The organism is Streptomyces lacaronensis (genome assembly GCF_047337785.1).
In the GTDB taxonomy this organism is placed as follows: Bacteria; Actinomycetota; Actinomycetes; order Streptomycetales; family Streptomycetaceae; genus Streptomyces; species Streptomyces lycopersici.
Genome location: NZ_JBLHDK010000003.1, coordinates 5,067,543 through 5,293,370 on the forward strand (window position 1 = coordinate 5,067,543; position 225,828 = coordinate 5,293,370).

A 225,828-nucleotide genomic window follows, 5' to 3' on the forward strand; every position below is an offset into this window, starting at 1 on the left:
GTGTGGATCACGTCGTCGGCGGTCTTGACCCCCTGCCACACCGTGACGGTCGCGAGCGCCAGCACCAGGACGGTCCAGCGGCGGCCCGCGCGCGTCGTACGCAGTTCGGCGCGCGGTGGCTTGCGCACCGCGGGCAGCGCGGCGATCAGCACCACACCGCCGAAGACCATGCCGAGCCGGGAGATATTGGTACCGATCTGGGAGGGAATCGCCCAGGTGAGCACCACTCCCAGGCAGTAGAGCCCGGCCCCGACCCGGACCGTCGACCAGGTGCGCGGCACACACATCAGCGTGGCGGCACCGGTGATGAACGGCAGGATCACCGATCCGATGCCCATCGGCTGCTCACCGGAGAACGGGAACAGCCACGCGGACAGGCCGACCACCACGGCCGGGGTGATCCCGAGCGCGTAAGCGGCGGGGCGCCGCTTGGTCAGCCAGAGCCCGGCGGCCACGACGCCCACGAACAGACCGGCCACCGGACTGGACATGGTCGCCAGCGCCGACAGCACGGCGGCCAGGACGAACCGCCCGGTCTTGTGGTGCCAGTGCCGGGAGCGCCACCGCCGGGGCCAGGCGAAGATCACGGCGACGGCCGCGAGCCCGAACATCGCGCCGAGCCCGAAGGTCACCCGGCCCGAGATGGCGTTACAGGTCAGCGCGAACGCGCCGTACATGGCCGGCCACATCGGCCGCCGCACGGCACGGCTGCGCACCAGCAGCAGCGCGAGCAGCCCCGCGGACAGCGTCCCCGCGACCATCATCGTCGAGCGGACCCCGAGGACCGCCATCAGATAGGGCGAGATGACGCTGTACGAGACGGGGTGCATCCCGCCGTACCAGGCCAGGTTGTACGCCAGGTCCGGGTGCTGGAGGGCGAACTCCGCCCAGGCGTCCTGCGCGGCGAGGTCACCGCCGCTGTTCGCGAGCAGCGCCACCCACACCAGATGCAGCAGCGCGGCGGCGGCCAGGGCGGCCAGAACCGGATGGCGCAGGGCCGCCTTCCGGGCCCGCTGCAGCAGCCCGCCCGAAGCGGCCTGGCGGCTCTCGCCCTCCGCCTCCGCCGGGCCGGTCGGCTCTTCCGGCCAGCGCTGCGTGGGTACGCGTATTCGTGCGGCGGTGCTCTCCTCCGAGCCCCCGCCTTCATCGGCCCGTGTCGGATCCACGGTGGTCACTGCGGCTCTCCCCGTCTTCCCCCGAGGTCTGCCCCATCGTCCTCAACCCCGCACCGGGTCACTCCGGTTCCGCGGTGGGTCCAGGCCGGGGACCCATCGACGCTAGCACGCTCGGGCGGCCCCGATCCGGCTCGGGCCCCGGCGGCGTTTCGCGCCGGGGCCGCTTCCTCTCGTCCCCTCTATCCCACTTCCCTCGAGGGTCAGCCGATACGGGTCAGTTTCGCGCCGAACGACGGCTCGGACAGATCCTTCTGAAGGGCCACCGGCGCCTTGAGCTGTCCGGGGCCCGTGCCCACGGTCACCTCGCCGACGACCGTGCCCGCCTTGGCCGAGTGCGGCACCTTCTCACCGCCGTCGCCGATCTTGATGTCGACCGTCAGACCGGACCAGCCGACCGCCTTCAGATCCTTGGTGGCGACGACCGGCGTGGTGCCGCCGAGGCCGTCGTCGACCTGGCCGACGACATCGCCCTTCTTGATGACGGTGGCCGAGGTGAGGGCGTCCTGCGCGGCGGTGATCAGCTTGTAGCTGTTGGTCTGCGCGAGCTGGAGGCTGGCGTCCAGCGTGGTGGTCGCGCGCTGCTCGAGGACCACACCGAGGATCCGCTGCTTCTTGCCGTCGATCGTCCGCACCGCGCCCCACATCAGCGCACCGCCGGCCGGGGTGGACGAACCGGTCTTGATACCGATCACACCCGGCTTCACCAGCAGATTGTTGTTGTTGTAGATGCGGTCGTCGAGCCCCGGGATATCGGTGTTGGGCGTGGCCACGACCGCCCGGAACGCATCGGACTGCATCGCCGCCTTCGCCAGCTTCAGCTGGTCGGCAGCGGTGGACTTGGTGGACTCCTTCAGACCGCTGGGGTCGGTGTAGGTGGTGTGCTTCATCCCCAGGCTCTCGGCCGCGTCGTTCATCTTCTTCACGAACGCGTCGAGCGATCCGGCGTCCCAGCGGGCGAGCAGCCGGGCGATGTTGTTGCTGGAGTTGATTAGCAGCAGTTGGAGCAGCTGGTGCTGGGTGAAGGCCTGCCCCTCCTTGACCTCCGCCCGCGACTCGTCGGCGGACTTCGCCTCCTCGGCCGCCTGCGCGTCGATCTTGATCTTCGGACCCTCCGCGTCGCCCTTCAGCGGATGGTCCTTGAGCACCACATACGCCGTCATGACCTTGGTGACGCTGGCGATCGGCACGGGCTTCTGCTCACCGGAGGTGCCCAGGCTGCCCACGCCCTCGACCTCGGCGGCCGACTGGCCCTGGTCGGGCCACGGCATGGAGAGCGCGCTGCCGCCGAAGCGGTAGGAGGCGTCCGAGGTGAGCTTCAGCGAGGGATCCGGCAGCGGCCGCAGCGCCTGGACGACGCCCAGGATGATCACGAGCAGCACGGCCAGCGGCGTCCAGATCTTGACCCGGCGGACCGCCGTCCGCAGCGGCGTCTCGGGCTTGGGCGGCGTGTTCGTCAGCTGCGCCAGCAGGTCGAGCGGCGCGGGCTGCTTGCCGTCCGGGGCCAGCGGCGGCAGCGGCTGCTGCTTGGTCCGCTCGGCCTCGGGCACCGCCGCGGGCGGGGCGGCGGGGGCCTTCGGCGCGACGGGCGGGGCGGCGGGCTTCGGCGGTGCCGGGTCGTCGGGGGACCGCAGCGGGACGAACTTGCTGGTCCGCTCGTTGTCCGACTCGCCGACGGGCTTCTTGCCGGACGTCTTCGCGTCGGACGCCTTGTCGGCCGTCTTGCTGTCGGCGGTCTTGCTGTCAGCGGTCTTGCTGTCGGCGGTCTTGCCGTCGGCGGTCTTGCCGTCGGCGGTCTTGCTGCCGGCTGCCTTGCTGTCAGCCGGGGGGCCGACCGCCTTGAAGGCGGTGGTCGGCTGGTCGACGCCCTTCTTGCTGCCCTTGTCGCCCTTTCCGCCGTCGCCGCCCTTTCCGGGCTTCTCCGGGAGCACGCCGAAGGCGGCCGTCGGGCGGTCGACCGGCTTGTCGGAGGCGTCGTCGTCCGCGGCGGACGCGGCGGCCTTACCGGACTCGCCCTTGGGCTCGTCCGCCGTGATCTCTTCCTTCTTCTTGGCCTCGTCCCTCTTGGGCCCGCTCTTCTTGGCCTCGTCCCTCTTGGGCCCGCTCTTCTCGGACTCGTCCTTCTTGTCCTTGCCCTCGGCGTCCGCCTTGGGCTTCACCGTCCGGAAGACAGCCGTCCGCTGATCCACCGACGACTTGGACGGCTCATCGCCGTCCCTGTCCGCCCCGGCCTCGGACGCGCCATCAGCCTTCGCGTCGGCGTCCGCCTTGGGCTTCACCGTCCGGAAGACAGCCGTCCGCTGATCCACCGGCGGCTTCGACGGCTCGTCACCGTCCTCCTCCGCCTCGGGTTCGGACGCACGCTCAACCTTCGCGTCGGCGTCCGCGTCATCAGAGTCGTCAGCGTCATCGGAGTCATCGGCGCCGTCCGCACCGTCCTCGTCCGCTTCTGCCTCCGCCTCTGCCTCCGCGCCGGGCTCGGCCGCATCCCCCTTGGGCGATTCGTCCGATGCACCGGCATCCGCGTCCGGCTCCGCCTTCGTCTCCGACGCCCCGGAATCTTCGCCCTGTTCACTATCGCGAACACCAGAAACATCCGCGTCGCCCCGGTCGGCCGCCGGTGCCTCTGGTTCCGCTTCCGCCTCCGCTTCGGCCTTCGCCTGGGAGGTCACCCCGGGCTCGTCAGGAGCCGACTCCGGCTCCTCGGAACCCGGCCGGAGGTCGTCGGACACGACGGCGACCGCCGTCGAGCCCTGGCCCGCCTCCGCTTCGCGCGAGATCGCGAGCCTCGGATCGCTCTCTCCCCTAGCCGTCTCCCCCGACGACTTCTGCTGATCCGACCTGCCGGGGGACTCGCCCGCCACCGATGCCTCCTCGATATGTGTCGCGGGACGCCCTACGCCCCATGGCGTCACGTCCCGCAGCCCAACCTCTACCAGTGTCCTGTGTGTCCGGCACGCGATCGCGCATCGCCACAGCCGGAGAGCGTCTTCAGGTGCCCGCCCACCTGCTAGACGAGAACGACATACCTACTGGTTCCCACCCAAACCCCCCAGGCACTCTCGACAGACCAATGTGAGAGGGGTCACCCTGTCATTCATCCACGCGGGGAGGCATGGATGGGCAGGAGCCGCAGAACAATTCCGGAGGAGCTTCTGCTGCTCGCTTTGGACCCGACCACGGGTACCACGGCGCAGCCGCAGTCGCTTGACCTCGGTCTTGCCGGGGCACAGCTAGTAGAGCTGGCTCTGGCCGGACGGATAGCCCCTGACGGGGATCGTATCGCCGTGGTGCTGCCACGGCCGACCGGAGATCCGACTCTGGACTCCGCGCTGGAACTGCTGCGCCGACGCGGCAGCCCGGTGCGCGCGGTCCACTGGATCGGCGGGCCCCGACTGGGGCTGCGCCAGACGTACCTCACGCACCTGGAGCGCTGCGGCATGGTGCATGCCGTCGCGGGCCAGATGTGTGGCGTACTGCCGACGACTCGCTACCAGGCGACGGACACGGCGATCAGCCGGGAGATCAGGGCCCGGCTGGACAGCGCGATCCGCACCGGCGTACCGCCGGACCCGCGGACCGCGGCGCTCGCCGCCCTGGCCCACGCGGTCGGGCTCGGCAAGCACCTGTATCCCGGGAACGAGGGGCGTTCCTCGCGCTCCAGGCTCCGGGATCTGATCCGGCACGACCCGATGGGCGGTCTCGTGGCGCACGCCGTGATGGACGTGCAGAACGGTGTCGCGGCGCAGCCACGGCGCGCACCGGCCGCGGGCCCAGGCCGACAGCCGGGCACGCGCGCCGCGGCGGAGCCCGCGGCCGGCGTTCCGGCGCAGCCGTCCCGTCGCGGGAGCATGGCCCGCGTCGGAGCGCGCTGAGGCCCCTTCGGGGCGCCATCGCACCAGTACGCACCACCCAGCCCGTCGAACGCACCAGCAGCCCGTTAGCGGGGCGGCGGACACCGCTCCCGGCACCGTCCGGGGCGGAGCGCCACCGTCCGGCTCCGAGCAGCGCCGAGCACCACTGACGCTCCACCGACCGCACCGCAGTCCCCACCGACCCGGTTCGGGAGCCGCTGAAGCGCGCGGGGTGGTGGGACGGCCGATTTGGACGACCGGCCGTCCCACCGCCCCGCGCGCGCGTTCGCCCACCGTTGTGCGGCCGCCCTTGTGCGGCCATTTCCCAGCGCGGCCCCGTCCGGTAGTGGCAGGCTGCTGAGCAGCATAAATCAGCAGTACGAAGCCGGAGGTGCACGTCCCGTGACATCGAACGTCGGCCCCACTGTCCGGCGACGCCGGTTGGGCCAGGAACTGCGCAGGCTCCGCCAGGAGAAGGGCATGACGGCGGAGGAGGTGGCGGAGGAGCTGATGGTCTCCCAGTCGAAGATCAGCCGACTGGAGAACGGACGCCGCAGCATCAGCCAGCGCGATGTGCGCGACCTGTGCCGCACCTACAAGGTGGAGGACAAGGCGCTGGTCGATTCCCTGATGCAAATGGCGAAGGAGTCGCGCCAGCAGGGCTGGTGGAACGCCTTCGGCGATGTGCCGTACAGCGTCTACATCGGCTTCGAGACGGACGCGGCGTCGCTGCGGGTCTACGAACCCCAGGTGATGCCCGGCCTCTTGCAGACTCCGGAGTACGCGGAGGCGGTGATCAGCGGCGCCCTGCCGGAAGCCCCACAGGACCAGATCGCCCAGCGGGTGCAGGTCCGGCTCAGGCGCCAGGAGCGGATCACCGATCCGCTGGCCCCGCTGCGGCTGTGGGCGGTCGTGGACGAGGCGGCGATGCGGCGGGTGGTCGGCAATTCCAAGATCATGGCCGATCAGCTGGACTATCTGGTCCGGATGAGCCATGAGCCCCATGTGACGGTGCAGGCGCTGCCCTTCGACATGGGGTCGCATCCGGGGATGAGCGGGCAGTTCACCATCCTGGAGTTCTCGGACGAGTCGGACACCAGCGTCGTCTATCTCGAGGGCGTCACCAGCGACCTGTATCTGGAGAAGCTCAGCGATGTGCAGAGCTACAGCATGATGTACGAGCATCTGCGGGCCCAGGCGCTGAACGCGGATCAGAGCCGCCAGTTCATCACCGAGATGGCCCAGGAGCACGCCCGCAGACACCAGGAGGAGAGCGAGGCGGCCCCGGCGGACTGAAGGGGGACGGAAACGCTCCGGCGCGAACGGCGAAGGGCGGAGGCTACACCTCCGCGCCTCGTCGCGGAAGGGGCCACGGGAATATGCCATCCGGTCGAGTGAATGGCCCGCTTTCCAGACGATGTTGCCGAGTAACGTCGGTGACGCCTCCAATCGGGGGTGCGTCTCATCTACACAACGCATCGGAGCAATCGTGTCCATTCAGCAGGGAAAGACGAGCATGTGGGTGAAATCCTCGTACTCGGCCGGAAACGGCGCTTGCGTGGAAATCTCCTCCCCGGTCATCAGCGAGATCGCCGTGCGCGACTCCAAGGACCCGCAGGGACCGACGCTCAACTTCGCCCCCGCATCGTGGTCGGCCTTTGTGTCCGACGTCAGCCGAGGCGCCTTCGACCTCGACTGATCTCCGCAACACCCGGCCGCGGTAACGCGGTCGGCGGCGCGGAGCGCCAAGCCCGCATCCGAGCCCTCTCGACCGGTCGCCGTCCCTGCCGAGAGGGCTCTTGCCGTTTCCGGCGCTTTCCCGCATCGCCGCTTCAGCGGAGTTCCGCCACGTATTGGTCCGTACCGGGAATCGTCGGAATGAACGGCGCCATGAATTCCACCCGGCCGAGACCGGCATCGGCCACTTCACCGTCCAGACCGGTGAAACAGGGGTCCCAGCATTCCCGGGGGTCGGCCTCCAGGAACCAGAGCAGGGTCAGCCGGGTGTCGACCCCCTCGACCTGCTTCACATACGACATCCGGTCCGAGGGCAGCGGGGTCGGCCGGAAGACCGTCACCATCGCGGCGGGCGAGCCCGCGAGCCGGCGCGGCAGATGTCTGGATCGGAGCCATGCGAGCAGTTCCTCCCGCTGCTCCGGGCCCTCGCTCTCGATCACCTCCAGTGCCAGCCCGGCGTAGGGGTGGTCCAGCGCGTGGTGGTCACGCGGCCCGGCCGCCCCGTCCCGGTAGACGGTGGCCTCGTGGTCCTGGAAGGCCGTGAAGATGTGCGTACGGTCCTGGTAGACCCGCCCGTCTCGCAGGAGCCGCTTGTTGATGCCGACCGTCCACCGCATGTGGTCCGCGTAGCGCCCCTCGGTGAGCCAGTAGACGGAGAGATAGCAGCCGGCGGTCACCGGCTGGGCGATCGCCGACTTCTCGGGGTAGCGCAGCAGTTGCAGCTCACGGGTGGCGACCCAGCGGCGGCCCGCGTACATCCAGGGCATGGCCATCGCGCCCGCGATGAAGTGGTCGTCCTCGTACCAGCGGTTGTAGGCGTACTCATGGCCCGGGTGCGGCTCGACCAGGGTGATCAAGGCATGGCCCGGACGCACCCCGTACGGGCCGACGGAGGCCAGTTCCGCGTACGCGTCGCTCGTCATGTCCCTCAGGTGTAGCTGACGTGACGTCAGTTGGGGAGGGGTGCGTACGAATCAAGTGCGCGGAATCGGACGGCGAAACGGGGCCGGCAGCGCTCTGGCCATCTCACGGCCGCGCCCCTAACCTGACGCGACGCCAGATACGGGAGGGATCGCCATGCCGCTGCAGGGCAAGACCGTCGTCGTCTCCGGGGTCGGCCCCGGGCTGGGAGCCCGGGTGGTGGCCGCGTGCGTCCGGGACGGGGCCCGGGTGGTGTTAGGGGCGCGGACCGAGGAGCGGCTGCCGAAGGTGGCGGAGGAGGTCGATCCGGGCGGTGAGCACACCGCCTGGCGGCCCACCGACATCGCGGACGAGGCGCAGTGCGAGGCGCTCGCCGCGCTCGCCCTCGACCGCTTCGGCGGGATCGACGCCGTGGTCCATGTGGCCGCGCTGGACAGCCACTTCGGCGGGCTTGAGGACGCCGACTTCGCCTCCTGGGCGCGGGTGGTGGACATCAATCTGTTCGGGACGCTCCGGATGACCCGCGCCTGTCTGCCCGCGCTGAAGCGGAACGGCGGGTCGGTCGTGCTGATCGGCACCCAGTCGTCGTCCGCCGCCCCCACCGAGCTGCGCCAGACCGCCTACGCCGCCTCCAAGGGCGCGCTGACCTCCGCCATGTACGCGCTCGCGCGTGAGCTGGGTCCGCACCGGATACGGGTCAACACCGTGCAGCCCGGCTGGATGTGGGGGCCGCCGGTGCAGGCGTATGTGACCTTCACCGCGCAGACCGAGGGCGTGGGCGAGGCCGAGGTGCTGAGCCGGCTCACCGACCGGATGGCCCTGCCGGAGCTGGCGACGGACGGCGACGTGGCGGAGGCCGCGGCGTTCCTGGCCTCCGACCGGGCCCGGGCGATCACCGGGCAGTCGCTGCTGGTGAACGCCGGTGAACTGATGCGTTAGCGCGACTCCTGTCCGGCCTTTCGGGATCCCGCTCCCGTACGACCCAGCGATCGGTGGGCGTGCGTCTGACGAAGTGCCCGCTCATCGTGGGCGTACAGGCATGCGAACGACAACGCCCCGTCAGGTCAAGAAACGGTAAATTCGTTCTTCTTTCTGATCTGCGTTCACATTCGTGACCTATAGAACCCTTGACCGGTCACCCGAACGAGCGGTTCAATCCCGGAAGTACCCCGCTCCCGCTCGGGGGAACCGCCCATGACGAACGTCGCGGCGGAGTGCGCTCCCGTTCATATGGCGGACCCTTGGGAGGGGACATGAACAGTCTCGACTGGGTTGTACTGATCGGCTACTTCGGTGTCATGGTCGGCATCGGCCTCTGGTCCCACAAGCGTGTGGACAACGTCAGCGACTTCTTCACCGCGGGCGGCAAGATGCCCTGGTGGCTGTCCGGGATCTCGCACCACATGTCCGGCTACAGCGCGGTGATGTTCACGGGATACGCGGCCATCGCCTACCAATACGGCATCACCTCCTATGTCACCTGGTCCTTCCCCATCGCCATCGGCATCGCGATCGGCGCCAACCTCTTCGCGCCGCGCCTGAACCGGGTGCGCAGCAAACTCAGGGTGGCCTCGCCGCTCGAATATCTGAAGAACCGCTACAACCTGCCCACGCAGCAGGCGCTGGCCTGGTCCGGGGTGCTGCTGAAGATCGTGGACGTGGGTGCCAAGTGGGCGGCCATCGCCACCCTGCTCTCCATCTTCACCGGTGTCTCGCTCAACCAGGGCATCCTGATCACGGGCGCGGTCACCGCCGTCTACTGCACCGTCGGCGGGCTGTGGGCCGACGCGCTCACCGAACTCGGCCAGTTCATCATCCAGTTCGTGGCGGGCATCTCGATGCTGATCGCCGTACTCAACGAGCTGGACGGCTTCAGCACCCTCTGGACCGTCTGGGACGACCTCCCCGACAGCCACCACCAGCCGACCGTCGGCCCGTACACCCTGGTCTTCCTGCTCGCGTACCTCTTCATCAAGACCTTCGAGTACAACGGCGGCATGTGGAACCAGGCACAGCGCTATATGGCGACCGACAGCGCCCACTCCGCCAAGCGCTCGGCCCGGCTGTCGGCCATTCTGTGGTTCGTCTGGCCGCTCGTGCTGTTCTTCCCCATGTGGGTCGCGCCGCTGATCATCAAGACGGACAAGCCCGCCGACTCGTACGCGGAGATGGCCGAACACCTGCTGCCGCACGGTCTGCTGGGCCTGGTGATCGTCGGCTTCTTCTCGCACACCATGGCGATGTGCTCCTCGGACGCCAACGCGATCGCGGCCGTGGTGACCCGGGACATCATGCCCGCCGTCTTCAAGTCGGTACGGGAATGGTCCTCCCGCACCGGGCTGCTCGCGGCCCGCTACACCACGCTGCTCTTCCTCGCCCTGTCGATGGCCATCGCCACCCAGGTCAACTCGGACTTCTTCGGGGACATCATCACCGTCGTGATCAAGTGGGTCGCCGGGCTCATGGGACCGATCGCGATCCCGCTGATGCTCGGCATGCTGGCCACCTTCCGCAAGTCGGGTCCGACGGCGGCGCTGGTCAGCTGGGCCATGGGCCTGATCGCCTTCTACCTGGTCAACTACCCGATCAACGACGCGATCGACGGAGGCGTGAACCTGGAGTACCAGATCTCCATCCCGCTCGCGGTCTCGCTCGTGCTCTTCATCGTCGTCGGCTACCTCAAGCCGGAGGACACCCCGGAGCGCGATGCCATCCTCGCCTCGCTCAACTCGGATGACGACGGGCCGGGTTCTGCGAGTGCCGCGCTGTCGGTGCCGGAGCAGGGCGACACGGACGACCGCAAGTCGGTCGCGGGCGCCACGGACTGACGACTTCCGCGCGGCGGCCATGACCCGGGCCGCCGGTCACCACCCTGTGCGGGGTGACCGGCGGCCCGGTTCTGTCTGTTCGTCGGTACGCGCCGTCTATTGACGCGCCGCGCGGGCCGTCAGGTCGCACTGCATGAGGTGGGTATCGATCCAGCGTCCGTGCTTGTGGCCCACCCCGGCCAGCAGGCCCGCCGGGCGGAAGCCGAAGCGCCGGTGCAGGGCGGCCGAGGCATCGCTGCCGGAGTCGGCGATGACCGCGACGACCTGCCGTACGCCCGCCTCGGCACAGCGGGTGAGCAGGGCGTCGAGCAGCCCGGCCCCGAGCCCCGCGCCGGTCCGGCCGGGGGCGAGGTAGATGGCGTCCTCGGCGGTGTGGCGGTACGCGGGCTTGGGACGCCAGGGCCCGGCGTAGGCGTATCCGACGACCGTAAGGCCGTCATCTTCGGGGACGGTACGGCCGTCGGCTTCGGGGGCCGCACGGCTGTCGTCTTCGGGGGCCGCACGGCCGTCGTCGACCTCGGCGACCAGGAACGGCAAGCCCCGGCCGGTCAGCTCCGCGAGCCGCCGCGCCCAGTCCTCGACGGTGGGCGGGGTCTCCTCGAAGGTGACGACGGTCTCGGTGACGTAGTGGCCGAAGATCGCGGCGATGGCGTCCAGGTCGGCGTGGGTGGCATCACGTATGACGGCGGCGGAGGCAGGCATCGGCCCACCGTACGGCCGACCGTTCCCGACGGGGCGGAAACGGAACGCGGGACCGGGGTGGCGATGGGGAGATCCCGCCTGTCCAGGCAACCTTTTGCTCACCAGCGGTTCGCATCCGGAACGTACTATGGTCGGCCGTCCGAGCCCACTTGTCACCGAACGCACCAACCGCACCGACCGCACCACCCGGACCCGACTCGCCCCGCCCCCGCCGAGCCGCCGTCCTCAAGGACCTCTGGAGCCCCCGTGACCGCCACCCAGACGATCACCGACTCCCGGATCCACCGGGCCCGCGCCCTCGTACTGCGCCGACCGCTCCTGTGCGCGGCGGTCTTCTGCCTGCTCTCCTTCACCGGGTTCTGGATCGCGCAGCGGGCCGCCCAGGTGTCGATGGTCGATCTGCTGGTCTATCGCGCCGAGGGATGGACCGTACGCGATGCGATGGATCTGTATGACATGCGGGCGACCGAGCACAATCTCCCCAATACCTATCCGCCGTTCGCGGCGCTGCTCTTCACCCCGCTGACCGTGATGAGCACGGGCGTCCTGCGGACCTTCGGGACGGCCGTCAACCTCGTCCTGATGGTCGCCGTGGCCCATCTGTCGCTGCGGCTGATAGGACTGCCCGCGCGGGTGCCGCGACCGGCCGCCGTCCTGGCCCTGGCCGCCGTCGGGGTGTGGTGCGAGCCGGTGTGGACGACCCTGCGCTACGGGCAGATCAATCTGCTGGTCACGGCGTTGGTGCTAGGGGATCTGACCCGCCGGGCGGGCCACCGCTGGGCGGGGGTCGGGACGGGCATCGCCACCGGGATCAAGCTCACCCCGGGGCTCTTCGTGGTCTTCCTGGGGCTGGCCGGGCTCTTCCTCGGCCTCCGGCGGCTGCGGGCGGCGCGGGCGGCCCGCAGCCGCGCCGGGCACGGAAGCGGCCCGCCACCACCGCGCTTCCTCAACGACCATCTGCGGCGCGCGGCCGTAGCGACCGCCGCCTTCGTCCTTACGGTCGCGTTCTCGGCCCTGGCGCTGCCGCACGACTCCCGGCGCTTCTGGACCGAGGTCGTCTTCGCGACCGACCGCCCCGGCGATGTCGAGGGCGCGGGCAACCAGAACCTCAAGGGCGCCCTCGCCCGTGTGCTGCACACCCCCGACCCGGGCATGTGGTGGCTCGCGGCGGCCGCGCTGGTCGGCTTGGTGGGCCTGGCCACGGCGGTGGCCGCCCAGCTGACCGACGACAGCCGCCTGCCGAACGCCCGCGCCTGGGCCGCCTTGACCTGCGCGGTGACCGCCCTCATGGTCAGCCCGGTCTCCTGGTCGCACCACTGGGTGTGGGCCGTCCCGATGGTCCTGCTGCTCGCGGTGGAGGCGGTGCGGCGGCGCACCGCGGCCTGGACGGCGTGCACGGTGGTGACCGGGCTGCTGTTCTGCTCCTTCATGGTCTGGTACGCGCCCCACAGCCGGCCGGCCCGGGTGGAGCTCCACCAGAACCCCGCCCAGATGCTGCTCACCGCCGTCTATCCGCTGATCGGCGTCGCCTTCCTGGGCGTGGCCGCGTATCTGACCGTGCGCGCCCTAAGGCGTCCATGGCGTCCCTGGGAGGGCATCGGGACCCTGGGGCGGCAGCGGACGGACGCGGCGCGGCGGCGGCCGGAGCGGACCTACGCGCGCGGGTAGCGGGTGAGCCAGGCCGGGGAGGAGCTGCCGGGGCCGTGCAGGGCCGGGCCCTGGGTCATCTCCATGGCGAAGTCGTCGGCCAGCTCCAGGATCGTGCCGCGCCCCTCGACCTCCGCCAGCCAGGCGGGCGGCAGCGCCGTCTCGCCGTGCAGCGCGCCCAGCAGATTGCCGCAGATGGCCGCCGTGGAGTCGCTGTCCCCGCCGTGGTTGACCGCGAGCAGCAGCCCATGGCGGACGTCCTCGGCGACCAGCGCGCAGTACAGGCCCATCGCCAGCGCCTCCTCACCGGTCCAGCCCTCGCCGAGCGACGCGACGCGGTCGGGGGTCGGCAGGCCCTGCCGTACGGCGCCGAGGGCGTGCCACAGCGCGTTCGTGGTCTCCTCGTGGCCGGGGCGGGTGGCCAGATGGGCGAGGGCGCGCTGGACGGCTCCGTCCAGCGCCTCGCCGCGCGCCAGGCCGTGCACGACGAGGGCGAAGGCACCGGCCGAGAGATAGCCGGTGGGGTGGCCGTGGGTCTGGGCCGCGCACTCGATGGCCAGCTGGAAGACCAGCTGCGGCTCCCAGCCCACCAGCAGTCCGAAGGGCGCGGAGCGCATCACGGCGCCGCATCCCTTGGAGTCGGGGTTCTTGGGCCGCTCCAGGGTGCCCATGGTCTCGTCGGCGAGCCCGGTGATACAGGCCCGGCCCGGGGACCGCTGGGCGTACAGCCACTCCTCGCGGGCCAGCCAGCCGGCGTCCTTACGGCGCTCATCGGGGCCCCAGTCGCGCTGGGTGGAGTACCAGCGGCGGTGGGCGGAGTGGATGTCGGTGGGCGGGTGCCAGGCCCCGGTGTCGCGGCGCACCTGTGCCCGTATCAGTCCATCCACGGTGAACAGCGTCATCTGGGTGTCGTCGGTGACCCGTCCGCGGCCGCCATAGGCGGGCAGGAAGTCCGTCACACCCTCGGGTCCGTGTGCCGCCCTGATCTCGTCCAGGGAGGCGAACTCCACGGCCGCCCCCAGCGCGTCCCCGATGGCGCCGCCGAGCAGACAGCCACGCACCCGGCTGCGGAAGTCCTGCTGTTCGGCGCGGCCCCATACGCCGGTCGCTGCGCTGGCGGTTGCGGTCACGACCCATGCCTCTTTTCTTCGCGTGCGTGAATGGCCCTGAACTGCCTTCGAACTGTAATGGACACCTAATGATCGCCTCTTGGCCGCCGCGGATTGTGAAGGCGTCATCACGGAGAAGACGACGGACGGTCGCATTCCGAGAATGCGAATTCCCTCACCGAATGTCGGCCGCGCGCCGAAAGCCCTTATCCGAGCGCCGTCCGGCCGTGCTCCGGACTCGCCCGGAGCTCGGCGAGCGGCGCGCGGAGGGCTGCGAACAGGGTGGGGTCGGCCCCGGGTATCCGGGCGAGTCCCGCACCACATGCGGAGCCGTCTCCCCCAGGGACGACAACTCCGCCCGCGTGATGCTTCACCGGGCAGGTCTGAACCCGGCCATGGGTGCCCCTTCCCCCCCGCTTCCCCTGGCGGCGTATCCGCGCGGGGCGCCCGCGAACCGTGCGCCGGGGTCAGTCCCCCAGCACCGGGAGCAGCTCCGGCAGATGGCCGTCCGAGGCGAGGGCGGCGGCCTGGCGGTCCTCGGGGACGGGGCCGTAGGTGGTGGTGCGGGCGCGGGCCGGGCGGCCGGCCAGCTCGGCGATGCCCACCAGGTCCTGGATGGAGCGGTACGAGCCGTAGGAGGAGCCCGCCATACGGGAGATGGTCTCCTCCATAAGGGTGCCGCCCAGGTCGTTGGCGCCGGAGCGGAGCATCTCGGCGGCGCCCTCCGTGCCCAGCTTCACCCAGCTGGTCTGGATGTTGGGGATGTGGGGGTGGAGCAGGATCCGCGCCATGGCCGTGACGGCGCGGTTGTCGCGGGTGGTTGGGCCGGGGCGGGCGATACCGGCGAGGTAGACGGGGGCGTTGGTGTGGATGAAGGGGAGGGTGACGAATTCGGTGAAGCCGCCCGTCTCCTGCTGGATCTCCGCGAGCAGCCGCAGATGGGCCAGCCAGTGGCGGGGCTGGTCCACATGGCCGTACATCATCGTGGACGAGGACCGGATGCCCAGCTCATGCGCCGTCTTGACGACCTCGACCCAGGTGGCCGTCGGCAGTTTGCCCTTGGTGAGGACCCAGCGCACCTCGTCGTCCAGGATCTCGGCGGCCGTGCCGGGGATGGTGTCCAGGCCCGCCTCGCGCGCCGCCGTCAGCCATTCGCGGATGGACATGCCCGTACGGGTCGCGCCGTTGACGACCTCCATCGGGGAGAAGGCATGGACATGCATGCCGGGCACGCGCTCCTTGACGGCGCGTGCGATGTCGAAGTACGCGGTGCCGGGCAGATCCGGGTGGATTCCGCCCTGCATGCAGACCTCCACCGCGCCCACGTCCCACGCCTGCTGGGCGCGGTCGGCGACCTGGTTCAGGGAGAGGGTGTAGGCGTCCGCGTCGGTGCGGCGCTGGGCGAAGGCGCAGAAGCGGCAGCCGGTGTAGCAGACATTGGTGAAGTTGATGTTCCTGGTGACGATGTAGGTGATGTCGTCGCCGACGGTCGCCCGGCGCAGATCGTCGGCGATGCGGCACAGGGCGTCCAGCGCCGGACCCTCGGCGTGGAGCAGGGCCAGCGCCTCGGGGTCGGTCAGCCGGGTCGGGTCGTCGGCCGCCTGGGCCAGCGCGGCCTTGACGTCGGTGTCGACGCGGGACGGTGCCATACCGGGGGCTGCGGCCTCGCGCAGCGCCTCCCAGTCGCCGTAGACCTCGTCGAAGTCCTCACGGCGGTCACCGGTGCGGCCCTCGGTGTCGATGGAGCGGTGCAGATCGGTGCGGCCGGAGGCGCTGAACGCCTCGTCAGGCTCCTGCCAGGGCAGCCCGGTGGGGATCGCGTCCTCGCGGGCCAGGCCGGTCCCGGGGTCGGCGAGGGCGGTCACATGCGGCAGCAGCCGGGGGTCCAGCCAGGGCTCGCCTCGCTGGACGTACTCGGGGTAGACCGCGAGCCGTTCGCGCAGCCGGAAACCGGCGGCCGCGGAGCGCTCGGCCAGCTCGTCCACCTGGGGCCAGGGGCGCTCGGGGTTGACGTGGTCAGGGGTGAGCGGGGAAACGCCGCCCCAGTCGTCGATACCGGCCCCGATGAGCTGCTCGTACTCCGCGTCCACCAGGTTGGGCGGCGCCTGGATGCAGGCGGACGGGCCCAGGATGTGGCGGGCGACGGCGACGGTGGCCACCAGGTCGTCCAGCTCCGCGTCCGGCATCCCGCGCATGGCGGTGTCCGGCTTGGCGCGGAAGTTCTGGACGATGACTTCCTGGATGCCGTGGTACGAACGGGAGACGCGGCGCAGCGCGAACAGCGACTCGGCCCGCTCCTCATGGTTCTCGCCGATCCCGATCAGCAGCCCGCTGGTGAACGGGACGGAGCTGCGCCCGGCGTCCTCCAGCACCCGCAGCCGCACCGCGGGCTCCTTGTCGGGCGAGCCGTAGTGGGGGCCGCCGGGCTCGCTCCACAGCCGCTCGGCGGTGGTCTCCAGCATCATGCCCATGGAGGGGGCGACCGGCTTGAGCCGCTGGAAGTCGGTCCAGGTCAGCGCGCCGGGGTTGAGGTGGGGCAGCAGGCCCGTCTCCTCCAGGATGCGGATGGCCATGGCCCGTACGTACGCGATGGTGTCGTCGTACCCCTCGGCCTCCAGCCATTCGCGCGCCTCGGGCCAGCGGTCCTCGGGACGGTCGCCGAGGGTGATCAGCGCTTCCTTGCAGCCCATTTCGGCGCCCCGGCGGGCGATGTCCAGAACCTCGTCGGGCGACATGAACATCCCATGGCCCGCGCGGCGCAGCTTGCCGGGGACGGTCGCGAAGGTGCAGTAGTGACACTTGTCCCGGCACAGCCGGGTGAGCGGGACGAAGACGCTGCGCGAGTAGGTGATGACCTCGGGGCGGCCGGCCGCCTCCAGGCCCGCGTCGCGGACCCGGGCGGCGGAGGCCATCAGCTCCCGCAGGTCGTCACCGCGCGCCTGGAGCAGCACCGCCGCCTCGGCGGTGTCCAGCGCCACGCCGTCGCGGGCGCGCTTGAGCGCACGGCGCATCGCGTTGGCTGTGGGGGCGGCGGAGCCAGTCGGGGCATCCGGTTCGTTTCCCTGCGCGCTCGTGGTCATCCTCCGAGCATACGAGCGGTGTGGGACACCGCCAGACGGCCCGGGCCTGCGGTTTTGTGGGTCTGATCACGGCGGCCGCGGGCGGTGGACGGGAATACGGCGCGGTGGAACGTGCGGGCTACACGCAGTGGGCGCCGACGGCCGTCGCCCGGACCGGACTTGGCGGCGGCGCGGATCGCCGGGCGGGAGTGGCGGGGCCGGGGCGGGGTCGTCCGTTCCCTCTCCGCCATGGAGTTATCCACAGGGCTTTCCGCGCGTGTCACCCACGCGTACAACGGTGTCACGCGGGTGTCGGACGGCACTCTCGACTCTGGGGGGCACCTCATGCAGCGACGCGATGTACTCAGGCTCTCCGCGCTTGCGGGCGCGGCGGGTGTGCTGACACTCGATCCCATGACCTTCACCCAGGCCGACGCGGCGGACACGGCCGACGGTCCTGAGCAGACCAGGACCCTCAGCGGCCATCTGTCCACCGGCGCGGCCGACTTCGTCTACGTACCGGTCGAGGTGGAGCGCGGAGTGCGCGAGATCGCCGTGTCGTACGCGTACGACAAGCCGACCGTCCCGGCCGGCACGCAGGGCAACGCCTGCGACATCGGCATCTTCGACGAGCGCGGTACGGAGCTGGGCGGCCGAGGCTTCCGCGGCTGGTCCGGCGGGGCCCGTACGGAGTTCGCCATCAGCGCCGAGGAGGCCACCCCCGGCTATCTGGCGGGTCCGGTCAAGGCGGGCACCTGGCATATCGTGCTGGGGCCGTACACGGTCGCCCCGCAGGGCCTGGACTACAAGGTCACCGTCACACTGCGGTACGGCGCGCCCGGCACCACGCCGAAACCGGTCTACCCGCCGCAGCGCGCGAAGGGCCGGGGCCGCGCCTGGTACCGGGGCGACTCGCATCTGCACACCGTGCACTCCGACGGCAAGCGCACCCCGGCCGAGCTGGTCGCCGCCGCCCGTGCCGCGGGGCTGGACTTCATCACCACCACCGAGCACAACACCACCTCGGCGCATGCCGCGTTCGAGGGTCTGTGGGGCGATGACCTGCTGATCCTCACCGGCGAGGAGATCACCACGCGCAATGGCCACGTGGTCGCCCTCGGCACCGACCCCGGCGTCTTCATCGACTGGCGCTACCGCGCCCGGGACAACCGCTTCGGCCAGTTCGCCCGCAAGGTCCGGCAGGCCGGCGGCCTGGTGATCCCGGCCCATCCGCACGGCACCTGTGTCGGCTGCAACTGGAAGTTCGGCTTCAACGAGGCCGACGCGGTCGAGGTGTGGAACGCGGACTTCACCCCCGACGACGAGATCACGATCTCCGAGTGGGACAACACGCTGGTGGCCGCCTCCCGTGGCGACGGCCGCTGGCTGCCCGCCGTCGGCCACAGCGACGCCCACCGCGAGCCCCAGGTCGTCGGCCTGCCCCAGACAGTGGTGCTCGCCGACGACCTCTCCCGCACCGCCATCCAGGAGAGCATCCGGGCCGGCCGCAGCTGGATCGCGGAGTCTTCCAAGATCGACCTCACCTTCGAGGCGGTCGGCGGACGCGGCAAGCACGCCGGAATCGGCGAGCGTCTGAAGGTCGGCGGCGCGGAGGAGGTCACGGTCCGCCTGAAGGTCTCCGGCGCGGGCCCGGACTGCTCGGTGCGGTTCATCACCGACCAGGGCCAGCTCTACGGAACGCCGGTCCCCGCCTCCGGCGAGCTCACCGCCGAATGGCGTACGACGGCGTCCTACGCGGCGTATGTCCGCGCCGAGATCCGCCATGCCCCGGCGGACGGCGGGGCATCGGGCATACCGGGCCCGATGGCGGCGATGACGAACCCGATCTGGCTGGGCGAGCGCTGACGGCTTCCTGACCGCGCGGCGCGGCGGGCGGTGTCAGAGGCGGCAGCTGATCTCCATGCCGTCCTCGATGGGGAAGCTGACGTTCTGGTAGCCGTTCGCCGGGTCGCGTACGTAGTCGAGGTACGGCCGCATGGGGCCCTCGAACTGGTCGATGTCGTCGGCCACGACGAGGGCGCCGGGCCGCAGGCTCGGTTCGAGCATCCGCAGCACGGGCAGGCACAGGTCCTTCCAGCCGTCGAGCAGGACCAGTTCCAGGGGACCCTCGAGGTCGGCGAGGGTCTCCCGGGCGTCCCCCTCCAGCACGGTGATCAGGTCGTCAAGACCGGTCTCGGTGAAGGTGCGGCGGGCCGCGGCGATCTTCTCCTTGCTCATTTCCGTGGTGACGACCCGTCCGGTGCCGTTGTCCCGCACGGCGGCGGCCAGATGGAGCGTGGAGATCCCGTAGGACATGCCGAACTCGACCACCGTGGCCGGGCGGATGGCGCGCACCAGGTTGTAGAGCAGCTTCCCGCCATCGGCGGAGATCGGCATATAGATCCCGGCCGCAGCGTCGGCGAGTTCCTGCGGAGCCATCGTTTCCAGCGCGCCGGGCGGCAGCTGCGCCTGGGCGGTCTCATCCTGCTCGGCCAGCGTGAACATGCGGCTGATGGCGTTCTCGACCCGGGGGTCGGCAAGGGTGTGAGTGAGTGTCATGGCGGCTAGCGTAGACGCTACGTTGCGTCTCGTCTAGCGAATACAGGGCTGCCCCTGGTCGGGGGACGTCGAGGAACAGGGGGCCATGTGTCCGGTCAGTCGATGCGGCGTGCCGCGCGGACGCGGCGGCCGCCGTCGACCACCAGGTCCGTGCCGGTGATCCAGGACGCCTCGTCCGAGACCAGCCAGCGGACCGCGCGCGCCACGTCCTCCGGTTCGCCGATACGGGCCAGCGGGAGCGTCGCGGCGATCTCCTGTTCGCCGGGCTCCCAGACGAAGCGGGCCATCTCGGTGCGGACCAGGCCCGGGGAGACGGCGTTGACGCGGACGGCGGGGGCCAGTTCTCCGGCGAGCTGGCGGGTGAGGCGGAGGAGGGCCGTCTTGGTGGTGCCGTAGGCGCCGACGTCCGGGCCGACGCCGTGGGTGCCCTCGGTGCAGATGTTGACGACCGCCCCGCCGTGGTCGCGCATCCAGGCCCGCCAGGCCGCCTGGGCCAGCCGCAGCGGGGCCTCCACGTTGACCGTGAAGGCCGTGCGCCAGGCGAGCGGGTCCACGGCCATCAGCGGGCCGAACGGGGCGTTGGTCGCGGCGTTGTTGACCAGGATGTCGAGGCGGCCGAACTCGGCCAGGGTGCGGGCCACCGCCGCCGACAGATGGGCCGGGTCGGCCACGTCCCCCGGGCAGCCGATGGCGCGCGGGCCGAGGCGGCGTACGGCGTCGGCCAGCCCCCTCGGGTCCCGCGCCGTGACGCACACCGCCGCGCCGTCCGCCGTCAGCGCCTCCGCGACGGCCAGCCCGATGCCCCGTGAACCCCCCGTGACCAGGGCGGCCCGGCCCGTGAGGGAGCCGCCTCCACCAGGCCCGGCCGCCGTGCGGGTCACCGCCTCAACCCCTCGTGCTCACCGTCTCCGTGTCGCGGCCCGACCGGAGCACCTTCCCCGGCACCGCGCCGGTGATCTCGTCGTCCCGGATGGTCTCCGCGCCGCCCACCCGGACGCTCACGATCCCCGTCGCGCGCGAGTCCAGCCGGGGGCTCTCGCCCGGCAGGTCGTGGACCAGCCGCGCCTGGCCCGCGTCGATCCGGTCGGGGTCGAAGAGGACCAGGTCGGCGTGGTAGCCCTCGGCGATCCGGCCGCGTTCGCGCAGCCCGAGCAGCCGCGCCGGATCGTCCGTCAGCATCCGTACCGCCCGCTCCAGGCCGACCAGCTTCCGTCCGCGCAGACAGTCGCCGATGAACCGGGTGGTATACGGGGCGCCGCACATCCGGTCCAGATGGGCCCCGGCGTCGGAGCCGCCGAGCATGACGTCCTCGTGCTCCCAGGTCTCCCGTCGCAGGCGCCAGCTGGCCGGGTCGTTGTCGGTCGGCATCGGCCACAGCACCGTACGCATCTCGTCCGCCGCGCAGATCTCCACCAGGCAGTGGAACGCCTCCTGTCCGCGCTCGGCGGCGATGTCGCGGACGACGCGCCCGGTCAGCCCGGCGTTGGCCTCGCTGTAGGTGTCGCCGATGACGTAACGGCCGAAGTGGGTGAGCCGCCGGAAGACCCCGGCCTCGGGGCTGCTCGCGCGGCGCAGCATCTCCTCCCGTACGGCCGGGTCGCGGAGGGCCGCGATCCGTTCCGGGACGGGCAGCCCCAGGATGTCGCCCCAGCCCGGGATGAGGTTGAGCGCGCAGAAGGTGCCGAGCGACATGTTCATGGGGGTGAGGATCGGCATCGTGAGGGCGACGATCCTGCCGCCCGCCTTACGGGCGCGTTCGCTGGCCTGGAGCTGGCGCGGCACCCGCTCCGGGACGGCCGCGTCGATGGTCAGCACGTTCCAGTTGAGCGGGCGGCCGGCGGCCGCGCTCATGTCCACCAGCAGCTCGATCTCCTCGTCGGCGAACTGGTCGAGACAACCCGCCACGATCGCCTCGATCTGCGTCCCCTCGTGGTCGCCGACGGCACGGGAGAGCGCCAGGAGCTCCCCGGGCCGGGCATGGCGGGAGGCGACCGGCCGGCCGTCCCCGTCCGAGTGGGTGGAGGACTGGGTGGTGGACAGCCCCCACGCCCCCGCGTCCATCGCCTCGTGGAAGAGCCGCAGCATCTCCTCCAGCTGCGCGGGGCTGGGCTGTCCGCCGATCGCGTCCTCGCCCATCACATGGCGGCGCAGTGCGCAGTGCCCCACCATGAAGCCCGCGTTGACGGCGATCCGGCCCTCCAGCGCGTCCAGGTACTCGCCGAAGCTGTGCCAGTTCCAGGGCGCCCCCCGCTCCAGCGCCACCAGCGACATGCCCTCGACCCGGCTCATCATCCGCCGGGTGTAGTCGGCGTCGCCGGGCCGGTCGGGGTTGAGCGGGGCGAGGGTGAAACCGCAGTTGCCGCCGGCCACGGTGGTCACGCCGTGGTTCATGGACGGGGTGGCGTACGGATCCCAGAACAGCTGGGCGTCGTAGTGGGTGTGCGGGTCGACGAATCCGGGCGCGAGGACGAGCCCGGTGGCGTCCTCGGTGGACCGGGCCGGTTCGGTGACGGCCCCGGGCTCGGCGATGGCCACGATCCGGCCGTCCCGGATGCCGACGTCGGCGACGTATGAGGGCGCGCCGGTGCCGTCCGCCACGGTGGCGCCCTTGATCAGGTGGTCGAGCACGGGTTCAGGTCCCTTCTCGCGGCTGCGGCTGGTGTCTGTGGCCTGTGACCGGTGGCCTGTGACCGGTGGCCTGTGGCCTGTGGCCTGTGGCCACTGCGTGACGGCCTGTGCGGCTACTGGGTGACGGCTTGGCGGAAGCGGGTCGTGCGGTGCACCGGATCGGTGTCGATCTTCGGGATGACGTGCTCGCCGATGAGCTTGATCGTGTTCATCGTGTCCTCGTAGCCGATCCCGATCGGCAGCCCGAACGACAGCTGGTCGGCCCCGGCCTGCTCCCACCGCTTGCACTGGCGGAAGACCTCGTCCGGGTCGCCGCAGATCATCAGCTCCTCGGCGATGAGGAGTTCGATGATCTCCTCGGTGTACTCCGGCAGCAGTTCGGGCCACTGCGGGATGCCTTCCGGGCGGGGGAAGGTGTCGTGGTAGCGGAAGAGCAGCGACTGCAGGTAGTTGAGCCCGCCGCCGAGCGCGACCTCGACGGCCTTGGCGTGGGTCTCGGCGCAGATCGCGGTCGAGGTGACCATCACGTTGTCGTTGACGAAGCCGCCGACCGGCTCGGCCTCCTTGATCGCGTTCTTGTAGGAGTCGAGGACCCACTCCATGTCGGAGACCTTCTGGATGGAGAAGCCGAGCACGCCGAGGCCCTTCTTGCCCGCCATCGCGTACGAGGGCGGCGATCCAGCCGCGTACCACATCGCCGGGTGGGCGGCCCCGTACGGCTTGGGCAGCACCTTGCGCGGCGGCAGCGACCAGTGCTTGCCGGTGAAGCCCTGGTACTCGTCCTGCAGCCACATCTTGGGGAACTCGGCGATCGTCTCTTCCCAGATCTCCTTGGTGGCGTTCATATCGGTCACGCCCGGCAGGAAGCCGAGGATCTCGTGGCTGCCCGCGCCCCGGCCCGAGCCGAACTCGAACCGGCCGCCGGAGAGATGGTCGAGCATCGCGACCTTCTCGGCCACCTTCACCGGGTGGTTGACCTGCGGCAAGGGATTGAAGATGCCGGAGCCGAGGTGGATGCGCTCGGTGGCGTGGGCGAGATAGCCGAGGAAGACGTCGTTCGCGGAGAGGTGGGAGTACTCGTCCAGGAAGTGATGCTCGGAGGCCCATACGTACTTGAAGCCCGACCGGTCGGCCTGGATGACGTACTCGGTCTCCTCGACGAGCGCGTGATGCTCGGCCTCGGGGTCGGTTCGGCGTCGGCTCTCGGGGACGTAGCCCTGCACGAAGAGTCCGAATTCCATGGAGGTTCACCGCCTCAGACGAACGTCGATCTGACGGATCGTCAGATTTTGATTGACTCTGGCACCGCGGGCACGGACCGTCAAGGGCCGGAGCCGGGCCGGCCCAGCGGCCGGGACTAGAAGACCGAGACGCCGGTCAGCCAGCCGCCGTCCACGACGAACGGCTGGCCGGTGACGTACGAGGAGTCCTCCGAGGACAGGAAGAGCGCGAGCCGCGCCACCTCTTCCGGGCGACCGATCCGGCCCAGCGGGACCAGCTTTCGGTAGAGCTCGTCGACCGCCGCCGTCGCCTCCGCGGTGTCGGCTTCCGGGTCGAGCTGGGCCGGGTTGGTCATGGGGGTGTCGACCGCGCCCGGGCACATCGCGTTGACGCGGATGCCCTTGTCCGCGAGCTCCATGGCGGCCACCCGCGTCATCCCCACCACCGCCGCCTTGGTCGCGGCGTACGCGGTGAGCAGGGGCATACCGGACAGGGCGACGTACGAGGCGGTGTTCACGATCGTTCCGCCGCCCGCCGCCGCCAGCTCCGGCGCGACCGTCCGCATCCCCAGGAACGTGCCGACCTGATTGACCTGGACCACCTCCAGGTACTCGGCCAGCGGGGTGCCCACCAGCTCGTTGAAGCGGAGGATCCCGGCGTTGTTGACCAGGCCGTCCACCGAGCCGAAGGCGTCCTTCGCGGCGGCGATGGCGGCGGTCCAGTCGTCCTCGCGGCCCACGTCCAGATGGACGAAGCGGGCGCACTCCCCCAGCTCCTTGGCCAGCGCCTCGCCCGGCTCGTCCAGTACGTCGCCCAGGACCACGCGCGCGCCCTCGGCCGCGAACAGCCGCGCCTCCTGCTCACCCTGTCCGCGCGCCGCCCCGGTGATGATGACGACCCGCCCGTCCAGCTTGCCCATTCCGATCTCCCTAGTCATCCCTGGTCATCGAGGTGCGGAGCGACATCGGCGGCGAAGGCCGCCATCTGGTCGGTCAGTTCGGTGTGGTCCCGGCAGCGGAACCGCACCTGGATCTGGTCCACCCCCATCGCGGCGTACGCGCGCAGGCTCTCGGCCAGCCGTTCCGGCGCGCCGGTCAGGGTCCGGCGCCCCACGTCCCAGCCGGGCGCGCCCACGTACAGCGGCTCGGTGATCGCGCCGATCTCGGCGGGCTCCTCACAGCCGCGATCGTGTTGGGACGCTTCCTTCCGCAGCTCGCGCAGCCGGGCGATCTGGCCGGGCAGCCGGTCCCGTGGGTCGCCCTGCGGCAGCCAGCCGTCGCCCCGGACCGCCGCCCGGCGCACCGCGGCGGGCGAGGAGCCGCCGACCCACAGCGGGGGCCGCGGCGTCTGGACGGGGCGCGGGGCCTGTCCGAGGCCGCTGAAGGCGAACCGCTCGCCGCGGAAGTCGGGGAACTCCTCCGGCCCCAGCGCCGCCTTCAGCGCGTCGACCGTCTCGTCCAGCAGCGCCCCGCGCCGGGCGAAGTCCACCCCCAGCGCCTCGAACTCCTCCCGGACGTGCCCGGCCCCGACCCCGAGGATCAGCCGGCCGCCGGAGAGGTGGTCGAGCGTGGCGTACTGCTTGGCGGTCAGCAGCGGATGGCGCAGCGCGGCGACCGCCACATGGCTGAGCAGCAACACCCGCTCGGTGGCCGCGGCGAGCCAGCCGAGGGTGGCCACCGGGTCGTACCAGACGGTGCCCATGGCCGCGGCCAGCCGCCGCGGGATCGCGACGTGGTCGCAGACGGCGAGGTACGCGAAGCCGAGCCGGTCGGCGGCGCGGGCGACCTCGAGCAGTTCGGCCGGGCCCGCCCCGGCCTCCCACGGCTCGGCATAGAGGGTGGACTGCGACTGGATCGGCAGCTGCATGCCGTAGCTCAACCGGCCCCGGGGCAGGACGCGCATGCCGGGCCTCCTTGTCGGTGGACCGTCATCGTCGTATCTGACGTCGGACATGGTCGTATCTGACGGTCCATCAGACAAGGGGTACGGCAGTCTCGTCCCGCCGCGCGACGCTTTGCTAGCGTACGGACGTTCGGACCTCGGGGCCCACGCCCGCCTCCCCGCCCAGGGGCCATCACGGGGCACAGGCGAGGAGGCACAACAAGAGGCATAACAAGGGGGCACGGCAAGGGGCACCCAGAGGGGCGCGTGATGATCGAGACGGTCTTCCGCTGCGAGGATCTGCCCAGAGCGGATCGGTTCGACTTCTGGCGCGAGCAGATGGCACAGCTCATGGCGCCGATGGAGATGACCAGCGACCACACCCGGGACTTCCGGGGAGAGGTGCGCATCCTCCAGTTCGGCGCCGCCTCCGTGTGGCCCACGAAATTCCGCGAGATGGACTTCCGGCGGACGCCCAAGCTCATCCGGCAGTCCGACCCCGAGCTGTACCACTTCTCGTTCATCCAGGAGGGAAACCTCCAGGTCTCCCAGTCCCGCCAGGAGGCCGCGCACAGCGCGGAGGGCCTCTATGTCGTCGACACCTCCCGGCCCTTCGACTGCCTGGCCTTCGGCGGACCTCCCGGAGGCGTGGGTCTGGAGATCCCCAAGGCCCTGATCCCGGTCGCCCACGACCGGATCGACCGGCTGCTCGCCCGGCCCATCCCGGCGCGCGAAGGGGTGGGCGCCCTGCTGACGGGGTTCCTCACCCGGCTCGCGGCGGACCGCTCCTTACGCCCCTCCGACGGACCGCGCCTGGGCACCGTGCTGATCGACCTGGCGGCGGCGCTGCTGGCCCAGGCGGTCGAGGCCGACGACGCGCTGCCGCCCGAGACCCACCGGCACACCCTCGCCCTGCGGGTACAGAGCTTCATCCTGCGGAACCTGTCCGACCCGGAGCTGTCACCGGCCACCATCGCCGCCGCGCACCACATCTCCGTCGGCTATCTGCACCGCCTCTTCCGGGCCCGCGACACCACGGTCTCCGCGTGGATCCGGCAACAGCGGCTGGACCGCGTCCGGCGCGACCTCACCGACCCCGGCCTGCTCACGGTCCGCATCCATGAACTCGCCGCCCGCTGGGGCTTCGCCCACCCCGCCGTCTTCAGCCGCGTCTTCCGCGCCGCGTACGGGATGCCGCCCAGCGACTACCGCCATCTGGCGCTTGTGTCCCGCGCGCCGGGCGCTACCCCGCGACGCCCGGTGCACAGGGACACCCGGCCCTCCGCGCCGCCCACGGCCCCTGTCACGTCGTAGGGGGTGGGTGACGGCGTGGGGAGGCGGGAGGGCCGATATGCCCCACAGCCTGCCGGAGGGTCCGGGGGTTGTCATTGACCGGCAGTGACCGCTTTCTTGCTCCTCCGTGACCAGCGCGGCCGCGGGACCGACGCTCCTCCGTGACCAGGACGACGGCGGGACCGACGCTCCCCCGTGACCAGGACGACGGCGGGACCGACGCTCCCCCGTGACCAGGACGACGGCGACGAAACCGACCCGCTACGCCCCCGGCGCCCCCGCCCAGAGCCCGTCCGCCGTGAGCCCCAGCAGCTCGATCGCGTTGCCGCGCACGATCCGCTCCACGACATCCGGCGCCAGATGCCCCATCTGCGCCTCGCCGACCTCCCGCGACTTGGGCCAGGTGGAGTCCGAGTGCGGATAGTCCGTCTCGTACAGCACATTGCCGACCCCGATGGCGTCGAGGTTGCGCAGCCCGAAGGCGTCGTCGAAGAAGCAGCCGTAGACATGCTCGGCGAACAGTTCGGACGGCGGGCGCAGCACCTTGTCGGCCACTCCGCCCCAGCCCCGGTTCTCCTCCCACACCACATCGGCGCGCTCGAGGATGTAGGGGATCCAGCCGATCTGGCCCTCCGCGTACATCACCTTCAGGTTCGGGAAGCGCTCGAACTTCCCGCTCATCAGCCAGTCGACCATCGAGAAGCAGCAGTTGGCGAAGGTGATCGTGGAGCCGACCGCGGGGGGCGCGTCCGCGGAGGTCGAGGGCATCCTCGAGGAGGAGCCGATGTGCATCGCGATGACCGTGCCGGTCTCGTCGCACGCGGCCAGGAGCGGGTCCCAGTCGTCGGTGTGGATCGAGGGCAGCCCCAGGTTCGGCGGGATCTCCGAGAAGCAGACGGCCCGCACCCCGCGCGCCGCGTTCCGCCGCACTTCGGCCGCGGCCAGCTCGGCGTCCCACAGCGGGATGATGATCAGCGGGATCAGCCTGCCCCGGGCCTCGGGCCCGCACCACTCCTCCACCATCCAGTCGTTGTACGCCCGGACCCCGAGCAGCCCCAGCTCGCGGTCGGCGGCCTCGGTGAAGGTCTGCCCGCAGAAGCGGGGGAAGGTCGGGAAGCAGAGCGCGGACTGGACGTGGTTGACGTCCATGTCCGCGAGCCGGTCCGGCACCGAGAAGGAGCCGGGCCGCATCTGCTCGTAGGTGATGGCCTCCAGCTTGACCTCGTCCCGGTCGTAGCCGACGGCGGTGTCCAGCCGGGTCAGCGGCCGGTGCAGCTCCTCGTACACCCACCAGTCCGCGAGCGGCCCGTCGTCCCCGGGCGCGCCCATCTTCGGGGCGAACTTGCCGCCGATGAAGGTCATCTCCTTCAGCGGCGCCCGGACGATGCGCGGCCCGCTGTCGCGGTACTTCGACGGGAGCCGGTCCCGCCAGACGTGAGGGGGCTCAACCGTGTGGTCGTCCACCGAGATTATCTTCGGGAAGCTCTCCATGACTGCACGGTAGCGCCGATCTGACGGATCGTCAGCTACGCGGGCGTCTCCCGCGATGTTCGATGGATGCCCCGGACACGTCGCACTCTTTACTGACGTACGAGCCGCGGGCACGGCAGACTGGCCGTACAGCGAGGAAGCACGTGCGGGGGGCACCATGGCCGGCGACGAGCGCCTGGGGCGGCAGGAAGGTTCCACCGGTTCCGTACCGGACCGGTCCTGGCACGGTGAAGAGGCGAGCCTGGCCCTCGGCGAGGACCCGGACTCCGCCCTCGGCCGGACACGGCTCGAACTGGAGCTGGAGGGCGGCTACCGCGCCGATGTCGTCCGCGAGCTCCGGCCACACGTCCCCGCACGGTCCGCCACCGCGCTCTCCCGGCCCACCGCCGCCGGCCGCCCGCGACGCCCCATGGCCGACACCACCGTCGTACGCCCCGCGCAGCTGCCCGCGGCGGTGGCGGACTTCACCGGCCGCGATGACCTCGTACGGGAGCTGAACGACCGGCTCGCGACCTCCGCCGACCGGCCGGCCGCCATCGCGATCGCCGGTATCGGAGGCATCGGCAAGACCGCCCTGGCCGTTCATCTCGCGCACACCGCCCGCCACCGCTTCCCCGACGGCCAGCTCTACGTCGACCTCGGCGGCGCGGGCCCCTCCCCCGCCGACCCCGAGACCGTGCTCGGCGCCTTCCTGCGCTCACTCGGCACCTCCGACGCCGCGATTCCGGACGGCACCGAGGAGCGCGCCGCGCTCTACCGCGCGTGCCTCGAGGGCCGCCGTGTCCTCGTCCTCCTGGACAACGCCCGCGACGCCGCCCAGGTCCGGCCGCTGCTCCCCGACGACGGCGCGCCGGACAGCGTCGCGCTGATCACCAGTCGCACCCATATGTCCGACCTGGACCGCGCCCACCCGGTCGACCTGGACGCGATGAGCCCGCCGGAGGCGTTCGCCCTCTTCGCACTGATCGTGGGCCAGGAGCGGGCGACCGTGGAACGTGCCGAGGTCATGGACGTGGTGGCGTCCTGCTCCTACCTGCCGCTCGCGATCCGCATAGCGGCCTCCCGGCTCGCCTCCCGCCGCACCTGGAGCGTCTCCGTTCTCGCTCGCAAACTCGCCGACGAGCGCCGGCGGCTGGACGAACTACGGGCCGGGGACCTGGCGGTCAAGGCCACCTTCGAACTCGGCTACGGACAGCTCGACCCGGCTCAAGCCCGCGCCTTCCGGCTGCTGGGCCTGGCCGGCGGCCCGGACATCTCCCTGTCGGCCGCGGGCGCGGTGCTCGGCCTCGACGCCACGGAGACCGGCCGGCTCCTCACCTCCCTCGTGGACATCTCGCTGCTGGAGTCCGCCGTACCGGGGCGCTACCGCTTCCATGACCTCCTACGCCTCTACGCACGGGCATGCGCGGAGCGGGAGCGGCGGGCGGCGGTGGAGCGCGAGGAGGCGCTGTCCCGGCTGCTGGACTTCTACCTGGCGACGGCGGCGCGGGTGTACGCCCTGGAGCGGCCCGGGGACCGCATGGTCGAGCACCTGGAGCCCACCGGCCATCCCGGACTGCTCTTCGAGACCTCGAAAGCCGCGCTGGACTGGCTCTTCGCGGAGGCCGACTGCCTGCTCGCCTGTGTGCCCAAGTGCACCGGGGAGAGCACCCGCCGCCGCACCGGGGACCTGCTGCTGGGCGCGCTGGACCTCGCCGAGTCCGGTGCCCGGCCGCGGCAGTACGAGGCGGTGGCACAGGTGGTCTGCGACGCCGCCCACGCCGCCGGGGACTCCCGTACCGAGGCCCGCGCCCGCTCGGCACTGGGCCATCTGTACAGCTTCACGGGCCGATACGGCCACGCCGAGCGGGAGCTGCGCCGCGCGCTGGAGCTGGACGGCGACGATCCGGTGGTCGCCAGCCGCGCCTCCAATCAGCTCGGCATCGTGGCCAACGGGCTGGGGCGGCACGAAGACGCCGAGAGGTACCTCGGACAGGCCCTCGAGGCGTTCCGCGCCGATGCCAACGAGGCGGGTGAGGCGAGCGCCCTGGCCAATCTCTCCCGGCTCCACGTCAGCCGGGGCCGCACCCGGACCGGTGTGGAACTGGCCGAGCAGGGGCTCGCCATCTACCGCAGGCTCGGCGCCCCCCTGCGGCTCGCCAACGGGATGTACACCGTCGGCATCGCGCTGACGCGCGCCCACCGGCTGGAGGAGGCGTCCGTCCACCTCACCGAAGCGCTCGATCTCTTTCGCGAAGCCCGTCAGCCGCTGTGGGAGGGCATGGCACATTTCCGGCTGGCCGAAATGCATCTGGCCGCGCAGCGCCCCTCAGAGGCGGTGGCACACGCCGAACAGTCCCTCGCCCTGGGCGGTCTCGGCGGCGAGTGGCGGCGCTTCTCCTTTCTCACCGTTCTGGCGAAGGCCCTGATGGCAGCCGGGCAGCGAACCCGGGCCCAGGACTGCTGGAGGCAGGCGCGGGCCCTCCGGGAACGGCTGGGCTCACCCGAGCCCGAGGAGGTACGGCAACTGCTGTCCACATCGGCGCCGGATCTCCCGGCGGCCACGGATCCGTATACCGGCCATCGCGACGCGTACGGAGTCGGCCCTCCGGTGACCGAAAGCGACCCCTGGACCTGACGGTGCGTCGGCATTCCGAGGGCTGTGAAGTGTGGCAGGCCTTGTGGAGAGGTCCGGTCCCTACTGACGTGAGGGGTGTCGGCAAGGCAAACTGGCCCGTGCAACTGGGAGCAGAGGCAGGGGGAGACCATGGCCGGCGAGAAGGAGCGGGCACAGGAGCAGCCCTTGCGCTTCACCGTGCTCGGACCGGTACGGGCCTGGCGGGGCGACGAACAGGTGAACACCGGATCACCACAGCAAAGAGCCCTGCTCACCGCTCTCTTGCTGCGGGGCGGGCGCACCGCCACCGCCCCCGAGCTCATCGACGCCCTGTGGGGTGACGACCCGCCGGACGCCGCCATCGCGGCGCTGCGCACCTACGCCTCCCGGCTGCGCAAGGCATTCACCCCGCAATCGGACGTCCTGGTCAGCGAGTCGGGCGGGTACGCGGTCCAGGTGGGCCTCGGGGCCCTGGACACCGACGTGGCCGAGCGCCTGGTGGCGGAGGCGGAGAAGGCACGGCACTCGGGCGACCGGCCGCGGGCCCATGAGCTCATCGGCCAGGCGCTGGGCCTCTGGGACGGTGAAGCCCTGGCCGGAGTGCCGGGACCGTACGCCGTGACCCAGCGCGCCCGGCTGTCGGAGTGGCATCTCGTCCTCACCGAGACCAGGCTCGATCTCGATCTGGAGCTGGGCCACCACACCGACGTGGTCTCCGAACTCACCGCCCTCACCGCCGCCCATCCGCTCCGGGAGCGGCTGCGCGAACTGCTGATGCTGGCGCTCTACCGCAGCGGCCGGCAGGCCGAGGCGCTGGCCGTGTACAACGACACCCGGCGGCTGCTCGCCGAGGATCTCGGCGTGGACCCCTGCCCGGAACTCTCCGAGCTGCACCAGCGCATTCTGCGGGCGGATGCCGAGCTGGCCGCCCCGGTGGACGACCGCGCTCACGCGGGGCCCAGCTTCGTACGGCCGGCCCAGCTTCCCGCGACGGTGGCCGACTTCACCGGCCGGGTCGCCTTTGTCGACGAGCTGAGCGATCAGCTCGCCACCGCCCAGGGGCATGTCATGGCCGTGTCAGCGGTGGCCGGAATCGGGGGTGTCGGCAAGACGACGCTCGCCGTACACGTCGCCCACGCGGCCCGCCATCAATTCCCCGACGGCCAGCTCTACGTCGACCTCCAGGGGGCGGGCCCGGTACCGGCGGAGCCCAACGCGATCCTGGGCGCCTTCCTGCGCGCCCTCGGCACCCCGGACAACGCGATCCCCGAGGGTGTCCAGGAACGTGCCGCGCTCTACCGCTCGATGCTGGACGGCCGCCGGGTGCTCACCCTGCTCGACAACGCACGCGACGCCGCACAGGTGCGGCCGCTGCTGCCCGGTACGGAGGGCTGCGCCGCGCTGATCACCAGCCGGACCCGGATGGTCGACCTGGAGGGCGCCCACCTGGTCGACCTGGACGTGATGAGCCCGGAGGAGGCTCTCGCCCTCTTCACGCGGATAGTGGGCGAGGAGCGTGTCACCAGCGAGCGGGACGCGGCCATGGACGTGGTGGCGGCGTGCGGCTTCCTCCCGCTGGCCATCCGGATCGCCGCCTCCCGACTGGCCTCGCGCCGCACCTGGACCGTCTCCACGCTGGCCCACAAGCTCGCCAACCAGCGCCGCAGGCTGGACGAGCTGCGGGCGGGCGACCTGGCCGTGCGGGCCACCTTCGAGCTGGGCTACGGCCAGTTGGAACCGTCACAGGCGCGGGCTTTCCGACTGCTGGGGCTCGCGGACGGGCCCGACATCTCGCTCGCCGCGGCGGCCGTCGTCCTGGACATGGACACCCTCGACGCCGAGGAGCTCCTGGAGTCCCTGGTCGACGCCTCCCTGCTGGAGTCCGCGGCGCCCGGCCGCTACCGCTACCACGACCTCGTACGTCTCTACGCGCGTGACTGCGCGGAGCGGCACCAGTCGGCAGCGGACCGTGAGGCGGCACTCTCCCGGCTGCTGGACTTCTACCTCGCCACGGCCGCCCGGGTGTACGCCATGGAGCGGCCCGGCGACCGCCTGGGCGACCACTTGGCCCCCGCCAGCCACCCCGGCCTGGTCTTCCCGCATCAGGACGCCGCGCTGGACTGGCTGTTCACCGAGGCGGACTGCCTGCTGGCCTGCGCCCAGCAAGCCGTCTCGGGCAGCACCCTGGGCGGGGCGGCGGATCTGCTGCTCGCCGCGATGGACCTCGCCGAGTCCGGCGCCAACGCCCCCCGCTACGAGGCCGTCGCCCGCGTCGTCAGCGAAACGGCACACACGGTCGGCGACACCCGGGCCGAAGGCCGGGCGCGTACCTGCCTCGCCAAGGTGCGCAACCTCACCGGCCGGCTCGAGGAGGCCGACGCGGAGGCGGAACGCGCCCTGGTCCTGGGCTCCGCGGTCAAGGACCATGTCGCGATGGGGCGCGCCCTCACCGAGCGCGGCATCATCGCGCATCTCAGCCGTACCCGCTGGGACGACGCGGAGCGGCATTTCCTCCGGGCCATCGACGCCTACCGGGCCGTGGACGACCAGCCCGGAGAGGCCAGCGCGCTGTGCAACCTCTCCCGTGCGTACGTGGAGATGGGCCGCATCGACAGCGCCGTGGACCTGGCCCGGCAGGGCGTGCGGATCTACGGGAGCCTGGGGCGCACCCTGCGCCTGGCCAACGGTAAGTACGCGCTGGGTATCGCCCTGACCGGGGCGGGCAGCCTCACTCAGGCGCTCGAGCAGCTCACCGAGGCCCTCGGCCTGTTCCGTGAGCACCGCCAGCCGCTCTGGGAGGGCATGACCCACCAGCGGTTGGCCGAGGCGCATCTGTCGATCGGACGCCCCGCGGAGGCCGCCACCCACGCCGAACAGGCTCTCGCCCTGCGGGGCATCGGGGGCGAATGGCGCCGGGCCATCGTATTGACCCTGCTCGGCAAGGCGCTGCTGGAGCTCGGCCAGAACGAGCGCGCGGACGCCTGCTGGCGTGAGGCGCTGTCAATTCACCAGCGGCTGGGGACGCCTGAGGCGGAGGACGTCCGCAGGCTTCTGACCCCTGCGGCCGCCGCATAACGGCGCGGCTCGCCGACCGTTCATCAATCGTTTATCGCCGTCCGGGAGTCTTAGTAGCGGTCGACCCGTCCCCGCGGGGGGCAGACGGGTCGGTTGCGAGGTCACACCGTAAGGTGGACGGCCCTTTTGAGACATCCGTCCGGCGACCCACGGGGGAGTCGCCGGGCGGGTGTTAACGGCCTATACCGACCAAAGCATCCGATGGAGTTGATCGTGACAAGCACGGACAAGAAGCCCGAGTCCGACACCTACCGGCCACTGGAGCCCGACCCGGCGCCCTTCAATCCTCAGGACGAGGGCCACACACCGGCACCTCCACAGGTGACCACCCAGGGCGAAGGCCATACGCCCGCTCCGCCCCAGCTGATCACCCAGGGGGAGGGGCACACGCCCGCCCCGCCGCAACTGAGCACCAAGGGCGAGGGCCACACGCCCGCGCCACCGCAGCTGAGCCCCGCGGGCGAGGGCCACACGCCCGCGCCGTCGGAGCTGAGCACCAAGGGCGAGGGCCACACACCGGCACCGCCGCAGCTGAGCGCCGAAGGGGAGGGCCACACACCTTCAGCGCCCCAGTAGGAACACACGAAGCGTCGCTCATTTCCATGAGGTAACACCGCGGGGCCGATGTCGATGACGCGGAGGGGACGTCATCGACATCGGCCCCTTTGCGCGGGCCACCTCCCGGACGAGCGCCCCGGCACCACCGGGCGCACCCCTTTCCGCCAAGCTTCGGCCAGTTCCGGCCAGATGGCCGAACACATGTACCCCTCATTGTTAATTTGCAGTACAAAACAGATAATCACCCCCCGTAACGGAGGAACCGGAATGACTCGCACTACAAAGGGCATTGCGACCTTGATTATCGCCATAGGTGCCGCGGTCGGAGCCACAAGCCAGACAGCCGCATTCGCGTCTGCAAGCGATAGTCACACCCCCATCGCCGGTATGGACAGTGGTGAATCCACCACAGCTGCCGCCTCGGGCCCTCAGGGCGAGGGCCATGCCCCCACCAGCCCGCAGTAGGCGCCACGAGACACTCGTGAGCACCAAGGGGGGCCGGGCGAAACCGCCCGGCCCCTTTGCGCTGCCCCGCCCCAGGGACACGTATCGGAGTGCACCCCCTCAGCGACCGTGCCCCGGACACAGGCTGACCACATCGCACTGCAGGATCACCTCGTAGGGGCCGCCTTGGGTCTCCGCGCCCTTGGCATGCCCGATATCCGGCATGAATCGCCATTGCGAGGGCTTGACATGCCGGGTCCCGTTGGCCTTCTCCACGCGGATCTGCAGCGTGCGGGCCTCGGGGTCGTTCGTCTCGACCAGCACTTCGTCCGCGTCCAGCGGAAAATGGTCGTGCAGCAGACACAGGCCAAAACGGTCGAGGTTGCCGTGTTTCTCCAGCACTGCGACGAGGTCGCGGACGAACGCCGCGTCCCGTGGGCCCAGCCCTTCGGCTTCCTCGAACCGGGGAAGTGCAGGCCGTTGATGGGTCGCATTTTTACCGGCCATAAGCCCTCTCCTATGGTCAACGGATCAGCTTATGCATTCTTAAGGATGGTAAGTCGCCATGCGAGGTGCCGCAATCCAGAGCTGACCGCCCACCATGCGGCCAACCGATTGGACCTTTGCCTCTCGTTGCGCGTCTACACCGGTCCTGTGGCTCCCGGATGAGTAGGTATGCGCACGGCAGGTCAATCATGCGTGTGTAGCGGAGCGAGCGTATGGCGGCAAACCGGTGGCGGCGCTGGATCGGACTGTTGGTCATGACGGTGGGGTGGTGGGGGCTGTGGCCGACGGAGGCGGGCGCGACCACCTCGGACCGCTGCAAAGTTGCGGAAGCCGGAACGCCGGAGGTCGAGGCGGCGATTCGGTTCTTCCACCACGGTCAGACATTCGTCCAGGCACAGACGATCACGACCATCACCCTGCAGAGTTCATGGCCTCTGAGCGAGAAACTGCCACTCGGCGAGAAATCCGATCTGCATCAACAGGCAATGCGCTGCCTGCTGCGCGGGGAGAAGGCTTCAAAGCCCAAGGCCAAGCCCTTTTGGAAGGACGAGTGGCGCCTCCATAGTCCGGAGGTGACGAACGCGCGGAAGCAGGGGGTTACGGTCCGCTACAAAGCATTTGCCTTGATCACTCATATCGGAAAGACCTGGATCGGACCGTGGCAGATCAATGTAAGGAAACCCCGCGACCAATGGAGTGTCACTTTTCACCCGGACATACTGGGCAAGGTGCTGGCAACCGCCTACTGGAAGCAGGTGAAAGTCCGGCTTGACGGGCTTGAGGCGGGCGACGTGGGCCCCAAACCCGCCTACACGGGAAAGGGCTCCTGGATGTGGACCAAACCCTCCGACGTACGGGTCGATGTGTTCCCACCCTGGCACGCTTCCTTCGCGTTGGAGAATCGTGGGTCCACCCTCAGCACACTAGGCATCGTCTTGTGGTGGGTATGCGGCTCGGTGGCATTGGCGCTCGCGGCGCTCCGCGCCGCTCCGGGCTCGCCTTCCGCGCCGGAGCCGTCGGGGCGGTTTCGCCTGTGGTCGCCATGGCGAGCCCCTGACATCAGCGAGAGCCCCAAACGGGGCCTCACCAGGACAGCCTTGTGGTGGGCCGGGCTCAGCGCGGCTCTGGGCCTGGCCCTCGCCCTGCTGGCCCCGGGGGCGAGGACCTTCAGTCTGTGGCCCACCCTTGCCAGCATTGCCGCAGGCCTGATCCTCAGCCTCGCGGCGCGCCCTTGGCTCCCCGACCGATCAACGGATACGCCAACGTCACCGGTCGGCGAGCTGAGCCATCGGGGCCGGGCATTGACCCGCAATGTGTTTCTGACTTCCCTTGGTCTGACCGCCCTGGGCCTGGTGGCCGTTCTGACTCCTGGCGCCATGGGTCTGCCGAAAGAACTGGCACCACCCGACGGAAACGCCGCCAGGCTGATGCTGCTACAGCTAGTGATGGTGTGGGTGTGGCTGACGGCGATGGCGGCATGGTCCTGGCGCTTCATGAGAGACGGAGGGCTGGTCCGCGCGTCCTGGACAACGGCATGGGACACCGCCACCATCCGTTTCATGGCGACTGCCGTGGCCGCGTTAACTGTGGTCTCCGTGGTGATGCTGTATTCGTACCAGTGGTCCGTCGACCTGAATTGGCGACGCACCAACTGGCTCATGGAACATGACGGCAGTCATAACCGAGCACACGACCAGAATCTGGATTACAATTTGGCTGGCTTCGGGTCGATCAGTCTTTCCTGGGCCTACACCCAGACATGGATCCTGACTGGTATCGCGCTGGTAGCCCTGCTGAACAGCCGTGCCAATGTCGTGCAGTCCGGGCCGAATAAGGAGCAGGTCTCGCTGGGGCCCTCGCGCAACGATATGCGTTTGACCTCCGTGGTCTTCGCCCTCGTCGTGGCGACGCGGGTCTATCTGTTCGCAGGCTCCTCCTTGCTGTTGGCCGTCTGGCTGCTGCTGAATATCGTGGCCCTCTACACCGTGCGGGCGGTGGGCCGACGATGGTCAGTGCTCTGCCAGGCGGGCGGAGACTTCCTCACCGAGGAGTTGGGCACCGCGCAAGGCCGGCGAGACATGCTGGAGAAAGCACACCAGTACCGTAACGTCCATCAACAGTTGCGCTTCGTGGATCAGGGCCACACAGAACAGGACACCACCCGAGAGGCACTGGAGCACCGACTTCGACGGCTGCGACATTGGCGCCCTCCCGGGTATGAGCGGAACTTCCTCCCCGATCAGGTCTCTGTCGTCGATGTGGCCCTGAGCTGGGGACCGCACGACAAATGGTGGGACAACGCCTTGCACGGTGCACGCATCGCATTCCTCTTCGGAATTCCCTGCAGCGTCGCCATTGTCTGGGCGAATTACCTCAAAGACCCCAAGCAGTTCATGCTCACGAGCGCGAGCCCCAGCGGGCTGCTGGAGATCGCCACGTGGTTCCTCACCTGGCAGATCGCATGGGCCGGGGTCGGCCTGGTCCTGGGCGCGCTGTGGCGCGTGATGCCCGGCCATCGTGGGCCCATGCGTGCGTTGAGCCTGACCATCGCCTATGCCATCCCCATCGGCGTCGGCGCCCTGGTCAACCGCATCACCGATACAGAGCTCGGCAATGCGGTCCTCAGCATCTCCCTCATGCTCATCGTTCTGACCCTCACCAGCCTCTGGATGGACATGGCGACCTTCAGCGGAGAGAGACAACTGTGGCCGACGCGGCTGAGTCTGCTGCTGTCGATCTACCAGGTGCGCACCCTGTCCGTGCAGGGCGCCTTCCTCATCGGCCAACTGGCCCTCGCGGCTGAGATCTGGAACAACCTCGCGGGCCCACCACTCAAGCCTTAGCGGCCCCGTTCCAGCCCGCCCGCAGCTTCGCCTTGAGGACCTTGCCGCTCGCGTTGCGCGGCAGTTCGGGGAGGAACTCCACCTGCCGGGGCACCTTGTAGTTGGCCATCTCGCGGCGGGACCAGGCGATCAGGTCGTCCGCCGTCAGCGTCGAGTCCGGGCGGCGGACCGCGTAGGCCTTGGCCACCTCGCCCAGGCGCGGGTCCGGGATGCCGATCACGGCGACGTCGGCCACGTCCGGGTGGCGGGCGATGAGTTGCTCGATCTCGGCGGGGTAGGCGTTGAAGCCGCCGACGATGAAGAGGTCCTTGATGCGGTCGGTGATGCGCAGATTGCCCTGCTCGTCGAGCACCCCGACATCGCCCGTCCGCAGCCAGCCGTCGGAGGTGATGGTGCGGGACGTGGCGATCGGATCCTCGAAGTAGCCGGGTGTGACGTGGTAGCCGCGGACCCAGACCTCGCCCGCTCGCCCCGGGGGGAGTTCGCGCCCGGCGTCCGTGGCGATCTTGATTTCGGTGTCCGGGATCGCGCGGCCCGCCGTGCCTGCGACCACCTCGGGCGGGTCGCCGCGGCGGCACATCGTGACGGTGCCGGACGCCTCCGTCAGACCGTACGCCGTCAGCACGGTGGCGACCCCCAGATCCGAGCGCAGGCGCTCCACCAGCTCCAGCGGGACGACGGCGGCGCCGGTGACGACCAGGCGCAGGGTGGACAGGTCGTGGGCGGCGCGGGAGGGGTGGTCGAGCAGGGACTGGTGGAGGGTGGGCGGGCCGGGGAGGACGGTGATGCGCTCGGCCGCGATATTGGCCAGGGCCGTCTCCACGCTGAAGACCGGCTGCGGCACCATCGTGGCACCGCGGCTCAGACAGGCGATGATGCCCGCCTTGTAGCCGAAGGTGTGGAAGAACGGGTTCACGATGAGATAGCGGTCGCCCGCCGTCAGCCCCGTGATCTCGCTCCAGGTGTCGAAGACCCGCACGGTCTGGGAGTGCGTGGTCACCACGCCCTTGGGGTGGCCGGTGGTGCCGGAGGTGAAGGTGATGTCGGAGGGGTCCGCGGGGCGCACCGCCTGCGCCCGGGAGCGGACCTCCCCCGGCGGCACGGCGTCGCCCAGCGCCAGGAAGTCCTTCCAGGTGCGGAAGTCCTCCGGGCCGTTGTCGGCGAGGACGACCACCTCCCGCAGATAGGGCAGGCCCGGCAGCGGGCCGTGGCCCGGCCCCTCCCCCGCCGCCCGGCGCAGCGACGCCACATACGAGGTGCCCAGGAAGGTGCCGGTGATGAACAGATGCGTGGCCCGGGTGCGGCGCAGCACATACGCCGCCTCGCCGCCCTTGAAGCGGGTGTTGACCGGGACCAGCACCCCGCCCGCGGTGACCGCGCCGAGCGCCGCCACGATCCAGTCGGTGGTGTTGGGCGCCCAGATCGCGGCGCGGTCGCCCGGTTCGAGGCCCGAGGCGACGCACGCGGCCGCGGCGCGCTCGATCCGGGCGCCGAGCTCCGCGTACGAGATCCGGGCGCGGCCCTCGACGACGGCCTCGTCCGGGCCGTACCGCTCGACCGCCGCCCGGATCAGGGCCGGGATGGTGTGCCCCTGCCGCATCTGTTCCATCGGACCGCTCCCCTCCCCGGAACCCGGGACGGACGACCCCCCACTAGCTGACTACCCGTCAGATTAGCGGTAGCCTTCCCCGCTGTCAGCACCGGTGAACGCGACCACGGAGGTGGCCATGGGGGCGGCAAGGGCGACGGCGACCTTGAAGGACGCGACGGCGATAGCCGGTATCGGGCAGACACCCTTCGCCAAACACCTCCCGGAGTCGGAGAAGACCCTCGCCTGCCGGGCGATCCTCGCCGCGCTCGACGACGCGGGCATCGCCCCGTCCGAGGTGGACGCCTTCGCCTCGTACACCATGGAGGAGACCGACGAGGTCGAGATCGCCAAGGCCATCGGCGCCGGGGATGTGACCTTCTTCGGCAAGGTCGGCTACGGGGGCGGCGGTTCGTGCGCGACCGTCGCGCATCTGGCCGCCGCGATCGCCACCGGGCAGGCGAGCGTCGGGGTGGCCTGGCGGTCCCGCAAACGCGGCAGCGGGCCGCGTCCCTGGACCAACACCCAGGTGCAGCTGCCCACCCCGGCCCAGTGGACCCGGCCGTACGGGCTGCTGCGCCCGGCCGATGAGATCGGGCTGCTGGCCCGGCGCTATATGCATGAGTACGGCGCGACCCGCGATCACTTCTTCAATGTGGCGCTGGCCTGCCGCAACCGGGCCAATCAGAACCCCGCCGCGATGATGTACGACCGCCCGCTGACCCGCGAGATGTATATGACCGCGCGCTGGATCAGCGAACCGCTCTGCCTCTTCGACAACTGCCTCGAGACCGATGGCGCGCTGGCCTGTGTGCTGGTGTCGGCCGAGCGGGCGCGCGACTGCCGGCAGCGGCCGGTATACGTCCACTCCGCCGCCCAGGGGCTGCCCGCCCAGCACCACGGAATGGTCAACTACTGGAACGACGATCCGCTGACCGGCCCCTCCTGGACCGCCGCCCGCCGACTGTGGAAAACCGCCGACTTCGGACCGCAGGACGTGGATGTCGCACAGATCTACGACGCGTTCACCCCGCTGATCCCGCTCTCCCTGGAGGGCTACGGCTTCTGCGCCCGCGGCGAGGGCGCCGCCTTCACCGAAGGGGGCGCACTGGAGATCGGCGGACGGCTGCCGCTCAACACCGGCGGGGGCGGCCTCAGCGAGGCGTACGTCCATGGCTTCAACCTCATCACCGAGGGGGTCAGACAGCTGCGCGGCGCCGGCACCGCCCAAGTCCCCGGCGCCACGACCTGCCTGGTCACGGCGGGTGAGGGAGTTCCCACATCGGCCCTGCTGCTGAGGAGTTGAGGGACGGCATGACACAAACGGAAACGACTACGGCCGCGGGTGGCGGGGGCGACCGGACCGAGGCCGACGGGCTGCTGGCGCCCGTGCCCGACGACGACGGGGCGCCCTTCTTCGCCTACGCGGCGCGCGGCGAACTGCGCGTCCAGTGCTGCGCCGACTGCGGCGAACCGCGCTTTCCGCCCCGGCCCTGCTGCCCTCACTGCCAGTCCTTCGAGAGCCTGTGGAAAAAGATGAGCGGCCGTGGCCGGATCTGGTCGTATGTGCTGCCCCATCCCCCGCTGTTGCCCGCCTACGCGGCACAGGCGCCGTACAACGTCCTCCTCGTGGAGCTCGCGGACGCCCCTCGCATCCGGCTGGTGGGCAATCTGGTCGCCTCCGCGGACGCCGCGCTGAACTCGGTCCCGCCCGAGCGGATCCGTGTCGGCGCGCCCGTGAAGGCGGCCTTCCATGAGACGGACGGCGGGCTCACGGTGGTGCGCTGGCTGCTGGAGCGGCCATGACGGTCCGCATACGGGTGGAGCAGGACGGCGTCGCGGTCGTCACCCTCGACCGGCCCGAGCGGCACAACGCCATGGACCTGGACACGGCCTCGGAACTGACCGCCGTATGGCGGCGCTTCCGCCGGGACGACGCGGTCCGGGCCGTGGTCCTCACCGGCGCGGGCGGCCGGGCCTTCAGCACCGGCATCGACCGCTCGGTGGAGGTCGCGCAGCCGTCGTCGCCCTACGCGATGGACGATCCGCTGCGCACCGTCGGGCCCAAGGCGAACGACCTGTGGAAGCCGGTGGTCGCTGCGGTGGCCGGGATGGCCTGCGGCGGGGCGTTCTACCTGCTGGGCGAGGCCGAGTTCATCGTCGCCGACGAAACGGCGACCTTCTTCGATCCGCACACCAGCTATGGGATGGTCAGCGCCTATGAGGCCGTCTATATGGCGCAGCGGATGCCCATGGGCGAGGTCGCGCGGATGGCGCTGATGGGGACGGCGGAGCGGCTCTCGGCCCGACGGGCGTATGAGACGGGCCTGGTCAGTGAGGTGACCCCGGCCGGTGAGGCCCTTACGGCGGCCATCCGTGCCGCGTCGGTCATCGCGTCGTACCCGACGGAGGCGGTGCAGGGGACCGTAAGGGCGCTATGGGCGGCGAAGGAGGCGGCGCTGGCCCAGGCGCTCGCACAGGCCCCGCAGTTGATCGCGCTGGGCAATCTGCCGCCGGGGCGCCAGGCCGCGCTCTTCGCGGCCCGTACGCCCGGCTTCCGCACCCGGTGAGGCCGTACGCCTCGGATCGATCGGCTCGGGCCTCAGGTGGAGCTCGGGTACTTGAGCGCCGAGGTGACCTTGCAGGTGAAGGACGTCTGCTCGGTGAGGGTGCGGTAGGAGGTGGCGCTGAGGGTCTGACTGCTGCCGGACGCCACGGTGACGGACTTGTAGTCGGAGCCCAGCAGGCTGCCGCCGTTCTGGTCCTCCCACTCGATGGTGATCGAGTAGTGCATGGACTGCGTCTCGGGGTTCCTGAGGTTGAGGGTGTACTGGAACGAACGGGTCGACTCGTCGTAGTCGCAGCCGGTGGCGGTGATGTCGTTCGTGCCGTCCGAGTTGTAGGTGGGCGGCGCGGAGTAGGTGTAGGAGGGCGTGGGGGCGTCGTAGGACGGCACATCGGAGGGTGCGCCGCTGGGCAGATCGGTGGGCACTCCGCTGGGGAGGTCGGTGGGGCCGGACGCCGGGTTGTCGTTGCCCCCGCTCCCGCCCGAGACGAACCCCCCGAGGCCGCCGTCGTGGCTGCCGCCCTTCTTCTTTCCGCAGCCGGTCAGCGCGATGAGCCCGACCAGGGCGACGGCACATATGCGCATGGAGCGGCGTTGCATGGTATTACCCCCGTTGAAAAGGCACATTCAAGCCAACCGTGGCCGGTTGACAAGTGCACGCCACCCTAGCAACGGGTTTTGCTACCCCAAAGTCACCTGCGGACGTGCCTGTCCCGGCTCTCAGAGCACGGAGACGACCTCACACCGCACTACGGTTCCCACGACCGAGGGATCGTCGAGCGGCACCCTTACGGTCCGCGTCTTCCCCGCGGGGACCCGCGCATCGGCGCGGCCGGAGGTGAGGGTCGTGCCGTCCTGGTCCTTGAAGTTCATGTCCACGAGGTAGGTGTCGGCCGCGCCCGAGCGGTTGCGCACCTTCACGGTCGCCGCCGGACGGCCATCCTTGTCCTCGCCCTTTTCGGCGTCCTTACCCTTTCCGGCGCAGCTGACGACCGTCGCCTGAGGCTCGTGGGGCGACGCCGAACCGCCCGAGGAACCGCTGGAGGCGCTGTCGCCGTAGTCGTCATCGTCGTAGTCGCGGTAGCGCGAACCGCCGGAGCCCGCACCGGTTGTGGAGCTCTCGTCGTCGGAGTCCGAGTAACCACCCGAGCCGGAACCGGAATCGGAGCCCGACCCGGACGAGTGGTGCGAGGACGAACTGGAGCAGCCGCCTCCGCCACCCCCGTGGCCATGGCCACGCCCCTTGAACCCGGTGAGCGCCACCAGCACCACGGTGAGCACGGCCGCCAGCCGTAGACCACGCCGCATGACAGACCCCGTTCCCCCGAAGACCGCGCAGAGTTACCCATCGACCTCCCGGCTCCCAGGAGGTCGATGAACGCCCGCAACCGTAGCAGCAATTGTCAGGGACACGGCCTGCGACCTGCTGTCTCCGGCGCGTGGCAGCGTCACCGCCACGTCGCGCCGCACCTGCGACCTGCCGCCTCGCCGCGTCACCGCCACGTCGCGCCACCCCGGGATCGGTCTGCCACGCCGCGCCGCCCCGGGATCGGTCAGGCCCGGCCGCCCGACGGGCGGGACTGGCCCGTGCCTTTCACCGCGTCCAGCGCGTAGACGCAGCGGTCCTTGCTGCACGCGTACACCACGCCCCCGGCGGCCACCGGGGATCCGGTGATCTCGCCGCCAGTCGCCAGCTTCCAGCGCAGTTGTCCACCCGCCGCGTCCACCGTGTAGAGGCAGTGGTCGGCCGAGCCGAAGTGGACGCGGCCGTCGGCGACCACCGGCGAGCCGATGACCTCGCCGCCGGCCGCGAACCGCCACTTGGGCGTGCCGGTGACCGCGTCGAGCGTGTAGAGCGCGCTGCCGCTGCCCAGATGGACCGAGCCGTCGGCCACCAGCACCGGCTCGATCGACTGCCGGGCCTCGGTGGCGATGCGCCAGCGGTCGCGGCCGTTCGCCGCGTCCAGCGCGTACACCGTGCCCAGATAGTCGGCGATGTAGACGCCGCCGCCGGTCACCGCGGGCCCCGGCGCGTACGCGGGGGCGCACAGGAAGACGGCGGGCGCCTCGAAACGCCACCGCACATCCCCGCGGGCGATGTCGAGCGCGAGCACCCGCGTGCCCGCCGAGACGTAGACCACCCCGTCGGGCGCCGCCAGCAGACGCAGCGGCACCCCGCCGCACGACGCCGCGTCGCCCACCGGATACGACCAGCGCTCCGCGCCGGTGCGCGCCTCCAGGGCGCGCAGCCGCGCGTCCGCCCACACATACACCGTGCCGTCGTGGACGGCAGGGCCCGACTCGGGCGTCTCGAAGTCGGTCTGGAGGCCCTGCATCTCCCACAGCAGCTCGCCGTTGGCCGCCTCCCACGCCTGGACGCCACCGCCGCGCGTGCCGGTGACGACCGTGCCGCGGTCGACCTTCAGGGAGTAGACCCAGCCCTCGGTCGACAACCGCCAGCGCTCGGCGCCGTCCTCCGCGTCCAGCGCGTACAGCGTCGGACCGTCGGAGGCGTGGATCCGGCCGTTCGCCACGGCCATCGCCCATGCCACGTCGCGGGTCTTGAACTGGCGCCGGCCGGTGCCCACGTCCAGCGCGTGCACCTCGAACGAGGTCACGTACAGCAGCTCACCGGCGACCGCGGGGGTGCCCCAGACGTCGTTGGACATGCGGAACCGCCACGGGCGCCAGCGGCCGTGCCCGGCTCCGCCGGGCGGCTCGGGCGGCTCGGCCGACGGGGAGTGGGTCGGCGGCGGGACGGCGGCCGTGCCATCGCCCCCGTTCAGCCCTCCGCTCGTCACCCCGGCCGGCGGGCGCACCCAGCCGGTGGCGGGTCCGGTGCCGTGCTGCGCCTGCGGGTCGCGCGCGTCGGCGGCCCGGAGCCCCGGGCCGATCGGCACCTGCGAACCGGGCAGCCGCACCGACCCGTCGGCTCCTGCGGGCGCCGGGGCGGGCGCCGCGGCGGCGGACGGGGCCGCGTGCCGCCCGGGCCCGATGGAGCCCAGCGCGCCGGGCGGGCTCGCGGCCTCCGGCGCGCGCAGGCCGCCACGCGGATCGCCCACGCCCACGGGCTCCCAGCCACTCGGACCGCCGGGTCCGCCCGGGGCCGCGCCGTGCCGCCCGCCATGGCCGTCCGCGGCGGCTCCCGCGGCCGGGGCGTACGAGGGCGGCGGCGTGGGCGGGCGCTCCGGCGGAAGCGGCGCGGAGGGGCGGCTGCCCGCGCTCGCGGCGCTTCCGGCGTTCCCCGCGTCTCCGGCGTGTCCGCCGGGGCGGCCGCCTCCGGCCGCGGGCCGGGAGGAGCCGCGCACCTGGTTGCGGCCGCTGCGCTTGCGCTCGATGAGCGCGACGGCACCGGGCGGCAGCCAGGCCGAGGCCGTACCGCTGTCGTCGGCGTTGGAGGCGAACAAATGCGGGGCCAGCTGGGACTGGAGATCGGCCGGGGACGGCCGCCGCTCGGGCTCCATCTGCATGCACGACTCGATCAGCGGCCGCAGCTCGTCCGGCAGCCCGGCCAGATCGGGGCCCTCGCGCAGCAGCATGAACACGGTCTCCACCGGGTTGGCGCCGTGGAAGGGCGCGTGTCCGGTGGCCGCGAAGGTCAGGGTCGAGCCGAGCGAGAAGATATCGCTCGCGCCCGTCACACTGCGTGAGTCGCGCGCCTGTTCGGGGGACATATAAGCGGGGGTGCCGACCGCGACGTTGGTCATCGTCAGCCGGGTGTTCGAGACACCGGAGGCGATACCGAAGTCGATCACGCGCGGGCCGTCCTCGACGACCAGCACATTGGACGGCTTCAGATCCCGGTGGACCAGGCCCGCGCCATGGATGGACTGCAGCGCCTCGGCGACCCCGGCCGCCAGCCAGCGCACCGCCTGGGCCGGCATCGGCCCGCACTCGTTGACGATTTCCTCGAGGGAAGGCGCCGGCACATAGGCCGTGGCCAGCCACGGCACCGCGGCGCGCGGATCGGCGTCCACGACGGCGGCCGTGTAGAACCCGCTGACCGCGCGGGCCGCCTCCACCTCACGGGTGAATCGGACACGGAACAGCTGGTCCTCGGCGAGCTCGGTCCGGACCGTCTTGATCGCGACCCGTCGGCCCGAAGCCGAGCGGGCCAGATAGACCAGCCCCATGCCGCCCGCGCCGAGACGTCCCAGCACCTCGAAAGGGCCGATCCGCCTCGGATCGTGCTGCGTCAGCTGCTCCACCACTTGCCTGCCACCTCCCCGTGGGGGCTTGAAAAAATACAGCCCCGTGCAGCGTCTCACCGACAAACCAACCGGCGGCACGCATCCTGCATTCTCTCTGGCGAAGGCGGCGGTTGCGAACCCGGGGGCGAATCGTCGTGTCATCGGGCGATACGGAGCCGGGGTCCGTCCGGTTCGACCGGGGACCATCCAAGTGCCCGCAGGCCCGTATCGCCCAGTTATTCGCCCCGGGTTCAGCCCGCCGTCGAGGTGTCGATGACGGCGAAGGCCGCGCCCTGATTGTCCACAAGGACCGCGAAACGCCCGTACGGCGTATCTTCGGCGGCCTTGAGAACCCGCCCGCCCAGCCTGTGGGCCGTACGCAGCGCCTGATCGCAATCCGCCACCACAAAGTACGTCAGGAAGTGGGCGGGCAGAACGGCCGGGTACTCCTCACCCATCACGACGCGTCCGCCGATCGCGTGACGGGGATCGGGGGGCTCTCCGCGCGGCGTCCACAGGACCACGTCGGCCGGTGAGCCCTCGGCGGAGGGCGGTGCGGGGGACGCGCCCGGGGGCGGCGTGGAGGGCCCTGCGGACGGCGGTGCGGCGGGCGTCATCTCGTAGCCGAAGACCGCCCGGTAGAAGGCGTCCACGGCGCGCGGCTGACGCGTGTGGACCTCGGTCCAGCCGTACGAACCGGGCGTGCCGCGCCGCGCGAAGCCGGCGTGGCTGCCCGCCTGCCAGATCCCGAAGACGGCGCCGCCCGGGTCGGCGGCCGTCGCCATGACGCAGAACTCGTCGATCCACACCGGCGGGGTGATCACCCGGCCACCGGCCTCGCGGATCCGTACGGCGGTCGCGGCGGCGTCCTGGGCGGCGAAGTAGATGTTCCAGACCGTGGGCATCCGGCCGTCCGGCTTGGGCACCAGCCCCGCGACGTCCTTACCGCCGAGGAGGGCCCGGGTGAACGTGCCGTATTCGGTGGCGATCTCCTGGAAGGTCCAGCCGAAGAGCTCACCGTAGAAGCGCCGGCCCGCCGCGAGGTCGGACAGCAGCACATCCGCCCAGCAGGGCACGCCTTCCGCGAATGCCGCCATGGCCCGGATCCTCCCGCGTCCCTCGGTCCTCGGTCCTCGGACTTGCTCGCCTCGGACTTGCTCGCCTCGGAGCCCGCTCACCTCAGAGCCCGCTCACCTCGGAACTTGCTCACAGTCCGTTTGGAGGTAGTTGGCGCGTGTTTGGAGCCGCTTGGTTCGTTCACCTCACTTGCCACGCTAACGGGGGATCGCCCGGTCTGCTCGCCCCGGAACTCGAAATATTTGGCCAATCCTTTTGGCTCGGAGACGGATCCGACCTCGTCATCCACCGTTGTTATCCACAGGCTGTTGATAACACGATTCACACGCGTGGGTGAGCGGTGATTGAGGGCTTGACGACTGTGGACAGGGGCCGGAATCAGCCATTCCAGCCTGCTCAGCGAGGTTCACAAACCTCCTCATCCCGCCCTAACCCCATTTGCACGCAGCCGAATCGCGCTCCGATCACCCCTCGGTAAGCTGACGGCATGACAGGACAAGTACGCACAGTCGACGGGCGGGTGGCCGGTCGTCGCGGGCAGGCGACGCGGCAGAAGCTGCTCGACTGCCTCGGCGAGATGCTCAGCACCTCCCCGTATCGAGACGTCAAGGTCATCGATGTCGCACGTAAGGCAGGGACCTCGCCTGCGACGTTCTACCAGTACTTCCCCGATGTGGAAGGCGCGGTCCTCGAGCTCGCCGAGGAGATGGCGAAGGAGGGCGCGAGCCTCACCGATCTGGTCGCCGACCGCTCATGGGCCGGCAAGTCGGGGGCGACCACGGCGGAGGACCTGGTCGAGGGGTTCCTCTCCTTCTGGCGCAAACACGACGCCATCCTGAGGGTGGTCGATCTGGGTGCCGCCGAGGGTGACAAGCGGTTCTACAAAATCCGCATGAAGATCCTCAATTCCGTCACCAACTCCCTGACGGACGCCGTCAAGGAGCAGCAGGCCAAGGGCCGGATCGACGGGGACCTCAACCCTGGGGCCATCGCGGGCTCGCTGGTCGCCATGCTGGCGGCGGTCGCGGCGCACCAGAAGGGCTTCCAGAGCTGGGGCGTCAAGCAGGCCGACCTCAGGCCGAGCCTGACCTGGCTGGTCCACCTCGGCATCACGGGCCGCAAGCCGCCGAAGTAACGAATCCGCACCCTCTTCCCCAGCCTCCCTCCTCCCTCCCCCGGCCTCCCTTCCCCGGCCCCTTCCGGCCGCCTGCCCGGCCGGGCCCGCACGTCCTGTCACGCCGCGGCGGATCACTCTCCAGTGATCCGCCGCGGCCCTTTGCGGTCACTGGTTGGTCGGCCCGGACGGACCGGCTCCGCCCGCCTCGACGCGGTGGAGGCGGAAGAGGCGGATCTCGCGGTCCACCCGGGACTGGTAGGTCGCATAGGGAGGCCAGAAGGCGAGGACCGCGGCCCAGGCCGCCTCGCGTTCGGCGCCCTCCAGGAGGCGTGCCCGGACGTCGATGTCCCGGCCCCGCCAGCTGATCTCCGCTTCGGGGTGTTTCAGGAGGTTCGTGGTCCAGACCGGATGGCCCGGACGGCCGAAGTTGCTGCCGATCAGGATCCAGGTACCACCCTCCTCCGGCATGCAGGCCAGCGGCGTACGGCGGGGAAGCCCCGACCTCGCGCCGCGCGCCGTAAGGATCACGCCCGGCAGCATCCGCGCGCTCGGCAGCACCTTGCCGCGGGTCAGCCGGTGGACGGTGCGGTCGAACGCGGGGATGACATGGGGCGCGACCTTGGCGAAGGCGCGGGTCGAGGACACCTTGCGGACCAGCTTCACGCCGTAACCGGCCATCAGACCGTCACCGCCTTACGCAGCCCATCTCGCCCGTCCGGCCCATCTCGACCGTCACTCCCGTCGCGCCCGTCCGGCTCATTGTGCCTGCCATCCCCGTTGGGACCGCCGCGCCCGCCGCTCCTCCCGCTTCCGTCGCTCCCTTCATCGCCGCCGTAAGGAGCGCGATCAGCCGCGCCGAAGAGTCCCTCCCGTTCCGCGGCCCGGGCCCGCAACCGGTGGACGGGGCCGAAGAGCAGCTCGTCCGAGGCGGCCCGCTTGAAGTAGAGATGCGCGTCATGCTCCCAGGTGAAGCCGATACCGCCGTGCAGCTGCACCGCCTCGGACGCCGCCGTGCGCTGCGCCTCCAGCGCCTGCGCGAGCGCCAGCCCGCCCGCCACCGCGGCTTCCGTACCGCCAGTACCGCCAGTACCGCCGGTACCGCCCGTACCGCCCTCGGTCGCGGCCCATGCCGCGTAGTACGCCGCCGAACGGGCCGCCTGCACCGCGACGTACACGCCCGCCAGCCGGTGCTTGACCGCCTGGAACGAGCCGATGGGACGGCCGAACTGCTCACGCGCCCGCACATACTCGACCGTCCGCGTGAGGGCCGCGTCCGCCGCCCCCACGGCCTCGGCGGCTAGCACGGCCCCGGCCGCCGTACCCACGGCCGCCAGCGCCTCGGCCACCGCTTCCCCGCTCCCGCTCCCGCCGTCGTCCACCCCCAGCAGCTCGGCCGAGACGTTCCGCAGCTCGATCCGGCCCTGCGGCCGGGTCGCGTCGAGTGCGGTCAGCCGGGTGCGGGCCAGGCCGTCCGCCCCGGCCCGGACGAGGAACAGCAGCGTCCGCCCGCGCGTATAGCCCCCGGCGCGGGCGGCGACCAGCAGCAGTTCGGCGCTGTGCCCGCCCGGCACCTGCTCCACCTGCCCGTACAACCGCCACCCCGTGCCGCCGTCCCGGTCCGGGCGCGCCTGGACACCTCCCGCGCGCCCCCCACCGGCCCACGCGCTGTCCCGCGCTCCTACGAGCCCCAGCGCTTCGGGCAGCGCGCGCCCCGGCACCGCGAGCGCCGCCGTAAGGGCTCCGTCCGCGATGCGCGGCAGCAGCTCGGCGCGCTGCGCCTCCGTCCCGAGCGCTGCGACCAGGGGCGCGGCGAACACGGCGGTGGCCAGGAGCGGTGAGGGGAGCAGCACCCGTCCGGTCTCCTCACAGGCCAGCGCCAGTTCGGTGACGCCGCAGCCGACGCCCCCGTACGCCGTCGAAAGGGCGAGACCCGGCAGCCCGAGCGTCCGGGCGAGCCGCCGCCACAGGGCCTCGTCATAGCCGGGCGCGGTCTGGACCGCCGCCCTGACCTCGTCCGGCCCGCACCGCTCCCGCAGCAGAGTGCGCAGCGTGCGGCGGATCTCGTCCTGTTCCTCGGTGAACGCGGCGTCCATCGGCGAGCACCTCCGTTTTCTGACGGGCCGTCATACTAGGGACGAGCTCCGGACTTTCCCACCCCTCCCGCCCCATCCACGGCTAAGCTGCTGCCGCCCCACCACGTTCCTCCCCGCATCCTCCGCCGGAGCGCGACCGGACCGGCGGTGGCCCTGTCCTCCGGGGCCTGTCGGAGGAGCGAGGAGGGGTAATGGACGATCGGAGCACGCAGGAGACAAGCGACGCCCGGTGGACCGGCCCGGACAAGTGGCAGGTCGTGATCGGAGTGCTGAGCCTTCTGGTGGCGATCGCCGCTTGCGTGGGGCAGTTCCTGCGGTAACCGGGCGCCTCACGCGTGGTCCGGACGGGGCTTGCGCTCGGGGCACGAGCACGGCCATACGGGAGATCGTCCGGACCACCCCCTTCCCCCTGGGCCTCGGCGCGCTCGCACATGCGCCCCCTTCCGCTCCAGCAAATCTGATGTACCGTCAGATTCATGCCGCCCGCAGCGCAGCGCAACCGTAAGGTCGCCGTCGTCGGCGTCTCCCTCTCCGACTGCGGCCGCGTCGACACGGCCACCCCCTATGCCCTCCACGCCCAGGCCGCCCGCCGGGCCCTCGCCGACTCCGGTCTCGACCGGACGGTCGTCGACGGCCTCGCCTCGGCGGGGCTCGGCACCCTCGCGCCGGTCGAGGTTGCCGAGTATCTGGGGCTGCGGCCGACCTGGACCGACTCGACGGCCGTCGGCGGCTCCACCTGGGAGGTCATGGCGGCGCACGCGGCGGACGCGATCGCCGCCGGGCACGCCCGCGCCGTTCTGCTCGTCTACGGGTCCACCGCCCGCGCCGACATCCGCGCGGGCCGCCGCACCGCGAACCTCTCCTTCGGGGCGCGCGGACCGCTCCAGTTCGAGGTCCCGTACGGGCATACGCTGGTCGCCAAGTACGCGATGGCCGCGCGCCGCCATATGTATGAGTACGGCACCACACTCGAACAACTGGCGGACATCGCCGTTCAGGCGCGTATCAACGCCGGACACAATCCGGACGCGATGTTTCGCGAACCGATCACGGTCGATGACGTCCTGAGCGGCCCGATGATCGCCGACCCCTTCACCAAACTGCACTGCTGCATCCGCTCGGACGGCGGCTGCGCGGTGCTGCTCGCGGCCGAGGAGTACGTGCCGGACACGGCGAAGGCCCCGGTATGGGTGCTGGGTTCGGGCACGGCCGTCTCGCACACCACCATGTCCGAATGGGAGGACTTCACGGTCTCCCCGGCCGCGGCCTCCGGCCGGGCGGCCTTCGCGCGGGCGGGCGTCCAGCCGTCGGAGATCGACGTGGCCGAGCTCTATGACGCCTTCACCTATATGACCCTGGTGACGCTGGAGGACCTCGGCTTCTGTGCCAAGGGCGAGGGCGGGGCGTTCGCGGAGAAGGGGCGGCTGACGCGGGACGGCGAGCTGCCGACCAACACCGACGGCGGCGGCCTCTCCGCCTGCCACCCGGGGATGCGCGGGCTGTTCCTGCTGGTCGAGGCGGTACGTCAGCTGCGCGGCGAGGCCGGGGAGCGCCAGGTGCGCAAGGCGGGCGGACGGCTGCCGGAGCTGGCCGTGGCGTCGGGCACGGGGGGCTGGTTCTGCTCGGCGGGCACGGTGGTCCTGGGCCGCGGCTGACGGGCCCGCCCCGGCCGTACGTACGCCCCCCGCTTGCCCCGGCCCCTCACGGGTGATCGGATGGGGAGCCGATGAGCGAGAACGAGGATGAGGCATTCCGCGCACTGCTACGCGGCCTGCGCGTACCCCATGCGGGCGAACTGCCCGTCTTCGACCCGGCCACGGCCCCGGACGCACCGCTTCCGCTCTTTCGGCGGTGGCTGCGGGAGGCCGCCGAGGCGGACGAACCCGGACCGCACACCATGACCCTGGCCACCGCGGGCGCCGACTGCCGCCCGTCCCAGCGCACGGTGATGCTGCACGACGCCGACGAGCGCGGCTGGCACTTCGGCACCCATCGCACCAGCCGTAAGGGCCGAGAGTTGACCGAGCGGCCGTATGCCTCGCTCGCGTTCCACTGGATGCGCTCGGGCCGTCAGGTGCGCGTCAGCGGGCGGGTCCGCGAGGCCGGACCGGAGGAGAGCGCGGCCGATCTGCGCGGCCGGTCCCCCGCGGCGCTCGCGGCGGCGCTGGCCGGGAGCGGACGGCAGAGCGAGGTACTCGGCTCCTACGAGGAGCTGCTACGGGCCTTCGAGGCGGCGTACGAACGGGCCGAACGCGAACCGGACGCGACCGCCCCCACCTGGACCCTGTACGTCCTGGAGGCCGACGAGATCGAGTTCTACCAGGAGGAGGCCCTGCGGCGGCACGTACGGGTCCGCTACCGCCGCACCCCCGGGGAGCGCGGCGGCTGGCGGCGGGAGCTGCTGTGGCCATAACGGCGGCGCGGCCGTACGGCGACGACGGCCGTAAGGCGTGCACCGTTGAACAGCACGGCCGTAAGGCGGCCATGCCGTGCGACTAAGCAGGCACCGGCCGGAAGACAGGAATGACCGGCAGGTCCCCCTCAGCCGCCCCGGCGGCCCCCACCGCCCGGAACGCCACCCTGAGCCGCATCCCCACCCGCGGGCCACTCTCCGGGACCTCGATGAGCTCGGTCATCATCCGCGGCCCCTCGGCGAGGTCGACGACGGCGGCGGTGTACGGGACGCGGGCGCCGAACGGCGGCAGGTCATTGCGGTGCACCACGGACCACGTATAGAGAGATGCGGCGCCGCTCGCCGCCTCCCAGGCGACGTTCTCGCTCCAGCAGTACGGGCAGAACTCTCGCGGGTAGTGATGGGCCCGGCCGCACCCGCCGCAGCGCCGGATCAGCAGCCGGCCCTCGGCGGCGGCGTCCCAGTAGGGGCGGGTGAAGGCGTCGATCTCGGGCAGGTCGAAGCGCGGAGCGTCCGCGGGCGGCGGCGTCGGACTCACAGGAACAGCCCCCATGCCTCGTCGAGCGACCAGGTCTGCCAGCTCATGCCGAAGAGCCCGACGACGGAGATCAGCACCATCATCGAGTTCTGCCCCTGCTCCGCCCAGTCGTGGATCATGAGCAGGAAATAGAGCAGATTGAGCACGATCGCGCCGATCAGCGCTATGGGGGTCAGAAAGCCGAGCGTCAGCCCGAGGCCCAGGGCGAGTTCCGCGTAGACGACGACGTACGCCATGACCTTGGGACGGGGTGTGACCACCGCGTCGAAGCCGCCTCGGACGAACGCCCAGCGGTGCTTGGCGGCCACGCCCACCGCCCAGCCGATGCCGGTGCCGCGCTCGAACCAGTCCTTCTTGTCCTTGTGCCGCCAGCTCTCGAGCCACCACAGGCCGAGTCCGATACGCAGTACGGCGAGCCATTCGGCCCCGTCGAGCCCGATCGTCCGCATCGTCCTCCACCCTCCCGTCCCGGCAAATCTGACGGTACGTCAGTTTCATGGGCCGGGCACGGCCGGCGCAAGGGGTCGCACCGGCGGAACGGAAACCGACGGGACATCGCGCCGACAGTCCGGCGCCGACCGACCGTGACCTCTCCGCAACCCATCCGGAATCACTTTGACCGGATCGTTTGACCGAAACCCGTCAAATACCCGACTACGCTCACCCGCATGGCCGACCGCTCCCCCGAGAAGTCCTCACCCGTCTATGTGATCGGCGGCGGACCGGGCGGACTCGCCGCCGCTGCCGCGCTCAGCCACCGCGGGATCCGCGCCGTCGTCCTGGAGAAGTCCGACGCGGTCGCCGCGTCCTGGCGAAACCACTACGACCGGCTGCATCTGCACACCACGCGCAGACTCTCCGCGCTCCCCGGACTGCCGATCCCCCGGTCCTACGGACGGTGGGTCGGGCGCGACGACGTGGTGCGCTATCTGGAGCGCTATGTCGAGCACCACCGGCTGGAGATCGTCACGGGCGTCGAGGTCTCCCGCATCGACCGGTCGCCCGACGACACGGAGTGGGTGCTGCGCGCCACGGGTGGCCGTGCGCTGTCCTCACCCGTGGTCGTCGTCGCGACGGGCTTCAACCACACCCCACGGCTGCCGGACTGGCCGGGCCGCGCCGGTTACACCGGCGAGCTGCTGCACGCCGCCCACTACCGCAACGCCCGCCCCTTCGAGGGCCGTGACGTCCTGGTGGTCGGCGTCGGCAACACCGGCGCCGAGATCGCGGTCGATCTGATCGAGGGCGGCGCGGCCCGGGTGCGGCTGGCGATCCGCACCGTGCCGCATATCCTGCGCCGCTCGACGGCCGGGTGGCCCGCCCAGGCCACCGGCATCCTGGTGCGCAGGCTGCCGCGGCGCGCGGTGGACCGGGCGGCCCGGGTGATGTGCCGGGTGAGCATGCCGGATCTGACCGAGCACGGTCTGCCCTGGCCCGACACCGGGCTCTACACCCGCGTACGGGAGGGCGCGATCCCGGTCCAGGACGTGGGGCTGGTCGACGCGGTACGGACGGGACGGGTGGAAGTGGTCTCGGCGGTGGACTCCTTCGATCAGGACAAGGTGATCCTGGCCGATGGCTCGCGGATCAGCCCCGAGGTGGTGATCGCCGCGACCGGCTACCGGCGTGGCCTGGAGGAACTGGTCGGCCATCTGGACGTGCTCGACGACCGTGGCCGCCCCCTCCCGCACGGCCGACGGACCCTGAAGGGCGCGCCCGGACTGCACTTCACGGGCTATACGAATCCGATCAGCGGGATGCTGCGCGAGCTGGCCATCGACGCCCGGAAGATCGCCAAGACGGTCGCCCGCACGACGGCATGACGGCAGGGCGGGACGAGCCGCGATTCCGCCGCCCCGCCGTCACCCTGCGTGTTCCTCGCGCCCCGAGCATTCCTGACAGGCCGTCAGTTCAGTAACCTGACTACTGGGTAATGTGACTTGGCGTCAGTTTTGCTACGGCGGCCGGCGCCGAATCCCCTGGTCACGTACCCGGTTATTGGCCAACGAGCAGGAGTGGCGGATACCGATGCTTGGATCGACCTACGGCACCCTGACCACCAACTCCCGTCATGCCCGCGCCGTCGCCTGCGGTCAGGCCCCCGGCCCCGCCGTGCATGTCCACAGCAGGGCAGCGGCGGGCGGGACCGCCGAAGGCGTGGACGACGTGGACGTCAGCGGGCGCCCGCTGACCTCCGCCGTCCCCGATCTGGACCGCTTCTTCCATCCCGAGTCGGTGGCCCTCATCGGCGCCTCCGACGCGGACGGCCGCCCCAACACCGGTATCACCCGTCAGCTCCTGGCCTGGGCCGAACGCGTCGGCGCCCGGTTGCACCCCGTGCATCCCTCCCGTCCCGCCGTCTTCGGCATTCCGTGCGTACCCTCCGTGGCCGCGCTGCCCGAACCCGTCGACCTCGCCGTCCTCCTCGTCCGCGACCCGCTCCCGGTGATCGAGGAACTCGACGGGAGCAAGGTGAGGTTCGCCGTCGTCTTCGCCTCCGGCTTCGCCGAGACCGGCCCCGAGGGCGCCGCCGCGCAGGCCCGGCTGGCCGCCGCGGCCCGCGGCGCCGGGCTGCGGCTGCTCGGCCCCAACACCAACCTCAACGCCTTCGAGAAGTTCCGCGACGACCTCGACGGGCCCGCCATCGCCCTCATCACCCAGTCAGGCCACCAGGGCCGCCCCGTCTTCACCCTCCAGGAACTCGGCATCCGGCTCAGCCACTGGGCCCCGACCGGCAATGAGGCCGATCTGGAGACCTCCGACTTCATCTCCTACTTCGCCACCCGGCCCGAGGTCGGCGCCATCGCCCTGTACGCGGAGGGGCTGAAGGACGGCCGCGACTTCCTTCTCGCCGCCGACCGGGCCGCCCGCGCCAAGGTGCCCGTCGTCGCCGTAAAGGTCGGCCGCACCGAGACCGGCGCCCGCACGGCCGCCTCCCACACCGGCAAGCTGACCGGCTCGGACGCGGTGGTGGACGCGGCCATGCGGCAGTTCGGCGTGATCCGCGTGGACGGCCTGGACGAGCTGCAGGACACGGCGGCGCTGCTCGCCCGCGCCCGCCCGCCGCTCGCCGAGGGCGTCGTGGTGTATTCGATCTCCGGGGGCACCGGGGCTCACTTCTCCGACCTCGCCACCGCGGCGGGCCTCACCCTGCCGGCCCTCTCCCCCGAGAAGCAGACCGAGCTCCACCAGTGGATACCCGGCGATCTCAGCGTCGCCAACCCGGTGGACAACGGCGGCCACCCGGTCGGCGACTGGCGCGGCCGGAAGATCATCGACGCGATCCTCGCCGATCCCTCCGTGGGCGTGCTGATCTGCCCGATCACCGGCCCCTTCCCGCCCATGAGCGACAAGCTGGCGCAGGACCTGGTGGACGCGGCAGAGCAGACGGACAAGCTGGTGTGCGTGGTGTGGGGCTCGCCGGTCGGCACCGAGGACGCCTACCGCACCACCCTGCTGGGCTCCTCCCGCGTGGCAACCTTCCGGACGTTCGCCAACTGCATCACCGCCGTGCGCGCCTATCTGGGGCACCACCGCTTCACCGCCTCCTACCGCTCCCCCTTCGAGGACGCCCCGCGCACGCCGTCCCCCTCCCTTCGCAAGGTGCGCGATCTGCTGCGCCCAGGAGACCGCCTGAGCGAGCACGCGGCGAAACAGCTGCTGCGGGCGTACGGCATCCGGGTGCCGCGCGAGCAGTTGGTGACCAGCGCGGCCGCGGCCGTCCGCGCCGCGGGTCTGGTGGGCTACCCCGTGGTCATGAAGGCGTCCGCGCCGCAGCTCGCCCACAAGACCGAGCTGGGGCTGGTCCGGCTGGGGCTGACCTCGGCCAGCCAGGTCCGCGACACCTATCGGGAGCTCACCGACATCGCCCGCTACGAAGGCGTCGAGCTGGACGGGGTGCTGGTCTGCCAGATGGTCGAGCGCGGGGTGGAGATGGTGGTCGGCATGAGCCACGACCCCCTCTTCGGCCCAACCGTGACCGTCGGTATAGGGGGCGTGCTCGTCGAGGTCCTCCGTGACGCTGCCGTACGCGTCCCCCCGTTCGGCGAGGACCAGGCGCGAGCGATGCTCGCCGAACTGCGCGGCCGTGCCCTCCTCGACGGTGTGCGCGGCGCTCCCCCCGCCGATGTGGACGCGCTCGTGGAGGTCGTGCTGCGGGTCCAGCGCATGGCCCTGGAGCTCGGGGACCACCTCGCCGAACTGGACGTCAATCCGCTGATGGTGCTGGAACGTGGCCAAGGTGCCGTGGCACTGGACGCCCTGGCGATCTGCCGCTGACGCATGGAGCGTTGCCATGACCTCTGCCCCCCTTGAAGATTCCCGTGACTCCGTTCTACGGCACACCACTGACAACGGCGTCTCGTGGATCACGCTCAACCGCCCCGCGGCGATGAACGCCATCACCCCTGACCAGCGAGAACACCTGATTTCGCTGCTGGACCACGCCTCCGCGGACCCGGCCGTCCGGGCCGTCGTGCTCACCGCCACCGGCAAGGGCTTCTGCGCGGGAGCGGATCTGCGCGGCGCGTCCGACGGGGCGGAACGGGTCGCGGGCGATGTCGCCCGGCTGATCCGCGGCGGAGCGCAGCGGCTCATCGCCGCCGTCCTCGACTGCGAGAAGCCGGTGATCGCCGCCGTCAACGGCACCGCGGCCGGGCTCGGCGCCCATCTCGCCCTCGCCTGCGATCTGGTGCTGGCCGCCGAATCGGCCGTCTTCATCGAGGTGTTCATCCGCCGCGGTCTGGTCCCCGACGGGGGCGGTGCGTATCTCCTCCCCCGGCTGATCGGCCCACAGCGCGCGAAGGAGCTGATGTTCTTCGGCGACGCGCTGCCCGCCGCCGAGGCCGAGCGGCTGGGGCTGGTCAACCGGGTCGTCCCGGACGACGACCTGGCCAAGACCGCCCGTGCCTGGGCCGAGCGCCTCGCCGCGGGGCCCACCCGCGCCCTGGCCCTCACCAAGGCGCTGGTGAACGCGTCCCTGGAGGCCGACCGACCGGCCGCGTTCGCCGCCGAGGCGGCGGCGCAGGAGATCAACATGACCACGGCCGACGCTCAGGAGGGCGTCCGCGCGTTCATCGAGCGCCGGCCGCCCGGCTACCGAGGCCGCTGAGGCTGCTGAGGCTGCTGAGGCTGCTGAGGCTGCTGAGGCTGCTGAGGCTGCTGAGGAACCGCTGTCAGGGAACCCGGGACAGCGAGGCATAACCCGAGCAAACGAGAAACCCGAGCAAACGAGAAAGGGGGACGGGGCCATGATGGGACACGCCGGTATGGCCGCCACCGCCGTCCGCTACCTCCGGGCGGTCGGCTCGCCGACCGCCTCCGTACGACCGGTCGACCCGCTGCCCCCGCCGGAGCTGCGCTGTGTGCGCGACGATGAGCGGCCCCCGGTCGACCCCGTCGAATTCCGCCGCGTACTGGGCCACTTCGCCAGCGGGGTCACCGTGATCGCCACCGTCGACGAGAGCGGACCGGCCGGCTTCGCCTGCCAGTCCTTCGCCTCGCTGTCCCTGGACCCGCCGCTGGTCGCCTTCATGGTCGCCCGCACCTCCACGACCTGGCCGCGCATCGCCCGCGCGGGCGTCTTCTGCGTCAATGTCCTGGGCGCGCACCAGGGCGAGCTGTGCCGCTCGTTCGCGGTCAGCGGCTCCCGGCGCCCCGACAAGTTCGCTGGCGTCCGCTACGAGGCGTCCCCGGTCACCGGCTCACCGCGGCTCGCGGACGTCCCGGCGTGGATCGACTGCGCGATCCACGCCGTGCACACGGGCGGCGACCATCTGGTCGTGGTGGGCCGAGTCCGGGCGCTGGGCGCGGACGAGCCCGCGTCGCGATCGGGGCCACTGCTCTTCCACCGCGGCTCCTTCGGGGAGTTCACGGCGTCTCCGTAGGGCCGCCCATTTGCGTAAGCCTTCGTGGCCCGCATCCGTACACCCTCAGGGCCAGTCTCCGTGAGCGCGCGGCGCGCATCCGTACGCCCTGATGGCCCGTCTCCGTGAGCCCGCGGCCCCGCGGGGGTGTCCGGCGGATCGTTCCCCGCCCCGTCCCGCAGCACCGATATGCGGCTCCGCCGCGTGGCAGGGCTTCGGCCCCTGGACGCCGGGGTCTGGGGCGGAGCCCCAGTTGTGGGAAGGGGCGGATAGGGGAACAGCCCGCCGCAGGCGCCAAGATCTCTCGGACGCGCCCTATGCCGTCGCCGACGCGGCCTTCGCGCCCGGCACGCGCTGGATGACCAGCGACATCAGCGCGGCGATCGCACACAGCGCCCCCGCGCCGTACCAGACCAGGTCGTACGAGCCGAAGGCGTCCCGCGCCGCACCGCCCACGAAGGCCACGACCCCGGCCCCCACCTGGTGGGAGGCGAGCACCCAGCCGAAGACGATCGCGCTGTCCTCCCCGTACTGCTCCCGGCACAGCGCCATCGTCGGCGGCACGGTGGCGACCCAGTCGAGACCGTAGAAGACGATGAAGAAGAGCATCGGCGGATGGACCGCGTCGTCCAGCAGGATCGGCAGGAACATCAGGGAGAGCCCGCGCAGCGCGTAGTACACGGCCAGCAGCCGTCGCGCGTCGAAACGGTCGGTGAACCAGCCAGAGGCCACCGTCCCCACGATGTCGAAGACGCCGATGACGGCGAGCAGGCTCGCGGCGGCCGTCACCGGCATGCCGTGATCATGCGCGGCGGGCACGAAGTGAGTTTTGACGAGGCCGTTCGTGGAGGCGCCGCAGATCGCGAAGGCGCCCGCGAGCAGCCAGAAGGAGCCGGTGCGCGAGGCCGAGGCGAGGGCCTTGACGGCCCTCCGGGCCGCGCCGCGCCGGGGTGCGGGCCGTGGGGCGGGCGGCCCGTCGGCGCCGTACGCGGCGAGGCCCACGTCCGAGGGGTAGTCGCGCAGCAGCAGCCAGACGAGGGGGACGATCGCCAGCGCGGCGACCGAGACGGTCACCGTGGCGGGCCGCCATCCGTGCCGTTCGACGATCCAGGAGAGCAGCGGGAGAAAGATCAGCTGCCCGGAGGCCCCGCCCGCCGTAAGGATGCCGGTGACCAGCCCGCGCCGGGCCACGAACCACCGGTTGGTCACGGTCGCGGCGAAGGCCAGCGCCATGGAGCCGCTGCCGAGGCCGACCAGCACACCCCAGCACAGGATGAGTTGCCAGGGCTCGCTCATGAAGACCGTAAGGCCGCCACCGGCCGCGATCACGACGAGGGCGGCCGCGACGACCTTACGGATGCCGAAGCGGTCCATCAGGGCGGCGGCGAAGGGCGCGGTGAGCCCATAAAGGGCGAGGTTGACGGAGACCGCGAACCCGATCGTGCCGCGCGACCAGCCGAACTCCCCATGGAGCGGATCGATGAGCAGACCGGGCAGTGAGGCGAATCCGGCCGCGCCGATGATCGTCACAAAGGCGATGGCGGCGACCGACCAGGCGCGGTGCGGTAGGCGTAGGAGGGCCCGCCGTGCGGGCCGGGCGGGCTGATCCGGCCGTTCGTCCTGTTCGGGGGCTTCGGAGAGCTCAGTCGTCTGCGTCACCGGACCAGCATCGGGCAGCGGGTCGACATGGACGAGTGGCCCGAGGGACAGCATTCGCTAGGATCGGGCCACGGCCCTTTCTGGCCGCGTCCGAACCACGGGAGGCCGGAAGTGTCCCCACCCCAGTCCCAATCGCCACCCCATTCCCCGCCCCATTCCTCGCCCTGGACCGCCGACGCGCGCCATCGCGTCGCCGTCCTCGCCCTCCCCGGCGTGATCCCTTTCGAGCTGGGCATTCCGTACCGGATCTTCGGCAAGGCCCGCTCCGCCGACCGCCGACGGCTGTACGAGGTGGTCACCTGCACCCCCGAGCCCGGACTGGTGCCCACGGACGCCGACTTCCCGATCGCCGTGGAGCGGGGCCCGGAGGCCCTTGCCGAGGCCGACACCATCGTGGTGCCCGCCTCGTACGAACTCGGCCCGGTCCACGAGGAGGGCCGGATGACCGAGCCGCTCGGCGCCGCGCTGGCCCATGCCCGGCCGGACGTGCGCTGGGTGTCCATCTGCACCGGTTCGTTCGTGCTGGCCGCCGCCGGGCTTCTCGACGGCCGCCCGGCCACCACCCATTGGTCCAGCGTCGACCACTTCCAGCGCCTCTTCCCGACCGTCAAGGTCGATCCGAACGTGCTGTTCGTGGACGACGGCGATGTGCTCACCTCGGCCGGTGTCGCCTCGGGCATCGACCTGTGTCTGCATCTGGTGCGGCGCGACCACGGCACGGCCGTCGCCAACGACGTGGCCCGGCGCAGCCTGGTGCCGCCCCATCGCGACGGCGGCCAGGCCCAGTACATCCCGCGCCCGCTGCCCGAGGCCCAACAGGCCACCACGACGGCGGCCCGCGCCTGGGCGCTCGGTCGGCTGAACCGGCCCATCTCGCTGCGGGAGCTGGCCGCCCAGGAGTCGATGAGCGTACGGACGTTCACCCGCCGCTTCCGTGAGGAGGTCGGCGTCAGCCCGGGCCAGTGGCTGACCCAGCAGCGGGTCGAGCGGGCCCGTCATCTCCTGGAGGGCACCGATCTGTCGGTGGACCAGGTGACGCGCGAGGCCGGCTTCGGCTCCCCCGCGTCCCTGCGCCAGCACTTCCAGGCGGCCGTGGGCGTCTCCCCCACCGCCTACCGCCGCACCTTCCGCGCGGGCGCCGAGGCCGGTACGGCTCCCGGCACCGACGCCCGCGCGTAAAGCCCGCTCAGCCCGTCACAACCGCGTAAAGCCCGCACGGCCACTCTCGCGCCGTCACGGGGCCACTCCCGCCGTCACGCGGTCGCCTCGGCGCCATGGATCCGCCAGCTGGGAAGGCAGGGTGAACAGCCCTCGTCGTCGGACGCATCGGGCGCCGCCCGTTCAGAAGGTGAGCACGGCGCGCGCCACCCGGCCGTGGTGGGCGTCGTCGGCGGCCTTGGCGAAGTCCTCCAATGGATAGGTCCTGCTGACGAGTTCGTCCAGCAGCAGCCGCCCCTGCCGGTAGAGGTCGGCGTACAGCGCGATGTCGGCCTGTGGCCGTGAGGAGCCGTAGCGGCAGCCCAGGATGGACTTGTCCAGATACATGGAGGAGACGCGGAAGGCCGCCTCGGCGTCGGCGGGCGGCACCCCGAGCAGCACCGCCTGGCCGTGCCGGTCGAGCAGGTCGACGGCCTGGCGGATGAGCCGGGTGGAGCCGACGCATTCGAAGGCGTGGTCCGCGCCGGTCGGCAGGATCTCCCGTACGGCGTCGGCTGAGGGGACGAAGTGGGTCGCGCCGAACCGCCGGGCCATCGGCTCCTTGGCGGGGTTGGAGTCGACGGCGACGATGGGGGACGCCCCGGCGATCCGGGCCCCTTGCAGCACATTGAGCCCGATGCCGCCGCTGCCGATGACGACGACCGACTCCCCGCGGTCCACCTTGGCACGGTTGAGCACGGCGCCGACGCCGGTGAGGACGGCACAGCCGATGAGGGCGGCGGGGACGAGCGGAATGTCCTCGGGGATCGGCACCACCTGGACGGCGGTGACGAGGGTGCGCTCGGCGAAGGCGGAGTTCGAGGCGAAGTTGTACAGCCGCTCGTCGCCGCGGCGGAACGGCCGGGTCGGCCGGCCGATCGCCGCGCGGCACATGGTGGGACGGCCCCGGGCGCAGTCGGCGCAGGTCCCGCAGTTGGCGAGGGTGGAGAGCGCCACATGATCACCGGGTGCGACATGGGTGACGCCCGGCCCGACCTCCTCGACCACGCCCGCCCCCTCGTGGCCGAGGACCACGGGGAGGGGGAAGGGGATGGTGCCGTCGACGACCGACAGATCGCTGTGGCACAGCCCGGCGGCGGCGATGCGCACCAGCACCTCGCCGGGGCCGGGGTCGCGCACCTCCAAGTCCTCGACCACGCGCGGCGCGGTGCCGTCGAAGATGACGCCTCTCATCCTCATCACCCTTCCGGTGCCTCAGGCGACCCAGACCAGCGACTGGAGTTCGCTGTACGCGTGCAGGCCGAACGACCCGCCGTCGCGGCCGACTCCGCTTTCCTTGAAGCCGCCGAACGGTGTCTCGGGGTGGCGCTGGGCTGTGTTGATGCCGACGTTTCCGCTGCGCAGACGGGCGGCGAGGGCCCAGGCGCGGCCCGCGTCGGCGCTGAAGACGTAGTCGTAGAGGCCGTAGGGGGTGGCGTCGGCGATCCGCACCGCCTCGTCCTCGTCGTCGAAGGGCAGGGCCACGACGACCGGGCCGAACAGCTCCTCGCGCGCGACGGTCATCGCGGAGTCGGCGTCGGCGATCAGGGTGGGGGCCGCGTAGAAGCCGGGCTTGAGCGCCGGGCGTTCGCCGCCCACGACGATCCGGGCGCCCTGCTCACGGGCGCCGGAGACATACGCCTCGACGCGATCGCGCTGTGCGGCGGAGATCAACGGGCCGACGACCGTGGAGTTATCCACAGGGTCCCCGATCTTCAGTGACTCTGCGTAGTGTGTGAGTGCGGCGATGACCTTCTCGTACAGCGATCGATGTACGAGCACACGGGTCGGCGCCGTGCAGATCTGTCCGCTGTGAAAGGAGAAGGTCGAACCGACCGCCCCGACCGCCGACGCGATCACTCGCTCGTCGGCGTCCCCCAGGACGATGGCCGCGCCCTTGCCCCCAAGTTCCATCAGGGTGCGCTTCATCGACCGCCCCGCGGATTCGGCGATCTTCTTCCCCACGGCGGTGGATCCGGTGAAGCTGACCATGTCGACACCGGGGTGCGCGACCAGCGCCTCGCCGGCGGCCACGCGCGAGCCGGTGACGACATTGAAGGCACCGTCCGGGAGCCCGGCCTCCTTCAGCAGGGGGCCGAGCTCGAGACAGCACAGCGGATCTTGCGGCGCGGGTTTGGCCACGACTGTATTGCCCATGGCCAGGGCCGGGGCCACCTTGCCCGCGAGATTCGTGAGAGGGAAGTTGTAGGAGGTGATGCAGCAGACGACACCCAGGGGACGGCGGACCGCTGCCGCTCCGATCAGCCCGCCGGGCGCCAGCGGGGTGGCGGCCAGGGGCAGCGGGGCCAGCGGCACGGTGTCCGGTTCAAGGGCGCCGCGCGCATAGCGGCGGAAGCGGTCGATCGCCGGGGGCACCTGGAGGGACGAGGTGACGCGCAGCGTCGCCCCGGTCTCCGCCTGGACGAGGGGCACCAGGTCCGGGGCGTGCTCGGCGAGCAGATCGGCGGCCCGGTCGAGTACGGCGGCGCGCTCTTTTGGGGCGGTGCGCGACCAGCCGTCGTACGCGGCCCGGGCGGCCCGGACCGCGGCGTCCACATCGGCCGCGTCGGCCTCGGGGGCATGGCCGACGGTTTCCTCGGTGGCGGGGTTGATGACGGGGTAGTGCCCGTTCCCGGGAGCCCGCCACGAGCCGCCGATCCAGTGCGCGTAGGTCTTCGTCATCGGCGTGATTCCTTGGGGAGGTGAAGTACGCGCTCGGCGATGATGGTGCGCTGGATTTCGTCCGAGCCGCCGTAGATGGTGTCGGCGCGGGAGAAGAGGAAGAGACGCTGGAAGGCGTCGAGTTCGTACGGCCGGCCGGCGGTCCAGCGCGCCGGGCCGAGTGCGGCCGCGGCGCCTCTCACCTCCACGGCCAGCTCGCCGAGCCGCTGATGCCAGCCGCCCCACAGCAGCTTGGCGACGCTGGGCGCACCGGGATCCTGCGGTCCGGAGTGCTGCGGTCCGGAGTGCTGGGGGCCGGGGGCAGGTGAGCCGGGGTCGGGTGAGCCGGGCGCCTGGGGGTTCGCGCTCCCTGGGGGGAGGTCATGGGGGACGGCCTTCCGCGGGGCGGGGCCCCGGGCGGGCCGGGCGGAGTTCGGGGCGGGGCTCTGTGCGCTGCCCAGGGTGCGCAGGGCGTTCCAGCGCATGGCCTTGAGCTCGGCCCACTGCCGTATGAGCCGGTCTCGCAGGACGGGCTCCTCCGCGGCGCCGGTCTCCAGGGCCAGCCGCACCACCCGGCTCAGCTCATGAGCGAAGCCGATCTGCTGGACCAGGGTGGAGACCCCGCGCTCCACCGCCAGCAGGCTCATGGCCACGCGCCAGCCGTGGCCCGCGCCGCCGACGAGGTGTTCGGCGCGGGCCACGGCCCCGTCGAAGAACACCTCGTTGAACTCCGCGGTCCCGGTCAGCTGCCGGATCGGCCGCACCTCGATCCGTCCCGGCTGGTCCATCGGCACCAGCAGAAAGGAGAGTCCATGATGGCGCTGTGAGCCCTCCTCGGTGCGCGCCAGCACAAAGCACCAGTCGGCCTCATGGGCGAGGGAGGTCCAGATCTTCTGCCCCGTGATGCGATAGGTGCCCTCGCCCGGGTCGCGGACGGCGCGGGTCCGCAGCCCGGCGAGGTCCGAACCGGCATCGGGTTCGCTGTAGCCCTGGCACCACACCTCCTCACCATGGGCGATGGGCGGCAGAAAGCGGGTGCGCTGGGCGGAGTCGCCGTGGGCGAGCAGAGTGGGCCCGAGGAGGTTCTCGCCGATATGGCCCAGCCGGCCGGGCGCCCCGGCGCGGGCGTACTCCTCGGCCCAGACGACCTGTTGGGTCAGCGTCGCGGCGCGGTTGCCGTACGCCCCGTCCGTACGGTCCCAGCCCAGGCCGATCCAGCCGGCCGTGCCGAGCTCGCGCTCCCAGGCGCGGCGGACGGCCATGTCCCCGTGCGCCTCGCCGGGGTGGCCGCCGGTCTGCTGCTTGAGGGCGGCGAACGGTCCGGTGAAGTGCTCGGCCAGCCAGTCGCGCGCCTCGGCGCGGAACCGCTCGTCCTCCGGCCCGAAAGCGAAGTCCACAGCCTCTCCCCTCGTCGGCCCTGGTGGGTGTTTCCGGTACGCCCCGCCGTTGCCAGGGTCAGGCGTTGGGGCGTTGGCCGTCTGCGGCGGCCTGGGCCATGGCCTCCAGCTGGGCCAGCATCGGCATGGGGTCGGTGCCCACCGTGCCCGGGAGGAAGTCGGCGATCTTCTCCGGGGTCCAGGCGCCCTCGGCGTATCCAGCGCGCAGTTCACGGGGCTGGGCCCAGACCGCGATCTTGGGGCCCGCGATCGTATAGACCTGCCCGGTGATCCGCTCCGCGCGGGCGCGTTCGCTCAGCAGATAGACGACCAGGGCCGCCACATCCTCCGGCTCGCCGATCTCCTTGAGCTCCATCGGTACGTTGGCGGACATCCGGGTGCGGGCGACCGGGGCCACACAGTTCGCCGTGACGCCGTACTTGTGCAACCCCAGCGCGGCGCTGCGCATCAGGGAGATGATCCCGCCCTTGGCGGAGGCGTAGTTGGCCTGGGCGACGCTGCCCTGGTGATTGCCGCTGGTGAAGCCGATCAGCGTGCCGGAGCGCTGGCGGCGCATCACCGCCGACGCTGCCCGGAAGACCGTGAAGGTGCCCTTGAGATGGGTGGCGACGACCGGGTCCCACTCCTCCTCGGACATATTGAAGAGCATCCGCTCGCGCAGGATCCCGGCGACGCAGACGACTCCGTCCAGCCGTCCGTACCGCTCCAGTGCGGTGTCCACGATCCGCTGGCCACCGGCCATGGTCGAGACGTCGTCGGCGACCGCGGCCGCCTCGCCGCCCGCCGCCGCGATCTCCTTGACCACGGCCTCGGCGACCTCGCTGCTCGGTTCGCCGCCCTCGATCGAGACCCCGTAGTCGTTGACGACGACCTGCGCCCCCTCGGCCGCGCAGGCGAGGGCCACCGCGCGTCCGATACCGCGTCCGGCCCCGGTGACGGCGACCACCTTGCCGTCCAAGAAGTTGCCCACGTCGCATCCCCTCCCGGAGTTTCTGACGGTCCGTTAGATTTTTGAGCAGACGCGGCCCGAGTACAAGCCCCCGCACACAAACGTCGGCCGGGAACACCGAAGGAGACGCCATGCCGCTGCCAGCCGAGTTCCACGAGATCGCCAAGCGGGTCAACAACTGGGGCCGCTGGGGGACGGAGGACGAGATCGGCACGCTCAACCTGATCACCGATGCCGTGGTCCGGGAGGCCGCCGCGACAATACGGACCGGTCGTCGCGTACCACTCGCGGTGCCGCTGCGACAGGACGGCATCCAGACCGGGATGATCCCCGGGCGGGTCAACCCGCTGCATACGATGATCGCGGTCAACTTCGAGATATTCGGCCCGGGCACGGTGGCGACCAGCGACGACGCCGTGACGATGGGGCTCCAGGCCGGTACCCACTGGGACGGGCTGACCCATGTCTCGCACTCCGGAAGGATCTACAACGGCCGCCCCGCCGACTCCATCACCCCCCATGACCGCGCCGCCTTCAGCGGTATCGACAAGGCGGGGCCCCTCGTCTCACGCGGGGTGCTGCTCGATGTGGCCCGGGCCCGGGACGCCGAGCGGCTGCCCGAGGGGCATGTGGTCACCCCCGAAGACCTCGACGCCGCCGAGGAACTGGCCGGGACGAGGGTGCGCTCCGGCGATATCGCGCTCGTCCGCACCGGGCAGATCCAGCGCTATCTGGCGGGCGAGAAGGAGGCGTACGCCTTCCCCTCACCGGGCCTGTCCCTGCGCACGCCCGAGTGGTTCCACGCCCGCGATGTGGCGGCGGTCGCCAATGACACCCTGACCTTCGAGGCCTTCCCACCGGAGATCGAGGATCTCTGGATGCCGGTTCACGCCCTCGACCTGGTCGAGATGGGCATGCTCCAGGGCCAGAACTGGAATCTGGAGGAACTCTCCGAAGCCTGCGCCGAGGAGGGGCGCTACGCCTTTCTCCTGTCGGCCCCGCCGGAGCCGTTCGTGGGCGGCACGGGCTCGCCCGTCGCACCCGTCGCGATCCTCTGAAGGCTTGACGGCGCCGATGCCTTGACGTCTCCGACGCCCGTGGAGGGGACGGCGGGTCGATCTCTTTCGGGTGGCGGTGCGCTCATGCGCGCCCCGAGCACGGCACCGCGCACCGCCACCCGGCTCCCGACGCTGAGCCCTGTTTCAGCAGCGGGGGCGCGACCCGCACTCGCCAAGGAACGTCCCCGTGAACACACGGTCCACAGAGACACCACAGCCCTCGGCGTCCCCTCGCGACGAATCGCTGATCCTAGAGTGATCAACCGAACACGTCACGTCAACACCTGGTCTGGACTTTGCCTGATTCGCCCCATGTGTGACGGCGCATGGGAGGTCGCTCGCTTCTTGGAGAGCGACTCCTCGCCCTTCGCGCGGTCGATTTCACACCAGATCCGCTTCCCGGAGCCCTCCGGCTGCCAGCCCCAGCGGTCGGCGAGACCGTCGACCAACTCCAGACCACGCCCATGAGTGTCCCCCTCGTCGGCGCAGCGCTGGCACGGAGCGCGGTCACTGGCGTCGGCGACCTCGACCCGGACCGTTCCCACACCGGCACCCCGGCTCGTGAACGGCCCCGGCGTCCCGCCACCGGCACCACCCCCGCCGCCCATCGACTGGGCGGGGAAGAGCATCCGCAGCACGGCCGGACAGCCGGTGTGCACCACGGCGTTGGTGACGAGTTCGGAGATGAGCAGAATCAACGTCTCGGCGAGTGGCTCATCGGCTCCGATTCCGGACCCGACAAGCCGCGAACGGGCCCATCGACGGGCACGACTCACCTCCGCCGGGTCGGGATTGACCTCCATCTGCGCCTGAAGCACCTGCACCGCTCACACCATCCGAACCGGCAGACACATCGCCTTGTACCTCCAAGAGGTCACGGACCGTGACACTCCCCCAGCTACCGCTGGGAGGTACCCCCGTGCGCGACAGCATGGTTGACGCACAGTCACCCCAACAAGCGCTTCGGTCATATTCCAACGCCAAGGAGTATGCGTGGGGCATACTGTGCGACACGCGTCCTGAGGACTCGAACATCGAGGCTGGGGCGTCGCACACCCCGGGCGAACGGGGCACATCGTCATGCCCGGAATCGCCCCATGGGCAACGCCGGGCTTCTCGCACCCCATAAGCGCTCGCACCCCACGGAGAGTACCCGAGCCCGGGCCCGACTCCACCCTGTGACGAGTCACGCCTAGGAAACAACCTGGTATCAACGCTCGGTCACCTCAGAAGCTCTGGGGATCTCCCCAGAGAATGCGACATCCCAACAATTCAGGCGTATCCATCGAGCCCGGCTACAAACATGTTTCAACGGTCGACACGAGCCCGGCCGCCAGTTCCTCCTCCGCCGCCGCCCCGGACAGCCACTGACCTGCCCGCACCCAGGCCCGCTTGAGATGGAGATGGACATCCGCCTCCCAGGTGAAGCCCATCCCGCCATGGACTTGCAGACAATCGCGGGCATTGTGGACAGCGGCCTCATCGGCGAGCAGCTTGGCGGCCGCGATGTCACCCGGGTCTTCTGTGACCGCCGCGGCATACACCACACTTCTGGCTGATTCGGCACGAACCAGCATTTGGGCGCACAGATGCTGTACGGCTTGGAAAGCGCCGATCGGCCGACCGAACTGGGTGCGGTGCTTGGCATGGTCCACCGCGAGCTCGACCGTACAGGAGGCGCTGCCCAACTGTTGGGCCGCGGTCAGCAACGCCGCCTCGCGCCGCAGCCGGGCCGCGAGCCCCGAACGGCCCGGTCCCGCCTGGTCCAGCCGGGTTCGGCTCGGGGCGGTCCGGTGCAGCGGGGTGGCCGGGTCGACGGAGCGCATCGGCCGCGCCGAACGCGCCGCCTCCTCCGCCGGAATCACCTCGACCGCCGTCGGCCCCAACGCCAGCACCACATCGGCGGAGGCCAGATGCTCGACCGGCGCACCGCCCTCGTCCAGCGCCGTCACCACCGTCTCGCCCTGGGCCGCACCCGCCGCCAAAGATTCCGAAAGCCCCGCCGCCAACTCCGTCGCGACCAGCGGTCCCGGCAGCAGCGCACGGCCCGCCTCCTCGAAGGCCAGCACCACCTCCGGCAGCCCCAGCCCCACCCCGCCCGCCGACTCCGGCAGCCGCAGGGCGAAGAGGCCCGCCGCGCCCAGCTCCCGCCACAGCTCCCGGTCCAGCTCTCCGCCCCGCCTCGTGTCCCCATCACCCCGCGCCGCGTCCCGGTCGCCCCGCCCCGTGTCCCCGTCCACCACGGCCCGCAGCCGGGTGCGCGGAAAGCGCCGTTCCAGCAGTTCGCGCATTCCGGTCCGCAGTGCCCGCTGGTCGTCCGTGAGCTGGAAGTCCACGCCCGCTCACCGTCCCTTCGGCAGGCCGAGGATCCGCTCGGCCACGATGTTCCGCTGGATCTGCGAGGTTCCCGCCGCGATGGTGTACGAGAGCGAGGAGAGCCGGTCGGCGACCCACTCCTGACCGGCGTCCAGCGCGTCCGGCCCCAGCACCTCGGCCGCGGCGTCGTACAGCTCCTGCCGCACCTGCGAGAAGCGCAGTTTGAAGACCGAGCCGCCGACGCCCGGCACCCCGCCGGTGCGCTGCGCCTCGCTCACGTTCCACTGGGTGAGCCGCCACAGCGCCGCGCACTCCGCCGCGAGCCGCCCCAACCGGCGCCGCAGCACCGCGTCGTCCCAGCGCCCGTTGGCCTGCGCCGTCCTGGCCAGCGCCGCCAGCACCCGCCTACAGGCGACCACCTCACCCACGAAGGCCGTACCGCGCTCGAAGGAGAGGGTCACCATGGTCACCCGCCAGCCGTCGTTCTCCTCCCCGACCCGGTGGCCGACCGGCACCCGCACCTCGTCCAGGAACACCTCGGCGAACTCCGCCGTCCCGGCGAGGGTCCGCAGCGGCCGCACCGTCACCCCGGGCGCGTCCATCGGCATCGCAAGCCAGGTGATGCCCCGGTGCTTCGGCGTGTCGGCGTTTACCGGCGCGGTGCGCACCAATAGTTCGCACCAGTCGGCGATCTCGGCGTGCGAGGTCCAGATCTTGCTTCCGCTGATGACGTACTCATCGCCGTCCCGTACCGCCCGGGTGCGCAGCGACGCCAGGTCGGAGCCGGCGTCCGGTTCGGAGAACCCCTGGCACCAGACCTCGTCCCCGCGCAGGATCGGCGGCAGCCAGCGCGCCCGCTGTTCGGGGGTGCCCTCTGCGGCGATGGTGGGGCCCGCGTGCAGCAGTCCGACGAAACCCGCGCCCACATAGGGCGCACCGGCCCGCTCGGTCTCCTCCAGGAAGATCAGATGCTGGGTGGGCGTCGCGCCCCGGCCGCCCGCGTCCTCGGGCCAGTGCAGCCCGGCGTAGCCCGCGTCGTGGAGCATGCGCTGCCAGCCGCAGTCATAGGCGCGGCGGCCGGGCCAGTCGGCCGGGTGCGGGCGGTCCGGCAGCTTGGGCAGAACCTCGGCGAGCCAGGCGCGCAGCCGGTGCCGGAAGTCCTCCTCGTCCTCCGTGTAGGTGAGATCCATCAGCCGCCGACCTCCCTTTCTGATGGTCCGTCAGACACGATGGGCTTCCGCAGGCTAGTCCGCACCCCCTGGACCGACAAGGCGCGCGCCCTTACGCTTCGAGCACTATCTGATGGGTCGTCAGCTACCGTCCCACGGGAGGCCGGGATGACCGACATCGCGCATGAGCTGGGCGGTTCGGCGACGCTGTGGGAGCTGCTCGAGCGCCGCGCCGCCCTCACACCCGACGCCCCCGCCCTGCTCCAGGCCACCGCCTCCGCCCGCCACGACCGGCGGCTGACCTTCGGCGCCCTGCGCACCCGCGCCGAGCGGACCGCCGCCGGGCTGTACCGGCTGGGGATAGGCCCCGGCAGCCGGGTCGCCTGGCAGCTGCCCACCCGGATCGAGACGGTCGTGCTGACCATGGCGCTCGCCCGCCTGGGCGCCGTGCAGACCCCGCTCATCCCGTACTACCGCGACCGCGAGGTCCGGTTCGCGCTCCGCGAGTCCGGGGCGCGGTTCTTCGCCGTACCCGGCCGGTGGCGCGGCTTCGACCACACCGCGATGGCCCGCCGCCTGGCCGCCGAACTGCCGGAGCCGCCGACGGTCTTCGAGGCGTACGACACGCTGCCGGTGGCCGACCCCAAGGCGCTGCGGCTGCCGCCGCCGCCCACCGACGGACGGGCCGTCCGCTGGATCTACTGGACCTCGGGCACCACCTCCGACCCCAAGGGCGTGCTGCACACCGACCGCAGCCTCATCGCCGCCGGTGCCTGCCTCGCCCACGCGCTGCGGCTCGGCCCGGACGACATCGGGTCCATGGCCTTCCCGTACGCCCATGTCGCGGGGCCCGACTACACCGTGATGCTGCTGCTCTACGGCTTCCCGGCCGTGCTGCTCGAGCACTTCTCGCTGCCCGAGTCGCTGCCCGCCTACCGGCGGCACGGGGTGACGGTCGCGGGCGGCAGCACCGCCTTCTACTCGATGTTCCTGGCCGAGCAGCGCAAGGACCCCTCGCGCCGGCTCATCCCCACCCTGCGGCTCCTCGCGGGCGGCGGCGCGCCCAAGCCGCCCGAGCTCTACTACGAGGTCGTACGGGAGCTGGGCTGCACGCTCACCCACGGCTACGGGATGACCGAAGTCCCCATGATCACCATGGGAGCGCCGGACGACACGGACGAGAACCTCGCCACCACCGAGGGCCGGCCGCCCAAGGAGATGGAGATCCGGGTGGTGGACGGTCAGGTGCGGCTGCGCGGCGAGGCGGTCTGCGCCGGATATCTGGACGAGGCCGAGACCCGTAAGGCGTTCGACACGGATGGCTTCTTCCTCACCGGCGATCTCGGCCACCTTACGGAGAGCGGCCATCTGGTGCTGACCGGCCGTGTCAAGGACATCATCATCCGCAAGGGCGAGAACATCTCGGCCAAGGAGATCGAGCAGCTGCTGTACCAGCACCCGGACGTGGGCGATGTGGCGGTGATCGGCCTGCCCGACCCGGACCGGGGCGAGCTGGTCTGCGCCGTCGTGGAACAGCCGGCCGGGGCGGAGGCGCTGACGCTCGGCCAGGTCGTGTCGTATCTGCGGGGGGCCGGGCTGTCGGTGCACAAGCTGCCGGAGCGGCTCGAGGTGGTGGACGCCCTGCCCCGGAACGAGACGCTGCGGAAGGTGCTGAAGTACCAGCTGCGGGAGCGGTTCGCGGAGGGAGTCGCCTAGGGTCCTTCTGACGGATCTCCGTGGGAGAAGGAGCGGCGTCCGGTGCGTGCTCTCGGCGTGCCGCGCGGAGGCCCTCGTAGCGGAGCTACTTGGGTTTTCGTGCGGTGCGGCGAGAGGGCGTGCCCGGGCGTCGCGACGCCGCGGAGATCCGTCAGAAGGGCCCTAGGGGGTGTCCGGCGGGTCGTGGCGCCTGCGGCGGGCCACGCGGCGGAGCCGCATATCGGTGCTTCCCCCCTCCCCGCCCCTTCCCACAGCTGGGGCTCCGTCCCAGACCCCGCTCCTCAAACGCCGGAGGGGCTGGAAGTTCGCCCTAGCCGTTGGTCGTGCTGTACGTGGCCGTGGCCTGGTCGAAGTACTGGTTGACCGCCCGGCGCTCATCTGACGGGCCGATGACCAGGACCACGTGGTAGCGGCCGTCGATCAGCATCGCGAGGTTGCGCGCGTACACATTCCGCCCGCTGCTGTCGCGCCAGGTGAACGCGCCCTCCGCCATCGCCGTACGGCCGACGTCGATCCGCCGCAGCCCGGAGGACGAGGCCCAGGAGGAGCCGCGGAAGGCGGACAGTTCGGCCTCGCGGTCCTGCTGGTACGCCATCGGGTCGCCGCCGAACTCGGACATCTTGTCCCGCCCAGCCACGACCACCAGCTCGAAGTCGCCGCCGATGTAGCGGATCTGGCCGCGGCCGTTCTCGCCCCGGCGGGTCCAGCCCTCGTGGACGGCTACCTTGAAGCCCTTGGGGTCCTTACGGACCGCGAAGCCCTTCGCCAGCCCGGCCGGGTCGGTGGACTGCGGCTCCTGGTCGCCGGGGTCGGAGGGGTCGGAGGGCTTTCCGGCCTCCCCCTCGTCGCTGTCGCCCTTGTCGCCGTCCGCGGGGTCGTGCGGCGCCGCGCTGGGCGCACCGGCGGAACCCGTACGCTCCTGGCCGCCGTCGTCCTTGGAGCGCGGCATGAACATCATCGCGTAGAGCACCGCGGCCGCCAGCCCCAGCAGGATCAGAAGCAGCAGGATGCGCCCCAGTTTGCGCGGCTTGCGCTGGGTGGGGGGCGCCGGAGGCGCCTGCCGGGTCTCCCGGGGCTCTCTCTTCTCCCGCTTCTCGCGCTTGTCCCGCCGGTGCCGCGCGTGGCCCACCGGCGCGTCGGCCGCCGCGGCCGGGCGGCGGCCCCGGCCCCTGCGCACCAGCCAGCCCCGCCTGCGGACGATCGGCAGCCGCCGGGGGTCGGACGCGCCACCGGAGCCGAGCGAGGGCACCGTGACCGTGCTGATGCCGACGTCCGGCTCGGGCGCCGACCGGATCAGGGACCGCAGCCAGCCGCGCAGCTCCTCGAAATCCGGGCGCTCGGTGGGGTCCTGGCGCATCAGCGACTCGACGACGGGGCGCAGCGGACCGCACTCCTCCGCGTACGCGGGCGCCTCCCCACAGACCATCTGCACCAGCTCGGCGGCGCTCTCCTCCGGGTACGGGGCATGGCCCTGCACCGCGCGGAACAGCAGCACGCCGAGCGCCCACAGATCGGCGGCGGGGCCGACCGGGGGCGCCAGCCGCCAGTTCTCATGGACCGGGCCCGCCTGCTCGGGCGCCCACCGCTCGGTGACGGCGCCGACCACGACGATACGGGCCTGGCGGGCGCGTTCGGCGGCGAGCGCGGTGGCGGGGCCGCCGCCGGTGGCCCCGCCCGAGTCCCAGGAGCCGCCTCCGGGGGCGGACGGGACTTCGGAAGCGGTCGGCTGGGCGCTCTCCGCGGCCTCCGGCCGACCGGGCCAGCGGGCGCCGCCGGTCACCGGTCCCGGGTCGGGCTCGGGTGCGGGCGTCGGGGCGGGTTCGGGGGCGTGCGGGGAGCGGGTGGCCGCGTCGACGTTGGCCCGTGCGGCGGCTCGCGCGCCCGCCGCGTAGGCGGCGATGGCGCTGGCCCGCGCCGCCCGCGCGGCCGCGTTCGGCGCGTCGGCGCCGGCGCCGCCCCATTCACCCTCCCGGTCCCCCGGCTGTCCCGGCTGTCCCGGCTGTCCAGCTCGCCGAGGCCCGGGCAGCCCACCGGCGGCCGCCTGGTCCCGGTAAGGCGCCATGGGCCCACCGCCCCCCGGACCGAACGTCACTTGATCCCGGTACACCGGACCACCAGGGCGGGACCTCACCGGACCACCGGCGCCCGCGCCCACGTCCGCCGGACCGCCCGCGCCCGCTGGACCGCCCACGTCCGCCGGACCGCCCGCGCCCGGCCCCGCCGAGTCATCTGCGCCCGGTCCCGCCGAACTCGCCGCACCCGGCCCCGGACTCGCCTCCATCGCCCCGTGGTCCCCGTAAGGTGACCGCGGCTCGGGCAGGCCCGGCGATGTGCCCTGTCCGCCGTGTTCCCGGCCCTCGGCATCGGGCCAGGCCGCCCCCTCGGGTTCGTCGGGCCAGGCCACGCCCGCGGGCTCGTCGGGCCGTGTCGCGCCCGCCGGTTCATGGCCACCGTAAGGACCGCCCGGCGGCCGGAAGCCGCCCGCTGCGCCCTGGTCGTGGTAGCGCGGGCCGCCGTGCGGCCGCCCCTCGCCGCCCTCGGCCGTACGGGCCCCGGGGATGGCGGCGCGCCCTTCGGCCCCTCGCTCCGCCGGATCCTGGGCAGCCCCGTCCGGATGATCTCCGGAACCCGCCGGGCCCGGCGGCAGGGCGGCCGGGGCGTCAGCCGACGGTCCATCCTCAGAGGCGGACACAGCGGGTGAGGACGCGGGGGCCGGAACGGGGTCGTAGCCGCACAGCGCCTCCTCCGCCGCGCCCGCCGCCAGCCCCGTGAGCATCGCGCGCCCGTCGTCGCACAAGAGCACCGTACGGGCGGTGATGTTGCGGTGGACCCAGCCGTGGGCGTGCAGGGCGCGCAGCGCCGTAAGGATGTCGTTGGCGACCTCGGCGGCGCGGTGCGGGGACAGCGTGCCCTCCGCGAGCAGCGCGGCCAGCGGGCGGCCGGAGACCAGTTCGCTGACGATCCACAGGCTTCCGGCCTCCGCGAAGACATGGAAGACCTGGCCGAGCCTGGGGTGGTCGGGGATCTGCGCGGCGGATGTCGCCGCGGCGATGGCGCGCCGGACGGCCGGGTCACCGCCGCCCCGGGCCGTACGCCCGGCACCGGCGAACGTGCCGTTCCGCCCCGACGGCCCGCCACCCCACCGCGTGTCGTCGCCCACGACTTCCGCGTCGACGACCTCCGGCAGCGGTATCTGCCGCAGATGGACTTCCTGTCCGCTGTAGGTGTCGAAGGCGCGGGTCTCGACAAGTTCGTACTCGTCGGCGGGCGGCAGGGGCAGGCGGTAGCGGTCGGCCAGCACCCGGCCCGCGTACTCCTCCACGACGCCTCCCCAAGCGCGCGACCAACGCCGCCCTCATCAGTGGCCGGCGCAGGCTGAAACCCTTCAAATATGGTCGTTTTGGCAGGTTCCTGCGGCTGCGCACAGTCTAGGGCCTCTCACGATACGTGCCCGAACGACGCTTCGCCGACAGGAGTGTTCAGTCCGTAATCTTGAACGTGTCGAAGGCGGTCTGCCGGAGAGTGACGCACTCCTTGTCGTCCCACTTGCTCGCCTCGCAGGTGATCAGTATGGCGAAGCCATGGCTGCCGTCCGCCTTGAAGCCGCGGTTGAGCACCCGGACCCGCTTGCCGTCCTGGTCGCGCTCGAACTCCCAGTCCGCGACGGTCGGATAGCCGCGCCAGTCCACCGACTTGATGCCGAGACCCTTGTAGCCGGACATGGTGCGGCGGGCGTTCTCCTCGCCGTTGCGCCAGTCCGCCTCCGCGTCAGACTTCGGCGCGTTGGTGAAGTCGATCTGAATACGCGGAATGCTGGAGCCGCCGTAGTACTTACGGCTTCCGGAATAGCTCCCGGAGTGGACCGACCAGCCCTCCGGCATGGCCATGCTGAACGGGAAGTCGGAGCTCTTGACGGTCTTGTAGCCGTCGGGCAGGCCGCCCTTACCGCCGTCGCCCTTGCCCTTACCGCCGTTGTCGCCACTTTCGCCGCCCTTGCCCGAGTTGTCGTCCGAACCCTTGGAGGCATCCGGCTGACCGCTCTGCTTGCCGCCGGGGTCCCCCGCCTTCGGCGACTCGCCCCCCGACTGGCCGGTCTTGTCGGTGCCCTTGCCCTGGTCCTCCTTGGAGCCCCCCGAGGCCCCGGCGGAGGTGGACTTGTCGCCGCCGGAGGAGCCCTTGGCCTTGTCGCCGCCGTCCCCGCCGTCGTTCAGGACGACGGCGAGCACGGTGGCCACGATGGCGAGCACCACGACCACCGCGATGATGATCAGCGTGCGCTTGGGGACCACATCGGTGATCGAGGCGCGCGGCGGCAGGGAGGGCCGCGGGGCGGGCGCGGCCTCGGGCGTCGCGGCGTCCGACGCGGAGCCCGCCGCTCCGGACTTCGCCCCGGACTTCGCCCCGGACGTCGCCCCGGGCTTCGCTCCGGACTTCGCCCCGGACTTGGCACCCGACGTCGATGCCGACTCCGACTCCGACTCCGGCCCCGACTCGCTCTTGTCCCCCACCTTCTTCGCGGCCGCGGCCGCGGCCGCGTTGCGCACCGACTTCAGCGCGCCGCGCCTGCGCTCCGCGGCGGCCTTCTCCTTGGCCTCGGCGGCGGCCTCGTCCTCCTTCGACGGGGCGGGCGGCAGGCTCATCGTGCGGGTCGCGTCGGCGGGGGCCTTGGTCAGCTCGGGCCCGTTCACCACGTGCTCGAGCAGCGCCCGCGCCCCGGCGTCGTCGAGCCGCCGGTCCGGGTCCTTGGTGAGCAGGCCGTAGATGACCTCCTCCAGCGGGCCCGCGTTCTTCGGCGGCTCCACCGGCTCGGTCATCACGGCGGTCAGGGTCGCTATGGCCGTGCTCTTGTCGTACGGCGGCACGCCCTCCACCGCCGCGTACAGCAGCCCGCCCAGCGACCACAGATCGGCCGGCGGGCCGGGCTTGTGGCCGCGGGCCCGCTCCGGGGAGATGTAGGAGGGCGCGCCGACGAGCATGCCGGTCGAGGTCACCGACGGGTCGCCCTCGACCTGGGCGATGCCGAAGTCGGTGAGGACGACGCGGCCGTCGTCCGAGATCAGCACGTTGGAGGGCTTCACATCGCGGTGCAGGATGCCCGCCTGGTGGGCGGCGCGCAGCACGTCGAGGACGGCGAGCCCGACCTCGGCGGCGCGCTTGGGGGTCAGCGGGCCGTCGTCGCGGACGACGTCGGCGAGGGAGCGGCCCTCGATGAGTTCCATGACGATCCACGGGCGGTCGTCCTCGTCGACCACGTCGTAGACGGTGACGGCGCCGTTGCTGCGGATCCGGGCGATCGCCTTCGCCTCGCGCAGCGTACGGGTGATGAGCCGTCTCTTCTCATCCTCCTCCACGCTGGACGGGAAGCGCAGCTCCTTGACCGCGACCGTACGGCCGAGGGTCTGGTCACTCGCACGCCAGACCGTGCCCATGCCGCCCTGACCGAGGATCTCCCCGAGCCGGTACCGCCCGGCGAGGAGGCGTCCAGTCGAACCCTGCGTCTTCTCAGCCTCCGACATGCGACCCCTCTGCAAATCTACCCACCCTGAACCCACCCTGGGAGAGCGTCCATTGTCTCTCATCCGCGGACCCGGAACCGCCCCGGGTCCGGGGCACGGCGTGGCGGCCGCCGCGGTACCTGCGACCATCTGGAAGTACGCAGGAAACGGAGGTCCGTGTCATGCCCATCTCCGCCATACGATGGCACAGGCGGAGCCGTATGCCGACCGCCGTGGCGCTCGCGACCGCCCTCGCACTCGTCCTGTCCGGCTGCGGCGCGGCGGCCACCGAACCGGGCCGCGACGCGAACCCGCGGCCGAGCGCGAGCCCGGGCGCCGGGGGCGGACGTGACGGCGTCCTGCGCGCCGCCGTACGGCGGTTGGCGGCCCAGGGCGACGCGCCGGGGGCCGCGGTGCTCATCCGCCGGGAGGGCGGCGGCACGCGGTATCTCGCCTCGGGGGTCGCGGACGTCCGCACCGGACGCCGGATCCACCGGAACGACCACTTCCGGGCGGGCAGCCTCACCAAGACCGTCATCGCGGCGGTGACGCTGCGTCTCGCCGCCCAGGGGCGGCTCGGCCTCGGCGACACGGTGGAGGAGCACCTCCCGGGGCTGGTGCGCGGCCGGGGCAACGACGGCCGGGCCATCACGATCCGTCAGCTTCTGAACCAGACCAGCGGGCTGTTCGACTACACCGCCGACCCGGTGCTGGCGCGTCAGCTGTCCGCCGCGGCCGACCGCACCCGTGCCCCCGCCTCCCTGGTGCGGACCGCCGTCACGCACCGCCCGTACTTCGCGCCCGGGGCCGGCTGGCGCTACTCCAACACCAACTACGTGCTGCTAGGCATGGTCGTCCAGCGGGTCACCGGCCGCTCCTACGCGACCGAGGCCCGGCGCGACGTGCTCACCCCACTGCGGCTGCACGGCACCTCCTTCCCCGGGGCCCGCACCACCCTCCCGGACCCGCACGGCCGCGCGTACACGCAGGACGGCGGGGCCGGGGACGGTGGCGCCCGCCGCGATATCACCGACCTCAACCCCTCCTCGGCCGGGGCCGCGGGGGAGCTGATCTCCACGCTCGGCGATCTGACCCGCCTCCTCCCCGGTCTGCTGCACGGCAAGGTCGTGCCCCGGGCCGAGCTGCGGCAGATGCGGAACACCTCCGCCTCCGACGGCCGGTACGGCATGGGGCTGTTCCCGGTGCGGCTGGCGTGCGGGGTGACGCTGTGGGGCCACAACGGCGAGATCAACGGCTCGTACGCGCTGGCCGTGACCGCCCCCGACGGCCGTCACAGCCTCGCCTACCGGCTCAACAGCACCGCCGTCTCGGGTCTGACCGCCGAAACGTCCCTGCTCGAGGCCGAGTTCTGTCCTCGCCGTCCTCGCCAGTAAGACACCCGGCCTCCTCCTACAGCGGGATGATGTCCGGCGCGCCCAGCCGGGCCGCGTCCGCCGTCAGATCGTCCGGCTGACGCTGCGACTCGCGCTCCGCCTCCACCCGCTTCTCGTAGTGCTGGACCTCGCGGTCGAGCTGGTCCTCGGCCCAGCCCAGCACCGGCCCCATCAGCTCGGCCACCTCGCGGGCGCAGCGCGTACCGCGGTCGAAGGTCTCGATGGAGATGCGGGTGCGGCGGGTGAGGACGTCGTCCAGATGGCGGGCCCCCTCGTGCGAGGCGGCGTAAACGACCTCGGCGCGCAGATAGTCCTCCGCCCCGGCGAGCGGCTTCCCCAGCGAGGCGTCGCCCGCGATCAGGTCCAGCACCTCCTGCGCCGCCGAACCGTAGCGGTTGAGCAGATGCTCGATCCGCGCCGCGTGCAGCCCGTGCTGCCGGCCGATCCGCTCCCGGGCGTTCCACAGCGCCTTGTAGCCGACGGCGCCGACCAGCGGGATCTCCTCGGTGACACAGGGCCCGACGCGGCGGTCGAGGCCGTGCACCGCCTCGTCCACGGCGTCCTTGGCCATCACCCGGTACGTGGTGTACTTGCCGCCCGCGACCACCACCAGGCCCGGCACCGGATGGGCGACGGTGTGCTCGCGGGAGAGCTTGCTGGTGGCGTCCGACTCCCCGGCCAGCAGCGGGCGCAGCCCGGCGTAGACGCCCTCCACGTCGTCGCGGGTCAGCGGCACCGCGAGGACCTCGTTGACATGCTCCAGCAGATAGTCGATATCGGCGCTGGAGGCGGCCGGATGGGCCTTGTCCAGGTCCCAGTCGGTGTCCGTGGTGCCGATGATCCAGTGCCTGCCCCAGGGGATCACGAACAGCACGCTCTTCTCGGTGCGCAGGATCAGCCCGGTCGTGGAGTGGACGCGGTCCTTGGGGACCACCAGATGGATGCCCTTGGAGGCCCGGACGTGGAACTGGCCGCGCTCCCCGATCAGCGCCTGGGTCTCGTCGGTCCACACCCCGGTGGCGTTGACCACCTGCCGGGCGCGGACCTCGAACTCACCGCCCTGCTCCAAGTCGTGCACCCGGGCGCCGACCACGCGCTCGCCCTCCCGCAGGAAGCCGACCACCCGCGCGCGGTTGGCCACATGGGCGCCGTATTCCGCCGCGGTGCGCACCAGCGTGGTGACGTAGCGGGCGTCGTCCATCTGGGCGTCGTAGTACTGCAACGCCCCGACCAGCGCGTCCTTCTTGAGGCAGGGGGCGACGCGCAGTGCGCGCCCGCGGCTCAGATGGCGGTGGGCGGGCAGTCCGCGGCCGTGCCCCGAGGAGATCGACATGGTGTCGTAGAGCGCGACGCCCGAGCCCGCGTAGAACCGCTCCCAGACTCGGTGTTTCAGCGGATACAGGAACGGCACCGGCTTGACCAGGTGCGGTGCGATCCGCTCCAGCAGCAGCCCGCGCTCCTTCAGCGCCTCGCGCACCAGTGCGAAGTCCAGCATCTCCAGATAGCGCAGTCCGCCGTGGATCAGCTTGCTGGACCGGCTGGAGGTGCCGGAGGCCCAGTCCCGCGACTCGACCAGACCGGTCTCCAGGCCCCGCGTCGCGGCGTCAAGCGCGGTGCCCGCGCCGACCACTCCGGCGCCCACGACCAGCACATCGAGCTCACGGTCCGCCATTCGGGCCAGCGCCTCGCCGCGCTCGGCCGGTCCCAGTGCCGGTGTTTTCACCGCTGCCTCCCGTTGTGATCGACGCCACGCCGCCCTGCCGATTTTCCTGGCTTTCTCCCCTCCATGCCATGCCGCTGCTCCGGCCATCGACGCGACACCGTGCCAACACCCCTCACCAATACTGAATACGAGTCATATTTCCGCTTAGTCTGCCTTTGCGCCATCCGACATCGTCCCGGGAAGGACGACACGACGTCATGCCCGCAGATCTCGCCGTCATCGGACTCGGTCATCTCGGTATTCCTCTCGCCCGGGCGGCCACCGCCGCCGGCATCCGCACCGTCGGCTACGACCCCGATCCGCGCGCGGCCCACGACCTCCGGGCCGGACGGCTGCCCGCCGGCTCGGGCGAGGGCCTGCTCTCCGCCGCCGAGCTGCGCCGGATGGCCTCCCAGGGCTTCCGGATCACCGCCGACCCCGCCGAGCTCGGCCGCGTCCGCACCGCTGTGATCTGCGCCCCGACTCCGCTCGGGGACGACCGCAGACTGGATCTGTCGGCGGTCGGCGAGGCGGCCCGTACGCTCGCGGCGAGGCTGCGCCCGCACACCACCGTTCTGCTGGAGTCGACCGTGTACCCCGGCACCACCCAGGAATTCCTCCGTCCACTTCTCGAGGAGGGATCCGGGCTGCGGGCCGGGCGCGACTTCCACCTCGCCTACTCCCCCTGCCGCCACGACCCGGGCAACCGCGCCCACGGCCCCGCCAACACCCCCAAGGTCATCGGCGGCCTCACCCCCGCCTGCACCGAGGCGGCCGCCGCCTTCTACGGGCGCTTCACCGAGAAGGTCGTCCGGGCCCGCGGCACGCGCGAGGCCGAGACGGTCAAGGTCCTGGAGACCAATTACCGGCACGTCAACATCGCCCTGGTCAACGAGATGGCGGTGTACTGCCATGACCTCGGCGTCGATGTGTGGGACGTGGTCCGCTGCGCCGAGACCAAACCGTTCGGCTTCCAGTCCTTCCGCCCCGGCCCCGGCGTCGGCGGCCACGGCGTACCGGTCGACCACGGGCACATGGCCGACCCGCAGCGCGGCCTCGGCATCCCCCTGCGCATGGTGGAGCTCGCGCAGCAGGTCAACGGGCGGATGCCGGGCTATGTCACGCGCCGCTGCACGGCCCTGCTCAACGAGTACGGGAAGTCGGCGCGCGGCGCGCACGTACTGCTGCTGGGCGTCGGCTACAAGGCCGACGTCGCCGACGCCGAGGGCTCGCCCGCGCGGGAGATCGCCTCCCGGCTGATCGAGCTGGGCGCCCGGCTCAGCTACCACGATCCGTACGTCACACGCTGGCGGGTGCTGGGGCGCGAGGTGGAGCGCGCCGACTCGGTGTACGAGGCGGCGGCCGACGCGGACCTGACCGTCCTGCTCCAGCCGCACCGCACCTACGACCTCCAGGGGCTGTCGGTGAAGGCCCAGCTGCTGCTGGACACCCGGGGCGCGGGACCGGCGGGGACGGCCCACCGGCTGTGAGAGCCGCCCGGACCGGGTTCGGACCCCGCCGTCACCGGGTCCGGGTACGCCGCAGCCGGAACGCCACCGCCAGCACGATCAGCGCCGTCCCGCCCAGCACGAAGATCACCGCTCCCGACGGCACCGACCGCACATCCGCCGTGAACGTCATCGGCGCGCCCCAGGGACGGCCGTCGGTGGTGGTGTAGAGCTGGGCGGTCAGCCGCACCGGCCCGTTCGCGTACGCCTCCACCCGGATCCGCACCGTACGGCTCACCGCCCGCGACGCCTGGACCGGCATCGCGCGGTCCCGGGCGGTCAGCCGCTCGGGGCGGCTGGAGAGGACCCGGAGCTCCACCCCGGTGAGGCCCTGCTGGAGGCCGTTGTCGACGGTGACCGGAATGGTCGCCGAACCCCCGGTCACCACCACCGTGGACTTCGGCACCAGCCGCACCGACGCGATCGAGGCGGTCAGATAGCGGGACACCCCCCGCTGGTACGAGGCGGCGCCCGCCTGGTCGGCTCGCCAGGCGGTCGCGACGGAACGGGCCAGCGCGGCCCGTACGGACGCGGTGGTGGCCCGCGCGTCCGACAGCACCTTGGCCAGGGCCCGCATCCGCAGCCGGTCCCGGACCACCACCGCGAGCAGGGCGGGCGGCAGCTCGGAGGCGTGGCGCGCGAGCGGATAGCCGTCGAAGCCCCGCAGCCGCCCCGCCGTGGGCTTGCGCAGCGCGGCCGCGAACCCGGCCGGCTCCAGCCAGCCCGCCTTACGGCCCTCGGCCACCACCGTGAGCAGCACCCGGGCGACCGCGAGCGGCATCCGGCGCGGCGGCACCATCACCAGCTCGCGGCGGGCGTACGGCAGCTCCCGCGCGGCCGTGAGGGTCTCGGCGAGCAGCCGCTGGCGCAAGCGCAGCCGGGCGGGCGCGCCGGAGGCGCCCGCGGCCGGGTGGCTCGCGAAGAGCTGGGCCGCGATCGCCGCGTCGTAGCGCAGCGCGGTCGTGCCGCCCTCGAGCGAGACGGCGCCGTCGTCGGTGGCCCCTTCCGAGACCAGCTCACCGGCGGAGGCCACGCCGGCGCCCGAGGCGAGCACCGTGTCCAGGCCGAGCCCCTTGGCGTACCGGGCGATCCCGTCGTCCAGCTCGCCGCCCGCGGGCCAGCCCACACCGGCGCGCGCGTGGACGCCCAGCGCCCGGTCCACCACGCTCCGGCCGGTGCGCGAGGCCCGGCGCAGCAGCCCGGCGAGCGGGGCCCCGCCGCCACGCGCGAGCGAGGCCAGATCCGGATCCGCGTACGGCAGCGCGACCACCTCCCGGCCCCGGACCGCCGCCCGGAGCGCGGCCAGCCAGCCCGCCGCCGCCTCACCGCCCTTCCCCTCGGTGGCCCGCTGCGGATCGGTGTCGCCCGGGGTACGGGCCACCCGGTACCCGGCGACCATGGCCCGCGCCTGGACGATCAGATCCGGATCGAGGACCCATGTGACCGGCTGCCCCTTGCCCATCTCGACCAGCCGCCGCAGCCGCCCGCCCGGCCCGAAGGCGGCGGTCAGCTGGTCGTCGCGGAAGACCGGCAGCACGCTGTCCTGGGTGCGCAGGGTCAGCGCCTCCATCCGCGGGGCGTCCAGCACCGGCCACAGCACGGTGGTGCGCAGCGGCTCCAGCCGGGTGGCGTCGGGGTACGCGGACAGATGGGTGCGGGTCAGCCCGAGCACGGCCCCGGCGCCCGCGCCGTCCGCCCGGACGACCTGCACGGTGAGCGCGTACGCCCCGGCGCCGTCCAGCTCCAGGTCGGGGACGGGCACGGTGAGCCGGAAGCCCCGCTCGGCGCCGGTCGGGAGCGGGGCGAGGCGGGCCGTGCGGTCGGCCACCTCGGGGCCGTCGGCCCGGGTCAGGGGCGTACGACGGGCCACGGTGGCGAGCCCGCCCCGGGTGTCGATCGCCCCGGAGGCCCCGATCCGCACCCCGATCCGCGCGGCCCCGACCCGCCGCCCGGAGGTATTGGTGACCCGCCCGCTGATCCTCAGCTCGCCGCCCTGACGGATCACGGCAGGGGTGAGGGAGGCCAGCTCGACGGACACGGGGTACCGGCGGGAGGGGGCGCGGGCCATGGGGGCGCCGTCAGACCCACGGCCGCGCGGCGTGGCGGCCCGAGCCTCTCGGCCGTCCGCCGTGGTACCGCCATGAGCCCCATGGCCATCCGCCGGAACAGCGCCGTAATGCCCACGGCCCTGCGGCGTGGCGGCGCGAGTCTCCAGGCCGTTCGCCGGGGCGGCGCTGTGAGCCCCACGGCGCCGCGCCGTCGTGGCGCCCTGAGCGCCGCGGCCGTTCGCCGGAACGGCTCCGTACGGCACGCGGTCCTGCGCCGTCGCCATGGCCGCGCCGTGAACCTCCCGGCCGTCCGCCAGGACCATCGCCGCTGCCCCGGCGGGCGTCGACAGCATGGAAGTGATCGCGGCCAGGATCGTGGTGGCGGTCGCGACGACCGCCCGCCGGTACGTCCTGCCGCGCCCCACGACCACCACCTCGACGCCCGCGCCTGTCGTCCGCCCGCGCCGCACCAAACCGACGCGGTGTCACCAGCCCACCACGCCGGGGACGAGGCCGCACGCTCAAGGCCGCCGCCCCGGGGAGACCCGCCGGGCCACCCGGGGCGGGGGCGGCCCGGGTGGCCCGGACGTCAGACCCGCACGACGTCCGGCCGACGGGGCCGTGCGTCCATCGCGGTGCGCAGGGAGGCGAAGTCCTCCACGCAGCGGCCGGTGCCGATGGCCACGCAGTCCAGCGGGTCGTCGGCCACCAGCACCGGGATGTTCAGCTCGCGCCCCAGCCGTACGTCCAGGCCGCGCAGCAGGGCCCCGCCGCCGGTCAGCACGATGCCGCGGTCCATGATGTCGCCCGCCAGCTCCGGCGGGGTCTCGTCGAGCGTGGCCCGTACCGCCGCGACGATGCTGTCCACCGGCTCGGCGAGGGCGTGCCGCACCTCGTCCGAGGTCAGTTCGAGCACCCTGGGCAGCCCGGTCGCCTGGTCCCGGCCGCGGATGGTGCAGCGGTCCGGCGGCAGCAGCGCCTGGGTGTCCTCGTTGTCCTCGCTCTGGCCCGGGATGAACACCTCGACATTCCGCTCGGGCCGCCGGACGGACTCCGAGACCCGCGGTACGGACAGCGGCCCGGTGGGCGAGGCGGATCCGATGGAGACCTTGATCTCTTCGGCGGACCGCTCACCGATCGCCAGCGCGTACTGCTTCTTCACATAGGAGCTGATCGCGACATCCATCGCGTCGCCCGCGGTGCGCACCGACCGCGCGGTGACGATGCCGCCCAGCGAGACCACGGCGACCTCCGTCGTACCGCCGCCGATGTCGACGACCATGCAGCCGGTCGGCTCGCTCACCGGCAGCCCCGCGCCGATCGCCGCCGCGATGGGCTCCTCGACCAGATGCACCTGACGCGCCCCGGCCTGGGTGGCGGCCTCCATCACCGCGCGCCGCTCAACGCCGGTGATCCCGGAGGGCACACAGACCACCACACGGGGCCGGGCCAGCCGACGGCTGCCCATGACCTTCTTGATGAAGTACCGCAGCATGCGCTCGGCGATCTCGAAATCGGCGATCACGCCATCGCGCAGCGGCCGCACGGCGACGATGTTCGTCGGTGTCCGCCCCATGGTCTCCTTGGCCGCCGAACCCACCGACAGCACACTGCCGTCGACTGTGTTCACGGCCACAACCGACGGCTCGTTGAGCACGATGCCCCTGCCCCGGACGTACACCAGTGTGTTGGCGGTGCCGAGGTCGATACCCATGTCACGCCCATTGAACGACTTGTTCTGCGCCATAAGTTGACATTATTGCTTATGCCGGATTCTGTCCCGGCACCGATGTCATTCGCACCACCGTGCGGCCATGCCACTGCTACCTTGCGGGCATGATCGTGTCCGCTTCCTCCGCAGCTCAGGCCCCACGTCCGGCCCGTGGCCTCGCGGCGGGCATCGCGGCGGCCCTGCTCGGAGCCCTGGTCTTCGGCTTCATCCAGGGCAAAATCGGCCACCGCGGCCAGGAGGTCGGCTACTGGGCGCTGTGCATCGGGCTGTTGACCGGCGCCGCACTGGGCAAGCTGGGCGGCCGGGCGCCGCTGCTGGCGCTCATCGGCATACCGCTGGCCGTGGTCAGTGTCTCGCTGGCGCAACTGATCGGCGCCGCGGTGCTGATGGGGGACGAGAGCTCCTGGCCCACCGCCGACACCCTGATCAAGCACTTCGGGCTGGTGGCGGACTATTGGCGCGATCACATCCTGGGGCGCAACGACATCACCTTCTACGCCGTGGCGGGAGCGGAAAGTTACCTCGTCGCGAAGCGCGTCACCGAATAGCGGCGACGAATCCGCATATGCCGGGCCAACGTGTCTCCGTCCGGTCCCAGCCATGTCACGGACGTCAGACACGACTTGTCTGATTGTCATGCCTGCCTGTTAGTTTTATGGCTCGATAGTTTCCTTCCGCGTTCCCAGCCCGCAGCCGCTCATCAGCCGAGCTGTCCACGGAACGCGGTCTCAACACCTTCATCCCCGGGGGAATTCCATGAGCCAGAACTGGCAGCAGCCACAGCAGCCAGGCGGGTACCCGCAGCAGCCGGGTGGCTATCCGCAGCAGCCCGCCCCGCCCCAGCAGGCCGGTGGGTACGGCTCCCCGCAGCAGCCCGGCTACGGCTACCCGCAGGGCCAGCCGCAGCAGCCCCAGCAGCCTCAGCCGCAGTACGGCGGCGGCTTCCCGCCGCCCGCGCCGCCGGCCGGCCGGCCCGGTAACCCGCTGCTGGCCGTGGGCGCCGCCCTCGTGGCCACGATCGTCGGCGCGTTCCTCTACGCGTTCCTGCTGAGCGCGATGGCGGACACGGACAAGACCCCGCCGGAGGTCACGCAGTTCGCGTACGCCGGTGTGGTCGTCGGCGCGCTCATCGGTCTGGCGGTCGCCAAGCTGGGCGGCCGCAACACGGGACTGTGGGTGGTCGGCGCGGTGCTGGCCCTGGCCGCGGTGTTCCTCGGCGAGCTCTACGGCTACGCCATGATCCTGCACGATGTGATGAGCAACTACGCCGACAAGATCGGCGGCGGCGCCAGCAGCCAGGTCCTCTCCTCGAACGAGATCTTCTTCGACCACTTCAGCGACCTGTGGAAGTCGTGGAAGGAAGACTCCGACGCGCTGACCTACATCTTCATGGCGCTCGCGCCGGTCGCGGCGGTCAGCACCGCCTACCGGATCAGCAACCGCTGAGCCCGCGAGCAACACAGCAAGGGGAAGGCCCCGACCGCGAGGCGGTCGGGGCCTTCCCCTTGCTCAATCGGTTGCCGAACCGGTTGCGGGAACCGGCCCGTGAAGAACGCTCAGCGCTTGTCGCGGGCCGACGGGGCGACCGTGACCTCGACCCGCTGGAACTCCTTCAGCTCCGAGTAGCCGGTCGTGGCCATCGCGCGGCGCAGCGCGCCGAAGAAGTTCATCGAACCGTCGGTGGTGTGCGAGGGGCCGAGAAGGATCTCCTCGGTGGAGCCCACCGTGCCCAGGTTCATCCGCTTGCCGCGCGGCACCTCGTCGTGCACGGCCTCCATGCCCCAGTGGTGACCGCGGCCCGGTGCGTCGGTGGCCCGGGCCAGCGGGGAGCCCATCATCACCGCGTCCGCGCCGCAGGCGACGGCCTTCGGCAGATCGCCGCTCCAGCCGACGCCGCCATCGGCGATCACATGCACATAGCGGCCACCGGACTCGTCCATGTAGTCCCGGCGGGCGGCGGCGACATCGGCGACCGCCGTGGCCATCGGCACCTGGATGCCCAGCACATTGCGGGTGGTGTGCGCGGCGCCGCCGCCGAAGCCCACCAGCACACCGGCCGCGCCGGTGCGCATCAGGTGCAGCGCGGCCGTGTAGGTGGCGCAGCCGCCCACGATCACCGGGACGTCCAGCTCATAGATGAACTGCTTGAGATTGAGCGGCTCGGCGGCGCCGGAGACATGCTCGGCGGAGACCGTGGTGCCGCGGATCACGAAGATGTCGACCCCCGCGTCCACCACGGCCTTGGAGAACTGCGCCGTGCGCTGCGGGGACAGGGCGGCGGCGGTCACCACGCCCGCGTCCCGCACCTCCTTCAGGCGCTGGCCGATCAGCTCCTCCTTGATCGGCTCGGCGTAGATCTCCTGCATCCGGGTGGTCGCGGTGCGCTCGTCCAGCTCGGCGATCTCCGCCAGCAGCGGCTCCGGGTCCTCGTAACGGGTCCAGAGCCCCTCGAGGTTGAGCACCCCGAGGCCGCCGAGCTCACCGATGCGGATCGCGGTGCGGGGCGAGACCACCGAGTCCATCGGCGCGGCCAGGAACGGCAGCTCGAAGCGGTAGGCGTCGATCTGCCAGGCGATCGAGACCTCCTTCGGGTCCCGGGTGCGACGACTCGGCACAACGGCGATGTCGTCGAACGCGTACGCCCTGCGGCCGCGCTTGCCGCGCCCGATCTCGATCTCAGTCACGTGGGTGCCTTTCCCTGTTCACGAACAGCCGTCCCAGTATCCCTGCCCGCACCGTCGCGAGATCGCCCGGGTGAACGGCGCGGACGGCGCGGACAGCACGGATCAGCGGACAGCGTGGATCAACGGCCGGAGTAGTTCGGCGCCTCGGTGGTCATCTGGATGTCATGCGGGTGGCTCTCCTTGAGGCCCGCGGCGGTGATCCGCACAAAGCGGCCCTTCTCCTTCAGCTCCGCCACATTGGCCGAGCCGACATAGCCCATCGACGCCCGCAGACCGCCCACCAGCTGGTGCGCGACCGAGGCCAGCGGACCGCGGTAGGGCACCTGGCCCTCGATGCCCTCGGGGACCAGCTTGTCCTCGGACAGGACGTTGTCCTGGAAGTAGCGGTCCTTGGAGTACGAGCGGGCCTGGCCACGCGTCTGCATCGCGCCCAGGGAGCCCATGCCCCGGTAGGACTTGAACTGCTTGCCGTTGATGAAGACCATCTCGCCCGGCGACTCCTCGCAGCCGGCCAGCAGGCTGCCCAGCATCACGGTGTCCGCACCGGCCGCGATCGCCTTGGCGATGTCGCCCGAGTACTGCAGACCGCCGTCGCCGATCAGCGGCACCCCGGCGGCGTGACAGGCGCGGGCGGCCTCGTAGATCGCCGTCACCTGCGGTACGCCGATGCCCGCGACCACGCGCGTGGTGCAGATCGAGCCCGGGCCGACTCCGACCTTGACCCCGTCCACCCCCGCGTCGATCAGCGCCTGGGCACCGTCCCTGGTGGCGACATTGCCGCCCACCACATCGACCGCGATATTGGACTTGATCTTGGCGATCATGTCGAGGATGCCCCGGCTGTGGCCGTGCGCGCTGTCCACGACCAGGAAGTCGGCCCCGGCCTCGACCAGCGCCTGCGCCCGCTCGTACGACTCGTCGCCGACGCCGACGGCGGCGCCGACGACCAGCCGGCCGCCCGCGTCCTTCGCCGCGTGGGGGTACTGCTCGGCCTTCACGAAGTCCTTGACCGTGATCAGGCCCTTGAGCACACCCGCGTCGTCGACCAGCGGCAGCTTTTCGATCTTGTGGCGGCGCAGCAGCTGCATCGCGTCCTCGCCGGAGATCCCCACCTTGCCGGTGACCAGCGGCATCGGGGTCATGACCTCGCGGACCTGACGGCCCCGGTCGACCTCGAAGGCCATGTCACGGTTGGTGACGATGCCGAGCAGCTTGCCCACGGCGTCCGTGACCGGCACACCGCTGATGCGGAACTTCGCGCACAGCGCGTCCGCCTCGTGCAGCGTGGCGTCCGGCCGGACCGTGATCGGGTCGGTGACCATACCGGACTCCGACCGCTTGACCAGGTCGACCTGGTTGGCCTGGTCCTCGATGGACAGATTGCGGTGCAGCACGCCCACGCCGCCCTGCCGGGCCATGGCGATGGCCATCCGGGACTCGGTGACCTTGTCCATGGCGGCGGACAGCAGCGGCACATTCACCCGCACGTTCCGGGAGACCCTGGACGAGGTGTCGACCGCGTTCGGCAGCACCTCGGAGGCGCCCGGCAGCAGCAGCACGTCGTCGTACGTCAGCCCGAGCATGGCGAACTTCTCAGGCACTCCGTCGACGTTGTCAGTCATGACACCCTTCCAATGGTCTTGCCCCAGCGCGGACTCCCATGCTAACGGGCTCCCCGAGTGCCTCATTCCGCCCTGTGGATAACTTCTCAGCGAGCTGCTGAATGCGGAAGGCACAACAAGGTAACGAGCCGATCGGAACTCCGGTGGGCCCGGGGCTCACTGCTCGGCGAGCGCGCGCAGCCTGCTCAGCGCCCGGTGCTGGGCGACCCGCACCGCTCCGGGGGACATCCCGAGCATCTGCCCGGTCTCCTCCGCCGTCAGCCCGACCGCGACCCTCAGCAGCACCAGCTCGCGCTGGTTCTCCGGAAGGTTGGCCAGCAGCTTCTTGGCCCACTCCGCGTCGCTGCTGAGCAGCGCCCGCTCCTCGGGTCCCAGCGAATCGTCCGGCTGCTCCGGCATCTCGTCCGAGGGGACGGCCGTGGAGCCCGGGTGGCGCATGGCGGCCCGCTGCAGATCGGCGACCTTGTGGGAGGCGATGGCCACGACGAACGCCTCGAAGGGCTTTCCGGTGTCGCGGTAGCGCGGCAACGCGCACAGCACCGCGAGACAGACCTCCTGCGCCAGGTCGTCCACGAAGTGGCGGGCATCACCCGGAAGTCGGGACAGCCTCGTACGGCAGTAACGCAGGGCCAGCGGGTGAACCAGGGCCAGCAGATCGTGGGTGGCCTGCTCGTCCCCCTCGACCGCGCGCCCGACGAGGGAGCCGATCGCCCCCGTGCCCCCGGGAGCTCCCTTGGGGGCTCCTGGGCTCTCGTCGTCGCGCGGCATCCATCCATGGTGCCTCGGGCCCGGGGGCTCCGTGGCATCGCGTCCGTAGTTGTGCGCTGAAGCGTTATGAGCAGGTGCGCCGGCTGTCGTCACGTCCTGCGCTCTCCCCTCACGCCCGACCGACTCGTCCCCGAGGAACTCCACACCTTCAAGGATGCGGCATAGCGCGGGGAACTGATACAGGCCACCACCACAGCGCTCGCCGCGCACGCTTTCGCCCCGCCCGCCAACCGACGGGCGGGGACCGTAGCGCCCCCGCTGCGCAGCACGTCAGAACGGTCGTGGCCGGATCAGCGGACCAGACCCCAGCGGAACCCGAGGGCCACCGCATGTGCCCGGTCGGACGCGCCGAGCTTCTTGAACAACCGGCGTGCGTGCGTCTTGACCGTGTCCTCGGACAGGAACAGCTCGCGGCCGATCTCCGCGTTGGACCGGCCGTGGCTCATACCCTCGAGGACCTGGATCTCCCGCGCGGTGAGCGTGGGCGCGGCGCCCATCTCGGCCGAGCGCAGCCGGCGCGGGGCCAGCCGCCAGGTGGGGTCGGCGAGCGCCTGGGTCACGGTGGCGCGCAGTTCGGCGCGCGAGGCGTCCTTGTGCAGATAGCCACGGGCACCGGCCGCCACGGCCAGCGCCACTCCGTCCAGGTCCTCGGCGACCGTGAGCATGATGATCCGGGCGCCGGGGTCGGCGGAGAGCAGCCGCCGCACGGTCTCGACCCCGCCGAGACCGGGCATCCGTACGTCCATCAGAATCAGATCCGAGCGGTCGGCACCCCAGCGGCGGAGGACTTCCTCGCCGTTGGCCGCCGTCGTCACACGCTCGACGCCGGGCACGGTCGCCACCGCGCGGCGCAGCGCCTCTCGGGCAAGCGGGGAGTCGTCGCAGACGAGGACGGATGTCATGGCCGCCCTCCGCAGCTGATGCGCGTCACCTTGAGCCTCCAGGCTGGTACATATCGTCACCTGAGCGATTGACAGCCCCGGATGTCTGTCCGAGAGCTTTACCCATCAACCGCCTCCGCACTCTCAACGACGGTCACCCGAAAGAGTTACGGGGTTCGGCGGCCACCTTCGGCACTCTACGTGAGGGCTTGGACACGGAGCAGCTTCGTCGCGCCGGTCGCGTCCCTCGCGCCTCCCCCATAGGGCAGCCCCCGAGGCAGTCCCTTCGGTGGCATTTGGCGACCTTGCTTCCAATTTGGTGGTCTGTGTGGCTAGATTCGCAATGAGTCATATTTACATCTACTTACACCCCAGGTGTACGACCCAGGACACAGCGTCCGCAGCCGATCGCTTCGAGGAGATAAGGCAATGGCAGATTTCTCCCGTCTTCCCGGCCCGAATGCCGACCTGTGGGACTGGCAGCTCCTGGCCGCGTGTCGCGGGGTCGACAGCTCGCTCTTCTTCCACCCGGAGGGGGAGCGCGGCGCTGCCCGCAGCGCACGCGAGATGTCGGCGAAAGAGGTGTGCATGCGCTGCCCGGTACGGGCGCAGTGCGCGGCCCACGCCCTTGCCGTACGCGAGCCCTACGGAGTGTGGGGCGGGCTGACCGAGGACGAGCGCGAGGAGCTCATGGGGCGGGCGCGGCATCGCGCGGTCGCCGGCACGGGGGCTCCGGGATCCTGATCGCGGCTTGATCACGGTCAGCTGAAGAAACGTTCCTCCTGTCACCACCCGGCCTGTCACCACCCGGCCTGTCACCACCCGGCGCATGCGCGGACGGCCCGCGGGGAGTGCGCGCGCCGCTCATCTGCGGGCGGCCCGCTCCAACCGGTCCAGCGTCGCCGCCACCGCCGGGACGCGGGCGAGGTCGGGCAGGGTCAGCGCCACCACTTCCCGGCGCACCGCCGGTTCCACCTCCAGCGTCGTGGCGCCCTTGGTCCGCACCGACTCCAGCGCCAGCTCGGGCAGCACGGCGACCCCCAGCCCGGCCCCGACCAGGCCGACGACCGTCGGATAGTCGTCCGTCGCGAAGTCGATGCGCGGGGTGAAGCCCTCGGACTCGCACACCTCCACCAGATGCCCCCGGCAGCGCGGGCAGCCCGCGATCCACGGCTCCCCGGCCAGCTCGGCGATGCCCACCGCCCCGGCGCCCGCCAGCTTGTGCCCCTCCGGCACCACGCCCACCAGCCGATCGCTCAGCAGCGGCCGCAGGACCAGGTCGTCCCACTCGCCGCCGCCTCCCGAAGCCGCCTCCGCCGCCGCGCTCACCTGCGGATACCGGAAGGCCAGCGCGATTTCGCAGTCGCCCGAGCGCAGCATCTCCACCGAACCCGGCGGCTCGGCCTCCACGAGCGAGACCCGCGTCCCGGGATGCGCCGCGCGCATCTCGGCGAGGGCCATGGGCACCAGGGTCGAGCTGCCGCTGGGGAAGGACACCAGCCGCACCCGGCCCGAGCGCAGCCCGGCGATCGCCGCGACCTCCTCCTCGGCGGCGGTCAGCCCGGCCAGGATCCCGCCGGCGTGCCGCACCAGCGCCCGGCCCGCCTCGGTCAGCCGCATCTCGCGTCCGCTGCGGATCAGCAGCGGGGTGCCCGCGGCGCCCTCCAGGGCCTTCATCTGCTGGCTGACGGCGGGCTGGGTGCAGCCGAGCTCACGGGCGGCGGCGGAGAAGGAGCCGGTGGCGGCCACCGCGCGCAGCACCCTGAGATGGCGGGCCTCGATCATGCCTTGAGCATAAGGGACCCTTGGGTACGGGCCGGGATATTACGTCGACGGTTTGACCCCCGCTGTCCTACGGTGCGGTCATGCCGCATACTCCACACCCCTCAGCCGTCCTCACCGTGAACATCGGCCGCGCGATGCCGAGCGCCCACACCGACTGCCCCGCCGGCACCGGAATCGACAAGCGTCCCGTCGACCGACCGGTACGGGTCGCGGCCCCCGGGCCGAAGGGCCGGGCCGGAAGCGGTCTGGCCGGTGACTCGGTCTGCGACCTCCGCCACCATGGCGGCGACGACCAGGCCGTCTACGCCTACGCCCGGGAGGACCTCGACGTCTGGGAGCGGGAGCTGGGCCGCGAGCTGGTCAACGGCGCCTTCGGCGAGAACCTCACCACCAGCGGTATCGACGTCAACGGCGCCCTCGTCGGCGAGCGCTGGCGGGTGGGGAGCGAACTGCTGCTGGAGGTGACCTCACCGCGGATCCCGTGCCGTACGTTCGCCGGGTGGCTGGGCGAGCGGGGGTGGCTCAAGCGGTTCACCCAGGCCGCCGTCCCGGGTGCCTATCTGCGGGTGATCGAGCCCGGCGAGATCCGCTCGGGCGACCCCGTCGAGATCGTGCACCGGCCCGACCACGAGGTGACGGTCGCGTTCCTCTTCCGCGCCGAGACCACGGAGCGGGAGCTGCTGCCGAGGGTACTGGCGGCCGGTGACGCGCTGCATCCGGAGGCGCGGAAGACCGCCCTGAAGTACCGGTCCACGCAGGCGATCTGACGGAAGTGGACTGACGGAAGCGCTCATTCCGGCGCAGATCGCCCGTGGCGCCGCTCGGCGGTCCGCCGGGGCCCGCCGTGGCCGATAACGTGCGCGTATGACGACTGCATTGATTACCGGAACCACCGCGGGCATCGGCGCCGCCTTCGCGGGCCGGCTCGCCGCCGACGGGCACAATCTGGTGCTCGTCGCACGCGATGAGAAGCGGCTGCGGGAGCAGGCCGCGGATCTGCACGACCGGCACGGCGTGGAGGCGGACGTGCTGGTGGCGGACCTCTCCGAGGATGACGGGATCGCTGCGGTCGAGGCCCGGCTGAAGGACCGTACCCACCCGGTCGATCTGCTCGTCAACAACGCCGGTTTCGGCAACCGCGCCCGCTATCTGGAGGTGCCGATCGCCGATGAGCTGCGGATGCTGAAGCTGCACTGCGAGGCGGTGCTGCGGCTGACCAGCGCGGGGGCCGGGACGATGCGGGACCGCGGACGCGGCGGGGTGATCAATGTGGCGTCGGTCGCGGCCTTCTTCCCGCGCGGGACGTACGGGGCGAGCAAGGCGTGGGTCGTGCAGTTCACGCAGGGCGCGGCGAAGGACCTGGCCAGCTCGGGGGTGCGGCTGATGGCGCTGTGCCCTGGGTTCGTCCGTACGGAGTTCCACGCGCGGGCGGGGATCAAACACGACAGCGTGCCGAGCTGGATGTGGCTGGACCCGGACCGGCTGGTCACGGCGGCGCTGAAGGATTTCGCCCGGGGCAAGTCGCTGTCCATCCCGGACCCGCGCTACAAGGCGATGTCGAGCCTGGCGAAGCTGGCCCCGCGCTCGGCCCTCTCCTCCATCTCCTCCAAGGTCGGCCGCCCCCCGGCGAAGGGGTAGCCGCCCGGCGGAACCGGAACACGCGAAGGCGCGGCCGCCCAGCCGGGCGGCCGCGCCTTCGCGCTGCTTGTGGCAGAACGCCGGAGCGTCAGTGCGCGTGACCGTGGCCGTGGCCCGCGGCCTCGGCCTCTTCCTCGGCCGGCTTCTCGACCACCAGGGTCTCGGTGGTGAGCAGCAGCGAGGCGATCGACGCCGCGTTCTCCAGCGCGGAGCGGGTGACCTTGACCGGGTCGATGACGCCGGCCTTCACCAGGTCGCCGTACTCCTCGGTGGCCGCGTTGTAGCCGTGGCCCTTCTCGAGCTCGGCGACCTTCGAGGTGATCACGTAGCCCTCGAGACCGGCGTTCTCGGCGATCCAGCGCAGCGGCTCGACCGCGGCGCGGCGGACCACGGCGACACCGGTGGCCTCGTCGCCCTCCAGGCCCAGGCTGTTCTCCAGCACCTTCGCGGCGTGGACCAGCGCGGAGCCACCACCGGAGACGATGCCCTCCTCGACCGCGGCGCGGGTCGCGGAGATGGCGTCCTCCAGGCGGTGCTTCTTCTCCTTGAGCTCGACCTCGGTGGCCGCGCCCACGCGGATCACGCACACGCCGCCGGCCAGCTTCGCGAGCCGCTCCTGGAGCTTCTCGCGGTCCCAGTCGGAGTCCGTGGACTCGATCTCGGCCTTGATCTGGGCGACGCGGCCGGAGACCTCGTCCGCCTTGCCGCCACCGTCGACGATCGTGGTGTCGTCCTTGGTGACGGTCACGCGGCGGGCGGTGCCCAGCACGTCCAGGCCGACCTGGTCGAGCTTGAGGCCGACCTCCTCGGCGATGACGGTGCCGCCCGTAAGGGTGGCGATGTCGCCGAGCATGGCCTTACGGCGGTCACCGAAGCCCGGGGCCTTCACCGCGACGGCGTTGAAGGTGCCGCGGATCTTGTTGACGACGAGGGTGGAGAGGGCCTCGCCCTCCACGTCCTCGGCGATGATCAGCAGCGGCTTGCTGGCGTTGGCCTGGATGATCTTCTCCAGGAGCGGCAGCAGGTCCTGGATGGAGGAGATCTTGCCCTGGTGGATCAGGATGTACGGGTCGTCGAGGACGGCCTCCATCCGCTCCTGGTCGGTGACCATGTACGGCGAGAGGTAGCCCTTGTCGAAGGCCATGCCCTCGGTGAAGTCGAGCTCCAGACCGAAGGTGTTGGACTCCTCGACGGTGATGACACCGTCCTTGCCGACCTTGTCCATCGCCTCGGCGATCAGCTCGCCGACCTGCTTGTCCTGCGCGGACAGCCCGGCCACGGCGGCGATGTCGGACTTCTCGTCGATCGGGCGGGCGGTGGCCAGCAGGTCTTCCGAGACGGCCTTGACCGCCGCGTCGATGCCCTTCTTCAGGGCGGCCGGGGAGGCACCGGCGGCCACGTTCTTCAGGCCCTCGCGGACGAGCGCCTGGGCCAGCACGGTGGCGGTGGTGGTGCCGTCACCCGCGATGTCGTTGGTCTTGGTCGCCACCTCCTTGACGAGCTGAGCGCCAAGGTTCTCGTACGGGTCCTCGACCTCGACCTCACGGGCGATCGTGACACCGTCGTTGGTGATGGTGGGGGCACCGAACTTCTTGTCGATGACGACATTGCGGCCACGGGGGCCGATGGTCACCTTGACGGTGTCCGCGAGCTTGTTGACGCCGCGCTCGAGGGCGCGACGGGCGTCCTCGTCGAACTTCAGGATCTTCGCCATGAGTTGCGTATGTCCTCTCAAACAAGCCGTGCCCCGACCCCGGTTTCAGATGACACGGGCACCGGGACACGGCTCATAGGCAAAACTTCGGTGATTACTTCTCGACGATCGCGAGAACGTCGCGAGCCGAGAGGACGAGGTACTCCTCGCCGCTGTACTTCACCTCGGTACCGCCGTACTTGCTGTAGAGCACGACGTCACCGACGGAGACGTCGAGCGGAAGGCGCTTGCCGTCCTCGAAGCGGCCCGGGCCCACGGCCAGGACGACGCCCTCCTGGGGCTTTTCCTTGGCGGTGTCCGGAATGACCAGGCCCGAAGCCGTGGTCTGCTCGGCGTCGAGCGGCTGGACCACAATGCGGTCCTCGAGCGGCTTGATGGCAACCTTGGAGCTGGTGGTCGTCACGATCCGACCTCCCCCTTCGGAGATCTCACGGGGTCAACTGTCTGAGGTGGCGACCAGGTGGATCCGTCGTCGCGGGTGCCGGACCTGCCCGTCGCTGTATCCCTGGCACTCATCGGTCCCGAGTGCCAGCCTCGACATTATGACGCGGTTAGCACTCAGTCAACTAGAGTGCCAAGCGACGTGGCGGCGGCTTCCGGGGCAGCACTCCGGGCGGCACTCCCGAGCCGTTCCCCGGAGGGCCCTCATACGTAGTCCTCCAGCCGCCCGATCGTGAAGCCCTGGGCCTGGATCGCCCGCACCAGCCCCGTGACCATGTCGGTCATCGACTGGCCCTCGAGCTGCTCCGGCCCCCGGAAGTGCGCGAGCACGATGTCCCCCGGCAGCAGATGGTCGCCGGAGCGGTAGGCCAGCCCGTGGGTCTCCATCTCGGCGCGCCACAGCACCACCGTCCGCACCCCGCAGAAGGCCGCCGCCCGCAGGGTCGTGTCGTCGTACTCCCCGAAAGGGGGACGGAAGAGCTTCGGCTGTTGACCGAAGCGGTGCCACAGGATGTCGCGCTGGCCGCAGATCTCCCGCACCTGGTCGTCATAGGCCATACCGGCCAGGCTGGGATGGGTCAGGGTGTGGTTCTCCATGGGGTTGCCGAGCCGGCGCAGCTGGTCGAAGTAGTCGTAGTGGTTCCCGATCACGTCGTCGGTCAGGAACCCGGTGAACGGCAGCCCGAGCTCGCGGGCCTGCTCCACGAAGCGCGGGTCCTTCTCGATCCCGTCGTCGATCGTCACGAAGACCACCCGCTGGTCGGTCGGCACCCGCCGCACGATCGGCGGCAGCCCCCACTGCTGCGGTCCGGACCGTCCGAGCGCGGGCTTGACGTCGGGCGGGGCCGGGGGCCGCGCCAGCGGCCGGTCCAGCCCCCAGCGGCGGTAGGCGTCGGACGCGCCCGCCGGGGCCGAGCCGGGCGGCCCGGCGGCCGGGGCGGACGCCCGGGTGCCACCGGAGGGCGACGCGTCCCGGGCCCGGCCGTACGCGGCCCCTCCGTCGCCCCTCTCGCCCTCTTCGTACCCCTCGTACCCCTCGTACCCCTCGTCTCCCTCTCCCCCCTCGCCCCCTTCGTACCCCGGCCCGGACGACGCCGGTGGCCACTGCTCCGGCTCCCGTCCGGCGGGCGGCTGCGACGCCGCCGGGGGCGGGTCGTCCAGCCGTGCGGCGAGGGAGGCCGGTGGCATGGGAGCGCCGTGGCGGGAGCCGGTGTGCGGCTCGGGGGCGGCGGCGAGGGATCCGCAGGCCGTGAGCACGGCCGCCGCGCCGACGAGAACCAGACAGCGAGGAAAACCAGTCTTGATCATCATCACATAAGTGATCTTCGGTCCGAGGGGGCGCATATGCGCGCCGTGCGCGGGCGAATGCGCTCGCGGGAGCGGGGAGAATGGGCCATGTGGACGTTGACGCCTTCGATGCACTGCTCGGCGACGAGGGGCAGGCGCTGCTCTCCGCGCTCCGCGACTACGACCCGGCGAAGGAGCTCGCCACCGCGACGCGGCTGCGCCGCGACCATCCCCCGGCGCTGGTCTCGGCGGCCCTGACCCAGGCCGCGCTGCGGCAGCGGGCGGTGGCCAAATTCGGCCCCGAGGACGCGCACCGCATGTACTTCACGCCGAACGGTGTCGAGCAGTCCACCCGCACCTCCGTGGCCGCGTACCGCGCCTCCCGCTTCGCGGAGTTCGGCGTCCGCCGCATGGCCGATCTGTGCTGCGGCATCGGCGGCGACGCGATCGCGCTCGCCCGCGCCGGGATCTCCGTGCTCGCCGTCGATCGCGACCCGCTGACCTGCGCCGTCACCCGCGCCAACGCCGAGGCGCTCGGCCTGGCCGATCTCATCGAGGTCCGCTGCGCCGATGTCACCGAGGTCGACACCCGGGACTTCGACGCGGTCTTCGTCGACCCGGCCCGGCGCGGCGGTCGCGGCCGCGTCTTCGACCCCGAGGCGTACTCCCCGCCCCTCTCCTGGGCCATCGAGGCCGCCCGCACCACGCCGCGCGCCGCGCTCAAGATCGCCCCCGGTGTGCCGCACGAGGCGGTCCCCGAGGACGCGGAGGCCGAGTGGATCTCGGACCACGGCCATGTGAAGGAGGCCGTCCTGTGGTTCGGCACCGCCCGCCCCGGGCTGCGCCGCGCCACGCTGCTGCCGAGCGGCCACTCCCTCATCGGCACCCCGCTCCTCCCCGACCCCGAGCCCGGCCCGGTCGGCCGCTGGCTCTACGAACCGGACGGCGCCGTCATCCGCGCCCATCTCGTGGCCGATGTCGCGGCCCGCGTCGGCGGCCGTCTGATCGACCCGACGATCGCCTACATCACGACGGACGAGCTGCGCCCGACGCCGTTCGCCACCGCGTACGAGATCACGGATGTGCTGCCGTTCAACCTGAAGAAGCTCAAGGCGCTGCTGCGGGAGCGGGGGGTCGGCATCGCGACCATCAAGAAGCGCGGTTCGGCGGTCGAGCCGGAGCAGCTGCGCAAGAAGCTGCGGCTCGAGGGTGGGAACGCCTGCACGATCGTGCTGACGCGGTCGGCGGGCTCTCCCACGATGCTGCTGGGCCACCCGGCCCAGGCCCCGTCCGACGGACCGTAACGCCTGCGGCGGGCTGTCCCCTCCCCGCCCCTTCCCGAAACCGGGGCTCCGCCCCAGACCCCGGGCGGAGGAAGCGACGCGGGGCGCCTCAAGCGGGTATCGCGCCGACCCCGGCCGACCAGGACGGCGGCCGCGATGTGCACATCGCGCTGCCCCGCACCCAGGTCCGGGCCCTTCAGGAGCCGTCCTGGGCCGGGCGGTTCCACCGTGACGCGGATTCCGGCGAGGCATTTCCGCTGACCTTTGTCGTGGCCGGCTAAGCCTCGTCCTCCTCCTTGCCCGCGAGTTCGAACCAGACCCCCTTGGCGTACATGCCCACCCCGTACCCCTCCGCCGTCCCCCACGCGTGGGCCAGGGCTGCCACCAGCCCGAGGCCACGGCCGTGGAGGCGGTCCCCCTCGGGGAGGCAGGCGGCGGTGGGGAGCTCGGCGGAGGCGTCATAGACCAGGACGCGGAAGCGGGGCGGCTCGATCACCACGCGCAGCATCACGGAGTCGCCCTCGGCGTGCAGAAAGGCGTTGGTGGCCAGCTCCGAGGTGCACAGCGTCGCCGTGTCGACCAGCTCCTCCTGCCCCACGGAGTTCAGGACGCAGGCGACGAAGTCCCGGCAGACCTTGGCGGAGGTCGCGTGCCGACTGCTCTGCAGGGTGTAGACGTACGGATCCCTGGAGGGAACGGGCGGGCGGCGTGGGGGACGGTCGTCGGACTCGTGATCGGAATCCATGAGGCAACTCCCTGTGAAGGGGCCGACAGCGCGCGTACCGTTACGGCGATCAACGCACAGTAGCGGCAACGACACCTACGGTAGGGCAGCGGTGCAAACAACTGCTACGGTCCCGTTGAATTTCCCCGACGATTACTCCTTAAGGGTTACGGAGGACCATGCCACCCAGGAGCGTCCCGACCGCGCGTCAAGTCAGGCTCGGCACAGAACTCAGGAGGATGCGCGAGGGCGCGGGGCTCAGCATTCAGGAGGCCGCCGACCGCCTGGGCATCAACCGCACCCACATCACCAACCTGGAGCTCGCGCGGTTCGGCGTGAGCGAGGAGCGGGTCCGGGCCCTCGCCGCCATCTACGCCTGCCCGGACAGCGCGTACGTCGACGCGCTCGTCGCCATGGCCCGGGAGCGCAAGGGTGGCTGGTGGGAGGAGTACCGGGGCTATATCGCCACCGGCGGGCTCGACCTGGCGGAGTTGGAGTACTACGCGACGAGCCTGCGCGTGCTGGAAATCATGCACATGCCCGGCCTGTTGCAGACGGAGGAGTACGCGCGAGCAGTGCTCGCCTCCACCGTCCCGCAGTGGTCCGCCACGGACCTCAGACGCAGGCTCTCCCACCGCATGAAGCGCCGCGACATCCTGGACCGGGACGACCCGCCACCGTGCACCTTCATCATCCACGAGGCGGCGCTGCGCATGCGGTTCGGGACCGACCGCGTCCTGCGGGCGCAACTGGACAGCCTGCTGGAGTCCTCCGAGCGGAAGAACGTCACCGTGCGCGTGCTGACCTTCGAGGCCGGAGGGTTCCATGTCCCCGGGCTCTCGGTCACCTACGCCCTGGGAGCCGTGCCCCAGTTGGACACCGCGCAGCTCGACGCCGCCCACGGCCCGGTCTTCCTGGACGCGCAGTCCCAGCTCGTCAACCATCGTGGAGTCCTGGACCGCACCACCGAGGCGGCCCTCTCCGTGAAGGAGTCACGTGATTTCATTCGTGACATCGCTCAACAGACATGAAGGCGTGGAGATGACCGAGGTCAACTGGCAGAAATCGTCCTATTCCAGCGCGGGGGACGGGAACTCCTGCATAGAGCTCGCCTCCATAGGCATCACCGTCGCCCTCCGCGAGAGCGACGACCCCCGTACGGTCCTCACCACGAGCCCCGCGAGGCTGGGAGCCCTGCTCAAGTCGATCAAGGCGGGCGCGCTCGATCACCTCGCGGCGGTGCCGGAGACGAAAAGGACGGCGTAAAGGACCTACGCCCAAGGGACCAGGCGCGGCCCCCACCATGAGCGGAGGCCGGTACCGGGGATCCGGCGTTACGGTCGGCAGTATGGAACCAGCCCGTATCGCCCTTGACCTCGACGCCTATCTGACGCGTATCGGCTGGACGGGCGACCGTCGCCCCGCCCCCACCGTGGAGACGCTGCGGGCGGTGCACCGGGCGCACCTCACGTCCATACCGTTCGAGAACCTCGACCCCCTCCTCGGCTCGGCCCCCTCCCTCGCCGTCCCCGACCTCGAGGCCAAGCTGGTCCACAGTCGGCGCGGCGGTTACTGCTACGAACACAACACGCTGCTGACCGCCGCCCTCACCGCCCTCGGCTTCCGTGTCACCGGCCTCACCGCCCGCGTCCGGGTCGGAGCTGCCCCCGGGACGGTCCGTCCGCGCACGCACATGCTGCTGCTGGTCGGGATACCGGGCGAGGAGCGGCGGTACGTGGCCGACGTGGGCTTCGGCAGCGTCGGCAGCCTCCTGGAGGCCGTACCGCTCGTCGCCGACACCGAGTTCCACGACGGCACCCGCCGCCACCGCTACGTCCGCGAGCCGTACCCGGAGGGGCTGGAGGACCTGTGGGTGTTCCAGTCGTTCCTCGACGGCTCCTGGCAGGACCAGTACGCCTTCACCCGCGAGCCGTTCGAGGCGTCCGACTACGGGGTCATCAACTGGCACGTCGCCACCAACCCGCGCTCGCCCTTCCAGCACACCCTCCACGTCCAGCGCACCACCCCGGACGGCCATCTCCTCCTGTCCGGGCGGACTCTCGTCGAGACCTACTCCGACGGCAGCCGTAAGGAGCGCGAACTCGCCGACAACGACCAGGTGCTGCGCGTTCTCACCGCCGACTTCGGCATCGAGCTGCCCCCGGGCACGGTCCTGCCGGACTGACGGCAGAGGAGTTACCCGGGTGACTCTCCACTCCGGCCCCGGTCATGGCACGATCATCCCGCTAATGGGCCGATGGGAGGGTGGCAGGGACGGATGGAACATGAGTAAAGACAAACTGTCCGTATCGGACCAGGATCTGTCGGATCTCATCAAAGACCTTGAGGGAATGCTCAGTTACCTTGAGGAACAGATCGAGCGTCTCGGCCATCTGAGGCAGTCGGTGGACCCCGACGATCACAAGGGCCCGGCCGCCGCCGCGTACAAGAAGCTGGAGCGCGACGCCTATACGGATGCCGTACGGGTCAGGCAGCTGCTGACCCGCATCGAGGAGGTCGCCAAGGAGCGCGGGGAGACCCCGGGTGAACGGTACGAGGAGCTGCGGACCCGCTTTCAGTCACTGCAGAAGCCGTCGTCGGAGAAGCCGTCGTCGGAGAAGCCGTCGTCGTAGCCGGACTCCGGACGGCGGGCGTCCGGACCGCCGGTGTCGGGGCGGAGGGGTCGGAGTTCCCGGCTGACCAGGCGGTAGTAGTCGATCGCCTTGGCCATGCCGAGCGCACCGGCGGCCGCGAAGACCAGGCCGATACCGGCGACCGTGCCGACGCTCTCCGTGCCGATGTCCGAGAAGACCGCGAACCCGCCCAGCGCCAGCCCCAGGCAGGTCAGCACGATGGACGGGCCCAGCCAAAGGAGAGCGCCGCCGGAGACCCGCCAGTGCGGCAGCGACTGGGGATCGCGCTCCAGCTCCGCCCAGTCGCGGAGGCACGCGCCCACGAAGACATCGCGCCGGATGCCGGAGGCCACCCCGAGGCTGGAGGGGACCGTGGCGCCCAGGGCGAGGCCCAGGAAGATCATGCCCAGGACGTGCTCGATGATCTCGCCCTTCACCAGGAACTGGAACCCCGAGACCGCGAGGCTCCACCCCAGCGCGAAGACGAGCGCGGACAGCCACAGCAGCAGCGCCCGGTGCGGCGCCAGGTACCACCGCGCCAGCGCCCCCATCGCCCGCGCGCGCTCATCGAGCAACCCGGCGCGGTCCTTCCACGGCCGCTCGTCCGGGGCGGGCGGCGGTGGCGGAAGCTCGTTGGGCAGCGTCATGGCGTCCTTCCTCATGGCACTCATGGCACTCATGGCACTCACGGCACGCAGGGCACGCACAGCACTGCGGTGTACGCCGACGCAGTCTCTCAGCTCACGAGGGCACGCCACTTGACCTTCTCACTTGTGTGAGGGTTTCACGATGTCCACCGAGCGGAGCCGAACCGCCGTACCGCTGAGCCGCACAGATGAGGTGAGCCCTGATGGACAACCAGCTCTTCGACTACAGCCCCATCGTCGAACGCGCCCCGATCCACTGGCCCGACGGCGCCCGGGTGGCCTTCTACGTCGGGCTGAACGTCGAGCACTACGAAGTTGACCGCCCCTCCACCAGCATCTTCCCCGACACCAGGGCGCTGGCGCCCGATCCGCTGAACTACGGGTGGCGGGACTACGGGCCCCGGGTGGGGATCTGGCGGCTGATCGAGAGCCTGGACCGGCACCGGGTGCGGGCGAGCGTGATGCTCAACTCCGATGTCGCCGAGCGCTACCCCCAGATCATCCGGGCCGGGCGGGAGCGGAACTGGGTGTGGGCGGCGCACGGCAAGAACAACTCGATCCTCCAGGCGGACATGTCGCCCGAGGAGGAGCGCGCCTACCTCACCGAGGTGATCGGCACCATCGAGAAGGCCACCGGCCGCAGGCCGCGCGGCTGGCTGGGGCCGGCGCTGACCGAGACCTTCCGGACCCCGGAGCTCCTGGCCGAGCTGGGGCTGCGGTACGTGCTGGACTGGGCCAACGACGACCAGCCGTACCGGCTGAACGTGCCGGGGATGCTCAGCGTGCCGTACTCGATCGAGGTCAACGACATCCAGCTGTTCGTCGGCAAGAGCCTCAGCGGGCCGGACTTCGTCCGGATCGTCAAGGACCAGCTCGACCAGCTCTACGCGGACTCGGCCGGCAGCGGGCGGGTGATGTCGCTGGTGCTGCACCCGTTCGTGATCAACCAGCCCTTCCGGCACAGGTATGTGGACCAGGCGCTGGAGTACGTGGTGAACCACCCCGGGGTGTGGGTGACGACCAGCGACGAGATCGCCGACCACTACTCCGGGACCTCCCAGGTCGGCTAGCGGGCGAGGAGTTCCCGCAGCACCTTGGCGATGTCGGCGGGTGCCTCCTCGGCCATGAAGTGGCCGTAGCCGACCGTGTAGTGCTCCAGGTCGTCGGCCCAGGCGCGCCACAGCGCCGCCGCGTCATAGCCGAGGGCGGCGCCCCAGTCCTGCTGGATGACGGTGAGCGGCATCGTCAGCCGGCGCCCGCCGTCCCGGTCGGCCCGGTCGTGATCGACGTCGACACCGGCGGAGGCCCGGTAGTCGGCCACGATCGACGGCACCGCGGCGCGGCAGGCGTCCAGATAGGCGGTACGGACCTCGGCGGGGATGGCCCGCGGATCGCCCGCCCACAGGTCGAGGAAGTGGCCGAAGAAGTCGTCGGGGCAGGCGGCGATCATCCGCTCGGGCAGCCCGGGGGGCTGCGCCATCAGAAAGAGATGGAAGCCGACCGCGGCGGTGGTGCCGTGCAGCACGTCCCACATGTCGAGGGTCGGCAGCACGTCCAGGCAGGCGAGATGGGTGATCGTCGCGGGGTGGTCGAGGCCCGCCCGGAAGGCCACCAGGGCGCCGCGGTCATGACCGGCCAGCGCGAAGCGGTCATGCCCGAGCGCGCGGGCCAGGGCGACGATGTCGGCGGCCATGGCGCGCTTGGCGTAGGCGGCGGGGTCGGCGTCGGTGTCCCTGTCGGCATCGGCTGCCGGTTTGTCGCTGGCGCCGTAGCCGCGCAGGTCGGGACAGATCACGGTGTGATCGGCCGCGAGGTCGGCGGCCACGTGCCGCCACATGAGGTGGGTCTGCGGGAAGCCGTGCAGCAGGACGATGGGGCTGCCCGAGCCCGCGACGGCCACGTTCAGGGACACGCCGTCGGCGACGGGGACGCGGCGGTAGTCGAAGCCGGGAATGACAGGGGCCATGGGTCAGCGCGCTTTCTGTAGACGATCCGGGCGACCGGATGACGTAAATGAAGTAGATGACGTGGATGACGTGGGCGACCAGTAGGCGACCAGGTGGCTGTCAGCCTGCCGGGTGCGGATGAGCATCCGATCAGCGCGCTACCGTGACCGCATGCGGGTCGGTTTCGGGGTGCTGGGGCCGGTGGTGGCCTGGGACACGGACGCCGACGGGCGCGCGATCGCGCTCAAGGGGCCACGGCACCGCGCGGTGCTGGCCCGGCTGATCGTCGCCCGCCGCCGCGTCGTACCCGTCTCGCGGCTGATCGAGGACCTGTGGACGGAGCCGCCCCCGGGTGCGGTGGGCGCGGTGCGTACGTTCGTGGCCGCGCTGCGCCGCGCGCTGGAGCCGCAGCGCCCGCCGCGCACCCCGGCCCGGCTGCTGGTCACCGAGGGCCCGGGGTACGCGCTGCGGGCCGATCCGGACGCGGTGGACGCCTGGCGCTTCGAACAGGACGTGGCCGCCGCCGCGACCCTGCCGCCGGACGGTGCGCTGCCCCGGCTGGAGGAGGCGCTGAGCCGGTGGCGCGGGCCCGCGTACGCGGAGTTCGCCGACGAGGGCTGGGCCCGGGGCGAGCGCTCCCGGCTGGCGGAGCTGCGGCTGCACGCCGTGGAGCGGCAGGCGGAGGCCCGGCTGGCGCTGGGCCGGGCCGCCGAGGCGGTGCCGGACCTGGAGGCACATCTGGCCGAGCACCCCTGGCGCGAGGGCGCCTGGCAGGCGCTGGCCCTCGCGCTGTACCGCACCGGCCGCCAGGGCGACGCGCTTGCGGTACTGCGCCGGGCCCGCACGCTGCTGGTCGAGCAGCTGGGCGTGGACCCCGGCCCGGAGCTGCGCCGCCTGGAGACGGACATCCTCGGCCAGGCGCCCCACCTCGACCCCACCCCGGTGCGGGGCGGCGCGGCGGCCCAGGTGTGGGCGGACGCGACCGCCGCGTACGACCGCACCGTGGCCTCCGGCGCCCGGACCCGCCTGGAGTCGACGGCCGCCCTGCTCCGCGACCTCTCGATGACCGGGGGCGGCGGCCTGCTGACGGCCCGGCGACAACGCGTGACGGCCGTCGCGGCGGCGGAAGAACTGGGCGACCCCGAACTGACCGCCCGCGTCATCGGCGCCTACGACGTCCCCGCGATCTGGACCCGCCTGGACGACCCCGAACAGGCGGCATCGATCGTAAGGGCGGCCGAACGCACGCTGGCCGCGCTCGCGGCCGGTTCCGGGCCGGTCGGCCATGACGCGATTCGCGCCCGGTTGCTGGCGACGATCGCCGTCGAGTCACGGGGTGGGCGGTCCGAGCGGGGGCGGCAGGCGGCTCGGCAGGCTGAGGAGATCGCTCGGCGGCTGGACGACCCCGGGCTGCTGGCATTCGCGCTGAACGGCGTCTTCATGCAGAGCTTCGAGCGCGCCGGGCTGGCGCCGCGCCGGGACGCCACCGGGGCCGAGCTGATCGCCCTCGCGGCGCGGCACGGGCTGGTCGCCTTCGAGGTGCTCGGCCATCTCATCCGGCTCCAGGCCCGCAGCGCGCTCGGGGACTTCGCGACGGCCGACCGGCACGCGGCCGCCGCCGAGCGTCTGGGTGAGCGCCATGAGCGGCCGCTGGTGGGGGTGTTCACCGCGTGGTACCGGGCGCTGCGGCTGGCCGCGACGGGACGGGCGAACGAGGGCGATGCCGAGGCGGTGGTCGAGGCAGCGGTCGAGGCGGCCTACCGGGACGCCGCCGCGCGCCTGGACGGCGCCGGGATGCCCGGCCTGGAGCGCGGTCTGCTGCCGCTCGCGCTGCTCTGTCTGCGCGTGGAGCGGGGGCGCCCCGCCCCGACCGACGCGGACCTCGACTGGGGGCCGTACGCGCCCTGGGCCCGCCCGCTGGTGCTGCTGGCCCAGGACCGCCGCGGCGAGGCCGCGGCGGCGCTGCGCAACGTCCCGGTGCCGCCCCGCGATCTGCTGCTGGAGACCCTGTGGTGTCTCACCGGGCGGGCGGCCATCGCCGTCGGCGACCGGGAGACGATCGCGCGCGCCCACGCGGCGTTGACCCCGGCGGCGGCCGAGCTCGCCGGGGCGGGCAGCGGTCTGCTCACCCTGGGCCCGGTCTCCCGGCACCTGACCGATCTGGCCGAGGCCCTGCGGTAACGGCACGGCCGAGTGCCGCTACCGCTACGGGGCGCCCGCCGAACCACGCGGCGCAGCCGCATATCGCGGCTTCCCCCCTCCCCGCCCTTCCCGCGCAGCATCGATACGCGGCTCCGCCGCGTGGCAGGGGCTCCGCCCGTGGACTCCGGGGGCTGAGGCGAAGCCCGGGCCTCGGGGTCTGGCGCGGAGCCCCGGTCCGGGGCCTGGGGCAGAGCCCCAGTTTCGGGAAGGGGCGGGGAGGGGAGCAGCTCGCCGCAGGCGGCATGATCCGCCGGGCGCGCCCCCTAGCCCCCCTCCGCTACCGCCTCAAAGCGCCAGCGGTGCACTGCCCGCCGTACCAAGTCCTCTCCCGGCTCGGGGAGTTCCGGCAGGCCCTGGGTGTCGTAGGCGCCGTCCCACCAGGTGATGACGAGGACCCGGTCCTCGGGTGCGCGGAAGGTTTCGCGGCGGAGCGGGGGCGGGTCTAGGGGCTGGTGGGTGGCCCAGGTCAGGAGTTCCTCGCCCTTCCCGGCCACGGCCCGGGCTTCCCACATCAACGCGACGGTCATGCGTACAGGTTCTTCCGGCTCAGCTCGTGCACATGGTCGTGGGAGTGGGAGTGGGAGTGCGCGTCCGGGTCCGGGACGTGCGGGTCGGTCACCGGCAGGGAGGAGTCGGCCGACAGGTCCCACGCCGACGCCGACCGCCCCCGCACCACCATCTCCGCGCCGAGCGCCGCCACCATCGCCCCGTTGTCCGTGCACAGCTTCGGCCGCGGCACCCGCAGGGTGAGGCCCGCGTCCTCGCAGCGGCGTTCGGCCATCGCCCGCAGCCGGGAGTTGGCGGCGACGCCGCCGCCGATCATCAGGTGCTCCACGCCCTCGTCCTTGCAGGCACGGACGGCCTTGCGGGTCAGCACGTCCACGACCGCCTCCTGGAAGGAGGCCGAGACATCGGCGATCGGAACGTCCTCGCCCGCCGCCCGCTTCGCCTCGATCCAGCGGGCGACGGCGGTCTTCAGCCCGGAGAAGGAGAAGTCGTACGCGGCGTCCCGCGGACCGGTCAGCCCACGCGGGAAGGCGATCGCGTCCGGGTCGCCCCCACGGGCGATGCGGTCGATGACGGGGCCGCCGGGGAAGCCCAGGTTCAGCACCCGTGCGATCTTGTCGAACGCCTCGCCCGCCGCGTCGTCGATGGTCGAGCCGAGCGGGCGGACGTCGGCGGTGATGTCGGGCGCGAGGAGCAGCGACGAGTGGCCGCCGCTCACCAGCAGCGCCATCGTCGGCTCGGGCAGCGGACCGTGCTCCAGCTGGTCGACGCAGATGTGGGAGGCGAGGTGGTTGACCCCGTAGAGCGGCTTGCCGAGCGCGTAGGCGTACGCCTTGGCGGCCGAGACGCCGACCAGCAGCGCGCCCGCGAGCCCGGGGCCCGCGGTGACGGCGATGCCGTCGAGGTCGGAGGCGGCGACCCCGGCATCCTTCAGCGCACGCTGGATCGTGGGGACCATCGCCTCCAGATGGGCGCGGCTGGCGACCTCGGGGACGACGCCGCCGAAGCGGGCGTGCTCGTCCACGCTGGAGGCGACGGCGTCGGCGAGGAGGGTGTGGCCGCGGACGATGCCGACGCCGGTCTCGTCGCAGGAGGTCTCGATGCCGAGGACGAGGGGTTCGTCAGCCATGGGTCTCGGTTCCTTGTACTGATGAGGTCGCGGGGTTCGCGGGGTTGGCTGTGTGCGCGGTGGACGCCGTGTTCGCGGTGGGTTCGACGGGCTCGCCGGGGCCGCCGTTCGCGGTCGTCGCGGCACTCGCCGTCGCCACGCTCGCCGTCGCCGGGTCGGCCAGCCGCATGACCAGGGCGTCCACATTGCCGGGCTGGTAGTAGCCCTTGCGTATGCCGATGGGTTCGAAGCCGAAGCGCTCGTACAGCCGCTGGGCGCGGGCGTTGTCCACCCGCACCTCCAGCAGTACCTCTCGGCACTCGAAGGCGGTGGCGGCCGTAAGGAGGTCGGTGAGGAGGCGGGCGCCGAGGCCGGTGCCCCACTGGTCGCGGGCGGCGGCGATGGTCTGGACGTCGCCGGTGCGGTCGACGACCGCGAGCCCGGCGTACCCGACCAGCCGAGGCCCGTCCTCCGCCACCACATAGTGACGGGTGGCGTCCCGGCCCCGGGCATGGGCGAGCTCGGACCAGAACATCCCCCGCGACCAGGCGTCCTCGGGGAACAGCTCCTCCTCCAGCTCCATCACCCGCTCCAGGTCCCACCAGCGCATCTCGCGCAGGGTCAGGGTCGTGCCGGTGCCGGTCACTTCGGGGTGACCACCTTGTAGTTGGCGGGCACCTTGGCGTCGGGGCGGCGCAGATACAGCGGCCGGGGCGGCGGCAGTTCCTCGCCGCGCGCCAGCTTCTCGGCGGCGAGCGAGGCGAGTGCCCCGGCCGACTGGTGCTCCGGCATCCCGGGCGGTACGTCCGCGAAGGCCGCCGGGTAGAGCAGCGCGCCCGCGCCGACCGCGGGCAGCCCGGCCACCCGCTCGGCGAGATCGGCGGGGTGGTCGACGGCGGGCTCGGTGACGCGGGTGCGGGCGTCGTCGTAACGCGCCCAGTAGACCTCCTTGCGCCGCGCGTCGGTGGCCACGACGAAGGGGCCCTCCAGACCGGCCTGCCCGGCGGCGTACGCGATCCCGTCCAGCGTGCACAGCCCGTGGACGGGGACGCCGAGGGCCGTCCCGAAGGTGGCCGCGGTCACCAGGCCCACGCGCAGTCCGGTGTACGGGCCGGGGCCCGCGCCGACGACGATCTCCGTCACCGCGCCCAGCTCGGTGCCCGCGGCTTTCAGCGTGCGGTGCACGGCGGGCAGCAACAGCTCGCCGTGGCGCCGGGCGTCCACGTCGGCGGACTCGGCGATCACTGCGGAGCCGTCGTGCAGGGCGACGGTCACGGCGGGGGTGGCGGTATCAAGAGCGAGCAACAGCACGAGAACAGCCTACGGCGCGCCGGGAGGTCGTTCCTTCGTACCGGCGTCGGTACCGGCCCTGGAACCGAAGCCGGTACCGGCTTTCGTACCGACGGTGGAACAGCTCGGTCACCGGACGGCCGGAGCGCGGCCGGGCGGCGGACGCCGGTGCTACCGTCACCGTAAGTGCGTACGGGCCGTCAGCACATACTGACCGCAGGAGAGGGAAGCCGCCGTGCCAAGGAGCAGTACCGGGCCAGCTGTGGCCGTACTCACCGCCGCCGCGCTGGGCGTCGTCGGGTTCCTCGGCTACCAGGCCGCCGCGACCGCGCCCGACCATCCGACCCAGGCCCGGCCGGGGTCGCACTCCGCCGAGTCCAAGAAGAAGGACAAGGACGACGCGGGGTCGAAGAAGAAGTCCACCGCCCTTCCCGCCCGCTCCGGCACCGGCGTACGGGTCGTCTACGCCCTCGGCGACAAGCGGGTCTGGCTGGTCGGCGCCGACGGCAGGGCCAGCCGCACCTTCGAGGTGGGCCCGAGCCCGGCCAGCCCCGCCCCGGGGACCTACACGGTGACCTCGCGCAACAAGGGCGGGGTCGGATCGGACGGAGTGCAGGTCGAGCACGTCGTCGTCTTCCACTCGGAAGGGGGAGTCGTGTTCGGTTTCAGCGCGGCGGTGGACGGGTCGATGCCGGACCCGAACGCGCGCAAGCGGACCGGGGCCGTCCGGGAGAGCCGGGCGGACGGTACGGCGATGTGGGAGTTCGCCCAGGTCGACACGAAGGTGGTCGTCGTCCCCTAGCGGACCCGGCCCGGGCCGGACCTGGATGACGTAACCCGGATGACGCACCCGGACGGCGCAGCCGTGCGCGGCTATGCCGCGTCCCGCTCCTCGTCATCCGCCTCGGGCTCGACGGACGCCGGGGTCTCCTCCTCGGCCGGCCGCGGGGGCGTCGAGACCGCGCTCGCCGCCGCACACGCCGCCAGGAGCTCCGACATCGACGGTGACCGGTCATCGCGTGCGGCGCCGGTCCCGGCCACAGGGTCGTGGGCCGACATGGATGCCTCCTGAGGGTCCTGGGGCAGTCGAGCGGAGTTAGGTAGACCTAACCCACGCTTTCTCCCACCATGTGACCACGGGTGATGCCCGGAATGCAACAGCATGCCGACGGCTTGTCGGAAACTACCCGGCATCTGCACGCGAGCTCTACCAGCGGCTTGACCGTTTGACCGGATAGCGCTGCCCGGCAGCGCCGGCCCGCCGCGCTACCCCGCGAGCGACGCCAGGTCCTCCCCCGCCCAGCGAGTACCCACGCCCGTCACCACCACATCCCGTACGTCGTCCACGTCGGCGGCCATCGTGTCCGTGACGGCCATGTCGCTGCCCACCGTCCGCTGGATCACCACATGCAGCCGGTCCTCCGCCAGCCCCTCGACCTTGCCCTCGCCCCACTCCACGGCCACCACCGAATCGGGCAGGGAGACATCGAGGTCCAGGTCCTCCATCTCGTCGAGGCCGCCGTTCAGCCGGTAGGCGTCGACATGGACCAGCGGCGGGCCGTCGCCCAGCGAGGGGTGCACCCGGGCGATCACGAAGGTGGGCGAGGTGACGGCGCCCCGGACGCCGAGGCCCTCGCCGAGGCCCCGCGTCAGGGTCGTCTTGCCCGCGCCGAGTTCACCGGTGAGCAGCACCAGATCGCCGGGGCGCAGCAGCTTGGCGAGTCTGCGGCCCAGGTCCCGCATCTGGTCGGGAGAGGTGACGGTGATGCGCGTGCCTACGTCCATACTCGCCGATGGTACGGGCCCGAAAAGCCCGCCGCGGACCAGCGTGCGGCCACTCCGAACGCCCCGCCCGGACCGCCGGAACGGCCGCGGAACGGCCGCGGAACGGCCGGGCAGGGGTACCGCTCGTCAGCCCGTCACGCCCCGCCCCGCCCGGTCGCCGATCCCGTCCACCGACCGCGAGAGCAACTCCGTCAGGTGGCCGTTGACCACCTCCGGGTGCTCGAGGATCACCAGGTGTCCGGCCTCCTCGAGGATCACCAGCTCGGCGCCCGGAAGCAGCTCCGCGATCGCCTCGCTGTGTTCCATCGGGGTGATGAGGTCCTTGTCGCCCGCGAGGACCAGCAGCGGCAGGCCGTCGAAGTGCGGCAGCGCCGCCGCCTTGTCGTGGGCGATGAACGCCGGGTAGAACTCCGCGACCACATCAATCGGCGTGGCCTCGATCAGCCGCTCGGCGAACCGAGCGACCCCCGGGTCCACGTCCTTCGAGCCGAACGAATAGCGCTTGATCAGCCCCGCGAACAAGTCCGCGGTCGCCCGCCGCCCGCGCTCGACCAGGTCGGCCTGCCAGCCCAGCGCCTTCAGCAGCCCGGGCAGCACCCGCCGCACCGCGTTCACCCCGACCACCGGGAGGCCGAAGCTGACCTCGCCAAGACGGCCCGCCGAGGTGCTGATGAAGGCCGCGCCGATCACGCGCTCGCGGATCAGGTCGGGGTACTGCGCGGCCAGCGCCATCATCGTCATGCCGCCCATGGAGTGGCCGACGAGCACCAGCGGCCCCTCGGGCGCCGTCGCGTCGATCACCGCCTTCAGATCGCGGCCGAGCTGGTCGATGCTGATCGCCTCGCCGTCCGCCTGGGCGCAGCCGCGCGCCGAGCGGCCGTGGCAGCGCTGGTCCCAGTAGACGGTGCGGACCACCTCGCGCAGCGCGGAGCGCTGGAAGTGCCAGGAGTCCTGGGCGAGGCAGTAGCCATGGCTGAAGATCATGGTGACGGGGGTGGGGGCGCGGCGCCCGAACCGCCGCTTGCGCCGGGGCGAGGGCGTGGCGGCGTTCTCCCGCATCTCCTCGACCTCGTAGTAGAGCTCGGTGCCATCGTCGGCGACCGCCGTCCCCGGAGTGCCGCGCAGCGTGCCGTACGGGCCCTCGGCGTCCAGGGCGAGCCGGGCCTTGCGCCGTACGCCGCGGCCGACCGTCAGCCGCTCGAGCGCGACACCCGCCGCCGCCCCCGCCGCCAGCACACCGATCGCGGCACCCGCGAATCCGGCGCCCCGGCGCCAGCTCACGGCTGTGGCCCCCGCCGCGACTCGTGTCGCCATCTCTGCCGTGCTGACGGCCGTGGTCTCGTCGCCCATGGTCAGTTCCCTGTGCCCCCGTCCTCACCTACATAAACGCGGGGAATACGGGCCGAGATCCTGGTCACGATCTCGTAGCCGATCGAGCCCACGGCCCGCGCCCAGTCCTCGACGGTCGGCTCGCCCCGGTCCCCCGGACCGAACAGCAGCGCCTCGTCCCCCGGGGCGGCGGTGTCGCCGCCCAGATCCACGACGAACTGGTCCATGGCGACCGTGCCCGCGATGGTCCGCCACTTTCCCGCCACCAGCACCGGGCCGGTGCCCGAGGCATGGCGCGGGATGCCGTCCCCGTAGCCGACGGGCACCAGCGCGAGGGTCGTCTCGCCGGGGGTCACATAGCGGTGCCCGTAGGAGACGCCGTGCCCGCCCGGCACCCGCTTGACCGAGGCGAGCGCGGCGGACAGCGTCATCACCGGGCGCAGCCCGAAGTCGGCGGACGTGCCGAGTTCGGGGCTCGGGCAGATGCCGTAGGTGGAGATGCCGGTCCTGACGAGGTCGAAGTGGGAATCGGGCACGGTCAGGGTCGCCGGTGAGTTGGCGATGTGACGCACCTCCGGCCGCAGCCCCGCCTGTTCCGCGTGGGCGATCACCTCGCGGAAGACCGACAGCTGAGCGGCGATGGACGGATGGCCCGGCTCGTCCGCGCACGCGAAGTGGGACCACAGCCCCGTCACCCGGATGGCCCCTTCCGCCTCGGCGGCGCGCGCCTCGGCGACCAGGGCGGGCCAGTCGGCGGGCTGGCAGCCGTTGCGGCCGAGTCCGGTGTCCGCCTTCAGGTGCAGCCGCGCGGTACGGCCGCACGCACGGGCCGCGGCGACGGCCTCGCGCACCGCCCACAGCCCGCTGGCCGAGACGTCGATGTCCGCCTCGATGGCCTGCCGCCAGGGGCCGCCGGGCGTCCACAGCCAGCACATCAGCCGGCCCGTGTCCCCCGCCGCCCGCAGTGCGAACGCCTCCTCGGGCGTGGCCGCGCCCAGCCAGTCCGCGCCCGCCGCGCGGGCGGCGCGCGCGCACGGGACCATGCCGTGGCCATAGGCGTCCGACTTGACCACGGTCATCAGCTCGGCCGTGGGTGCCGCGGCGCGCAGCGCCCTCACGTTGGCCCGTAGGGCGGCCAGATCGACCACGGCACGGGCGCGCATCGGTGTCTCGTCCATCTCCGTCAGTCTCTCAGGCCCGTCCCCCGACCGGAGTGTGTGCTCCTGCGCTTCCGCGCCTCTACGCTTCCGCGCTTCTGCGCTTCTACGCCTGGAGTGCCTCGCTTCCACGCAAGGAGTGCCCTCAGTTCGGGAGACTATGGGCATGAGGATTGCCTACAGCGTCGAGACCGTACGGGCCGCCGAGCGCGAACTGATGGCACGGCTGGCCGAAGGAGCGCTCATGCGGCGCGCGGCGGCGGGACTCGCGGCCGCGTGCGCCGATCTGCTGGGCCGGGTGTACGGCTCCCGGGTGGCCCTGCTCGTCGGCAGCGGCGACAACGGCGGCGACGCGCTCTACGCGGGCGCCCGGCTGGCCCGCCGCGGCGCGGGCGTCACGGCGGTACTGCTCAACCCCGACCGGGCGCACGGGGGCGGCCTTGCCGCCTTGCGGGCGGCGGGCGGGCGCGCGGTGGCGGCGGACGGCGGCGCCGAGGCGGCCAACGCGGACGGCGGCGCCGAGGCGGCCGTGGCCCGCGCCGATCTCGTCATCGACGGCATCGTCGGCATCGGCGGCAAGGGCGGGCTGCGGCCCGACGCGGAGCGGCTCATCCGGGCGGTACGCGGGATCGTCGTCGCCGTGGACCTGCCCAGCGGGGTCGACGCCGACACGGGCGAGGTGCGCGGCTCCGCCGTACGCGCGGACGCCACGATCACCTTCGGCGCGTACAAGCCGGGGCTGCTCATCGACCCCGCCCGCACCCACGCGGGCGCCCTGCGGCTGGTCGACATCGGCCTGGACGCGCACCTCCCGGCCGACCCCGACGTGGAGGCGTTGCAGCACGAGGACGTGGCCGCGCTGCTGCCCCAGCCCTCGGCGGAGAGCGACAAGTACCGGCGCGGCGTGGTGGGCGTGGTCGCGGGCTCCGCCCGCTACCCGGGCGCGGCCGTACTGGCCGTCTCGGGCGCGCTGCGAGGCGGTGCGGGGGCGGTGCGCTACGTCGGCCCCGGGGCCGACACGGTCATCGCGCGCTTCCCCGAGACCCTCGTCCACTCCGGGCCCCCGGCCAAGGCGGGCCGGGTCCAGTCGTGGGTCGTCGGCCCCGGCCTCGGCGACGGCGCGGCGGCCCGGCACTCCCTGGAGGACGTCCTCGCCTCCGATGTCCCCGTCCTGGTCGACGCCGATGGACTCCACCTGCTGCCCACCGGCAGCGACCTGCGCAAACGCGAGGCGGCCACGATCCTCACCCCGCATGCGGGCGAGGCGGCGGCGCTGCTCGGCGTGAGCCGCGAGGAGGTCGAGGCGGGCCGGCTGGCCGCCGTAAGGGCGCTGGCCGAGCGCTACGGCGCGACCGTACTGCTGAAGGGGTCGACCACGCTGATCGCCGCCGAGCACCATCCGGTACGCGTCAACCCCACCGGCGTCGGCTGGCTGGCCACGGCGGGCAGCGGCGATGTGCTGTCCGGCCTGATCGGCTCCCTGCTCGCCACGGGCCTCCCCGCCCGCGACGCGGCCTCGGCGGGCGCCTATCTCCACGGCCTGGCCGCCCGCCGCACCACGGCCCCGCATGGCGCGCCCATCGCGGCGTACGACGTGTCGACAGCGCTGACGGACACCTGGCGGGACGTACTGGCCTGAGGGTTCCGCGGGGTCCGCTGGGTGCGGGTGCGCCGGTCTGACGGGTGCGGGTGCGTGGGTGGTGCGCCCGCTGTTCGTGGTGGGTGCCGGGGGCGGGGCCTCCGGGGCGGCGCCCTGGACCGCATATTTACGGCGCCGACGGACGATGATCGTTGGGTTGGCCGGAGATAGGCGCCACAAATATGCGACAGCGTCCAGGACACCACCCCTCCGACCCCACCCCCTCCCGCCGTCTCGCGACTCCCCACCGGCGGCAGCTCCCGTGTGTCCTCTCCGGACCCGAGGAGTTGAAGCATGGGCTGCACCGGAGCTGGCACTTCCGGGTCAAGTCAAGCCACAGAAACCCGGTGTCCATGGCAGGGGTGGCAGCAACGACGGTCGTCACAGTCGTGTCCTTTCTTCTTCGGCCGGTGTCATTTCGGGAGGTCGAGTCGCGGCTCGGGTGTCAGCAGGACGGTCAGGTCTGATTCCGGACCGAAGTGTTCGCTGCTCCACGCGGTGACGAACGGAACGACGATTGGGCGGGCGATGAGCGGGGGCATCAGGGGCCACTCTTGGCGTGAAGCTCGGCCCAGACGATCTTTCCCCAGGTGCGGTATTCGGTGCCCCAGCGGTCCGACATTGCTTCGACCAGCAGCAGACCGCGGCCGGACTCGTCGTCGCAGCACGGCGCCTGAGCGGTGGGCGGCTTTGGGCATTTGTCCGTAACGGCGAGACGTACGCGCTCCCGATCGGGCAGCCGGACGCTGACGCGCAGAAGGCGACACCCGCTGTGGCGAGCGGCGTTACCGACCAGCTCGGAGATGATCAGCGTCCCCTCGTCGATGAGGTGGCCGAGGTTCCAGGTGTTGAGTGCTGCGCGGACGAGTCGGCGAGCGCGGCTCGCTGATGTCGGCTCGCACGGCATGGTTTCGCTGTAGCCCGGAGCGCCGATGGCGTTTGGTCTCGTCATGGTCATGGACGGGGTCTTTCTTCCGGGGCGGGGTACCGCCAGCCCGGCGGCTCTGTCGTCTGGCCGGTGGCTGGCGTCTCGCCATCACGACCGCATCCTGTGGCGGCTCGCGCCGGTTCTTGATGCTGACAACGTCAAGGGAACCGTTCCGAGCAGGTGCGCTCCACTGCATCCATGCGGCAGATGTGACGCAGAAGCGTGCAGGGTGTGCACCCGTCGAATGGCGGTCCGCGGAGCGGGGAAGGGGAGCCCCCATGGGGTTGGCTGAGCGGCGGAAAGCACTGGGGTACAGCCAGGAGGGGCTCGCTCACGTCGTCGGTGTGGACCGCACAACGATCAGCCGCTGGGAGAGCGGGAAAACTGAGATCCAGCCCCAGCTGCGCCCACAGTACGCAGCAGCGCTGCAACTCGACCTTGCCGAACTGGACGCCTGGGTTACCAAACCCCGAGCCACGTTCCAGGAGCCCGTAGTGTCGTGTTCAGTCGACCACTACGGCTCGGGGGATACCGACGACATGATTCGACGCGAGTTCCTGCGCGTACTTGCCGTTGCCGGGGCACTGGCTGGTCTGCCGACCGAGGAGTCGGAGGCCCTCACGGAAGGAGTACACCGCCGAGCGTCCGGCGACTTCATCCGAATGAACAACCACCTGTGGCAGGTGTATCAACTCGCCCGCGCTAAAGAGGCTGTTCAGCCCATCATCTCCGGCCAGCTCGCTGCCCTCGCCAAAGCCCTGGACGGACACTCCGGCAAGGACGGGCAAGCTCTGTGCGGTGCTGCGGCGGACCTCTTCCAGCTTGCCGGCGAGCTGGCTTTCGACGGCAACCGGTATACCGACGCAGCGGCTTCGTACACGCTCGCCGCGTCAGCCGGTAAGGAGGCAGCGGCGTTCGATCTATGGGCTTGTGCTCTCATTCGGCATGCGTACGTCGACGTGTACGAGCGTCGCTACCGGGAGGCCACGGACATCTTGTCGGTCGCTGAGCGCATCGCTCGCCGAGGGGACAGTTCCCTGTCGACACGACACTGGGTCGCTGCGGTACAGGCTGAGGCGTTCGCGGGGCTGGGAGATCTGACCGCGTGCGAAAGTGCACTCGAACAGGCCGAGAAGGTCGCGGGCATGACCGGATCGGCACAGAACGGCGGGTGGCTCCGCTTTGATGGCTCCCGGCTCGCGGAGGAGCGCGGCGCCCGGTATGTCCAGCTGGGTCGGCTCGACCTCGCTGAGCAGGTGCTTCAGAGCGCCCTTCGGCAAGGTGCCCTGGCAGAGGGCCAGTCCTTTCGGCGCCGAGGTGCCGTACTCGCGAATCTGGCCGCGATCGGTGTCAGGCGCAAGGACCCGGAGCAGGTTGTCTTCTACGCCCGCAAGGCGATCCACCTGGCGCGGGAATCATCCTCCGGTTACGTCGCTCGTAGACTCCAGGCCCTGCGTACGGACTTCGGCTCCCTCGCTCGCGATGTGCGGGTTGCCGAGTTGGATGCCGCGATCAAGGCACTGAGCATGAACTGACGAAAGGGGCAGGGATGTCGCGGACCGAAGGTGCCCGGCTGTTCCGGGAGGCGTGGATCGCGGGGGTGCGGCGGCACTTTCCCGGGGAGCCCAAGCCGGGTTATGTGACCCCCTGGGAGGAGACTCCGCAGTGGGAGCGAGCGGCTGCCGGGGCGGTGTACGAGCAGGTGCGGCAGTTCCTTCAGGTGAGCGAGGGGCACGCGGGGCGACTGACGCGGGAGCAGAAGGGGCGCTTCGTCGCCACGTGCTGGACCGCGCAGATGTACCGGCACTTCGAGGACCCGAAGCCCGGGTACGTCGCCGACTGGCCGGATCTTCCCGGCTGGCAGCAGGAGACGGACGCGGACATCTTCGAGGCGATCGAGAAGGACGTCAGCTGACGCGCGTCCTCGCTTCGGCTCACCCTTGTCGTGCAGCCAGCCTGCGAAGCGCTTGCTCAGGTCCTGGCCGGGCAGGGCGGTGAACTGAGTCGGGTCACGGACGGGTGGTCGCCAATGATGCGGAGGGGCGGATCGCAGGCCCCGCCGCCCTCCCCGGCCTCACCCCTCCGCGATCACCACCGCCGACGCGACCCCCGCGTCATGGCTCAGTGAGACATACAGCCCCCGCCACCCAGCCGCTCCGCTGAAGGGGTCGACCACGCTGATCGCCGCCGAGCACCAGCCGGTACGCGTCAACCCCACCGGCGATGTGCTGTCCGGCCTGATCGGCTCCCTGCTCGCCACGGGCCTCCCCGCCCGCGACGCGGTCTCGGTGGGCGCCTATCTCCACGGCCTGGCCGCCCGCCGCACCACGGCCCCGCATGGCGCGCCCATCGCGGCGTACGACGTGTCAACGGCGCTGACGGACACCTGGCGGGACGTGCTGGCCTGAGGGTTCCGCTGGGTGCGCGGGGTGCGGGTGCGCCGGTCTGACGGGTGCGGGTGCGTGGGTGGTGCGCCCGCTGTTCGTGGTGGGTGCCGGGGGCGGGGCCTCCGGGGCGGCGCCCTGGACCGCATATTTACGGCGCCGACGGACGATGATCGTTGGGTTGGCCGGAGATAGGCGCCACAAATATGCGACAGCGTCCAGGACACCACCCCTCCGACCCCACCCCCTCCCGCCGTCTCGCGACTCCCCGCCAGTGGCACAGACCCCGGCCACATTCCCGGTCGCCCGGTGGCGGGCATTGGGCGGGGTGGTACGACCCCGGTCGCCCGGCGACGGGCTCTGGGGGGGTGGGTACACCCCCGTCCTCTCCCGCCTCGCGCTGCGGGTGGTCGAGAGCAGACCAGACGACTGCCTGTCCACGACGAGGGCGGCGACCGAGCGACGGATCGGGCCGGGCCGACCGGCGGGTAGCCGCAGACGGGGCGGGGGCGCAGGGGCCCCTGCGCCCCCGCGTCCGCCACTGGGCGGACCGGGCACCACGCCAGGGACCGAGGCCACCGGCGGGGAGCCGCTGGTTGGTGGGGTCGTAGAGGCCGGGCAGGGGTCCGGCGAGCATTTCCAGGACCAGGCCGTGGGCGGTGAGGTGGTCGGCGAGCGCGGTGAGTTCGGCAGCGTCGCGGCCGAGCCGCTTCATCTCGTGCACGGTGATGATGACCCGGCAGTGCGGGGTGAGCGCGTCGAGCTGGGAGTCGAGTTCCTGGCTCAGGTGCGAGCCACGGGCGTAGCCGATGCGAATGTCCGCGCCCGGGGCGTGCTCGATGACTTTCTTACCCCAGATCGGCGAGGAGGCCGTCCAGGGCCTTCTTGAGGGCTGCGGCGTTGGCCGGATCGAACCAGGTGGTGCGGATGCGCTCGTTGTTCCCTTGGGGTGTCTCGTGGTCGCTGGCGAGTTGGCGCAGAGGGCGGGTCTCGTCGCTCAGGGAGCGACCGACGTTCTGGAAGAGGCCGCGCACATACCGATCGGCGGCGTCGGGGGCGATGCCATGGCCGGTGGCCCACGAGGTGAGCGTGGCGAGGTAGGCGTAGTGGGCGGTGAGCGTCCCGGTCAGTGCGGAGAAGACGTTGAAGGCGCCCTCGTCCGCGACGGGGAGCGCTCCGCCCAGCTGCTCGAAGAGGGAGTCCACCACCGGGTGCGAGGGGCAGGTCACGGTGACGGAGCGGCGCTCGCGCACGGCGGGCAGCGGGATAGCGCGGACGATCGGGGCGCCGGTGCCGAGTGTTCGGCGCAGGTCGTCGGTGGCGACGCCGGCCATCAGGCTGACCACGGTCTTGTCGTCGTCCATCTTCAGCCCGGCGAGTGCCTCGTGATGGTCCTGGCGGCGCACGGCGATGATCACAACCTCGGAGCGGTCCAGCACCCCCTGGTTGTCGGCGCACACATGGACACCCTCGAAGCGCTCGGACAGTTCGGCGGCGGTGCGGGCCCCCCGGGGAGAGAGGAAGACGTCTGGGGACGCACCGCCCCCGTTGCGCAGGCCCTCGACGATGGCCCGGCCGATCTCGCCCACTCCGATGATGCCGATGCGCTGCACGGTGTCTTCCTCCATGGTGGGCGGTGGTCGTGACCTGTGCTGGTGCGGATCTGTGCGGTCGCCGTCGGCTCCTCACGTGCGGAGTCGAACGGAGCCGACGTCACGTCAGTCTCGGTCTTCTCCACAGCAATGTCACCGCGACGAAGCCCGCCAGGCAGGGGATCATCCCGGCCCAGCCCAGCTCCGGCGGCAGTCCGGTCGCGCCGGAGGTGTCCTTGGTCAGCAGCCCGGCCAGTCCGACGCTGGTGCCGAGCATGAACATCACGGTCGCGGCGGGGCGGGCCCACCGCTTGCCTGCCTTGACAGCCCAGGCCGTCGTGAGCCAGGCAAGGACGCCGAGCGCTCCGATGACGGATAACACGACCAGGTAGGTGGTGACGGCGGAGTCGACCCGCGCCTGGGGGTAGCTGGGATAGCCGGCCCGGATGTGGTCGGCCAGCAGATGGGTGGTGCCGCGGTCGACGTACGTGGCGATCGTCGCGAGGACAGTGAGCGCAAGGCCCGCGTACATCGCTCCGAGCGGCCCTCGTGCATGGGGTGGTTTCGTCATCAGGGTGCTTCTCTCTTCATTGGTCGATCAGGGCGATGCCGTGGTCGCTGTATAGGGCCCCTGGGCCCCGGTGTCGGGGACGGCGGCGTCGACGATGGCCTGGTTGGCCTTGAGGTCGTCGCCGTTGTTGCGAGGAGCGGTGGCGCGGAAGTCGCCGGGTTCTTAGCGCGTGGTGGCGCGGACGGCCCCGGTGACGCCCGAATCGAGGGCCTCCAGCGGAGTGGCCGCGGCCTCGTGCGGATCAGTGGGGCCGTAGGTCAGGGCCGCGCGGAGGAACGCGAGGATCTCCGCCCGGGCGGCCTCGGCCTGTGGTTCCACGCCGGGCATGGCGAGGAACGCGTGCTTTGCTCCCGGGTATTCGGAAAGCCGCACGGGGGTCCCTGCCTCGCGCAGCCGCTCGGCGTAGCGGCGACCGTGGTCGGCGACCGCGTCCTGGGTGGGCACCACCACGAGCGCCGGGGCGAGCCCGCCCAGGTTGTCCGCGTACAACGGCGAGAATGCGCTGGCGTCGGCTCCCGACGGGACGGCGAGCCGCTGGAAGAGCCGCAGTTGCGGCAGGGCCCGGGTCGGGCTGTATGCGTACTCGGCGATCGACGGGTAGTCGAACATCGTCTCGGTCACGTCGACTGCCGGGTTGACCAGCACCTGCGCCGTGAGCTCCAGGCCGGCTTCCCTGGCCCGGATGGCCGTCAGCGCGCTGATCAGCGCGCCGCAGCTCTCACCGAAGACGGCTGCACGCGCCGGGTCAACGCCCCACTGCGCGGCGTGCCGCACCACGTGCTGGAGCACGGCCCAGCCGTCGTCCGCGGCGTTCGCGAGCGGGCTGCCGGGGGCGAGGAGGCGGTGCTCGACCGAGATGACGAGGGCGGGCAGCTCCGCGACGAGGTGGCTGTTGGTCCAGTCGCACTGCACCGCCGTGCCCACGAAGCCGCCTCCGTGGACATGGACCACGAGTGGCAGGTCGGTTCGGGCAGCGGCTTCGTCGTCTCCCGTCGGGGCCGGCCGGTAGACCCGGACCGGTAGGTCGCGGCCGGGCAGCGCGATCTCCTGCCAGACGATCGAGGCGCCGGTGTCCGGCTCTCCGAGGATCGTCCGCGCCGCGCTGGAGGCCCGGAAGCGGTTCTCCGCCTCGCGGTAGGCGCGCAGTTCCTCGGTCGTGATCGCCGAGAAGTCCGGCTCCGGCGGCCGTGTCGCGGTAGCGGTCTCGCCCATGTGTCCTGCTCCCCTCCCGGCCGGATGCCGGGTGTGTCGTTGTGCCCGGACAGTGCGTTGCCCTCATTATGCACGCAGTGCGTGCATTGCCAAGTGCATAGGTTAGGCTGAGTCCGGACGAGAGGGGCGAGATGACTGGCCGAAGGCGATGGTCGACCGAGGAGATCCTGGACGCGGCGGCGGAACTGCTGCGCACGAACGACGCCGAGTCGTTCAGCGTGCGCAAACTCGCCGCAGCGCTCGGGACCGACTCCTCCAGCCTCTACCGGCACTTCCGGAACAAGACCGAACTGCTGCGCGCGGTTGCCGACCGGATCCTGCTGGCCGCCATGGACGGCTACCGCCCCGAGGGCAACTGGAAGCAGCGCATCACCGCCCTGGCCCTGCGCCTGCGCGAGGCCTTCGGCGAGCAACCCCAACTCGCCACGGTGTGGGGACGCTATGCGTCCGGCGGCACCGGATCCCGATTGGTCATGGAGGAGCTGCTGCAGGCCCTGCGCGCGTCCGGCCTGCCCGACGAGCAGGTCCCGGTGCGATACCACCGCATCGTGATACTCCTCGCCGCGCTGATCGCCTCCGAGGCCGGTATCAGCACCATCACCCCCAAGGAGTACGAACAGGGCATGGAGCAGTTCCGCGTCGCGGTGCTCGGCGCCGACCCCGAACGCTTCCCCGCCCTGGCCCACTTCGCCCGCGACATCCGCCCCCTCGGAGCAGACCGCCGCGCCGCATTCGGAGAAATCCTCGCCGCCCAACTCGCCCACATCGAGGCCCAGATCCCCTGACCTGCCGGATCACGCGATGCGGTCGGGTCGCACCGCTGCCGCGGGCCCGGTGCCGGAGGCCGGGTGTAGGAGTAGCGGCCGAGGAAGTTGATGTGGTCGTACCGGAGCGAGGAGAGCCGGGCGGTCGTTCGGACCGCCGACTGGGCAGTGGACACGCCGGGCGCGGCCTCTTGCTCAGCGGACAGGTACCCAACAGGCATGCCGAGGACCGCAGAGCTCGCCGACCAGGAACCCTCAACCCTCCGCGATCACGACCGCCGACGCGACCCCCGCGTCATGGCTCAGGGAGACGTGCAGGCCCCGCACCCCCAGCCGTTCCGCGCAGGTGGCGACCGTGCCGCGGATCGAGAGGCGGGGGCGGCCGCTCGGCTCGGTGAGGATTTCGGCGTCGGTCCAGCGCAGGCCGCCGGGGGCGCCCAGGGACTTGGCGAGGGCCTCCTTGGCCGCGAAGCGGGCGGCCAAGGAGGCCGTGCCGCGGCGCTCCCCGCTCGGCAGCCACAGCTCGCGCTCGACGAACAGGCGGTCCGCCATCCCGGGAGTGCGCCGCAGCACGTCGTCGAAGCGGTCGATCTCGGCCACGTCGATGCCGACGCCGATGATCACGGCGTCACGCGGCGAGTCCGACCACTCACCCGGCTCCGCCCACTCACTCGACCGTCACCGACTTCGCCAGGTTCCTCGGCTGGTCGACCTCGTTGCCGCGCGCCGTGGCCAGCTCGCACGCGAAGACCTGTAGCGGCACGGTCGCGACCAGGGGCTGGAGCAGGGTGGGGGTGGCGGGGATCTCGATGAGGTGGTCGGCGTACGGGGCCACCGTCTCGTCGCCGCGCTCGGCGATCACGATGGTGCGGGCGCCCCGGGCCCGGATCTCCTGGATATTGGAGACGATCTTGTCGTGGAGCACCGACCGCCCGCGTGGCGACGGCACGACCACCACGACCGGCACGTCCTGCTCGATCAGCGCGATCGGCCCGTGCTTGAGCTCACCCGCCGCGAAGCCCTCGGCGTGCATGTACGCGAGTTCCTTCAGCTTGAGCGCGCCCTCCAGGGCGACGGGGAAGCCGACGTGGCGGCCGAGGAAGAGGACCGTGTTCTTGGAGGCCAGGGTGCGGGCCAGCTCCCGGACCGGCTCCATGGTCTCCAGGACCTCGTCCACCTGGGTCGCGATCTCCGACAGTTCGCGGATCACGGAGAGGATCTCGTCGCCCCATTTGGTGCCGCGCACCTGGCCCAGGTAGAGAGCCACCAGGTAGCAGGCCACCAGCTGGGTGAGGAACGCCTTGGTGGAGGCGACGGCTACCTCGGGACCGGCGTGGGTGTAGAGCACCGCGTCCGACTCACGCGGAATCGTGGAGCCGTTCGTATTGCAGATGGCCAGCACCTTCGCGCCCTGCTCACGAGCGTGCCGCAGCGCCATCAGGGTGTCCATGGTCTCGCCGGACTGCGAGATGGCGATCACCAGCGTCCGCTGGTCCAGGATCGGGTCGCGGTAGCGGAACTCGCTGGCCAGCTCCGTCTCGCAGGGGATCCGGGTCCAGTGCTCGATGGCGTACTTGGCGATCATGCCCGCGTGGTACGCGGTGCCGCACGCCACGATCACGACCTTGCTGACCTCGCGCAGCACCGAGGCCGGGATGCGCACCTCGTCCAGGCAGAGGTTTCCGGCCAGGTCGATCCGGCCGAGCAGGGTGTCCGCGACGGCCTTCGGCTGCTCGGCGATCTCCTTGAGCATGAAGTAGTCGTAGCCGCCCTTCTCGGCGGCGGAGGCGTCCCAGTCCACGTGGTAGGGGCGGACCTCGGCCGGCGCCCCCTCGAAGTCGGTGACGGTCACACCGTCCCGGCGGGCCTCCACGACCTGGTCCTGGCCCAGCTCGATGGCCTCGCGGGTGTGGGCGATGAAGGCGGCGACATCGGAGGCGAGGAACGCCTCCTCCTCGCCGACGCCGACGACCAGCGGCGAGTTGCGGCGTGCCCCGACCACCACATCGGGCGCGTCCGCGTGCACCGCGACCAGCGTGAAGGCCCCCTCCAGCCGACGGCAGACCTGGCGCATCGCCTCGGCGAGGTCGCCGCAGGACGAGAACGACTCGGCGAGCAGATGCGCCACGACCTCGGTGTCGGTCTCGGAGACCAGCTCATGGCCGCGATCGGCCAGCTCGGCGCGGAGCGCGGCGAAGTTCTCGATGATGCCGTTGTGGACGACGGAGACCCGGCCCGCGTTGTCCAGGTGCGGATGGGCGTTGGCGTCGGTCGGGCCGCCGTGGGTGGCCCAGCGGGTGTGGCCGATGCCGGTGCCCCCGGTGGGCAGCGGGCGGTCGGCCAGCTCCTTCTCCAGGTTGCCCAGCTTGCCCGCCTTCTTGGCCGCCGCCAGCCCACCGTCGGCCAGCACGGCGACGCCCGCCGAGTCATAGCCGCGGTACTCCAGCCGCTTGAGCCCGGCGAAGACGACATCGAGGGCCGACCGCCCTCCCACATAACCAACGATTCCGCACATGGACGCAGCGTACGACCCGAGGTCGGCAGGCCGACCACCGGCCACGCGTAGGCCCCCACGTGCCGTGCATAATGCGCACGAGCGGCCGGGGGGGCCGCCCTTTCTATCTCACCCGGACCGATCCCAAGGGCCACTGGGCGGTCATCGACCGCGACAAGGCCAGGGCCCACTCCCTGCTGCGGGCCCCGCTGAACGACCCCGAACACGTCCTGCGCCAGGCATCGGCCATCCGCGATGTCTCGGACCGGGGCACGACCACGATCGACGGCCGTCCGGTGCACCTCTACGGCGGCACGCTCGACTACCGGACGCTCACCCTCGGCCTGGCGGACGGGCGCCGCAGGCAGCTCGACACGGCCCGGAAGGCGATGGGCGGCGGGCTCCAGGGCCACCCCGACCGACTCCGTCTCGGGCGTGCTCCCCGGATGACATCCCCCCGGATCCGGCCCGGGGTGACCGAACCCACGCCTCGACACCGCTCCCTCGGCCGGTCCCTGCCATGACAATGAGGGGGTGATCACGTCTACCGCGCGCGCGGCGCGCACCGTGCGCGGCCCGCAGCGGCGGAGCGGCGAAGCGACCCCGTACGTCGATCTGTCCCGCTCCGAGTGGAGCGCGCTGCGGGACAAGACGCCGCTGCCGCTGACCGCCGACGAGGTCGAGAAGCTGCGAGGGCTCGGCGATGTCATCGACCTCGATGAGGTGCGGGATGTCTATCTGCCGCTGTCCCGGCTGCTCAACCTCTATGTGGCCGCCACCGGCAATCTGCGCGGCGCGCTCAACACCTTCCTGGGCGACACCAAGCGGGGCAACGGGGCCCAGCCCGGTACGCCGTTCGTGATCGGCGTGGCGGGGAGCGTCGCGGTCGGCAAGTCGACCACCGCGCGACTGCTCCAGGCGCTGCTGGCCCGCTGGCCCGAGCATCCGCGGGTGGAGCTGATCACCACGGACGGCTTTCTGTACCCCAACGCCGAGCTGCGCCGCCGTGGGCTGATGTCCCGCAAGGGGTTCCCGGAGAGCTACGACCGCAGGGCGCTGACCCGCTTCGTCGCCGATGTGAAGGCGGGCCGGGCGGAGGTATCGGCGCCGGTCTACTCCCACCTGATCTACGACATCGTGCCGGACGAGCGGCTGACCGTGCACCGCCCCGACATCCTCATCGTCGAGGGCCTCAATGTGCTGCAACCCGCGCTGCCGGGGAAGGACGGGCTGACCCGGGTCGGGCTCGCGGACTTCTTCGACTTCAGCGTGTACGTGGACGCCCGGACCGAGGACATCGAGCGCTGGTACCTGGGCCGCTTCAAGAAGCTGCGGGAGACGGCCTTCCAGGACCCGTCCTCGTACTTCCGCAAGTACACCCAGGTCTCGGAGGAAGAGGCGCTGGACTACGGGCGGATGATCTGGCGGACCATCAACCAGCCCAATCTGAAGCAGAATGTGCAGCCTACGCGGGGGCGGGCGACCCTTGTGCTGCGGAAGGGGCCGGATCACAAGGTGCAGCGGCTGTCCCTGCGCAAGCTGTGAGGAGCGTCGGGCCATGCTGCACTTGAGGTTGATCGTCCCCGCCGACCGCACCGAGGACGTGGTGCGCACGATCGGGAAGACGGTCGGCGCCACCCATCTGGTGGTGCTGCCGGGCGCCGCCCGCGACCCCGCGGGGGACGTCGTCATGTGCGACGTGGCGCGCGAGGCCGGGGACGCCCTGCTGGGCGACCTGCGTGAGCTGGGTCTTGACGAGGCCGGTTCGATCGCGGTGGAGAACATCGACCTGTCGCTGTCCAAGCGCGCCGACAGGGCGGAGGAGGAGGCGCCCGGCGAGGGCGCGGACGCGGTCCTGTGGGAGCACCTGGTGGACGCCACCCACGAGGAGTCCACGCTCTCGGTCACCTATCTCGCCTTCCTCGTCATCGCGACGATGATCGCGGCATGCGGTGTGGTGCTGGACAACGCGATCCTGATCGTCGGTGCGATGGCGGTCGGCCCCGAGTTCGGCCCGCTGGCGGGGCTGTGCACCGCGCTGGTGCGGCGCGCGCCGCGGCTGGCCGCCCGCTCGGCGGTCGCGCTGCTGGTCGGATTCGCGGCGGCGATGGCGCTGACCACCGGCTTCAGCATCGCGATGGACGCGGTGGATCTCTTCGGCAAGGACATGCTGGAGCGTGCCCGGCCGAACACGGACTTCATCTGGAAGCCGGATATGTTCTCATTCGTGGTCGCCGTGCTCGCGGGGATCGCCGGGACGCTCTCGCTGACCTCGGCGAAGTCCGGCGCGCTGGTGGGCGTGGCGATCTCGGTGACCACGGTGCCGGCGGCGGCCAACGCGGCGGTGGCACTCGGGTACGGGGATATCGACCAGATGTGGGGCTCGACGAAGCAGCTGCTGCTGAACCTGGTGGGGATCGTGGTGGCGGGGACGCTGACGCTGATGACGCAGAAGGCGTTGTGGGGGCGGCGGGCAGGATCCCCTCCCCCGGGGTAGGGTCCCTACCCCACCCCGCTCCTCAAGCGCCGGAGGGGCTGGAAAATCCAGCCCCTCCGGCGCGAGGAAACGAACGGGACGGCCTCCGTGTCCCGGCAGCGAGCGCGCGGCGCTCAGCCCAGGGCCGACTTGACCGCATCCGCCAGGCGGCCGGCGACCGAGCGGGCCTGCTCGATGTCGGCGGCCTCGACCATGACCCGCACCAGCGGCTCCGTGCCCGAGGGGCGGAGCAGCACCCGGCCGGTCTCGCCCAGCTCGCGCTCGGCCTCGGCGACGGCCGCGGCCAGGTCCGCGCTGGAGGCGACGCGGGACCTGTCCACGTCGGGGACGTTGACCAGCACCTGTGGCAGCCGCTCCATGACGCCCGCGAGGTCGGCCAGGGTGCGGCCGGTCGCGGCGACGCGGGCCGCCAGCAGCAGGCCGGTGAGGGTGCCGTCACCCGTCGTGGCGTGGTCGAGGACGATCACGTGCCCGGACTGCTCGCCGCCCAGGGCGTAGCCGTGGGACTTCATCTCCTCCAGCACATAGCGGTCCCCGACCGCCGTCTGGACCAGCTCGACGCCCTCCCGCCGCATGGCCAGCTTGAAGCCGAGGTTGGACATCACGGTGCCGACCACCGTGTCCCCGCGCAGGTCACCCGCCTCGCGCATGGCCAGGGCCAGGACGGCGAGGATCTGGTCGCCGTCGACCTCGCGGCCCGTCGCGTCCACCGCGAGACAGCGGTCGGCGTCCCCGTCATGGGCGATGCCGAGGTCGGCCCGGTGCTCCACGACGGCCGCCTGGAGGCGGGCGAGGTGGGTGGAGCCGTAGCCGTCGTTGATGTTGAGCCCGTCCGGGTCGGTGCCGATCGTCACGACCTCGGCCCCGGCCCGCGCGAACGCCTCCGGGGAGACCCGGGCGGCGGCGCCGTGCGCCCCGTCGATGACGACCTTGAGGCCGTCGAGCCGGTTGGGGAGGACGGCGACCAGATGGGCCACATAGGCGTCGAAGCCCTCGTCGTAGTCCCGGACCCGGCCCACCCCGGAGCCCGTCGGCCGGTCCCACGGCTCACCGGAGGCGTGGGCGCGGTAGGTGGTCTCGATGCGGTCCTCCAGCTCGTCGGCCAGCTTGTGACCGCCGCGGGCGAAGAACTTGACGCCGTTGTCGGGCATCGGGTTGTGGCTCGCGGAGAGCATCACCCCGAGGTCCGCGTCCAGCGCCCCGGTCAGATGCGCGACGGCCGGTGTGGGCAGCACGCCGACCCGCAGTACGTCCACCCCGGCACTGGCCAGCCCCGCCACCACGGCCGCCTCCAGGAACTCCCCGGACGCTCGCGGATCCCGCCCGACCACCGCCACCGGCCGATGGCCCTCGAAGGTTCCCGCCTCGGCGAGCACATGCGCCGCCGCTACCGACAGGCCGAGCGCCATCTCAGCCGTCAGATCGGCGTTCGCGACGCCGCGCACACCATCCGTACCGAAGAGTCGTCCCACTGGTGTCCTCCGAAGTTACGAGCTGGGGGGCTGAAGCTTGCTTGTAGGTATACGCCCCCCGGTGGCGATAGCCGAACGCCCCGGAGGCACAGGTGGTGCCGCCGGGGCGTTCGGGTGAAGCAGCGGTGCCGCGATGGGCGTCAGCGCTTGCTGTACTGCGGCGCCTTGCGGGCCTTCTTCAGACCGGCCTTCTTACGCTCGGTGGCACGGGGGTCACGGGTCAGGAAGCCGGCCTTCTTGAGGGGGGCGCGGTTGTTGTCCACGTCCGCCTCGTTCAGCGCCCGGGCGATGCCCAGACGCAGCGCACCGGCCTGGCCGGAGACGCCGCCACCCGCGATGCGGGCGATGACGTCGTAGCGGTCGTCCAGCTCGAGCACCTTGAAGGGCTCGTTGACTTCCTGCTGGTGAACCTTGTTGGGGAAGTACTCCTCAAGAGTACGTCCATTGATCTTCCACTGCCCGCTGCCCGGCACGATGCGGACACGCGCCACGGCGTTCTTGCGGCGGCCGGTGCCGGCGGCGGGCTGCGGGTCACCGAAGCGGGAAGCGAGCGACTCGGAGGTGTACTCCGACTCGACCGTCTCAACGCTCTCGGTGGTGTACTCCTCGACATCGAGGGGGGTCTCGGCGGTGGTCTCGGCCACGATGCTCCTCAGATTCTCTTCGTCGTAAGGGGTGGCCGGGACTACTGCGCGACCTGGGTGATCTCGAACGGAACCGGCTGCTGAGCGGCGTGCGGGTGCTGGTCGCCCGAGTACACCTTCAGCTTCGAGAGCATCTGACGGCCCAGGGTGTTCTTGGGGAGCATGCCCTTGATGGCCTTCTCGACGGCCTTCTCCGGGTTCTTCTCCAGCAGCTCGTCATAGCGGATGGAGCGCAGACCACCCGGGTAGCCGGAGTGGCGGTACGCCATCTTCTGGGTCCGCTTGTTGCCGGAGAGGTGCACCTTGTCGGCGTTGATGATGATGACGAAGTCACCAGCGTCGACATGCGGCGCGTACACCGGCTTGTGCTTGCCCCGCAAAAGGGTGGCGGCCTGGGTGGCCAGACGGCCCAGAACCACGTCGGTGGCGTCGATGACATGCCACTGACGCTGAACGTCGCCGGGCTTGGGGCTGTACGTACGCACGGTCGTAGCCTTCGCTTCTTCAGTGAGTGGAGTCTCCCCGGACCCGCGAGGGCCGGGAGGACAGGTCCGGACAAGGCCACCCGGACGATCACGACAGCCGTGGCCGCACCTCGGTGACGCATGCCGAGTGCTTGCCGCTGGTCATCGGCCCGGTGGACCGGCGTAACGGCCTCTCACGTGAGAACGAGCAAGCCAATACGCATAACGAACTGGCAGAATACCGGCCCGCCCCCACCCGGGTCAAAACGCCCCCACGCCTCCCCACGCCCGCCTGCGGCCCGCCGTCCGAGACCGGGGCCCCGGCCGAGCCCGGACGCCTCACGCGGGCCTCGGCCACTGGCCGGAGGTGCCTGCCCGCAGGGGCGGCCGGGGCCCTCGCGCCGATCGTGGCATCAGCACCTCGTGCGCGAGGCGGGAAGGGTTCGGGGCACCCGCCCACGCCGGTCAAAACGCACCCGCGTCGCCGCGCACCCGCCCGCGCACCGCGTCGGGGCCCGGGGCCCGGCCGTGTCACACGCGGCCCGGCTGCCGCCGGGAGGGCTTCGCCGGGTGCCCGCGCGCGGCCCGAGTCGGGCGGGGGCAGCGGCCGAGTGGGCGTGGGGCGGAAGGAAGAGGGACCCGCCGGCGGGTCCATCCCGTCACTCGGCCGGTCTAAGATGCGCGCCATGAGCTTTGGGCAAGGGGGGCCTTACGGGCCCGGGGGTTCTCAGCCGCCTCAGCCGTCGACGCCGGACTGGGCGGCGCTCGCCGATCAGTCCGCCGCGCGCAACCGCCGCCGCAAGCTGCTCTTCATCGGGGGCGGGGCGCTGGCGACGGCCGCCGTCGCCGCGATCGTCGCCACCGCCGTGGTCAGCAGCGGTCACAAGGACAAGGGGGGCGGCGATTCGGCCGGTGGGCTGCCCACCCCGCAGGACCTGCCCAGCGAGTCGGCGACGCCCGAGCCGTCCTTCTCCAATGTGGCGCCGCCCGCGCCGCCGAAGCCGCTGGACATCATCTCCAGCGCCCGGCGGGACAAGGCACCGCTGAGCGCGGGCAGCCTCTTCCCCGACAAGAGCGCCGCCAAGGACGACCGGTCGTACACCAAGGCGGCGTCGGCCTCCACCACCAGCTGCTCGGCCGCGACCCAGGGGGCCCTCGGCTCGGTCCTGGTGAACAACGGCTGCCGCAAGCTGCTGCGGGCCACCTTCACCCGGGACGGTGTCGCGGTGACGGTCGGCGTCGCCGTCTTCGACGGCAAGGCGGCGGCCGAGAAGGCCAAGGACCGGTACCAGCCGAACATCGCCTCGCTCTCGGGCGGGGGCGTCCCGACCTTCTGCCGCCGGACGGCCTGCCAGAGCTCGGCCAACGCGATCGGGCGGTACGCCTACTTCACGATCTCCGGCTATACGTCGGGCAAGGCGGTCACGTCGTCGGACACCGCCACCCTCCAGGCCGGCCGCGATGTGGCCGACTACACCTTCCGCCGGATCCTGGCCCGGGGCAGTGCCCAGGCGTCGGCGGAGGCCGCCTCGGCCGCCTCCGCCACCAACTGAGACCGGGCCGCAGGCGGAGGCCCCGGGCCGCCGGGCTCAGGACGCGGCGCCCTTCGTGGCCTTCTCCACCTTCGCCACCTGGGCGTCCACCAGCGCGGGCGGGATCTCGGACTTCGCGGGGTCCGCGATGTTCACCCCGAAGAACACCGTCACCTGCGGCCCGGTCCGCACCACCGTGAACTTGATGACGGCCTTCGCCTCGCTCGCGTCATGCAGGCTGAAGGACAGCGCCTCGTCCCCGGCCTTCGGCGCGTCCAGCGGTGTCACCTTCTTGACATCCGCCTTGTCGCCCGAGCCGTCCTCGGCGGGGAAGCCGCCCTGGCAGGCGGTGACGGCCTCGCGCAGGTCCTTCACCGTGCGCTCGGCGTCGCCCGGTCCGTAGGAGGAGATCCGGATCAGACCGGTACCGCCGACCTTCGCCTTGGTGAGGTCGGTGGCGTAGGCGCGGTGGACGCTGGCCTTGGGGGCCGGGTCGTACTGGCTCCCCATCAGCGCGGCCATCGGCTGGCACGCGGCCTTGCCGGTCTTGGCCGAGCCGCCCTCACTGACCTCCTTGTCGGTCATCTTCTGCACCTCGAGCCCCTTGACCTCGCCGTTGGTCAGGGCGGCCCGCTCCAGGGCGGAAGCGGAGAGGGGCTTGGCGGCCGGGTCGGAGCTCGCGGCCTCGTCGCCCTGCTTGGCGCCGTCGCCCTGCTCGGCGCTGCCCGCCTGCTTGGCGCCGTCCGCCTTGCCGTCGCCGGAGTCGCTGCCGCATCCGGTCATCAGCCCGAGCGCCGCCACCACCGCGATGGCCGCACCCACGGTCCGCTTCGCACCGGAGTCGTTCATTTCTCTGTCCACCCCTGGTCGGTATCGATCCCGTACGGCCTCCGCACGGACACCCCGCAGACTCCCAGAACCCGGGGAAGGTTGTGGTGCCTTTTCCGAATGTGGTGGATCCCATATCACCACACGCATAAGCAACCTTCGCGGCCCCAGCCAGTCTTACCGACCGACTCGGTCCTTACTGGCTTCGCCTCGGAGGGGAGGGCGTGTCGCGGCGGTTCTGCCCCGCCGCGCGTACATCACCATGAAGATTTCTTTCCTGCTCCACAACGCCTATGGCATCGGCGGAACCATCCGGTCGACCTTCAATGTGGCCGGGGCGCTCGCCGCCCACCACACCGTGGAGATCGTCTCCCTGATCCGCACCATCGACACCACGAACCTCCCCCTCCACCCCGCCGTACGGCTCAGACCCCTGATCGACCTGCGCCCCCAGGAAGACCCGCCCCGCGCCGGGCGCCGCGCCGCCGACCTCGGCCATCCGCTGCTGACCCGGCCCAGCGCCCACATCCCCGCCGCCGAGGCCAGGGGCACGACCAACTTCAACGCCCTCACCGACGAACGCGTCGCCGAGTACCTCGACCGCACCGACGCCGATGTCGTGATCGCCACCCGCCCCGGCCTGGTCATCTATCTCGCCGCGCTCGGCCGCGCCGGCCGCTTTCTGCGGATCGGCCAAGAGCACCGCCTCTACGGCACCCACCGCGCCGAGATCCGCGCCGCCTGCGACGCCGCCATACCCCACCTCGACGCGTACACCTCCGTCTCCGAGGCCGACGCGGCCACCCACCGGGCCCACCTCCCCGGCGTCACCACCCGGCTGACCGCCCTGCCCAACGGGGTGCCCGCCACCGGGATCGAGCCCTCCGACGGCCGCGCCAAACTCGTCGTGGCCGCGGGCCGGCTGATCCCCGTCAAGCGCTACGACCTGCTGGTGGCCGCCTGGGAGACGGTGGCCGCCAAACACCCCGACTGGCGGTTGCGCGTCTACGGGCGCGGCCCCCAGCTCCCCGCGCTGCGCCGCCAGATCGACGAGCTCGGGCTGGCCGGTCACATCACCCTGATGGGCGCCCACTCCCCCATCGAGACCGAGTGGGCCAAGGGCGCGATCGCCGCCGTCACCTCCCGCGAGGAGTCGTTCGGCATGACGATCGTCGAGGCGATGCACTGCGGGGTGCCCGTGGTCGCCACCGACTGCCCGCACGGTCCGGGCGAGATCATCACCGACGGCCGGGACGGACTGCTGGTGCCGGTGGGCGACGCGGACGGGATCGCCAAGGGGCTGCTGACCCTGATCGAGGACGACGAACTGCGCCGCTCGATGGGCGCGGCGGCCCGGATCTCGGCGGAGCGCTACGCCCCCGAGCGCGTGGCGGCCGGCTACGAGCGGCTCATCGAGGAGCTCCGCACCGCCCGCTCCACCACGGCCCCGGCCCACCGGCGCCGTACGGCCACGCCGTTATGGGGCCGGCCGGCCGGAGCGCCGCTGACCGGCACCCTCAAGGACACGGTCAAGCACCTGATCCGCAAGCCCCTGCGGCCTATCGCGTCCTGCCGGGTCACCGCCGAGGGCGATCTGTCGGTGCTGCTGGAGCCCGCCGGTGTGCACGGCGGCGAGCTCGAACTGACCGTCACCCGCCGCAAGAGCGACGAGCCTCCCTTCCGCGTACCGCTGCTGCCCCCGGTCGGCGCCGCGCCGTCCGCGCCCTGGACGGCCACGCTCGACCGCGCGACGCTCGACCTCGGCGAGGGCCGCTGGGACCTGCATGTGGTCCGCCCCTCCGACGGCGTCCGACGCCGGGTCGGCTGCCGCTTCGCCGAGGGGCGGGGGCTGCTGGGCCTGGAGCCGCTGCCCGGCTCCCCGTTCACCTGGTGGATCCCCTACTCCACCGTGGACGGCTATCTCGCGCTGCGCGCCTGGCGGCGCCCGGCCCACGCCGAGGCCCGGGTGATCCGCCTGGACGCCGAGGGGATCGCCGTCGAAGGCACCCTGCACGGGGCGCGCTTCGGGCCCGACGCCACCCCGGCCGCGGTGGCCACCCCGTCCAAGGGCCCGGCCCGTCCGTTCCTCACCGGGGTCACGGCGCTCGACGGCGGCCGGTTCCGCTTCACCGTCCCGTACGAGCGGATCCGGGAGGCCCATGACGGCGAAGAGGGCACCGCGGGCTGGACCCTGACGCTCCATAAGTCCGCCCGGGGCGGGACTCCGATCCGGATCGGACGCATCGTCGGCGACATCGTGGACCGCGATAAAACGGACCTCTTCCCGATCACTCACGGTGTTCGCCCCCACCTCACCCGCACCGGTGACCTCGCCATCATCTCCGTCACCACAGGGAATTGAGGGAATCGGTCCAAAGGTGCCGTGTTTGCCGCCGGTATCACCGGTAACACTCGGTGATATCAGCCTCGAGCGAGGAAAATCTCTGCGGAAGGCACAGCGATGTCAACAGTCACGCTCATCATCCTGCTGGCGGTACTGGCCGCCATGGCCGGTCTTGCGATCGCCCCCTCGGTGCGGCAGGGCCGCAAGGGCGAGCTGCCGGTCCGAAGCCTGCCCTCGGAAGCCAGGGAGCAGTACGCGGCACGGTGGGCGGGCCTACAGGAGCGGTTCGTGGACTCCCCCGGATGGGCCCTGCGCGAAGCCGACCGGCTGATGGGCGCGTTGGCCGTCGACCGCGGCTATCCGGCCGAGTCCGAGGAGAAGCGAATGGACGCGCTGTCCGTCCGTCACCCCGAGGAGACCGACGGCTACCGCCGCCTGCACGCCATGGCGGCGCGGGTGCACGACGGCGAGACGGCCACGGAGCGGATGCGGGAGGCGCTGGTCGCGGCGCGTCCCCTGTTCGAACAGCTGGTCCGTGCCCAGCCGCACGACGAGCGCCCGCTCCCGCCTCCGGGCCCCCGTCAGCGGGACCTCGAGCGGGGCCGTGTCCCTCGGCAGCGCCTCGGCCCGGCCGCCGATCACTGACCGGTGAGCCGCACCGCCAGCGCGAGGGTGTCATCCGGATGGAGGATCACCGTGTGCATATCCTCCGCGATGGCGCCGGGAACCTCCTCCGTCGGGCTCTGCAGATGCTTGTGCGCGGCCTCGATCAGGCGCTTCTCGCCCTCGATCGGGTCCCGGCGGCTCTCGGTGAGACCGTCGGTGTAGAGCAGGAGGAGGTCCCCGGGCGCCAGCCGCTCGGTCAGCGGGGTCTCGCTGCCGGGCAGCGGAAAGCCGATTCCGCGCCCCCGGGCCTCCAGATACCGGGCCGACCCGTCGCGGCACAGCAGCAGCGCGGGCGGGTGGCTCCCATTGGCCAGCCACAGCTCACCGGTGGCCGGATCGATCCGGGCGAGCTGCACGGTGGCCATCACGGACCGGTCGAAGGGGCGCAGGATCTCGTCGGTGCGGGCCACGATCGACTCGAGCCGGTGGCCCTCCAGGGCCAGGGTGCGCACCGCGTGGGTGACGTTGAGCGCGCTGCGCGTACTGGTCACCCCATGGCCCAGGGCATCCACGATGGTGATGTGGACGGTGCCGTCGGGCAGCACGAACCAGTCGTACAGATCCCCGCCGGTCGGCGCGTCGGTGCCGGCCGGCTCGTAGTGCACGGCGAGTTCCAGACCGTCGGCCTCGATGGGCGCCGGGCGCAGCGCGTCCTCCAGCTCCCGCAGGGTCTGGCCGTGCGCGGTGCGCAACTGCTTGTCCCGCTCGTCGAGCTGGACGTAGAGCGCGAGCACCCCGCTGTTGGTCTCGGCGAGTTCGTCCTTGAGACGGCGGTGCTCGGAGGTGAGCGCGTCGGCGGCGGCCACGACCGCGCGCAGCTCCTCCGCGGCGAGGGCACCCTCGTCGGGCGCCTCGTCCGCGGCGCCGGACGGGGGTGACGCCGGGAGGCGCCAGACCATCCGGCCCCCGGTCACCTCGTCGGGGGCCATCGGGAGATCCACCGCCACCGGACCCGTGTCGCCCGGGGTCCGCAGCACCACCGTGAGCAGCCCCCCGGCCGGTTCGTAACCCCACTCGAGGCCCGTCTCCCGCCCGGCGCGCAGCGCCGCCCCGGCGGCCTCGGCGGCGGACAGCACCAGGCGCGCCCGGACCGCGGGGTCCAGGGCGTGCTCCCGGGCCAGCGCCCGAACGGCCCGGCTGAGCCCCGCCGTCGTGGCGCAGATGAGGTTCCTCGTCGTCATGGCAGCCTCAAGGGGGACCTGGCCGCGAGCACCGTGGCGTCGTCGCGGACGCGGCGGTGGCCATGGGCGAGTGCGGCGGACAACAGGGGCGGCGGGAGGCGGAGTACGGACGGGGGCGGGTCGAGCGACCAGCGGGCGTCGATGCCGTCACTGTGCAGCACCGCCGTACCGCCCTGGGGCAGCGGGAAGTCGTGGACGCGAGGGGTGGGCATTCCCCAGCCGACGATACCGGGCTGCCCGATCAGCCGGTGCCGAACCCGGTCGTGGCTCAGGGCGAGGGCGCGGATGTTGCCGATACCGCAGTAGTCGGCGTGCTCGGGACGCAGCCGCAGCACGCCCACCGCGGCCCCTCGGGTGTGCCGCAGGGCCCGGTTCATCCGGGTGAGCACCTCCGGCAGCGGCCGGTCGGGATCGGCGTGGAAGGTCCGCAGCGCCGCCTGGGCCGCCTCGGCGGCGGGCCGGCCGTGGCCCAGACCGTCCAGGACGACCGCGGTGCGGGCGGAGTCCGTGTCGACGATCGCGCAGGCGTCGCCGCAGCCCTCCTCCCCCTCGGCGGGCAGACAGACCGCGCCCACCCCCTGCCACTCCGGCCGCTGCTCGCCCGGCGCGGTGAGCCGGGCGCAGGCCCAGGTGCCCGCGTGGGTGCCGTCGGCGCTGCGCATATGGAAGTGGGTCGCCATCCGCTTGACGGCGCCGAGCCCGGCCCCCAGCGTTCCGGAGGTGGTGTAGCCGTCCGCCAGACAGCGCTCGGGGTCGTGCATACCGGGGCCGCGGTCGGCGGCGAGGATCTCCACCCCGCGGCCCAGCGGCAGCGGCTGGACGTAGAGCGTGCCGTCGTCGGCGTGCTTGTCCAGGTTGGTCGCCAGTTCCGAGGCGATCACCGCCGCCTGGTCGGGCAGCGCCCCCGGCAGCTCGCACGCCCGCGCCACCTCACGCGCCGCCTCGGCGGCCAGATGCACGGCGCTGCGGTGGTCGACGCGCACCTGGACGGTGGGCGCCGTGAACGTATGGGTCACCGCGCCGTCCAGCGGGTGACGACCACCACCGTGCCCTCACCCGGGCCGGTACGCGCGGAGAACTCGTCCATCAGCCGCCGGGCGCCGCCCAGCCCGTGGCCCAGGCCCGAGCCGGTGGTGAAGCCGTCGGTGAGCGCCGCGTCGAGGTCGGCGATCCCCGGCCCCTCGTCCTTGACGACCAGCCGCAGCCCCCGCCGTCCGCGGGGGTCGCGCGGATACTCCAGGGTCACCGTGCCGCCGCCCCCGTGGACATAGGCGTTACGGGCGAGCTCGCTGGCGGCCGTGACCACGCGGGTCTGGTCCACCAGGCCGAAGCCCACCTCGACGGTGGCCGCGCGCACGGCATGGCGGACCGTCAGCAGATCCTCCTCCGTGCGCACCGGGTACGAGGCCGGCGCGGGCGGGCGCCGGCCATCCGTCCGCGAGGGCGTCTTGGGCCCGCGGGAGGCGAGGGTGAATTCACCGGGCAGTGCCACGTCGGGCCCCTTCCAGGGGCTGTGGGGCCTGACGCCACCCCAGCGCGGCCAAGCCCTGCTCCGGATTGAGTGCGGTCTCCACGCCGACGAGCTCGATCCCGAGCTCGACCAGGGTGATCGCCACCGGCGGTCGCATCCCGGCCACGATCACCCGCGCCCCCAGCAGCCGGGCGACCGTGGTCAGCTCCATCAGCGTCCGGGCCACGAAGGAGTCGATGACCTCCAGCCGGGAGATGTCGATGAGCACCCCACGGGCGCCCTCGGCCGAGATCCGCTCGGTCAGCTCCTCGGTGAAGGCGATGGCGGTCCGGTCGTCGAGTTCATTGAGCAGGCCGGTGACCAGGACGTCTCCCAGTCGCAGAATCGGAACGCCGGGCTGGGGCTGACCGGTCACCGGCCGTCTCCTTCGTCACCGTCGGGCCCGGGCCCGTCGATCATCTTGATCGCGGCGGCCAGCGCGTCGGCCAGCGTCGCCCGCGTGAGGATGGTGGACAGATCGATGCCGAGCTGGGCGATGGTCTGGGCGATCGAGGGGCGCACCCCGCTGATCACACAGTCCGCGCCCATCAGCCGCACCGCGTTCACGGTCTGCATCAGATGCTGGGCGACGGCGGTGTCCACCGTCGGCACACCCGTGATGTCGATGATCGCGACCAGCGCCTCATGGTCCTGGATGGCCTGGAGCAGATTCTCCATCACCACCTGGGTCCGGGCGGTGTCCAGCGTGCCGATCAGCGGCACGGCCAGCACCTGTCGCCACAGCCGCACCACCGGCGTCGACTGCTCCATCAGCTGCTGGCTCTGCCGGCGGATGATCTCCTCCCGGCCGTCCACATACGTCTCGAAGGACAGCGCCCCGGCCACATCGAGCAGCCGGTTCATGAAGACGGCCGAGGCGAACAGCTCCTCGGCGTCCCGGGTGTCCCGCTGCACCGCCGTCAGCAGCGCCTCCTTGAGCGCCAGCACCGCGAGCGAGGTCGCCGTCGGAGTGGCCCCGGCCCGCGCCCGGCGCAGCGACAGACCGACCACGGCCTCGTGCAGCCCCGGGCTGGAGGTCACCACGCGGTCCGCCGGCACACCGCTCCGCAGTCCCGGGACCAGCGCCTCGATCAAGGCATCGGCCTCCTCGTGGAGTTCGGCCTCCCCGATGTCGGTGGCGAGCAGGGCCTGCTCCATCTGCAGCTCGACCCAGCGATCGGCGATCTCCTCGCCGCGTTCGTGGAGCGCCCTGGTCAGACGCTCTCGCACAGCGGCCTCGCTGGTACTCACGCGGTTCCCTTCGCGGTCGGCGACCGTTCTCGGTTGGCAAATTTTATCGATCTTCCGGGTGCCCCGGAAGCCGCATCATGCCGATCGCCGTGGCCCCCGGCAGGGAGCGCTTGTTGCGGGACTCGCGGTTACGGGCCGCGAGTTGGTCGTCGGCCGGGTAGCCGACCTCCTCGAGGGTCAGGCCATGGGGGCGTACGACATGGACGGCGGAGTCGCGCAGCCCGGCGGAGAGCACCTTGGCGGGCCAGTCCGGCGGGCGGTGACCGTCACCGACGAAGAGCAGCGCGCCCACCAGCGAGCGCACCATGTTGTGGCAGAAAGCGTCCGCCCGCACCGTGGCCGTGATCACGCCGTCCGCCCCGCGCACCCAGTCCAGCCGCTGGAGGGTGCGGATGGTGGTGGCACCGTCGCGCTTCTTGCAGTACGCGGCGAAGTCGTGCTCGCCCAGGAGCCGTGTCGAGGCGGCGTTCATGGCGTCCACGTCCAGCGGCCAGTCGTGCCACAGCACATGGCCGCGCAGCAGCGGGTCGACCCCGCCGGGGTGGTCGGTGACCCGGTAGGCGTAGCGCCGCCAGATCGCGGAGAAGCGGGCGTTGAACCCGGACGGGGCCTCGGCGACCTTCCAGACCCGTATGTCATGGGGCAGCCGGCCGGCCAGCCGCCGCAGCAGCCTGTCCCGGTGCTCGGCCCACAGCGCCTCGGGCAGATCCACGTGCGCCACCTGGCCGCGGGTGTGGACCCCCGCGTCGGTGCGGCCGGCGACGGTCAGCTCGAAGGTCTCCGCGGAGCGCGTCACCGTCCGCAGCGCGCTCTCCAGCTCGCCCTGTACGGTGCGCCGCTCGCGCTGCTTGGCCCAGCCCGAGAAGTCCTTGCCGTCGTAACTCAGATCCAGCCGGACCCGTACGAAACCGGGCGCCGCCTCGTCACTCACCCAACCGTTCCTCTCCATGCGGAACGGGCCCGCTCCCAGGATCTGGGGGCGGGCCCGTCCGTACGACGAAAGCCGTCGAACGCCTCAGGCGTCCTTCGACTCCTCGGCCTCTGCCGGAGCCTCGGCCTCTGCCGGAGCCTCGGCGGCCTCGGCGGCCGGGGTCTCCTTCTTGAGGTCCGCGACGGCCTGGTCACCGGCAGCGTCCTTGGCGGTGCGCTTGGTGGCGGCCTCGGCCTCGCCGACCGCCTCCTGCTGCACGGTCAGCGCCTCGACCAGCTCGATGACCGCCATCGGGGCGTTGTCGCCACGGCGGTTACCGATCTTGGTGATGCGGGTGTAACCACCCGGCCGGTTCTCGTAGCGCGGCCCGATCTCGGTGAAGAGAGTGTGCACGACGCTCTTGTCGCGGATGGTCTGGAGCACCAGACGGCGGTTGTGAAGGTCGCCCTTCTTCGCCTTGGTGACCAGCTTCTCCGCGACCGGGCGCAGGCGGCGGGCCTTCGCCTCGGTGGTGGTGATCCGGCCGTGCTCGAACAGCGCGGTGGCGAGGTTCGCCAGCAGGAGCCGCTCGTGCGCAGCGCTGCCGCCCAGACGGGCGCCCTTGGTGGGCTTCGGCATGTCTATCTCCTAGATGTCTGCACCGGCCGTATGAGGTACCGGTGTCAGTGAACAAAATCCAGCCCGTCCGGCGATTGAGGACAACGCCTCAGCCACAGCGGACCAGCAGGTTCTAGTACTGCTCGGTCTCCACGAAACCGGCATCCGCGTCGTCATCGGCGCCGAAGGCGTCAGCGGCGGCGGTCGGGTCGAATCCGGGCGGGCTGTCCTTGAGCGCGAGGCCCATACCGGCCAGCTTCGCCTTGACCTCGTCGATCGACTTGGCGCCGAAGTTCCGGATGTCGAGCAGGTCCGCCTCGGACCGCGCCACGAGCTCACCCACGGAGTGGATGCCCTCGCGCTTCAGGCAGTTGTACGAACGAACGGTGAGCTCGAGCTCCTCGATCGGCAGCGCCAGGTCGGCGGCGAGGGCGGCGTCCGTCGGGGACGGACCCATGTCGATGCCCTCGGCGTCCACGTTCAGCTCGCGGGCCAGGCCGAACAGCTCGACCAGGGTCTTACCGGCCGACGCCATGGCGTCACGCGGCCGCATGGCCTGCTTGGTCTCGACGTCGACGACCAGCTTGTCGAAGTCGGTGCGCTGCTCGACACGGGTCGCCTCGACCTTGTAGGTGACCTTGAGCACCGGCGAGTAGATCGAGTCGACCGGGATCCGGCCGATCTCCTGGCCGACCTGCTTGTTCTGCACGGCGGAGACATAGCCGCGACCGCGCTCGACGGTCAGCTCCATCTCCAGCTTGCCCTTGCCGTTCAGCGTGGCCAGGACCAGGTCGGGGTTGTGCACCTCGACACCGGCCGGCGGCGCGATGTCGGCGGCGGTGACCAGACCCGGGCCCTGCTTGCGCAGGTACATCACGACCGGCTCGTCGTGCTCCGAGGAGACGACCAGCTGCTTGATGTTGAGGATCAGGTCGGTGACGTCCTCCTTGACGCCCGGCACGGTGGTGAACTCGTGCAGGACCCCGTCGATCCGGATGCTGGTCACAGCCGCACCGGGGATCGAGGAGAGGAGCGTACGACGCAGGGAGTTTCCGAGGGTGTAGCCGAAGCCCGGCTCCAGCGGCTCGATCACGAACCGGGAGCGGAACTCGTCGACGACCTCTTCGGTCAACGAGGGACGCTGAGCGATCAGCATGGGTTTTGCCTCCAGTCTTCGGCGCCCGCTATTTGACGCCGAACCCTTCAATGGTACGGGCGGTACGTGCCAAACGGCTCCGTACCGCCCGTATCGTCATCGCTACTACTTGGAGTAGAGCTCGACGATCAGCTGCTCCTGCACCTGGGTGTCGATCACCTGGCGCTCGGGCATCGAGTGCACGAGGATCCGCAGCTGCGACGGAATGGCCTCCAGCCACGCCGGCACCGTGCGCTCGCCCGCCTCGGCCTGAGCCACCTGGAAGGGGGTCATGGTCCGGGACTTCGGACGAACCTCGACGATGTCGTTCACGGTGACCCGAGCCGACGGAATGTCGGTCTTGACGCCGTTCACGGTGAAGTGACCGTGGCGGACCAGCTGACGGGCATGGTCGCGGGACTTGGCGAAGCCGGCCCGGTAAACCACGTTGTCCAGTCGGGTCTCGAGGATGCGAAGAAGGTTCTCACCGGTCTTGCCGGACTTCTTGTTCGCCTCCGCGTAGTAACCACGGAACTGCTTCTCAAGGACTCCGTAGATGCGGGTCGCCTTCTGCTTCTCACGGAGCTGCAGCAGGTACTCGCTGTCCTTGGTGCGCCCGCGACCGTGCTCACCCGGGGGGTAAGGACGGATCTCGATCGGGCACTTCGCGCTCTCGCACTTGCTCCCCTTGAGGAAGAGCTTCTGCTTCTCCCGACGGCAACGCTTGCAGTCGGCCCCGGTGTAACGCGCCATTGTTTCTGTTGTCTCCTACTTCAGCCGGTCAGACACGCCGACGCTTGGGCGGGCGGCATCCGTTGTGCGGAGTCGGAGTGACGTCCTGGATCGAGCCCACCTCCAGGCCGGTGGCCTGGAGGGAGCGGATCGCGGTCTCACGGCCGGAGCCCGGACCCTTGACGAACACGTCGACCTTGCGCATGCCGTGCTCCTGCGCGCGGCGGGCGGCCGACTCGGCGGCCATCTGCGCGGCGAACGGAGTGGACTTGCGCGAGCCCTTGAAGCCGACGTGGCCGGCCGAGGCCCAAGAGATCACATTCCCGGTCGGGTCCGTGATCGAGACGATGGTGTTGTTGAACGTGCTCTTGATGTGAGCGTGCCCGTGGGCGACGTTCTTCTTTTCCTTGCGGCGCACCTTCTTGGCGCCGGCCGTCCTGCTCTTCGGAGGCATTCTCGAAATCTCCCGTGGAGGTGGTCGGTCCTACAGCTCGGACCGCTTGACAGCGTCCGGTGCGGACTACTTCTTGCCCGGCTTCTTCTTGCCGGCGATCGCGCGACGCGGGCCCTTGCGGGTGCGGGCGTTGGTCGACGTGCGCTGGCCGTGGACCGGAAGGCCGCGGCGGTGGCGCAGACCCTGGTAGCAGCCGATCTCGACCTTGCGGCGGATGTCGGCCTGGATCTCGCGACGGAGGTCACCCTCGGTCTTGATGTTGTTGTCCACGTACTCGCGGATCTTGACCAGGTCCTCTTCGGCCAGGTCGCGAACGCGGGTGTCCGGGTTCACACCGGTGTTGGCGAGCGTCTGCTGGGCAAGGGTGCGACCGATGCCGAAGACGTAGGTGAGGGCGACCTCGACGCGCTTTTCGCGCGGGAGATCAACGCCTGCGAGGCGTGCCATGAATCTGGCTCCAGATGGTTGTCGGAGGTCTTCCGCAGCACCACTCCCGGCCGCCGTACGGGACGGCTCCCGGGTCCCCGGCCTCCGACCGGGGGTGTCGTCCCCGCCAGGCGGGAACGGGTGACTGCGTATGTACGCAAAGTTATGACGTCGCGCGAAGATACTGCGAGTGGTGCAGGATTTCGGCCGGTGTGCGTCAGCCCTGGCGCTGCTTGTGGCGCAGGTTGTCGCAAATGACCATGACCCGGCCGTGGCGGCGGATCACCTTGCACTTGTCGCAGATCTTCTTGACGCTCGGCTTGACCTTCATGGGTGTGAGGTTCTCCGGGTCGTGAGATCTACTTGTAGCGGTAGACGATCCGTCCGCGCGTGAGGTCGTACGGAGACAACTCCACGACAACCCGGTCATCGGGCAGGATGCGGATGTAGTGCATACGCATCTTGCCGCTGATGTGCGCGAGGACCTTGTGACCGTTCTGAAGCTCCACCTTGAACATCGCGTTCGGCAGAGACTCGATCACGGTGCCCTCGATTTCGATGGCGCCTTGCTTCTTGGCCATGTCCTGCTTTCGGGATCGGCTACCTTGATCGGCTCGCGACATGCGGGAGGGCATGCGAGAGCCGACGTGTCAGTCTACGTCAGGGCATCCCGAAACACGAATCGGGGGCATCATGCCCCCATTTTGAGATCTTTATGCCCACGGAGATCGTCATGCCAGCGGGTCGGGCGCGGTCTCCACGCCCAGCTCGGCCAGCTTGGCCTTGCCGCCGTCCACGGCGGTCAGCACCAGTGGGCCCTCCTCGGTCAGCGCGACCGAGTGCTCCCAGTGGCTGGACCAGGTGCCGTCGTCCGTCTTGACCGTCCAGTCGTCGGCCAGCACATGCGTCTTCGCGGTGCCCAGGCTCACCATGGGCTCGATCGCGATGCAGAAGCCGGAGACCAGCCGGGGGCCCTTGCCGCGCTTCTTGGAGACGTAGTTCAGCAGATGCGGGTCCATGTGCATCTGGGTGCCGATGCCGTGGCCGCCGTAGTCCTCGATGATCCCGTACTTGCCGGAGGCCGGGCGGGGCTGGCGGCGGATGTAGCCCTCGATCGCCTTGGAGATGTCGACCAGCCGGTTGCCCTTGCGGACCGCCGCGATCCCGGCCCACATCGACTCCTCGGTGACCCGGCTGAGCTCGTACAGCTCCGGGGCGTGACCGGTGCCCACGAAGGCGGTGAAGGCGGCGTCGCCGTGCCAGCCGTCCACGATCGCGCCCGCGTCGATGGAGATGATGTCGCCGTCCTTGAGGACGGTCTCCCGGTCCGGGATGCCGTGCACCACGATGTCGTTCACCGAGGTGCAGATGGTGGCGGGGAAGCCGCCGTACCCCAGGAAGTTCGACTTGGCGCCGTGGTCGGCGATGACCTTACGGGCGACATCGTCCAGATCCTTGGTGCTGGCGCCGGGGACGGCCGCCGCCCGTGTCGCCTCGTGAATGGCGGCGACGACCAGTCCCGCCTCACGCATCTTCGCGATCTGCTCGGGAGTCTTGATCTCCACCATGGGGCCTTCCGGAGTCGGTCTCTGATGCGGTCCGTGCTGTGACGTATCTGCTCAACGATACGGCCGCGGTGCCCGTGCCGGGCACCGCGGCCGTTCCGTACAGGTCCTGGCGGCTCTCAGGCCGCCTTCGCCGCCAGGGCGTCCATCGCCCGCTGGGTGACCTCGGACACCTTGCCCAGCGCCGAGATCGTCACGACCAGGCCCTGGGTCTTGTAGTAGTCGATGATCGGCTCGGTCTGGCTGTGGTAGACCTCCAGCCGGTCGCGGACCGTTTCCTCGCTGTCGTCCTCGCGCTGGTACAGCTCGCCGCCGCAGACGTCGCACACGCCCTGGGCCTTCGGCGGCTTGTACTCCACGTGGAAGGTGTGCGAGCTGTCGTTGCGGCAGGTACGACGGCCCGCGATGCGCTTGATCACCTCGGACTCGGGGACCTCCAGGTCCAGCACCGCGTCCAGCGAGACACCGCGCTGCCCCAGATAGGTGTCCAGGGCCTCGGCCTGGATCTGGTTCCTCGGGAACCCGTCCAGCAGGAAGCCCGGCTGCGCGTCGTCCTGGTCCAGCCGGTCCTCCGCCATGCCGATGGTGACCTCGTCCGGTACCAGCTGTCCGGCCCGCATGTACTCCTGCGCCTGCTTGCCGAGGGGGGTGCCCTGGCTGATGTTCGCGCGGAACAGGTCGCCGGTGGAGATATGCGGGATCGACAGCTTCTCGGCGAGGTACGCGGCCTGCGTACCCTTGCCGGCTCCCGGAGGCCCGACGAGGACGATTCGCATCAGCGGAGGAACCCTTCGTAGTGTCGCTGCTGAAGCTGGCTCTCGATCTGCTTCACAGTCTCCAGGCCGACACCCACGATGATCAGGATGCTCGTGCCGCCGAACGGGAAGTTCTGGTTGGCGTTGAGCGTCACCAGCGCCACCGTGGGCACCAGGGCGATCAAGCCCAGATAGAGCGCACCGGGCCACGTGATGCGGTTCAGCACGTAGCTCAGATACTCCGCGGTGGGACGACCAGCCCGGATACCCGGGATGAACCCACCATACTTCTTCATGTTGTCGGCAACTTCTTCGGGGTTGAAGCTGATGGCGACATAGAAGAATGCGAAGAAGACGATCAGCAGGAAGTACGTGGCGATGTAGATCGGGTGGTCGCCCTTGACGAAGTTCTGCGAGATCCAGGTCGCCCAGCCGGCCTTGGAATTGGAGAACTGGACGATCAGCGCCGGGATGTACAGCAGCGATGAGGCGAAGATCACGGGGATCACACCCGCCTGGTTCACCTTCATCGGAATGTAGGTGGACGTACCGCCGTACGAGCGACGGCCGATCATGCGTTTGGCGTACTGCACGGGGATCCGGCGCTGGGCCTGCTCGACGAAGACCACCAGGCCGACCATGGCCAGACCACAGAGGATCACCAGGCCGAACTCCAGCCAGCCGTCCATGATCTTGCCCTGCTGCCTGATGCTCCACATCGCGCTCGGGAAGCCGGCGGCGATGGAGACGAACATCAGGATCGACATGCCGTTGCCGATGCCGCGGTCGGTGACCAGCTCACCGAGCCACATGATCAGCGCGGTGCCCGCGGTCATCGTGATGACCATCACGGCGGTGGTGAAGATCGAGTCGTCCCGTACGATCTGACCGCCGACCGGGCAGCTCTGGAAGAGCGAGCCGCTGCGGGCGGTGGCCACCAGGCCGGTGCCCTGGAGGATCGCCAGCGCGATGGTCAGATAGCGGGTGTACTGCGTGATCTTCCCTTGACCGGCCTGGCCCTCCTTCTTGAGGGCCTCAAGGCGCGGGATCACCACGGTCAGCAGCTGCAGGATGATGCTCGCCGTGATGTACGGCATGATCCCCAGCGCGAAGATGGTGATCTGGAGCAGTGCGCCACCACTGAACATGTTGACCAAGCCGAACAGCCCCTGCTGGCCCTTGGCGAGGTCCATGCACGTCTGGACGTTCTTATAGTCGATGCCCGGGATCGGGACATGTTGCCCGAGCCGGAAGAGCACGATGATGCCCAGCGTGAACAGCAGCTTCTTGCGCAGGTCGGGCGTCTTGAACGCCCGGGCGAACGCGGTGAGCACGGTGCCTCCTGCGCCCCCCGCGTCGCTTCGCGAGAGGTGACGGTCTTGAGGATCGACGGATACTTATCAGCCAGGACCCGCGCGGAGACGTACCGCGCGGAAGGTAACAACGCCAGCCACCTTACCGGCGACCCGGCCCCGCTTGGAACGACCAACCGGGGATGCCCCGTATCTGGGGCACCCCCGGTCAGAAACGCACCGTGCTCAGACGAGCTCGGTGACGGTGCCACCGGCGGCGGTGATCTTCTCCTTGGCGGAGCCGGAGACGGCGTCGACCGTCACCTGGAGCGCCACGGAGACCTCACCGGAGCCCAGCACCTTGACGAGCTGGTTCTTGCGAACCGCACCCTTGGCGACCAGATCGGCCACCGTGACCTCGCCACCCTCGGGGTAGAGCGCGGCCAGCCGGTCCAGGTTCACGACCTGGTACTCGGTGCGGAAGGGGTTCTTGAAGCCCTTGAGCTTCGGGAGCCGCATGTGGAGGGGCATCTGCCCACCCTCGAAGCGCTCCGGAACCTGGTAGCGGGCCTTGGTGCCCTTGGTGCCACGACCAGCGGTCTTACCCTTGGACGCCTCACCACGACCGACACGGGTCTTGGCGGTCTTGGCGCCCGGGGCGGGCCGGAGGTTGTGGACCTTCAGCGGGTTGTTCTCCGCCATGTCAGTCGACCTCCTCGACCGTCACGAGGTGCCGCACGGTCTGCGCCATGCCGCGGAACTCGGGGCGGTCCTCCTTGACGACCACGTCGCCGAGCCTCTTCAGCCCGAGCGAACGCAGAGTGTCGCGGTGGTTCTGCTTGCTGCCGATGTACGACTTCGTCTGCGTGATCTTGAGGCGGGCCATGCTCACACACCCACCCCGGCACGCGCCCGCAGCAGAGCGGCGGGAGCGACGTCCTCGAGCGGCAGACCACGGCGGGCGGCGATCTCCTCGGGGCGCTGAAGGCCCCGCAGAGCGGCCACCGTGGCGTGCACGATGTTGATCGGGTTCGAGGAGCCGAGCGACTTGCTCAGCACGTCGTGGATGCCCGCGCACTCCAGCACGGCGCGCACCGGGCCACCGGCGATCACACCGGTACCGGGAGACGCCGGCTTCAGCAGCACGACACCCGCGGCCTCCTCACCCTGGATCGGGTGCGGGATGGTGCCGGCGATCCGGGGGACCTTGAAGAAGTGCTTCTTGGCCTCCTCCACGCCCTTGGCGATCGCGGCCGGCACCTCCTTGGCCTTGCCGTAACCGACACCCACGGTGCCATCACCGTCGCCCACCACGACCAGCGCGGTGAAGCTGAAGCGACGACCACCCTTCACAACCTTGGCGACGCGGTTGATCGCGACAACACGCTCGACGTAAGCGGTCTTCTCGGCGGCAGCGCCACCGTCCCGCCGGTCCTTCCGGTCCCGCCGCTCGCCGCCACCGGCGCCGCCACCGCGGCGCTGGGGTCCAGCCATTGGATTTACCTCTCTCGTTTCCGCTTTGCGTTGGAACCGGGGCTCAGAACTTCAGCCCGGCCTCGCGGGCGGCGTCCGCCAGAGCGGCGATGCGCCCGGCGTACTTGTTGCCACCGCGGTCGAACACGACGGCCTCGATGCCCGCGGCCTTCGCCCGCTCGGCCACCAGGGCGCCGACCTGCTGCGCCTGGGCGCTCTTGTCGCCCTCGGCCGCCCGGATGGAGCTGTCCAGCGTCGACGCCGAGGCCAGGGTGTGGCCCGCGATGTCGTCGATGACCTGCGCCACCATGTGACGGTTGGACCGCGTCACCACGAGGCGGGGGCGGACCGGCGTACCGGAGACCCGCTTGCGGACGCGGATGTGACGCCGCTTGACGGCAGCGGCCTTGCGAGCGTTGCCCTTGGCAATCTTCACACCGTATGCCATGGCTTACTTACCAGCCTTTCCGACCTTGCGGCGGATGACCTCGCCCGCGTACTTCACGCCCTTGGCCTTGTACGGGTCGGGCTTGCGCAGCTTGCGGATGTTCGCGGCGACCTCGCCGACCTTCTGCTTGTCGATGCCCTCGACGCTCAGCTTGGTCGGGGACTCCACCTTGAAGGTGATGCCCTCCGGGGCCTCGACCAGGATCGGGTGGCTGTAGCCCAGGGAGAACTCCAGGTTGGAGCCCTTGGCCTGGACGCGGTAACCGACACCGCTGATCTCGAGCGCCTTGCTGTAGCCCTGGGTCACGCCGGTGATCATGTTCGCCACCAGCGTGCGCGACAGGCCGTGCAGGGCCTTGTTCTGACGCTCGTCGTTCGGGCGGGTGACAACGAGGGCGTTGTCCTCACCCTTGGCGACCTCGATCGGCGCGGCGACGGTGTGCGAGAGAGAGCCCTTGGGACCCTTCACGGCGACCGTGCGGCCATCGATGGTGACGTCCACACCAGCGGGAACCTGGATGGGCAGCTTGCCAATGCGCGACATGTGCTTCCTCCGTTCCCTGGTTACCAGACGTAGGCGAGGACTTCCCCACCCACGCCCTTCTTGCCGGCCTGCTTGTCGGTGAGGAGCCCGTGCGACGTGGAGATGATCGCCACGCCCAGGCCGCCGAGCACCTTCGGCAGGTTGGTGGACTTTGCGTAGACCCGCAGGCCCGGCTTCGAGATCCGCTTGATGCCGGCGATCGAGCGCTCGCGGTTCGGGCCGAACTTCAGCTCGAGGATGAGGCTCTTGCCGACCTCGGCGTCCTCGACCTTCCAGCCGGTGATGTAGCCCTCCTGCTGGAGGATCTCCGCGATATGCGACTTGATCTTGCTGTGGGGCATCACGACGGAGTCGTGGTACGCCGAGTTCGCGTTTCGCAGACGCGTCAGCATGTCTGCGATCGGATCGGTCATGGTCATGATGGCCTTCGGCCTCTCTCGCCGGGGTTTCCTGTATGCGCCATCCCTCTCACCCGCTCAGTGGCGGGCACGGGTGCGGCGCGGGGACCTACGGCGTAGTAAGGATTCTGGGCGGCGAGCGCCCAACCCTTCTACTCTACGCGAGCGGAAGGGCGGGCCTCGCCATCCATTTGCTTACCGAGAGCCCGGTATCAACCCGTAAGGGTCGATTACCAGGAGCTCTTGGTCACGCCCGGCAGCTCGCCGCGGTGAGCCATCTCACGGAGGCACACGCGGCACAGGCCGAACTTGCGGTACACGGAGTGCGGACGTCCGCAGCGCTGGCAGCGCGTGTACCCACGCACGCCGAACTTGGGCTTGCGGCCGGCCTTGGCAATGAGAGCCTTCTTCGCCACGGCTCACGCCTCCTTGAACGGGAAGCCGAGGTGACGCAGCAGGGCGCGGCCCTCGTCGTCGTTGGTCGCCGTGGTCACCACGGTGATGTCCATACCCCGGACGCGGTCGATCTTGTCCTGGTCGATCTCGTGGAACATGACCTGCTCCGTGAGACCGAAGGTGTAGTTGCCCCGGCCGTCGAACTGCTTCGGCGACAGACCGCGGAAGTCGCGGATGCGCGGAAGCGCGAGCGACACCAGACGGTCCAGGAACTCCCACATGCGGTCACCGCGGAGGGTGACGTGGGCGCCGATCGGCTGGCCCTCACGCAGCTTGAACTGCGCGATGGACTTACGGGCCTTGGTGACGGCGGGCTTCTGGCCGGTGATCGTGGCGAGGTCGCGGATGGCGCCCTCGATCAGCTTGGAGTCGCGGGCGGCGTCGCCCACACCCATGTTGACCACGACCTTGGTCAGACCCGGGATCTGCATGACGTTCTCGTAGGAGAACTGCTCCTGCAGCTTGCCCTGGATCTCTTCGCGGTAGCGCGCCTTGAGGCGCGGTGCAATGGTGGTGGCAGTCATCAGATGTCCTCACCGGTCCGCTTGGCAACGCGGATCTTGTTGCCCTCGTCGTCGAAGCGGTATCCGACGCGGGTGACGACCTTGTTTCCGTCCTTCTCCACCACGAGCTGCACATTGCTCACGTGGATCGGGGCCTCGGTCGTCACGATGCCGCCGGTCTTCGAACCACGAGCGGTCTGTCCGGCCTTGGTGTGCTTCTTGACCCGGTTGACACCCTCGACCAGGACCCGGTCCTCGCGCGGGAAGGCCGCGATGACCTTGCCCTGCTTGCCCTTGTCCTTACCGGTGATGACCTGGACCAGGTCGCCCTTCTTGATCTTCATCGGTTACAGCACCTCCGGCGCGAGCGAGATGATCTTCATGAACTTCTTCTCGCGCAGCTCACGGCCCACCGGGCCGAAGATACGGGTGCCGCGGGGGTCGCCATCGTTCTTGAGGATGACGGCCGCGTTCTCGTCGAAGCGGATGTACGAACCGTCCGGGCGGCGGCGCTCCTTCACGGTGCGCACGATGACCGCCTTGACGACGTCACCCTTCTTCACGTTGCCACCGGGGATCGCGTCCTTGACGGTGGCGACGATGACGTCACCAATGCCCGCGTAGCGGCGACCGGAGCCACCGAGAACACGGATGCAAAGGATCTCCTTCGCGCCCGTGTTGTCGGCGACGCGCAGTCGCGACTCCTGCTGGATCACGTCTATCTCCTGATCGTCTGCCGGTTCCCGGCGGGCCGTGCGCAAAACGTTTCGCGCACGGCCCGCCAAGCCTGGCGGAACTGTCCTGCGGGGGAATCCCCGCAGGAATTACTTGGCCTTCTCGAGGATCTCGACGACGCGCCAGCGCTTGGTCGCGGACAGCGGCCGGGTCTCCATCAGGAGGACGCGGTCGCCGACACCCGCGGCGTTCTGCTCGTCGTGCGCCTTGAGCTTGTTGGTACGGCGGATGACCTTGCCGTACAGCGCGTGCTTGACGCGGTCCTCGACTGCGACGACGACGGTCTTGTCCATCTTGTCGCTGACGACCAGACCCTCACGGGTCTTGCGGAAGCCGCGGTTCTGCGTTGCGTTCTCAGTCACATTCGTCTCGCTCATCAGGCGCTCTCCACCGTCTCGATGCCGAGCTCGCGCTCCCGCATCAGGGTGTAGATCCGGGCGATGTCCTTCCGGACGGCCTTCAGCCGGCCGTGGTTCTCGAGCTGTCCGGTCGCCGCCTGGAAGCGGAGGTTGAACAGCTCTTCCTTGGCCTCACGCAGCTTGCCAACGAGGTCCTCGTTGTTCAGCTCACGCAGCTCGGACGCCTTGGTACCGGCCGCCATCACGACTCACCTGCCTCGCGCCGAACGATCCGGCACTTCATCGGGAGCTTGTGAGCAGCGCGGGTGAGCGCCTCACGCGCAGTCTTCTCGTTCGGGTAGGACAGCTCGAACATCACCCGACCGGGCTTGACGTTCGCGATCCACCACTCCGGCGAGCCCTTACCGGAACCCATGCGGGTCTCAGCAGGCTTCTTCGTCAGCGGACGGTCCGGGTAGATGTTGATCCAGACCTTGCCGCCACGCTTGATGTGGCGGGTCATCGCGATACGAGCGGCCTCGATCTGACGGTTGGTGACGTACGCCGGGGTGACGGCCTGGATGCCGTACTCGCCGAACGCCAGCTCCGTACCGCCCTTGGCCATGCCGGACCGCTTGGGGTGGTGCTGCTTGCGGTGCTTGACCCTGCGAGGGATCAGCATGGGGTCAGCTCTCCTTTCCGGCTGCGCTGGGCTCGGCCGCCGCCGCGGCGGGCGCCTCGGCCTTGCCGGCCTCGGCGGCGGGCGCGGCGGACTGCTGCGGCTTACGGCCACGGCCACCGCGCTCGCCACCACGGCGCTGCGGGCGGTCGCTGCCACCACGCGACGGGCGGTTGCCGGCGCGGGCGGCGGCGTTCTCGGCGCGGACCTCGGCGATGTTCTTCACGTCGCCCTTGTAGATCCACACCTTGACGCCGATGCGGCCGAAGGTGGTCTTGGCCTCGAAGAAGCCGTAGTCGACGTTCGCGCGGAGCGTGTGCAGGGGCACGCGGCCCTCGCGGTAGAACTCCGAGCGGGACATCTCGGCGCCGCCGAGACGGCCACCACACTGGATCTTGATGCCCTTGGCACCGGCCTTCATCGAGCTCTGCATCGACTTGCGCATCGCACGACGGAAGGAGACGCGGGAGGAGAGCTGCTCGGCGACGGCCTGGGCCACCAGCTGAGCGTCCACCTCGGGGTTCTTCACCTCGAGGATGTTGAGCTGCACCTGCTTGCCGGTGAGCTTCTCCAGCTCGCCACGGATACGGTCGGCCTCCGCGCCGCGGCGGCCGATGACGATGCCCGGCCGGGCGGTGTGGATGTCGACGCGGACGCGGTCACGGGTGCGCTCGATCTCCACCTTGGAGATACCGGCGCGCTCCATGCCCTTCGTCATCATCCGGCGGATGGCGACGTCTTCCTTGACGTAGTCCTTGTACAGCTTGTCGGCGTACCAGCGCGACTTGAAGTCGGTGGTGATGCCGAGCCGGAACCCGTGCGGGTTTACCTTCTGGCCCATTACCGGGTTCCTTCCTTGCTGCTGACGACCACGGTGATGTGGCTGGTCCGCTTGCGGATCCGGTAGGCGCGGCCCTGGGCACGCGGACGGAACCGCTTCAGAGTCGGGCCCTCGTCGACGTATGCCTCGGAGATGACGAGGCTGTCGGCGTCGGTGTGGTCGTAGTTGTGCGCGGCGTTGGCGATGGCGCTGTCCAGCACCTTGCCGACCGGCACGCTCGCGGCCTGCGGGGCGAAACGCAGGACCGCCTGGGCCTCCGTGGCACTCATGCCACGGATGAGGTCCACCACGCGGCGGGCCTTCATGGGCGTGACGCGGATGTACCGCGCCTGGGCCCTGGCTTCCATGGTTGTCCCTTCGGTGTCTGTCATGAGTCTTTTCCGCTGATCAGCGACGACGCGACTTGCGGTCGTCCTTCTCATGGCCGCGGAAGGTGCGGGTCGGCGCGAACTCGCCGAGCTTGTGGCCGACCATCGACTCGGTGACGAACACCGGGACGTGCTTGCGGCCGTCGTGCACCGCGATCGTGTGGCCGAGCATGGCCGGGACGATCATCGAGCGGCGGGACCAGGTCTTGATGACGTTCTTGGTGCCTGCTTCGTTCTGCGTGTCCACCTTCTTGATCAGGTGGTCGTCGACGAAGGGCCCCTTCTTGAGACTGCGCGGCATCTAAACCCGCTCCTAGCGCTTCTTGTTCGTCTTGCGGCGGCGGACGATGTACTTGTTGCTGGCCTTCTTCGGCGAGCGCGTACGGCCCTCCTTCTGACCCCACGGCGAGACCGGGTGGCGACCACCGGAGGTCTTGCCCTCACCACCACCGTGCGGGTGGTCGACGGGGTTCATGACCACACCACGAACGGTCGGGCGGACGCCCTTCCAGCGCATGCGGCCGGCCTTGCCCCAGTTGATGTTCGACTGCTCGGCGTTGCCGACCTCGCCGACAGTGGCGCGGCAGCGGACGTCGACCAGGCGGATCTCACCGGACGGCATGCGGAGGTGGGCCATGGAGCCCTCCTTCGCCAGCAGCTGCACGGAGGCACCCGCGGAGCGGGCGAACTTCGCGCCGCCGCCGGGCCGCAGCTCGATGGCGTGGAGCGTGGTACCAACCGGGATGTTGCGCAGCGAGAGGTTGTTGCCGGGCTTGATGTCGGCGCCCGGGCCGTTCTCGATCCGGTCGCCCTGCGTCAGGCCGCGCGGCGCGAGGATGTAGCGCTTCTCGCCGTCGGCGTAGTGCAGCAGCGCGATGCGCGCGGTGCGGTTGGGGTCGTATTCGATGTGCGCGACCTTCGCCGGGACGCCGTCCTTGTCGTGACGGCGGAAGTCGATCACGCGGTACGCACGCTTGTGACCGCCACCCTGGTGGCGGACCGTGATGCGGCCGGCGTTGTTACGACCACCCTTGCTGTGCAGCGGGCGGACCAGCGACTTCTCCGGCGTGGACCGCGTGATCTCGACGAAGTCGGCGACGCTGGAGCCACGACGGCCCGGGGTCGTCGGCTTGTACTTGCGGATACCCATTTCTCAGTCCTCGGAAGATTCCGGACTTCTGGACGTTCCGACCCCCGTCAGGAGGTCGGGCCGCCGAAGATGTCGATGCGGTCGCCCTCGGCGAGGGTCACGATGGCGCGCTTGGTGTCCTTGCGCTTGCCGAAACCGGTGCGGGTGCGCTTGCGCTTGCCCTGGCGGTTGATCGTGTTGACCCCGGTGACCTTGACCGAGAAGACCGCCTCGACGGCCTGCTTGATCTGGGTCTTGTTCGCGCGCGGGTCGACGATGAACGTGTACTTGTTCTCGTCCAGCAGCGCGTAGCTCTTCTCCGAGACCACCGGCTTGACGAGGACGTCGCGGGGGTCGGTGAAGGTCTTGCTGGTGACAGCGGTCGCCTCACTCATCAGGCGGCGCTCCCTTCGGTCTTCTCAGCGGCCTTGGGACCAGCCACGAAGGACTCGAAGGCGGCCTTGGTGAAGACCACGTCGTCGGAGACGAGCACGTCGTACGTGTTCAGCTGGCCCGGCTCCAGGATGTGCACCTGGGGCAGGTTGCGGGCGGACAGCCACGCGGCCTCGTCGCTCCGCTCGGCGACCAGGAGCACGTTCTTGCGCTCACTGATCTTGCCCAGCAGGGCCTTCGCGGCCTTGGTGGAGATCTCACCGTCGACCACGCCGGTCACGACGTGAATGCGCTCGTGACGCGCCCGGTCGGAGAGGGCACCGCGCAGCGCGGCGGCCTTCATCTTCTTCGGGGTGCGCTGGCTGTAGTCGCGCGGCACGGGGCCGTGCACGACGCCACCGCCGGCGAACTGCGGCGCGCGGGTCGAACCCTGGCGCGCGCGGCCGGTGCCCTTCTGGCGGTACGGCTTCTTGCCACCGCCGCGGACCTCACCACGGGTCTTGGTCTTGTGCGTGCCCTGGCGGGCAGCGGCCAGCTGGGCGACGACGACCTGGTGGATCAGCGGAACGCTGACCTGCGCGTCGAAGATCTCCGCGGGGAGCTCGACGGACCCGGCCTTGTCGCCTGCCGGCGAAAGGATGTCAATGGTGCTCATCGGTTACCTCAGGCCCCCTTGGCCGCGGTACGGACCAGGACGAGGCCGCCGTTCGGACCAGGAACCGCTCCCTTGATCAGGAGCAGACCCTTCTCCGCGTCAACGGCGTGGACGGTCAGGTTCTGGGTGGTGACCCGCTCATTGCCCATGCGGCCGGCCATGCGCAGGCCCTTGAACACGCGGCCCGGGGTGGCGCAGCCACCGATGGAGCCCGGCGAGCGGTGCTTGCGCTGGGTGCCGTGGCCGGCGCCGAGGCCGCCGAAGCCGTGGCGCTTCATGACACCGGCGGTGCCCTTGCCCTTGCTGGTGCCGGTCACGTCGACCCTGACACCGGACTCGAACACCTCGGCCGTGACCTCCTGGCCGAGCGTGTACTCACCGGCGTCGGCGGTACGCAGCTCCACCAGGTGGCGGCGCGGGGTCACATCCGCCTTGGCGAAGTGGCCCTTGAGCGGCTTGTTCACCTTGCGCGGGTCGATCTCGCCGAAGGCGATCTGGACGGCGCTGTAGCCGTCCGCGTCATCGGTGCGGACCTGGGTCACGACGCAGGGACCGGCCTTGACGACGGTGACCGGGACGACGCGGTTGTTCTCGTCCCACACCTGCGTCATGCCGAGCTTCTCGCCCAGGACGCCCTTGATCTGCTTAGCCATCTCGCGCGTCACCTCAGAGCTTGATCTCGATGTCGACGCCGGCCGGCAGGTCGAGACGCATCAGCGAGTCAACCGTCTTCGGCGTGGGGTCGAGGATGTCGATGAGGCGCTTGTGCGTACGCATCTCGAAGTGCTCGCGCGAGTCCTTGTACTTGTGCGGCGACTTGATGACGCAGTACACGTTCTTCTCTGTGGGCAGCGGCACCGGGCCCGCGACCGACGCACCAGTCCGGGTCACCGTCTCGACGATCTTCTTCGCCGAGGAGTCGATGACCTCGTGGTCGTAAGCCTTGAGCCGGATGCGGATCTTCTGTCCCGCCATGGCTACTTCGTAGTCCTGTCTCTCGTAACGCTCTGGGACCCGATGGCGTTCGCGTCCTCCTCCACCTCACTCCCGACCCACGCGGTCGGGCGTGTCGCGCCCCTTCCCGTAAATCTCCGCACGGAGATCCCTGATGAAGGGGGTTGCTGGGGGAGAAAGTCACCCACCGGGCGCCTGGCTGGGGCCCCGCTGACGCTTCCCGGAAGATTCCCGTACTTCCGCCCCTGATCAGGGGCGACGAGTACTGTGGGACTCGCTTCCGGTCCTCCCGGCGGGAGGCGCGCAGCATCGGCACTCAACCGAGCAACCTGGCTAGTGTGCCATAGCGGCTGCTCCGGACGCCAATCAGGGGCCCGGAAGCGTACCCCTCACGGGGCACGCTTCAAACTCGGCGCGGACCGGAAGGCCGGGGCACAGTGTCACATGCGACTGTGCTACCCAATGTGCCCCCGCGCACAGCAGGGCACAAGCCCCAACCGGTCACCCTCCCCACACGTCTCTCCAGGGGAACACACGACACACTCGCACTCCGGGGCACCGACAGCTCACGCGCATGCGCACGCGGCCGATTCACCCGCCCCGCTGACACCCCCTGGAAGCGCCCCCATGACCTCCACCGCGCAGGCCCCCGGCCCATCCACCTCACCACCAGGACGACGGGGGCGCACCACCCGGAGCGCCCGCCTCCGGAACGTGGCGGTGGCACTGGCCGCCGGTGCGGCCCTGATCGCCGGGGTCGTGTTCGCGTTACGCGACGACGGCGACGACGGCACGGCCCGCGCCGCCCACGCGACACCTCCGCCGCCCGACGCCATCTCGGCCACCTCCAGGCCCCCTCGCCCGGGCTCTCCCACCACCGCGACCGGCGAGTTCGTCACCGCGAAGTCCTCCGGCGCGGTGATCGGCAAGGGAAGCGATCTCCGGCGGTTCAAGGTCATGGTGGAGAAGGGCACCGGCGCCGACGCGAAGCGGGCCGCGACAGAGATCTCGGCGATCCTCGCGGACAAGCGCGGCTGGACCAACGACGGCAAGCACTCCTTCCAGCTGGTCGCCGACGGCCCCTCCGACTTCGAGGTGAAGATCGCCACCCCGGACACGGTCGACAAGATCTGCGGCGCCGTGGGCCTGGACACCCATGGCGAGGTCAACTGCGACGCCGGCACCCAGATCATGGTCAACCTCAAGCGCTGGAACACCGGCTCACCGGAGTTCTCCGGCCCCATCAGCGGCTACCGGGCGCTGATCGTCAACCACGAGGTCGGCCACCGCATCGGCCACGGCCACGAGACCTGCCCGGGGAAGGGCAAGAGGGCGCCGGTGATGATGCAGCAGATATACGGCTTGAAGGGCTGTGTCGCGAACGAGTGGCCCTACGACGCGGAGAGCAGGTACATCGAGGGCCCGGCGGTCTCATAAGGCCGAACCGCCCAGCAGGCCAATCCGGTGACAGCCCCAACCCAGGGCCCCGCTCGCGCCCACGGCCGGAACCATCCGTGTCGCTAGCATGGCTGCGAGGTCTTCCCGTCGCCCGACGCGGCACGCCGCCCGAGAGAGGAGCGAGCGCCATGACGATCGCCCCGGATCACGCCGACCGTGACGCACTCCGCTACCAGTCCATGCGGGACATCGTCGAGCAGATGCAGGAGAGCGTTCCCGGAAAGCTGGAGATCACCAAGGAAGGGATCGTTCACGACATGATGTCGCCGGGGGGGCCACACGAGCTGACGGCGGCGCGTATCAGTCGTCGGCTGGAGAAGGTCATGCCGGACGGTCTGCTGGCCCATACCGGTACACCGGACGTCGAGGACCCGAACTCGGGCGTGCTGCGCCACCCCGACGTGATCGTGATCGCCGAGGCGGACATGGACGTCGAAGGGGCCCTCGACCCGCATACGCTCCTCGCCGCCATCGAGGTCGTGTCGCGGTCCAATCCGGACAATGACTGGGTGGGCAAGGCAAGGGATTATCCACAGCTCGGCATCCCCGTTTATGTGATCTTCGATCCCCGAACGGGCGAGGGCTCCGTACTGTCCGACATCCACCCCACCGCTCACGGTCCTCGCTACGCGACCCGAAAGGACTTCGTCTACGGGGAGGACATCACGATCGGCGAGTGGACCGTCTCGACCGAGAACCTGCCGCGCTACACATAGGCGAGCACCGCCCCCGGGAGGCACGGTGGTGCGGCGACCGAGCCCCGTGATCGCCGCCGTGGTCAACGATCCCCCCAACGACGCCTCCGCCGGGGCCTCGCGGCCGCCACCGCCTTCTGCCTCGGCAAGGAGGGCGCGGGCGGCTCCCTCGGCAAGGGGCCGGCGGTGATCATCGCGGTCATCGGCATCGGATAGTGAACCGCCGCACTGCTGATCGCCGACTGACGTAACCGAAAGGGCCGAACCCCCGGCGAGATGCGTCGGCCCCGTGGCGACGGTGTGCCCGATCTGTGACCGATACCTCCCGGCCATCGGACAACCTGTCAAGATCACCAACCGTCCCTTCACTCGGAGCAGCCGGAGACTACGCGCTGCCGAAGTGACAGGGTCACCAAATTGAACAGTCGATGGACATCGCGGGGGGCGCGGACCACCCGCAGGCAGACGCTCGCCGCGCTGGCGGCGCTCACCGCCGGGGGAGCCGTGGGGGTTGCCGGGGTCACCGGGATCGCCGGATGCGGGGCAGGACATTCGCGCGGCGCGGCGGCCGGGCCGACGCGGGCCAGTGAGCTCGGGGCCGCGGAGCCGTTCACCTCGACGGTGGGCGACAAGCGGGCGCTGCTGCTGCAGATCATGGCGCACCCCGACGACGATCTGTACTTCATGAACCCGGACGCCGAGCATGTGCTGCGCTCCGGAGTCCCGGTGGTGTGCGTGTACGTCACGGCCGGTGAGGCCCGGGGGATCAACCATCAGGCGGGGACGCCGGTCCCGCACGCCGACAAGGCCGCGTACTCCGCCTCCCGCCACCAGGGGCTGCGGCAGGCGTACGCGCAGATGATGGGGCTGAACCAGTTCGCGCCCTGGCAGCGGTCGGTGCTGCGGCTGCCAGGCGGGGTCACGGCGGAGACCAACACCCTGGCCAACGGCGCCCGCAGCGCCCGGCTGATCTTCCTCAACATCGCGATGCTGTCGGACGGCGGCGTACGGATCCCCGCGCTGTGGGACACCCCGGGCACCGTGATGCGCACCCTCCTGGCCACCGGCTCCCCAGTGGCGCACCCCAGTTCGTACGGCCATCGGACGCTGGTCGACGTGCTCGCCGGGATCATGGACCGCTATCGGCCCACGCTGATCCACACGCTGGACCCGGACCCCGACTTCCAGGTGCACGACGTGCTGCACCCCAAGGACAACGATCAGCCGGGCTGCTCGGACCACCGCGACCACACCCCGGTCGCGCTGTTCACCTGGAAGGCGATCGCCCAGTGGGTGGCCGCGTCCACACAGCGCGACAAGCACGCCCCGCGCTTCACCACCACCGCGTTCCGCGGCTACTACAACCAGCGCTGGCCGCACAATCTGCCGCCCGCGGTGCTCGCCCAGAAGGCGCGGGCGATCAAGTCCTACGGCGGTGCGCCGGACTGGGACTGCGGCAACGCGGCCGGCTGCGGCGACTACAGCCAGGGCGGGGTGCGCCCGCTGCGGAACCGCAAGGGCTGGATCCGCTCCACCCACTACCGCTACCCCACCTCGCTGCCCGCCCCCACCACCGACGCCCAGGGGCGGCTCGTGGCGTACTGCGTGCTCGGTGCCCAGGCCGTGCGGTGGCGCGAGACGGCGCCCGGCAGCGGGCGGTTCGGGGCTCCTCAGGGGCTCGGCGGGGGACCGCTCGCCCCGGCGCTCGCCGCGGTGCGGGACAGCGCGGGGCGGCAGGTGCTGTTCGCCCTGCGGTTCGCGGCGCTGGCCGGGCAGGGCGCGGGCGACCTCCGCGAGATCGTGGTGCTGGAGCAGCGCCGCCCGGACGGCCCGTTCCGCGCCTGGACCGGGCTCGGCACCCCCGAGACCGACCCCGAGCACGGCCGCCGGGTCGGCTGTCCGGCGGCGGTCGCCACCCCGGACGGCCAGGTGCACCTCTTCGTACGGACCGCGGACAAGAGCCTGGCCACCCGGGTACGGGACGCCGACGGCCGCTGGGGTCCCTGGCAGCGGCTCGGCGGCGCCGAGATCCAGGACGGGCTGACCGCGCTGCTGGACGCGGAGGGGCAGGTCCATGTCCTCGCCCCCGGCCGCGACACCGTCCACCACTGGGCCCAGGAGTGGGCCGGCGGCCCGGTCGCCCTGCGCCCGCCGTCCGGTCTGCCGCGCCCCGGCGGGGATCCGCTGGGCGCCGCGGTGGCGCCCGACGGCACGCTCGCGCTGATCTACCGCACCCCCACGGCCACCGTGCCCGCCGTCCACGGCGAAACCTCCCTCACCGTGCGGCACTTCGAGGGCTACGGAGCGATCGCCGCCCACACCGTGGCCGAACCGTCCGGCCGCCACGAGGCGAAGACGCTGCTCCTGGCCGGGCGCGACCTGGGCGGGGAGGTCCAGGTCCAGTACGGCACCAGCCCGGACGCCAAACCGCTGCGCTCCCCCGGCCATCTGACCCCGGTCGGCGCGCCGGCCCTCCTGGCGGACGACGGCCACCAGGGCGTCTGCGTGGTGGGCCTGTCCCCCGACGCCACCCCGTGGATCTGGCGCCCCCGTCCCACGAAACAGGCCTGACGGCCCGGCTTACCACCGGGTGAGGCGGAGCCGGGGGCACCGTCCGCGGCCCGCGTGATCCGGCCCCCGCCCCCCGGCGCCACATCCGGGTGGCGCCGGGTCTGCCCCGGCCGATTCGCGTTCGCCGTGCGGTTTCGCCGATGGGCGGGCGGCATGGGCGGGCCCCACCCGGCGTCGTGCGTCTGAGTGGGGCCCGGTCGTGTCCGGCGGCCGCCGGGGGTGCTCAGGAGCGGGCCGCGGCGGTCGCCGGGGGTGCTCAGCGGCGGGCCGCGGCGGTGCGGCGGCCGGGCTCCTCCTCGAGCTCCTCTTCGGGCTCTTCGGGCTCCTCGGACTCCTCATACGCCTCATACGCCTCGGCGTCCTCGGGTTCCTCTTCCCCGGGCTCGGCGCCTTCGGGCTCCTCCTCGTACTCATCCTCAGCCCCAGCCGCCTCGTCCGGCTCATCGGCCTCTCCCCCGGTCTCCTCGCCCTCACCGGTCTCATCGGCCTCGTCCGCCTGCTCTCGGTCTTCCTCCTCCACGGCCGTCCCGTGGTCCTGCACGACCTCGCCGTCCCGGATCTCACCGCGCCAGCCGTCCGTGGCCTCGCCGCGCATCATGATGAACTTCCGGTAGAGCTTCAGATCGAGGCGGGCCCGTCGGCCCTGGGCCCGCCAGATGTTGCCGGTCTTCTCGAAGAGGCCCTTGGGGAAGTACTCAAGAACCAGCAGCACCCGGGTGAGGTTGTCACCGAGCGGGTGAAAGGTGACGACGCCCTTGACGGTTCCCTTGGCGCCCTCCGTGGTCCAGCCGATCCGCTCGTCGGCGACCTGCTCGGTGACGTTCGCCCGCCAGCTGCGGGTGGACTTGGCGACCTTCACCTTCCAGTCGCTGCTGGTGTCGTCGGCCTTCTCGACGCTGACGACCCCCTTGGCGAAGGTGCTGAACTCCTGGAACTGGGTCCACTGGTTGTACGCCTCGCGGACCGGCACCCCGACGTCGATGTCCTCGACGACCGTCACGCTCTTGGACTTGCCGCCCCCGCTCTTGCCCCGGCCGCCCTTCCCGAAGGCACCTTTGACCTTCTCCTTCAGCGACTCCTTGAGCGAGTCCTTCAGCTGGGACGTACCGGCCTTCATCAGGGCCTGCCCCGGAGACTTGCCCTCGGAGAGGGACTGCGCGCCCTTGGCGAGGCCCGAGCCGAGGCCGGAGATCGCATGGGTCGCCCGTGCCTGGACATAGTTCCGCAGCTCGTCCTTCAGACGGTCGGTGGCCGGATCCTTGACGATGTCGTCCTTGAGCTTGCCGAGCGTGTCAGCCATTGCGGCCCCCCGCGGTCCTGGCGTTCTTCTTCGCCGCGTTCGCCTTCGCCGCGGTCTTCTTCCCCGCTGCCTTCTTCGCCGTACCGGAACCGGACGCGGCGGTCTTCTTCGCCGGGCGGGCGGGGGCCTTGGCCGCCGCCTTGCGCGGAGGCCTCGACGGCTTCGGTTTCCGCTTCGGCTCGGATTCCGCCTCGCCTTCCGGCTCCTCGGTGTCGGCCTCCTCGCCCTCCTCTCCGTCCCCGCCTTCACCGCGCAGCAGCGCCGTGCGCTCGTGCAGCGAATCGGCGAGGCCGTTCACCCGGTCGGAGACGGCCTTGGTCGCGGCCTGCCGTGTGGCGTCGGCGAGCTCCTTGCGCACTTCCGAGTTGAGGCCGCTCAGCAGCGGCGCCTGGGCGAGGGACTTCTTCAGCTGCTGCGGATCCAGCGAGATCTTCTTGCCCGCCAGCAACATGCCCAGCCCGACGGCGAGTTTCGCCTTCTTCGTACGCCCGAGGAGGTAGCCCCCCACGACCGCGACCGTGATCTTGCCATTTGTCATCATCTATTCGCTCCCGAAGTCGAACGCGGCTTCGATGTGGACGGCCGGGTACCCACATACGAAAGAGCCCCACCCGCAAGAAGCGGATGGGGCTCTCTGCTCCGGGGAGCGTCAGGTCACTTGTTGATCTTGGTGACCTGGCCGGCGCCGACGGTCCGGCCACCCTCACGGATGGCGAACTTCAGGCCCTCCTCCATGGCGACCGGCTGGATCAGCTGGACGGACATCTCGGTGTTGTCGCCCGGCATGACCATCTCGGTGCCCTCGGGGAGGGTCACAACGCCCGTCACGTCCGTGGTACGGAAGTAGAACTGCGGACGGTAGTTGTTGAAGAACGGCGTGTGGCGACCGCCCTCGTCCTTGGACAGGATGTACGCCTGGGCCTCGAACTCGGTGTGCGGAGTGACCGAGCCCGGCTTGATGATGACCTGGCCGCGCTCGACGTCCTCGCGCTTGATGCCGCGGAGCAGCAGACCGACGTTCTCACCGGCCTGGCCCTCGTCGAGCAGCTTGCGGAACATCTCGATACCGGTGACGGTGGTCGAGGTCTTCTCCTGCTTGATGCCGATGATGTCGACGTTCTCGTTGACCTTCAGCACACCGCGCTCGATACGGCCGGTGACGACCGTACCGCGACCGGTGATGGTGAAGACGTCCTCGATCGGCATCAGGAACGGCTTGTCGACGTCGCGCTCCGGCTGCGGGATCGACTCGTCGACGGCCTTCATCAGGTCGAGGACGGACTTGCCCCACTCGGCGTCGCCCTCGAGCGCCTTGAGCGCCGAGACCTTGATGACCGGAACGTCGTCGCCCGGGAACTCGTACTCGGAGAGCAGCTCACGGACCTCGAGCTCGACGAGCTCCAGGATCTCCTCGTCGTCCACCATGTCGGCCTTGTTCAGGGCGACGACGATGTACGGCACACCGACCTGGCGGGCCAGGAGCACGTGCTCCTTGGTCTGCGGCATCGGGCCGTCGGTGGCGGCGACCACGAGGATGGCGCCGTCCATCTGCGCCGCACCCGTGATCATGTTCTTGATGTAGTCCGCGTGACCGGGGCAGTCAACGTGCGCGTAGTGACGCGACTCGGTCTGGTACTCGACGTGCGCGATGGAGATGGTAATACCGCGCTGGCGCTCCTCAGGAGCCTTGTCGATCTGGTCGAAGGCCGAGGCCTCGTTCAGGTCCGGGTACGCGTCGTGCAGCACCTTGGTGATCGCAGCGGTAAGCGTGGTCTTACCGTGGTCGATGTGACCGATGGTGCCGATGTTGACGTGCGGCTTAGTCCGCTCGAACTTCGCCTTCGCCACTGGGGTCCTCCTGTGGAGTGGTTCTGTACGCATCCACGCTTTGCGGATGGGTTCAGGTGGTCTTACCGAACCGGCCAGGACCCCGAGGGGGATGCCCTTCGCCGTATTCGTCTGGGGAAACGGCGCCCGGGGCCCGCCATGAAACGCGGTGAACACGCTCCACGACGGATTGCCCCGATGCCTTGTGCTTCCAGCCTAAAGGGTGAGGAATGCGGATGAACCCGCCTTACTCGCCCTTGGCCTTCGCGATGATCTCCTCGGCGACGTTCCGCGGAACCTCGGCGTAGGAGTCGAACTGCATGGAGTAGCTGGCGCGGCCGGATGTCTTGCTGCGCAGGTCGCCCACGTAGCCGAACATCTCCGACAGCGGAACCAGGCCGGTGACCAGCTTGGCGCCGCTCCGGTCCTCCATGGACTGGATCTGCCCGCGACGGGAGTTGATGTCGCCGATCACGTCACCCATGTAGTCCTCGGGCGTGGTGACCTCGACCTTCATCATCGGTTCGAGCAGGGCCGGGCTGGCCTTGCGGGCGGCCTCCTTGAAGGCCATCGAACCGGCGATCTTGAACGCCATCTCGGACGAGTCGACCTCGTGGTAGCCACCGTCGAGCAGGGTGACCTTCACACCGGTCAGCGGGTAGCCCGCGAGCACGCCGAACTCCATGGCCTCCTGGCAGCCCGCGTCCACCGACGGGATGTACTCCCGGGGGATGCGGCCACCGGTGACCTTGTTCTCGAACTCGTAGCCATCACCCTCGAGCGGCTCCAGCGCGATCTGCACCTTCGCGAACTGGCCGGAACCACCAGTCTGCTTCTTGTGCGTGTAGTCGTACCGCTCAACCGGCTTGCGCAGCGTCTCGCGGTAGGCCACCTGCGGCTTGCCGACGTTGGCCTCGACCTTGAACTCACGGCGCATGCGGTCGACCAGCACATCGAGGTGCAGCTCGCCCATGCCGGAGATGATCGTCTGGCCGGTCTCCTCGTCGGTCTTGACGCGGAAGGACGGGTCCTCCTCGGCAAGCCGCTGGATCGCGACGGCCAGCTTCTCCTGGTCGCCCTTGGACTTCGGCTCGATGGCCACCTCGATGACCGGGGCCGGGAAGTCCATCGACTCCAGGATCACCGGGTTCGCCGCGTCGGAGAGGGTCTCACCGGTGGTGGTCTGCTTCAGACCCATGACGGCGACGATGTCGCCGGCACCCACCGAGTCGATCTCCTCACGCTTGTTCGCGTGCATCCGGTAGATCTTGCCGATGCGCTCCTTCTTGCCCTTCACGGAGTTCAGCACCTGGGTGCCGGCGTCCATGCGGCCGGAGTACACACGGATGAAGGTGAGCTTGCCGAGGTGCGGGTCGCTCGCGATCTTGAACGCCAGGGCCGACAGCGGCTCTTCCTCGGACGGACGCCGCTTGATGACCTCGTCGGGGTCCTTGACCGAGTGGCCCTCGATCGCCTCGATGTCGATCGGCGACGGCAGGTACCGGACGACCGCGTCCAGCAGGGGCTGCACGCCCTTGTTCTTGAACGCGGTGCCACAGAACACGGGGGTGACGGTGGTGCCGCCGCCCTTGCCGGAGGCGATGGTGATACGGCGGATCGCCGCGTACAGCTGCTCCTCGGTGGGCTCCTCGCCCTCGAGGTACAGCTCCATCATCTCTTCGTCGTTCTCGGCGACGCCCTCGAGCAGCTTGCCGCGCCACTCGTCGGCGGCCTCGGTGTGGGTGTCCGGGATGTCGACGGTGTCGTACATCTCGCCCTTGGTGGCCTCGGCGGACCAGACCAGCGCCTTCATCTGGACGAGGTCGACCACGCCCTTGAAGTCGGCCTCGGTGCCGATCGGCAGCTGCATGACCAGCGGCACCGCGCCAAGGCGGTCCGTGATCATGTCGACGCAGCGGTGGAACTCCGCACCGGTGCGGTCGAGCTTGTTGACGAAGCAGATACGCGGAACGCCGTAGCGGTCCGCCTGACGCCACACCGTCTCGGACTGCGGCTCGACGCCGGCCACGCCGTCGAACACCGTCACGGCACCGTCGAGCACGCGCAGGCTGCGCTCCACCTCAACGGTGAAGTCGACGTGCCCCGGGGTGTCGATGATGTTGATCGTGTGGTCGACGTTCTCGAGCGGCCAGTGACAGGTCGTCGCGGCGGACGTGATGGTGATGCCGCGCTCCTGCTCCTGCTCCATCCAGTCCATGGTGGCGGCGCCATCGTGGACTTCACCGATCTTGTAGCTCACGCCGGTGTAGAAGAGGATCCGCTCGGTGGTGGTCGTCTTGCCCGCGTCGATGTGGGCCATGATCCCGATGTTGCGGACCTTGGCCAGGTCAAGTGAAGTGGTGGCCATATGGCTCAGTCTTCTCTCGGTTCTCGATGGGGTAGCGACTACCAGCGGTAGTGCGCGAAGGCCTTGTTGGACTCGGCCATCTTGTGGGTGTCCTCGCGACGCTTGACGGAGGCGCCCAGACCATTGCTGGCATCCAGCAGCTCGTTCATCAGGCGCTCGGTCATGGTCTTCTCGCGACGGGCGCGGGAGTAACCCACCAGCCAGCGCAGCGCGAGGGTGGAGGAGCGGCCGGGACGGACCTCGACGGGCACCTGGTAGGTGGCGCCACCGACACGGCGGGAGCGGACCTCGAGGGTCGGCTTCACGTTCTCCAGCGCGCGCTTGAGGGTGATGACCGGGTCGTTGCCGGACTTCTCGCGCAGGCCCTCCATGGCGCCGTAGACAATGCGCTCGGCAGTGGAGCGCTTGCCGTTCAGCAGGACCTTGTTGATGAGGGACGTCACCAGAGGAGAGTTGTAGACCGGGTCGATGATGACCGGGCGCTTCGGGGCGGGACCCTTACGAGGCATTCTTACTTCTCCTTCTTGGCGCCGTAGCGGCTGCGAGCCTGCTTGCGGTTCTTGACGCCCTGCGTGTCGAGGGAGCCGCGGATGATCTTGTAACGAACACCCGGCAGGTCCTTCACACGACCGCCGCGCACGAGCACGATGGAGTGCTCCTGCAGGTTGTGCCCCTCACCCGGGACATAGGCGGTGACCTCGATCCCACTGCTCAGCCGGACACGCGCGACCTTGCGGAGCGCCGAGTTCGGCTTCTTCGGCGTCGTGGTGAACACGCGAGTGCATGTACCACGGCGCTGCGGCGACCCCGCGAGGGCGGGGGTCTTGTTCTTCTCGACCTTGTCCTGGCGGCCCTTGCGGACCAGCTGCTGGATCGTAGGCACCGTTTCTCCGGTTTCTGTGTGCCAGTCTCGGTAAAGCTAACCTGGAGTTTCTCCGACCCACGCGGTCGGGTGTGTCGCGCACCGCAGCCCTCTGCGAAAGTCAGAGAGTGCAGATTGTTGGTGTCGACACCTCGGGCCCCCGAGCGGTCTGGAAGCGCGCACAGGAGCCCAGGGACACCCCAGGCACAAGGTCAGAGCGTACCTATAGCATCGGCTCCGGTCAAAACAAATGCACACGCGCTGGACACACCAACCCGGAGCATAGCCGCAGGGCGGCCACCCCCGCCATGGGGTGACCGCCCTGTGAACGTTTACCAGCCGTCCGCGGACCTACTGGTTGTACGGACCGTAGTCGTAGTCCTCCAGCGGAACCGCCTGGCCGGAGCCCGTGCCGAAGGGCGAGTAGTCGATGTCGTCGTAGCCGACGGCCGAGTACATCGCGGCCTTCGCCTCCTCGGTCGGCTCGACCCGGATGTTGCGGTAGCGGGACAGGCCCGTACCGGCCGGGATGAGCTTACCGATGATCACGTTCTCCTTGAGGCCGATCAGGGAGTCCGACTTGGCGTTGATCGCCGCGTCGGTGAGCACCCGGGTCGTCTCCTGGAAGGACGCCGCCGACAGCCAGGACTCGGTCGCCAGCGAGGCCTTGGTGATACCCATCAGCTGCGGACGGCCGGAGGCCGGGTGGCCGCCTTCCTGGACCACACGACGGTTCTCACCCTCGAAGCGCGAGCGCTCCACGAGCTCGCCCGGCAGCAGCTCCGCGTCGCCGGACTCGATGATCGTCACACGGCGCAGCATCTGCCGGATGATGATCTCGATGTGCTTGTCGTGGATCGACACACCCTGCGAGTTGTAGACCTTCTGGACCTCGCCCACCAGGTGCACCTGGACGGCGCGCTGGCCGAGGATGCGCAGCACGTCGTGCGGGTTGACGGCACCCACGGTCAGCGGCTGGCCGACCTCGACGTGGTCGCCCTCGCCCACCAGCAGACGGGACCGCTTGGAGACGCCGTAGGCCGTCTCGTCGGAGCCGTCGTCCGGGGTGACGACGAGCTTCTTGGTCTTCTCGGTCTCCTCGATCCGGACGCGGCCGGCCGCCTCCGAGATCGGGGCGACGCCCTTGGGCGTACGGGCCTCGAAGAGCTCGACGACACGCGGCAGACCCTGGGTGATGTCGTCACCGGCCACACCACCGGTGTGGAAGGTACGCATCGTCAGCTGGGTGCCGGGCTCACCGATGGACTGGGCGGCGATGATGCCGACCGCCTCGCCGATGTCCACCAGCTTGCCGGTCGCCAGCGAGCGGCCGTAGCACATGGCGCAGGTGCCGACGGCGGACTCGCAGGTGAGCACCGAGCGGGTCTTGACCGTCTCCACGTTGTGGCGGACCAGCTCGTCGATGAGCACATCGCCCAGGTCGGTACCGGCCGGGGCCAGGACCTTCCCGTCCACGACGATGTCCTCGGCGAGGCAGCGCGCGTACACGCTGGTCTCGACGTCCTCCGTCTTGCGGAGCACGCCGTCCGCGCCCTTGGACGCGATCGCCAGCTTGAGGCCGCGGTCGGTGCCGCAGTCCTCCTCGCGGATGATCACGTCCTGCGAGACGTCCACCAGACGACGGGTCAGGTAACCCGAGTCGGCGGTACGCAGGGCGGTGTCGGCGAGACCCTTACGGGCACCGTGGGTGGAGATGAAGTACTCCAGCACGGAGAGACCCTCACGGAACGACGCCTTGATGGGCCGCGGGATGGTCTCGTTCTTCGCGTTGGACACCAGACCACGCATACCGGCGATCTGACGCATCTGCATCATGTTTCCGCGCGCGCCCGAGTTGACCATCATGAAGATCGGGTTGGTCTTCGGGAAGTTCGCGTTCATCGCCTCGGCGACCTCGTTGGTCGCCTTGGTCCAGATCGCGATCAGCTCCTGGGTGCGCTCGTCCTTGGTGATCAGACCGCGCTCGTACTGCTTCTGGACCTTCTCGTCCTGCGCCTCGTAGCCCTCGATGATGGCCTTCTTGGCCTCGGGCACGACCACGTCGGAGATGGCGACGGTGACACCGGAGCGGGTGGCCCAGTGGAAACCGGCCGCCTTCAGGTTGTCCAGCGTCGCCGCGACGATGACCTTGGGGTAGCGCTCGGCGAGGTCGTTGACGATCTCGGAGAGCTGCTTCTTGCCCACCGAGTAGTCGACGAACGGGTAGTCCTCGGGCAGCAGCTCGTTGAAGAGCGCGCGGCCCAGCGTGGTGCGCAGCCGGAAGCTGTCACCGGGCTGCCAGGCAGGCTCGCCCTCCTCGGCCACCGGCGGGGTCCAGCCACGGGGCGGGACGGTGCCGATCGGGAAGCGGATGTCGATCTTCGCCTGGAGCGAGAGCTCCCGGGCGTCGAACGCCATGATCGCCTCGGCGGTGGAGCCGAAGGAACGGCCCTCACCGACGACCTCGCGCTCCTCCTCATCGGTGGTGAGGAAGAACAGGCCCAGCACCATGTCCTGGGTCGGCATGGTGACCGGACGGCCGTCGGCCGGCTTGAGGATGTTGTTCGAGGACAGCATCAGGATGCGGGCCTCGGCCTGCGCCTCCGCGGACAGCGGCAGGTGCACGGCCATCTGGTCACCGTCGAAGTCCGCGTTGAACGCGGTGCAGACGAGAGGGTGAATCTGAATGGCCTTGCCCTCGACCAGCTGCGGCTCGAACGCCTGGATACCGAGGCGGTGCAGGGTGGGCGCACGGTTCAGCAGCACCGGGTGCTCGGCGATGACCTCTTCGAGCACGTCGTACACGACCGTGCGGCCGCGCTCGACCATGCGCTTGGCCGACTTGATGTTCTGCGCGTGGTTCAGGTCCACCAGGCGCTTCATCACGAACGGCTTGAAGAGCTCCAGCGCCATGGCCTTGGGCAGACCGCACTGGTGCAGCTTGAGCTGCGGGCCGACGACGATGACCGAACGGGCCGAGTAGTCGACGCGCTTACCGAGCAGGTTCTGACGGAACCGGCCCTGCTTGCCCTTCAGCATGTCGCTGAGGGACTTCAGCGGACGGTTACCGGGGCCGGTGACCGGGCGGCCACGGCGGCCGTTGTCGAAGAGGGCGTCAACGGCCTCCTGAAGCATGCGCTTCTCGTTGTTGACGATGATCTCGGGGGCACCGAGGTCCAGGAGCCGCTTCAGCCGGTTGTTCCGGTTGATCACACGGCGGTACAGGTCGTTCAGGTCGGAGGTCGCGAAGCGGCCGCCGTCCAGCTGCACCATGGGACGCAGGTCCGGCGGGATCACCGGGATGCAGTCCAGCACCATGCCGTTGGGGCTGTTCCGGGTCTGCAGGAAGGCGGAGACGACCTTCAGGCGCTTGAGCGCACGGGTCTTCTTCTGGCCCTTGCCGGTCCGGATGATCTCGCGGAGCTTCTCGGCCTCCTCGTCGAGGTCGAAGGACTCCAGGCGCTTCTGCAGCGCCGCGGCGCCCATGCCGCCCATGAAGTACGTGCCGAAGCGGTCACGCAGCTCGCGGTAGAGCAGCTCATCGCCCTCGAGGTCCTGGACCTTGAGGTTCTTGAAGCGGTTCCACACCTCGTCGAGACGGTCGATCTCGCGCTGGGCGCGGTCGCGCAGCTGCTTCATCTCGCGCTCGGCGCCCTCGCGCACCTTACGGCGCACATCGGCCTTGGCGCCCTCGGCCTCGAGCTCGGCGAGGTCCGCCTCCAGCTTCTTGGCGCGGGCCTCGAGGTCGGCGTCGCGGCGCTGCTCGATCTGCTGGCGCTCGACGGAGACATGGGCCTCCAGCGAGGGCAGGTCGCGCGTGCGGCGCTCCTCGTCCACCCACGTGATCATGTAGGCGGCGAAGTAGATGACCTTCTCGAGGTCCTTCGGGGCGAGGTCGAGCAGGTAGCCCAGACGGCTGGGCACGCCCTTGAAGTACCAGATGTGGGTGACGGGAGCGGCCAGCTCGATGTGGCCCATCCGCTCACGGCGCACCTTGGCGCGGGTGACCTCGACACCGCAGCGCTCACAGATGATGCCCTTGAAGCGGACGCGCTTGTACTTGCCGCAGTAGCACTCCCAGTCCCGGGTCGGACCGAAGATCTTCTCGCAGAAGAGTCCGTCCTTTTCGGGCTTGAGGGTGCGGTAGTTGATGGTTTCCGGCTTCTTGACCTCACCGTGGGACCACTGACGGATGTCATCAGCGGTGGCGAGGCCGATCCGCAGCTCGTCGAAGAAGTTGACGTCGAGCACTTGTCGTCAATCCCTCTTTCAGGGTCGTGTCTTCGGGTCTGACTGGGGGTCCGGGGAGAGACCGGGGCGCTCTGTGGCGAGTGCCCCGGCCAGACCCGTCAGACCTCTTCGACGCTGCTCGGCTCGCGCCGGGACAGGTCGATACCGAGCTCCTCCGCAGCGCGGAAGACGTCCTCGTCGGTGTCGCGCATCTCGATGGACATGCCGTCGGACGACAGCACCTCCACGTTGAGGCACAGGGACTGCATCTCCTTGATGAGCACCTTGAAGGACTCGGGGATGCCGGGCTCGGGAATGTTCTCGCCCTTGACGATGGCCTCGTAGACCTTCACGCGGCCGGTCACGTCATCGGACTTGATGGTCAGCAGCTCCTGGAGGGCGTACGCGGCGCCGTAAGCCTCCAGCGCCCACACCTCCATCTCGCCGAAGCGCTGGCCACCGAACTGAGCCTTACCGCCCAGCGGCTGCTGGGTGATCATCGAGTACGGACCGGTGGACCGGGCGTGCAGCTTGTCGTCCACCAGGTGGTGCAGCTTGAGGATGTACATGTAGCCGACCGAGATCGGGTCCGGGAACGGCTCACCGGAGCGGCCGTCGAACAGCCGGGCCTTACCGGACGACTGGACCAGGCGGTCGCCGTCGCGGTTCGGGATCGTCGAATCGAAGAGACCGGCGATCTCGTCCTCGCGGGCACCGTCGAAGACCGGGGTCGCGACGTTGGTACCGGGCTGGACCTCGTCCGCGCCGATCGCCTGCAGCCGCTGCATCCACTCCTCGGAGCCCTCGACCTTCCAGCCCCGGGAGGCCAGCCAGCCGAGGTGGATCTCCAGGACCTGCCCCGGGTTCATTCGGGACGGGACACCCAGCGGGTTGAGGATGATGTCGACCGGGGTGCCGTCCTCCAGGAACGGCATGTCCTCGACCGGAAGGATCTTGGAGATGACGCCCTTGTTGCCGTGGCGGCCGGCGAGCTTGTCACCGTCGGTGATCTTGCGCTTCTGCGCCACGTAGACGCGGACCAGCTGGTTCACGCCCGGCGGCAGCTCGTCGCCCTCCTCGCGGTCGAAGACGCGCACGCCGATGACCTTGCCGGTCTCACCGTGCGGCACCTTCAGCGAGGTGTCACGGACCTCACGGGCCTTCTCACCGAAGATCGCGCGCAGCAGGCGCTCCTCCGGGGTCAGCTCGGTCTCACCCTTCGGGGTGACCTTGCCGACCAGGATGTCCCCGGCGATGACCTCGGCGCCGATGCGGATGATGCCGCGCTCGTCGAGGTCGGCCAGGACCTCCTCGGAGACGTTCGGGATGTCCCGGGTGATCTCCTCGGGGCCCAGCTTGGTGTCCCGGGCGTCGACCTCGTGCTCCTCGATGTGGATCGAGGAGAGGACGTCGTCCTGCACCAGACGCTGGCTGAGGATGATCGCGTCCTCGTAGTTGTGGCCCTCCCACGGCATGAACGCCACCAGGAGGTTCTTGCCGAGCGCCATCTCGCCGTCCTCGGTGGACGGGCCGTCGGCCAGCACCTGGCCGGCGATCACCCGGGCACCCTCGTCCACGACGACCTTCTGGTTGAAGGAGGTGCCCTGGTTGGAGCGGGAGAACTTGGCCACCCGGTAGGTGGTGTAGGTGCCGTCGTCGTTGGCCACCGTCACGTAGTCGGCGGAGACCTCCTGGACGACACCGTCCTTCTCGGCCTTGATGACGTCGCCGGCGTCGACCGCGCAGCGGTACTCCATGCCGGTGCCGACCAGCGGGGACTCCGCCTTGATCAGCGGCACGGCCTGGCGCATCATGTTCGAGCCCATGAGCGCGCGGTTGGCGTCGTCGTGCTCCAGGAACGGGATCATCGCGGTCGCGACCGACACCATCTGGCGCGGCGAGACGTCCATGTAGTCGACGTCGTCGCCGGGGATGTAGTCGACCTCACCGCCACGGCGGCGGACCAGGACGCGGTTCTCGGCGAAGTGCAGATCGTTCGTCAGCGGCGCGTTGGCCTGCGCGATGACGAAGCGGTCCTCCTCGTCGGCCGTCAGGTAGTGCACCTCGTCGGTGACCACACCGTCGACCACCTTGCGGTACGGGGTCTCGATGAAACCGAACGCGTTGACCCGGCCGTACGAGGCGAGCGAGCCGATCAGACCGATGTTCGGGCCTTCGGGCGTCTCGATCGGGCACATGCGGCCGTAGTGCGAGGGGTGCACGTCACGGACCTCGAAGCCCGCCCGCTCACGGGAGAGACCACCGGGGCCGAGCGCGTTCAGACGGCGCTTGTGGGTCAGACCCGACAGCGGGTTCGTCTGGTCCATGAACTGCGACAGCTGGCTGGTGCCGAAGAACTCCTTGATGGAGGCGACGACCGGCCGGATGTTGATCAGGGTCTGCGGCGTGATCGCCTCGACGTCCTGAGTGGTCATGCGCTCGCGGACGACGCGCTCCATACGCGCCAGACCCGTGCGGACCTGGTTCTGGATCAGCTCGCCGACGTTACGGATACGACGGTTGCCGAAGTGGTCGATGTCGTCGGTCTCGACGACCACGGACTGGCCGTTGTCCCCGACGGTCTCGGTCTCACCGGCGTGCAGCTTCACCAGGTACTTGATCGAGGCGATGACGTCCTCGACCGTCAGGACGCCCGCGTCCAGCGGAGCGGCCGAACCCAGCTTCTTGTTGACCTTGTAGCGGCCGACCTTCGCGAGGTCGTAGCGCTTCGGGTTGAAGTAGAGGTTCTCCAGCAGCGTCTGCGCGGCCTCCCGCGTGGGGGGCTCGCCCGGACGCAGCTTGCGGTAGATGTCGAGCAGCGCGTCGTCCTGGCCCTGGGTGTGGTCCTTCTCCAGGGTGGCGCGCATGGACTCGTACTCGCCGAACTCCTCGAGGATCTGCTCGGTGGTCCAGCCGAGCGCCTTCAGGAGGACGGTGACGGACTGCTTGCGCTTGCGGTCGATGCGGACACCGACCATGTCGCGCTTGTCGATCTCCATCTCCAGCCAGGCACCACGGGAGGGGATGACCTTGACCGAGAAGATGTCCTTGTCGGACGTCTTGTCGATGGAGGAGTCGAAGTAGACACCCGGCGAGCGGACCAGCTGCGAGACGACGACACGCTCGGTGCCGTTGATGCAGAAGGTGCCCTTGTCGGTCATGAGCGGGAAGTCGCCCATGAAGACCGTCTGGGACTTGATCTCGCCGGTCTCATTGTTGGTGAACTCGGCCGTGACGAAGAGCGGAGCGGCGTAGGTGAAGTCACGCTCCTTGCACTCGTCGATCGAGTTCTTCGGCGGCTCGAAACGGTGATCACGGAAGGTCAGGGACATCGACCCGGAGAAGTCCTCGATCGGGGAGATCTCCTCGAAGATCTCTTCCAGACCGGACTTGGTGGGGACGTCCTGACCGCTGTCCAGCGCAGCCTCGACGCGAGCCTTCCACGCGGCATTGCCGAGCAGCCAATCGAAGCTCTCGGTCTGCAGCGCGAGGAGGTTCGGAACCTCGAGAGGCTCCTTGATCTTCGCAAAGGAGATGCGCAGCGGGGCGGTGCTGGCGCCATTGTTCGTATTGGCAGTCGAGGCGTTGCGCGAGGCGGCCAAGAGGGGGTCCTTCCGAGGGCTCGGACTCACTACGCGCGTACCGGTCCCACCGAGAGCCCATGGATGAAATCCCTGGTCAGGGACTATTCATCGGTAGTGCTCGAAGGTAGGTATGCCCCTGGTGACGGGCAGGGAGCAGCTAACAGGCAGCGCAAAGGGTCAGTGTAGCCACTTGGCACACTGATGTCCAGCGCCGAGTTTCTGAGACCGGCAGTGCCAATCTCTCCCTCCGGTGAGGGGGCCCGCCCCTCGTTGTCTTCTCACGCCCTGTCGGCAGCCCGCGCTGTCGATGCGCATATCGATACTGCCCGCTTCGCCGACGATCCATGCCTCGGACTTTTGGATCGGTGTGACGTCGCGTCCTGAGAATTGCGCGCTGCGTGCCGTTCGTCAAGGCCCCCCACTCCGGCGAGATCGTCACAGGGCGTGGCGACAGGCAACGAAGATCACCCTACCTCCACAAACCCATAAGGCAATGTAACCGTCACGGGAACGCCGAAGGGCGACCACCCGAACGGGTGATCGCCCCTGGCTTGGAACCGGGCCGCGCCGCCGGACGTCCTACGGGCGTGTGGCGGCGGGCCGCGAGGTCATCCGACCTCGAGGGGTCACTTGACCTCGACGGAGGCGCCGGCGCCCTTGAGGGACTCGGCGGCCTTGTCGGCCTGCTCCTTGTTGACCTTCTCGAGGACCGGCTTCGGGGTGCCGTCGACGAGGTCCTTGGCCTCCTTCAGACCCAGGGAGGTCAGCTCACGCACGACCTTGATGACCTGGATCTTCTTGTCGCCGGCGCCGGTGAGGATGACGTCGAACTCGTCCTTCTCCTCCTCGGCCGGGGCAGCGGCGCCCGGGGCACCCGGGGCGGCGGCGACCACGGCGGCCGGGGCGGCGGCGGTGACGTCGAACTTCTCCTCGAAGGCCTTCACGAACTCGGAGAGCTCGATGAGGGTCATTTCCTCGAACTGCGCGAGCAGGTCGTCCTGGCTGAGCTTCGCCATGGTGGCGGTCCTTCCACTAATTCGGCAGGTGGTGCCGGATGTACATGTCGGCGGGCTTCCGGGCCCGCTGCGACCGGGGCCTGATTACTCGGCGGCCTCGGCCTCGGCGGGAGCCGGGGTGTCGGCACCGCCCTGCTCGGCCTGCTTCTGCCGGAGCGCCTCGGCGGTCCGGACGAACTTCGACAGCGGGGCCTGGAAAAGCGCGGCAGCCTGGGACTGCTTGGCCTTCATCGCACCCGCCAGCTTGGCGAGCAGCACCTCACGGGACTCAAGGTCCGCGAGCTTCTTGATCTCGTCGGCGGACAGCGCCTTACCGTCAAGGACACCGCCCTTGATCACGAGAGCGGGGTTGTCCTTGGCGAAGTCACGGAGACCCTTCGCCGCCACGACCGGGTCACCGGTCACGAAGGCGACGGCCGACGAACCCGAGAACAGGTCGTCGAGCTGGTTGATCCCGGCCTCGTTGGCCGCGATCTTGGTCAGCGTGTTCTTCACCACACGGTACTGAGCGTTCTCACCGAGCGAACGGCGCAACTCCTTCAGCTGCGCAACGGTGAGACCGGTGTACGCGGTCACAACGGCCGCGTTCGCGTTGCGGAACTTCTCCCGCATCTCGTCGACGGCTGCGACCTTGTCAGGACTCGCCATGAGCCTCGGCCTCCTTCCGGGTGATGAGGACCGCTTCGGTCTGAAGGAAGGAGACTGGACAATGCGAAAACGCCCCGGCGCAGGCGCTCGGGGCGTAACTCGACCGACACGGACCCACGGCCCGTTCGGGAGTGCAACCTTAAGTCACCTACGCGGGTCGCCCGCAGCTAGCGGATCCTTCAGCCACCGGATCCCTTGCGGGACACGGCGACAACCAGCGGTCTTTGGCTTCTCTAGGAGGTTACGCGAACGGGCCGCGGCCAGGCAAATCGGCTCTACTGCTGGAGCATGTCCTGGAAGTCCACGGTGTCCGAGGAGGACGGCTCGGTGACGGTCACACTGGTGCCGTAGTCCGAGTAGAAGACCGTGGAGTCGTAGGCGCCATTGTTGCTCTGCGCCTGCTCACGCTTCTTGACCAGCAGGTTCTCCTCGTCCACCCACAGGTCGATGGTCTCGGTGTCCATACCGGAGGACTCCAGCTGCTTCTGCAGCGCGTCCAGGTCGGACTTGCTGAGCTCCTTGGACTGCATCTTGGTGATCTCGGAGACCTTGACCGTGCCGGTGTAGTGGGTGGCCTTGACGCCCTTCACGTCCTCGCTGCCCACGCTCTTGACCTTGCCCGTGGCGAGCAGCAGCTCCACCGAGCGCGACGGGTTGTTGTTCTGCATCTGGTCCTTCAGGAAGGCGCCCGAGGGGCCCGCCTTCTGGGCCAGCACGTCGTAGTCGTACTTCACCCAGTGCTTGCCGCTGCCCGCCTGAGCGGCGAACTCGTCGCCCATGTTCAGGAACATGGCGTCCGGGGTGTACTTGGCGTCCATCGGCTTGCCCGCGATCGGGGAGGAGGCGATGGCGCCACCGTTCTGCGTGATGGACATGTTGGCCCGGATGCCGTTGGCCCAGTCCATGTCGCCGGACATCTGCGAGTTCTGCTCGCCCATCTTGGTGGTGCCCTCGACCTTGGCCGAGTTCTTCTTGTCCGTCTGCTGCGAGGCGAGCTTGAGCGCCGCCAGCGGGCTCATCGCGGACTGCCCGGACTTGTCGCCGCCGGTCTTGTCGCCGGCCTTGTCGTCATCGGACTTCTCGCTCCCGCACGCGGTGAGGCCGACCATCAGAACGAGGCTTCCAGCGGCTATCGCCCATCGCGCACCGACATGAGTACCGCGCACGGCTCCCCCTAGTTTTTATTTCTCTTTTACGTCTGCAGGCTGACTCTAGCGGAGGGGGCCGACAACGGAAGACGCCGGGCCCCCGCACCTTCGACGCGGTGCGGGGACCCGGCGGTTGCACACCAAGGTGTGCTGATCAGGGACTGCCTCAGATGGCGTCTTCCTCGACCAGCAGGTTGCGGGTGCGGTTGGCGTCCAGCGGGATACCGGGGCCCATCGTGGTGGTCAGGGTCGCCTTCTTGATGTAGCGGCCCTTCGCGGCGGACGGCTTGAGACGGTTGACCTCCTCGAGCGCCGCGGCGTAGTTCTCCACCAGCTTCGTCTCGTCGAACGAGAGCTTGCCGATGATGAAGTGCAGGTTCGAGTGCTTGTCGACGCGGAACTCGATCTTGCCGCCCTTGATGTCCGTGACGGCCTTGGCCACGTCCGGGGTGACGGTGCCGGTCTTCGGGTTCGGCATCAGACCACGCGGACCGAGCACCCGGCCGAGGCGGCCGACCTTGCCCATGAGGTCCGGGGTGGCGACGACGGCGTCGAAGTCCAGGCGGCCCTTGGACACCTCGTCGATGAGCTCGTCGGAGCCGACGATGTCGGCGCCCGCGGCCTCCGCGGCCGCAGCACGGTCACCGGTCGCGAAGACCAGGACCCGGGCGGTCTTACCGGTGCCGTGCGGCAGGTTCACGGTGCCACGGACCATCTGGTCGGCCTTGCGCGGGTCGACGCCCAGGCGCATGGCGACCTCGACGGTCGCGTCGAACTTGGTGGTGGAGGTGTCCTTCGCCAGACGGACGGCCTCGAGCGGGGCGTATGCGCGCTCCCGGTCGATCTTGGCGTCCGCAGCGCGGAGGGTCTTGCTGCGCTTGCTCACTCTTGCTCCTGATGTCTGTGGAGTTCGTGGTCCGGGCCAGCGCTTGGCCCTGCCACAGGTGGCCGCGGGGCTGTCGGCCCTCGCGCGTGAGGTGTCAGCCCTCGACCGTGATGCCCATGGAACGGGCGGTGCCGGAGATGATCTTCTCGGCGGCGTCCAGGTCGTTGGCGTTCAGGTCGGGCATCTTGGTGGTGGCGATCTCACGCACCTGGTCGCGGGTGATCTTGGCGACCTTGGTCTTGTGCGGCTCGCCGGAGCCCTTGTCCACGCCCGCGGCCTTGAGGATCAGCTTGGCGGCCGGCGGGGTCTTGGTCACGAAGGTGAAGGAGCGGTCCTCGTAGACCGTGATCTCCACCGGCACGACCATGCCGCGCTGCGACTCGGTCGCGGCGTTGTAGGCCTTGCAGAACTCCATGATGTTGACGCCGTGCTGACCCAGCGCGGGGCCGACCGGCGGGGCCGGGTTCGCGGCGCCGGCCTGGATCTGGAGCTTGATCAGCCCCGTGACCTTCTTCTTCTTGGGAGGCATGCTCTCTCCGGGTCCTAGTGAGAGGGTGTTCGCCTCCGAACCGGATCATCCGGATGGAGGCATACCGCACAACGATAACGGGTATAGCTGTGCGCCTTAAAACCGAGCAGGTCAGACCGGCCGCGAAAGCCCGTCTGACCTGTCGGAAGTTCTCGTGAAGAGACTCAGTCCTGAAAGACTCAGTTCTTCTGGATCTGGTCGAAGCTCAGCTCGACCGGGGTCTCCCGGCCGAAGATCTCCACCAGGCCCTTGACCTTCTTCGAGTCGGCGTTGATCTCGTTGATCGTCGCCTGCAGGGTCGCGAACGGGCCGTCGGTGACCGTGACCGAGTCGCCCACCTCGAAGTCCAGCACCTGGACCTCGACCTTGCGGCTCGGCGCCGGCACACCGCTCTCCTCGGCGGCGGCCTTGGCGGCCTTCTCCTCGGCCTCGGGGGCGAGCATCTTGACGATCTCGTCCAGGGTCAGCGGGTACGGGTCGTAGGCGTTGCCCACGAAGCCGGTGACGCCCGGGGTGTTGCGGACGACGCCCCACGACTCGTTCGTCAGATCCATGCGGACGAGCACATAGCCGGGCAGCTTGTTCTGCCGGACGTTCTTGCGCTCACCGTTCTTGATCTGGACGATCTCTTCCTCGGGGACCTCGGCCTGATAGATGAATTCCTCGACGTTCAGCGAGACGGCACGCTGCTCCAGGTTGGCCTTCACTCGCTTCTCGTAGCCCGCGTAGGTGTGGATCACGTACCACTCACCGGGCAGCCCGCGCAGCTCCTCGCGGAGCGCCTCGACCGGGTCGACCTCAGCCTCGGGCTCGACCGCGTCAGCCTCGGGCTCGACCGCGTCGTCCGCCTGGGCCGTCTCGGTCTCGAGGGCGTCCTCGTCCTCGACGCCCAGCGCGTCCTCCTCGGCGGGAACGCCCGCCGAGGCGTCGGCCGCTTCAGCCTGGTCGGAGTCCGCCGCCTCGACGATGTCGAGCTCGTCCTCACGGGACTCGACGGGCTCGGCGGCGTCGTTCAGGTTCGGGTCAGACACTGTGGCTGCTTCTTCCTGGCTTCAAAGGGGTGGAACGTGCGAAAGAGGCGACGCCGGGACAGCGGTCGCCTTTCGCGAGGGTCTCAGCCAAAGACGTACTTGATGGCGTTGTTGAACCCATAGTCAATCACGGTCACGATGCCAATCATGATGAGGACGAAGACGATCACCACGCTGGTGTACGTGGACAGCTGGCTGCGCGTGGGCCAGACGACCTTCCGCAGCTCAGCGATGATCTGGCGGTAGAAAAGCGCGAGTCGGCCGAAGGGCCCCTTCTTCGCACGCTTACCGCCACGACGACCCCGCTTGGTCGTCTCCTCATCCTCGGGACGACCGCTCTCAGGCGTCGCGGTGGAGCCCAGGGCTTCCGTCACTCGTCCTCACCTGAATCCGGGTCGTGGCCGTGCCGCGTCCGGCCCGGCCGCACAGCGGTGCTTGTCCTTGCGTACGCATGCACGCACCCTCATCACAGTGCGTGTAGCAGGGCCGGAGGGACTTGAACCCCCAACCGCTGGTTTTGGAGACCAGTGCTCTACCAATTGAGCTACGACCCTTTGCGGCACTCCCAACCTACCGCATCCACCCGGCTGCACGGAGTGTGCGGTCGGATCCGGCTGTTGATCGGCCAACGACGGATGAGTGTACGTGCTTGACGGCCGGGCGTCGAACGAGAAGCGCGCGAAGTCCCCGCAAACCCGTGTGCCACCCATTTCGCCCGTCTGCGACGATGCATCCATGACCGCTGCTACTCCCCCAGTACAGTCCCCGACCGACCGGCGGGTATCGGCCCGGATCGGCTCGATCTCCGAGTCCGCGACCCTCGCCGTCGACGCCAAGGCCAAGGCCCTCAAGGCCGCGGGCCGTCCGGTGATCGGCTTCGGCGCCGGTGAGCCCGACTTCGCCACGCCCGACTACATCGTCGACGCCGCGGCCGCGGCGTGCCGCGACCCGAAGTACCACCGCTACACCCCGGCCGGCGGCCTCCCCGAGCTCAAGGCCGCGATCGCCGCGAAGACGCTGCGTGACAGCGGGTACGAGGTCGAGGCGGCCCAGATCCTGGTGACCAACGGCGGCAAGCAGGCGATCTACGAGGCGTTCGCCGCGATCCTGGACCCGGGCGACGAGGTCATCGTCCCCGCGCCCTACTGGACCACCTACCCGGAGTCGATCCGGCTGGCCGGCGGTGTCCCGGTGGAGGTCGTCGCCGACGAGACGACCGGTTACCGCGTCTCCGTCGAGCAGCTGGAGGCGGCCCGCACCAAGAACACCAAGGTGCTCCTCTTCGTCTCCCCCTCGAACCCCACCGGCGCGGTCTACAGCCGTGAGCAGGTCGAGGCGATCGGCCGCTGGGCCGCCGACAACGGGCTGTGGGTGCTGACCGACGAGATCTACGAGCACCTGGTCTACGGCGACGCGGAATTCCACTCGCTGCCGGTCGTGGTGCCCGAGCTGCGCGACAAGTGCATCGTGGTCAACGGTGTCGCCAAGACGTACGCGATGACCGGCTGGCGGGTGGGCTGGGTCATCGGCCCCAAGGACGTCGTCAAGGCCGCGACCAACCTCCAGTCGCACGCCACCTCGAATGTGAGCAATGTCGCTCAGGTCGCCGCGTTGACCGCCGTCTCGGGCGACCTCGACGCCGTGGCCGCGATGCGCGAGGCGTTCGACCGCCGCCGCCGCACCATGGTGCGGATGCTGAACGAGATCGACGGCGTGGAGTGCCCGGAGCCGGAGGGCGCCTTCTACGCCTACCCCTCGGTCAAGGGGCTGCTCGGCAAGGAGATCCGCGGCAAGCGGCCGCGGACCACCGTGGAGCTGGCCGAGATCATCCTGGAGGAGGCCGAGGTCGCCGTGGTGCCGGGTGAGGCGTTCGGCACCCCGGGCTATCTGCGGCTGTCCTACGCGCTGGGCGACGAGGACCTCATCGAGGGCGTCTCCCGACTGCAGAAGCTGCTGGGCGAGGCGGCCGCGTAAGGCGCCTGGCCTTCGTACACACGACCCGTGCGCACGACCCGTACGCACGGAAGGGACGGGCCGGAGTCCGCGGGGGCGGATTCCGGCCCGTTCGCGTGCGCGCGCCTCCCGTTCGGGGAAAGCGGTACCGACGGGTCCGGACGTGCGGCAGTATCTGGAGATGGCACGCGATGTACACCTGCTCCCCAAAGCGCATCTGCATCTCCACTTCACCGGCTCCATGCGCCCCGCAACCCTCCTCGAACTCGCCGACAAGTACGGCGTCCATCTCCCCGAGGCACTGAGCGGCGGTGAGCCGCCGAAGCTGCGCGCCACCGATGAGCGCGGCTGGTTCCGCTTCCAGCGGCTGTACGACATCGCACGCTCCTGTCTGCGGGAGGCCGACGACATCCGGCGGCTGGTGCGCGAGGCGGCCGAGGAGGACGTGCGGGACGGGGCCAAGTGGCTGGAGATCCAGGTGGACCCCACCTCGTACGCCCCGCGCCTGGGCGGGCTGACCCCCGCGATGGAGGTCATCCTGGACGCGGTCGGGAGCGCCTCCGCGGCGACCGGTCTCGGGATCAGGGTGGTGGTCGCCGCCAACCGCGTGAAGCATCCGCTGGAGGCCCGCACCCTGGCCCGGCTCGCGGTGCGCTTCGCGGACCGCGGCGTCGTCGGCTTCGGCCTCTCCAACGACGAACGGCGCGGATTCGCCCGCGACTTCGACCGGGCCTTCGCCATCGCCCGGGAGGGCGGGCTGCTGGCGGCGCCGCACGGCGGCGAGCTGTCGGGCCCCGGCAGCGTGCGGGACTGCCTGGACGACCTCGGCGCGGCCCGGGTCGGCCACGGGGTGCGCGCGGCGGAGGACCCGCGGCTGCTCGCCAAGCTCGCCGAACGCCAGGTGACCTGCGAGGTGTGCCCGTCGTCGAACGTGGCACTCGGGGTCTACGAGAAGCCGGAGGACGTCCCGCTGCGCACGCTGTACGACGCCGGGGTGCCGATGGCGCTCGGGGCGGACGACCCGCTGCTCTTCGGCTCGCGGCTGGCGGCGCAGTACGAGCTGGTGCGCGAGCACCACGCCTTCACGGACGCCGAACTGGCCGAGCTGGCGCGTCAGTCGGTGCGCGGCTCGGCCGCGCCGGAGGAGGTCCGGCGGCGGATGCTGGCGGACATCGACGACTGGCTGGCGGGCCCAGCCTCCTCACGTGAGCAGGTTGGGTCAGAGGCTCACGAGTAGGTTGGGTCAGAGGTTCACGCCGACCGTCACCGGCTCGTTGACCAGCCGGATCCCGAACGCTTCCTCGACCCCGGCCACCACCTCGCGGGCCAGCGCCAGCAGATCCTCGGTCGTGGCCTGACCCCGGTTGGTGAGGGCGAGCGTGTGTTTGGTGGAGATCCGGGCCGGGCCGGTGCCGTAGCCCTTGGTGAAGCCCGCCCTGTCGATCAGCCAGGCCGCGGAGGTCTTGATCAGGCCGTCGCCCGCCGGGAAGGCGGGCGGCGCGGTGTCCGGGCCCAGGCGTTCGGCGACGCGGGCCAGGAAGGCGGCGTGGGCGTCCTGGTCAAGCACCGGGTTGGTGAAGAACGACCCCGCGGACCAGGTGTCGTGGTCCTCGGGGTCGAGCACCATGCCCTTGCCCGCGCGCAGCCCCAGGACGGTCTCGCGGGCGACGGCGGCCGGTACCCGGTCCCCCACCCCGACGCCGAGCACCCGCGCGGTCTCGGCGTACCGGACGGGCGCGGAGAGCCCGCCCGCGTCCTCCAGTTCGAAGCGGACCCGGAGCACCACATGGCGGTCGGGGTCGGCCTTGAAGCGGCTGTGGCGGTAGGAGAAGGCGCAGTCGGCGTTCGGGATCGTGACGACCTCGTCGGCGCGGCGGTCGTAGGCGATCACCTCGGTGATCGTGGCGGAGACCTCCTGGCCGTAGGCGCCGACGTTCTGTATGGGCGTCGCGCCCGCGGAGCCGGGGATTCCGGCGAGGCATTCGATGCCCGCGAGCCCCGCCTGGACCGTGCGGGCCACGGCGGCCGACCAGTTCTCGCCCGCGGCGAGCTCCAGGCGGCTGCCGTCGAGCGTGAAGCCGCTGGTGGCGATGTGCAGGGCGGTGCCGTCGAAGCCCTTGTCGGCGATGACCAGATTGCTGCCGCCGCCGATCACCAGCAGCGGGGTCCCGGCCGCGTCGGCCGCGCGGACCGCGGCGATGACCTCGTCGTCGGTGGTGGCCGTGAGCAGCCGGTTGGCCGGTCCGCCGAGACGGAAGGTGGTGAGGGGCGCGAGGGGGGCGTCGTGGAGTTCCTGCACGCGCTCAAGAGTACGGGGGCGCCCCCTGGGCTCCTGGAGGCGGCCGCCCCCGGTGTGGGGAATCCGGGGGCCGGCGGGCTTGCGGGCCGTAAGGGGCTCGGACGGGCCGCACGCGCTCCGGCGTGCTCTCATCCGCCCGGGGCCGCATCAGGCGCGGTCGAGGGGCTCAGACGAGCCGTACCACGGCGCGGGCCCGGCCCAGCACCTTCTGACCGGCGCTGGTCGCCGTGATGTCGAGGCGCACCGTACGGGCCTCGTCGTCCAGCTTGGCGGTCACCTTGGCGCCGATCTCGATGACCGCGCCCTTGTCGTCGTTGGGGACCACGACCGGCCGGGTGAAGCGGACGCCGTACTCGACGAGTGCGCCGGGGTCGCCGGCCCACTCGGTCACCACCCGGGCCGCCTCGGCCATGGTGTAGGCGCCGTGCGCGATGACGTCGGGGAGGCCGACCTCTCTGGCGAACTTCTCGTTCCAGTGGATCGGGTTGAAGTCGCCCGACGCGCCCGCGTAGCGCACGAGGTCGGCGCGGTTCACCCGGAACTCGCGCGTCGGCACCTCGGTACCGACCTCCACGGCGTCATACGAGATCCTGGCCGTCATCTGCTCTCCTCCACCTCTGCGTCAGCGGCGCGGGCCACCAGCGTCGTGAACGACGTCGCTACATGATCACCCGCCTCGTCGTGGACCTCGCCGCGGACGGACAGGATGTCGTTGCCGGCCAGCGACTTGATCGAGTCGATGATCGAGGTGACCTTCAGGCGGTCCCCCGCGCGGACCGGGCGGGTGTACTCGAACCGCTGGTCGCCGTGGACCACTCGGCTGTAGTCCAGTCCCAGCTGCGGGTCCTCGACAACCTGCTTCCCGGCCGCCTTGAAGGTGATCGTGAAGATGAACGTCGGCGGGGCGATCACATCGGGGTAGCCGAGGTCCCAGGCCGCCCCGGGGTCGGTGTAGACCGGATTGGCGTCACCGAGGGACTCGGCGAATTCCCGGATCTTCTCCCGGCCGACCTCGTACGCGGCGGTGGGCGGGTAGGTCCGCCCCACGAAGGACTGGTCGAGCGCCATCGGCGCACACCTCCTGCGATTGAATTACCAACGAAACGAGGCCGCCCCCCGCGAGTGGGGGCGGCCTCGAATGAGAGTTTATTGCTATCGCGTCTCACGGTGCGCGGTGTGCGCGTTGCAACGCGGGCAGTGCTTCTTGATCTCAAGACGATCCGGGTCGTTGCGCCGGTTCTTCTTGGTGATGTAGTTCCGCTCCTTGCACTCCACGCAGGCCAGCGTGATCTTCGGGCGGACGTCGGTGGCAGCCACGTGAGTGCTCCTTGACGAACGGATTAGGGGATTAACGCAGAAAGAGTAGCCGATCGAAGGACCGACCCCACAATCGGCTACTGTCAGTAGCGGTGACCGGACTTGAACCGGTGACACAGCGATTATGAGCCGCTTGCTCTACCGACTGAGCTACACCGCTGTGATGCGAGTGACTCCCCGCTCAACCAGCGTAGCGGAACGGGAAGCCTCACACATCAGAGCCCCAATACGGAATCGAACCGTAGACCTTCTCCTTACCATGGAGACGCTCTGCCGACTGAGCTATTGGGGCGAGCGATGAAGACATTACACGGTCGGCCGCCGAAGGTGAAATCCGTATCGGCCCCTCGTCACCCTGGTCTCACGCACCACACCGGTACGACTATTCGGCTCCTCCGCGAAGCCGCCCCCACCTGGTCCTAGGCTTCGCTTCGCACCCACGTGATCTTGGCTGCGCACGCATCCGACGCGTGCCCGGCGCGTCACCCGTCGCGTGCTCGGCGAATCCCAGGAGCGCGATGCCCGAGAGCCAGCAGCAGCCGCAACAGCCGCCCAGGAACGGCGGAGCGGCCCCCGGCGAGCCCACCGCCCTGGTGCTCGGCGGCGTCCGGCTCGCCGACGGACGCACCGTGGACGTCCGGCTCAGCGGCGGGCGGATCGAGGCCGTGGGCACGGCGGGCAGCCTCGTCCCCGGCACCCGGCTGGACCTCGGCGGCTATCTGCTGCTGCCCGCCCCCGCCGAACCCCACGCCCACTGTGACACCGCCCTTACGGCCGACATGGCGGGCCCGGTCCCGTACGCCGCCGGGGACGTCCAGCGCCGCACCGTCGAGGCCGCCCTGCTCCAACTCGGCCACGGCGCCACGGCGCTGCGCACCCATGTCCGCATCGGCGGGGTGCACGGCCTGCGCTCCCTGGCCGCGGTCCTGGAGGCCGGACGGGCGCTGCGCGGGCTCACGGAGCTGAGCGCGGTGGCGGTGCCCCGGGTGCTGACCGGCGCCGCCGGGGCGGACGGTCTGGCGATGCTGCGGGACGCGGTGGAGATGGGCGCGTCGGTCATCGGCGGCTGCCCCGACCTCGACCCGGATCCGACCGGCCACGCCGAGGCCGTCCTCGACCTCGCCGCGCGCCACGGGTGCGCCGTGGATCTGCACACGGACGGTGACGACCCGGCCCGCCTCGCCCGGTTCGCGGCGATGGCCGGGGGCCTGCGGCCGGGGGTCGCCATCGGCCCCTGCGGCGGGCTGTCCCGGCTGCCCTCGGAGTCGGCGGGGAGGATCGCCGAGCGGCTGGCGGCGGCCGGAGTGGCCGTCGTCTGCCTCCCCCAGGGCGACTGCGCCGGGCTGGAGCACCAGGGCATGCGGGGAGCGCGCACCCGCGCCTGCGCGCCGGTGCGGCTGCTGCGCGCCGCGGGCGTCCGGGTGGCCGCGGGCAGCGGGGCGCTGCGGGACGCGGTGAACCCCGTGGGGCGCGGCGATCCCCTGGAGGCCGCCTTTCTGCTGGCGTCCCGGAGCGAGTGGCGGCCGGAGGAGGCGTACGAGGCGGTGTGCGCGCGGGCGCGGGCCGCGATGGGGCTTGCCGAGGTGCGGGTGGAGGCCGGGTTCCCGGCGGAGCTGCTCGCGGTGCGCGGGGACGGCCTCGCGGGGGTGCTCTCGCTCGCGTACAGCAGGGTCGTGGTGCACCGTGGGCGGGTGGTGGCCCGTACCAGCGCGGTGCGGGAGTACTGCGACTCGGCGGCCGCGGCGGCGCTGGATCTGCCCCGGCAGGCACGGCCGCAGAGCGGCGGCGAGCAACAGTAGGCCGCACGGCGTACGGTCGGGATCATGCGCATTGTCATCGCTGGTGGACATGGACAGATCGCGCTGCGGCTGGAGCGGCTGCTCACCGCGCGCGGAGACGAAGTGGCGGGCATCATCCGCAAGCCGGAACAGGCGGGCGACCTGCTGGCGTCGGGCACCGAACCGGTCGTCTGCGACCTGGAGTCGGCCTCGCTGGAGGACGTGGTCAAGCACCTGGAGGACGCGGACGCGGCCGTCTTCGCGGCCGGAGCGGGCCCCGGCAGCGGTGTCGCCCGTAAGGACACCGTCGACCACCGGTCCGCGGTGCTCTTCGCGGACGCGGCCGAACGGGCCGGGGCCCGGCGGTTCCTGATCGTCTCCTCGACCGGCGCCTCCCACGAGCCGCCGCCGGACACCGACCCGGTCTTCGCCGCCTATCTGCGCGCCAAGGCCGCGGCCGACGACGACATCCGCGCCCGGGACGGCCTCGACTGGACCGTGCTGCGCCCGGGCCGGCTGACGAACGACCCGGGCACGGGCCGGGTCAAGCTGGCCGAACGCACCGGCCGCGCCGAGATCACCCGCGACGATGTGGCCGCGGTCCTGGTCGCCCTCCTGGACGAGCCCCGTACGGCGGGCCGCACGCTGGAGCTGATCAACGGCGACACGGCGGTGGCGGACGCGGTGGCGGCGGTCGCCGAGCGGGGGTGAGGGCGCGGTCGCCCAGCGGGGGGTGAGGGGCCGGTCGCCCAGCGAGGGGCGAGGGCCGGGTGGGCCCCACCCGACCGCTCAGAAGTCCACCCGGGCCGGGGCGTCGGCCCGGGCCACGGACTCCTGGGCGTACTGGCGCTCGTACGCCGTCCGGATCCGTTCGATCCGCGAGTCCTGCGCCCCCGCCTCGGAGGCCGGGTAGAGCAGGACCACCTCGTACGAGCGCTCCCGCTCGATCGTTCCGCTCTGGTCCCGCCACTGCCCCCGGCCGTCGTGGATCGTCAGGCCGGAGGGGAAGCGCGGGGTGATCCGCCGGTCCACGAAGGCCAGGAACTGCTTCTCGGTGACGGGCGGCCCGCCGTCGGGGCGCTCGGTGCCGAAGAAGAGCCGGGTCTCGACGTACGGCTTGCCCCGGCCCACGGCGCCGGAGGCCGCCGCGGCGGGCGGGTCGTCCAGCGCGGCGTAGGCGGCGACGGGGGTGGCGGCGGCGAGGGCGAAGGCCGCCCCGACGGCGGCGAGACGGACGCGTGGCTTCATGGTTGGCATCGTCCGATCGTCCCGACGCCGGGGGCCCTCGGGAAGGGCGCCTTACGGTGCACATCCGTGCGAGGCGCGGGGCACGTCCGCGCGAGACGTGAGGCACATCCGCGCGAGACGCGGGGCACATCCGCGCGAGACGCGGGGGCCGGCCCGCCCCGATGTCAGGCGGCAGCGGGCCGACCCGGGGCCCGGCCCAGGACGTCGCTCAGACCCTGCGCCACCGGGCCACCGCGAACACCGCCCCGCGGGCCACCCCGCCGCAGCTCCCCAGCGCTTCCACGGCCCGCCGTGTCCGCCGGGACATCGCGCCTACCTTGAGGTGCTTGTGGAAGCCGCACCGGATCGCCCGTACGGCGATCCACGCCCCCGCCACGGCCACCGCGGCCCCGTCACGGCCACCGCCCCCGGCGGCTGCGACCAGCCACCGGCCGTACGGCAGGTCGAGCGCGCGTGCCGTCACGTCCTTCGGCTGCCGGTCGCTGGAGCCGCTGCCCTGCTCGCCGGTGGCGAAGGAGGGCACCGAGTACGCGACGACGCCGTAGAAGACCGCGCGGGCCGCCCCCGCCGGCCGCTTCCGCGCCGCGCCCCCGTCCGGCCCCGCGGCCGCGAAGACCGCCTCGGCCGGCCGCCACAGCGCCATGCAGACCAGCCCGACGCCGACCGCCCAGACCAGCGCCGCTCTTGTTGGTTGAAGCGATCCGCCCTACGCTGCCGCCACCGAATCTGACGAACCGTCAGATCGAATGGAACGGACAGGACCACCACGAGGCGACCGGGGAGAGATGGCGAGATGACCGGCGAGACGAACGTCACCACCGAGCTGCCCCTGGTCATCAGCGTCGATGACCATGTGATCGAGCCCGCGCACCTCTTCGAGACCTGGCTCCCGGCCAAGTACCGGGACCGCGGCCCCAAGCCCCTTACGGCCGGGATCGGCGAACTGGCCTATATCGGCGGCAAGTACAAGTTCACCACCGACCCGGAGGGCCAGCTCACCGACTGGTGGAGTTACGAGGGCGACCTCTTCCCCTACAAGCGGATCATCGCCGCCGTCGGCTTCTCCCGCGACGAGATGACCCTCGACGGCATCACCCGCGAGCAGATGCGCCGCGGCTGCTGGGACCCCAAGGACCGGCTCGCCGATATGGACCTCAACCATGTCGAGGCGTCCCTGTGCTTCCCGACCTTCCCCCGCTTCTGCGGCCAGACCTTCGCCGAGGCGAAGGACAAGGAGGTCGGGCTGGCGTGCGTCCGGGCGTACAACGACTGGATGGTCGAGGAGTGGTGCGGCGACAGCGGCGGCCGCCTCATCCCGCTCTGCCTGATCCCTCTGTGGGACGTCGACCTCGCCGTCCAGGAGATCCGCCGCAACGCGGCCCGCGGCGTCCGCGCGGTGACCTTCAGCGAGATCCCCACCTACCTCGGGCTCCCCAGCATCCACAGCGGCTACTGGGACCCGTTCTTCGCCGAGTGCGAGGCCACGGGGACGGTCGTGTGCATGCACATCGGCTCCTCGTCCCAGATGCCCGCCGCCTCCCCCGACGCCCCGCCGGCCGTCCAGGCCGCGCTGAGCTTCAACAACGCCATGGCGTCGATGATGGACTTCCTCTTCAGCGGCGTCCTGGTCTCCTTCCCGCGCCTGAAGCTGGCCTACGCCGAGGGTCAGATGGGCTGGATCCCCTACGCCCTGGAGCGCGCCGACGACGTCTGGGAGGAGCACCGCGCCTGGGGCGGCGTCCGCGACCTCATCCCCGAGCCGCCGTCCACGTACTACTACCGGCAGATCTTCTGCTGCTTCTTCCGCGACAAGCACGGGGTCGCCTCGCTGGACACGGTCGGCGTGGACAACGCCACCTTCGAGACCGACTACCCCCACGTCGACTCCACCTGGCCGCACACCCGACGCATCGCCGCCGAGCATGTGGCCGGCCTCTCCCCCGAGACCACGTACAAGATCCTCCGCGGCAACGCGATCCGCATGCTGGAGCTGGACCTCGACCGGGGGCGGCGGGCGGGGGCGGGCGGCTAGCCCGGCCAAGCCATGCGCGGCGGCCAGGCCATGCGCGGCGGCCAGGCCGTGTGCTGCGACTAGGCCGTGCGCGGGGGCTCGCTCGCGTGCGGCTGGGCCGAGCCGCAGTAGCGGCACTTGCGCGCCGCCTCGGGGAGATCCTCGGTGAGGCACTCCGGGCAGGTCTTGAGCGGACCCGGCTCCCCGAAGACCTCCGCGCCCCGGCGGCGCTGGGTGTACTTGTACGGCAGGACGATCAGGAAGTAGACGACGCCCATGAAGATGACGAAGTAGATCAGGGCGGAGATGAACGACCCGATGTTGAGGTACGTCGGGTTGTTCCCCTGGTCGCCGAGCTGCCAGCCCAGCCCGGCCGATTTGCCGCCCTGGAGCCGGGCGATGACCGGGTTGATCACGGAGTCGGTGAACGCCTTGATCAGCGTCGAGAACGCCAGCGCTGTGACCAGGCCGACGGCGACAACGATGACATCACCGCGCATGAGGAAGTTCTTGAAGCCCCTGAGCACGATCCGCCCTCTCTGTCCTGATACGGGGGATCACCACCCTAGGAGCGGCCTCACGGAGCCCACGGTGCGCCACGACGGACGGCCGCTCGTACGGCGGCAGACCCCCGCGCACAATGCCGGAACTGGCAGCATCCGCGCCCTGCAGCACGCCTTCCGCAGACACCTGGACACCCACGCCGAAGCGAAAACGGCCCCCGACCGCGTTTCCGCAGTTCAGGGGCCGTTTCTTTGGTGTGGCGGCGCCAGGATTCGAACCTGGGTAGGCTAAGCCGACGGATTTACAGTCCGCTCCCATTGGCCACTCGGGCACACCGCCTGGGATGTGGCCAGGTGCCCCGCTCTCGCGGCGCTGCTCCCTGGCAACGACGTAAACAATACCTGATGTGCGGGGGTGCTTCGCCACCCGGTTGATCGCCGCTCGATCATGGCCGAGATCGCTAGGCTGGCCGGAGCGGTCCGCTGGGCCGTGCCACTGACGGATCTACGTACGAGGAGCCAACTCAAGATGGCCGACTCCAGTTTCGACATCGTCTCGAAGGTCGAGCGGCAGGAGGTCGACAACGCTCTGAACCAGGCGAGCCGCGAGATCTCCCAGCGTTACGACTTCAAGAACGTCGGTGCCTCGATCGCGTGGTCGGGCGAGCGGATCGAGATGCGAGCCAACTCCGAGGAGCGGGTCAAGGCGATCCTCGACGTCTTCCAGTCCAAGCTGGTCAAGCGCGGGATCTCGCTGAAGGCCCTGGACGCGGGCGAGCCGCAGGCGTCGGGCAAGGAGTACAAGATCTTCGCCTCGCTGCAGGAGGGGATCTCGCAGGAGAACGCGAAGAAGGTCGCCAAGATCATCCGCGACGAGGGCCCCAAGGGCGTCAAGGCGCAGGTGCAGGGCGAAGAGCTGCGGGTGACCTCCAAGAGCCGGGACGACCTTCAGGCCGTCATCGCCCTGATCAAGGGCAAGGATCTCGACTTCGCGGTGCAGTTCGTGAACTACCGGTAGGCAGCGCCCGGACCGGTGCGGCAGGGGCGGCGCGGCGTTGCCGTGCCGCCCCTTGGTGTTGTCGGCGTCCCCGGTCAGCGGTGGGCGAAGGGCCGCTCGGTGGGGACGATTTCGTGGCCCAAGGGGGCCAGGGAGATCGGGATGAGCTTGAAGTTGGCCAGGCCCAGGGGGATGCCGATGATCGTGACGCAGAGGGCGACGCCGGTGAGGAGGTGGCCGAGCGCCAGCCACCAGCCCGCGAGGACGAGCCAGAGGACATTGCCGACGCAGGAGGGGGCTCCGGCGTCGCGGCGGGGGACGGCGGTGCGGCCGAAGGGCCACAGGGCGAAGCCCGCGATGCGCCAGGAGGCGATCGCGAAGGGGATGCCGATGATCGTGATGAAGAGCAGGACCCCGGCGAGAAGATAGAGGATCGCCATCCAGATGCCGGAGAGGATCAGCCAGATCAGGTTCAGGAGGGTTTTCACGGCCGGCGGCCTCCTGCCATCTGTTCGAGGCGGGCGATGCGCTCCCGCATGGGCGGGTGGGTGGAGAAGAGCTTGGCCATGCCCTCACCGGCGCGGAAAGGGTTGGCGATCATCAGGTGGCTGGCGGTCTCCAGCCGGGGCTCGGGCGGCAGCGGAAGCTGCTTGGTGCCCGCCTCCAGCTTGCGCAGGGCGCTGGCGAGGGCCAGGGGGTCGCCGGTGAGCTGGGCGCCGGAGGCGTCCGCCTCGTACTCGCGGGAGCGGCTCACGGCGAGCTGGATGATGGAGGCCGCGAGCGGGCCGAGGAGCATGATCAGCAGCATGCCGAGGAAGCCGGGGCCCTCGTCGTCGTCGGACCGGCCCATGGGGATCAGCCAGGCGAAGTTCACCAGGAACATGACGACGCTGGCGAGCGCGCCCGCGATCGAGGAGATCAGGATGTCGCGGTTGTAGACATGGCTGAGCTCATGGCCGATGACCCCGCGCAGCTCGCGCTCGTCCAGCAGCCGCAGGATGCCGTCGGTGCAGCACACCGCCGCGTTACGGGGGTTGCGGCCGGTGGCGAAGGCGTTGGGGGCCTCGGTCGGGGAGATGTAGAGCCGGGGCATCGGCTGGCGCGCGGCCGTGGAGAGCTCGCGCACTATCCGGTACAGCCCTGGCGCCTCGAACTCGCTGACGGGGCGGGCGCGCATAGCGCGCAGGGCCAGCTTGTCACTGTTCCAGTAGGCGTACGCGTTGGTCCCGAGTGCGACGATCACCGCGATGATCAGTCCGGTACGGCCGAAGAGGCTGCCGATGACGATGATGAGCGCGGACAGGCCACCGAGGAGTACGGCGGTCTTCAGCCCGTTGTGCCGGCGGTGCACGGTGTGCCCTCCCGATGTGCCGCAGGGGAACCCTTTGCCTGGTGTCTCCACCTTCCAGTGGACCCTCCTGAAAAAGTCAACGCCAGGCGAAGGGCACCAGTTCCCTTGTGCACATGGGCGCGGACCCGTGGGGCCCGCGGGGATGCCTACAGCAGGGTGCTCGAGGCGAATCGCAGTACGAGTTGCGGTGCGCCGGAGAGGGCGATGCCGGCGGCCGCGGTGAGGGCGATGGCGGCCGTAAGAGGGACGGCGCGGGGACGGGTGACGGCCGCCCCTGCGGCGGGCACGGGCTCCGTCTCCGCGGCGGGCTCCGATGTGCGGAAGAGCACCGTCGTCCACTGGAGGTAGTAGTACAGCGCCACCACCACGTTCAGCGCCATCACCACCGCGAGCCAGCCCAGCCCCGCGTCCACCGCCGCCGAGAAGACGGTCACCTTGGCGAAGAGACCGATGACGCCCGGGGGCAGCCCGGCCAGACACAGCAGGAAGAAGCCCAGGGCCAGGGCGGCGGCCGGGCGGGCCGCGTACAGACCGCGGTAGTCCGTGAGCCGGTTGGCCGGGCTCGTACGGGCCACCAGGGCGGCCACGGCGAAGGCACCGAGGTTCACGACCGCATACATCAGGGCGTACGAGACCGTGGAGCCGATGGCGCGGGACGCGCCCTGGTCCGAGTCGGCGTAGCCGGCCGCGGCGATCGGGACCAGCAGATAGCCCGCCTGGGCGACGGAGGACCAGGCGAGCAGCCGTACGGCGCTGAAGGAGCGCTCCGGGCGCTGGCGCAGCGCCGCGGCGTTCCCCGCGGTCATGGTGAGGGCGGCCAGGACCGCCACGGCCGGGCCCCACACATCGGCGTAGGAGGGGAAGGCGAGGACGGTCACCAGGATGAGGCCGGAGAACCCGACCGCCTTACCGATGACGGACAGATACGCCGCGACGGGCACCGGCGCGCCGACATAGGTGTCGGGCACCCAGAAGTGGAAGGGCACGGCGGCCGTCTTGAACGCGAAGCCGACCAGGGTGAGCACGACGCCCGCCTGGGCGAGCGTGTCCAGCCGCGGGTCGACATGGGTGAGGGCGTCGGCGATCCGCGACAGGTGGAGGCTGCCGGTGGCGGCGTAGACGAAGCTGACGCCGAGCAGCATCACGGCCGTCGCGGTGACCGAGGAGAGGAAGAACTTCAGCGCGGCCTCGGAGGAGAGGCGGTCGCCGCGGCGCAGGCCCACGAGGGCGAAGGCCGGGAGCGAGGCCACTTCGAGGGCGATGACCAGGGTGGCCAGATCACGGGAGGCGGGCAGCAGGGCGGCCCCGGAGGCGGAGGACAGCAGCAGGAACCAGAACTCGCCCGCGGGGAGTTTGAGGTCGTCGAGGGCGCTGAAGGACAGCAGCGCGGTGAGCAGCGCCCCGCCGAGCACCAGGAACTGGATGACGAGGGTGAACGTGTCGGCCGTGTAGCTGCACGCGTGGGCGCCGGTGGTCAGGCAGAAGGTGGAGCGGTCGCCGTCCAGCAGCGGCAGCAGGGCGAGCGCGGCCAGGGCCAGTCCCGCTATCGCTCCCCAGCCCAGCAGGTGCTTCCTGTGCTCGGGCAGGAAGAGGTCCGCGACGAGGACGGCGAGGCCGGCCAGGGCCGCGATGGTGGGCGGTGCGACGGCGAGCCAGTCGACGGACTGGACGAGGCTCGTGGCGAGGCTCGAGGCGTTCGAAGTCATCGGGTGCCTCCCGCGAGGAGCTGCTGCACGGCCGGGTCGGTGAGGCCGAGGAGGGCCGCGGGCCACAGTCCGGCGAGGACGGTGAGGGCCACCAGGGGGCTCCAGGCGGCGAATTCATGGCCGTGGACGTCGGCCAGGGCGGGCCGCTCGGCCTCGGTCCCGGTGCCGGGCTCGATCGGATGGTCGCCCATGCAGACGCGCCGTACGACGACGAGCATGTAGGCGGCGGTGAGCAGGGTGCCGAAGGCGGCGAGCGCCATATAGGTGAGATACGCCGGGCGGCTGAGCCCGTCGGCGGGGTCGAAGGCGCCGAACATGGCGAGCATCTCGCCCCAGAACCCGGCGAGTCCGGGCAGCCCCAGGGAGGCCACGGCACCGAAGGCGAGCAGCCCGCCGAGGCGCGGCGCCCTGCCGTAGAGGGCGGCGCCGCTGGTGCCCGAGAGCTGGTCGAGGTCGGTGGTGCCGGAGCGGTCCTTGAGGGCACCGACGAGGAAGAAGAGCAGCCCGGTGATCAGGCCGTGGGCGATGTTGGCGAAGAGCGCGCCGTTCACGCCGGTGGGGGTGAGGGTCGCGATGCCCAGCAGCACGAAGCCCATATGGCCGACGGAGGAGTAGGCGATCAGCCGCTTGAGGTCGCCCTTGGCGCCGATTCGGGCAAAGAGCGCGGAGCCTCCGTTGAGGGTGGTGGTGGGAGACGGGAGGGCGAGTGCGAGGCAGGCGAGGGATCCGTAGATGATGCCGACCACGGCGAACGCGGCGAGGTAGGGCGCGTAGGTGTGGGCCGCGCCGGGGGTCATCGGCAGCACGATGCGGACGAGGCCGTACGTGCCCATCTTGAGCAGCACGCCCGCCAGCAGCACCGAGCCCACGGTGGGGGCGGCGGTGTGGGCGTCGGGCAGCCAGCTGTGCAGCGGCCACATCGGGGCCTTGACGGCGAGTCCGGCGATGATGGCGAGCGACGCGATGAGCTGGGTGGTGTGGCTCAGCCCGGAACCATTGTCGGTGGCGAGTGCCACCATGTCGAAGGTGCCGCCCTTGAGCCCGACGAGGAGGAGGCCGAGCAGCATGACGACGGAGCCGAGCAGCGTGTAGAGGATGAACCGCCAGGCGGCGCGCTCTCGTTCGGCGCCTCCCCACCGGTTGATGAGGAAGTACATCGGGATGAGGACCATCTCGAACGCCAGGAAGAACAGCATCAGGTCCAGCACCGCGAAGCTGGCCAGGGTGCCGGACTCCAGGAGGAGCAGCAGCGCCACGAACGCCTTGGGGGACGGCCCGGAGGGCCGGTTGAAGTAGGCGTAGAGCGCGCTGAGGAAGGTCAGCAGCGCGGTCAGCACGAGCAGCGGCAGCGAGACGCCGTCCACACCGAGGTGGATGCGGATGTCCAGGGCCGGGATCCAGCCGATGTCGGTCTGGGCCTGCATCCTGGCCGGATGGTCGTGGTCGAATCCGGCGGCCAGGGCGATGGCGGCGGCGAGCACCACGCCGGTGACGGTCACGCCGTGGCGCATGACGGCCTGGTCGGGCCCGCGGCCGCGCAGCCCGGGCGGGGCCGGGAGCAGGGCGGCGACGGAGCCGAGCAGGGGGAGCACGACCAGGGCGGCGAGGAGGAGTTGCTGGACGGTGTGGTTCACGGGTCAGGCTCCCGCTGCGACGAGGACGGCGGCCACGGCCAGGACGAGGGAGCCCGCGAGCAGCGCGCCGAGGTAGGTCTGCACATTGCCGGTCTGGGCGCGGCGCACGGCCGCGCCGAGCAGCCGGGGCGCACCGCCCGCGCCGCGTACGTACGTCTCCACGACCTCGCGGTCCAGGAAGTGGACGAGCCGGGCGGCGGCCCGCACGGGCCGGACGAACAGGGCGCTGTAGACGGCGTCGAGGTGGAAGCCGACGGCCGCGTGGCGGTGCAGCGGGCCCAGGAGCAGCCGTCCGGGGTCGGCGGGGTCGCTGGCACCCGCGATGGAGCCGTAGGCGGCCTCGTGGGTGGCGATGGCCTCGGCCTCGGAGACGGCGTCGGCGGCCTCGGGGTGGGCGGCCACCGCGCCGAGCGGGACCCGGCGGGCCCGGGCCGAGCTGTGCCGCCAGGCGCCGTACATGACGAGGGCGCCGCCGAGGGCCAGCCCGGTGCCGAGGACGGAGGTGGTGAGGGTCGGGGTGAGGGACTCGCCGTCGAACCAGTCGGGCAGCGTGCCGTAGGCGAGGCCGAGGGCGGCCGTGGGGAGGAACAGCACCCACAGGACGACGTTCATGGCCACCGGCTGCTTGCCGTGGTCGGGGGCGGGCTCGCCCTGGCCGCGGAAGGCGAGCAGCCACAGCCGGGCCGCGTATCCGGCGGTGAGGAGCGCGGTGAGCAGCCCGGCGAGGAGCACGGTCCAGCCGACGCCCTCCGGGACGCCGGAGGTGTGGCCGGTGGCGGCGTGCTCGGCCGCGCCGAGGACGGCCTCCTTGGAGAAGAAGCCCGCGAAGGGCGGGATGGCGGCGAGCGCGAGCAGCGCGACCGTCATCGTCCAGAAGGCGTCGGGGACGCGCTGGGCGAGGCCGCTCATCCGGGACATGGCGGCCAGGGAGTTGCTGCCCGCGGCGTGGATCACCACGCCCGCGCCGAGGAAGAGCAGCGCCTTGAACGCGCCGTGGGTGATGAGGTGGAAGACGGCGGCGCCCCGGTCGTCGACGGCCAGCGCGCCCGTCATATAGCCGAGTTGGCCGACGGTCGAGTAGGCGAGGACGCGTTTGATGTCGTCCTGGGCGAGCGCGGCGAGCGCCGAGCCGACCATCGTCACGGCCGCCATGGCGGCCAGGACGGCGAGCGCGGCGGCCGAGGAGGCGAAGACGGGCAGCAGCCGGGCCACCACATAGACACCCGCGGCGACCATGGTGGCCGCGTGGATCAGCGCGGAGACCGGGGTGGGACCGGCCATCGCGTCCGGCAGCCAGGTGTGCAGCGGGAACTGCGCGGACTTGCCCGCGACCCCGGCGAGCAGCAACAGCGCGATCAGGGTGGGGTGGTCCAGCGGCACTCCGGCGGTCTCGGAGGTGAGCCGGGTGTGGATCTCGCTGATGCGGAACGTGCCGGTGTCGCCCGCGAGCGCGAAGATGCCGATCAGGAACGGGACGTCGCCGAGCTTGGTGACCAGGAACGCCTTCAGGGACGCGGAGCGCGCGGCCGCGGTCTCCCAGTAGTGGCCCACCAGGAAGTACGAGCAGATGCCCATGATCTCCCAGCCGACGAGCAGCACGATCAGGTCGTCGGAGTAGACGACGAGGAGCATCGCGGCGGTGAAGAGGGAGACGAGCGCGGCGTAGGAGGGGTAGCGGGGGTCGTCCCGCAGATAGCCGGTCGAGTAGATCTGCACACAGCAGGCGACGACGGCGACGAGGACCGCGACCAGGGCGGCGAAGCCGTCGACCTGGAGGGCCAGGTCGACGGGGACCGAGCCGGTGTCGGCGAGCCGGGTCGCGGCGGTGAGCGGCGGGGCCGTGCCGCCGCCCGCTCCGCCGCCCTGCCGCACGGCGACGAGCACGGCGAGCCCGGCCGCTGCGAGGGTCGGCAGCACCGCGAGGGGGCGGACGAAACCGGGGGCGCGGCGGCCCAGGAGGAGCCCGGCGACGGCGCCCAGGAACGGCAGGAGGGGGACGAGAACGGCGGCGGTCGTGGTCGTCACGCGGTCTGCCTCCGGGCGCGTCGTGCCTGGTCGGCGTCGTTGTCAGTGGGGGCTGCGATGCTGTCGTCCATCGGGTCCTGGCCGGCCGACGGGGGGTCGGCCAGGTCCCGCAGCCGGTCGACGTCGGAGGTGCCGCGGTTGCGATACACGAGCAGGACGATGGCGAGGCCGATGCCGATCTCGGCGGCGGCGATGGCGATGGTGAAGAGGGTCAGCGCCTGGCCCGCGTGCAGGGTGTCGCGGAGCCAGACGTCGAAGGCGACGAGGTTGAGGTTGACGGCGTTGAGCATCAGCTCGACCGACATCAGCATCAGGATCGCGTTGCGGCGGGCGAGGACGCCGTACAGACCTGTGCAGAAGAGGAGGACGGCGAGCACGGCGGGGTAGGCGAGGTGCATCAGCGCTTCTCCTTGCCGTGGCCGGGGCCCCGGCCACTGTCGGCGCCGCTCTTGCGGGAGAGGACGATCGCGCCGACGAGCGCGGCGAGGAGCAGCACGGACAGCGCCTCGAACGGCAGCACCCAGTGGCGGAAGAGGCTCTCACCGGAGACGGCGGTGGAGCCCTGCACGCCCTTGTCCAGCTCGATCCAGGTGGTCCGGAAGGCATCCACGACCACCCACACCAGGACGCCCGCGGCGGCCACCGCCACCGCGAGCGCGGCCGGGCGGTTGCCCGAATCGGCGTCCGGGGAGCGGCCGATGGGCGCCTTGGTGAGCATCAGCCCGAAGAGGAGGAGGACGACGACGGAACCGACGTAGATCAGCACCTGCACCCAGGCGATGAACTCCGCCGTGAGCAGGAGGTACTCCACCGCGAGGCCGCCGAGCGCCACCACCAGCCACAGGGCGGCGTGCACCAGCTGCTTGGTGGTGACGGTGACGACGGCCGCGCCGAAGGTCGCGATGCCCACCAGCAGGAAGGCGATCTCGACTCCGGTCGGTGACAGGAACCCGTGGCCGGTGGCGGCCAAGTGGACCGCAGGGCTCACGAGGCGGCTCCGTTCCCGGTCCCGCCGGTCCCGCCGGATCCACCGGTCCCGCCGGATCCGCGTTCGGCCTCCGCCTGCGCGGCCTCGGCGGCCCGCGCGGCCTCGGCGGCGGCGAGCTTGTCGGCGGCCTTACGGGCGGCGGCGAGCTCCTTGGGCTCCTCCGCGCGCGGGTCGAGCGCGGGCGGCGCGGGCACCGTCCACATCCACTCGCGGAGCTTGTCCCGCTCATGGGTGAGATCGCGGATGTCCTCCTCCGCGTACTCGAACTCCGGCGACCAGAACAGCGCGTCGAAAGGGCACACCTCGATGCAGATACCGCAGTACATGCACAGCGCGAAGTCGATCGCGAACCGGTCCAGCACATTGCGGCTGCGCTCGCGCCCGCCCGGGGCGGCCGGGGGCACGGTCTCCTTGTGCGAGTCGATATAGATGCACCAGTCCGGGCATTCGCGGGCGCACAGCATGCAGACCGTGCAGTTCTCCTCGAACAGCCCGATCACCCCACGAGTACGGGGCGGCAGCTCGGGCTGCGCGTCCGGATACTGCGCGGTGTGCGACTTCCGGGTCATCGTGCGGAGGGTGACGGCCAGGCCCTTGGCCAGACCGGATCCGGGGATGCCCATCAGGAGATCACCACCTTGACGACGCCGGTGAGGGCGATCTGGGCCAGTGAGAGCGGAATGAGGCAGGTCCAGGCGAACCGCTGGAGCTGGTCCTCGCGCAGCCGCGGATAGCTGACCCGCAGCCAGATCACGACGAAGGCGAGGACGGCCGTCTTCAGCAGGGTCCACAGCCAGCCGAGGCCATCGGCGGACGGACCGTGCCAGCCACCGAGGAAGAGGACCGTGGTCAGCCCGCACAGGACGACGATGCCCGCGTACTCGGCGAGGAGGAAGAGCGCGAACCGCAGGCCCGTGTACTCGGTGTACGCACCGAAGATGATCTCGGAGTCGGCGATCGGCGCGTCGAACGGCGGACGCTGGAGCTCGGCGAGACCGGCGGTGAAGAACACCGCCCCGCCGACGATCTGCCACGGCACCCACCACCACTCGAACGCGTCGAGGATGCCGGGCAGCGAGACCGTGCCCGCCGCCATCGCCACGGAGGCGGCGGTGAGCAGCATCGGCAGCTCGTACGCCATGAGCTGGGCGGCCGTGCGCAGGCCGCCGAGGAGGGAGAACTTGTTCGCCGAGGCCCAGCCCGCCATCAGCGAACCCAGCACCCCGACGCCCATCACGGCGAGCACGAAGAAGATGCCCGCGTCCAGGACCTGGCCGACCGCGCCCTCGGCGGGACCGATCGGGATCGCGACGAGGACGAGGAGGTACGGCAACAGGGCGACGGCGGGCGCGAGCTGGAAGATCCGCCGGTCGGCTCCGGCCGGTACGACGTCTTCCTTCTGCGCGAACTTCACGCCGTCCGCGACCAGCTGGGCCCATCCGTGGAAGCCGCCCGCGTACATCGGCCCGAGGCGGCCCTGCATATGGGCCATGACCTTGTGCTCGGTCTGCCCCACGACCAGGGGCAGCACGAGGAAGGCGAGCAGGAGGGCGAGCAGTCGCAGCGCGACGTCGAGGACGTCGTTCACCCGGTGCCTCCTGGCTGGTCGTCGGTGTCGTTGGCGGGGGTGGTGCCGGGGGTGCCGGGGGCGTCGGGCCCGGGTTCGGGTTTCGCGCCGGGTCCGTCTCCGGCCGCCTCGGTCTCCGCTTCCGGTTGCGGTGCCTGCGGCTCCCGCGGGGCCTCGGCGTCCTCGTCCGGCGCGGGGCGTGCATGGTGCCAGGGAGCGTCGGACGAGCGGCGCTGCGGCGCGGGGCGCCGCGGACGGGCCGGAGCCTCGGACGCTGTCGGCTCGGCGGGGGCCGACGGCTCGGCGGGGGCCGACGGCTCGGCGGGGGCCGACGGCTCAGCGGACGCGGTCCGCCCACTGGCGGCCGCGTCCGCGGCCGCAGCCTCCGCGTCCGCCGGGCGCTGGCTCGCCGAACCCTCGCTCGCACTGCGCGCCCGCCGAGCCGGGCGCTCAGCCGCAGAGGCGGGAGCCTCCCCCGCCGCACCCGCCGGGCGCTGACTCGCCGAGCCCGCCGTCGCGCTGCGGGTGCGGCGGGCGGGGCGCTCGCCCGCGGCGGCGCCCGCCGCGCGGGCTCCCCGCGCCGGGCGGGCCGGGGCAGGGGGCAGTTGGCCCTTGAGCGGGCCCCACTCGTTGGGGTCGGGGACGCCCGGCGGCAGCATCTGCCGCCGCTTGGGGCCGCCGTGTTCCGACTCCCCCGGCTCCTTCGCACCCGGCCACGCCTTGACGACCCGGGCCGCCAGTACGAAGTCCTTGCGCAGCGGATGCCCCTCGAAGCCGTCGGGGAGCAGCAGCGGCGCGAGGCCGGGATGGCCGGGGAAGCCGATGCCGAACATCTCGTGGGTCTCGCGTTCGTGCCAGGCCGCCCCGGCGTAGACGCCGGTCGCGGTCGGCAGCGCGGGGGCCTCGTGCGGCACGGTGGTGCGTACCAGCAGACCGCGCACCGCGAGTCCGGCCCCGGGCCCAGGCCCAGGCGTGGCCCCGGGGGCTCCCAGGGCTACGACGCGCGCGGCCACCCGGAAACCGGTGCCCGGCTCGTCGACCGCGCTCAGCCAGTCGAAGTAGGTGCAGCCGAGGGTGTCGCGGGCCGTCTCCAGCGCCGCGATCCAGGAGTCGGCGGGGACGTCGACGGTCAGCAGGCCGTACGCCTCCTCCGCCGTGGCACCCTCGCCGAACAGCTCGGCGGCGGAACGCGGCAGCCAGCCCACGGGCGGCGCCGCCTCTGCCGCGGGCTCCGCCTTGGGAACCTCGGCCCCCGGGGCCTCCACGGCCTCGGCCGCCCCGGTCGGCTCGCCGGCCTCGTTGCGCTCGGTCATCGCGTGTCTTCCCGCCCCGGAGGCGTGACCAGCCCGCTGCGCAGCGCGGCTGCCGACGGACGGCCCGCAGCCGTAGACGCGGCCGTCGAAGCGGCGCCGGACCCGGAATTTCCGTAGCGCTCGCCCAGCGACTCGCGCGCGATCTTCTCCTGGAGCTTGAGGATGCCCTGGAGCAGCGCCTCGGGCCGGGGTGGGCAGCCGGGGACGTAGACGTCGACGGGGATGATCTGGTCGACGCCCTTGGTCACGGCGTACGAGTCCCAGTAGGGGCCGCCGCAGTTCGAGCAGGCTCCGAAGGAGATCACGTACTTCGGCTCCGGCATCTGCTCGTACAACCGCTTCACCGCTGGCGCCATCTTGTCCGTGACCGTGCCGGAGACGACCATCAGGTCGGCCTGGCGCGGCCCCGGCGCGAAGGGGATCACGCCGAGCCGGATGAAGTCGTGGCGGGCCATCGACGCCGCGATGAATTCGATCGCGCAGCAGGCGAGCCCGAAGTTGAAGACCCACAGGCTGTAGCGGCGGCCCCAGTTCAGGACCACCTTCATCGGCTCGGGGGCCAGCCGGGCCAGCGGGCCGAGGCGGCGCGGCTCCGGCAGGTCCACCGGGGCGGGCGCGGGGACCGGCGGCCCGGAGGCCGTCGTCGGCGTCGGGTTCGGTGTCACGTCCACTCCAGGACGCCCTTCTTCCATGCGTACAGCAGACCTACGGCGAGGAACCCGAGGAAGATGAACATCTCCACCAGCGTGACGGCCCCGAAGCCGGGCGCCGCGAAGACCGTCGCCCACGGGAACAAGAAGATCGAGTCCACGGCGAAAATCACATACAGAAAAGCGTAGACGTAGTAGCGGACCTGGGTGTGGGCCCAGCCCTCGCCCACGGGGTCCACTCCACACTCGTAGGTCAGCAGCTTCTCGGGCGTGGGCACGACGGGCCGCAGCAGCCGCCCGGCACCGAAGGCCACGGCGACGAAGATCACGCCGATCGCCGCCAGCAGTCCGACCACCGCATAGCCGTGGAAGTAGTCGGCCGCGAGCTGGACGCTGGTGACGCTGGTGGTGCGTACGGTCGTCGCCTCCGGCACGTCCGCCCCTCGCTCCCTGGTCTCGTGGTGCTTGTCCGCTCCTCGTCGACCTCGCGTGTTCGACGATCCGTACGGACGGGAAGTCTAGGCCCTGCCGCCACCCGGACGGGCGGCCCGTCCGCCATGCGGTGGGGGTAGCCCCATGGCGGAGCCCCCGCGGGGCCCGGCAGTCTTGCTTTCATGACCTCCAGTTCCCCCGTCGACGGGTCCGTCGACGGCCCCGACGGCGGCGGCCGTGGCCGCGCCGACGAGCGGCTGCCGCGCCCGCCCGCGTTCGCCTTTCCCACGCAGACCTGGAAGGAGATCGCGTATCTCCTGGCCAATCTGCTGGTGGGCATCGTGTGCTTCGTCTTCACCCTGGTCTGGCTGGCCGTGGGCCTGGGACTGGCCGTCACGGTGGTGGGCCTGCCCCTGCTGGCCCTGGGGCTGCGGTTCAGCCGGCTGCTCGGCCGGTTCGAGCGGAACCGCGCCAGGGCGCTGCTCTCGGTGCACATCGATGAGCCCAGCCCCCTGCCGTACCAGCCGGACAGCAGCTTCCTCGGCAGGCTGTGGACAAATCTGCGGGACCCGGTCGGCTGGCGGGCCACGCTCTACGCCCTGATCCGGCTGCCGTGGTCGGTGGTCACCTTCGCGATCACGCTGACCTCGCTGCTCGCGGCCTGGCCGGTGCTGCCGTGGATCGCCCGGGGGCTGACGCATGTGGACCGGGCGATGGTGCGCGGGCTGCTGTTCCCCTCCGACGAGCTGGAGCGGCGGATCGCCGAGCTGGAGTCGGACCGGGGCACGGTGGTGGACACCGCCGCCGCCGACCTGCGCCGGATCGAACGCGACCTCCACGACGGCGCCCAGGCCCGGCTGGTCGCCCTCGCCATGGGGCTCGGCCTGGCGAAGGAGAAGCTGGAGGAGGACCCGGAAGCCGCCGCCAAGATGGTCGACGAGGCCCACGGCGAGGTGAAACTCGCCCTCCAGGAACTGCGCGACCTCGCCCGCGGCATCCACCCCGCCATCCTCACCGACCGCGGCCTGGGCCCCGCCCTCTCCGCGCTCTCGGCCCGCTGCACCGTGCCCGTGAAGGTGTCGGTCGAGCTGCCCGAACGCCCGGCACCGGCCATCGAGGGCATCGCCTACTTCACCGTCTCCGAACTGCTCCAGAACATCAGCAAGCACAGCGGCGCCCGGACCGCCGAGGTCGAGCTGTGGCGCACCGAGGACCGGCTGCTGATCCAGGTGCGGGACGACGGGCGCGGCGGGGCGTCCACCGACAGGGGCACGGGGCTCGCGGGCCTGGCGGAGCGGCTGGGCTCGGTGGACGGGCTGTTCGTGGTGGACTCGCCGTCCGGTGGGCCGACCGCCGTGACCGCCGAGCTGCCCTGGCGCCACCGGACCGGGTCGGCGGCGGGCGCGGCGGTGGCACGGCCCCGGCGAAAGGTCTGACCCCCTGACCTGACCCCCCGGCCTGGCACCGGCCTGCCCCTGACCTCACCCCATGAGGTCCTGACCGCACCCCATGAGGTCCTGACACCCCACCCCTCGAGGTCCTGACCACACCCCTCGGGGTAGGGCTAACCCCCCGGTGAAGATGCCGACCCACCCGATGGCCCGGCCGACCGCGCTCCGGGACTCTTGGGGATACGCAGAAGCGCGACCGATCAGGCCCCGGAGGACGGACGAGACGATGGCCACCGCATACCGCCCCTACGAGCCGGGGACCGAGCCCCGTGGCCGGCTGGTGCCCGCAGTGCTGAAGGCGCCGTTCCAGGGCCGCGTGTGGCGCGAGTTCCTCTATGTCCTGATCAGCCTGCCGATGGCCATCCTCACCTTCGTCTACACGGTCACGATGATCGCCCTCGGCGCCGGGCTGCTGATCACCTTCCTCGGCGTCCCGGTGCTCGGCGCCGCCCTCGCGGGCTGCCGGGCGCTCGGCGTCGTCGAGCGGGCCCGCGCGCGGGCGCTGCTGGGGCTGGAGGTGGCCGAGCCCGAGCCCGTGCTCGGCCGGAGGGGCGGCCGCGGGGGCAGGCGCGGACCGGTCGCCTGGGTGGGCGCGCTGCTCAGGAGCGGCACCTCCTGGCGGCATGTGATCTACGCGCTGGTCCATCTGCCGTGGGCGGTGCTCTCCTTCGGCTTCGCGGTGACGTTCACCTTCTACGGCTGGGGCTTCGCGACCTATCCGCTGTGGCGCTGGGTCTTCCCCCGGTACCTGGACGAGCCGGGTCTACAGATCTTCGGGGACGACCGCGGGCACAACTTCTATCTGGACACCCCGTTCGAGATCGCCGTGACCTGCGCCGCCGGGGTGCTGGTCCTGCTGCTGACCCCGTGGATCATGCGGGCGCTGACCTCGGTCGACCGGATCATGGTGACCGGACTGCTCGGCCCGTCCCGGCTGGCGAGCCGGGTCTGGGAGCTGGAGTCGGACCGGGGCACGGTGGTGGACACCGCCGCCGCCGACCTGCGCCGGATCGAACGCGACCTCCACGACGGCGCCCAGGCCCGGCTGGTCGCCCTCGCCATGGATCTCGGCCTGGCGAAGGAGAAGCTGGAGGAGGACCCGGAAGCCGCCGCCAAGATGGTCGACGAGGCCCACGGCGAGGTGAAGCTCGCCCTCCAGGAACTGCGCGACCTCGCCCGCGGCATCCACCCCGCGATCCTCACCGACCGCGGTCTCGACCCCGCCCTCTCCGCCCTCGCCGCCCGCTGCACCGTCCCGGTGAAGGCGACCGTGGACCTTCCGCAGCGGCCCGCGCCCGCGATCGAGGGCATCGTCTACTTCACCGTCTCCGAGCTGCTCCAGAACATCAGCAAGCACAGCGGCGCCCGCACCGCCGAGGTCGACGTCTGGCGCACCGAGGACCGGCTGCTGATCCAGATCACGGACGACGGGCGGGGCGGGGCCGACACCTCTACCGGTTCGGGTCTCGCCGGGCTGGCCGAGCGGATCGACGCGGTGGACGGGGTCCTCGTGGTCCACTCCCCGGCGGGCGGCCCGACCACGGTGACCGCCGAGCTCCCTTGGCGCTGACGCCGCACGACCCTGGCACTGACGGCGCAGCCCCCTGGCGCTGACGGCGCACACCCCTCCACTCGTACGCGGCCCGTACGCGGCCGGTTCTGCGCGACGCGATCGGCCGAACCCTGTAATGCTGGTCCCGACGAACCGAGTGAAACGGGGGCCGAGCATCGTGGCGGACAGAGTACGGGTGGTCATCGCCGAGGATTCGGTGCTGCTGCGGGAGGGGCTGACCCGGCTGCTGACCGACCGCGGCCATGACGTGGTCGCGGGCGTCGGGGACGCGGAAGCGCTGATCAAGTCGGTGCGGGAGCTGGCCGACGAGGGCGCGCCACCGGATGTGGTGGTGGCCGACGTCCGGATGCCGCCCACGCACACCGACGAGGGGGTGCGGGCGGCCGTCCGGCTGCGCCGCGACCATCCTGGCCTGGCGGTGCTGGTCCTGTCGCAGTACGTGGAGGAGCAGTACGCCACCGAGCTGCTGGCCGGGAACAGCCGGGGCGTGGGCTATCTGCTCAAGGACCGGGTGGCCGAGGTGCGCGAGTTCGTGGACGCGGTGGTGCGGGTCGCCCAGGGTGGCACGGCGCTCGACCCGGAGGTGGTCGCCCAGCTGCTGGGCCGCAGCCGCAAGCAGGATGTGCTGGCCGGGCTCACCCCGAGGGAGCGGGAGGTCCTGGGGCTGATGGCGGAGGGCCGTACCAATTCGGCCATCGCCCGGCAGCTCGTGGTGAGCGACGGCGCGGTCGAGAAGCATGTGAGCAACATCTTCCTGAAGCTCGGTCTGTCGCCGAGTGACGGGGATCACCGTCGGGTGCTCGCCGTCCTCACCTATCTCAATTCCTGAGACTCTCAATTCCTGAAAGCAGACTCCCGCGCGCCAAAGCGGGGCCAAAGGCTGAACGGGGGATCAGCGGAAATGACAGCACGGGGGGAGGGACACGTCATGCCAAACCAGGACATATATGGTTCTTCTTTCGGCGTCCACCATGTGATCCGGCCAAGGAAGGCCACCCTTACCGACGTACGATGGTCGTGGGACAACAACCGGTCGGCACCGACTGTCCAGGAGCGCCGCCTCAAGGGAGGTCCGAAGCAGTGACCAGCCAGGTCAGCAGCCCGGCCGAGCAGGCCGAACCAGCCGATCAGCAGGGCGGGCAGACGCCCGCCGGGGGACAGCGATCAGCAGACGGTGGCAAGGAGGTCCGCCGTCTGGACCGGGTGATCATCCGGTTCGCGGGGGACTCCGGTGACGGTATGCAGCTCACGGGTGACCGGTTCACCTCGGAGACGGCGTCGTTCGGAAACGACCTGTCGACCCTGCCGAACTTCCCGGCGGAGATCCGCGCCCCCGCCGGCACGCTGCCCGGAGTGTCGAGCTTCCAGCTCCACTTCGCCGATCACGACATCCTCACACCAGGTGACGCGCCGAACGTGCTGGTGGCGATGAACCCGGCCGCGCTGAAGGCCAACCTCCCCGATGTGCCGCGCGGGGCGGAAATCATCGTCAACACCGACGAGTTCACCAAGCGCCCCATGGCCAAGGTCGGCTATGACCAAAGCCCTCTGGAGGACGGCTCGCTGGACGGCTATCGCGTCCATCCGGTGCCGCTCACCACGCTGACCATCGAGGCGCTGAAGGAATTCGGGCTGTCCCGCAAGGAGGCCGAGCGCAGCAAGAACATGTTCGCGCTCGGGCTGCTGTCGTGGATGTACCACCGGCCGACCGAGAACACCGAGAAGTTCCTGCGCCAGAAGTTCGCCAAGAAGCCGCAGATCGCCGAGGCGAACGTGGCCGCCTTCCGGGCGGGCTGGAACTTCGGCGAGACCACCGAGGACTTCGCCGTCTCCTACGAGGTCGCCCCGGCCACCACCGCGTTCCCCACCGGCACCTACCGGAACATCTCCGGAAACCTGGCGCTGTCGTACGGGCTGATCGCGGCCTCCCGCCAGGCGGATCTGCCGCTGTTCCTGGGGTCGTACCCGATCACCCCGGCCTCGGACATCCTGCATGAGCTGTCCAAGCACAAGAACTTCGGTGTGCGCAGCTTCCAGGCCGAGGACGAGATCGCCGGGATCGGCGCCGCGCTGGGCGCCGCCTTCGGCGGCTCCCTCGCCGTGACCACCACCTCCGGCCCCGGTGTGGCGCTGAAGTCGGAGACCATCGGGCTCGCGGTGTCGCTGGAGCTGCCGCTGCTGGTGATCGACATCCAGCGCGGCGGCCCCTCCACCGGGCTGCCCACCAAGACCGAGCAGGCGGACCTGCTCCAGGCCATGTACGGGCGCAACGGCGAGGCCCCGGTGCCGATCGTGGCCCCGAAGACCCCGGCCGACTGCTTCGACGCCGCGCTCGACGCCGCCCGGATCGCCCTGGCCTACCGCACCCCGGTGTTCCTGCTGTCGGACGGCTATCTGGCCAACGGCTCGGAGCCCTGGCGGGTGCCGGACGTCGGCGAGCTGCCCGATCTGCGCGTCCAGTTCGCGGCCGGCCCCAACCACGTCCTCGCCGACGGCACCGAGGTCTTCTGGCCGTACAAGCGCGACCCGGAGACCCTGGCCCGCCCCTGGGCCGTGCCCGGAACGCCCGGTCTTGAGCACCGGATCGGCGGCATCGAGAAGCAGGACGGCACGGGGAACATCTCCTACGACCCGGCCAACCACGACCACATGGTCCGCATCCGCCAGGCCAAGGTGGACGGCATCGCGGTGCCGGACATCGAGGTGGACGACCCGACCGGCGACGCCCGCACCCTGGTCCTGGGGTGGGGTTCCACCTACGGCCCGATCACCGCGGCGGTGCGCCGTATCCGCACGGCGGGCGACCGGATCGCCCAGGCCCATCTGCGCCATCTCAACCCCTTCCCGGCCAACCTCGGCAAGGTGCTGGAGGGTTACGAGAAGGTCGTGGTGCCGGAGATGAACCTGGGCCAGCTGGCGACGCTGCTGCGCGCCCGCTATCTGGTCGACACCCGCTCGTTCACCCAGGTCCGCGGACTGCCCTTCAAGGCCGAACAGCTCGCCACCGCCCTCAAGGAGGCCATCGATGACTGACACCATCGCCGAGGGCGCGGCATCGGCTCGGCACGCGCTCTCCCTGGTTCCCAAGAGCGACACCAAGCAGACGATGAAGGACTTCAAGTCCGACCAGGAGGTCCGCTGGTGCCCCGGCTGCGGTGACTACGCGATCCTCGCCGCCGTCCAGGGCTTCATGCCCGAACTGGGCCTGGCGAAGGAGAACATCGTCTTCGTCTCCGGCATCGGCTGCTCCTCGCGTTTCCCGTACTACATGAACACCTACGGGATGCACTCCATCCACGGCCGCGCCCCGGCCATCGCCACCGGCCTGGCCGCCTCCCGCCGCGATCTGTCGGTGTGGGTCGTCACCGGTGACGGCGACGCGCTGTCGATCGGCGGCAACCACCTGATCCACGCGCTGCGCCGCAATGTGAACTTGAAGATCCTGCTCTTCAACAACCGCATCTACGGCCTGACCAAGGGGCAGTACAGCCCCACCTCCGAGGTCGGCAAGATCACCAAGTCGACCCCGATGGGCTCCCTGGACGCGCCGTTCAACCCGCTGTCGCTCGCGCTCGGCGCCGAGGCGGGCTTCGTGGCCCGCACCGTCGACTCCGACCGCAAGCACCTGACCGAGGTGCTGCGGCAGGCGGCGGCCCATCCGGGCACCGCGCTGGTGGAGATCTACCAGAACTGCAACATCTTCAACGACGGGGCCTTCGAGGCCCTGAAGGACAAGGACCAGGCCCAGGAGGCCGTGATCCGGCTGGAGCACGGGCAGCCGATCCGCTTCGGCACCGACCAGTCCAAGGGCGTCGTCCGCAACCAGCGCACCGGCGACCTCGAAGTGGTCACCGTCACCGCCGAGAACGAGCACCAGGTGCTGGTGCACGACGCCCACGCGGCCTCGCCCACCACGGCGTTCGCGCTGACCCGGCTCGCCGACGCCGACACCCTCCACCACACCCCCATCGGGGTGCTGCGCGATGTGGAGCGCCCGGTCTACGACACCCAGATGTCCGACCAGCTCGACAACGCCGTGGAGCTCAAGGGCAAGGGCGACCTCGGCGCGCTGCTCGCGGGCGGCGACACCTGGACCGTCGTGGGCTGACCCCGTACAGCGCGCCCACCGAGCGCGTTCGTACATATGGGCACAGGCGGGTGCCCGGCCGGAGCGTCTGACCACGCCCCGGCCGGGCACCCGCTCTCCTATGCCCATGGCCGACACCGCCGCCCCGCTCCAGCCGCCCGACCGCCCCGGCTACCGCCTCAAGCGGCTGCTGCTCGGCCCGCCCCTGGTCACCGAGCGGATCCGGCGAGAGAAGCTGAGCAACCCGGCCGCGCTGGGCGTGCTGGCCTCCGACTGCATCTCCTCGACGGCGTACGGCAGCGAGGAGATGCTGCGGGTGCTGGTGCCGGTCATCGGGGTCGCGGCGTTCACCATGATCCTCCCGGTGACCGGGGCGATCCTGCTGGTGCTGCTGCTGGTCACGCTCTGCTACAGCGATGTGGTGATGATCTACACCCGGGCGGGCGGCTCGTATGTGGTGGCGCGGGAGAGCTTCGGCCCGGACGTCGCCCAGATCGCGTCCGTGGCGCTGCTGGTGGACTACATCGTCACCGTCGCGGTCCAGGTCTCGGCGGGCACCAACGCGATCATCTCTTTCGCCCATCTCGTCGGCGGCACCTGGACCGGTATCGACCATCTCCAACTGCCCCTCAGCGCCCTGGTGATCCTGATCCTCGCCTACGGGAATCTGCGCGGACTGCGGGAGGCCGGGCGGGTCTTCATGGTGCCCGCCTACCTGTTCATCCTCGCCGTCGGACTGATGCTGGTGGTCGGCGTGGTCCGGGGACTCACCGGGACGCTGCCGCACGCCGATGTGCACGCCACCGGAGCCGTGCACCTCGGCACCGCGGGCGACGGCTGGCTCTACGGCGCCTCGCTCTTCATCGTGTTGCGCTCGTTCGCCAACGGCGGCTCCTCGCTGACCGGTCTGGAGGCGATCTCCAACAGCGTCTCGGTCTTCCGCGACCCCAAGGGCCGCAACGCCCGCCGCACGCTGGTCACGATGAGCTGCGTCCTGGGCACACTGGTCCTCGGGGTCTCCGCCCTGGCCCACTTCACCCACGCCATCCCGTACCGGGACGGCACCCCGACCGTCCTCGCGCAGGAGGCCCATCTGGTCTTCGGCGGCGGGGTGCTGGGCGCCCTGGGGCTGGCGTTCGTCCAGCTGGCGACCGCGCTCATCCTCTACACGGGCGCCAACACGCCCTTCACCGGCTTTCCGTTCCTGGCCAGCTTCGTGGCCGAGGACCGCTTTCTGCCCCGGCAGCTGACCCGGCGCGGCCACCGGCTGGCCTTCTCCAACGGGATCGTGTCGCTGGCCGTGGTGGCGCTGGCGCTGCTGGTGGTCACCGAGGCCAATGTGGACCGGCTGGTGGCGCTGTACGCGATCGGGGTGTTCACCGCCTTCACCATGGCCGGGTCCGGGATGACGGCCTATCACCTGCGGCGCCGGGAGCCGGGGCGGACATGGAAGGTCGTGGTGAACCTCATCACCGCGGTGGTCTCCGCCGCCGTGGTGCTGATCTTCGGGATCACCAAGTTCACCGAGGGCGCCTGGCTGGTCGTGGTGGTCTTCCCGCTCGGGGTCTGGGCGCTGATCCGGATCAACCGCGAGTACCGCGCGGAGGCGGCCGCCCTGGAGGCGGTGGAGCGCCCCGGGAACGACGTCCCGCGCTGGCGGCGCCATGTGGTCTTCGTCCTGGCGGACAGCATCGACCTCGCGACGGTCAAGGCGCTGCGGTACGCGCATGAGCTGCGGCCCGACGAGGTCCGCGCGGTGCACTTCATGGTGGACGAGACCCACGCCCGGCGGCTGATGGCGCGGTGGGAGGCCACGGCGGGGGTGACGGTGCCGCTGGAGGTCGTGGAGTGCCCGGACCGGCGGCTGCGCCACGCGGTGATGGAGCTGGCGGCCCGTACCACCGAGGACGGGTGGACCGCGCTGACCCTGCTGGTGCCGCGCCGCACCTACGCCTCCCCGCTGGGCAAGCTGCTGCACCGGGGCACGGCGGAGTCGCTGGCCAAGGCGCTGGAGCGGCTGCCGGGCGTCGCGGTGACGATCCTGCCGTTCGCCGTCAGCCTCGCGGCACGGGAGCGGGAGGCCGGGGAGCGGGGGCCCGGGGAGAGGGACACCGGGGAGCCGGGGCCCCGGGAACGGCCCGGCCCCGAATGAACATACTTACTTAACCGGAAGTACCTTTCCTTTGGTTAGCGCTTCCCTTAGGGTGGGTGTGCCGATACCGAACCAGGAGAGTCACGCATATGAGCATCGTCGTCACCGGAGCCACCGGCCACCTCGGCCGCCTCGTCGTCGAAGGGCTGCTGGAGAAGGTTCCCGCCGAGCGGATCACCGCGGTCGTGCGCGACACCGCGAAGGCCGCCGACCTCGCCGACCGCGGGGTGCGGCTGCATGTGGCCGACTACAACCGGCCCGAGACGCTCTCCGGCGCCTTCGCCGCCGGGGACAAGGTGCTGCTGATCTCCGGCAGCGAGGTCGGGCAGCGGGTGCCGCAGCACCAGGCCGTGATCGACGCCGCCAAGGAGGCCGGTGTCGCGCTGCTCGCCTACACCAGCGTCCTGGGCGGCCCCGACGCCGACTTCTCCCTGGCCGATGAGCACAAGGTCACCGAGCAGGCGATCACCGACTCCGGTCTGCCGTACGTGCTGCTGCGCAACGGCTGGTACAACGAGAACTACACCGAGAACCTCGCCACCGTCCTGGAGCACGGCGCCGTGGTGGGCGCCGCGGGCGAGGGCCGGGTCGCCTCCGCCGCGCGCGCCGACTACGCGGCGGCCGCCGTCGCCGTCCTGACCGGTGAGGGCCACGAGGGCAAGGCGTATGAGCTGTCCGGCGACACCGCCTGGGGCTTCGCCGAGTACGCCGAGGTGGTCGCCCGGCAGTCCGGCAAGGAGATCGTCTACGGCGCCGTCTCCCCCACCGAGTACCAGTCCATCCTCACCGGCGCGGGCGTCCCCGAGCCGCTCGCCGTGATCCTCTCCGATGTCGAGGCGGCCATCGGGCGCGGCCGGCTGGACGCCACCCCGGGTGAGCTGTCCCGGCTCATAGGCCGTCCGACCACGCCCATCGCGGACTCGGTGGCGGCCGCGCTGAAGGGTTGACCCGCCCCGTACGCACCGCGGCCCGCCTGTCATCACCGTATTCCGATACGGGAATGACAGGCGGGCCTCACCAGCGCTACCTTCGGACCCTCGGAACGGGCCCGCCGGGGGGTTCGTCATGCCGTCGGGGAGGGTGCCGTGACGCCGCAGAACCAGCAGGACCGCGTCGATCGCGCCGGTCTCCTCTACGGCTTCGCGGCGTACGGCATCTGGGGTCTGGTGCCGCTCTTCTGGCCGCTGCTGGAGCCCGCCGCGGCGATGGAGATCCTCGCCCACCGGATGGTGTGGTCCCTGGCGGCCGTCGGTCTGGTGCTGCTGGTGCTGCGCCGCTGGAGCTGGATACGGCCGCTGCTGCGGCAGCCCCGGCGGCTGGGTATGATCGCGCTCGCCGCGACCGTGATCTCGGTCAACTGGGGTCTGTACATCTGGGGCGTCAACAGCGGGCATGTGGTGGAGACCGCGCTCGGATACTTCATCAATCCGCTGGTCAGCATCGCCTTCGGGGTGCTGCTGCTGCGTGAGCGGCTGCGGCCCGCGCAGTGGGCGGCGGTCGGCGTCGGAGTGCTGGCCGTGGCCGTGCTGACGGTGGGCTACGGCAAGCCGCCGTGGATCGCGCTCACCCTCGCCTTCAGCTTCGCGACATACGGGCTGGCCAAGAAGCGGGTCGGTCTCGACGGGCTGGAGTCGCTGGCCGCCGAGACCGCCGTACAGTTCCTGCCCGCGCTCGGCTTCCTGATCTGGCTCGGGGCGCACGGCGGAGCCACGTTCGCGAGCGAGGGCGCCGGGCACGCCGCGCTGCTGGCGAGCTGCGGCTTCGTCACGGCGCTGCCGTTGATCTGCTTCGGGGCGTCGGCGGTGCGGCTGCCGCTGTCGACGATCGGGATGCTCCAGTACGTGGCGCCGACCTTCCAGTTCATCCTCGGGCTCGCCGTCTTCCACGAGTCGATGCCACCCGAACGGTGGGCGGGCTTCGCCCTCGTCTGGCTCGCACTCGCGCTGCTGACCTGGGACGCGCTGCGCACCGCCCGGCGGGCGCGGCGGGCGCTGGCCGACGCCGCCGCGCGGGCGGGGGCGCTGTCGGCGACAGTGGAGGCCGATGTGGTTCCGGACGCCGCGGTGTCCGATCTCCGGCCGGGACCGATATCCGGCGGGTGATGTCCGGTTTCCGCCCTTGACGCGGAGTCAGCCGCGCCCGGAGCATCAGCACGTTCACCGCTCCACCGCCCCACGGGCACGTGCACCACACAGCGTCACGTCATTCCGTCCTGTCCACGTTCGGAACCGGAGCCCCCTATGTCCTCCTGCGCGCAAACCCGCCCCCGAAGATCCCTGATACGGCGTACGGCCGCCATGGCCGCCGCCGGTACGGCGGTCGCCGCCCTGGTCTCGGCCGCCCCCGCCACCTCCGCCGCCGCATCGGCACGGCACACGGCGGACGCCCGTACCGCCCTCGCGGCGCCCGACATCTCCGTGGCCAATGTGAAGGCCCATCTGACCCAGTTGCAGTCCATCGCCACCGCCAACGGCGGCAACCGCGCCCATGGCCGCCCCGGCTACAAGGCGTCGCTCGACTACATCAAGGGCAAGCTGGACGCCGCCGGATACACCACCACCGTGCAGCAGTTCACCTCCGGCGGTGCCACCGGCTACAACCTCATCGCCGACTGGCCCGGCGGCGACACCAACAACGTGGTGTTCTCCGGCGCCCACCTCGACTCCGTCACCGCGGGCCCCGGGATCAACGACAACGGCTCGGGCTCCGCCGGGATCCTGGAGACCGCGCTCACCGTGGCCCGCCAGGGCGCGAAGCCCACCAAACATCTGCGGTTCGCCTGGTGGGGCGCCGAGGAGCGGGGGATGGTCGGCTCGACCTACTACATCAACAACCTGCCGTCGTCCGAACGGGCGAAGATCGACGGCTATCTCAACTTCGACATGATCGGCTCGCCCAACCCCGGCTACTTCGTGTACGACGACGACCCCGGGATCGAGTCGGTCTTCAAGGCGTTCTTCTCCGCCAAGGGCGTGCCCACCGAGATCGAGACCGAGGGCGACGGCCGCTCCGACCACGCGCCGTTCAAGAACAAGGGCATCCCGGTGGGCGGCCTCTTCAGCGGCGCCGACTACATCAAGACCGCCGCCCAGGCCCAGAAGTGGGGCGGCACCTCCGGTCAGGCGTTCGACCGCTGCTACCACCGCTCCTGCGACACCTCGAGCAACATCGACGACACCGCCCTGGACCGCAACAGCGACGCCATCGCCTACGCGGTCTGGACGCTCGGCGGCGCCTGATCCCGGATGATGTGCTGTGCTGCCGTGTTCGGCTCCACCGGCTCCGGCCGCCCAGGTCGCCCAGGTCGCCCAAGCCACTCAGGCCGTGATGTCCTTCGCGGTGAACCGGGCCCAGGCCGCCGAGCCGAACACGGCCACGTACAGCCCCTGCAAGCCCAGATTCTTGACCAGCTCGTCCCAGTAGACCGGCTCACGGAGGAGATCGGCGAAGCTGAGCCAGTAGTGCGGGAAGAGGTACGGGTGGATCGCGTGCAGTTGCGGGATGGTGTCGAGGATCTGCGCGGTGACCACCAGTCCCACGGTCGTGGCCATGGCCGCGATCCCGCTGTTGGTGAGGGTGGAGATGAACAGCCCCACCGTGGCGATCCCCACCAGCGACAGGGCCACCAGGGCGGCCACGCCGAGCGCCCGGAGCAGCGCCTCCTCGAACGAGACGGTGATGCCCGAGATCAGCGTGACATCGCCGAGCGGGAACAGCAGCGCCCCCGTCACCAGGCTCGAGAGGGCCACCACCAGCGTCGCGATCAGGCAGAAGGCCATGGTGGTGGTGAATTTGGCCAGCAGCAGACGGGTCCGCCCGGCGGGAGCGACCAGCAGATAGCGCAGCGTCCCGGAGCCCGCCTCACCGGCGATGGCGTCACCGGCGATCACACCGATCACCATCGGCAGGAAGACCGGCAGCGTCGCCGCCAGTGACGCGAAGACCAGGAAGATCCCGTTGTTGGTGATCTGGGGGAAGAAGGCGGGGCCCACCCCCTCTTCCCCACGGCCGCCGCCGAAACTGCCACCGTCGCTCGTCTCGATCTTCACCGCGACGCCGATGAGGATCGGGATCAGCGCGAGCACCCCGAGCAGGGCCAGGGTCCGCCAGCGGCGGAGGGTGGTGGTCAGCTCGGAACGGAAGAGCGCCAGGGCCCACAGGGGGCTCGGGCGTGGCGGGTTCGCGGCCCTGTCGGCCGGTACGCCAGTGTGGGCCGTCTCTGGTACGCCAGCATCGGCCATCCTCGTTTCGTCAGCCCGCGACATCGAAGCCCTCCCCGGTCAGCGCGACAAAGGCGTCCTCGAGCGAGGCGCGTTCGGCCCCGAAGGCCCGGACCCGCACCCCGGCGCGTACCAGGGCGGCGTTGAGATCGGCCAGCTCCAGCGGTGCGTCTTCCACGCCGGGGCCGGGCACCGGCAGCTCGCCGGAGACGCGCTCGTCCAGGACCACCAGATCCGTCACCCCGTGCTCCTTGAGCACCCGGACCGCGTCCACCGGGTCCGGGGTGGTGACGGCCAGCCGGCCGCGGCTGCCCGCCGCCAGCTCGGCCACCGTGCCCTGGGTGATCAGACGGCCCTGGGCCATCACGGCGGCGTGCGTGCACACCTGTTCGATCTCATCGAGGAGATGGGAGGAGAGGAAGACGGTGGTGCCCTCCTCGGCCAGCTCGCGCACCAGGGCGCGGATCTCGCGCATGCCCTGCGGATCGAGGCCGTTGGTCGGCTCGTCCAGCACCAGCAGCTCTCGCGGCTGGAGCAACGCGGCGGCCAGGCCCAGGCGCTGCTTCATGCCGAGCGAGTACGCGCGGGCCTTCTTCCCGGCCGCGGCGGCCAGCCCGACCCGGTCCAGGGCGGCCGCCACGCGGGGTGCGCGGGTGCGGGGGTCGGCGGTGGGGTCGGCCGCGTCGTAGCGCAGCAGATTGTCGCGGCCGGTCAGAAAGGGGTACAGGGCGGGGCCCTCGATGAGGGCGCCCACCCTGGGCAGCACGCTCCGGGCGGCGCGCGGCATCGGCTCGCCGAGCAGCCTGGCCCTGCCCGAGGTGGGCTCGATCAGGCCCATGAGCATGCGGATGGTCGTCGTCTTCCCCGAGCCATTGGGCCCGAGGAAGCCGAAGACACTGCCCCGCGGCACGGACAGATCCAGCGCGTCGACCGCGAGCTGTCCGCCCCGGTAGCGCTTGGTGAGCCCGCGGGTCTCCACCGCGGCGTCGTCCCCCTCGGTGGACCGCTGCTCCACGGGCTCCCCTTCGTTCTCCGTCGTATCCGCGCCCTACGTCGTCCGTCAGCGCGCCCTATGCGCCCAGTGGGCTCACTTGGCCGCGTTGGCGGCCTTGACCAGGGCGTCCTTGTCGACCGCGCCGACGAACACCTTGCCGTCGTCGGTGAGCAGCGCGTTCACCAGCCGGGTACTGACCACGGTGCCCGAGCCGAACTTCCCCTTGACCTCCTTGCCGAAGCCGCCGAGGAGGCCGGAGGCAGCGCCCGGGCCGCTGTCGCCGCCGGGTGCAGCGGCGCCGCCGGGGGTGTCGAGCCGGGCAACCGAGTCCCAGCCCTCGCCGACGACCTTCAGCCCGGACAGGGCGCCCTGGGCGTCCTTGAAGTCCTTGCCACCGAAGTCCTTCGGAGCGTGCTTGCGGTCGGCCTTGGGCTCCTCGGTGACCTTGGCGCCCTTGGGCGGCGTGAAGTCGAAGGTGCTCGCCTTGGGCTTGCCGAAGTCCACCTTGGTGAAGCCCACGTCGACGATCGCCTTGCCGCCGCTCTTCGGGGAGAGCGTGAACTTCAGCGGGACACCGTTGTCCGCGTCCACCGCGATGCGGACGGACCCGATCGTGGAGTCGCTGTTCTGCTTGGGCTTGATCAGCAGGTCGTAGGCGTCCCGCCCGGCGACCCGGGAGGTGCCGTCGACGGTCACATCGGTGGTGTCGTCCACGGAGGAGAGCACCGTCTTGGCCAGCTCCTGGGGCGTGGCGTCCCGCAGGTCCTCCGGCACCTCCTGCCGGTGGTCGCCCTTGGCCTTCGCGTCCTTCGGGGCGGTGGCGTGGTAGGCGGAGTTGCTCCCGCTGTCGTACGCCCAGACGTCGTCGCCGTTGTGGATCATGCTGTACTCGGCGGCGTTCTCGACGATCGACACCCGCTGCTTGTCGGGGCCGTCGGCGGCCACCCGCAGGGTGTGGCTGCCGGAGATCAGCTCCATCAGCTTGGACTCGGGCGCGGCGGACGCGTCACCGCCCCGCGCCCCGCTGAGGTCGGCGATGGAGCCACCGCCGGGGAGCGAGGGGATGCCCAGATCGGTGGTGATCTTCACCGACCCGGACATCTGCTGGGCGTCCGATGCCGCCATCTTGCTGATGAGCTCTTGCGCCGAGATCTTCGGCAGATCGGGGTCGCCGGTGCTGGCGAGCGCCGGGACCAGTCCTATGGTCGCCGCCGCGATGCCCGCGACGGCTACCGGAGCGGCGTACCGGGCGGCCTTCTTCCCTCGTGATGGCCGCTCTTCATCCCAGAAGCCGTCGTCGGCGACCTGTGTCGGTCGGATCCGTGCCATGTGTGCTCTACCTCCGTCGTCGGCGGCGGTTCGTCAGCTTGCACTCGTCCACCTCTCGGGCCATTGTCACCCGATCCCGCCATGTGGTGGTCTTTTCATCCCACCAAATCGTTCGACGTGGCGCGTCAGCCCGCAGGATCACCTCGGCGTACTGCTCGGGTATGACACCGCTCCACCGGGAGTCAGGGGCAGTCTCCCCGGGGTCAGCGGCGGATCGGGGTGGAACGGGCGCCGGGCGGGGGGTCACCCGGCCCGGTGGACCACCGCGTCGCACAGCCCCTCGAGGGCCGCCTTCGCCGGGCCCTCGGGCAGCGGCGCCAGCATCGAACGGGCCTCCGCCGCATAGCGGACCGTGACCCGGCGGGCCCGCTCCAGCGCCGGATGGGCACGCAGCCGCCGCAGCACCTCGGCATGGCGCGCGTCATCGGTGAGATCGCCCGCGAGCAGCGCGCACAGCCCGCGGTCCTCGGCCGAACCGGTCGCCTCGGCCTGCTCCCGCGCATACAGCACGGGCAGGGTGGCCACGCCCTCGCGCAGATCGGTGCCGGGGGTCTTACCGGACTCATGGCTGTCGCTGGCGATGTCCAGTACGTCGTCGGCGAGCTGGAAGGCCATGCCGAGCCGCTCGCCGTACTGGGTGAGGATGCTGATGATGCTCTCGTCGGCGCCCGACATCATCGCGCCGAACCGGCCGGAGACGGCGATCAGGGAGCCCGTCTTGCCGGCGAGCACATCCAGGTAGTGCTCGACCGGGTCACGGCCGTCGCGGGGGCCCGCCGTCTCCAGGATCTGGCCGGTGACCAGCCGCTCGAACGCCTCGGCCTGGATCCGCACCGCCTCGGGGCCGAGGTCGGCCAGGATGTGCGAGGCGCGGGCGAAGAGGAAGTCGCCGGTGAGGACCGCCACCGAGTTGCCCCAGCGGGCGTTGGCGCTGGAGACGCCGCGCCGCACCTCCGCCTCGTCCATCACATCGTCGTGGTACAGCGTCGCCAGATGGGTGAGCTCGACGACCACCGCCGAGGGCACCACTCCTGGCGCGTGGGGGTCACCGAACTGCGCGGCCAGCAGCACCAGCAGGGGCCGGAACCGCTTCCCTCCGGCCCGCACCAGATGCTGGGCGGCCTCCGTGATGAAGGGGACATCGCTTTTGGTGGCCTCCAGCAGGCCCTCTTCGACCGCCGTCAGCCCCGCCTGGGTGTCGGCTTCCAGAGTCCGGTCCCGCACGCTCAACCCCAAGGGCCCGACGAAGCTCACGGGGTACTCCTGTCTGCCTACGAATGACGCGAATGTCGATGTGTCGCTGCCTCCACCAACAGGCAGC

The 225,828-nt window shown here is 70.9% G+C and carries 209 protein-coding genes, 4 tRNA genes and 3 pseudogenes (1 of these 216 cut by a window edge); 71 read left to right on the forward strand and 145 right to left on the reverse strand.

Features of this window, described 5'->3' with window-relative positions:
- Together ACMTAK_RS21565 and ACMTAK_RS21570 are read right to left on the reverse strand one after the other, a co-directional pair.
- On the reverse strand, positions 1-1,175 hold the 5' portion of the coding sequence (locus tag ACMTAK_RS21565; protein WP_413807738.1) for an MFS transporter. Its footprint begins 727 nt before the window's first position; only the first 1,175 of its 1,902 coding nucleotides appear in the window; the start codon lies at positions 1,173-1,175; the stop codon falls past the left edge of the window.
- Positions 1,176-1,375: 200 nt separating this feature from the next.
- Positions 1,376-4,036: a D-alanyl-D-alanine carboxypeptidase family protein gene (locus ACMTAK_RS21570; RefSeq protein ID WP_413807739.1), complete on the reverse strand. Its 2,661-nt coding sequence runs from the start codon at positions 4,034-4,036 to the stop codon at positions 1,376-1,378.
- 255 nt (positions 4,037-4,291) lie between these two features.
- On the opposite strand from ACMTAK_RS21570, the gene ACMTAK_RS21575 reads away from it, so the two are divergent.
- The 3 genes from ACMTAK_RS21575 to ACMTAK_RS21585 all read left to right on the forward strand — a co-directional run bounded on the left by ACMTAK_RS21575 (position 4,292) and on the right by ACMTAK_RS21585 (position 6,725).
- Positions 4,292-5,047: a GOLPH3/VPS74 family protein gene (locus ACMTAK_RS21575; RefSeq protein ID WP_121824677.1), complete on the forward strand. Its 756-nt coding sequence runs from the start codon at positions 4,292-4,294 to the stop codon at positions 5,045-5,047.
- 381 nt (positions 5,048-5,428) lie between these two features.
- On the forward strand, positions 5,429-6,322 hold the full coding sequence (locus ACMTAK_RS21580; RefSeq protein WP_413807740.1) for a helix-turn-helix domain-containing protein: 894 nt from the start codon (positions 5,429-5,431) through the stop codon (positions 6,320-6,322).
- Positions 6,323-6,515: 193 nt separating this feature from the next.
- Positions 6,516-6,725, forward strand: coding sequence for a DUF397 domain-containing protein (locus ACMTAK_RS21585; RefSeq protein WP_262700422.1), 210 nt, complete (start codon positions 6,516-6,518; stop codon positions 6,723-6,725).
- A 133-nt stretch (positions 6,726-6,858) separates the two neighbouring features.
- Here the strand turns inward: ACMTAK_RS21585 and ACMTAK_RS21590 are convergent, their stop codons facing one another.
- Complete coding sequence (locus ACMTAK_RS21590; protein WP_413807741.1) at positions 6,859-7,686, reverse strand: hypothetical protein; 828 nt, start codon at positions 7,684-7,686, stop codon at positions 6,859-6,861.
- Between the two features lie 154 nt (positions 7,687-7,840).
- Between ACMTAK_RS21590 and ACMTAK_RS21595 the strand changes: the two genes are divergently transcribed.
- Positions 7,841-8,623 carry an SDR family oxidoreductase gene (locus ACMTAK_RS21595; RefSeq protein ID WP_413807742.1) on the forward strand — a complete coding sequence of 261 codons (783 nt, stop codon included), beginning with the start codon at positions 7,841-7,843 and terminating at the stop codon, positions 8,621-8,623.
- Between the two features lie 314 nt (positions 8,624-8,937).
- Positions 8,938-10,512 (forward strand): sodium:solute symporter family protein, encoded by a 1,575-nt coding sequence (locus ACMTAK_RS21600; RefSeq protein ID WP_413807743.1) that lies wholly within the window; start codon positions 8,938-8,940, stop codon positions 10,510-10,512.
- Between the two features lie 96 nt (positions 10,513-10,608).
- On the opposite strand, the gene ACMTAK_RS21605 is transcribed toward ACMTAK_RS21600, so the two are convergent.
- Complete coding sequence (locus tag ACMTAK_RS21605) at positions 10,609-11,214, reverse strand: GNAT family N-acetyltransferase (RefSeq protein ID WP_413807744.1); 606 nt, start codon at positions 11,212-11,214, stop codon at positions 10,609-10,611.
- Positions 11,215-11,460: 246 nt separating this feature from the next.
- Between ACMTAK_RS21605 and ACMTAK_RS21610 the strand changes: the two genes are divergently transcribed.
- Complete coding sequence (locus tag ACMTAK_RS21610) at positions 11,461-12,882, forward strand: glycosyltransferase 87 family protein (protein WP_413807745.1); 1,422 nt, start codon at positions 11,461-11,463, stop codon at positions 12,880-12,882.
- On the opposite strand, the gene ACMTAK_RS21615 is transcribed toward ACMTAK_RS21610, so the two are convergent.
- The gene (locus ACMTAK_RS21615) at positions 12,867-13,991 is read right to left on the reverse strand and encodes an ADP-ribosylglycohydrolase family protein (protein WP_413807746.1); all 1,125 of its coding nucleotides are present in this window, start codon (positions 13,989-13,991) and stop codon (positions 12,867-12,869) included. The two genes, ACMTAK_RS21610 and ACMTAK_RS21615, sit on opposite strands and share 16 nt — an antisense overlap.
- Before the next feature lie 296 nt (positions 13,992-14,287).
- Here ACMTAK_RS21615 and ACMTAK_RS21620 point away from each other — a divergent pair.
- Positions 14,288-14,401, forward strand: a pseudogene (locus ACMTAK_RS21620) (RNA-guided endonuclease TnpB family protein); the annotation flags it as partial.
- A gap of 36 nt (positions 14,402-14,437) precedes the next feature.
- Here the strand turns inward: ACMTAK_RS21620 and ACMTAK_RS21625 are convergent.
- Positions 14,438-17,050, reverse strand: a complete 2,613-nt coding sequence (locus ACMTAK_RS21625; RefSeq protein WP_413807747.1) for a bifunctional FO biosynthesis protein CofGH — start codon at positions 17,048-17,050, stop codon at positions 14,438-14,440.
- 324 nt (positions 17,051-17,374) lie between these two features.
- Between ACMTAK_RS21625 and ACMTAK_RS21630 the strand changes: the two genes are divergently transcribed.
- Positions 17,375-18,895: a CehA/McbA family metallohydrolase gene (locus tag ACMTAK_RS21630; protein WP_413807748.1), complete on the forward strand. Its 1,521-nt coding sequence runs from the start codon at positions 17,375-17,377 to the stop codon at positions 18,893-18,895.
- Between the two features lie 33 nt (positions 18,896-18,928).
- On the opposite strand, the gene ACMTAK_RS21635 is transcribed toward ACMTAK_RS21630, so the two are convergent.
- From ACMTAK_RS21635 to ACMTAK_RS21660, 6 genes are all read right to left on the reverse strand, one after another.
- Entirely contained in the window at positions 18,929-19,588 is a 660-nt protein-coding gene (locus ACMTAK_RS21635; RefSeq protein ID WP_413807749.1) for an O-methyltransferase, read from the reverse strand.
- Positions 19,589-19,683: 95 nt separating this feature from the next.
- On the reverse strand, positions 19,684-20,469 hold the full coding sequence (locus ACMTAK_RS21640; RefSeq protein WP_413807750.1) for an SDR family oxidoreductase: 786 nt from the start codon (positions 20,467-20,469) through the stop codon (positions 19,684-19,686).
- Positions 20,470-20,473: 4 nt separating this feature from the next.
- Positions 20,474-22,216, reverse strand: coding sequence for an N-acyl-D-amino-acid deacylase family protein (locus ACMTAK_RS21645; protein WP_413807751.1), 1,743 nt, complete (start codon positions 22,214-22,216; stop codon positions 20,474-20,476).
- Between the two features lie 113 nt (positions 22,217-22,329).
- Positions 22,330-23,457: an LLM class flavin-dependent oxidoreductase gene (locus tag ACMTAK_RS21650; protein ID WP_262700411.1), complete on the reverse strand. Its 1,128-nt coding sequence runs from the start codon at positions 23,455-23,457 to the stop codon at positions 22,330-22,332.
- Positions 23,458-23,573: 116 nt separating this feature from the next.
- Positions 23,574-24,356, reverse strand: coding sequence for an SDR family NAD(P)-dependent oxidoreductase (locus ACMTAK_RS21655; protein ID WP_413807752.1), 783 nt, complete (start codon positions 24,354-24,356; stop codon positions 23,574-23,576).
- Between the two features lie 14 nt (positions 24,357-24,370).
- Positions 24,371-25,339, reverse strand: coding sequence for an LLM class F420-dependent oxidoreductase (locus ACMTAK_RS21660; RefSeq protein WP_413807753.1), 969 nt, complete (start codon positions 25,337-25,339; stop codon positions 24,371-24,373).
- Positions 25,340-25,588: 249 nt separating this feature from the next.
- Here ACMTAK_RS21660 and ACMTAK_RS21665 point away from each other — a divergent pair, with 249 nt between their 5' ends.
- Positions 25,589-26,632 (forward strand): AraC family transcriptional regulator, encoded by a 1,044-nt coding sequence (locus ACMTAK_RS21665; RefSeq protein ID WP_413807754.1) that lies wholly within the window; start codon positions 25,589-25,591, stop codon positions 26,630-26,632.
- A 240-nt stretch (positions 26,633-26,872) separates the two neighbouring features.
- Here the strand turns inward: ACMTAK_RS21665 and ACMTAK_RS21670 are convergent, their stop codons facing one another.
- Positions 26,873-28,102: an amidohydrolase family protein gene (locus ACMTAK_RS21670; protein ID WP_413807755.1), complete on the reverse strand. Its 1,230-nt coding sequence runs from the start codon at positions 28,100-28,102 to the stop codon at positions 26,873-26,875.
- Between the two features lie 157 nt (positions 28,103-28,259).
- Here ACMTAK_RS21670 and ACMTAK_RS21675 point away from each other — a divergent pair, with 157 nt between their 5' ends.
- The 3 genes from ACMTAK_RS21675 to ACMTAK_RS21685 all read left to right on the forward strand — a co-directional run bounded on the left by ACMTAK_RS21675 (position 28,260) and on the right by ACMTAK_RS21685 (position 34,349).
- Positions 28,260-30,719: an ATP-binding protein gene (locus ACMTAK_RS21675; protein WP_413807756.1), complete on the forward strand. Its 2,460-nt coding sequence runs from the start codon at positions 28,260-28,262 to the stop codon at positions 30,717-30,719.
- A 129-nt stretch (positions 30,720-30,848) separates the two neighbouring features.
- Positions 30,849-33,773, forward strand: a complete 2,925-nt coding sequence (locus ACMTAK_RS21680; RefSeq protein ID WP_413807757.1) for an AfsR/SARP family transcriptional regulator — start codon at positions 30,849-30,851, stop codon at positions 33,771-33,773.
- A gap of 213 nt (positions 33,774-33,986) precedes the next feature.
- On the forward strand, positions 33,987-34,349 hold the full coding sequence (locus ACMTAK_RS21685; RefSeq protein WP_413807758.1) for a hypothetical protein: 363 nt from the start codon (positions 33,987-33,989) through the stop codon (positions 34,347-34,349).
- Positions 34,350-34,895: 546 nt separating this feature from the next.
- Here the strand turns inward: ACMTAK_RS21685 and ACMTAK_RS21690 are convergent.
- The gene (locus ACMTAK_RS21690) at positions 34,896-35,282 is read right to left on the reverse strand and encodes a hypothetical protein (RefSeq protein WP_413807759.1); all 387 of its coding nucleotides are present in this window, start codon (positions 35,280-35,282) and stop codon (positions 34,896-34,898) included.
- Positions 35,283-35,494: 212 nt separating this feature from the next.
- On the opposite strand from ACMTAK_RS21690, the gene ACMTAK_RS21695 reads away from it, so the two are divergent.
- Positions 35,495-38,125, forward strand: coding sequence for a DUF6185 family protein (locus ACMTAK_RS21695; RefSeq protein ID WP_413807760.1), 2,631 nt, complete (start codon positions 35,495-35,497; stop codon positions 38,123-38,125).
- Here ACMTAK_RS21695 and ACMTAK_RS21700 read toward each other — a convergent pair.
- Positions 38,115-39,734: a FadD3 family acyl-CoA ligase gene (locus tag ACMTAK_RS21700; protein ID WP_413807761.1), complete on the reverse strand. Its 1,620-nt coding sequence runs from the start codon at positions 39,732-39,734 to the stop codon at positions 38,115-38,117. The two genes, ACMTAK_RS21695 and ACMTAK_RS21700, sit on opposite strands and share 11 nt — an antisense overlap.
- A 118-nt stretch (positions 39,735-39,852) precedes the next feature.
- On the opposite strand from ACMTAK_RS21700, the gene ACMTAK_RS21705 reads away from it, so the two are divergent.
- From ACMTAK_RS21705 to ACMTAK_RS21715, 3 genes are read left to right on the forward strand one after another with little or no spacing between them, the layout of a single operon-like run.
- On the forward strand, positions 39,853-41,019 hold the full coding sequence (locus tag ACMTAK_RS21705) for a lipid-transfer protein (RefSeq protein WP_413807762.1): 1,167 nt from the start codon (positions 39,853-39,855) through the stop codon (positions 41,017-41,019).
- A gap of 8 nt (positions 41,020-41,027) precedes the next feature.
- Positions 41,028-41,519, forward strand: a complete 492-nt coding sequence (locus ACMTAK_RS21710; protein WP_413807763.1) for a Zn-ribbon domain-containing OB-fold protein — start codon at positions 41,028-41,030, stop codon at positions 41,517-41,519.
- Complete coding sequence (locus ACMTAK_RS21715; protein WP_413807764.1) at positions 41,516-42,283, forward strand: enoyl-CoA hydratase/isomerase family protein; 768 nt, start codon at positions 41,516-41,518, stop codon at positions 42,281-42,283. The genes ACMTAK_RS21710 and ACMTAK_RS21715 overlap by 4 nt, the downstream gene beginning before the upstream one ends.
- 32 nt (positions 42,284-42,315) lie before the next feature.
- On the opposite strand, the gene ACMTAK_RS21720 is transcribed toward ACMTAK_RS21715, so the two are convergent.
- The 4 genes from ACMTAK_RS21720 to ACMTAK_RS21735 form a co-directional block, all read right to left on the reverse strand.
- Positions 42,316-42,864 (reverse strand): hypothetical protein, encoded by a 549-nt coding sequence (locus ACMTAK_RS21720; RefSeq protein ID WP_413807765.1) that lies wholly within the window; start codon positions 42,862-42,864, stop codon positions 42,316-42,318.
- A 135-nt stretch (positions 42,865-42,999) separates the two neighbouring features.
- Positions 43,000-43,587, reverse strand: a complete 588-nt coding sequence (locus ACMTAK_RS21725) for a hypothetical protein (protein ID WP_413807766.1) — start codon at positions 43,585-43,587, stop codon at positions 43,000-43,002.
- A gap of 245 nt (positions 43,588-43,832) precedes the next feature.
- A complete protein-coding gene (locus tag ACMTAK_RS21730; RefSeq protein ID WP_413807767.1) occupies positions 43,833-46,490 on the reverse strand; it encodes a serine/threonine-protein kinase in 2,658 nt (885 codons plus the stop codon).
- Positions 46,491-46,720: 230 nt separating this feature from the next.
- The gene (locus ACMTAK_RS21735) at positions 46,721-47,566 is read right to left on the reverse strand and encodes a VOC family protein (protein WP_413807768.1); all 846 of its coding nucleotides are present in this window, start codon (positions 47,564-47,566) and stop codon (positions 46,721-46,723) included.
- A gap of 467 nt (positions 47,567-48,033) precedes the next feature.
- On the opposite strand from ACMTAK_RS21735, the gene ACMTAK_RS21740 reads away from it, so the two are divergent.
- Positions 48,034-48,681 (forward strand): TetR family transcriptional regulator, encoded by a 648-nt coding sequence (locus ACMTAK_RS21740; protein ID WP_044571496.1) that lies wholly within the window; start codon positions 48,034-48,036, stop codon positions 48,679-48,681.
- Positions 48,682-48,828: 147 nt separating this feature from the next.
- Here ACMTAK_RS21740 and ACMTAK_RS21745 read toward each other — a convergent pair whose 3' ends face one another.
- On the reverse strand, positions 48,829-49,341 hold the full coding sequence (locus tag ACMTAK_RS21745; RefSeq protein WP_413807769.1) for a nitroreductase family deazaflavin-dependent oxidoreductase: 513 nt from the start codon (positions 49,339-49,341) through the stop codon (positions 48,829-48,831).
- On the reverse strand, positions 49,341-50,756 hold the full coding sequence (locus ACMTAK_RS21750; RefSeq protein ID WP_413807770.1) for an acyl-CoA dehydrogenase family protein: 1,416 nt from the start codon (positions 50,754-50,756) through the stop codon (positions 49,341-49,343). The genes ACMTAK_RS21745 and ACMTAK_RS21750 overlap by 1 nt, the downstream gene beginning before the upstream one ends.
- 191 nt (positions 50,757-50,947) lie before the next feature.
- Here ACMTAK_RS21750 and ACMTAK_RS21755 point away from each other — a divergent pair, with 191 nt between their 5' ends.
- The 3 genes from ACMTAK_RS21755 (at position 50,948) to ACMTAK_RS21765 (ending at position 53,169) form a co-directional block, all read left to right on the forward strand.
- Positions 50,948-51,076 (forward strand): hypothetical protein, encoded by a 129-nt coding sequence (locus tag ACMTAK_RS21755; RefSeq protein WP_413807771.1) that lies wholly within the window; start codon positions 50,948-50,950, stop codon positions 51,074-51,076.
- A 156-nt stretch (positions 51,077-51,232) separates the two neighbouring features.
- Positions 51,233-52,411 carry a thiolase C-terminal domain-containing protein gene (locus ACMTAK_RS21760; protein WP_413807772.1) on the forward strand — a complete coding sequence of 393 codons (1,179 nt, stop codon included), beginning with the start codon at positions 51,233-51,235 and terminating at the stop codon, positions 52,409-52,411.
- 71 nt (positions 52,412-52,482) lie between these two features.
- Positions 52,483-53,169: a pyridoxine/pyridoxamine 5'-phosphate oxidase gene (locus ACMTAK_RS21765; RefSeq protein ID WP_413807773.1), complete on the forward strand. Its 687-nt coding sequence runs from the start codon at positions 52,483-52,485 to the stop codon at positions 53,167-53,169.
- Positions 53,170-53,251: 82 nt separating this feature from the next.
- Here the strand turns inward: ACMTAK_RS21765 and ACMTAK_RS21770 are convergent, their stop codons facing one another.
- Together ACMTAK_RS21770 and ACMTAK_RS21775 are read right to left on the reverse strand one after the other, a co-directional pair.
- A complete protein-coding gene (locus ACMTAK_RS21770; protein WP_413807774.1) occupies positions 53,252-53,722 on the reverse strand; it encodes a Zn-ribbon domain-containing OB-fold protein in 471 nt (156 codons plus the stop codon).
- Positions 53,704-54,156, reverse strand: a complete 453-nt coding sequence (locus tag ACMTAK_RS21775) for a DoxX family protein (protein WP_210948436.1) — start codon at positions 54,154-54,156, stop codon at positions 53,704-53,706. The genes ACMTAK_RS21770 and ACMTAK_RS21775 overlap by 19 nt, the downstream gene beginning before the upstream one ends.
- Positions 54,157-54,375: 219 nt before the next feature.
- Between ACMTAK_RS21775 and ACMTAK_RS21780 the strand changes: the two genes are divergently transcribed.
- The 4 genes from ACMTAK_RS21780 (at position 54,376) to ACMTAK_RS21795 (ending at position 59,592) form a co-directional block, all read left to right on the forward strand.
- Positions 54,376-55,530 carry a flavin-containing monooxygenase gene (locus tag ACMTAK_RS21780; RefSeq protein WP_413807775.1) on the forward strand — a complete coding sequence of 385 codons (1,155 nt, stop codon included), beginning with the start codon at positions 54,376-54,378 and terminating at the stop codon, positions 55,528-55,530.
- A gap of 205 nt (positions 55,531-55,735) precedes the next feature.
- A complete protein-coding gene (locus ACMTAK_RS21785) occupies positions 55,736-57,985 on the forward strand; it encodes an acetate--CoA ligase family protein (RefSeq protein ID WP_413807776.1) in 2,250 nt (749 codons plus the stop codon).
- A 16-nt stretch (positions 57,986-58,001) separates the two neighbouring features.
- Positions 58,002-58,817 (forward strand): enoyl-CoA hydratase/isomerase family protein, encoded by an 816-nt coding sequence (locus ACMTAK_RS21790; protein ID WP_413807777.1) that lies wholly within the window; start codon positions 58,002-58,004, stop codon positions 58,815-58,817.
- A 139-nt stretch (positions 58,818-58,956) separates the two neighbouring features.
- Positions 58,957-59,592 (forward strand): flavin reductase family protein, encoded by a 636-nt coding sequence (locus ACMTAK_RS21795; RefSeq protein ID WP_413807778.1) that lies wholly within the window; start codon positions 58,957-58,959, stop codon positions 59,590-59,592.
- 294 nt (positions 59,593-59,886) lie between these two features.
- Here the strand turns inward: ACMTAK_RS21795 and ACMTAK_RS21800 are convergent, their stop codons facing one another.
- Positions 59,887-61,230 (reverse strand): MFS transporter, encoded by a 1,344-nt coding sequence (locus ACMTAK_RS21800; protein WP_413807779.1) that lies wholly within the window; start codon positions 61,228-61,230, stop codon positions 59,887-59,889.
- A 213-nt stretch (positions 61,231-61,443) separates the two neighbouring features.
- On the opposite strand from ACMTAK_RS21800, the gene ACMTAK_RS21805 reads away from it, so the two are divergent.
- Positions 61,444-62,409 carry a GlxA family transcriptional regulator gene (locus ACMTAK_RS21805; RefSeq protein WP_413807780.1) on the forward strand — a complete coding sequence of 322 codons (966 nt, stop codon included), beginning with the start codon at positions 61,444-61,446 and terminating at the stop codon, positions 62,407-62,409.
- 162 nt (positions 62,410-62,571) lie between these two features.
- Here the strand turns inward: ACMTAK_RS21805 and ACMTAK_RS21810 are convergent, their stop codons facing one another.
- From ACMTAK_RS21810 to ACMTAK_RS21825, 4 genes are read right to left on the reverse strand one after another with little or no spacing between them, the layout of a single operon-like run.
- Positions 62,572-63,621, reverse strand: a complete 1,050-nt coding sequence (locus ACMTAK_RS21810; protein WP_198281465.1) for a Zn-dependent alcohol dehydrogenase — start codon at positions 63,619-63,621, stop codon at positions 62,572-62,574.
- Positions 63,622-63,642: 21 nt separating this feature from the next.
- Entirely contained in the window at positions 63,643-65,109 is a 1,467-nt protein-coding gene (locus ACMTAK_RS21815) for an aldehyde dehydrogenase family protein (RefSeq protein WP_413807781.1), read from the reverse strand.
- Positions 65,106-66,485: an acyl-CoA dehydrogenase family protein gene (locus ACMTAK_RS21820; protein WP_413807782.1), complete on the reverse strand. Its 1,380-nt coding sequence runs from the start codon at positions 66,483-66,485 to the stop codon at positions 65,106-65,108. Before ACMTAK_RS21820 ends, ACMTAK_RS21815 begins: the two co-directional genes overlap by 4 nt.
- Positions 66,486-66,543: 58 nt before the next feature.
- Positions 66,544-67,455 carry an SDR family NAD(P)-dependent oxidoreductase gene (locus ACMTAK_RS21825; RefSeq protein ID WP_413807783.1) on the reverse strand — a complete coding sequence of 304 codons (912 nt, stop codon included), beginning with the start codon at positions 67,453-67,455 and terminating at the stop codon, positions 66,544-66,546.
- A gap of 110 nt (positions 67,456-67,565) precedes the next feature.
- Here ACMTAK_RS21825 and ACMTAK_RS21830 point away from each other — a divergent pair, with 110 nt between their 5' ends.
- Entirely contained in the window at positions 67,566-68,492 is a 927-nt protein-coding gene (locus tag ACMTAK_RS21830) for a cyclase family protein (RefSeq protein WP_413807784.1), read from the forward strand.
- Between the two features lie 272 nt (positions 68,493-68,764).
- Here ACMTAK_RS21830 and ACMTAK_RS21835 read toward each other — a convergent pair whose 3' ends face one another.
- From ACMTAK_RS21835 to ACMTAK_RS21845, 3 genes are all read right to left on the reverse strand, one after another.
- A complete protein-coding gene (locus tag ACMTAK_RS21835) occupies positions 68,765-69,316 on the reverse strand; it encodes an ATP-binding protein (RefSeq protein ID WP_413807785.1) in 552 nt (183 codons plus the stop codon).
- Between the two features lie 471 nt (positions 69,317-69,787).
- Positions 69,788-70,828, reverse strand: coding sequence for an acyl-CoA dehydrogenase family protein (locus ACMTAK_RS21840; RefSeq protein ID WP_413807786.1), 1,041 nt, complete (start codon positions 70,826-70,828; stop codon positions 69,788-69,790).
- Positions 70,829-70,834: 6 nt separating this feature from the next.
- Complete coding sequence (locus tag ACMTAK_RS21845; protein ID WP_413807787.1) at positions 70,835-71,998, reverse strand: acyl-CoA dehydrogenase family protein; 1,164 nt, start codon at positions 71,996-71,998, stop codon at positions 70,835-70,837.
- Between the two features lie 147 nt (positions 71,999-72,145).
- On the opposite strand from ACMTAK_RS21845, the gene ACMTAK_RS21850 reads away from it, so the two are divergent.
- The gene (locus ACMTAK_RS21850) at positions 72,146-73,693 is read left to right on the forward strand and encodes an AMP-binding protein (RefSeq protein WP_413807788.1); all 1,548 of its coding nucleotides are present in this window, start codon (positions 72,146-72,148) and stop codon (positions 73,691-73,693) included.
- A 310-nt stretch (positions 73,694-74,003) separates the two neighbouring features.
- Here ACMTAK_RS21850 and ACMTAK_RS21855 read toward each other — a convergent pair whose 3' ends face one another.
- Together ACMTAK_RS21855 and ACMTAK_RS21860 are read right to left on the reverse strand one after the other, a co-directional pair.
- Positions 74,004-77,015, reverse strand: a complete 3,012-nt coding sequence (locus ACMTAK_RS21855; protein ID WP_413807789.1) for a protein kinase domain-containing protein — start codon at positions 77,013-77,015, stop codon at positions 74,004-74,006.
- Between the two features lie 157 nt (positions 77,016-77,172).
- Positions 77,173-79,209 (reverse strand): serine/threonine-protein kinase, encoded by a 2,037-nt coding sequence (locus tag ACMTAK_RS21860; protein ID WP_413807790.1) that lies wholly within the window; start codon positions 79,207-79,209, stop codon positions 77,173-77,175.
- Between the two features lie 200 nt (positions 79,210-79,409).
- On the opposite strand from ACMTAK_RS21860, the gene ACMTAK_RS21865 reads away from it, so the two are divergent.
- Positions 79,410-80,582 carry a serine hydrolase domain-containing protein gene (locus ACMTAK_RS21865; RefSeq protein WP_413807791.1) on the forward strand — a complete coding sequence of 391 codons (1,173 nt, stop codon included), beginning with the start codon at positions 79,410-79,412 and terminating at the stop codon, positions 80,580-80,582.
- Between the two features lie 16 nt (positions 80,583-80,598).
- On the opposite strand, the gene ACMTAK_RS21870 is transcribed toward ACMTAK_RS21865, so the two are convergent.
- Positions 80,599-82,305: a glycerol-3-phosphate dehydrogenase/oxidase gene (locus ACMTAK_RS21870; RefSeq protein WP_413807792.1), complete on the reverse strand. Its 1,707-nt coding sequence runs from the start codon at positions 82,303-82,305 to the stop codon at positions 80,599-80,601.
- 197 nt (positions 82,306-82,502) lie between these two features.
- On the opposite strand from ACMTAK_RS21870, the gene ACMTAK_RS21875 reads away from it, so the two are divergent.
- Positions 82,503-83,774, forward strand: a complete 1,272-nt coding sequence (locus ACMTAK_RS21875) for a nucleotide sugar dehydrogenase (RefSeq protein WP_413807793.1) — start codon at positions 82,503-82,505, stop codon at positions 83,772-83,774.
- Between the two features lie 31 nt (positions 83,775-83,805).
- Here the strand turns inward: ACMTAK_RS21875 and ACMTAK_RS21880 are convergent, their stop codons facing one another.
- Together ACMTAK_RS21880 and ACMTAK_RS21885 are read right to left on the reverse strand one after the other, a co-directional pair.
- Positions 83,806-86,265: a DUF6049 family protein gene (locus tag ACMTAK_RS21880; protein WP_413807794.1), complete on the reverse strand. Its 2,460-nt coding sequence runs from the start codon at positions 86,263-86,265 to the stop codon at positions 83,806-83,808.
- 164 nt (positions 86,266-86,429) lie between these two features.
- On the reverse strand, positions 86,430-87,587 hold the full coding sequence (locus ACMTAK_RS21885; RefSeq protein WP_413807795.1) for a rod shape-determining protein: 1,158 nt from the start codon (positions 87,585-87,587) through the stop codon (positions 86,430-86,432).
- A gap of 89 nt (positions 87,588-87,676) precedes the next feature.
- Between ACMTAK_RS21885 and ACMTAK_RS21890 the strand changes: the two genes are divergently transcribed.
- Both ACMTAK_RS21890 and ACMTAK_RS21895 read left to right on the forward strand, forming a co-directional pair.
- Positions 87,677-88,120 (forward strand): hypothetical protein, encoded by a 444-nt coding sequence (locus ACMTAK_RS21890; protein ID WP_413807796.1) that lies wholly within the window; start codon positions 87,677-87,679, stop codon positions 88,118-88,120.
- A gap of 208 nt (positions 88,121-88,328) precedes the next feature.
- Positions 88,329-89,018, forward strand: a complete 690-nt coding sequence (locus ACMTAK_RS21895; protein WP_413807797.1) for a hypothetical protein — start codon at positions 88,329-88,331, stop codon at positions 89,016-89,018.
- A gap of 110 nt (positions 89,019-89,128) precedes the next feature.
- Here ACMTAK_RS21895 and ACMTAK_RS21900 read toward each other — a convergent pair whose 3' ends face one another.
- The 4 genes from ACMTAK_RS21900 to ACMTAK_RS21915 all read right to left on the reverse strand — a co-directional run bounded on the left by ACMTAK_RS21900 (position 89,129) and on the right by ACMTAK_RS21915 (position 93,548).
- Entirely contained in the window at positions 89,129-90,256 is a 1,128-nt protein-coding gene (locus ACMTAK_RS21900) for a GuaB3 family IMP dehydrogenase-related protein (protein ID WP_037953000.1), read from the reverse strand.
- A gap of 119 nt (positions 90,257-90,375) precedes the next feature.
- The gene (gene guaB / locus ACMTAK_RS21905; RefSeq protein WP_086883681.1) at positions 90,376-91,878 is read right to left on the reverse strand and encodes an IMP dehydrogenase; all 1,503 of its coding nucleotides are present in this window, start codon (positions 91,876-91,878) and stop codon (positions 90,376-90,378) included.
- Positions 91,879-92,034: 156 nt separating this feature from the next.
- On the reverse strand, positions 92,035-92,646 hold the full coding sequence (locus tag ACMTAK_RS21910) for a sigma-70 family RNA polymerase sigma factor (protein ID WP_413807798.1): 612 nt from the start codon (positions 92,644-92,646) through the stop codon (positions 92,035-92,037).
- 290 nt (positions 92,647-92,936) lie between these two features.
- Entirely contained in the window at positions 92,937-93,548 is a 612-nt protein-coding gene (locus tag ACMTAK_RS21915; protein ID WP_003948568.1) for a response regulator transcription factor, read from the reverse strand.
- A 408-nt stretch (positions 93,549-93,956) separates the two neighbouring features.
- Here ACMTAK_RS21915 and ACMTAK_RS21920 point away from each other — a divergent pair, with 408 nt between their 5' ends.
- Positions 93,957-94,271, forward strand: coding sequence for a WhiB family transcriptional regulator (locus ACMTAK_RS21920; protein WP_014054233.1), 315 nt, complete (start codon positions 93,957-93,959; stop codon positions 94,269-94,271).
- A gap of 120 nt (positions 94,272-94,391) precedes the next feature.
- Here the strand turns inward: ACMTAK_RS21920 and ACMTAK_RS21925 are convergent, their stop codons facing one another.
- The gene (locus tag ACMTAK_RS21925) at positions 94,392-95,312 is read right to left on the reverse strand and encodes a LysR family transcriptional regulator (protein ID WP_413807799.1); all 921 of its coding nucleotides are present in this window, start codon (positions 95,310-95,312) and stop codon (positions 94,392-94,394) included.
- Positions 95,313-95,392: 80 nt separating this feature from the next.
- On the opposite strand from ACMTAK_RS21925, the gene ACMTAK_RS21930 reads away from it, so the two are divergent.
- A complete protein-coding gene (locus ACMTAK_RS21930; RefSeq protein WP_413807800.1) occupies positions 95,393-96,079 on the forward strand; it encodes an MOSC domain-containing protein in 687 nt (228 codons plus the stop codon).
- A gap of 97 nt (positions 96,080-96,176) precedes the next feature.
- Positions 96,177-96,950 (forward strand): SDR family NAD(P)-dependent oxidoreductase, encoded by a 774-nt coding sequence (locus ACMTAK_RS21935; RefSeq protein WP_413807801.1) that lies wholly within the window; start codon positions 96,177-96,179, stop codon positions 96,948-96,950.
- 88 nt (positions 96,951-97,038) lie between these two features.
- Here the strand turns inward: ACMTAK_RS21935 and groL are convergent, their stop codons facing one another.
- The 3 genes from groL to ACMTAK_RS21950 all read right to left on the reverse strand — a co-directional run bounded on the left by groL (position 97,039) and on the right by ACMTAK_RS21950 (position 100,416).
- Positions 97,039-98,664 (reverse strand): chaperonin GroEL, encoded by a 1,626-nt coding sequence (gene groL, locus ACMTAK_RS21940; protein ID WP_413807802.1) that lies wholly within the window; start codon positions 98,662-98,664, stop codon positions 97,039-97,041.
- 94 nt (positions 98,665-98,758) lie between these two features.
- Positions 98,759-99,067 (reverse strand): co-chaperone GroES, encoded by a 309-nt coding sequence (groES, locus tag ACMTAK_RS21945; RefSeq protein ID WP_014054228.1) that lies wholly within the window; start codon positions 99,065-99,067, stop codon positions 98,759-98,761.
- A 242-nt stretch (positions 99,068-99,309) separates the two neighbouring features.
- Positions 99,310-100,416, reverse strand: coding sequence for a polysaccharide deacetylase family protein (locus ACMTAK_RS21950; protein WP_413807803.1), 1,107 nt, complete (start codon positions 100,414-100,416; stop codon positions 99,310-99,312).
- 77 nt (positions 100,417-100,493) lie between these two features.
- Here ACMTAK_RS21950 and ACMTAK_RS21955 point away from each other — a divergent pair, with 77 nt between their 5' ends.
- Positions 100,494-101,696: a class I SAM-dependent methyltransferase gene (locus tag ACMTAK_RS21955; RefSeq protein ID WP_413807804.1), complete on the forward strand. Its 1,203-nt coding sequence runs from the start codon at positions 100,494-100,496 to the stop codon at positions 101,694-101,696.
- A gap of 256 nt (positions 101,697-101,952) precedes the next feature.
- Here the strand turns inward: ACMTAK_RS21955 and ACMTAK_RS21960 are convergent, their stop codons facing one another.
- Positions 101,953-102,420 carry an ATP-binding protein gene (locus tag ACMTAK_RS21960; protein ID WP_413807805.1) on the reverse strand — a complete coding sequence of 156 codons (468 nt, stop codon included), beginning with the start codon at positions 102,418-102,420 and terminating at the stop codon, positions 101,953-101,955.
- Positions 102,421-102,578: 158 nt separating this feature from the next.
- Here ACMTAK_RS21960 and ACMTAK_RS21965 point away from each other — a divergent pair, with 158 nt between their 5' ends.
- The 4 genes from ACMTAK_RS21965 (at position 102,579) to ACMTAK_RS21980 (ending at position 105,032) form a co-directional block, all read left to right on the forward strand.
- The gene (locus tag ACMTAK_RS21965; RefSeq protein ID WP_413807806.1) at positions 102,579-103,430 is read left to right on the forward strand and encodes a helix-turn-helix domain-containing protein; all 852 of its coding nucleotides are present in this window, start codon (positions 102,579-102,581) and stop codon (positions 103,428-103,430) included.
- 10 nt (positions 103,431-103,440) lie between these two features.
- A complete protein-coding gene (locus ACMTAK_RS21970; RefSeq protein ID WP_413807807.1) occupies positions 103,441-103,665 on the forward strand; it encodes a DUF397 domain-containing protein in 225 nt (74 codons plus the stop codon).
- 97 nt (positions 103,666-103,762) lie between these two features.
- Positions 103,763-104,584, forward strand: a complete 822-nt coding sequence (locus ACMTAK_RS21975; RefSeq protein ID WP_413812963.1) for an arylamine N-acetyltransferase family protein — start codon at positions 103,763-103,765, stop codon at positions 104,582-104,584.
- Positions 104,585-104,684: 100 nt separating this feature from the next.
- Positions 104,685-105,032: a hypothetical protein gene (locus ACMTAK_RS21980; protein WP_164434338.1), complete on the forward strand. Its 348-nt coding sequence runs from the start codon at positions 104,685-104,687 to the stop codon at positions 105,030-105,032.
- Here the strand turns inward: ACMTAK_RS21980 and ACMTAK_RS21985 are convergent.
- Positions 104,975-105,703, reverse strand: coding sequence for a hypothetical protein (locus tag ACMTAK_RS21985; RefSeq protein WP_413807808.1), 729 nt, complete (start codon positions 105,701-105,703; stop codon positions 104,975-104,977). The genes ACMTAK_RS21980 and ACMTAK_RS21985 overlap by 58 nt on opposite strands.
- Positions 105,704-105,882: 179 nt before the next feature.
- Between ACMTAK_RS21985 and ACMTAK_RS21990 the strand changes: the two genes are divergently transcribed.
- Complete coding sequence (locus tag ACMTAK_RS21990) at positions 105,883-106,749, forward strand: polysaccharide deacetylase family protein (protein ID WP_413807809.1); 867 nt, start codon at positions 105,883-105,885, stop codon at positions 106,747-106,749.
- On the opposite strand, the gene ACMTAK_RS21995 is transcribed toward ACMTAK_RS21990, so the two are convergent.
- On the reverse strand, positions 106,746-107,645 hold the full coding sequence (locus ACMTAK_RS21995; protein ID WP_413807810.1) for an alpha/beta fold hydrolase: 900 nt from the start codon (positions 107,643-107,645) through the stop codon (positions 106,746-106,748). The genes ACMTAK_RS21990 and ACMTAK_RS21995 overlap by 4 nt on opposite strands.
- A gap of 151 nt (positions 107,646-107,796) precedes the next feature.
- Here ACMTAK_RS21995 and ACMTAK_RS22000 point away from each other — a divergent pair, with 151 nt between their 5' ends.
- Positions 107,797-109,806: an AfsR/SARP family transcriptional regulator gene (locus tag ACMTAK_RS22000; RefSeq protein ID WP_413807811.1), complete on the forward strand. Its 2,010-nt coding sequence runs from the start codon at positions 107,797-107,799 to the stop codon at positions 109,804-109,806.
- Positions 109,807-110,090: 284 nt separating this feature from the next.
- Here ACMTAK_RS22000 and ACMTAK_RS22005 read toward each other — a convergent pair whose 3' ends face one another.
- Genes ACMTAK_RS22005 through tsaB form a run of 4 tightly spaced genes read right to left on the reverse strand, consistent with a single transcriptional unit; the run spans position 110,091 to position 112,753 of the window.
- On the reverse strand, positions 110,091-110,354 hold the full coding sequence (locus tag ACMTAK_RS22005; RefSeq protein WP_413807812.1) for a hypothetical protein: 264 nt from the start codon (positions 110,352-110,354) through the stop codon (positions 110,091-110,093).
- Positions 110,351-111,463, reverse strand: coding sequence for a tRNA (adenosine(37)-N6)-threonylcarbamoyltransferase complex transferase subunit TsaD (gene tsaD / locus ACMTAK_RS22010; RefSeq protein WP_413807813.1), 1,113 nt, complete (start codon positions 111,461-111,463; stop codon positions 110,351-110,353). The genes ACMTAK_RS22005 and tsaD overlap by 4 nt, the downstream gene beginning before the upstream one ends.
- Complete coding sequence (rimI, locus tag ACMTAK_RS22015; RefSeq protein ID WP_413807814.1) at positions 111,456-112,088, reverse strand: ribosomal protein S18-alanine N-acetyltransferase; 633 nt, start codon at positions 112,086-112,088, stop codon at positions 111,456-111,458. The genes tsaD and rimI overlap by 8 nt, the downstream gene beginning before the upstream one ends.
- Complete coding sequence (tsaB, locus tag ACMTAK_RS22020) at positions 112,085-112,753, reverse strand: tRNA (adenosine(37)-N6)-threonylcarbamoyltransferase complex dimerization subunit type 1 TsaB (protein ID WP_413807815.1); 669 nt, start codon at positions 112,751-112,753, stop codon at positions 112,085-112,087. The genes rimI and tsaB overlap by 4 nt, the downstream gene beginning before the upstream one ends.
- A 241-nt stretch (positions 112,754-112,994) precedes the next feature.
- On the opposite strand from tsaB, the gene ACMTAK_RS22025 reads away from it, so the two are divergent.
- Entirely contained in the window at positions 112,995-113,534 is a 540-nt protein-coding gene (locus ACMTAK_RS22025) for a hypothetical protein (protein WP_413807816.1), read from the forward strand.
- A 71-nt stretch (positions 113,535-113,605) separates the two neighbouring features.
- On the opposite strand, the gene ACMTAK_RS22030 is transcribed toward ACMTAK_RS22025, so the two are convergent.
- The 4 genes from ACMTAK_RS22030 to alr form a co-directional block, all read right to left on the reverse strand.
- Positions 113,606-113,791 (reverse strand): hypothetical protein, encoded by a 186-nt coding sequence (locus ACMTAK_RS22030; protein WP_413800796.1) that lies wholly within the window; start codon positions 113,789-113,791, stop codon positions 113,606-113,608.
- A gap of 207 nt (positions 113,792-113,998) precedes the next feature.
- Positions 113,999-114,517 carry a tRNA (adenosine(37)-N6)-threonylcarbamoyltransferase complex ATPase subunit type 1 TsaE gene (gene tsaE, locus ACMTAK_RS22035; protein ID WP_198281454.1) on the reverse strand — a complete coding sequence of 173 codons (519 nt, stop codon included), beginning with the start codon at positions 114,515-114,517 and terminating at the stop codon, positions 113,999-114,001.
- Positions 114,518-114,643: 126 nt separating this feature from the next.
- On the reverse strand, positions 114,644-115,867 hold the full coding sequence (locus ACMTAK_RS22040) for an alpha/beta fold hydrolase (RefSeq protein WP_413807817.1): 1,224 nt from the start codon (positions 115,865-115,867) through the stop codon (positions 114,644-114,646).
- 2 nt (positions 115,868-115,869) lie between these two features.
- A complete protein-coding gene (gene alr, locus ACMTAK_RS22045; RefSeq protein WP_413807818.1) occupies positions 115,870-117,024 on the reverse strand; it encodes an alanine racemase in 1,155 nt (384 codons plus the stop codon).
- Between the two features lie 145 nt (positions 117,025-117,169).
- Between alr and ACMTAK_RS22050 the strand changes: the two genes are divergently transcribed.
- Positions 117,170-118,642, forward strand: a complete 1,473-nt coding sequence (locus ACMTAK_RS22050; RefSeq protein ID WP_413807819.1) for an NAD(P)H-hydrate dehydratase — start codon at positions 117,170-117,172, stop codon at positions 118,640-118,642.
- Between the two features lie 541 nt (positions 118,643-119,183).
- On the opposite strand, the gene ACMTAK_RS22055 is transcribed toward ACMTAK_RS22050, so the two are convergent.
- Complete coding sequence (locus ACMTAK_RS22055) at positions 119,184-119,600, reverse strand: ATP-binding protein (RefSeq protein ID WP_413807820.1); 417 nt, start codon at positions 119,598-119,600, stop codon at positions 119,184-119,186.
- A gap of 248 nt (positions 119,601-119,848) precedes the next feature.
- On the opposite strand from ACMTAK_RS22055, the gene ACMTAK_RS22060 reads away from it, so the two are divergent.
- Entirely contained in the window at positions 119,849-121,105 is a 1,257-nt protein-coding gene (locus tag ACMTAK_RS22060) for a helix-turn-helix transcriptional regulator (protein ID WP_413807821.1), read from the forward strand.
- A gap of 14 nt (positions 121,106-121,119) precedes the next feature.
- Entirely contained in the window at positions 121,120-121,485 is a 366-nt protein-coding gene (locus tag ACMTAK_RS22065; RefSeq protein WP_413807822.1) for a hypothetical protein, read from the forward strand.
- 159 nt (positions 121,486-121,644) lie between these two features.
- Here ACMTAK_RS22065 and ACMTAK_RS22070 read toward each other — a convergent pair whose 3' ends face one another.
- A complete protein-coding gene (locus ACMTAK_RS22070) occupies positions 121,645-121,788 on the reverse strand; it encodes a holo-ACP synthase (protein ID WP_413807823.1) in 144 nt (47 codons plus the stop codon).
- Here ACMTAK_RS22070 and ACMTAK_RS22075 point away from each other — a divergent pair.
- Positions 121,730-121,978 (forward strand): annotated as a pseudogene (locus tag ACMTAK_RS22075) (NAD(P)H-hydrate dehydratase); the annotation flags it as partial. The gene ACMTAK_RS22070 and the pseudogene ACMTAK_RS22075 overlap by 59 nt on opposite strands.
- Positions 121,979-122,802: 824 nt before the next feature.
- On the opposite strand, the gene ACMTAK_RS22080 reads toward ACMTAK_RS22075, so the two are convergent.
- From ACMTAK_RS22080 to ACMTAK_RS22090, 3 genes are all read right to left on the reverse strand, one after another.
- A complete protein-coding gene (locus ACMTAK_RS22080) occupies positions 122,803-123,582 on the reverse strand; it encodes an NAD(P)-binding domain-containing protein (protein ID WP_413807824.1) in 780 nt (259 codons plus the stop codon).
- An 85-nt stretch (positions 123,583-123,667) separates the two neighbouring features.
- Positions 123,668-124,117, reverse strand: a complete 450-nt coding sequence (locus ACMTAK_RS22085) for a hypothetical protein (RefSeq protein ID WP_413807825.1) — start codon at positions 124,115-124,117, stop codon at positions 123,668-123,670.
- Between the two features lie 162 nt (positions 124,118-124,279).
- The gene (locus ACMTAK_RS22090) at positions 124,280-125,329 is read right to left on the reverse strand and encodes an alpha/beta hydrolase (protein ID WP_413807826.1); all 1,050 of its coding nucleotides are present in this window, start codon (positions 125,327-125,329) and stop codon (positions 124,280-124,282) included.
- A gap of 131 nt (positions 125,330-125,460) precedes the next feature.
- Between ACMTAK_RS22090 and ACMTAK_RS22095 the strand changes: the two genes are divergently transcribed.
- The gene (locus tag ACMTAK_RS22095) at positions 125,461-126,114 is read left to right on the forward strand and encodes a TetR/AcrR family transcriptional regulator (RefSeq protein WP_413807827.1); all 654 of its coding nucleotides are present in this window, start codon (positions 125,461-125,463) and stop codon (positions 126,112-126,114) included.
- Between the two features lie 234 nt (positions 126,115-126,348).
- Here the strand turns inward: ACMTAK_RS22095 and ACMTAK_RS22100 are convergent, their stop codons facing one another.
- Together ACMTAK_RS22100 and glmS are read right to left on the reverse strand one after the other, a co-directional pair.
- Positions 126,349-126,717, reverse strand: coding sequence for a holo-ACP synthase (locus tag ACMTAK_RS22100; protein ID WP_413807828.1), 369 nt, complete (start codon positions 126,715-126,717; stop codon positions 126,349-126,351).
- 43 nt (positions 126,718-126,760) lie between these two features.
- Entirely contained in the window at positions 126,761-128,608 is a 1,848-nt protein-coding gene (glmS, locus tag ACMTAK_RS22105; RefSeq protein WP_413807829.1) for a glutamine--fructose-6-phosphate transaminase (isomerizing), read from the reverse strand.
- Between the two features lie 71 nt (positions 128,609-128,679).
- Between glmS and ACMTAK_RS22110 the strand changes: the two genes are divergently transcribed.
- From ACMTAK_RS22110 to ACMTAK_RS22120, 3 genes are read left to right on the forward strand one after another with little or no spacing between them, the layout of a single operon-like run.
- A complete protein-coding gene (locus tag ACMTAK_RS22110; protein WP_413807830.1) occupies positions 128,680-129,111 on the forward strand; it encodes a hypothetical protein in 432 nt (143 codons plus the stop codon).
- Positions 129,112-129,121: 10 nt separating this feature from the next.
- On the forward strand, positions 129,122-130,132 hold the full coding sequence (gene coaA / locus ACMTAK_RS22115) for a type I pantothenate kinase (protein ID WP_413807831.1): 1,011 nt from the start codon (positions 129,122-129,124) through the stop codon (positions 130,130-130,132).
- Positions 130,133-130,145: 13 nt separating this feature from the next.
- Positions 130,146-131,084: a DUF389 domain-containing protein gene (locus ACMTAK_RS22120; RefSeq protein ID WP_413807832.1), complete on the forward strand. Its 939-nt coding sequence runs from the start codon at positions 130,146-130,148 to the stop codon at positions 131,082-131,084.
- Positions 131,085-131,197: 113 nt separating this feature from the next.
- Here the strand turns inward: ACMTAK_RS22120 and glmM are convergent, their stop codons facing one another.
- The 3 genes from glmM to rplM form a co-directional block, all read right to left on the reverse strand.
- The gene (gene glmM, locus ACMTAK_RS22125) at positions 131,198-132,556 is read right to left on the reverse strand and encodes a phosphoglucosamine mutase (protein ID WP_413807833.1); all 1,359 of its coding nucleotides are present in this window, start codon (positions 132,554-132,556) and stop codon (positions 131,198-131,200) included.
- Positions 132,557-132,696: 140 nt separating this feature from the next.
- On the reverse strand, positions 132,697-133,200 hold the full coding sequence (gene rpsI, locus ACMTAK_RS22130; protein WP_413807834.1) for a 30S ribosomal protein S9: 504 nt from the start codon (positions 133,198-133,200) through the stop codon (positions 132,697-132,699).
- A 41-nt stretch (positions 133,201-133,241) separates the two neighbouring features.
- Positions 133,242-133,685, reverse strand: coding sequence for a 50S ribosomal protein L13 (gene rplM / locus ACMTAK_RS22135; protein WP_020869230.1), 444 nt, complete (start codon positions 133,683-133,685; stop codon positions 133,242-133,244).
- A 665-nt stretch (positions 133,686-134,350) separates the two neighbouring features.
- On the opposite strand from rplM, the gene ACMTAK_RS22140 reads away from it, so the two are divergent.
- Positions 134,351-135,217, forward strand: coding sequence for a hypothetical protein (locus tag ACMTAK_RS22140; RefSeq protein ID WP_413807835.1), 867 nt, complete (start codon positions 134,351-134,353; stop codon positions 135,215-135,217).
- 36 nt (positions 135,218-135,253) lie between these two features.
- Here the strand turns inward: ACMTAK_RS22140 and ACMTAK_RS22145 are convergent, their stop codons facing one another.
- Entirely contained in the window at positions 135,254-136,045 is a 792-nt protein-coding gene (locus ACMTAK_RS22145; RefSeq protein WP_413807836.1) for a hypothetical protein, read from the reverse strand.
- 241 nt (positions 136,046-136,286) lie between these two features.
- Between ACMTAK_RS22145 and ACMTAK_RS22150 the strand changes: the two genes are divergently transcribed.
- The gene (locus ACMTAK_RS22150; protein ID WP_413807837.1) at positions 136,287-138,386 is read left to right on the forward strand and encodes a glycosyltransferase family 4 protein; all 2,100 of its coding nucleotides are present in this window, start codon (positions 136,287-136,289) and stop codon (positions 138,384-138,386) included.
- A gap of 99 nt (positions 138,387-138,485) precedes the next feature.
- On the forward strand, positions 138,486-139,013 hold the full coding sequence (locus tag ACMTAK_RS22155; protein WP_413807838.1) for a hypothetical protein: 528 nt from the start codon (positions 138,486-138,488) through the stop codon (positions 139,011-139,013).
- Here ACMTAK_RS22155 and ACMTAK_RS22160 read toward each other — a convergent pair.
- The 37 genes from ACMTAK_RS22160 to rpsJ all read right to left on the reverse strand — a co-directional run bounded on the left by ACMTAK_RS22160 (position 139,007) and on the right by rpsJ (position 160,797).
- On the reverse strand, positions 139,007-140,215 hold the full coding sequence (locus tag ACMTAK_RS22160) for a PP2C family protein-serine/threonine phosphatase (protein WP_413807839.1): 1,209 nt from the start codon (positions 140,213-140,215) through the stop codon (positions 139,007-139,009). The genes ACMTAK_RS22155 and ACMTAK_RS22160 overlap by 7 nt on opposite strands.
- Entirely contained in the window at positions 140,212-141,231 is a 1,020-nt protein-coding gene (locus ACMTAK_RS22165) for a SpoIIE family protein phosphatase (RefSeq protein WP_413807840.1), read from the reverse strand. The genes ACMTAK_RS22160 and ACMTAK_RS22165 overlap by 4 nt, the downstream gene beginning before the upstream one ends.
- Positions 141,228-141,707 carry an anti-sigma regulatory factor gene (locus ACMTAK_RS22170; protein ID WP_413807841.1) on the reverse strand — a complete coding sequence of 160 codons (480 nt, stop codon included), beginning with the start codon at positions 141,705-141,707 and terminating at the stop codon, positions 141,228-141,230. The genes ACMTAK_RS22165 and ACMTAK_RS22170 overlap by 4 nt, the downstream gene beginning before the upstream one ends.
- Positions 141,691-142,101: an STAS domain-containing protein gene (locus tag ACMTAK_RS22175; protein WP_119990736.1), complete on the reverse strand. Its 411-nt coding sequence runs from the start codon at positions 142,099-142,101 to the stop codon at positions 141,691-141,693. Before ACMTAK_RS22175 ends, ACMTAK_RS22170 begins: the two co-directional genes overlap by 17 nt.
- Positions 142,098-142,976, reverse strand: coding sequence for an STAS domain-containing protein (locus ACMTAK_RS22180; RefSeq protein WP_413807842.1), 879 nt, complete (start codon positions 142,974-142,976; stop codon positions 142,098-142,100). The genes ACMTAK_RS22175 and ACMTAK_RS22180 overlap by 4 nt, the downstream gene beginning before the upstream one ends.
- A gap of 43 nt (positions 142,977-143,019) precedes the next feature.
- Positions 143,020-143,907, reverse strand: a complete 888-nt coding sequence (gene truA, locus ACMTAK_RS22185; protein WP_413807843.1) for a tRNA pseudouridine(38-40) synthase TruA — start codon at positions 143,905-143,907, stop codon at positions 143,020-143,022.
- 84 nt (positions 143,908-143,991) lie between these two features.
- Positions 143,992-144,525: a 50S ribosomal protein L17 gene (gene rplQ, locus ACMTAK_RS22190; RefSeq protein ID WP_413807844.1), complete on the reverse strand. Its 534-nt coding sequence runs from the start codon at positions 144,523-144,525 to the stop codon at positions 143,992-143,994.
- Positions 144,526-144,637: 112 nt separating this feature from the next.
- On the reverse strand, positions 144,638-145,660 hold the full coding sequence (locus tag ACMTAK_RS22195) for a DNA-directed RNA polymerase subunit alpha (RefSeq protein WP_138914399.1): 1,023 nt from the start codon (positions 145,658-145,660) through the stop codon (positions 144,638-144,640).
- 105 nt (positions 145,661-145,765) lie between these two features.
- Positions 145,766-146,392 carry a 30S ribosomal protein S4 gene (rpsD, locus tag ACMTAK_RS22200; RefSeq protein ID WP_413807845.1) on the reverse strand — a complete coding sequence of 209 codons (627 nt, stop codon included), beginning with the start codon at positions 146,390-146,392 and terminating at the stop codon, positions 145,766-145,768.
- A 28-nt stretch (positions 146,393-146,420) separates the two neighbouring features.
- A complete protein-coding gene (rpsK, locus tag ACMTAK_RS22205; protein ID WP_009715860.1) occupies positions 146,421-146,825 on the reverse strand; it encodes a 30S ribosomal protein S11 in 405 nt (134 codons plus the stop codon).
- Between the two features lie 66 nt (positions 146,826-146,891).
- On the reverse strand, positions 146,892-147,272 hold the full coding sequence (gene rpsM / locus ACMTAK_RS22210; RefSeq protein ID WP_009715861.1) for a 30S ribosomal protein S13: 381 nt from the start codon (positions 147,270-147,272) through the stop codon (positions 146,892-146,894).
- A 196-nt stretch (positions 147,273-147,468) separates the two neighbouring features.
- Positions 147,469-147,582, reverse strand: a complete 114-nt coding sequence (gene rpmJ, locus ACMTAK_RS22215) for a 50S ribosomal protein L36 (RefSeq protein WP_003956441.1) — start codon at positions 147,580-147,582, stop codon at positions 147,469-147,471.
- A 28-nt stretch (positions 147,583-147,610) separates the two neighbouring features.
- The gene (gene infA / locus ACMTAK_RS22220; RefSeq protein WP_003956442.1) at positions 147,611-147,832 is read right to left on the reverse strand and encodes a translation initiation factor IF-1; all 222 of its coding nucleotides are present in this window, start codon (positions 147,830-147,832) and stop codon (positions 147,611-147,613) included.
- Between the two features lie 150 nt (positions 147,833-147,982).
- Positions 147,983-148,819: a type I methionyl aminopeptidase gene (gene map, locus ACMTAK_RS22225; protein WP_346167367.1), complete on the reverse strand. Its 837-nt coding sequence runs from the start codon at positions 148,817-148,819 to the stop codon at positions 147,983-147,985.
- A gap of 116 nt (positions 148,820-148,935) precedes the next feature.
- A complete protein-coding gene (locus tag ACMTAK_RS22230; protein ID WP_413807846.1) occupies positions 148,936-149,592 on the reverse strand; it encodes an adenylate kinase in 657 nt (218 codons plus the stop codon).
- Entirely contained in the window at positions 149,592-150,905 is a 1,314-nt protein-coding gene (secY, locus tag ACMTAK_RS22235) for a preprotein translocase subunit SecY (protein ID WP_413807847.1), read from the reverse strand. Before secY ends, ACMTAK_RS22230 begins: the two co-directional genes overlap by 1 nt.
- Positions 150,906-151,109: 204 nt before the next feature.
- Positions 151,110-151,565, reverse strand: coding sequence for a 50S ribosomal protein L15 (gene rplO / locus ACMTAK_RS22240; RefSeq protein ID WP_020869248.1), 456 nt, complete (start codon positions 151,563-151,565; stop codon positions 151,110-151,112).
- Position 151,566: 1 nt separating this feature from the next.
- Complete coding sequence (gene rpmD, locus ACMTAK_RS22245; RefSeq protein WP_044571656.1) at positions 151,567-151,749, reverse strand: 50S ribosomal protein L30; 183 nt, start codon at positions 151,747-151,749, stop codon at positions 151,567-151,569.
- 2 nt (positions 151,750-151,751) lie between these two features.
- Entirely contained in the window at positions 151,752-152,357 is a 606-nt protein-coding gene (gene rpsE / locus ACMTAK_RS22250) for a 30S ribosomal protein S5 (protein WP_020869250.1), read from the reverse strand.
- Between the two features lie 43 nt (positions 152,358-152,400).
- On the reverse strand, positions 152,401-152,784 hold the full coding sequence (gene rplR, locus ACMTAK_RS22255) for a 50S ribosomal protein L18 (RefSeq protein WP_020869251.1): 384 nt from the start codon (positions 152,782-152,784) through the stop codon (positions 152,401-152,403).
- Between the two features lie 3 nt (positions 152,785-152,787).
- A complete protein-coding gene (rplF, locus tag ACMTAK_RS22260; protein WP_020869252.1) occupies positions 152,788-153,327 on the reverse strand; it encodes a 50S ribosomal protein L6 in 540 nt (179 codons plus the stop codon).
- Between the two features lie 20 nt (positions 153,328-153,347).
- Positions 153,348-153,746: a 30S ribosomal protein S8 gene (rpsH, locus tag ACMTAK_RS22265; RefSeq protein ID WP_037952895.1), complete on the reverse strand. Its 399-nt coding sequence runs from the start codon at positions 153,744-153,746 to the stop codon at positions 153,348-153,350.
- Positions 153,747-153,955: 209 nt separating this feature from the next.
- On the reverse strand, positions 153,956-154,141 hold the full coding sequence (locus ACMTAK_RS22270; RefSeq protein WP_020869254.1) for a type Z 30S ribosomal protein S14: 186 nt from the start codon (positions 154,139-154,141) through the stop codon (positions 153,956-153,958).
- Between the two features lie 3 nt (positions 154,142-154,144).
- Positions 154,145-154,705 (reverse strand): 50S ribosomal protein L5, encoded by a 561-nt coding sequence (gene rplE, locus ACMTAK_RS22275; RefSeq protein WP_413807848.1) that lies wholly within the window; start codon positions 154,703-154,705, stop codon positions 154,145-154,147.
- Entirely contained in the window at positions 154,705-155,028 is a 324-nt protein-coding gene (gene rplX, locus ACMTAK_RS22280) for a 50S ribosomal protein L24 (RefSeq protein ID WP_014054173.1), read from the reverse strand. The genes rplE and rplX overlap by 1 nt, the downstream gene beginning before the upstream one ends.
- 3 nt (positions 155,029-155,031) lie before the next feature.
- The gene (gene rplN / locus ACMTAK_RS22285; protein ID WP_003998823.1) at positions 155,032-155,400 is read right to left on the reverse strand and encodes a 50S ribosomal protein L14; all 369 of its coding nucleotides are present in this window, start codon (positions 155,398-155,400) and stop codon (positions 155,032-155,034) included.
- Between the two features lie 108 nt (positions 155,401-155,508).
- A complete protein-coding gene (rpsQ, locus tag ACMTAK_RS22290) occupies positions 155,509-155,796 on the reverse strand; it encodes a 30S ribosomal protein S17 (RefSeq protein ID WP_014054172.1) in 288 nt (95 codons plus the stop codon).
- Positions 155,796-156,020 carry a 50S ribosomal protein L29 gene (gene rpmC / locus ACMTAK_RS22295; RefSeq protein WP_009715874.1) on the reverse strand — a complete coding sequence of 75 codons (225 nt, stop codon included), beginning with the start codon at positions 156,018-156,020 and terminating at the stop codon, positions 155,796-155,798. Before rpmC ends, rpsQ begins: the two co-directional genes overlap by 1 nt.
- Entirely contained in the window at positions 156,020-156,439 is a 420-nt protein-coding gene (rplP, locus tag ACMTAK_RS22300; RefSeq protein WP_014178774.1) for a 50S ribosomal protein L16, read from the reverse strand. The genes rpmC and rplP overlap by 1 nt, the downstream gene beginning before the upstream one ends.
- A gap of 4 nt (positions 156,440-156,443) precedes the next feature.
- A complete protein-coding gene (gene rpsC, locus ACMTAK_RS22305; protein WP_413807849.1) occupies positions 156,444-157,277 on the reverse strand; it encodes a 30S ribosomal protein S3 in 834 nt (277 codons plus the stop codon).
- Positions 157,277-157,624 (reverse strand): 50S ribosomal protein L22, encoded by a 348-nt coding sequence (gene rplV / locus ACMTAK_RS22310; RefSeq protein ID WP_014054168.1) that lies wholly within the window; start codon positions 157,622-157,624, stop codon positions 157,277-157,279. The genes rpsC and rplV overlap by 1 nt, the downstream gene beginning before the upstream one ends.
- Before the next feature lie 40 nt (positions 157,625-157,664).
- Positions 157,665-157,946, reverse strand: a complete 282-nt coding sequence (gene rpsS / locus ACMTAK_RS22315) for a 30S ribosomal protein S19 (RefSeq protein WP_020869258.1) — start codon at positions 157,944-157,946, stop codon at positions 157,665-157,667.
- A gap of 12 nt (positions 157,947-157,958) precedes the next feature.
- Positions 157,959-158,795 (reverse strand): 50S ribosomal protein L2, encoded by an 837-nt coding sequence (gene rplB / locus ACMTAK_RS22320; protein WP_059148971.1) that lies wholly within the window; start codon positions 158,793-158,795, stop codon positions 157,959-157,961.
- Positions 158,796-158,842: 47 nt separating this feature from the next.
- Positions 158,843-159,169, reverse strand: coding sequence for a 50S ribosomal protein L23 (rplW, locus tag ACMTAK_RS22325; RefSeq protein WP_413807850.1), 327 nt, complete (start codon positions 159,167-159,169; stop codon positions 158,843-158,845).
- The gene (gene rplD, locus ACMTAK_RS22330; RefSeq protein ID WP_037952891.1) at positions 159,169-159,822 is read right to left on the reverse strand and encodes a 50S ribosomal protein L4; all 654 of its coding nucleotides are present in this window, start codon (positions 159,820-159,822) and stop codon (positions 159,169-159,171) included. The genes rplW and rplD overlap by 1 nt, the downstream gene beginning before the upstream one ends.
- Before the next feature lie 8 nt (positions 159,823-159,830).
- A complete protein-coding gene (gene rplC, locus ACMTAK_RS22335; RefSeq protein ID WP_413807851.1) occupies positions 159,831-160,475 on the reverse strand; it encodes a 50S ribosomal protein L3 in 645 nt (214 codons plus the stop codon).
- A gap of 13 nt (positions 160,476-160,488) precedes the next feature.
- Positions 160,489-160,797 carry a 30S ribosomal protein S10 gene (rpsJ, locus tag ACMTAK_RS22340; protein WP_003948644.1) on the reverse strand — a complete coding sequence of 103 codons (309 nt, stop codon included), beginning with the start codon at positions 160,795-160,797 and terminating at the stop codon, positions 160,489-160,491.
- A gap of 606 nt (positions 160,798-161,403) precedes the next feature.
- Between rpsJ and ACMTAK_RS22345 the strand changes: the two genes are divergently transcribed.
- From ACMTAK_RS22345 to ACMTAK_RS22355, 3 genes are all read left to right on the forward strand, one after another.
- Positions 161,404-162,213 (forward strand): DUF3152 domain-containing protein, encoded by an 810-nt coding sequence (locus tag ACMTAK_RS22345; RefSeq protein WP_413807852.1) that lies wholly within the window; start codon positions 161,404-161,406, stop codon positions 162,211-162,213.
- Positions 162,214-162,362: 149 nt separating this feature from the next.
- Positions 162,363-162,950 carry a Uma2 family endonuclease gene (locus ACMTAK_RS22350; RefSeq protein WP_413807853.1) on the forward strand — a complete coding sequence of 196 codons (588 nt, stop codon included), beginning with the start codon at positions 162,363-162,365 and terminating at the stop codon, positions 162,948-162,950.
- 396 nt (positions 162,951-163,346) lie between these two features.
- Positions 163,347-165,500 carry a PIG-L family deacetylase gene (locus tag ACMTAK_RS22355; RefSeq protein ID WP_413807854.1) on the forward strand — a complete coding sequence of 718 codons (2,154 nt, stop codon included), beginning with the start codon at positions 163,347-163,349 and terminating at the stop codon, positions 165,498-165,500.
- A gap of 256 nt (positions 165,501-165,756) precedes the next feature.
- On the opposite strand, the gene ACMTAK_RS22360 is transcribed toward ACMTAK_RS22355, so the two are convergent.
- From ACMTAK_RS22360 to ACMTAK_RS22435, 16 genes are all read right to left on the reverse strand, one after another.
- Positions 165,757-166,800, reverse strand: coding sequence for an SRPBCC family protein (locus ACMTAK_RS22360; protein WP_413807855.1), 1,044 nt, complete (start codon positions 166,798-166,800; stop codon positions 165,757-165,759).
- Positions 166,793-167,341, reverse strand: a complete 549-nt coding sequence (locus ACMTAK_RS22365; RefSeq protein WP_413807856.1) for a hypothetical protein — start codon at positions 167,339-167,341, stop codon at positions 166,793-166,795. The genes ACMTAK_RS22360 and ACMTAK_RS22365 overlap by 8 nt, the downstream gene beginning before the upstream one ends.
- A gap of 113 nt (positions 167,342-167,454) precedes the next feature.
- Complete coding sequence (tuf, locus tag ACMTAK_RS22370; RefSeq protein ID WP_020869272.1) at positions 167,455-168,648, reverse strand: elongation factor Tu; 1,194 nt, start codon at positions 168,646-168,648, stop codon at positions 167,455-167,457.
- A gap of 226 nt (positions 168,649-168,874) precedes the next feature.
- Positions 168,875-170,995 (reverse strand): elongation factor G, encoded by a 2,121-nt coding sequence (gene fusA, locus ACMTAK_RS22375; RefSeq protein ID WP_037952877.1) that lies wholly within the window; start codon positions 170,993-170,995, stop codon positions 168,875-168,877.
- A 38-nt stretch (positions 170,996-171,033) separates the two neighbouring features.
- On the reverse strand, positions 171,034-171,504 hold the full coding sequence (gene rpsG, locus ACMTAK_RS22380; RefSeq protein WP_014178748.1) for a 30S ribosomal protein S7: 471 nt from the start codon (positions 171,502-171,504) through the stop codon (positions 171,034-171,036).
- A gap of 2 nt (positions 171,505-171,506) precedes the next feature.
- Positions 171,507-171,878 (reverse strand): 30S ribosomal protein S12, encoded by a 372-nt coding sequence (rpsL, locus tag ACMTAK_RS22385; protein ID WP_014054153.1) that lies wholly within the window; start codon positions 171,876-171,878, stop codon positions 171,507-171,509.
- Positions 171,879-172,208: 330 nt separating this feature from the next.
- Entirely contained in the window at positions 172,209-176,108 is a 3,900-nt protein-coding gene (locus ACMTAK_RS22390) for a DNA-directed RNA polymerase subunit beta' (RefSeq protein WP_413807857.1), read from the reverse strand.
- 98 nt (positions 176,109-176,206) lie between these two features.
- Positions 176,207-179,689 carry a DNA-directed RNA polymerase subunit beta gene (gene rpoB / locus ACMTAK_RS22395; RefSeq protein ID WP_256652954.1) on the reverse strand — a complete coding sequence of 1,161 codons (3,483 nt, stop codon included), beginning with the start codon at positions 179,687-179,689 and terminating at the stop codon, positions 176,207-176,209.
- 608 nt (positions 179,690-180,297) lie between these two features.
- Entirely contained in the window at positions 180,298-180,687 is a 390-nt protein-coding gene (rplL, locus tag ACMTAK_RS22400; protein WP_037952872.1) for a 50S ribosomal protein L7/L12, read from the reverse strand.
- An 84-nt stretch (positions 180,688-180,771) separates the two neighbouring features.
- Positions 180,772-181,335: a 50S ribosomal protein L10 gene (gene rplJ, locus ACMTAK_RS22405; RefSeq protein ID WP_413807858.1), complete on the reverse strand. Its 564-nt coding sequence runs from the start codon at positions 181,333-181,335 to the stop codon at positions 180,772-180,774.
- 275 nt (positions 181,336-181,610) lie between these two features.
- A complete protein-coding gene (locus ACMTAK_RS22410; RefSeq protein WP_413807859.1) occupies positions 181,611-182,444 on the reverse strand; it encodes an SCO4651 family lipoprotein in 834 nt (277 codons plus the stop codon).
- Positions 182,445-182,649: 205 nt separating this feature from the next.
- On the reverse strand, positions 182,650-183,369 hold the full coding sequence (gene rplA / locus ACMTAK_RS22415; RefSeq protein ID WP_413807860.1) for a 50S ribosomal protein L1: 720 nt from the start codon (positions 183,367-183,369) through the stop codon (positions 182,650-182,652).
- 94 nt (positions 183,370-183,463) lie between these two features.
- Positions 183,464-183,898: a 50S ribosomal protein L11 gene (gene rplK, locus ACMTAK_RS22420; protein ID WP_385576659.1), complete on the reverse strand. Its 435-nt coding sequence runs from the start codon at positions 183,896-183,898 to the stop codon at positions 183,464-183,466.
- A gap of 179 nt (positions 183,899-184,077) precedes the next feature.
- Positions 184,078-184,929, reverse strand: coding sequence for a transcription termination/antitermination protein NusG (nusG, locus tag ACMTAK_RS22425; RefSeq protein WP_413807861.1), 852 nt, complete (start codon positions 184,927-184,929; stop codon positions 184,078-184,080).
- Positions 184,930-185,012: 83 nt separating this feature from the next.
- Positions 185,013-185,303, reverse strand: coding sequence for a preprotein translocase subunit SecE (secE, locus tag ACMTAK_RS22430; RefSeq protein ID WP_413807862.1), 291 nt, complete (start codon positions 185,301-185,303; stop codon positions 185,013-185,015).
- A gap of 107 nt (positions 185,304-185,410) precedes the next feature.
- Positions 185,411-185,483 (reverse strand) — tRNA-Trp (locus ACMTAK_RS22435).
- A 181-nt stretch (positions 185,484-185,664) separates the two neighbouring features.
- Here ACMTAK_RS22435 and ACMTAK_RS22440 point away from each other — a divergent pair.
- Positions 185,665-186,903: a pyridoxal phosphate-dependent aminotransferase gene (locus ACMTAK_RS22440; RefSeq protein ID WP_413807863.1), complete on the forward strand. Its 1,239-nt coding sequence runs from the start codon at positions 185,665-185,667 to the stop codon at positions 186,901-186,903.
- A 160-nt stretch (positions 186,904-187,063) separates the two neighbouring features.
- Positions 187,064-188,119 (forward strand): adenosine deaminase, encoded by a 1,056-nt coding sequence (locus ACMTAK_RS22445; protein WP_413807864.1) that lies wholly within the window; start codon positions 187,064-187,066, stop codon positions 188,117-188,119.
- Between the two features lie 6 nt (positions 188,120-188,125).
- Here ACMTAK_RS22445 and ACMTAK_RS22450 read toward each other — a convergent pair whose 3' ends face one another.
- From ACMTAK_RS22450 to ACMTAK_RS22475, 6 genes are all read right to left on the reverse strand, one after another.
- Positions 188,126-189,181, reverse strand: coding sequence for a UDP-N-acetylmuramate dehydrogenase (locus tag ACMTAK_RS22450; protein ID WP_413807865.1), 1,056 nt, complete (start codon positions 189,179-189,181; stop codon positions 188,126-188,128).
- Between the two features lie 166 nt (positions 189,182-189,347).
- Positions 189,348-189,782, reverse strand: coding sequence for a MaoC/PaaZ C-terminal domain-containing protein (locus ACMTAK_RS22455; protein WP_413807866.1), 435 nt, complete (start codon positions 189,780-189,782; stop codon positions 189,348-189,350).
- Positions 189,779-190,249, reverse strand: coding sequence for an FAS1-like dehydratase domain-containing protein (locus ACMTAK_RS22460; protein ID WP_413807867.1), 471 nt, complete (start codon positions 190,247-190,249; stop codon positions 189,779-189,781). Before ACMTAK_RS22460 ends, ACMTAK_RS22455 begins: the two co-directional genes overlap by 4 nt.
- Before the next feature lie 84 nt (positions 190,250-190,333).
- Positions 190,334-190,498: a 50S ribosomal protein L33 gene (rpmG, locus tag ACMTAK_RS22465; RefSeq protein ID WP_009715907.1), complete on the reverse strand. Its 165-nt coding sequence runs from the start codon at positions 190,496-190,498 to the stop codon at positions 190,334-190,336.
- Between the two features lie 87 nt (positions 190,499-190,585).
- Positions 190,586-190,658 (reverse strand) — tRNA-Met (locus ACMTAK_RS22470).
- Between the two features lie 59 nt (positions 190,659-190,717).
- Positions 190,718-190,790, reverse strand: a tRNA-Thr gene (locus tag ACMTAK_RS22475).
- Positions 190,791-191,016: 226 nt separating this feature from the next.
- Here ACMTAK_RS22475 and ACMTAK_RS22480 point away from each other — a divergent pair.
- Together ACMTAK_RS22480 and ACMTAK_RS22485 are read left to right on the forward strand one after the other, a co-directional pair.
- Positions 191,017-192,297 (forward strand): amidohydrolase family protein, encoded by a 1,281-nt coding sequence (locus ACMTAK_RS22480; RefSeq protein WP_413807868.1) that lies wholly within the window; start codon positions 191,017-191,019, stop codon positions 192,295-192,297.
- A 24-nt stretch (positions 192,298-192,321) separates the two neighbouring features.
- On the forward strand, positions 192,322-192,987 hold the full coding sequence (locus tag ACMTAK_RS22485) for an NAD(P)H-binding protein (RefSeq protein WP_413807869.1): 666 nt from the start codon (positions 192,322-192,324) through the stop codon (positions 192,985-192,987).
- Positions 192,988-193,065: 78 nt separating this feature from the next.
- Here the strand turns inward: ACMTAK_RS22485 and ACMTAK_RS22490 are convergent, their stop codons facing one another.
- On the reverse strand, positions 193,066-193,533 hold the full coding sequence (locus ACMTAK_RS22490) for a DUF3574 domain-containing protein (protein WP_413807870.1): 468 nt from the start codon (positions 193,531-193,533) through the stop codon (positions 193,066-193,068).
- A gap of 217 nt (positions 193,534-193,750) precedes the next feature.
- Positions 193,751-194,221, reverse strand: a pseudogene (locus ACMTAK_RS22495) (DUF1206 domain-containing protein); the annotation flags it as partial.
- Between the two features lie 96 nt (positions 194,222-194,317).
- Here ACMTAK_RS22495 and ACMTAK_RS22500 point away from each other — a divergent pair.
- Entirely contained in the window at positions 194,318-195,556 is a 1,239-nt protein-coding gene (locus ACMTAK_RS22500; protein ID WP_413807871.1) for an amidohydrolase family protein, read from the forward strand.
- Positions 195,557-195,615: 59 nt separating this feature from the next.
- Here ACMTAK_RS22500 and ACMTAK_RS22505 read toward each other — a convergent pair whose 3' ends face one another.
- Both ACMTAK_RS22505 and ACMTAK_RS22510 read right to left on the reverse strand, forming a co-directional pair.
- The gene (locus ACMTAK_RS22505; RefSeq protein WP_413807872.1) at positions 195,616-196,062 is read right to left on the reverse strand and encodes a large conductance mechanosensitive channel protein MscL; all 447 of its coding nucleotides are present in this window, start codon (positions 196,060-196,062) and stop codon (positions 195,616-195,618) included.
- Between the two features lie 234 nt (positions 196,063-196,296).
- Positions 196,297-196,378 (reverse strand) — tRNA-Tyr (locus tag ACMTAK_RS22510).
- Positions 196,379-196,567: 189 nt separating this feature from the next.
- On the opposite strand from ACMTAK_RS22510, the gene ACMTAK_RS22515 reads away from it, so the two are divergent.
- Positions 196,568-197,056, forward strand: a complete 489-nt coding sequence (locus ACMTAK_RS22515; protein ID WP_037963620.1) for a YajQ family cyclic di-GMP-binding protein — start codon at positions 196,568-196,570, stop codon at positions 197,054-197,056.
- A gap of 74 nt (positions 197,057-197,130) precedes the next feature.
- Here the strand turns inward: ACMTAK_RS22515 and ACMTAK_RS22520 are convergent, their stop codons facing one another.
- From ACMTAK_RS22520 to ACMTAK_RS22575, 12 genes are all read right to left on the reverse strand, one after another.
- Positions 197,131-197,523: a YccF domain-containing protein gene (locus ACMTAK_RS22520; protein WP_413807873.1), complete on the reverse strand. Its 393-nt coding sequence runs from the start codon at positions 197,521-197,523 to the stop codon at positions 197,131-197,133.
- Positions 197,520-198,386, reverse strand: coding sequence for a zinc metalloprotease HtpX (gene htpX, locus ACMTAK_RS22525; protein ID WP_262704989.1), 867 nt, complete (start codon positions 198,384-198,386; stop codon positions 197,520-197,522). Before htpX ends, ACMTAK_RS22520 begins: the two co-directional genes overlap by 4 nt.
- A 146-nt stretch (positions 198,387-198,532) precedes the next feature.
- The gene (locus ACMTAK_RS22530) at positions 198,533-200,092 is read right to left on the reverse strand and encodes an NADH-quinone oxidoreductase subunit N (protein WP_413807874.1); all 1,560 of its coding nucleotides are present in this window, start codon (positions 200,090-200,092) and stop codon (positions 198,533-198,535) included.
- Positions 200,089-201,726, reverse strand: coding sequence for a complex I subunit 4 family protein (locus tag ACMTAK_RS22535; protein WP_413807875.1), 1,638 nt, complete (start codon positions 201,724-201,726; stop codon positions 200,089-200,091). The genes ACMTAK_RS22530 and ACMTAK_RS22535 overlap by 4 nt, the downstream gene beginning before the upstream one ends.
- A 3-nt stretch (positions 201,727-201,729) precedes the next feature.
- Positions 201,730-203,751, reverse strand: a complete 2,022-nt coding sequence (locus ACMTAK_RS22540) for an NADH-quinone oxidoreductase subunit 5 family protein (RefSeq protein ID WP_413807876.1) — start codon at positions 203,749-203,751, stop codon at positions 201,730-201,732.
- Positions 203,748-204,149, reverse strand: coding sequence for an NADH-quinone oxidoreductase subunit NuoK (gene nuoK, locus ACMTAK_RS22545; protein WP_020869346.1), 402 nt, complete (start codon positions 204,147-204,149; stop codon positions 203,748-203,750). The genes ACMTAK_RS22540 and nuoK overlap by 4 nt, the downstream gene beginning before the upstream one ends.
- The gene (locus tag ACMTAK_RS22550; protein ID WP_413807877.1) at positions 204,149-204,739 is read right to left on the reverse strand and encodes an NADH-quinone oxidoreductase subunit J family protein; all 591 of its coding nucleotides are present in this window, start codon (positions 204,737-204,739) and stop codon (positions 204,149-204,151) included. The genes nuoK and ACMTAK_RS22550 overlap by 1 nt, the downstream gene beginning before the upstream one ends.
- A complete protein-coding gene (locus ACMTAK_RS22555) occupies positions 204,736-205,362 on the reverse strand; it encodes a NuoI/complex I 23 kDa subunit family protein (protein ID WP_413807878.1) in 627 nt (208 codons plus the stop codon). Before ACMTAK_RS22555 ends, ACMTAK_RS22550 begins: the two co-directional genes overlap by 4 nt.
- Positions 205,362-206,327 carry a complex I subunit 1/NuoH family protein gene (locus ACMTAK_RS22560; RefSeq protein WP_413807879.1) on the reverse strand — a complete coding sequence of 322 codons (966 nt, stop codon included), beginning with the start codon at positions 206,325-206,327 and terminating at the stop codon, positions 205,362-205,364. The genes ACMTAK_RS22555 and ACMTAK_RS22560 overlap by 1 nt, the downstream gene beginning before the upstream one ends.
- Entirely contained in the window at positions 206,324-207,619 is a 1,296-nt protein-coding gene (locus ACMTAK_RS22565) for an NADH-quinone oxidoreductase subunit C (RefSeq protein WP_413807880.1), read from the reverse strand. Before ACMTAK_RS22565 ends, ACMTAK_RS22560 begins: the two co-directional genes overlap by 4 nt.
- Positions 207,616-208,311, reverse strand: a complete 696-nt coding sequence (locus tag ACMTAK_RS22570; RefSeq protein WP_461773816.1) for an NADH-quinone oxidoreductase subunit B — start codon at positions 208,309-208,311, stop codon at positions 207,616-207,618. The genes ACMTAK_RS22565 and ACMTAK_RS22570 overlap by 4 nt, the downstream gene beginning before the upstream one ends.
- Positions 208,281-208,703 (reverse strand): NADH-quinone oxidoreductase subunit A, encoded by a 423-nt coding sequence (locus tag ACMTAK_RS22575; protein WP_413807882.1) that lies wholly within the window; start codon positions 208,701-208,703, stop codon positions 208,281-208,283. The genes ACMTAK_RS22570 and ACMTAK_RS22575 overlap by 31 nt, the downstream gene beginning before the upstream one ends.
- Before the next feature lie 180 nt (positions 208,704-208,883).
- Here ACMTAK_RS22575 and ACMTAK_RS22580 point away from each other — a divergent pair, with 180 nt between their 5' ends.
- The 9 genes from ACMTAK_RS22580 (at position 208,884) to ACMTAK_RS22620 (ending at position 221,203) form a co-directional block, all read left to right on the forward strand.
- Entirely contained in the window at positions 208,884-210,137 is a 1,254-nt protein-coding gene (locus ACMTAK_RS22580; RefSeq protein WP_413807883.1) for a sensor histidine kinase, read from the forward strand.
- A gap of 241 nt (positions 210,138-210,378) precedes the next feature.
- Positions 210,379-211,722 (forward strand): sensor histidine kinase, encoded by a 1,344-nt coding sequence (locus ACMTAK_RS22585; RefSeq protein ID WP_413807884.1) that lies wholly within the window; start codon positions 210,379-210,381, stop codon positions 211,720-211,722.
- 118 nt (positions 211,723-211,840) lie between these two features.
- The gene (locus ACMTAK_RS22590) at positions 211,841-212,554 is read left to right on the forward strand and encodes a response regulator transcription factor (RefSeq protein ID WP_162001890.1); all 714 of its coding nucleotides are present in this window, start codon (positions 211,841-211,843) and stop codon (positions 212,552-212,554) included.
- A gap of 251 nt (positions 212,555-212,805) precedes the next feature.
- Positions 212,806-214,758, forward strand: coding sequence for a 2-oxoacid:acceptor oxidoreductase subunit alpha (locus ACMTAK_RS22595; protein ID WP_413807885.1), 1,953 nt, complete (start codon positions 212,806-212,808; stop codon positions 214,756-214,758).
- Entirely contained in the window at positions 214,751-215,833 is a 1,083-nt protein-coding gene (locus tag ACMTAK_RS22600; protein WP_413807886.1) for a 2-oxoacid:ferredoxin oxidoreductase subunit beta, read from the forward strand. The genes ACMTAK_RS22595 and ACMTAK_RS22600 overlap by 8 nt, the downstream gene beginning before the upstream one ends.
- 106 nt (positions 215,834-215,939) lie before the next feature.
- Positions 215,940-217,964 (forward strand): APC family permease, encoded by a 2,025-nt coding sequence (locus ACMTAK_RS22605; RefSeq protein ID WP_413807887.1) that lies wholly within the window; start codon positions 215,940-215,942, stop codon positions 217,962-217,964.
- A gap of 89 nt (positions 217,965-218,053) precedes the next feature.
- A complete protein-coding gene (locus ACMTAK_RS22610; RefSeq protein ID WP_413807888.1) occupies positions 218,054-218,911 on the forward strand; it encodes an SDR family oxidoreductase in 858 nt (285 codons plus the stop codon).
- Positions 218,912-219,049: 138 nt separating this feature from the next.
- Complete coding sequence (gene rarD, locus ACMTAK_RS22615; protein ID WP_413807889.1) at positions 219,050-220,066, forward strand: EamA family transporter RarD; 1,017 nt, start codon at positions 219,050-219,052, stop codon at positions 220,064-220,066.
- Between the two features lie 195 nt (positions 220,067-220,261).
- Positions 220,262-221,203 carry a M28 family metallopeptidase gene (locus tag ACMTAK_RS22620; protein WP_413807890.1) on the forward strand — a complete coding sequence of 314 codons (942 nt, stop codon included), beginning with the start codon at positions 220,262-220,264 and terminating at the stop codon, positions 221,201-221,203.
- Between the two features lie 78 nt (positions 221,204-221,281).
- Here the strand turns inward: ACMTAK_RS22620 and ACMTAK_RS22625 are convergent, their stop codons facing one another.
- From ACMTAK_RS22625 to ACMTAK_RS22640, 4 genes are all read right to left on the reverse strand, one after another.
- Positions 221,282-222,229 carry an ABC transporter permease gene (locus ACMTAK_RS22625; RefSeq protein ID WP_413807891.1) on the reverse strand — a complete coding sequence of 316 codons (948 nt, stop codon included), beginning with the start codon at positions 222,227-222,229 and terminating at the stop codon, positions 221,282-221,284.
- Positions 222,216-223,199, reverse strand: coding sequence for an ABC transporter ATP-binding protein (locus tag ACMTAK_RS22630; protein ID WP_413102674.1), 984 nt, complete (start codon positions 223,197-223,199; stop codon positions 222,216-222,218). Before ACMTAK_RS22630 ends, ACMTAK_RS22625 begins: the two co-directional genes overlap by 14 nt.
- Before the next feature lie 72 nt (positions 223,200-223,271).
- A complete protein-coding gene (locus ACMTAK_RS22635; protein WP_413807892.1) occupies positions 223,272-224,507 on the reverse strand; it encodes a LolA family protein in 1,236 nt (411 codons plus the stop codon).
- A gap of 243 nt (positions 224,508-224,750) precedes the next feature.
- Positions 224,751-225,761 carry a polyprenyl synthetase family protein gene (locus tag ACMTAK_RS22640; protein WP_413807893.1) on the reverse strand — a complete coding sequence of 337 codons (1,011 nt, stop codon included), beginning with the start codon at positions 225,759-225,761 and terminating at the stop codon, positions 224,751-224,753.
- Positions 225,762-225,828 lie beyond the last annotated feature (67 nt).

What these genes read in the sequence shown, in the direction of transcription:
- ACMTAK_RS22585 (WP_413807884.1), top strand. Translation starts at nt 210,379, where the DNA reads ATGGCCACCGCATACCGCCCCTACGAGCCGGGGACCGAGCCCCGTGGC.
- ACMTAK_RS21950 (WP_413807803.1), bottom strand. Translation starts at nt 100,416, where the DNA reads ATGATGATCAAGACTGGTTTTCCTCGCTGTCTGGTTCTCGTCGGCGCG.
- rpsC (WP_413807849.1), bottom strand. Translation starts at nt 157,277, where the DNA reads ATGGGCCAGAAGGTAAACCCGCACGGGTTCCGGCTCGGCATCACCACC.
- fusA (WP_037952877.1), bottom strand. Translation starts at nt 170,995, where the DNA reads ATGGCCACCACTTCACTTGACCTGGCCAAGGTCCGCAACATCGGGATC.
- ACMTAK_RS21970 (WP_413807807.1), top strand. Translation starts at nt 103,441, where the DNA reads ATGACCGAGGTCAACTGGCAGAAATCGTCCTATTCCAGCGCGGGGGAC.
- ACMTAK_RS21745 (WP_413807769.1), bottom strand. Translation starts at nt 49,341, where the DNA reads ATGGCCGGTTACGGCGTGAAGCTGGTCCGCAAGGTGTCCTCGACCCGC.
- ACMTAK_RS21790 (WP_413807777.1), top strand. Translation starts at nt 58,002, where the DNA reads ATGACCTCTGCCCCCCTTGAAGATTCCCGTGACTCCGTTCTACGGCAC.
- ACMTAK_RS21650 (WP_262700411.1), bottom strand. Translation starts at nt 23,457, where the DNA reads ATGGAATTCGGACTCTTCGTGCAGGGCTACGTCCCCGAGAGCCGACGC.
- ACMTAK_RS21930 (WP_413807800.1), top strand. Translation starts at nt 95,393, where the DNA reads ATGCCGCATACTCCACACCCCTCAGCCGTCCTCACCGTGAACATCGGC.
- ACMTAK_RS21655 (WP_413807752.1), bottom strand. Translation starts at nt 24,356, where the DNA reads ATGGGCAAGCTGGACGGGCGGGTCGTCATCATCACCGGGGCGGCGCGC.
- ACMTAK_RS22610 (WP_413807888.1), top strand. Translation starts at nt 218,054, where the DNA reads ATGAGCATCGTCGTCACCGGAGCCACCGGCCACCTCGGCCGCCTCGTC.
- ACMTAK_RS21845 (WP_413807787.1), bottom strand. Translation starts at nt 71,998, where the DNA reads ATGGATCTCACCTACACGGAGGACGAGGAGGACTTCCGGCACCGGCTG.
- ACMTAK_RS21760 (WP_413807772.1), top strand. Translation starts at nt 51,233, where the DNA reads ATGCCGCCCGCAGCGCAGCGCAACCGTAAGGTCGCCGTCGTCGGCGTC.
- ACMTAK_RS22065 (WP_413807822.1), top strand. Translation starts at nt 121,120, where the DNA reads ATGTCGCGGACCGAAGGTGCCCGGCTGTTCCGGGAGGCGTGGATCGCG.
- ACMTAK_RS22360 (WP_413807855.1), bottom strand. Translation starts at nt 166,800, where the DNA reads ATGGCTGACACGCTCGGCAAGCTCAAGGACGACATCGTCAAGGATCCG.
- ACMTAK_RS22000 (WP_413807811.1), top strand. Translation starts at nt 107,797, where the DNA reads ATGCGGGTCGGTTTCGGGGTGCTGGGGCCGGTGGTGGCCTGGGACACG.
- ACMTAK_RS22620 (WP_413807890.1), top strand. Translation starts at nt 220,262, where the DNA reads ATGGCCGCCGCCGGTACGGCGGTCGCCGCCCTGGTCTCGGCCGCCCCC.
- ACMTAK_RS21720 (WP_413807765.1), bottom strand. Translation starts at nt 42,864, where the DNA reads ATGCGCATATGTGCCGTCGCCCTGGTCGGGCTCATCGCGCTGACCGGC.
- ACMTAK_RS21665 (WP_413807754.1), top strand. Translation starts at nt 25,589, where the DNA reads ATGATCGAGACGGTCTTCCGCTGCGAGGATCTGCCCAGAGCGGATCGG.
- ACMTAK_RS21695 (WP_413807760.1), top strand. Translation starts at nt 35,495, where the DNA reads ATGGCGGCAAACCGGTGGCGGCGCTGGATCGGACTGTTGGTCATGACG.
- ACMTAK_RS21895 (WP_413807797.1), top strand. Translation starts at nt 88,329, where the DNA reads ATGAGCCAGAACTGGCAGCAGCCACAGCAGCCAGGCGGGTACCCGCAG.
- infA (WP_003956442.1), bottom strand. Translation starts at nt 147,832, where the DNA reads ATGGCCAAGAAGCAAGGCGCCATCGAAATCGAGGGCACCGTGATCGAG.
- ACMTAK_RS21575 (WP_121824677.1), top strand. Translation starts at nt 4,292, where the DNA reads ATGGGCAGGAGCCGCAGAACAATTCCGGAGGAGCTTCTGCTGCTCGCT.
- ACMTAK_RS21670 (WP_413807755.1), bottom strand. Translation starts at nt 28,102, where the DNA reads ATGGAGAGCTTCCCGAAGATAATCTCGGTGGACGACCACACGGTTGAG.
- ACMTAK_RS22625 (WP_413807891.1), bottom strand. Translation starts at nt 222,229, where the DNA reads ATGTCGCGGGCTGACGAAACGAGGATGGCCGATGCTGGCGTACCAGAG.
- ACMTAK_RS21765 (WP_413807773.1), top strand. Translation starts at nt 52,483, where the DNA reads ATGAGCGAGAACGAGGATGAGGCATTCCGCGCACTGCTACGCGGCCTG.
- ACMTAK_RS22485 (WP_413807869.1), top strand. Translation starts at nt 192,322, where the DNA reads ATGCGCATTGTCATCGCTGGTGGACATGGACAGATCGCGCTGCGGCTG.
- ACMTAK_RS22605 (WP_413807887.1), top strand. Translation starts at nt 215,940, where the DNA reads ATGGCCGACACCGCCGCCCCGCTCCAGCCGCCCGACCGCCCCGGCTAC.
- map (WP_346167367.1), bottom strand. Translation starts at nt 148,819, where the DNA reads ATGGTGGAGATCAAGACTCCCGAGCAGATCGCGAAGATGCGTGAGGCG.
- ACMTAK_RS22500 (WP_413807871.1), top strand. Translation starts at nt 194,318, where the DNA reads ATGACCGGCGAGACGAACGTCACCACCGAGCTGCCCCTGGTCATCAGC.
- ACMTAK_RS22350 (WP_413807853.1), top strand. Translation starts at nt 162,363, where the DNA reads ATGACGATCGCCCCGGATCACGCCGACCGTGACGCACTCCGCTACCAG.
- rplF (WP_020869252.1), bottom strand. Translation starts at nt 153,327, where the DNA reads ATGTCGCGCATTGGCAAGCTGCCCATCCAGGTTCCCGCTGGTGTGGAC.
- ACMTAK_RS21780 (WP_413807775.1), top strand. Translation starts at nt 54,376, where the DNA reads ATGGCCGACCGCTCCCCCGAGAAGTCCTCACCCGTCTATGTGATCGGC.
- ACMTAK_RS22580 (WP_413807883.1), top strand. Translation starts at nt 208,884, where the DNA reads ATGACCTCCAGTTCCCCCGTCGACGGGTCCGTCGACGGCCCCGACGGC.
- ACMTAK_RS21980 (WP_164434338.1), top strand. Translation starts at nt 104,685, where the DNA reads ATGAGTAAAGACAAACTGTCCGTATCGGACCAGGATCTGTCGGATCTC.
- tsaD (WP_413807813.1), bottom strand. Translation starts at nt 111,463, where the DNA reads ATGGCTGACGAACCCCTCGTCCTCGGCATCGAGACCTCCTGCGACGAG.
- ACMTAK_RS22120 (WP_413807832.1), top strand. Translation starts at nt 130,146, where the DNA reads ATGCTGCACTTGAGGTTGATCGTCCCCGCCGACCGCACCGAGGACGTG.
- ACMTAK_RS21885 (WP_413807795.1), bottom strand. Translation starts at nt 87,587, where the DNA reads ATGGCGCAGAACAAGTCGTTCAATGGGCGTGACATGGGTATCGACCTC.
- ACMTAK_RS22145 (WP_413807836.1), bottom strand. Translation starts at nt 136,045, where the DNA reads ATGAACGACTCCGGTGCGAAGCGGACCGTGGGTGCGGCCATCGCGGTG.
- ACMTAK_RS22530 (WP_413807874.1), bottom strand. Translation starts at nt 200,092, where the DNA reads ATGACTTCGAACGCCTCGAGCCTCGCCACGAGCCTCGTCCAGTCCGTC.
- rplK (WP_385576659.1), bottom strand. Translation starts at nt 183,898, where the DNA reads ATGCCTCCCAAGAAGAAGAAGGTCACGGGGCTGATCAAGCTCCAGATC.
- ACMTAK_RS21755 (WP_413807771.1), top strand. Translation starts at nt 50,948, where the DNA reads ATGGACGATCGGAGCACGCAGGAGACAAGCGACGCCCGGTGGACCGGC.
- ACMTAK_RS22555 (WP_413807878.1), bottom strand. Translation starts at nt 205,362, where the DNA reads ATGGGCATCCCCGGATCCGGTCTGGCCAAGGGCCTGGCCGTCACCCTC.
- rplC (WP_413807851.1), bottom strand. Translation starts at nt 160,475, where the DNA reads ATGGCTAAGCAGATCAAGGGCGTCCTGGGCGAGAAGCTCGGCATGACG.
- ACMTAK_RS22600 (WP_413807886.1), top strand. Translation starts at nt 214,751, where the DNA reads ATGACTGACACCATCGCCGAGGGCGCGGCATCGGCTCGGCACGCGCTC.
- ACMTAK_RS21675 (WP_413807756.1), top strand. Translation starts at nt 28,260, where the DNA reads ATGGCCGGCGACGAGCGCCTGGGGCGGCAGGAAGGTTCCACCGGTTCC.
- ACMTAK_RS21830 (WP_413807784.1), top strand. Translation starts at nt 67,566, where the DNA reads ATGCCGCTGCCAGCCGAGTTCCACGAGATCGCCAAGCGGGTCAACAAC.
- ACMTAK_RS21795 (WP_413807778.1), top strand. Translation starts at nt 58,957, where the DNA reads ATGATGGGACACGCCGGTATGGCCGCCACCGCCGTCCGCTACCTCCGG.
- ACMTAK_RS22455 (WP_413807866.1), bottom strand. Translation starts at nt 189,782, where the DNA reads ATGACGGCCAGGATCTCGTATGACGCCGTGGAGGTCGGTACCGAGGTG.
- ACMTAK_RS22445 (WP_413807864.1), top strand. Translation starts at nt 187,064, where the DNA reads ATGGCACGCGATGTACACCTGCTCCCCAAAGCGCATCTGCATCTCCAC.
- ACMTAK_RS21680 (WP_413807757.1), top strand. Translation starts at nt 30,849, where the DNA reads ATGGCCGGCGAGAAGGAGCGGGCACAGGAGCAGCCCTTGCGCTTCACC.
- ACMTAK_RS21920 (WP_014054233.1), top strand. Translation starts at nt 93,957, where the DNA reads ATGGCAGATTTCTCCCGTCTTCCCGGCCCGAATGCCGACCTGTGGGAC.
- ACMTAK_RS21705 (WP_413807762.1), top strand. Translation starts at nt 39,853, where the DNA reads ATGGGGGCGGCAAGGGCGACGGCGACCTTGAAGGACGCGACGGCGATA.
- ACMTAK_RS22565 (WP_413807880.1), bottom strand. Translation starts at nt 207,619, where the DNA reads ATGACCGAGCGCAACGAGGCCGGCGAGCCGACCGGGGCGGCCGAGGCC.
- ACMTAK_RS22060 (WP_413807821.1), top strand. Translation starts at nt 119,849, where the DNA reads ATGGGGTTGGCTGAGCGGCGGAAAGCACTGGGGTACAGCCAGGAGGGG.
- ACMTAK_RS22460 (WP_413807867.1), bottom strand. Translation starts at nt 190,249, where the DNA reads ATGGCGCTCGACCAGTCCTTCGTGGGGCGGACCTACCCGCCCACCGCC.
- rplW (WP_413807850.1), bottom strand. Translation starts at nt 159,169, where the DNA reads ATGAGTGAGGCGACCGCTGTCACCAGCAAGACCTTCACCGACCCCCGC.
- ACMTAK_RS22155 (WP_413807838.1), top strand. Translation starts at nt 138,486, where the DNA reads ATGTCAACAGTCACGCTCATCATCCTGCTGGCGGTACTGGCCGCCATG.
- rplO (WP_020869248.1), bottom strand. Translation starts at nt 151,565, where the DNA reads ATGGCGGAGAACAACCCGCTGAAGGTCCACAACCTCCGGCCCGCCCCG.
- ACMTAK_RS21775 (WP_210948436.1), bottom strand. Translation starts at nt 54,156, where the DNA reads ATGCGGACGATCGGGCTCGACGGGGCCGAATGGCTCGCCGTACTGCGT.
- rplL (WP_037952872.1), bottom strand. Translation starts at nt 180,687, where the DNA reads ATGGCGAAGCTCAGCCAGGACGACCTGCTCGCGCAGTTCGAGGAAATG.
- ACMTAK_RS21725 (WP_413807766.1), bottom strand. Translation starts at nt 43,587, where the DNA reads ATGCGGCGTGGTCTACGGCTGGCGGCCGTGCTCACCGTGGTGCTGGTG.
- rpsG (WP_014178748.1), bottom strand. Translation starts at nt 171,504, where the DNA reads ATGCCTCGTAAGGGTCCCGCCCCGAAGCGCCCGGTCATCATCGACCCG.
- rplQ (WP_413807844.1), bottom strand. Translation starts at nt 144,525, where the DNA reads ATGCCGAAGCCCACCAAGGGCGCCCGTCTGGGCGGCAGCGCTGCGCAC.
- ACMTAK_RS22110 (WP_413807830.1), top strand. Translation starts at nt 128,680, where the DNA reads ATGCGCACGAGCGGCCGGGGGGGCCGCCCTTTCTATCTCACCCGGACC.
- ACMTAK_RS22090 (WP_413807826.1), bottom strand. Translation starts at nt 125,329, where the DNA reads ATGGGCGAGACCGCTACCGCGACACGGCCGCCGGAGCCGGACTTCTCG.
- ACMTAK_RS21770 (WP_413807774.1), bottom strand. Translation starts at nt 53,722, where the DNA reads ATGGGGGCTGTTCCTGTGAGTCCGACGCCGCCGCCCGCGGACGCTCCG.
- ACMTAK_RS21715 (WP_413807764.1), top strand. Translation starts at nt 41,516, where the DNA reads ATGACGGTCCGCATACGGGTGGAGCAGGACGGCGTCGCGGTCGTCACC.
- ACMTAK_RS22040 (WP_413807817.1), bottom strand. Translation starts at nt 115,867, where the DNA reads ATGGGCGACGAGACCACGGCCGTCAGCACGGCAGAGATGGCGACACGA.
- rpsQ (WP_014054172.1), bottom strand. Translation starts at nt 155,796, where the DNA reads ATGAGCGAGACGAATGTGACTGAGAACGCAACGCAGAACCGCGGCTTC.
- ACMTAK_RS22050 (WP_413807819.1), top strand. Translation starts at nt 117,170, where the DNA reads ATGAGGATTGCCTACAGCGTCGAGACCGTACGGGCCGCCGAGCGCGAA.
- ACMTAK_RS22345 (WP_413807852.1), top strand. Translation starts at nt 161,404, where the DNA reads ATGACCTCCACCGCGCAGGCCCCCGGCCCATCCACCTCACCACCAGGA.
- ACMTAK_RS21990 (WP_413807809.1), top strand. Translation starts at nt 105,883, where the DNA reads ATGGACAACCAGCTCTTCGACTACAGCCCCATCGTCGAACGCGCCCCG.
- rplJ (WP_413807858.1), bottom strand. Translation starts at nt 181,335, where the DNA reads ATGGCGAGTCCTGACAAGGTCGCAGCCGTCGACGAGATGCGGGAGAAG.
- rplD (WP_037952891.1), bottom strand. Translation starts at nt 159,822, where the DNA reads ATGAGCACCATTGACATCCTTTCGCCGGCAGGCGACAAGGCCGGGTCC.
- ACMTAK_RS21660 (WP_413807753.1), bottom strand. Translation starts at nt 25,339, where the DNA reads ATGCGCGTCCTGCCCCGGGGCCGGTTGAGCTACGGCATGCAGCTGCCG.
- rpsM (WP_009715861.1), bottom strand. Translation starts at nt 147,272, where the DNA reads ATGGCACGCCTCGCAGGCGTTGATCTCCCGCGCGAAAAGCGCGTCGAG.
- ACMTAK_RS22365 (WP_413807856.1), bottom strand. Translation starts at nt 167,341, where the DNA reads ATGATGACAAATGGCAAGATCACGGTCGCGGTCGTGGGGGGCTACCTC.
- rpsH (WP_037952895.1), bottom strand. Translation starts at nt 153,746, where the DNA reads ATGACCATGACCGATCCGATCGCAGACATGCTGACGCGTCTGCGAAAC.
- ACMTAK_RS21985 (WP_413807808.1), bottom strand. Translation starts at nt 105,703, where the DNA reads ATGAGTGCCATGAGGAAGGACGCCATGACGCTGCCCAACGAGCTTCCG.
- glmS (WP_413807829.1), bottom strand. Translation starts at nt 128,608, where the DNA reads ATGTGCGGAATCGTTGGTTATGTGGGAGGGCGGTCGGCCCTCGATGTC.
- rplP (WP_014178774.1), bottom strand. Translation starts at nt 156,439, where the DNA reads ATGCTGATCCCTCGCAGGGTCAAGCACCGCAAGCAGCACCACCCCAAG.
- rplE (WP_413807848.1), bottom strand. Translation starts at nt 154,705, where the DNA reads ATGACTGCCACCACCATTGCACCGCGCCTCAAGGCGCGCTACCGCGAA.
- rpsD (WP_413807845.1), bottom strand. Translation starts at nt 146,392, where the DNA reads ATGGCGCGTTACACCGGGGCCGACTGCAAGCGTTGCCGTCGGGAGAAG.
- ACMTAK_RS22230 (WP_413807846.1), bottom strand. Translation starts at nt 149,592, where the DNA reads ATGCGAATCGTCCTCGTCGGGCCTCCGGGAGCCGGCAAGGGTACGCAG.
- ACMTAK_RS21625 (WP_413807747.1), bottom strand. Translation starts at nt 17,050, where the DNA reads ATGACCACGAGCGCGCAGGGAAACGAACCGGATGCCCCGACTGGCTCC.
- ACMTAK_RS21600 (WP_413807743.1), top strand. Translation starts at nt 8,938, where the DNA reads ATGAACAGTCTCGACTGGGTTGTACTGATCGGCTACTTCGGTGTCATG.
- ACMTAK_RS21635 (WP_413807749.1), bottom strand. Translation starts at nt 19,588, where the DNA reads ATGACACTCACTCACACCCTTGCCGACCCCCGGGTCGAGAACGCCATC.
- ACMTAK_RS22440 (WP_413807863.1), top strand. Translation starts at nt 185,665, where the DNA reads ATGACCGCTGCTACTCCCCCAGTACAGTCCCCGACCGACCGGCGGGTA.
- rpsS (WP_020869258.1), bottom strand. Translation starts at nt 157,946, where the DNA reads ATGCCGCGCAGTCTCAAGAAGGGGCCCTTCGTCGACGACCACCTGATC.
- ACMTAK_RS22195 (WP_138914399.1), bottom strand. Translation starts at nt 145,660, where the DNA reads ATGCTGATCGCTCAGCGTCCCTCGTTGACCGAAGAGGTCGTCGACGAG.
- rplV (WP_014054168.1), bottom strand. Translation starts at nt 157,624, where the DNA reads ATGGAAGCCAGGGCCCAGGCGCGGTACATCCGCGTCACGCCCATGAAG.
- ACMTAK_RS22635 (WP_413807892.1), bottom strand. Translation starts at nt 224,507, where the DNA reads ATGGCACGGATCCGACCGACACAGGTCGCCGACGACGGCTTCTGGGAT.
- ACMTAK_RS21875 (WP_413807793.1), top strand. Translation starts at nt 82,503, where the DNA reads ATGCCCGCAGATCTCGCCGTCATCGGACTCGGTCATCTCGGTATTCCT.
- ACMTAK_RS21860 (WP_413807790.1), bottom strand. Translation starts at nt 79,209, where the DNA reads ATGTCGGAGGCTGAGAAGACGCAGGGTTCGACTGGACGCCTCCTCGCC.
- ACMTAK_RS21995 (WP_413807810.1), bottom strand. Translation starts at nt 107,645, where the DNA reads ATGGCCCCTGTCATTCCCGGCTTCGACTACCGCCGCGTCCCCGTCGCC.
- rpmD (WP_044571656.1), bottom strand. Translation starts at nt 151,749, where the DNA reads ATGGCCCGCCTCAAGATCACGCAGACGAAGTCGTACATCGGCAGCAAG.
- ACMTAK_RS21605 (WP_413807744.1), bottom strand. Translation starts at nt 11,214, where the DNA reads ATGCCTGCCTCCGCCGCCGTCATACGTGATGCCACCCACGCCGACCTG.
- ACMTAK_RS22480 (WP_413807868.1), top strand. Translation starts at nt 191,017, where the DNA reads ATGCCCGAGAGCCAGCAGCAGCCGCAACAGCCGCCCAGGAACGGCGGA.
- ACMTAK_RS21925 (WP_413807799.1), bottom strand. Translation starts at nt 95,312, where the DNA reads ATGATCGAGGCCCGCCATCTCAGGGTGCTGCGCGCGGTGGCCGCCACC.
- ACMTAK_RS21630 (WP_413807748.1), top strand. Translation starts at nt 17,375, where the DNA reads ATGCAGCGACGCGATGTACTCAGGCTCTCCGCGCTTGCGGGCGCGGCG.
- ACMTAK_RS22490 (WP_413807870.1), bottom strand. Translation starts at nt 193,533, where the DNA reads ATGCCAACCATGAAGCCACGCGTCCGTCTCGCCGCCGTCGGGGCGGCC.
- ACMTAK_RS21965 (WP_413807806.1), top strand. Translation starts at nt 102,579, where the DNA reads ATGCCACCCAGGAGCGTCCCGACCGCGCGTCAAGTCAGGCTCGGCACA.
- ACMTAK_RS21735 (WP_413807768.1), bottom strand. Translation starts at nt 47,566, where the DNA reads ATGGCGGCATTCGCGGAAGGCGTGCCCTGCTGGGCGGATGTGCTGCTG.
- rpsJ (WP_003948644.1), bottom strand. Translation starts at nt 160,797, where the DNA reads ATGGCGGGACAGAAGATCCGCATCCGGCTCAAGGCTTACGACCACGAG.
- ACMTAK_RS21750 (WP_413807770.1), bottom strand. Translation starts at nt 50,756, where the DNA reads ATGGACGCCGCGTTCACCGAGGAACAGGACGAGATCCGCCGCACGCTG.
- ACMTAK_RS21740 (WP_044571496.1), top strand. Translation starts at nt 48,034, where the DNA reads ATGACAGGACAAGTACGCACAGTCGACGGGCGGGTGGCCGGTCGTCGC.
- tsaE (WP_198281454.1), bottom strand. Translation starts at nt 114,517, where the DNA reads ATGGACGTAGGCACGCGCATCACCGTCACCTCTCCCGACCAGATGCGG.
- ACMTAK_RS21865 (WP_413807791.1), top strand. Translation starts at nt 79,410, where the DNA reads ATGCCGACCGCCGTGGCGCTCGCGACCGCCCTCGCACTCGTCCTGTCC.
- ACMTAK_RS22410 (WP_413807859.1), bottom strand. Translation starts at nt 182,444, where the DNA reads ATGGTCGGCCTCACCGCGTGCGGGAGCGAGAAGTCCGATGACGACAAG.
- ACMTAK_RS22570 (WP_461773816.1), bottom strand. Translation starts at nt 208,311, where the DNA reads ATGGAAGAAGGGCGTCCTGGAGTGGACGTGACACCGAACCCGACGCCG.
- ACMTAK_RS21935 (WP_413807801.1), top strand. Translation starts at nt 96,177, where the DNA reads ATGACGACTGCATTGATTACCGGAACCACCGCGGGCATCGGCGCCGCC.
- ACMTAK_RS21960 (WP_413807805.1), bottom strand. Translation starts at nt 102,420, where the DNA reads ATGGATTCCGATCACGAGTCCGACGACCGTCCCCCACGCCGCCCGCCC.
- ACMTAK_RS22160 (WP_413807839.1), bottom strand. Translation starts at nt 140,215, where the DNA reads ATGACGACGAGGAACCTCATCTGCGCCACGACGGCGGGGCTCAGCCGG.
- ACMTAK_RS22055 (WP_413807820.1), bottom strand. Translation starts at nt 119,600, where the DNA reads ATGACCATGACGAGACCAAACGCCATCGGCGCTCCGGGCTACAGCGAA.
- ACMTAK_RS21700 (WP_413807761.1), bottom strand. Translation starts at nt 39,734, where the DNA reads ATGGAACAGATGCGGCAGGGGCACACCATCCCGGCCCTGATCCGGGCG.
- groL (WP_413807802.1), bottom strand. Translation starts at nt 98,664, where the DNA reads ATGGCGAAGATCCTGAAGTTCGACGAGGACGCCCGTCGCGCCCTCGAG.
- ACMTAK_RS21810 (WP_198281465.1), bottom strand. Translation starts at nt 63,621, where the DNA reads ATGAGAGGCGTCATCTTCGACGGCACCGCGCCGCGCGTGGTCGAGGAC.
- rpmC (WP_009715874.1), bottom strand. Translation starts at nt 156,020, where the DNA reads ATGGCGGCCGGTACCAAGGCGTCCGAGCTGCGTGAGCTGAACAACGAG.
- rplX (WP_014054173.1), bottom strand. Translation starts at nt 155,028, where the DNA reads ATGAAGATCAAGAAGGGCGACCTGGTCCAGGTCATCACCGGTAAGGAC.
- ACMTAK_RS21955 (WP_413807804.1), top strand. Translation starts at nt 100,494, where the DNA reads ATGGGCCATGTGGACGTTGACGCCTTCGATGCACTGCTCGGCGACGAG.
- ACMTAK_RS21815 (WP_413807781.1), bottom strand. Translation starts at nt 65,109, where the DNA reads ATGACGAAGACCTACGCGCACTGGATCGGCGGCTCGTGGCGGGCTCCC.
- ACMTAK_RS22030 (WP_413800796.1), bottom strand. Translation starts at nt 113,791, where the DNA reads ATGTCGGCCCACGACCCTGTGGCCGGGACCGGCGCCGCACGCGATGAC.
- ACMTAK_RS21690 (WP_413807759.1), bottom strand. Translation starts at nt 35,282, where the DNA reads ATGGCCGGTAAAAATGCGACCCATCAACGGCCTGCACTTCCCCGGTTC.
- ACMTAK_RS21710 (WP_413807763.1), top strand. Translation starts at nt 41,028, where the DNA reads ATGACACAAACGGAAACGACTACGGCCGCGGGTGGCGGGGGCGACCGG.
- ACMTAK_RS21590 (WP_413807741.1), bottom strand. Translation starts at nt 7,686, where the DNA reads ATGACGAGCGACGCGTACGCGGAACTGGCCTCCGTCGGCCCGTACGGG.
- ACMTAK_RS21785 (WP_413807776.1), top strand. Translation starts at nt 55,736, where the DNA reads ATGCTTGGATCGACCTACGGCACCCTGACCACCAACTCCCGTCATGCC.
- rplR (WP_020869251.1), bottom strand. Translation starts at nt 152,784, where the DNA reads ATGGCATACGGTGTGAAGATTGCCAAGGGCAACGCTCGCAAGGCCGCT.
- ACMTAK_RS22005 (WP_413807812.1), bottom strand. Translation starts at nt 110,354, where the DNA reads ATGACCGTCGCGTTGATGTGGGAAGCCCGGGCCGTGGCCGGGAAGGGC.
- rpmJ (WP_003956441.1), bottom strand. Translation starts at nt 147,582, where the DNA reads ATGAAGGTCAAGCCGAGCGTCAAGAAGATCTGCGACAAGTGCAAGGTG.
- ACMTAK_RS21915 (WP_003948568.1), bottom strand. Translation starts at nt 93,548, where the DNA reads ATGACATCCGTCCTCGTCTGCGACGACTCCCCGCTTGCCCGAGAGGCG.
- nuoK (WP_020869346.1), bottom strand. Translation starts at nt 204,149, where the DNA reads ATGCACCTCGCCTACCCCGCCGTGCTCGCCGTCCTCCTCTTCTGCACA.
- rpsK (WP_009715860.1), bottom strand. Translation starts at nt 146,825, where the DNA reads ATGCCTCCGAAGAGCAGGACGGCCGGCGCCAAGAAGGTGCGCCGCAAG.
- ACMTAK_RS22140 (WP_413807835.1), top strand. Translation starts at nt 134,351, where the DNA reads ATGAGCTTTGGGCAAGGGGGGCCTTACGGGCCCGGGGGTTCTCAGCCG.
- ACMTAK_RS21850 (WP_413807788.1), top strand. Translation starts at nt 72,146, where the DNA reads ATGACCGACATCGCGCATGAGCTGGGCGGTTCGGCGACGCTGTGGGAG.
- rpsE (WP_020869250.1), bottom strand. Translation starts at nt 152,357, where the DNA reads ATGGCTGGACCCCAGCGCCGCGGTGGCGGCGCCGGTGGCGGCGAGCGG.
- ACMTAK_RS22080 (WP_413807824.1), bottom strand. Translation starts at nt 123,582, where the DNA reads ATGGAGGAAGACACCGTGCAGCGCATCGGCATCATCGGAGTGGGCGAG.
- guaB (WP_086883681.1), bottom strand. Translation starts at nt 91,878, where the DNA reads ATGACTGACAACGTCGACGGAGTGCCTGAGAAGTTCGCCATGCTCGGG.
- alr (WP_413807818.1), bottom strand. Translation starts at nt 117,024, where the DNA reads ATGGACGAGACACCGATGCGCGCCCGTGCCGTGGTCGATCTGGCCGCC.
- ACMTAK_RS21910 (WP_413807798.1), bottom strand. Translation starts at nt 92,646, where the DNA reads ATGCCGCGCGACGACGAGAGCCCAGGAGCCCCCAAGGGAGCTCCCGGG.
- ACMTAK_RS21890 (WP_413807796.1), top strand. Translation starts at nt 87,677, where the DNA reads ATGATCGTGTCCGCTTCCTCCGCAGCTCAGGCCCCACGTCCGGCCCGT.
- ACMTAK_RS22590 (WP_162001890.1), top strand. Translation starts at nt 211,841, where the DNA reads ATGCTGGTCCCGACGAACCGAGTGAAACGGGGGCCGAGCATCGTGGCG.
- ACMTAK_RS22150 (WP_413807837.1), top strand. Translation starts at nt 136,287, where the DNA reads ATGAAGATTTCTTTCCTGCTCCACAACGCCTATGGCATCGGCGGAACC.
- ACMTAK_RS22515 (WP_037963620.1), top strand. Translation starts at nt 196,568, where the DNA reads ATGGCCGACTCCAGTTTCGACATCGTCTCGAAGGTCGAGCGGCAGGAG.
- ACMTAK_RS22085 (WP_413807825.1), bottom strand. Translation starts at nt 124,117, where the DNA reads ATGACGAAACCACCCCATGCACGAGGGCCGCTCGGAGCGATGTACGCG.
- rplB (WP_059148971.1), bottom strand. Translation starts at nt 158,795, where the DNA reads ATGGGTATCCGCAAGTACAAGCCGACGACCCCGGGCCGTCGTGGCTCC.
- ACMTAK_RS21595 (WP_413807742.1), top strand. Translation starts at nt 7,841, where the DNA reads ATGCCGCTGCAGGGCAAGACCGTCGTCGTCTCCGGGGTCGGCCCCGGG.
- ACMTAK_RS22095 (WP_413807827.1), top strand. Translation starts at nt 125,461, where the DNA reads ATGACTGGCCGAAGGCGATGGTCGACCGAGGAGATCCTGGACGCGGCG.